This is a genomic window from Shewanella denitrificans OS217, from assembly GCF_000013765.1.
GTDB classification, from domain to species: Bacteria; Pseudomonadota; Gammaproteobacteria; order Enterobacterales; family Shewanellaceae; genus Shewanella; species Shewanella denitrificans.
Genome location: NC_007954.1, coordinates 2,363,598 through 2,594,283, shown reverse-complemented (window position 1 = coordinate 2,594,283; position 230,686 = coordinate 2,363,598). Strand labels below are relative to the sequence as shown.

The window sequence follows — 230,686 nt, the reverse complement described above, 5'->3', positions numbered from 1 at the left end:
TGTTAAATTCGACCTTAACATCAGCCGAAGGTTTCGCTAGCGTACAATCCTTGTTCGATGGTTTCGTGATGAAGTTTATCCTCTGGGGTATCTTAACGGCGCTGGGTTATCACTTATTAGGTGGCATACGTCACTTGATCATGGATGCCGGTTGTTGGGAAGAATTCAAGTCTGGTACTGCATCCGCTAAGGCACTATTTGTGTTAGCAGCAGCCTTTTCTATCATCGCGGGGGTTTGGGTATGGTAACAAACGCAGCAAGTTTTGGACGCAGCGGTGTTCATGACTATATTTTATTACGCGCAAGCGCGGTTATTTTAGCCTGTTATACCATCTTTTTGGTTGGCTTTATTGCCTGCAGCTCCCCTTTGACTTTTGACATTTGGCACGGTCTTTTTAGCACCCTACCGATGAAAGTCTTTACACTGGTAACCCTGATTGCCTTATTGATCCATGCTTGGATTGGTATTTGGCAAGTGCTGACAGATTACGTTAAGTCTACGGCTTTACGTGGTGTTTTACAGTTTACCTTCGTCGTGACCGCATTTAGCTATTTAGCGGCCGGCATCATTATAGTGTGGGGTGTCTAGTGAGTATTCCAGTACGCGAATTTGATGCAATCGTAATCGGCGCCGGTGGCGCTGGTATGCGCGCTGCATTGCAGATTTCTAAAGAAGGTAAGAGCTGCGCGCTGTTATCAAAAGTATTCCCAACCCGCTCTCATACGGTATCGGCTCAAGGCGGTATTACTGTCGCCTTAGGCAACGCCCATGAAGATCACTGGGAACAGCACATGTACGATACAGTTAAAGGTTCCGATTTTATCGGTGACCAAGACGCTATCGAATTTATGTGTCAAACAGGTCCAGAAGCCATCATAGAACTAGAGCACATGGGTCTGCCATTCTCTCGTTTTGAAAACGGCACTATTTATCAACGTCCTTTTGGCGGCCAATCAAGAAACTTTGGTGGCGAGCAAGCGGCCCGTACCGCGGCAGCGGCGGACCGTACCGGTCATGCCTTGCTTCACTGCTTGTATCAGCAAAACGTTAAGCATAAAACCCAAGTGTTTTCTGAGTGGTATGCCCTTGATTTAGTGAAAAACGAAGACGGCGTGATTGTCGGTTGTACTGCAATCGAAATCGAAACCGGTGACATCGTTTATTTCAAAGCTAAGGCAACCATACTAGCCACTGGCGGTGCAGGGCGCATTTATGCCTCAACCACTAACGCTCATATCAACACGGGTGATGGCGTGGGTATGGCAGCGCGTGCTGGGGTTCAATTACAAGACATGGAAATGTGGCAGTTCCACCCGACGGGTATTGCTGGCGCAGGTGTGTTGGTGACCGAAGGTTGTCGTGGTGAAGGTGGATACCTGCTAAACAAAGACGGCGAGCGTTTCATGGAGCGTTATGCACCAAACGCCAAGGATTTAGCATCTCGTGACGTGGTAGCACGTTCTATGATGACTGAAATTCGTGAAGGTCGTGGCCTCGATGGTCCATTAGGCCCACATTGTTTATTGAAGCTTGATCATTTAGGTAAAGAGACCCTAGAAGCCCGTCTTCCTGGTGTGTGTGAATTATCACGTACCTTTGCCCATATCGATCCGGCCGATGGTCCAATCCCTGTACTGCCAACCTGTCATTATATGATGGGTGGCTTGCCTGCTAAAGTGAGCGGCCAGGTTATTCGCATGAATGAAGACGGCACAGAACAAGAAGTGACAGGTCTGTTTGCAGTGGGCGAAATTGCCTGCGTATCAGTCCACGGTGCTAACCGTTTAGGCGGTAACTCGCTACTGGATTTAGTGGTCTTTGGCCGCGCAGCAGGACAGCATTTAGGTAAGGCACTGGATGAAACTGCCGATCCAAAAGCGCCAACTGAAGCCGAAATCAACGCATCACTTGCACGTCTAAACCGTTGGGAAAGCAACAAAGACGGTGAAGACCCTGCGGTCATCCGTAAAGATCTTCAATTGTGCATGCAACTTAACTTCTCTGTGTTCCGCAGTGGCGATGCCATGGCTGAAGGCTTAGAACAGTTACAGGCCATTCAGAAGCGTCTTGAAAATGCAAAGTTATCTGACAATTCAAAAGAATTTAATACTCAACGTATTGAGTGCTTAGAGCTAGATAACTTAATGGCAACGGCATTAGCAACGGCTTACGCTGCTAACTTCCGTACCGAAAGCCGTGGTGCACATTCACGTGAAGATTTCTTGGACCGTGATGATGATAATTGGTTATGCCACAGTATATTTGACCCTGTGACAGTGGAAATGCGCAAGCGTGATGTGAATATGTCACCTAAGCTACGTGCAGCGTTCCCACCGATTAAACGTACCTACTAAGGCAGGAGTTGCAAAGATGAAATTAACATTTGCAGTGTATCGTTATAACCCTGATGTAGATACCAAGCCTTACATGAAGGATTACATCTTAGAAGTGCCAGACGGCTCCGATATGATGGTGTTAGATGCACTTATAAAGCTTAAAGAACAAGACTCAACCTTAGCGTTCCGTCGCTCATGCCGTGAAGGTGTGTGTGGATCAGACGGCGTTAACATGAACGGTAAAAATGGCTTGGCGTGTATCACGCCACTTTCAACCTTAAAGGGTAAGAAGATTGAAATACGCCCATTACCAGGCATGCCGGTTGTTCGTGACTTAGTGGTTGATTTAACTCAATTCTATAAGCAATACGAAAAAATTAAGCCTTTCCTTATCAATGATGAGAAGGCGCCAGCACGTGAGCATTTACAATCACCTGAAGAGCGCGAGCACTTAGATGGTTTGTATGAATGTATTATGTGCGCTTGTTGTTCAACTGCTTGCCCATCTTTCTGGTGGAATCCGGATAAGTTTATCGGTCCAAGTGGTTTGTTACATGCTTACCGTTTCTTGATTGATAGCCGTGATACGGCCACTGAAGAGCGTTTATCAGAACTTGATGATGCTTACAGTGTGTTTCGTTGCCATGGCATCATGAACTGTGTTGATGTGTGTCCAAAAGGCTTAAACCCTACTAAAGCCATTGGTCATATTAAGTCAATGCTACTCAAGCGAGCGGTATAAATGCACGCATTAGAACTGGGTATGTCTACCCGCTAGTTCGGTTAAGAGTCATTCTCATTTTGGGAATGACTCTTTTGTGTGTTAAAGGAAGACGGTTATGACCGACTTATTAATAATAGGCCCGTCGTAACATGAGTTGTGTGTAAGGAGTCGCCTTACCACATGTATGTAAATGGCTAAGCTCGTGTATCAAGTTTGGAAGGAATAACAATGCACCAAGGCATCATGAAAGCCTGGCTCGAATCATCACATCTAAGTGGTGCTAACTCGACCTACGTAGAAGAGATGTACGAAGCCTATCAAGTAGACCCTGATTCAGTTGCTGCTGATTGGCGCGTCGTTTTTGATAATCTCCCTCCGGTAAATGGTGCCTCTGCAGAAGTGCCAGAAGCTGCCCATTCAAAAGTACGTGACTATTTTCGAAGTGTCGCTTTAGCGGGTCGATTAAAAGGCGCGGGAAGCGTCAGCGATCCAGAATTAGATTCGAAGCAAGTTAAAGTACTGCAATTGATCAATGCCCACCGTTTCCGTGGTCATCAAAACGCTAACTTAGACCCATTGGGTTTGTGGAAGCGTGAAGCCGTGTCTGAATTAGATCCTAAGTTCCATGATTTTAATGATGAAGACATGCAAAGAGAATTCAATACAGGTTCGTTCGCCTTAGGCGGTCAAACCATGAAATTGTCTGACATCGTTAAGGCGCTTAAAAGCACTTACTGTGGTTCGATTGGTGCTGAATACATGCACATTACCGACACAGATGAGAAACGTTGGATCCAGCAACGTCTTGAGCCAACCTTAGGTAAGGCTAACTACGATAAAGACACTAAGAGACGCATTCTCGAAGGGTTGAACGCGGCAGAAGGTATGGAAAAATACCTAGGCGCTAAGTTCCCCGGTGCTAAGCGTTTCTCCCTTGAAGGCGGCGATGCACTCGTGCCTATGATGCGTGAAATTATTTATCGCGCAGGCTCTGCTGGCACTAAAGAAATCGTTGTGGGCATGGCTCACCGTGGTCGCTTAAACCTATTAGTTAACGTACTGGGTAAGCGTCCGGCTGAACTTTTCGATGAGTTCGCCGGTAAACACACAGACAGAGACGGTTCAGGTGACGTTAAGTATCACCAAGGTTTCTCGTCTGAATTTGTGACTCCAGGTGGCAACGTTCACTTAGCGCTTGCTTTCAACCCGTCGCATTTAGAAATTGTTAACCCTGTGGTTATCGGCAGTGTGCGTGCTCGTCAAGACAGGCTTAATTGCAAAAATGGCCTGCGGGTAATGCCTATCACTATTCATGGTGACAGCGCTATTACAGGTCAGGGCATAGTGCAAGAGACATTCAACATGTCTCAAACCCGCGGCTTTAAAGTGGGCGGTAGCATACGCATAGTGGTGAACAACCAAGTGGGCTTCACTACTTCAAATGCAGCCGATGTGCGCTCAACGGAATACTGTACCGATATCGCTAAGATGGTGCAGGCGCCAATTTTCCACGTCAATGCTGACGATCCTGAAGCGGTTGCCTTTATCGCCCAGTTGGCGGTTGATTATCGCAATGAGTTTAAGCGTGATGTGGTGATTGATTTAGTCTGTTACCGCCGTCATGGTCACAACGAAGCCGATGAGCCTAGTGCGACTCAGCCTTTGATGTACGCAAAAATTAAGAAGCACCCAACGCCGCGTAAGATTTACGCCGACAAGTTGATTGCTGAAAATAGCATTGCCGAAGAAGATGTCACAGGTTTAATCAACCATTACCGTGATGCGCTGGATCACGGCGACTGCGTGGTGAAAGAGTGGCGTCCGATGTCTGAGCGTCCGGTGGATTGGAGCCCCTACATAGGTAAAGATTGGGATGCACCCTATGACCCGACTATGCCTATTGCGCGGTTACAGAACTTAGCCAACAAGTTAGTCTCAGTGCCTGAAAGTCACAAACTTCAGTCTCGTGTGGCGAAAATTTGTGGTGATAGAGAAGCCATGGCGAAGGGCGACAAGCCACTGGATTGGGGTTTTGCCGAGACCTTAGCCTATGCCAGTATCCTAGAAGACAAGCGCCGGGTGCGCATCACAGGTCAAGATTCTGGCCGTGGTACCTTCTTCCATCGCCATGCGGTATTGCATAATCAAAATGATGGCAGTACCTATATGCCACTGCGCAATATTGCCGATGAACAAGGCCCGATTGATATCACAGACTCTGTGTTATCAGAAGCCTCAGTGCTGGCGTTCGAATACGGTTATGCCACCGCAGAGCCGGGTGGTTTAACGATTTGGGAAGCGCAATTTGGTGATTTCGTCAACTGCGCCCAAGTGGTTATTGACCAGTTCTTATCCTCGGGTGAGCAAAAGTGGGGCCGTTTATGTGGCCTGACTATGTTATTACCCCATGGTTATGAAGGCCAAGGTCCAGAGCACTCGAGCGCCCGTTTAGAGCGTTTCCTCCAGCTTTGTGCTAACCACAATATGCAAGTGTGCGTGCCTTCAACCCCAGCACAGGTTTACCATATGCTGCGTCGTCAAGTGGTGCGTCCTATGCGTCGTCCACTGGTGGTTATGTCGCCTAAGTCGCTACTGCGTCATCCGTTAGCCGTGTCTAGCCTGGAAGAATTAGCCGAAGGTAGTTTCCAAAATATCATTGGTGAAATTGATAGCTTAGACAGCAGCAAGGTTGACCGCGTGGTGTTCTGTAGCGGTAAAGTGTATTTCGAATTGCTGGAAAAACGCCGTAAAGAAAACCTGACCAATATTGCCATATTACGTGTTGAGCAGTTATATCCATTCCCTCACGAGGAAATGGTTGCTGCCCTGAACGAATATCAGCATGTGACCGATTTTGTCTGGTGTCAGGAAGAGCCGCAAAACCAAGGCGCTTGGTACAGCAGTCAGCATCACTTCTGGAGTGCTATTCCAGGGACGGCTAAGTTGACTTATGCCGGTCGTGAAGCGTCTGCGGCGCCAGCTTGTGGTTACCCAAGCCTGCATGCAGAGCAACAAGAATCATTAGTGAATAGTGCGTTAAAACTGTCGTAATAGATAATTTAAAAAAAGGAAAGCGTTCAATGAGTATCGAAATCAAGGTACCCGTACTGCCAGAATCTGTTGCCGATGCAACGATTGCGACTTGGCACGTTCAGCCTGGTGAACAGGTTTCTCGCGATCAAAACTTAGTCGATATCGAGACTGATAAAGTCGTGCTTGAAGTGGTTGCGCCAGAAGATGGTTCAATCAGCGAGTTTTTATTCCAAGAAGGCGACACTGTCCTTGGTGAGCAAGTGATTGCTAAGTTTATCGCAGGTGCCGCAGCCGCTGCTGCAACTGAAGCGCCTAAGGCCGATGCCGCTCCTGCAGCTGCGCCTGCTGCTGATGAGTCAAACGATGCCCTCAGCCCTTCTGTTCGCCGTTTAATCGCTGAGCATAACCTTGATGCCAGCAAGATTAAAGGCACAGGCGTGGGTGGCCGCGTGACTAAAGAAGACGTTGATGCTTTCGTTAAGTCTGCGCCTGCTAAAACAGCAGCACCAGCCGCCGCGCCAGTAGCGCCTCTTGCCGGCCGTACTGAGAAGCGCGTGCCTATGTCACGTTTGCGTAAGACAATCGCGTCACGTTTGCTTGAAGCGAAAAACTCAACGGCTATGCTCACGACTTTTAACGAAGTGAACATGAAGCCCATCATGGATATCCGTAAGCAGTATCAGGATATCTTTGAGAAGCGTCATGGCATTCGTTTAGGCTTTATGTCTTTCTACATCAAAGCTGTGACTGAAGCGCTAAAACGTTTCCCAGAAGTGAATGCCTCTATCGACGGTGATGATATTGTTTATCACAACTATTTCGATATCAGCATTGCCGTATCGACACCTCGTGGCCTGGTGACCCCAGTATTGCGTGATACCGATACCATGAACTTAGCTGAAATCGAGAAAGCGGTACGTGAACTTGCCCTTAAAGGCCGTGACGGCAAGCTGTCTGTTGCCGACATGACCGGCGGTAATTTCACTGTGACTAACGGCGGCGTATTTGGCTCGCTGATGTCTACCCCAATTTTGAACCTGCCACAAAGCGCGATTTTAGGCATGCATGCCATTAAAGATCGCCCTATGGCAGTCAATGGTCAGGTTGAAATCCTGCCCATGATGTACCTAGCACTCTCTTATGACCATCGTATCGTCGATGGCCGTGAGTCGGTTGGCTTCTTAGTGGCTATTAAAGACTTCCTAGAAGATCCAACCCGTCTACTGCTTGACCTTTAAGTCAGTAAGACAATACCCTCGTCGCTGGCCCTTTAGGGTCAGCTGGATTTATTAGAAGTATATGGATAGATCATCATGAATTTGCATGAATATCAGGCAAAATCTTTATTTGCCGAATATGGTTTACCAGTGTCAGAAGGTTTCGCTTGTGATACTGCTCAAGAAGCAGTTGAAGCGGCCGGCCACATTGGCGGTGATATGTGGGTTGTTAAGTGTCAAGTACACGCAGGCGGCCGTGGTAAAGCAGGTGGCGTTAAAGTTACCAGCAGCAAAGACGAAATCAGAGCATTCGCTGAAAACTGGTTAGGTAAGAACTTAGTGACTTACCAGACAGACGCTAAAGGCCAGCCAGTTGCTAAAATCCTGGTTGAAAGCTGCACTGACATCGCCAATGAATTGTACTTAGGTGCAGTGGTTGACCGTAGCACACGTCGCGTTGTGTTTATGGCATCGACCGAAGGTGGTGTTGATATTGAGACTGTGGCTGAACATACGCCAGAGCTTATTCACACAGCGATTATCGATCCGTTAACCGGTCCTCAAGCTTATCAAGCTCGCGATCTAGGCTTCAAGTTGGGTCTTAACCCAACTCAAATGAAGCAGTTCACTAAGATCTTTATGGGTCTGGCGAACATGTTTAATGACCATGATTTTGCGTTATTAGAAATCAACCCACTTGTTATCACAACCGAAGGCAACCTTCACTGTTTAGATGGCAAGATTGGCATTGATGGCAACGCATTATTCCGTCAGCCTAAGATTAAAGCCATGCACGATCCATCACAAGATGATGCTCGTGAAGCGCACGCGGCTAAGTTCGAACTTAACTATGTTGCCCTAGACGGAAACGTTGGCTGTATGGTTAACGGTGCTGGTCTTGCTATGGGTACCATGGACATAGTTAACCTGCACGGTGGCAAGCCTGCTAACTTCCTAGACGTTGGCGGCGGCGCAACTAAAGAACGTGTTGCTGAAGCATTCAAAATCATTCTTTCTGACAGTAATGTTAAAGCGGTATTGGTTAACATCTTCGGTGGTATCGTGCGTTGCGATATGATCGCTGAAGGCATTATCGGTGCGGTTAAAGAAGTGGGCGTTAAAGTGCCAGTGGTTGTACGTCTTGAAGGTACTAACGCCGAATTAGGCCGTGAAGTATTGGCAAAATCGGGTCTTGATATCATAGCAGCGACAAGTCTAACTGACGCGGCTGAGCAAGTTGTTAAAGCTGCGGAGGGCAAATAATGTCTGTTTTAATTAACAAAGATACCAAGGTGATCTGTCAAGGTTTCACTGGTGGTCAGGGTACGTTCCACTCTGAGCAAGCAATTGCCTATGGCACAAAAATGGTTGGTGGCGTATCTCCTGGTAAAGGCGGTCAAGTTCACTTAGGTCTTCCTGTGTTTAACACAGTTAAAGATGCCGTTGCTGAAACAGGCGCAACTGCGACTGTTATCTATGTACCAGCCCCATTTTGTAAAGACGCTATCCTTGAAGCCATCGATGCAGGCATTGAGCTTATCGTTTGTATCACTGAAGGCATTCCAACACTTGATATGCTGCAAGTGAAAGTGAAGCTTGAAGAAACTGGCGTTCGCATGATTGGTCCTAACTGCCCAGGTGTTATCACTCCTGGTGAATGTAAGATAGGCATCATGCCTGGTCACATTCACAAGCCAGGTAGAGTGGGTATTGTTTCTCGCTCTGGTACCTTAACCTACGAAGCGGTTAAGCAAACCACTGATGAAGGTTTCGGCCAATCTACTTGTGTAGGTATCGGCGGTGACCCAATTCCTGGTACTAACTTCATCGACGTATTGGAAATGTTCCAAAACGATCCAAAGACTGAAGCGATTGTGATGATCGGTGAGATCGGTGGTAATGCTGAAGAAGAAGCGGCTGAATACATCAAAGCACACGTGACTAAGCCTGTGGTTTCTTACATTGCTGGTGTTACTGCACCAGAAGGTAAGCGCATGGGCCATGCTGGCGCTATTATCGCTGGCGGTAAAGGCACGGCTGAAGATAAGTTTGCCGCGCTAGAAGCTGCAGGCGTGACCACTGTTCGCTCTTTAGCTGACATTGGTAAAGCATTGCGTACTCGCACAGGCTGGTAATCTCTTACCCTCCTGATGAAAAGGCGCTTAGGCGCCTTTTTTATTGAGTCTTTTTTGTCATACTTTTGTTAGTCTCTACAGCCGAATTTTGCTCACTACACAGGTGTTTATGACCATTTTTGCAATTATTTTTCCGCTGATTTTTATGGTGGCGTTAGGCTACTCACTGACACGGCTGCGATTCTTCACTAAAGAGCAGATTGGCGGCATCAGTAAATTCACCTTCTACGTCAGCATACCAGCCTTCTTGTTTATCAATATGCTGGCGGCGCCCCTGTCACAAAGCTTCGATGTGGCGGTTCTACTGTCATTTTACTTGCCAGTGCTTGTGGTATTCACCTTAGGCTATCGCTTAAATCGTCACTTTAGCCCACTTCAATATCGAAGCCGCGATGCAAGTGCTGTGTTTGCCTTAGGCTCAAGTTACTCCAATACAGTGTTGGTGGGGCTGCCGATCATAATCGCCGCCTTGGGTGAGGCCATGATAGGCCAAGTGTTTATGATCATCACCTTTCACAGCGCCATATTGTTTGCCCTGACCTTTATCTTGGCCGCGAGGGCAGGGGATCAAGGGTTTTCATGGCGTAAATTTGGCCGCAACATGGTGCTCAACCCTGTGGTGCTCAGTATCAGTTTAGGCATAGTGGCCAATGCACTGGGGCTAACTTTAATGCCTGCCTTAGATGCTGGGCTTAATCTATTAGCCGAGCCTGCGCTCGCCTGCGCTTTATTTGTTTTAGGTGCCAACTTAAGCTTTTATAAAGTCGGTGAAGACTGGCAGCTAGCCCTGCTGGCAAGTGGCCTTAAAATTCTGCTATTGCCCGCCTTAGTGTATGTCATGGGGCAGTGGTTTTTTGATTTAGCGCCACAAACCCTCACCATGTTAGTGCTGCTTAGCGCCTCACCTTTAGGGGTGAATGCCTACCTTATCGCCACCGAGCTTAAGCAGCATGAAGCAACCTTAGGCAGCACAGTAGTGTTATCAACGCTGCTTTCCGTGCTCAGCTTCAGCCTGTGGCTGGCAGTGCTTTTATAGGCCTGTGTTGCTACAGGAATTTAACAGTGGACAGGTTAGGGGATGAGAAACTCAGGATCAGATTTACTTTTGTTTTCCCCTCTTAGCCACTCTTTGTAGGTGAGTAGAGAGTGGAACCCTGCGACTTTGATCTTAGCGAAGCTTGGACATCAAGTTAGCTAAGTTCGAATCGTCAATAGTTAAGCTGACCCCAAGAGTACAGGCTTGCCATGGCATCTACTCACCGACACGCGTATATACTTCCATGTAGCTCGCTTCGACGTCCTGTCTCAGACGGTCGTCTCGCAGATGCAACATGGTTCACCTTGTTAGCATTGGTGTTAGCTGTTGACTAAAAAGCATCAGCCTAAAATACTGGGTAGCTATGCTGTTATAACTCACTGTCCTCCAATGCTTGCTTTTGCTTCTCGTTATGTAAATATTTTGATGTGTAAAATCGCTCGGCTTTATACAAATGCAAGTTATGTTGTTGAAAAACAATAACATATTATATTATAGTTTATGGCGAAAACTGGTTGTTCATGAATATCTAGATTCTTACTTCCTTTCAATAAAGAGTATCCAGCCTCAAAGGGATTGATAAACCTTATGCTAGCTGGTAAGTTGCTAAAATTAATACTAATTTAAGCGTAAACGAGTCGAAGGTTGAAGCATTGTCTTAGGATGTTTTCCGAAATTCGCGCTAAAACGTTATATTCACAGGAGGTGTTGGGTGTTAATCATTAGATTTATTCTGTTTTTCGCAGCTTTTGTAATTATGCTGTATCCCGTTTGGGGGCTTATCGAGCCTACTTCATACTTAAATGAATTAGTTGAAACATTTCCATTTGCTAAAGGAGCTAGTGATGCACAAGTGCAAAAATCATCTCTAATTCTTTTATTACCAAATGCCATAATATCTATTGCGCTTGTTTTAATAGCGAAATTTATATCAAACCCTAGTACTTATAATTTTGCTTACATTGCTGCAACTCTGTTAGTATTTTTTCCAATACTTCAAAGTGTTGGTGATATATTCATTGGTTCAGTTCTATCGTAACATGTACAAGGTTCATCTATGGCAATAGAACTATCAAGTCAAAAATTATTTTACTTTTTGTTTGGTTTGGCTATTTGGGCTATTGGAAAGTCGCAATGTGAATATAACAAGGTTTTAAAGTCGGACTCGTAACAGTTTGCTCGGTTCCACTTCGTTTCACATTTTAGCAAACTGTTTCTCGCCGCTTAAAACGGCGTTTTCAGGAGTGTTTAGTATTTTTTCACTAAAACTTAAATGGATTGTGGGAACCATTGCGTTAAGCGTATAGGTTTTTCATTGCTTTTACATGGTGGTGTAAATTTAGACTCTGCAATATATGCAAACGAAACAAGTTGGATGTATCAACTTGAGTGTTATTTGGGATGGGCGCTAATGTGGCCTATAGCCGTTTATGGGGTGGTTCACTCATATCTCACTGATAGTCATTCATTAGGTTTGGAGGTCTGGTTTGTTCAGCCTTTTGGTTACTCTCTATTGTACTTTGTATTTACAAAATGGCGCTGTAAAAAACATCAAAAATAAGAATAGGCCGGGCGAAGCCGCGTCCTTCTTATATTCTAGAATGAGTCAAGTGTGCTCTTTATTAACTATATGGCAGTTCGAGAAAACGTGCTGTTTGAAGTGACAGTTACCGGGTGACTTTTATGTAATCAGCCGTTCCCCTTAGCCCCTTTGGCAATAATTTAAATATTCTAATTTAAATCCCTTAATTTCAGTATGTTAGTTAAACCCTCATCAGTATAAGTTAAGCCATTCTCCTTATTATTATCGCTGTCAGATCAAAATCAACTAAAAGTCATAAGGACGTCAGGTTTTTTGAAGCCTTATAGGTTAACTTTAGCGCTTGCTCAATCACACTTAAGTGAAGTTAACTCATTCGTTGATTTCAAGATAAGGAAAAGTTCATGAAATCTATTTGCTCTTCAATACCTCTGTTACTTTCTCTGTTAATCATTAATTACCCAAGTCATGCCCAAGATGACTCTCCTGTGCTCGATAGCTCCCATATCATTGCGGTTAGTGGGGCGGGATCAAAAATTTATTTAACTGATAGAGAAGGCCAATCAAGTATTAACATTCCCAATGTGACAGGTGACTACGTAACTTGGTCGCCAGACGGAAAAAAAATTGCTGTTCGACAATATCATGATGATGGAAAGACCTGGTCTATTCATACAATGAATAGTGATGGTACGAATTGGAAACGATTGACTCATGAAAAAAATAAATGGGATAGTGTCCCTGCATGGTCTCCAGATGGAAAAAAAATAGTTTTTGCTAGGGAATATAAGGATCCGGAAGGCGTTTTTCAGGCTGAAATCTGGCTGATGAATGCAGATGGTAGCAAACAGACTCAAATAGAATCACTAAAAGGAAGTAACCCCCATTTTACTCCAGATGGAAGAATCGTGTTTTCTTCGGAGTTCAACGATAAAAAAAGTGAGATTAGCATAGCAAATATCGATGGTAGCAAGGTTATCCAGTTGACAGATAATGAAGCTGAAGAATGGCACCCTGAGGTTTCTCCTGATGGCAAGCACATCGCTTTTATGTCTAAAAGAGATGGAAATCAAGAAATTTATGTGATGAATAGTGATGGGTCTAATCAAAAACGATTAACATTCAATAATGTTGGTGATTCTTTCCCTTCCTGGTCCCCCGACAGTTCCGAAATATTATTTACACACTTCGCGGATACAGGATGGGATATCTATATTATGAATAAAGATGGTTCTTCATCAAGGAAAATTCTCTCTGGTAGAGATGCGATGTTTAAGCCTTAGCCAGCTACAAATAGTGAAGCATATAGCAATCAAAGCAAGAGCGACGCCAAAAGACGGTGCGCCTTCAGCGGGCGTTCGTTGCCAACGCTCACTTGCATCAAGGTATCACTAACGTGGTCATTATTTTTCAATAATCAAAACGAAGGTTTTATGCGTTTTTTAATCACAAGTTTACTATTTTTTGTTGTGCTGTGTTCAACGCATAGTTTTGCAACGCAAGACGTTCTGGGGACAGCCCATTATTTGGGGAATGAAGGGGTTTTGGTTGTAGGCACGCAGAAAAAAATACTGTTCGATCCTATGTTTAATAAAAATTTTCAGCGATTTAGCTTAGTCCCTGAAAGTTTGAAATTTAAGATATTGGAAAATGAAGCGCCATTTGAAAATATTGATGTGATATTTATAAGCCACAGTCATGCTGATCACTTTGATGCAAAAGAGGTATCTGCTTATTTACATAAGTATCAGAATGTTCAATTGATAGCGCCAACTCAGGTAATAGAAAAACTAAAGCTTCTAGGGGATGATAAGAAGATAACAACACAGTTGCATGAAATATCGATGATCCTGGGTGAGCCACCCAAAGCATTATCTTTAGCTGGCGTTCAAGTAGAAGTGATACGTATCCCTCATGTCGGTTGGCCTGAAAGCGCTGATGTTGAAAATTTGGTTTACCGAGTGACCTTGGACGATGTGACTGTCATGCACTTAGGCGATTCAGATATCAATTCCGAACATTATCTGCCCTTTAGTCGCTTCTGGGCAAAAAAGGTAACACATCATGCTTTCATTCCTGGAGTATTTGCCGTTAATACTAATCCGGAACAGTCGCTTAAAGCACAGTTCAATGTGCAAAGCATTACTTATATTCATATCCCTATGAATGTACCTGACACATTACACCAATTAAAAGTCGATTTTTTCTCTGTGCCTGATGAAATAAGGGAAATAATAAATACGAATAGCAGTGACTTATCATCGGTTTTATAAAGAGATTGACTTAACATTTTACTGAGTGTGGCGTCTCCGATGGTAATTATTTCTCTATGGACGGGTTGGCCTGCTTTGAGCAGTTAAAAACATAAAATCATCATAAAAAAGATACCGAGCCAAGGCTAGGTATCTTCTTCGTTTGTACGCTTGAGAAGCATGCTCTGTGACACTTATTGCTGAGTTCTAAGGTTGACGTCTAACCATTCATTGATGTTAGCGAACACAGCTTTAATTCATGAGGATGGGGACTTGACGCTTCTACAAAAGGATAGAAATAATGCCGTGTATTCAAATTCTGAAGGCGCGGTAGTGTTCATAATTCTGTGTCATTTCAGTAAACTGTACAAAAACAGGAATGACACATGACTCAACCTTTTAACTTTGAACAAGCCCTTAAAGATCTTCAAGCGGGTAAAAACCTCACAGGCAAAGACAGTATTCTTGGCCCCTTGATTAAACAACTTACCGAAGCGGCGCTTCAAGCCGAACTTGAGCAGCACTTGGCTCATGATGAGCAACCTAACCGCAAGAATGGTAAAACGGCTAAAACGATTAAGCACCTGTCAGGCAGCTTTGAGCTAGAAACGCCTCGCGATAGAAATGGCTCCTTCGAACCTCAGCTCATCAAGAAGAACCAAACCACGCTCACCGATGAAATCGACCGCAAAGTGCTGTCGATGTTCAGCATGGGCATGAGCTACCGTGACATCAATCAGCACGTCGAGGAAATGTACGGCATTAATGTTTCCAGCGCGACCATTAACGCCATAACTGACAAGCTCATTCCTGAGCTTAAAGCCTGGCAACAGCGCCCACTCGACAGCCACTACCCGATTGTCTGGCTCGATGCGATACATTACAAAGTCAAAGAAGATGGCCGTTACATCAGCAAAGCGGTGTACACCCTGCTAGCCCTTAATATGCAAGGAAAAAAAGAAATACTCGGCCTGCATTTATCTGAAAATGAAGGGGCTAATTACTGGTTATCTGTGCTGACCGATCTTAATAATCGCGGCGTAAAAGACATCCTTATCGCCTGTGTTGATGGCCTGACGGGGTTTCCTGAAGCCATCGCCAGTATCTTCCCGAATACAGAGACGCAGTTGTGCGTCATTCACCAAATTCGCAACTCAATGAAGTACGTCGCCTCGAAAAACCAGAAGGCGTTCATGGCCGATTTAAAGTGTGTTTATCGCGCGGTGAGCAAGGAAGCGGCGGAGCTAGCGTTAGATGAACTAGAAGCGAAATGGGGCGAGGCTTATCCACTTGTTATTAATTCTTGGCGCCGTAAGTGGCACAATTTATCGCACTATTTTAAGTATCCAGAGCACATCAGAAAAGTAATTTACACCACGAATGCGGTGGAAGCGGTACACCGTCAATTTAGGAAGTTAACCAAAACTAAAGGGGCTTTTCCTAATGAAAATAGCTTGTTGAAGCTACTTTATGCTGGCATATTGAACGCCTCGAATAAATGGACAATGCCCATTCACAATTGGAGCCTTTGTTTATCTCAGTTAGCGATTTATTTTGAAGGGCGTTTAGACAGCGTGCTAGAAATTTAAACTTAACCTGACACAGAATTTCGAACGCCCTCGAAGGCGCTAACGACATAATACCTGCCAGATTTACTGGCAGGTATTAATCTTCAAGATTGATAACAGTCAATCAACTTATAAACATCCGTAACTATTACAGAGTACTTGAAAGTTGTTGCTGGTAAATCTTGGACCAACATAACTTTGACCAAAAGTGCCTTTTATGGATGGTCCACTGACCACAGAATTGGCCTGATTCCCTCCTGATACATAGGGCCTAAACACCCGTAACCATGGCCCGCCACTTGCACCATAAGTCATATTACAGCCCATACCAATTGCATCAGTATCATCTTTAAAAGATTCGGCTGCACAAGTATTACTGTATTGACCTGAGCCTAAATTACCTGGATAACCAAATGAAAAAAGGCTTTGTTCAAATGCTTGTCCATAGGCATATCCTAAATTACCAACCATGCCATTGGGATTGCCACTTAAGCGCACTAATGCAAGATCATATTGACGGCTACCGATATTGATCCAGTTAGTAAGAACAATCGCACTGGTCCAGTTATACTGGCCATATGGCCTATTACCGTACCTCTCAGCTGGTGCAAATACCAAATTTGAATGCCAGCCACTTCCACGGCTATAAACGCAGTGGGCAGCCGTAAGCAATACATTATTTTTCAACATCGATGCACTGCAATAACTCGTTCCACCACTGGGCGTGTTGAAATAGAGTTTCCCCATAGTACGCCAAGGGTGATATTTCCAAGATTGGGAATATAGATTTGCTGGATAACCTGTATATAGATCAGGCTTAGCAGCAGATGTAGCACCCAAATCACTGCTAGAAAGCTCTTCAGAGATGGCCATCTCTTCCATTTCTTCCATTGCTTGCCAAGCTTCAGGGTAGAGCGCTTTTGCATCATCGTTGGCCCCTAACGGTGCCAATTGGCTGTCCATAGAGCCAGAACCACTGTCACTTCCTTTTTCCTCCGCCGCTTTAGAGGGGACATATTCGGGCCACTCCATTGGCGTCGCTTGATCCATTTTTAACTGCTTATTAATTGAAATAGCAACATTTTTTGGTGCACTTTCCTCTTGGATTTCTGGATTTTTGATAACAGAAGTCTCTGCATTCACCCCTCCTGAAGCGAAAAGCAGAGACATGGCTATCCCTACACAACTACAGCGCATAACTTTATAATTGATTTCCATAACTAGTTCCTTCTAAGTTAATAGATTGCATGTCCTTTGCTTAGCTATACATCCATGACATAAGCTATTTAAAAACTCCATCTGTGGGTTATAACCACGAGTGCTTTATCTTATACGAATTACAACTAAACCAAGGAAGGTTACTTAATAACAACAGCTTAAGCTTGATGGTCATTTTCCTGTATGAGCATAAAAATAAGCCGACGACTAACGTTAACGTTGTTACCAAGAAGCATCTTGCAACAGCATAAAAAAGCATAGTAAAAAAGCGAGTTTTTGCAACCTTTAAACGCTGCAGTCAAACCTGCATTAACACTTTTAAGCTCGTCTGGCCTACAGCATTTCCAAGATAACAGGCACAGGTCCCTCAAAATTTAACGAAGGCAGGCTATGTTAATAGAGACGTCGTTGATACGCTGTACTCTTTACAAACCAAAGGAGTAAATGGGAACAGCCACAATAAATCGCGTGATCTAGCATCTTCTACTAAACTCCAGAACGTTGTCGATGTTGGCGTGTCTTGTTCAACTTAATATTGCCACGCCCTCGTAGAACTCAATTAGTGTTGAACTTATTGTTTAACATCAGGCCTATTACCACTGCTGTAGTTGTGTAGTTGTGTAGTTGTGTAGTGGGTAGTGCGCTCTCCGTTTACTAAGAGTGTGTGATGATGTATTTCGCTATTGATGTGGCTGCTTTTGTATTCTTGTATATTTAAAAGATCGAATCATCTACACGTGCTGTTACGGATTGACATCGAAACTGCAAATTGCTGGAGTGATAGAGAGGTACTTGAGCAGTGGCATAAAGGGATTAACGTTGATGAGTTAACTCAGGAACTTACCCGTTATTGTGGGCAGCTAGAGAAACGACGTCGACGTTTCTCTAGTCGTTGTCAGTATTTACGAGCTAGCTAATCTTAAACTCCTTTTTGATAATAGTTTCTTCTAAATTAGCTTGCATAGACTCAATTCATATTTACCTTCTAGCAGATAATCCCACAATTTTGCTTGAGCGCATCTTGAAAGTGAATCACTTTATTGTTTTACAATGGCTTGGATGCAGGGGCTAATAATACAGCCTTGTGTGACTGTGGTTGCCCTGATGCCGCCCTGACTTTGCAATTTCATGAGGCGCAGCCGCTGCCTGTTTTAAGTGTATGCAAAATACTGCAATCTTTAATCTGATGGCTTTTACAGCAAGAGGCGAGGGCGGCCAGTGATTGTTCTAATAATGCCAATTCTCGTTGGGTTTGTTGAATGCGTGCGAGTTGCTCAGCAATGATATTATCTACCAATAAGCAGGATGATTTGGGATCGTCTTGTGTATCGACTAAGCGCTTAATATCATCCAGTGCAATATTTAATTCTCGACACCGTCTTACAAATATTAATGTGTCTATGTCTTTTTGTTGGTAATGACGATAGCCATTAGCGGTGCGGATAGGGGCGCTTAATAACCCAATTTGCTCATAATAGCGGATTGTTTTTACCGATACCTGAGCCGTCGATGCTAATTCACTTATTTTCAACTTGACCTTCCAGTCACTGTAACCTTTAAGCTCAAGCATATCATTTTTCGATTTACGCTTACTAAAGATTAAATCCGTTTAAAGGAAGTTGTATGTTTAGCTATTCTGCTGCGGCATCGTTAATGTTGTCGCTGGGTGTTATAGGTCTGAGTCAGGCGAGTACTGAGGATTATCCAGTTGATGCGCCTGAGCAACACGTCTCCCATGGGCACAACGGTCATCAAATACAGCACACAGATGCTGATGAGCATGATGAACATGAAGATGAGCACGATCACGAAGAGACAATGGAGAAAATTGTTGTGCAAGCCACCCGTTCAGGGCGGATTGCAGATGAGCAACCTATTCGGGTTGAGTTAATTAACCGCGAAGAAATCGAAGAAAAAGCCGCCATGAGGCCGGGTAACATTTCTATGTTAGTCGCTGAAACGGGGGGCGTTAGACTACAAACGACTTCACCTGCATTAGGCAGTGCCAATATTCGCTTGCAAGGTTTGTACGGCCGTTATACCCAGCTGTTAGCCGATGGTTTACCGCTTTACGGCAATCAGGCAGGCTCGATTGGCTTGTTGCAAATTCCGCCAACCGATCTTAGCCGCGTTGAGATCATTAAAGGCTCGGCTTCATCGCTTTATGGTGGCTCGGCGCTTGGCGGGGTTATTAACCTAGTATCTAGAACCCCAAGCGATGAGCTAAACGGTGAAGTATTGGTGAATGCAACCACACGTAATGGTCAGGACGTGACCACCTATGTTGAAACACCCCTTAGCGAAAATCTAAAAGGCTCACTGACAGCGGGCGCGCACCAGCAAGATGAGCAAGACATTGATAAAGACGCTTGGATAGATCTGGCTGGCTATGAGCGATATACCGTCCGTCCTCGGCTGTTTTGGGAGGGGCAAGCGGGCGAAACACTGTATCTCACCAGTGGCTTGATGACAGAGCAGCGCACCGGCGGCACTATTGCCGATAATAAGTTGGCCGATGGTGGCTCGTTTAAGCAATCCCAAGATTCCGATAGGTTTGACACAGGTTTAGTCTTTAGTATGCCAGTGCTTGAGTCACTGACCTTTAATACTCGCGCATCGGCTATGGTGCAAGATCATACTCATGTGTTTGGCATCGATATAGAAGAAGATCAACACCAGAGTTATTTGCTTGAAAACAGTCTGGCAGGTTACACAGATAACAGCGATTGGGTGCTTGGCCTAGCGTATCAGTCAGAGGTATTTTCATCCAATACCTTCCCTGAGTTTGATTACTCCTATGAGGTGCCAGGCGCGTTTGCCCAACTTGATTATCAGCATTCTGAGCAAATAACGACCTCTTACAGCGTACGAGTCGATGAGCACAGTGAGTACGGCAGCCAATTTAGTCCAAGGGTGTCGCTACTTTATCGCCCCAATGATTTAACCATAAGAGGCTCTTTTGGGCAGGGCTATTTTGCCTCCACGCCGTTTGTAGAAGAGATTGAAGCCGCGGGTTTATCAAGGCTCGCCCCGATTGAAAGCTTACAAGAGGAGCGAGCAAAAACCGCATCCCTTGATTTCACTTATCCCTTTGACGATGCCGAAACCAGTTTAACGGTGTTTGGCTCTGACGTAGATAATGTCACCCAGTTAGAAGCTTTTTCTGTTAACAACAATGGCACCCTAGACGCTGTACGGTTAGTTAATGCGACAGGCAAAAGTGAAATACGCGGCGCAGAAGTGCTGCTGCGTTATTATTTGGGCGACATTAAGCTTACCGCAAGTTATTTGTATTTAGATGCTACTGAAGAGTCGCTCAATGGTTTCGCTCGAAAAGAAATAGCACTCACCCCACGTCACTCGGCTGGTTTTGTGGCGATGTGGGAGCAACACGGCAATTTTAGAGCAGGTTTTGAAGCCTACTATATCGGGACGCAAACCGTTAACGATAACCCTTATATTGATGAGACCGACCCTTATTGGCATCTGGGGTTAATGGGCGAAATTACAGTGGGCAGAGTCAGTTGGTTTATTAATTTAGAAAACTTACTCGATATAAAGCAAACCGATGAGCACCCTATGCTGCTACCCAATAGAGCCCCTAGCGGCCAATGGACGACAGACATTTGGTCTCGAAACGATGGCTTTATCGCCAATGCCGGTGTAAGAATTAAATTTGGTCATTAAGCTTAGTCATTCAGTTTGACTCTTAAGTTTGACCCTTAAGTTTAACCGAAATGGGCATCAAAATATGAGTATTAATGAGCTGGGGGATCGCCCCAGCTCAGCGCTTGTATGGACTCAATTTAGCCACAGTCGTCAATGGTTGTCGACTAACACAAAGGAGTCCAAACAATAACATCCATATTAAAAAGCCAGTTCGGCGTCCTCGCCTCTCGCTCATAAGCACAATCACCCAAGGTGATTATTCACCGTTTGGATCAAAGTCGCAGGGTTCCACTCCCCCAGCTCATATATAAAGAGTGGTCAAGAAGGGAAAACTACAGCAAATCCAATAATATCCTTGTAAAACTGCCAGCTCAACATCCCTGTTTCTCGCTCAAAGAGGCCGATGGCCATCGCCCTCTTGCCGATCTGCAGTGAGAGTCCTGATCCTTAACCATTTCGGGTACAACCTGTGAGTGTAATGTTAAGTTGGAAGGCTTGGTGCGACTGACTGTATTCATATGGTGAAAGCAACGCTATCCTCTGAGTACAAAGAAACACAGAGGACGCATTATCTATTATCAAATTTTTGTATATGAGTATTTATCGCTTACTAATAATGGATGTTGCTAATTTTTTCACTGCTTCAGTAGGATCTGAAGGGTTATCTAATATAAAAATATCAGGCTTAATGGGTTGATGGCATGATTCTTTGCCAGATGGTCGAATAAAAATCAGTGTTGGCAAGGTTATTTCTAATTTAGAACCGGATAATCTAGAAGTTTCAATTCTCCCCGTAGTACAGGATCTTGCACCACTTGACTGACCAGCAATCACGGCCTGTTTTGAATCTTGGAGTGCAGTCAAAAACAAGATTGTTGAAGAATAACTTAAAGACCCCATAAGCAAATAAGCTTTTCCAGGTATTCGTAGGTTACTATGGCCTTTAATTGGAACTAGTGGGTTATAAGGCCCTTCAATCATGGAGCCTAATTCACCATTGATAGGTCCTTTTTTAAGGTTACTTTCTGTCAGTCGAATTTTAAATGCTGATAAAAATGAGAATGGCTCTCTGGCGATATAGGGCGCTATTCCTTGTTGCCAATAATGATCTGTTCCCCCTGGATTATTGCGAACATCAATAATGACATCTTGCACATTGGCATTATGAAATTCCTGCCATGATTCTTCCATAAACTTGAAATAGGATTTTTCCTGCTCAGGGGTATAGTAGAAACGGTCAACACGTAAATAGCCAATACCATTATCTAATATTTCACGTTTAATAAAATCACCAATTTCAAGATTAATATCTCCTACTTTTTTATTACTTCCAATAACAGAGTAACGATTGTGTTCACTATTGTCGCTAACATCAATTTGGTAATGACCAGTATCCCCATAAAGTAACCAATACATATTGGAAAATCTTTCCGAGATTAGTGCTAGGCGATTGCTAACCGTATCGCCATGCATTCTGTTTAAAATTTCTTTAACGATTTCCGATGTATCAATCCCATTAATGCCAACTATTTTGTCACCTAACTTTATACCCTTGTCAGAATTTTCAACATCAGTAACATAGATATGGTGCGATTTGTCAATTCGTACTTTAATGGGGAAAACCCGTCCCCCATTACTGATATGATGGTTTAGTTCTTTAACTAATTCAGGGTAAGAAATAACCATATGGCCATCTTTAAAGTAGGGGTTCAACACAGAGAAATACTTCCATGCTTCAAGATGTGTCATTGGAGCTGTAATTGCTGATGCAAGTGTGTTTATTTGTAATTTAACCTCAGGTAAGTTCATGGTAAAACTTGGATCTGGGTGAACTGATTCGAGTAAAACATTTAATTCAGCTAAGTCACTTTTTAAATCCTTAACAGCAATTAAATCACCTGCGGGTGGATACTTTATTTTCGTGTCATCATTGTCTATATCCATTAATGTTGATTTTGGCGGTTGTCCGTTAGAACAGGCGCTTAAGATAACCATGCAGAAAACTAGCAATATGCTTTTCATTTTTACAACCTTCTTTTAAATATTTAGCTCATATTTGATAACTAATATTGTTCTTGTGGGTATTTTGACTAGCCCATTAGATAAATTATGTTTGTTTTATATCAGTCGGTAACAACTGTCATTTATCAAATTACTATTAGTGCTATTGTTTATCAACGACTCAACTTAGGGTCATTGATTAGTAATATTAGAGATGAAATTGATGGGGTATACGTCTGAATAGGTCGAGAAAGACGTGCAGCTCGGTCGATCTGCACTTATTTTAATCGTTATATTTTAAGTTATTACGGTATTGAGTAGGAGTCACGCCTTTCATTTGTTTAAAAACAGCATTAAAAGTACTTTTAGAGGAAAAACCGCCTGCCATCGCTAAATCTAAAATTTTACTATTCGGGTCAACTACAATACTTTCACAGATAAAGTTAATTCTGTATTCATTGATGAATTGATAAAAGTTTTTATTTGCCTGTTGATTCAGTATTTCAGACAAATGATGGCTACTAAGGCCAATAGATTTTGCCAAAGTGTCTAACGTAATATTATTGTCTAAGTATGGTTTTTTATCATTCATAAACCCAACAACATTATCGAGCAAACTTTGTCTAGTACAGTTATCAAATACTACCGTTTTAGCCTTTTGATCTTTTGCATTGACGGATATTAAAAATAACTCATCAATGATAAATAATTTTGGATCTCGCCATTGAGCCATCGAAATACTGTAAATTAAAAAGAGAAACAACACATCACTTACTACTGATATAATATAATTCCCACCTAATACAAGACCTAACATTTCTAACAACCAAATGACTCCGTACAAGCCTAGTAACACCCATAACCAAGTAAATATGTTTGGGTTAAAGCCTGAAAGAGAGTTGTCCGCTCGCCTTTTAAAATTAATAATTAATTTAACACTTAACCATAAATAGAAAAATGCCTGCAACACCATTAATAGCTGAGTTAAAATGACAATATTACTATCCCGTTGACCGCTATTAACAATATCAATTTTTTCCAATGGTGGCGTTAATAAGTAATCAAGATTGAGGAACAGACAGAGTAATAAAGGGGTGCAATGTAAAAAATCACTAAGATGAAAAGGTTTATCAATGATGGCAGAACGGCAATATAAATATAAAAATGCACCAAAGCTAGCCGGAATAAAATACCCCCAGCCAATAAGGTTAACAAAAATATTGTTATCAGAATGAATAATAACTAAAGGGCTAGAAAAATAAAGTGCCATGAATAGACACCACCCCCCTAAAACCCGACTAGCATTGGTAACACCTTTACCAGAAATTAGCATAACCGCCAAGAGTACACCTTGAAAAGTACCTATAACATGAATGTACTCTATTGGTATTGATGTAAGTAACATTTTAGTGTGCCAACGCTTCCTAACAAAGTTGCACTATATGCACTTCAATCATGATTAGCAATCGGTTTAAATAACCAATTAATGCGGAAACAATAAATGCGTCCATATATGGACGCTTCCCGGTGAGTCATTACAATAATCTACTCACCGAAGGTTTTTGGCCTTAGCTTTCTTTTTAACCACTTTACTCCTGCTATTGTTTTTGATGCGACTACTACCGCGAAAGCGGTCGTACTGCCCTGATGTTTATAAAGAGGCGGGCTTAATATTTTACTGAGTGCGGTGCCTGCGATGGTAATTTTATCTTTCACCCTCCAACAAACATGGGTTGGGGCATGTGGCTAAAAATCCCTGCTTTTGAAGGAAATTAGTAAATTTAGCCAGTCAGCGCCTATAAATTCATGACATATCGGCCTTCTAGCAACAAACCCTCACAATCTTGCTTGAGCAAATCTCAAAAGTGTATTCTATTACTATTTTACAATGGCTGGCCTGATTTATTCTATATTCTGTTACTGTTTTCGCTTAGCTAATTTAATCATTAGCCAGCAGCTTACTATGCCAATAAAGCCGATAATGAGCAGGCTTATTCCTACAGCAAAGTGAGGAGGCATCTCTCCAATCGCTCCCATAATATCATCATGATAGGTCCCCCTGTGTCAGGATAGTTGTCACCCCTTAAAAATCACTATTGTATAAAGACAGGGGGCGGTAACAGAGAACGATATGGCTCGGTATTCACAAGAACGTAAGGACTCGATCCTTAAAAAGTTATTACCCCCGCACAATTTAACCGTTGCAGAGGTTGCACGAGAAGAAGGCATGGCAGTGCAAACCTTGTATCATTGGCGAGATAATGCCAGAAAAGAAGGTCGTCCAGTGCCAGGTAAAACATTAACAACCGATGATTGGTCAGCAGAAGCCAAGCTTGCCGTCATTATCGAAACTGCACCGATGTCAGAAGCTGAAGTGAGTCAATACTGCCGAGAAAAAGGCTTGTTCCGCGAACAAGTTCAGCAGTGGAAACTCGATTGTTTGGCTGGTTTTCAAACCAGTGAAGTGCAAGCTAAAACGATTAAACAACAGGCTAAAGCCGACAAAGCAGAAATCAAATCCCTGAAGCATGAATTACGCTACAAGGAGAAGGCGCTAGCTGAAGCTGCTGCTTTACTGGTGCTCAGAAAAAAGCTCAATGCGCTCTGGGAGGGCGACAACGAGGAGAGTTAACGTCCTTACCTGAGCGCACAAAATTAATGATATTAATACAAGAAGCTTATGCCAATGGTGCGCGCCTTTACAAGGCTTGTATTGAAGCTGAGCTCAGTAAGCGTACCTATCGACGTTGGTATCGAGCGGGTGTGGTGCAGGCTGATTTAAGGCCAACAGCGTTTCGGCCAGAGCCCGCCAACAAGCTAAAAGAGCATGAACGAGAGCAGATATTAGCGGTATGCAATGAGCCTGAATATGCCAGCTTACCTCCCTCACAAATAGTGCCAACACTATTGGATAAGGGGATTTATATTGCATCAGAGGCCAGTTTCTACAGGGTATTAGATGCCAATGACCAGCTTAACCATAGAGGTCGCAGCCAAGTTGCAGTTAACCGCAGTAAGCCACTTAGTTACACGGCCGATGGCCCAAACCAAGTGTGGTCCTGGGACATCACGTATCTGGCCTCAGTAGTTAAAGGTCAGTTTTACTACCTGTACATGTTTGAGGATATTTACAGCCGAAAAATCGTCGGTTATGAAGTCCATGAACAAGAATGTGGCGAGCGTGCCGCTGAGCTAATCCAACGCAGCATGCTACGGGAACAATGCTTTAAAAAGCCACTGGTGTTGCACTCTGACAATGGTGCGCCAATGAAGTCTCTGACGATGAAGGCCAAGCTTGAAGAGCTGGGTGTTACCGCTTCACTGAGCCGGCCTAGAGTGAGTAACGACAACCCCTATTCAGAGTCATTATTTAAGACCTTAAAATACCGTCCGCAATGGCCAAAATCAGGTTTTAGCAGTTTAGCCGCAGCAAGGGAATGGGTTGAGAAGTTTGTGAAGTGGTACAACGATGAGCATAAACATAGCAAGCTTAACTTTGTCTCACCAGGGCAACGTCATGCGTTGCAAGATAGCGCTATCTTAGACAAGCGAAAGAAAGTTCTCGAAGCGGCTAAGGCAAGAAACCCCAAGCGTTGGTCCAAGGACGTTAGAAATTGTGAGGCGGTTGGCCCAGTAATGCTAAACCCAGATAAGGCACCCGCAGACGATGTAATAAATGCAGCTTAATATTTAAGCAAAGAGTGACAACTACCTTGAAAAACACCGAGGTGAGGCCGTACCATGTAAGGCCTACACCAGACAACAATAAGAAGCAGGATAAATATAAAGATAGGCGTGAGAGGTATGTCATGGGCATGTATTGCAGATTTCCGTTATAAAGCAGGCGCAGTTAATTGCGCCCAGTGGTAAAGCTATTTTACACGAATGTCGCCTTTTATACTCAGGCTATGCACTTCAAGAAAGCTTTTATCGACGACACTTCTCCAGTTCCAGTTGCTGACAGCACTTAACCGCAGGCTAATCCAAAGCTCCTCTCAATAACAATTTCTTCCAAATCAGTTCATTTAGCTAATCAGCTTACATAGATCCTAGTCATATTGAGCTTCTAATAGAGAAATCCCCAAATCTTGCTTGAGCACATACTAAAAGTGCATTATGTTATTGTTTTACAATGGCTGGCCGGATTTATTGCACTTAACGTGAAAGCCGCTGGGTGACCAAATTAGCCGCTGGTTTAAATGAGGATTATATGCTCGAGTTTATGCGTTGTTATTATCTTTATATTTTTTATTGGGGTATTGAGAATGACCGAAAATCAGATAGACAGCCGTTCCGCCCAGGGGGCGTTATATTCTTGGGGATGGTCATCATCCCCTTCCAGCTAATTGCACTCATATGTGTGTTGCAATACCTAGGTATACCGTTAGTGAGTTGGGTTCTGACCTTACAGAAGCTGCAGCTAGTAGAAACCTTTAAAGGTCCCGTCACAGGCGCTGTAGTACTTTTTTGGGGGGCTGGGATCTATCTCGCTTATTTAATCTGTTATCGCAATATGGATTATGCCGCTATTCCTGCAAAGCTGCAGCGCTATCGGTTCTTTTCCCAATATTCGGCTCTCAAGCTCTTTTCGTTGATCATGTTAAATTTTTTTGTGTTTAGCTTTTCCATGTGGTTAAAAAGGCCCGGAACATAGTAGAAAGGAAATAAGGTGCCATATATGGATGTCTCGGTGAGTCAAAAAAATTGTCTGCTCATCGAATCTTGTTGGCCTTAGCTTTTAGTTCAACTGCTTTACTCCTGCCATTGTTATTGATGCGACTCATTTACTGCTAAAAGCGGTTTTACTGCCCTGATGTTTATAAAGAGGCGGGCTTAATATTTTACTGAGTGTGGTGCCTGCGATGGTAATTTTATCTTTCACCCTCCAACAAACATGGGTAGGGGCATGTGGCTAAAAATCCCTGCTTTTGAAGGAAATTAGTTCATTTAGCCAGTCAGCGCCTATAAATTCATGACATATCGGCCTTCTAGCAACAAACCTTCATATCTTGCTTGAGCACATTTCAAAAGTGTATTCTGTTACTGTTTTATAATGGCTGGCTGGATTTGTTGTCCAAGAGTTTTGATTTTGGAAGTAAATAGGATAGCTTAATAAACAGTAAGGTGGCTGGCTTCGATTTTGAATCAAGTACTTGGGGGCAATTCTCGTATGGTGTTCAAAACCGTATTTTCACTCAGAAAGGCTGGATAACAGGAGATTAATACATTTGATGAAAACGTTATATGCCCCCCTCCCACCGGAGGGGTGGGATTATTGGCTCGACAAAGATACACTCATGAATATAATTTTTGTGTTGTTTGTTTTTGCAGCTCTATTTTTAGTATATAAACATCAAGAGTTTAAGCAGATTAGGCGTGTCAGAACGTATTTTATTGTTTTTTTTATAGGAAGTACTCTAGCTTATAATTTGACAATGTCAAACATCCGCGCAGATAAAAGGCAGTATCAAATTTATATTGATAATAGCGCTAAACTTGAAACCTTTAGCGGGGTGATTGATTTTGTTGGTAATAAAAAAAAGGCTTGGCCTGGGCATTTTCGTAAATACGATGATGATTATCTCTGGGATGTGTTCACTATTATTACACCAGACGATGAGTGGAGCGTTATTTGGGAGATTCAGACGCGAGAACACTCCGACTTAACTAAGCCACCCTGTTACGAAGGGGATATTTTTACTTTGTTATTACCCTATGTCGGTAAAAAAGTCACAATCAGGTATTTCAGTTTTATTTCGAGTTACCATAAAACCAGTTCGTTATTTTCTAAATGCGTTGTAGATGTTAAAGTTGAAGAATAGTCAATAGAAAAATGAGCGAGATAAAGAATCAAAATAAGGTCATATAGTAAATGAGGACATCCATAACTCTTCTCGTTGTGGCTGTTACATTTTTTGAATAAGTGCGCTCGATGAACAAGAAAATAAGAGGGGTAAGGTGCCATATATGGATGTTTCGGTGAGTCAATAGAGTAATCTACTCACCGAAAGTTTTCTGCCTTAGTTTTCTTTTTAACCACTTTATTCCTGCTATTGTTTTTGATGCGGCTCATTACCGCTAACAGCGGTCGTACTGCCCTGATGTTTATAATGAGGCGGGCTTAATATTTTACTGAGTGTGGTGCCTGCGATGGTAATTTTATCTTTCAGCCTCCAAAAAAAATGGGTTGGGGCATAGTGGCCTAAAATCACTTTTTGTGAATGCAATCAGCTAGTTTAACTAGTCAGCCCTATGAATTTATGACATATCGGCATTCTAGCAACAAACCCTCACAATCTTGCTTGAGCGCATCTCGAAAGTGCATTATGTTATTGTTTTACAACGGCTGGCCTGATCCCCGCTAGTACTTATGAATGCGTTGTTAATTCAGGTAATAAATAACTAAGGCTTAAAATGAACTGTATTAAATGTCATGTCAGAATTTTGATAATAGCATTGTTAGTTATCTTTATATGCGGGTGTAGTAATCAACCACAGTATTTGGATGTCAATCCTTTATGTGAGTACTCCGTTGTGAATGATGAAAACAAAGTTATTCTCACAGTTAAAGCACCTACAAATGGGCCTTGGGGTATATTTCATATGCTAATATCGGAGGAATGTAGAGCTACGGGCCCTATTCTTGAGTTTAGAGGGAGTGGTGGTGGTGCGACGTTAGGAACTGTCAGTGTTTCAATGGGGAGTTTTTTTAGTAGTATTTTTGAATTCTTTCCTGCCGAACCATTAATGAGCAAAGTTATCGATAATAGTGAACAGATGAAAGATATAGTGATAAAGATATTATCACATTGCGATGACATTAATCATTGTGCTGAGTTTAATGCCTGGCATGACGCTAGATTAGCGTGGCTCAAACATCGCAATACAATAATACCTGAGTATGAGGGGTATAATGAACGACATCGAATAGTGAAAGTGCGTGGGCTGACGTGCTCTCAAATCGAGTATGATGAGAGACGGAAAAGGAAAATAATTGAACAGCAATTTCACTATTCCTTTCGGCGTTGGAACTCGGCTCCTAATAATGAATACCTTTCAGAAACAGTATGCCCCATTTTTTTTGATGGTGAAATAGCAACGCTGAGTATTCTTATTAATCAGGCTGGAATTACAAAAGACTCAAATGAAGTGCGAGAAAGAAACATTCGTAGATATAAAGCTATTATTCAGCCAAGTATTGATAGTATTAAATTTCTTGGCGAGGTAAGTCAAAATAAAAAACACTAGAGATAAATATGGAGTAAAACGAAGAAAAAATGCGACCACTCATCGTAAACAGCATGATTTAGCTCCTTCTACAATTATTCAATGAGACACCCTCTAAAATTTTACTTTATGCTTTTAAGCTAGAAGGTTACACAAAAGCTAAAATGGTGAACCATGCCTCTTCACCATGAGAGTCGCGAGACGACCGTCTCTCCTTATTTAAGAGAATAGGACGTCGAAGCGAGCTACATGGACCCTGTTGATTTTATAAGAAGTCACGCGTGTCGGAGAGTGAATGCCATGACAAGCCTGTACGCGAGACTAACAAGTTTCAGCAACTGGTTTGTGAGGCTCAATCATCCAGCATTACCCTAAGGCGAGCCAGATGCCGACGGCTATCATTAGGCTGCCGGCTATGCGGTTGAGCCAGCGAATATTATCCCCTCGGGTTAAAAACAGCCGCAGGCTCTTGCCGCCTGTGGCGTAGGCCAGCATTGAGACGCTTTCTGTGAGCATGATAATGCCAAGTAGCACAGCAAGTTGTGGCGCGATCGCTTTATCGACACTGATAAAAGGGGGCAGCAAGGAAATCATAAAGGCCCAGCCTTTGGGGTTTGCTATGGCGGTGATAAAGCCTTGGCTTATCAGGGTTGCTCTTGGTACTTTAGTTGACACTTTAACTGGAGCTTTGGCTTGGATTTGGTTCGAGTCTACCTGATTTACAGACGCGAGCTTTGGATCAACAATGGCCATCTTGCCTTTGGCGCGCCACATGTTGATGCCGATATAGGCCAAATAAGCGCCACCTGCGTATTTTAAGATTTCAAATACTTGGGGGTAATTGAGCATGATACTGGCCACCCCAAGTACAGCTGCAATCGCGACTATGGCAACGCCTGTGAGTTCACCTAACATCATCCACAGGGTGCGGCGCACACCTATGCTCATGCCTAATGTCATGGCGAGCGTCATGCACATGCCAGGGGTGATGGAGACAAAGAAAAAAGTGGGGATAAATACCGCCAGTAGGGCTGCGTCAGGCATAAAATTCTCTAAACAGCATGGGCTATCACAAAGGGCTATCACAAAGGGGCTGTCGTAATTAGATAGGAGTGTAATGCTAAATGGTTTGTTTGCCCATAAAAAAACCAGCGCTAGGCTGGTTTTTTTCGGGGCTAACTTAAGCCACAGCTAGGCCGATAGCTTACAGTACGCCGCGGCGCACTTGGTCGCGTTCAATAGATTCAAACAAGGCTTTAAAGTTACCTTCACCGAAACCTAGGTTGTTTTTACGCTGAATGATTTCGATGAAAATAGGGCCAAACAAATTCTTGGTGAAAATCTGTAATAGATATCCATCTTCATCGCCATCGATCAAAATCTGATGATGCTTAATTTTTTCTCTGTCTTCAGTCACTTGTGGAAGCTTATCGAAGATAGTTTCATAATATTCAGGGATGATATCTAAGGTCTGAATTGCAGTGCCTTCCATTGCATCGAGGGATGCGACGATATCACGGCTTCTGAAGGCTAAATGCTGCACTCCAGGGCCATTGTATTCACCCAAATACTCATCGATTTGGTTCTTGTCGTTGCCTTTACCTTCGTTGATGGGAATGCAGAAGCTGCCATCGGGCGAGCGCAGGGCGTAAGAAACCAAAGCGGTTTGCGAGCCTTTAATGTCAAAGTAGCGCACTTCGGTAAAGCCAAAGATGTCTTTATAAAAATTGGCCCACTTCTCCATGGTGCCTTTATAGACATTGTTGGTTAAATGATCGACTTCCATAAAGCCCTTTTCTTGGGTATGGATTGGGTCTTCTAAATCAACGAAATCAGTCATGTAGATGTTGTTGTCGGCGCCAAAGGTATCAATAAAGTAAATCAAGCTGTCGCCTATGCCATAAATGGCGGGGTAAGGCATGTCTTTACTGGCATCTGTCGCAGGTTTTGCACCGCGCTCAACCGCCGCTTTGAAAGCAAAGGCTGCATCTTCAACGCGCCAGCCCATAGAACAAATGGCAGGGCCGTGAGACTTTGCAAATTCTGCCGAGAAGCCTTTTTTGCTCTTGCTCAGTAGAAAGTTAATGTCATTTTGCTGGTAATAAATGATATCGCTGTTCTTGGCTTTTTTAAGCATAGAGAAGCCAAAGTCGATAAAGACTTGGTGCATGAAATCGGTATCTGGGCTGGCAAATTCTGTAAATTCAATGCCTAAAAGACCCAGTGGGTTTAGTTCGCTCGCCATCTTGTTATCCTCTTTTATGTTCAATCAACACGCCATCACTCTAGGGTGACTTGGGTTAGTGACAGTTTTAGTCTTCTAACCAAGAACGGTTGTAATCTTGGCTCATGCACTTTTGCACATGAGATGTCAGTTTCAGTGGTGCGAAGGTGTCGACCATCACAGCGTATTCGTAAGTTTCTTTCTTGCCAATGGAGGCTTCAGTGCGGCCAGGTTGTGGGCCGTGAGGCACGCCTTTTTGGTGCAGGGTCATAAAGCCTGCTTCAATACCGGTGCGGCTCATAAAGTCGCCGTCCACGTAATACAGCACTTCGTCGCTGTCGATATTATTGTGGTAATAGGGCGCGGGTATTGATTTTGGGTGGAAGTCATAAGGCCTTGGCACAAAGTTACATACCACAAAGTTATGGGCTGTGAAGACTAAATGATCTGAGGGCGGCAAATGAATTTTACCCACTTTTGGCGCGTATTCCGCGATGTTAAAGGCCCAAGGGTAGACGCAGCCGTCCCAGCCGACTAAATCGAATGGGTGCCACTCGAGTGTGGTTTCTTGGTAGGTGTCGCCAAATTTACTGATCAAGGCAAATTCGCCGCGCTCAACCACGGCATCAGCAAGCTCTGGTGTGCGAATATCACGCTCGCAGTAAGGGGCAGATTCCAATAACTGGCCGTATTCATTTCTAAAATGCTTAGGCACTTCCACCATGGAGAAAGACTCAATCACAAATAAACGCACATTGCTGTAATCGGTGAATTTAAGCTGGTAGGTGGTGCCGCGGGGGATAATTAAGTAATCCCACTTGATGACGTTAAGCACGCCATATTCGCTTAACAGCTCGCCTTCACCTTCGTGAATAAACACGATTTCATCGGCGTAGGCGTTGCGGTAAAACTGTGAGGTGTCTTCAGTGACTTTGGCTGTGTATAAGCTCACGTCATTATTAAAGAAGATTTTATTGCGGGCACTAAAAAAACTGCCCTCACAATCGGCTTGGCGCGAATCGAGTTTGTAATTCTGAATGAGTGAGTCTTGCCAAACATCGCCATGACTTAGGGCATAAGGCGCAACACTGAATGCCTTGGTGGGCATGTTGTGGTGATATTTATTGGAATAAATATTAGAAAAACCATGGGTTGAGAACAATTCCTCACGGTAAAGCTCGCCATTGTCTTTTTCGAATGCAATATGGCGTTTGTTGGGAATTTGACCTTGTTTTACATAAAAAGGCATTGCGCTTCCTCTAATTATTTGCAACCAAGCTGCGATATCGATTAATGCCTGTGCCGCAATGGCTCATGTTAACGCGCACCTTGATGCAGATGTCATTAAACGTTGTGATCTAGCTATCAATTTAGTTGCTAGGATGAACAAAAAAAAGAATAATAAATAGCGCAACTTAATCAAATTTATAGATTGTCATGATTTACTGACAATAGTGTCAGTAAATGATGACAATCTCTCCTTCGAGGCGGGATCATGAGAATCGATATCGACAGCTTTAATGTGCTGCAAGTGTTGGTGGAGGAGGGCAGTTTTGCCAAAGCCTCCGAGCGACTGCATAAGGCGCAATCTGCGGTGAGTTATCAAGTTAAAAAGCTTGAGCAACACCTTGGGGTCACCCTGTTTAACCGCGATAAATACCGCGCAGAACTCACCCCTGAAGGTAAAGTCATTCTTATTGAAGGACAAAGATTATTAGAGCAGCTCGCCAATATTGAACACTTAGCCAGCCGATTTAGCCAAGGATGGGAGCCAAAGCTCGAGCTGGTGATTGATGGCTCTTTGCCCATGGAGCCGATTATGACGGCGCTTAAGCGCATGTCAGAGCATAATGTGCCCACTAAAATTCAGCTAAATATGGAGTTTTTGGGCGGGGTACAACACAGGTTTGAGCGCGATAAAGCCGATTTGATGCTGGTTAAGGATTATCGCAGCGGACCTTATTATGACGCCAAGCCTTTGCCGAGCATCACCAGTGTATTAGTGGTGGCGAATAGCCATCCATTAGCGCTATCTAAAGCAGTAAGCTTGTCCCAGTTACAGCAACACGTTGAGCTGACCATTGAGGATTCATCCCCGAGCCGACTTGGCCGTGATGAACTGCAATTTGGCGGTGATAAAGTGTTTTATTTGTCAGGGTTTATTATGAAAAAAAATGCCTTGCTTAAGGGCCTTGGCTTTGGCTGGATGCCGGATTTTTTGATTGGTGAAGAACTTGCGGCTGGTGAGTTGGTCATGGTGGATTTTATGGGCGGCAGTCGGTTTAATTACACCCCGCAATTAGTATCAACCTTAGCAAGGCCTTTAGGGCGAGCGGGGCAGTTATTCACCGAATTAATTCTGCAAGAGTTTGATTTGTTTCATCAAGACTTAGCCGATGGCAGCAGTGGCTCAGGGCTCGGATAATCTTTGGTTACATTTAAAACTTGTGTTGGCTAACCGCCTTGGACATATTATGTCTTATGAGTTTTAACGGGAGAGTTTTATTTAGTCGTTAATCGCTAATGGTGTTTGATTTAGCCGCTGCGTTGAACTTTTCAGCAAAAACAGTGACCTAAAATAGCGACCTAGTATGAGCGATGGGTTTAAGTCACTATTAATTAGACAGTCAGCATTATCTTTAGATCAGCAAGGAGCAAATAATGACAAAGCGTTGCCATGAAGTAGATTATGAAATTATCGGTGAAAGTATGCAGCTCGTTGAAGTTGAACTCGACCCAAATGAAACCGTGGTAGCCGAAGCCGGCGCCATGAATTACTTAGAGCAAGACATTAATTTTGAAGCCAAGATGGGCGATGGATCAGAGCCAGACTCTGGCTTTTTTGGTAAAATGTTAGGGGCAGGAAAACGGGCATTAAGCGGCGAAAGCATCTTTATGACCCACTTTACTAACCAAGGAAGCCAAAAACGTAAAGTGGCCTTTGCGGCTCCCTATCCCGGGACTATTTTGGCTCTTGATTTGAGCCTGTACGGTGAAGAGCTGATTTGTCAGAAAGACAGCTTCCTTGCAGCCGCCCTTGGCACCCAAGTGACCATGAAATTTAATCGCCGTTTAGGCACAGGTTTCTTTGGCGGTGAAGGCTTTATTCTGCAAAACCTTAAAGGCGATGGCATGGTGTTTGTACATGCTGGCGGCACCTTAATTAAGAAAGAGCTTAAGGGCGAAACCTTAAGAGTCGACACAGGATGTATTGTGGGCTTTACCGCTGGCATTGATTACGACATTCAGCGCGCTGGCTCACTAAAATCCATGGTGTTTGGCGGCGAAGGCTTGTTTTTAGCCACGCTACAAGGTCATGGCACTGTGTGGTTACAGAGCTTACCCTTCTCGCGGATGGCAGACCGTATTATTGCCCATGCACCCAGTGCCGGCGGCAACGATCGCGGCGAAGGCTCAGTACTCGGCGGCATTGGACGCATGATTGGCGGTAGATAGCCGATAGTTATTGGTTAGTAGTTAGTGGTTAAAGCTAGATAACTGCTGTCAAATTCACTTCTCCTCCCTCAAAAGATACATCAGCCCCGTCGCCTTAGGCTCAGGGCTGATGCTTGTTTGACCCCGCTCACAAATGTAGTTCACATTCACATCACCATTGTAAAGATTGTAAATTTCATGATATTGAGATTCATTATCATTTAGAGTGCGCGCATCTTTTAAAATTAAGGCGCATTTAAATGAAATTGAGTTACTTATCGTTAGCCATAGCATCACTGTTATCTGGCCAAGTGTTATCAGGCCAAGTGTTGGCTGCTGAAGTTCAAGAGTTGGCCGTGACTGAAGTCAAAGCCACGAAAACTAAGCAAAATACTGTTACCAGTGAGAAGTTAGACAATCGTCAAGTTAACGATATCAAAGGCGCCTTAAGTGAGTTGGCCGGTGTGAGTGTCAGCAATGGCGTACGTTACAGCCAAAAAACCTACCTACGTGGTATGGAAGAACACTCAGCGAATGTCACCATAGACGGTGCTCGCCAAGATGGGCAAATGTTTCACCATGCTGGCAACCAGATGGTCGACCCAAGCATGCTAAAAGCGGTTTCTGTAGAGCTTGGGGCATCTTCTGTGCTCAGTGGCTACGGTGCTAACGTGGGCGCTATTTCCTATGTGACTAAAGATCCAAAAGATTTATTGGCATTAGATCAAAAGTTTGGCTTTAAAGTTGCCACAGCTGCCGATACCGCCACTGAATTTCAACAGGTTAGCGCCAGTGGTTATGGCCGGTTAACAGATCAATTAAGCCTACTTGGAATGATGAGCTGGAATGAGTCTGGCGATATAGAAACCCCAGACCGCAAGCCTATTGTTAATAAGCACAGCGAGCTTAAAAGCGGTTTAGTTAAAGCGGTTTATGATGTTGATGATAACCAGCAGTTAGCTGTGTCATTACAGCGTTTTGAAGATGCGGGGCATCGTGCCTTGTCTGGTGAAAAACCGGGTGCCACAAGTGTTGAAGAAGCCTTAGGCTTTAATGGCTACGAGCGTGATACCTATACGGTTAATTATCGCAATGACAGCGCTAACCCGCTGCTTGATCTGGCCGTTGATGCTTATTACAACCAAAAGAAAATGGTGCGTGGCGAACAAACTGGTGACTTTGAGATCAGAGACAATGCAGGTAAATGGCAAAAACAAGGCATTGAATTTATCCCTGAGCGTGATTATTCCTATAAAACCTTAGGATTAAATATCCGCAACACCATGGATATTAATGATATTCCTTGGACTGTGGGCATTGAAACCTTTAAATCTGAACAGGCTATAGACGCTGCTACTGGGCTTATTACCCGTAACGATGGGACTAAAACAACAGTGGTGAGAGCCGTTAACAATGGCCCTGAAGCACGCCTAATTGGCGGGTATATTCAAGGTGAGTTTAACCTTGGCGCTTTGCAGATTATTCCAGGCGTGCGCTTTGACAGTTACAAGTTAGGCGGCGCTTACGATAATTCTTTCAGCCAGCTTTCGCCTAAATTAAACCTATTTTGGCAAGCGAGCGAAACCTTAGGGCTAAAAGCTGGATACGGCCGCATCTTTAAGGGCCCAGGTTTACCTGAAACCTTGATGATTTCATCTGATATGACAGCCTCTCCTGATGCTAAAGCTGAAACCGGCAATAACCTTGAGTTCGGTGTGAGTTATGATTTTGCGCCATTAGTTAATCTTGATAGCGCTAATATTTACGCCAATATCTATCAGTACAACATAGATAACTATTATCACCCCACCAAAAATAATAGCCTTGTTCGCGGTATTTCAGACCTGACTAAAAAAGGCATTGAGGCTGGCATGACTGTCCAGCATCAAGATCTTAAAGCCTATGTTAATTACAGCTATAACACAGGTGAAAAAGCCTTTGATGATTACACCACAGATGATTACTACTCAGGCACTCACCTAGTCAAACTGGGGCTTGATTACCAGTTAACTGACGAGATGACGTTAGGCTGGGACAGTATTTTTGCTAGCAGTGCAAGCCTTGATGACCGTTCTGTCGCCAATGGTGCTGTGATAACAGAGCCTGTTGAGAAAGCCGGTTACGGCGTTAGCAATATATGGGCTAGCTATGATGTTGAACAGCTTAACGGTTTATCCTTAAAGCTTGCGGTTGATAACCTGTTTGATAAAGCTTATCAAGATCACAACAGCTTCGGCATGTACTGGGGCAATGCGGGTTACAACGACAATGAAGTGGGTCGTAACTTCAAGTTTGCAGTGAGCTATCAGTATTAATTGCTATTAACTCACCATAGCAGGAGGCATTTAATATCTCCTGCTATTTTGCCAAGTGCCAGTCTGTAAAACGCGAAGCACGGTAAAAAGTACAGCACTGTAAAAAGTGAACCACAGTAAAAGTTAAAAATGGTAACAAGGCCCTTATGAAAACATTCACTCATGGATATGCCTATTTGTTCGGCTGCACTTTATGTGTCGCCATGCCGTCATGGGGGCAGGCAACGGCCAATCTGGATGAACTCACGGCGCAATGGCTCGCCTTAGATAAATCCACTCAAAAACTTAAATCAGATTGGCAGCTTGAAAAGCAGCAGCTTAAGCTGCGAATTGGCTTACTAACACAAGAAAATAGCCAACTCAGCGCGCAAATCAAACAAGATCAACATAACCAAGATGAAGTCAGTCAACAGCGGCAGGCATTGCTCAACGCGCAGACTGACATTGAGCAAGTTGTCGATGCGTACCGCTTGGCCTTTCCGAGCATGTTAAGCCGAATACAACAATTACTGGCAGGTTTACCGCCGTATTTGGAACACCAACTGGCTGATGACCTCAACAAACTCAATGAAAAATCAGAGTTAACTGCGCAATATCAAGGCATCGCCAATATTGCCAAGCAAGTGGCAAAAGCTGAAAACTTAATTGTGGTGAAACAAGGAATGATAACCCTTAATGGTACGCCACTGCTGACTGAACAGCTGTATCTAGGCCATCGTCATGCCTGGTTTATTACCCAAGATAACGCCACCGCAGGCATAGGTTACCCGAGTGCAGATGGTTGGCAATGGCAGCCTGTAGATGCTGAACATGACAGCATTCGCCAAGCGATTATTTCGGCTAAAAACCAAGTCCCAGGTGAGCTTTTGCATCTTCCAGTCAATTTAGGGGCAAAATAATGGCTCAGTTAAGCGTGAATTCCCATCCTTTATTAAGAGTGTTGTTAAAGGGGTTGTTAAGGGCGCCGTTAAGGTCATCTTTTAGTGCGTGCTTAATTCAAAATGTCATCTCCTATTGTAGGGTCGCACTCGCCTCAATACTTAAAGGATTAGTGCTGCTAGCTAGCCTTTATTTAGGCGCCGTTAATAGCGCGACACTGGCAAGCGTTGAGTCAGAAATATTAACTGAAATCAAGCAGTCAAATCAGGCTTATCAGCGTCAGTTAAGGGCCATGACCACTGAGCGTCAGGGCTTATTGCAACAACTCGCCGAGCAAGAACGAAAGCTTAAAACCCTCAGCACCAAAGCGGCCAGCATTACGCGCGGCCAAGATGAGCAGAGCATGAGTTTGGCAACCTTAGCGCAGCGATTGCAATCGTGGAAGCAGCAGCAAGACTACCTTAAGCATTTATTAAGCGGCATTTCATCAGCAAAAGCCATAGAAACGCCCCAGCAGCTCAGTGCTTATTTGGCAGGTTTTGCCAAACCAAGCGAATTTATAAAGCAAGATATCGCCTTAAGCAGTGGCGAGCTTATCTCAGGCGCCATGCTAAGCCTTGGCCCTATGCATTGGTTTATCAGTGATGATGACGAGAAGGGCGGATTGCTGACTCAAGTCGAGCAGCAGTGGCAGCTGGCATTAAGTTTTGATGAGGCGCAGCTGGCACAACTTAGCGCTGTGAAAACGGACCATCAAGGCGTACTGGCGATTGACCCCAGTAATAATCGCAGTTTAGTGTTGGCGCAACATCAAGAGTCGTTCGCGGAGCATTTAGGCAAGGGCGGCATTTGGGTTATCCCTATTATGGGCTTTGCTTTATTAGCGCTGATTATCGCCCTAGTGAAAGCGGTGACCTTATTTAGACTCGAGAAAGTTCAGCCGTTATCGCAAAAAGTTCAGCCGTTCTCACAAAAAGGCGAGCCGTTATCGCAATTAGCAGGCGCTGGCCTTAAGAGGGCCGCCCTTGGGCAGTATCAACAGGCACTAGCAGATATTGCTAAGCAATACCCACAGATTGAGGCGCGCCAGCAAAGGGATGATTTGCTATTGGATAGCCTTATTCAGACTAAGCGAGAAATCGAGCGCGGCTTAACGGCGATTGCGGTTACGGCATCGGTGGCCCCTTTACTCGGATTGCTTGGCACTGTGAGCGGGATGATCCAAACCTTTAAGCTGATGACCCTCTTTGGCGCGGGGGATGCTAATGCTGTGTCCGGAGGGATTTCAGAGTCTTTAGTGACCACAGAGCTTGGGCTTATTGTGGCTATTCCTGCGCTTATCGCTCATGCGCTGATGTCGCGCCGTTGTCATCACTTTATGGCAGGGCTTGAATCTTATGCAGTGGCCTTGTCTCACCATTCAATAGTTGGAGATAACGAGCCTATCATCACGAGTCACAGCAAAGAGGCGGTCCATGTTGCCTGAATTTAATTTAGCCCCTGAGCTTGTCACTGGCGGGGTGGTGATGTGGACCATAATGCTACTGGCACTGGTTTGCTATGGGCTGCTATTTGAAGCCATCTATTGCCGTTATCACCAGATAAACTCTCAGTGGGTAACCAGCTGGTTAACCCCTTTACAGGTGTTAATTTCTTCACTGCCTTTACTGGGTTTATTAGGCACCATTATTGGCTTGCTCGATACCTTTTCAGCCCTTGGACACAACCCTGGGGTCAGTATCAGCGATGGCATAGGTAAAGCGATGTTGACCACACAAGCTGGGTTACTCATGAGCATTCCCGCCATGGTTATTTTGTGGAAACTGCAGGAACAAGAACAAGAGTTAACGCTTGCGCCGACCTTTGAAAGTGCACAGGGCTGCGGCTCGGTCAGTCAGGGTATCCCTGAGCAAGGTTCAGAACTAGACGATTTTGTTAACCACAACAGCAGCCAAACGACTAAGCAAAGTCGCGATACTAAACGCCACGCTGGGAGCAAAAATGCAGCCTAGTTTACAGCACAGAATAAAGAGTCAAGTGCATCAAATTGACCTGTCACCTTTGCTTGATGTGGTGTTTATCTTATTGATATTTTTCATTGTGACCACAGTCTTTGTTAAAGAAACTGGGGTTGAGGTGAAAAAACCTCAGGCGTTAAGCGCAGCACAACTTGAGAAGCAGAGTATTTTGATTGCGATAACTGAAGCCGGCGCTGTGATGTATGCCGGCCAAGACATTGGCGTGCAAGGCGTTAAGCCCGTCATCATGCAATTACTGGCGAAAAAGCATATGCCGGTAATATTGCAAGTGGATGAAAATGTACCCACGAAACAACTGGTGAGCGTGATGGATCAAGCCAAGCTTGCTGGTGCCAGCAGCATTAATTTGGCGACGGTTCTACCATGAGTGGGTTAGGCATCAAATCAGCCTTGATGATGAGGCTAAGAATGTATCTATTCTCATTGCTGGTGGTGGGCGGGTTAATGCTGGTGTTAATCGCCAATAACCGCGCGCCGTTGACAGCCCCAGAGCAATTTATGGTCAGGCCCCTTGAAGTGGTGGCAACATTGCCGCCGCCCAAACCGCCTGCCAGCGTGAGCCGCGCTATGGCAAAGCCGACGTTGCAACTGGATTTAAGCCTGCAAGGCGAGGGCCCCAGTCTCACGCTTTCCCCCATCAAACTTAAGCTGCAAAAACCGGCATTAAGTACCCCTAACATTGAACCTAGGGTGCCAGAGTTTGATAGCGAGCAGTTGTCTATAGAACTTAACGGTTTTGCCATCAATGAGCTCGACGGTCAGCCAAGGTTACTGACGCCAGTGAGGATTGAATTTACCTCTGAGATGAAACGTGACGGGGTGAGAGAAATCTTAGTTAAGCTGCATGTGGTGATTGATATTAGCGGCAAGGTGCACCTTAAAGCCATTAAAGACAATCCTTACCCCAAGCTTAATTATGGGCTCAAGCAATTAATCGCCAGAGCAAGATTTAGTGCGCCTAAGCGCCAAGGTAAACCGGTTCAAGCTGAGTTTATCTGGCCGCTGATGTTAAAAAACTGATGCCATGGCCCAAAATTATGACTCAAATAATGACTCAAAATTATGGCCAAAAATCATGACAGAACAAGAGTACGCAACCATCGCCTTAACAGAAGAATGTGACCCAATATGATGAAATATTTTATCTTACTCAGTTTGCTAATAAGCCAGGTTTTAGTCAATCAGAGCCTCGCCGCGCAGTTGGTTATCAAATTCGATGAGCCAAAATTGCTGCTACAGCAAATAAGCGCCACTGACTTAAGTGCCATGCCAAGTTTAAATGAGGCTGAGCAAAGCCAGCAAAAGCTTATCAGTGACAAACTTAATAACGCGCAATACGCCGATTTACTTGCAACACTTAAACAGCGCCCCAAAGCGGACATGAGTGCCGCAATGGCCTACTTGATTGGCCAATTAGCCCTGCAGCAGCAACAGCTAAGCCTTGGGGCTGACTATTTTACTCATGCCATTAAGTTACAGACCAATTTTGGTAAAGCTTACCATGGGCTTGGATTGGTACAATTGCAGTCAGATAATCCCATAGCCGCCACGAAAAACTTCGCTAAGGCGCTGCAGCTTGGGGTCAACGACCCTCAAATATACAGTTTTCTTGGCTATGGCTATATCCAGAGTGAGCATTTTCACAGCGCTGTGGTGGCCTATCAGCAGGCAAAGCTTTTTAACCCCGATGACGCTCAGCTTAATCAGGCACTGCTTTATGCTTATAACATGGCGGGGCATCACGATGCGGCGCTGAGTTTATTGGAGCAGATGCTTAACGCCACGCCAAATGATAAAGGATTATGGCTGCACCGCGCTAATGCATTACTGAAAAAAGATCAATTTAGTCAAGGGATTGCCAGTTTAGAAGCCGCCATTAGGCTAGGTGAAAGCAATGCCGACAACCTTGCCTTAACCGCTCAGTTGCAGTTGCAGCATGGCAGCATCAACAGAGCCCGCACGCTTTATGCCAGGATTTGGCAAACTCAAACGAATGCACCATTGGTGTTTGAAGCCTGCGAGTATTTAATTGCCAACCAAGAGTTTGATGCCGCCAAGGCGCTGCTCAAAAAAATGTCATTACCGAAAAACTCTCCCCATGGGGTTCAAAGCCAACTGGCGTATTTAAAAGGTTTACTCGCTCAGCAACAGGGCAGTATTGCTTTGGCTGCTCGCTCATTTGAACAAGCCTTGAGTTTCAATGGGGTTAACGGCAAAGCCTTATTGGCTTTAGCGGCGGTTAAACGCTCGCAACAACAGAGCCATCAAGCGCAAATGTTGCTGCTGCGAGCGGGGGCACTGGATGAGGTTAAATTGCAGGCGTTGACTGAGCATGCTGATCTGATGATGGCCCTTGGCCGTTACCCCAAAGCCCTTGAGTTGTTGCAACAGGCTGCTGATTTCGCACCACAAGAGCCGAGCTTATTTGAAAATATTCAAATTTTGCAGCGACTTGTCCGTCAGGGCAGCGCATAAATGCGCATCAATAAGTCCTTGCTGGCCCTTTCCCGTCAGTTGCACGTTTATGTGTCTATGGCGTTATTGACCTTGATGATTTTCTTTTCCATCACGGGTATCACCTTAAACCATCCTGAATGGTTCGCCTCACATCAAGGTGAGGTGGTCGAGGGTGATTTTGCCTTAAAGCCTGAATTACTCGCGCCTAAGGCACAGGGGAAGTTGATTGATTATTTATTTGAGCAGGGCCAGTTAAAGGGTCATCGCCTTGCAATTGAACGAGATGAAGAAGAGCTGTTTATCACAGACAAGGGGCCGGGAAGCCATTTGAGTATCACCATAGACTTGCAAACAGGGCAAGCCTATAAAGAATCAACCGATTACGGCTATTGGGCGTTATTCAATGATTTACATAAAGGCCGTAATAGTGGCGGCTTTTGGCGTTTTATTATCGATGTGAGCGCAGTAATGATGATTTTTTTCACTATTACAGGGTTTATCTTAGCGCTATCTCAACGGCGGGTTAACCGTACCATGGGGCTAAGCCTCATCACCAGTTTGTTGCTATTGCTGGGTTATGTGCTTTGGGTTTAACCATGGGTTGAACGAAATGGAACTAATGAATATTTATGATTGAAATCTACAGAGGATGATATGAAGAACATCGCTTTTTTATTGTGTTTAGTGGGGCTTATGAGCAGCAATGCGAATGCCAGTGAGCAGGCCGCCGAGCTTAAGCTATCCCTTAATTTACCCGTGCAAAGCGGCGAGTACCATAACCCCTATGTGGCGGTGTGGATAGAAGACAGCAAAGGTCAAAGCGTGCGCACTATCGCCCTGTGGCGTGAAGGGGCTAAATGGTTAAAAGACATTCGCCGCTGGTGGCGAAAAGTGGGCCGTAAAGATCAAGCCCTTGTTGATGCGATGACTTCAGCGACCCGCGCTGCAGGGCAATATCAACTCAAGATCAAGGCGTTAAACGATAAACAACAGCCGTTAGCACCAGGGCATTATGTGCTGCACATTGAAGTGGTGCGGGAAAATGGCGGTCGCGCAATTACCAAGCAAGACTTTGAACTTGATGGCAAGGAACACAGTTTTACCTTAGCTTCAAACCCAGAAATGGCTCAATCACACTTCTATATAAAGGAATAATCATGAAATTTAAGTCTATTACCCTTGCCGCAATTGCGCTATTTATCTGTACTGAGGCCAGTGCCCATAATCGTTGGATTTTACCCAGTCACTTCACCTTGTCTAATGATAAAGGCGAGTGGGTGATGGTGGATGTGACTGCATCTAATGAAGTGTTTAATGTGGACAAGCCTATGGGGGCCGAGCGCTTAACCATCACTGCACCCGATGGCACTGATGTGTTCCCAAGTTCAAGTTACCGTGGTCACCGTAAAAGCGTTGTGGATATTCATTTAGAAGACAGTGGTACCTATCAGCTTAAAATGGGCGGCGAAGCCTCCTACTGGACGAGCTTTTTGCCAAAAGGCGAGCAGAAAAAACAGTGGCTTAGAGGGGTAAATAAAACTCAGCGCGCGGCTTTGTTACCTAAAGGAGCGACTGAGGTTGAAACCATGGCGTCCTATGCCAGCATTTTAAGCTACATCAGCTTGAATTCACCGACGCAAAACTTCCCTTTAACAAACTCAGGCCTTGAGCTTGTGCCGGTAACGCACCCTTCTGATATTGCTCAAGGAGAGGCTGCTGAGTTTACATTTGTGTTTAACGGCAAAGCTCAAGCTGGCGTTAAGGTTGAAATTATCCGTGAAGGCGTGCGCTATCGCAATAACCCAGACAGCCTTAAACTCACCAGTGACAGCAAGGGCTTGATTACATTTAATTTAAAAGAGGCTGGCCGTTATTTATTAATGGCAGAATATGAAACTAAGACGGCAAACCATGCCGACGCAGATTCAGTGAGCGGGCAAATCTTCCTTACCTTTGAATCAGTGCTTAACTAATGTTGCTTGAATAAAAGCACGTAAGTAAAAGCACTTAAGTAAAATGCCTTAACTAACAGCACTTAACTAACAGCACTTAACTAATAGTTTTTAATTAATCTGGTGCAATGCTCGAGTTTAATAAAAAGCCCTGACACAGATGTGCAGGGCTTTTTTATGGGTGTTCGGCAGCAGTCTTAACACTGTGGCTTATGTAGTTAATGCTTGCTGTTAGTGGTCGATGTTAATGCTTAGTGCTAATGGCAAGTGGTTTGTGCTTGGTTATTCGCCCGCAAGTTTACTAATATGTTGCCACTCTTGAACTGTCACAGGTTGTACGCTTAAGCGCGCGCCTTTTGCCACCAGCACCATTTCAGCAAGCGCTGGATCGGCTTTCAATTGTTTGAGTCTGATAACCTTGGGAAATTTACGACCAAATTTTAAATCTATCGAATACCATCTAGGTTTTTCTGGACTGGATTTAGCATCGAAATAGGGTGAGGTGTTATCAAAGGCACTGACATCGGCACTGGCATCACTGACCACCTCTACAATACCCACTATCCCTGGTTCTTTGCAGCTCGAATGGTAGAAAAACACCTGTTCGCCCACTTGAATATTATCCCGGATATAATTTCTGGCTTGGTAATTTCTAATACCTTGCCAAGGGATACATTGATCTGTGCTGTCTTTTATGTCATCAATACAACATTCATCGGGCTCAGATTTCATTAGCCAATAATTCACGTATGATCCTTTGTTCTATACTCAATATTACACATAGTCTGTCGGCAACTATATCACGAAGGAGTTTTCCATCAATGGTGAGCATTTACAATTTGAGAAAGGTGTTGCTGTTCGCATTATTTGGATTGCTGTCGGTAATGGATAACTCAGTAAATGCAAAAACCTTAGCACTCACGTCCTTAGAATGGCCGCCATTTTCCGGTGAAAGTTTGCCGGAACAAGGAGCCAGTATTTTTATTGTTCGTGAAGCACTGGCCAAGATGGGTCATGAGTTAGAGGTGGACTTCTACCCTTGGAACAGAGCCGTAAGGTTAGCGAAAAAAAAAGGCAATAACTACCACGGTTATTTTCCTGAATATGAATACGATACCCAAGAGTATCTTTTTTCTGAAGCTATCGGCATCAGTCCGCTTGGGTTAATTGAACATAAAGATAAACCGTTACTCTGGCAGCAGGTACAAGATCTTAATCGTTATTCTCTTGGGGTGGTTGATGGCTATATCAATACCGAGCAATTAGACAATATGATTAGTGATGGAAGCCAAAAAGCGGAGAGTGTGACTTCAGATATTCAAAACTTACGTAAAGTGGCCGTTAAACGTATTGATGGCGCTGTTATTGACCTTTTGGTGTTTAAGTATCTGTTGCACCAAACCCGTGCGGTAAAGCTTAAAAGCAATCTTAAGGCCAATGACAAGTTACTTGCTAACAAATGGTTATTTGTGGCCTTTAATAACAGCCCTGAAGGCATTTTCTGGCGTGAGACCTTAAACCAAGGACTCGAAAGAGTGGATATCGAGTCCTTGTTTAAACAATACACCCAGCGCCATTTTACTCAGGTGTTTGATTAATCCCGAGCAACTATGGTTTGTCCAATTGGGGTTAAACTTAACAGGGCAAGCTTAAGGTGTTGTATCGCAAACGGGATGCCTATGATGGTAATAAAGCAGGCAAAAGCATGAACAAGGTGACCCATTGCCAGCCAAATTCCAAAGAATAATAACCATACCACATTGCCGATCAAACCTAAGGCTCCAGTGCCTAAATCTTCTACCCCTGTGAGATGTCTGCGATTCACTTGCTCTTGACCGAAGGGCCAAAAGGCCAGCTCACCAATCACGAAACAGGCGCGTCCAAAGGGAATACCGATAATACTGATAAAACACAATATCCCCGCGAGCCACCAGGCTAAGCCCATCAAAAAGCCGCCAAGAACAAACCATGCAATGTTAAAAATAAGTCGTAGCGCTGACATAATATCCCTCATTATTTTGTAATAACCTAGATGTTGTCTCTTATAACACCTTGGTTTTAGCATTCATTAGGCTGCTTAGCTTTCGTGTAAAGTTAAAGGCCTTAGCAGAAAAATATGAATAAACGTTTTTTGTATTTTAATGAATATAAGCGAAATTCGTGCCACATTTTAAGTTGTTGATTTTATTGAGGTATGATTTCCTTTTCTACAGGGCTATCGAATCGAGGCTTAATTAGTGAGTCTTTTACAGAAAAAATCGTTAAAATAACCACAGAAGAATTATTAAGGCTGTTTATGTTTGCACCCACTCAAGTCCAGAAAATACCATTTGCAGGCCGCAGCCTTTATATAAAACGAGATGATCTTATCCATCCGCAATTTAGTGGAAATAAGGCGCGTAAATTTCAGTATTTCTTAACCCACGAGTTTGCCCATATCACTAAGCTTGTCGGTTATGGTTCGGCGCAAGCCAATTCACTCTATTCCCTTGCTGTGCTGGCCAAATTAAAGGGCTGGAAGTTTGATTATTATGTCAGCCACATCAGTGATTATTTACTAAAGCAGCCCCAAGGCAACTACTTAGCCGCCCTAGATAGCGGCGCAAATATTATCGCGTTAGATAAACTTGTTAGCCAAGAAGTGGCTTGTAGTGAGTTTGGCGCTCACGCGTCGATGGGGTTAGCACCTTTGGCTGTCCCAAGGGACTCACAGACTCAAGTTATGCCCAAACTTGAAAGCGTTATGCAGCGACTGGAAGCCACTGGCAAAGACAATGAACTCTATATTCCCGAAGGGGGGCGCTGCGAATACGCTAGAGAGGGCATAGAGCTATTGGGGGAGGAGATACTACAATGGGCAAAAGCACAGGAGATTGAGCATTTAGTGGTGTTTTTCCCTTCAGGAACGGGGACGACAGCGGTGTACTTGCAAGCGTTTTTTAATCAATGGGCGTCGAGCCAACACAAGCCTTTTATCGAGGTTCATACTTGCAGTTGTGTGGGAGGAGATGAATATTTGTTGGCCCAATTTAAGCAATTATGCCCGCAGCTGAGTCATTACCCTACTATCTTAAATACAGGAAAAAAGTATCACTTTGGCAAGCTTTACCTTGAATGCTACCAAATGTGGCAGAAAGTGTGTCAGACAGGTATTGAGTTTGAGCTCTTGTACGATCCCATAGGTTTTTTGGTGCTGGAAGCGGCGCTGCAACATAGATACAGCCATAAAGACACCATACTCTATCTGCATCAAGGTGGCGTGTTAGGTAATCCAAGTATGCTTGGGCGTTATCAGCGTAAATATCCACTTGGTTAACCATTAGGCCGCCAAACCGAATAAAGTTTAAAATGCAGTTTGCAGTTAGGGCAGATATAAACAGCCAGTATTTGGATTGGTGACTTGAGTGTTGTTACTGATGAGCGTAGTGCGAGGATGGGCTTGATTGAGCTAATTCAATTTGCTCTGTTCTCATAAACATTCGGTAAATGTGAGTGGGAATACCGAGAAGCTGAGTTTATGCAGTAACAGAGCAATTGAGTAACGCGGTCGCGTTAACGGATTATTTATTTGTAGATAACAACCATTTCATAAAATTAAGTGCTTCAATGCGCTTTGAAAATGTTTGCATATACTTGCCTTGGCTGTCGCTAAAGGCAATTGAGTTTTTGTTTGACGAAATAGAATTAACAGGGAAGTTAACAGTGATTTCATGTCCGTTTATATTGTATGACATATGCCACACTCCTTAAGTTTACGTATTCACCCTTAGGTGAGAAAATTTTAACAATATGGATCCTTAGCAGTTGGTAGTGTTGCGAAAGATTTACATTTCAGTGATTTAATCTAGCTCATAACTCATAGTTTAAGCAAGTCTTGTTGTATAACATTTCTTTGCACCTACCAGCAACCTTGTATGCTAAGTCGCTTAATCTTGGTTCAATTCCCATTAAGAAGTGACCTTTATTGGCCAAACCAAGGAAATTGATAATGCTATAACAACAGTAAAAAATGACAGCTTGATGACAAAAGCAGGCATTAGTACAACAAATGTTGAGTTATCTTTTAATGAATTAAGATTCAACAATTTGAGACTCACGATGAATAGCAGCAAAAAAAAGTGTAATAACTTAATTTTAAAGCTATAAACAGCGTATGGCGAACTTGTATTGGGGTTTACTGTATCTAGTTGAGACTAACAGGAGGGTAAACAGAAATGACAAGGTTTCATAAATCTTCATGCATAATGCGATACTTTGACTCTGATGGCAAGTGAAATGTGATATTTTTTATTATTTCTTTTAAAAACGATATAGAACAGCTTGTGTTGCACTTCGGAGTTGAATTCGGGAGTTTCGATCTGTTATAGGTAAAGTGATGAAATAATAACTTTTTAATAAAAATATCAGCTATTTGAAAAAAAAGAGAACTAAATTACAAAATTTAGTATTTTTGCCCTTATAATTTAGTTATTAAATAGATGCTTAAGCTTAAAAGAGACGCCAAGTTATGAAAAAAGTGCTGGACACTGTCGATCAACGAACGAATCTAGTGGGTGAAAACCGCCTAGAGCTTCTACTCTTTAGGATTAATTCGACCCAGCTCTTCGCTATTAACGTATTTAAAGTCAAAGAAGTGGTTAAACTTCCTCGTCTCAGTGCTATGCCTGGCAGTAATCCCAATGTTGCAGGAGTGGCTAATATTCGTGGTCACTCAATACCTGTGATTAATCTTCGTGGCGCCATAGGATTTAGCCAAATGCCCATCACAGAAGATTCTAATTTAATCATTACTGAGTATAACCGCAGCATCCAAGGCTTCCTGGTGGGAAAAGTTGAGCACATAGTCAACATGACCTGGGGCGACATTATGCCGCCACCCAAAACCGCGGGCTCTCACAATTACCTCACTGCAATTACTCGACTGGAAGAACAGGGGCAATCCCAATTGGTTTCCATTATTGATGTGGAAAAAGTATTAGCTGAAATCATTAACTATGATATTCGTCTTTCTGATGGCGTATTGGATGAGACGCTGGCGCCTGAGATGCCAGGGCGTAAAATTCTCATTGTTGATGACTCTTCAACGGCAAGGCGTCAGGTACGAGAAACACTGGGGCAACTAGGGATAGAAATTATCGAAGCATCAGATGGTTTGCAGGCGCTTAATTTACTTAAGTCCTGGAGCGATCAAGGTAAAGATGTCACTCAAGAATTGCTGATGATGATAACTGACGCAGAAATGCCTGAGATGGACGGCTATAAGCTGACTGCGGAGGTGAGGGCGGATCCAAGAATGGCGGCACTTTACATTACCCTTAATACTTCATTGAGTGGCAGCTTTAATCATGCCATGGTGGAGAAAGTCGGCTGCGATCAATTCATCTCTAAATTCCAACCTGATTTATTGGTCGGCGTGGTGCAGACTCGGTTACGTCAAATTCTGGGTTAATGGCTAAGGCGTTAGCGTGAATGGATTAGTCTCTGGGCTGTTCACTCTTTAGCTCTGCAATAATTTGCTTTTGTTTCCCTTGGGTTATACCGACATTGAGCCGAGCAATCTTAATGGCTTGGGAAAATTTATCCCGCCCTAATAGACTAACAATCTCTTGTAAAAATGCCTTGTCCAGCATCATCACTTGACTATAGTGCCTGATGGCGTGGAGCAACGAAGGATAAGTTAGACCATCAAATTCAAATTGGGTTTGGCTCGGACCGTCACTGGCCTGATCCAGCAGTATACCCTCAAGGCTTAACGGCCAGCCTTTGGCATTCACTCTGTCTCTTGCGACTTGATACATAAACCACGCACTTTTTTTAAAGCCTGCAAACACCATGCATTCAAACTCTGACTCGGCTAATTCTTCTTCAGTCCAATTGATGCCGATGGCGAGATCTTTTTGATAGGTTTGCATCAAGCCGTCTTTGACTGCTACGCGGCATTCCCAAATTGACGTCAAGGTGTTGTTCTTAGCGAGTGTTGCACACTCTTTGCAGGCGGGGAGTGTCAGTGAAGGATGGGGGCAATGGGATTGCCGATAATAATCCACACTAAGGTTGCAAGGTTCTTCACAAAACCAGCACAGATGACGTTTGTCGAACGGGATATCAATAAGATTTGGCATGAATTCTTAACTGGATGGTGGTATGGCTGATAGGAAATAATGACGTGAGGGCATATAACAAGTTATTGAGATTAGCCACTGGGCAGCTCATTAAATCACGACCCAGCGACTAAATAACACGACAATCAGAGCGTTATTCTTTTTCTACGTCGACTAATTCTTTCGCTAGTACGATAGGATCAATTTCAAGACAATCTTCATCGCTCTGCCAATCGATACCGATCAATACACCATCATCATTTAAGTCGCTAACCCAATACTCCAAAAATTCTGCCAAGGTAATAGTGACGGTTTTATAATCTGCCCATTCTTCGGTGCAATGACTTTCTGCAACTGTTTCACTGGACCACAATGGCATTACATCGGTTTCTTCGTATTCTGCTGAATCACAGACGACCCAACCTTCACCAGTTTCATCTTGAAGACCCCAAAGGACCTGATGTTGCTTCACATTTTCAATAAAGCTTGTTAATGCTGGATTTTGTTCTGTCATGTTCGTTCTCATCTTATAAGCTGGGATTTTTTTATTATACGGTATGCCAGAATAAGTCCAAGGTTTTTATTCATTTGAGATTTTTTTGGTACGAAACTCATGCTTTTGACTGTGGACAGGCTTGTTTCCTTTTGCACTATCAGTCAGGATACTGACTTTGGACTGGTTATCAAAAGTAGTAACGAAATGGCGAGTTTACAAGGTGTTTTTAATAAGCGTTTTTCTGTCTTATTGAGTCTGGGTGTCATGGCGAGTCTGCTTGGTTCTAGCAGCACTTTGGCGGCCAATGATGAGTTTTCTCTGTGTGTGAATAAACTGCAAGATACCGCCCGTCAGCGGGGGGTGTCTGAGCACATAATAGAATCAAGCTTAGCCAAGGTTAAATTTGTTGATAAAGTCATTGCTCTGGATGGGCAACAGCCGGAATTTAGCACAAGTTTTGCTGATTACTTCGAAAAACGCGTCACCCCATGGAGAGTGGAACAAGGGCGTAAATATTTTGCTATTCATCGTGAGTTACTTAACCAGTTAACTCAAAAATATGGCGTGCCAGGGCAGTACATCATGGCTTTTTGGGGGCTGGAGACCAACTTTGGCAGCTATAAAGGCAGCATGCCGGTATTGGATTCCCTTGCCACCTTGGCCTGTAATCCGAGACGAGCCGAGTACTTTACCGCAGAGTTGATGCAAGCACTCAAATTACAAGAAAAATATCAGTTTAATAGCCGTGATATGGTGGGCTCTTGGGCTGGCGCTATGGGGCATACGCAATTTATGCCCACCACCTATGCCAATCATGCTGTCGACGGTGATGGTGACGGTAAAGTTGACCTGTGGAATAGTGTTGCTGATGGGCTAACATCGGCGGCAAACTTTCTACATAGCTTGGGTTGGAAAGAAAATGAGCGCTGGGGCAGGGAAGTTATCTTACCCACAAATTATTCCTATGAGTACCTAGGCAGTAAAGATGTGTTAGCCCTTGAGAAGTGGGCAAGCCTTAATATTCGTCAGGTGAATAATGCACCTTTGAACGTGGCTGATATGCAAGCTGCACTTTACCTACCCGCGGGTCATAGCGGGCCTGCCTTCTTGGGTTACCATAATTTTGATGTGATCATGCGTTGGAATCGCTCAGAATTTTATGCCATTTCTGTGGGACATCTCGCCGACAGGATAAATGGTGCCAATGAGCTTAAAGTCAGTGCCCCTAACCAAGCTAGGTTTAACCGAAGCGTGATTAAAGCATTACAAGAAAAACTGAACCAACTTGGCTTTGATGTGGGTGAACCTGATGGGGTGCTTGGACGAAATTCAATGGCAGGATTACAAGCGTTTCAGCGCAGTAAGGGTCTTATCGCCGATGGTTACCCAGGGCAAAGTACCTTTAATGCTTTAGGTTTGCCCCAAAGTTAACCCTTTTATGGGAAAAATCTAGCAGGCCTATGAAGCATTTGTTAAGCTGCGGCCAATTTTTTAAAATGATAACGTAATCGAAGGAAAATACCATGAGCATTAAAGACGATATGGTGGTGCAATTTAATTACACTTTGCGCGATGAAAAAGGCGAAGTGTTAGAGTCAAATGAAGGTCGCGATCCTATTGCTTATCTTCATGGCCACGGCAATATGATGCCGGGTGTTGAGAATGCGATCACGGGTAAAAATGTTGGTGAAAAGTTCACTGTGACTCTGCCTGCCTCTGAGACTTATGGCGAGCGTATCGAAGGCGCGGAGCAACGCGTATCAGTAAAGCATTTGGCCGGTGCTAAAGTGTGGAAAGCGGGCATGGCGGCGGTTGTGCAAACTGATGAAGGCCAACGCCAAGTGACCATTATTAAAGTTGGCAAGTTCATGGCGACAGTGGATGTTAACCACCCACTTGCTGGCCGTGAATTAACCTTCGATTTAGAAGTGGTTGCTAGCCGCGATGCCACAGATGAAGAAATTGCCCATGGACACGCTCATGGCGTCGGTGGTCACCACCATTAATTAATGGTGTTTATCTACACTGATGTCTAAATCCCAAAGGCGATATTCCTTTGGGATTTTTTATTCAAGCTCTGCGCAGAGTAAGCGATGAGTAAACAACATTCGTTCAACCGTTAAGCGGTCATTCATCCATTTTAAAAGTGATTATTCCTATGTCAGTAGCCTTTTCTCAGGGACAGTTTGTTGTTAGCCCCTATGAAATCCAATGCCGCCTTAAACACAATGCTATCGTACTGCAAGCCATGCTGGATGAAGTGAGATTTTTACGGCCAAACTTATTGTTAGTGGCCGATGCTGGGGTGGTCAAATGGAGCATCAAGTTAGACTCAGAGGAGCAATTTGCTGAGTTACTCGAACTCACAGGATTGAGTGCAGAATATATTTAACCTAATCTGTACTTCATATTTGTTAAGATAGCAGCAATAATGTTTAAAGGAATGTCATCCCTATGCAACCTTCTATAAATACAGATAAAGCGAATCAATTTTCAAGCAAACTTGAGCGTATCACGGTAGAACCTAGCTTACCGGCAAATGCTTGTGTTATTTGGCTTCATGGCTTAGGTGATTCTGGTGCGGGCTTTGCGCCTGTGGTGCCCGTATTAGGTTTACCCGCTGATCACCGTATTCGCTTTGTCTTCCCCCATGCGCCAGAGCAAGCAGTGACCATTAATGGTGGTTATCAGATGCGCGCCTGGTATGACATAAAATCCATGGATTTACACGATAGAGCAGACTTAGCCGGCGTGTTAGCATCAGATATCGCCATTAAATCTCTTATCCAAGAACAAATAGACCAAGGCATAGCGGCCGAAAAAATCGTGTTGGCAGGTTTTAGCCAAGGCGGGGTAATGAGTTTATTTAGCGGACTTAGGTTTGAGCAAAAACTGGCAGGTATTATGGCGCTTTCTTGCTACTTACCTGGCGGTGACAAGTTACCAGATGCTCTCAGTGAAGCCAATAAAGTCACACCAATTTTACAGCATCACGGCGAGCAAGATGATGTCGTGCCTTTATTTGCAGGCAAGATGGCTCATGATGCATTGCTTAATGCCGGTTATCAAACCCAATGGAAGACTTACTCTATGCCCCATAGTGTATTACCGAATCAATTAACTGAAATTGGCCAGTGGTTGCAGGCGAGACTTGGCTAATGGCTTCTTGAAGGTTCATTTTAGGGATTAAAACTCGGCCGATGCCGAGTTTTTTATTATTTAAGAGAGAATTTTTATTATAGTAATCTAGGGTGATTATACTCACGTCAAGCCTAGCTAATAGCATGTTAATAAAAAAGTATTTGTTAGCCCACATTTAGGCGTGGCTGCATTGTTTTGTAATGAGAACAGCTGAGCTTTGCAACTGTACTTTAAATACACATTTGGCTCACATTTATTCATCTTTTTGACACAATCCTCAGGCAAATTTTGCTATTATCCGTGGCGATGGAAAAATGGTTCGCCATTTCACACCTAAAGGGCAACAAATTAAAGCCTAGGTGTACCTAAAATTAAAACAAAGGGGTTGATTAATAATGAAACACACTTTACTTAAAGGTCTAGTTGCTACTGCAGTACTTGCAGCACTTACAGGTTGCGGCACTGAAGATGAGAAAGCACCAGTGGCTCCGACACCAACGACTTGTGCGGAAGCGGGTAATGCATGTAAGACATTCACTGTACTGCATACTAACGATAACCACGGCCGTTTTTGGGCAAACAAAGATGGCGAATACGGTATGGCGGCACGTAAGACGCTTATCGATTCAATTCGCGCTGAAGTGTCAAAAGCGGGCGGCGAAACCTTATTGTTATCTGGTGGTGACATCAACACGGGTGTTCCTGAATCAGATTTACAAGATGCAGTGCCAGATTTCATTGGTATGAATGAAATTGGTTACGATGCTATGGCTGTGGGTAACCACGAATTTGACAACCCATTAGCAGTGTTAGATTCACAGCGTTCAATCGCTAACTTCCCAATGCTTGCTGCTAACATCTATAAGAAAGATGGCACTCGTTATTTTGATGCTTATAAAGTATTTGATGTTAATGGCGTTAAAATTGCTGTTATCGGTCTAACTACTGAAGATACGGCTAAGATAGGTAACCCAGAATTTATCAGTGATCTCACCTTTACCGATCCAAAAGTTGAAATCGCTAAAGTGATCAAAGAAATTAAAGAAGCCAAAACTGCTGACTTGATTTTCGCGACGACACATATGGGTCACTATGCTGATGGCAAAAATGGCAGCAACGCTCCTGGCGATGTGGCCATGGCGCGTGCATTGACTCAAGGTGATCTACAAGCCGTTATCGGTGGTCACTCGCAGAACCCAGTGTGTATGGAACCTGGTACCAATAATTACAGTGAAACATTTGAACCAGGTGGTGAATGTACCCCTGATATGCAAAATGGCACTTACATTATGCAAGCACACGAATGGGGTAAGTATGTTGGCCGCGCCGACTTTGAATACTTCAATGGCCAAATGCACTTAAAGAGTTATAAGTTAATCCCTGTTAATTTAGTGAAAGAAGTTACTGATGATGCGGGTAAAAAGAGCAAAGTACTCATCGCTGATAAGATTGAAGAGGATGCAGCACTAAGAGAGTTGCTTAAGTACTACCAAGATCAAGGTAGTGCTAAATTAGGCGAAGTGATTGCAACCACTGATGCATTACTGGATGGTGCGCGTGGGAATGTACGTAACATGCAAACTAACTTAGGTCGCCTTCTTGCAGATGCACAGCGTACTAAAGTGAAAGCTGATATAGGTGTAATGAACTCTGGTGGTGTGCGTGCTTCTATCGCTGCTGGCAACATTTCGTACCGTGACGTATTAACCGTGCAGCCTTTTGGCAACATGGTGACCCTAAGCACTATGACTGGTGCTGAAATCACCAGTTATTTGAATACTGTCGCGACCTTCCAACGTGGTTCTGGTGCCTATGCTCAAATCACAGGTGTTAAAATGACAGTCGATTGTGCTGCAAGCACAGTGGCTATCAGTGAAATCAATGGCAAGACTTATAGTGCCACTGATTCATACACCTTCACAGTGCCAAGCTTTAACGCTGCGGGCGGAGACGGATATCCAAAACTTAGTCCAGTCCAAACTGGCTATGTTGATGCTGAAGTGCTTTATACTTTCTTAAAAGATAAAGGAAGCATAGTAGCGGGTGATTATGCGCCTATGGGTGACATAGTTTATACCAACTCTACTAGCACTTTAGGTTGTTCACTATAGTCTATCGATTGAATGATTTAATCATTATTTTATAAGATAAAAGGCAGCCTAGGCTGCCTTTTTTTAGTAGTAAATTAATGCCACTTACGGCAATTTAAATCATGCCTTAAGCACTAACCCCAATGAAGGGTTAGCTTTATTCATTTAACGTGACTGACAGCGAGCTTCACCGATATCCACCCACACAGCAGCAACGCCAGGTACATCACCTTTGGTCCAATAACTCGCCTTCCACTCACGACCGTTATGGGTGGTGGTTTGACCACCGTTATAGGCAACGCCTGCATCCCAACCTAACTGTACTTGGCTGAGCAACTGCCATTGATCTGCGGTGCGAGAGGGGGGATTGCCTTGAGTCCAATATTTAGCTTTCCACACGAGTGCGCTGTGACTAACGGTATTGCCTGCGTTATAAACTGTGCTGGCTTGCCAAGCAGGATAATTGCCCGCATTCGGATCTGTTATATCACAGCCTCCCGTCGGTTTAGGCGTCACTGTTAGCTTAGTGGCTGCGCTCGCATCTAAAGCGCCATCGGAAACCAATAAACTCAAGTCGTAGCTGGTGGCTGCTGTGACATTGGGCCCAGTTACCACTAAAGTGGTGCTATTTTGCCCCGTTGCCGAAATACCAGCAGGGACAGTCCAAGCGTAGGTGAGGGGATCACCGTCAGGATCTGAGGCGCTTGCGACTATGCTGAGCACTTTTCCCGCTTCGACCGTCGCGCTGGCGGTGACACTCACCACTGGGGCTTGGTTAGGTGTCGCGGCCCGGTTGGTGACAAGCACAGTATCTGTTGCCGATAGGCCTTGTGGATCTGTCACCTTAAGGCTAAAACCATAAGTGATACTGGCCTGTGTTGAGGCTAATTGAATCGATGCCTTTGCCATATTAGGGTTTATGATTGTGACTGCTGGCCCTGATACTTGAGTCCAAAGGTAACTGAGAATGGCATTTTCAGGGTCCCTTGATGCGCTACCATTAAGCATCACATCCGCTGGGCCTGTAACATTCACATCCGCGCCCGCATTGGCTATGGGTGCTTTATTTACAGGTGGCGTCGTGCCTTCACCATTACCTAACCCTTCGTGCATGGCATTGAGTATGTCACCGTTATCGGCATCTATTTCCCATGCAAAGAGTCCACCGAGTTGATTGGCGAGCACATATTGGCCCTTGGCTTTGACTGAGCGCGAGTCGTCAAAGGTAATTAAGTCGCCGGTTGATGCCTTAAATACCGATGCAGCTTCGGCAACCTCATCATAGCTGTAGGCCCAGCCGCTGCCCATGTAGCTATTAACGATTTGGCGATAATCCACGACGCCATCCTCCCAGGTGCCTTTCACTTTTCCTGTCGCCGTGCCCGTGAAGGGGTTATTGCTGGTGTAGCCATTTACCCCAGTCCAGCCACGGCCGTACATGGCGGCGCCAACCACTATCTTACCTGGGGTAACGCCTTGGCCTAACAGGGCTTTTACCCCTTTATCTGTGGTGTAACGGGTATTGGGATCCCAACTTGCCTCATAGAGGTTGGTTTGGTGTCCAAGTTCAGTGTTAGTCCAGCCGCCATTGAAGTCGTAGCTCATCAAGAAGATGTAATCCATATACTGCTGCGCCGCCTGATAATCGACTTTCTGGATTTTATCGCCACCGGCGCTGATGGCTGAGGTTAGCTCATAGGTACGGCCGGTTTCGGCGCTCAGTTCATCGAGCATGGCGCGCAGTTCACGCATCAGAGTGACATAGGTTTCACCGTCGTTAGCATTACCTAAGTTAGGGTTGGCGCCACTACCACCGGGGAATTCCCAGTCTATGTCAACGCCATCGAAGAATTTCCAGGTTTGTAGAAATTCCTTCACCGAAGCCACGAAAGTGTCGCGTTTGGTTTTATCGCCTAAGAAGAAGAAAGGATCGGACAGGGTCCAGCCACCGACCGAAGGTAATATTTTTAAATTTGGGTGCGCCTGCTTGAGTGCCATCAATTGACCGAAGTTGCCCTTATAGGGGTCTGCATGGCCACTCACACCCGACTGAGGTTTTTGAATTGCCGCCCAAGGATCGTGAATGGCGACTTTAAAATCCGCACGGCCGCTACAGGCCCGTTGCAATGCTTGAAAACTGCCTTCAATTTCTTTTAGGCTGTCATTAATGCCATCACCACCACATATGGGGGTAAAACCATAGAGCACATGGGTTAAGTTTTGAGCTGGCATCTTATCCACTGGAAATGTGCGGCCATAGACGCCCCATTCCACAAAGTAACTGCCGACCACTTTGCCAGAATGGTTGGTATAGGGGCGGTTATTCTCTAATAATGGTGCATTGAGTGGCAATAGGTGGCTGCCATCGGTATCGGCGACAATAATCGTTTTGGGATCGCTGGCTGTACAGCCTTCACTGTTACACAGCTGCACTTGCATCTGATAACGGCCCCCCTCGTTAACGTTAAAGTTCGCCGTGCCAGAAGCACTTGATGCGCCTTCCCACACTTGATTGCCATTGAGTAACACTTGGGCGCGTTCACCCACGTTACCACTCCAGAGGCTCCAGCTGACGGAGACTGCGGCGGCATCTTTTACTGTTACGAGTTGATTATAAGCCGTAGCTGATTGATTGACGTCGATAATGGCGAACTGAGTCTCACCCCAAGCTAAGCTAGGTTTACCGGGCGCCGCTGCGAATGCAGCGCTACTTATGGTCGATGCTAGCACAGATGCCACCAGCCAAGCTGATGATGATATTTGAGTCTTGAACATATGAAATCCCTATTGAGTTAGATGCATCAATGAGGCAAACAAAGCATAAACAGGCGAAAACGCTCTTAATACCGTGCACTCACGTTAGTGCATGAAGAAACAACCTGTGGGATCCCCGCTATCATAGGTACAAGCAAACCTTTAGATCGGAGGCTTTGCGTCCCAGTCTTTAAAACTGGTTTGCCTTCCACAGCAATGACAGCGTTGTCATTGGGTTGGTTAGCATAAACTCATGGGTATTAAAAAAGCAACAAAAACTTAACAAAAGGAATGGGGTAAAGATGAGCAATATATCGTAATAGGTTCTCCTTGATAAAAAATAAGCCATTAAAATAATCTAATTGATTGTTTTAATAGGAATAAATATTTTTTTAAAATTGGGTTTACTATGGGTGGATAAATTACATATGCGGGTGGATTGATAAAAATAAATCAAAAGTATGAGTTTCCTACGGAAAATTTGATGAGTGTATTGACGAAACACTTGCTGTCTTTGAGAACGATGACAAAAAAGAAGAGTAAAGGTTGTTCTATTACTGATGTAAGAACACTTGTGTTTCTCGAAGCGGCGAATTTTATCAAAGTCGCTACATCGGAGAATGAGAGAGGTGTAGCCTCTGCGGGAGGGCTGATATTTGCTTATGTGATTACACGAGGGAAGGAGGCTGGTTCGTTCGTACTAGCATACTTACAAGAATATACCGAGGATAAGAGATCATTAAATTATCAATCAGTTATTATCATGGAGCTTGATAGTTGGGTTATTCTCAGTGGCTACGAAAATACAGACGACCAAGGTAGTGAGTTCTTCAGTGTCGCGGTTAATATTGCACTCAGTAAACAGTATGAATAGCCAAAAATTAACTAGAACTAAGGTTTCCCGATATCCGTTAATTTAGGCCGTTTTATATGAGCAAAGACCCTTAAAAAATACATAGAATTAAAGCAAGTGCGATTTTTTGGTGTCTTCGTTATCCGTATTCTCTGCTGGGGTAGGGCTTTTGGCATTATCTAAGCCATCTATTTCTAAGATGTTTGATTCTGGACTGTTTTCAGTTGATTTCTCTTGGGCTGAAACGTCAGTGTCTAAGCTTTCACTTGCCCTATCTTGGTTTGTCGGCTTGTCTTCTGGCTTGCCAAATTGCGGCATCTTAAATTTTGCGCTGTACTTTAATACTGCTATGTTACTGGCGATAACCCCAAGAACCAAAATGATGATGATCCAAGCTTCGATAGATGACATGGTGTGCTCTCGTTAGGTTGCAGTGACTTGCAACATTTAGGGTAAAAGTTAAGCATAAGACAATAGTCACGGTAACGCTTGAAGTATCGCCACGAAAGGGCGGTTAAACGCCCACTCCTTCCATGACACAGGTTTACTGATGACTGATTACTGGTGGAACGGTTAGTCGACGGCTAAACGCTGCTCACACTTGCGGATATCTTCTGGGGTATCCACTTCCGGTGAATCGAAGGCGCTGATAGCCACTTTGATCTTATGGCCATATTCTAAGGCTCGCAGTTGCTCAAGCTTTTCCAAATCTTCAAGCTTACCTAATGGCAACTTGGCGAAGGCATTCACGAAACGTTTGGTATAGGCGTATACACCTAAGTGCTTGTAAACAGGATAGTCATTGGTGTCACGGCCAAAAGGAATGCGGGCACGGGAGAAATATAGGGCATTAAAGTCATTATCGAACACCATTTTAACGTGCATGGGGTCGTCAAGTTCACTCTTGTCTGTGATTTCAAAGCCTAAGGTAGCCATTTCGAATTCACCCGGATGACGTTCAAACAAGCTAACAATTTGCTCGATAGAAATCGGGTCGATAAGAGGCTGGTCGCCCTGTAGGTTAATGACTAAATCGTCGTCGCTTAAGCCTAACTGCTCTATGGCATCGTTGATCCGATCCGTGCCTGAGGCGGCAGCGGCGCTAGTCATGACGACTTTGCCACCAAATGCCTCAACGGCATCTTTAATGCGATCATCATCGGTTGCCACATAAATAGCGTCTAGCCCTTTGGCAAGGGATGCACGCTCATAGACGTGCTGGATCATCGGCTTTCCATTAATCGGGGCAAGCGGCTTGCCCGGAAAACGACTAGAGCCGAAACGGGCCGGGATCAACAGGGTAACTTTCATTAATATGACCTACTTATGGTTGTGACTTTGGGTGTGGCAATGGTTATGACTATAGCGGTGACACATAAACTGTCAATAAATAAAGGCCCCTTTCAGAGCCCTCAGATAGCCAGTAAATACGGTGAGATTAAATGCGACGGAATAGCTTAGTCAGCATCTCATCGGTCACTTTCTCTTCCCAGCCTTTGCCGTACACATTGTCCCATAACGGGCCCATGCTCTTAGTCACGGCCACCATCTTAGCGATAGTCTCATCTGGCAAGTCTTTACAGATGTTTTTTGGTAGAGTGATGTTATGAATTTCCATCATCTTACGGAACTCTGCCACGCCTTCTGGGTAGAATTCTTCTAACACGTCAAAGGCTAAACAATTGCCGATACCGTGATGATAACCCAACACATAACCTAGGCCATAAGACACGGCATGACAGGCGCCCACTTGGCTGTAAGCTATGCTCATGCCGCCCATGTAAGATGCCATCATTAACTTGTCATCTTTTTCTGGGTGATCGTCTAAGTAAACCTCACGGCATAAATCCATGGATTTTTCGGCGAAGGCTTTAGCAAATTCATTGAGGTAAGTGCCTTGTAGGGACTCAACGCAGTGAATGAAGCAATCCATACCTGTGTAAAACCACTGATCCGTTGGCACGCCTGCGATTAACTCAGAATCCATGATGATTTGATCAAACACAGTGTAATCAGAGTTTAAGCCAAGTTTACGTACCGGGCCGCACAATACCGCGGTGCGTGATGCTTCGGCGCCAGTGCCCGATACCGTAGGAATGCCAATGTGGTGCACAGCAGGATTTTTGATTAAATCCCAGCCTTGGTACTCAGATGAGCTGCCAGGGTTTGTTAACATCAAAGACACGGCTTTGGCTAAATCCATGGTTGAACCGCCGCCAAGGCCGACTACGCTCACAGGAAGCTTAGTATTAAAGGCTTTCACTTGAGCCGTTAACTCATCAACCTGTACTGTCGTTGGCTCGTCATCGACGTTAACGTAGATCACTAAATCATGGGCTTTGTTTGGTACCCGAGCGGCTAACGGTTTGTGCTGGTGAACATCGTCAACCAAGAAAACCACAAAATCATTGGCGTCGGTACGCTCTTGCTCTAACACTGTGTCTAATTGCACGAACGAGCCACGACCAAAAATCATTTTTGGCACACATTTAAAATTTTTAAAACTCATTACAACATTCTCCGTTGAGATTATTACTGTAAAAAGTACTGCCACCTATTAGGTGGCAGAAGCATAAGCGTAATTTACGCAAAGGCGCGTTTGATGTTCTCGATGCGCTCAAGGATTTGCTCATCGGTCCAAGACAGCTTGATAAGCATAGAGATAGTGCGGCTCATGATGGCATCAGATTTTGGCGTCTTGATTTGAGTGTAATCAGGGCGGTCGGCGATCAGCATGATCGGCAGCGCAGCAGGAGCTTTAAGCTCTTGGATGTGCTTCCAGTTTTTAAGGTAATGCCAATTGTTAATGTACCAGTAGAAACAACCATCAACCTTGTTCTCGGCTAATTTCTTGTTGATTTCTAGGGTACGGGCTTCAGTTGGCATCATAAAGGTTAAGAAACCGGCTGAATCACCTTCTGGATCGGGCAATTCACGGAAGCTTAGCTCAGGGATTTGCATCATGGCATCCTTGATAAGCTTCTTGTTTTTACGCTGAATGGCGATGATTTTATCAAGTTTACGTAACTGGGCTAATCCCACAGCGGCATTCATTTCAGAAATACGGAAGTTCAGACCCATGATAGGGTGACCTTCTGCGCCGCGATCGTTACCTACATGGTCATGACCGTGATCAGAGAACATGTGCGAGTGGTTGTAGATTTCAGTGTTGTTCGTCACCACAGCGCCACCTTCACCACAGGTGACGGTTTTTACCGAATCAAAAGAGTAACAACCAACATCACCGATAGTCCCTAATGCTTGACCTTTGTAGCTTGCGCCAATGGCTTGGCAGGCATCTTCGAGAATGATCAAGTTGTGTTTCTTACACACAGCTTTGATTTCATCCATTTTGGCCATAGAACCACACATCTGCACTAAATTAACCGCTTTAGTGCGCGGGGTGATAGCCGCTTCTATGCCTTCAGGGGACAAACATAAGGTTTCATCAATTTCAGCGAAAATCGGGATGGCGCCAGCCATAAATACCGCTTCTACAGACGCGACAAAGGTAAATGGCGGTACGATAACTTCATCGCCTGCGCCTATGCCAGCAGCGGCCATGGCCGTTTGCAGTGCAGCAGTACCACTTGATAATAAATGCGCGTGCTTAACGCCCATTTTTTCACACAATAGCTGCTCCATGTCGCGGGTTTTCCAGCGATCATTACGCATATGGTCGAAGTTGTAACGGAAGGTGAAACCGTTTTCCATTACGTCAGCAACTTCTTGCTTTTCTTCTGGACCAAATAATTCAAAACCTGGCATGGACTGTATCTCCTAAAATGCTTTGCGCTGTTATGGCGCTGTTATGGCGCTAACTGCAGGGGACTAGGTCACAGTGTTATAAGAGGGAGTTAAGCTCATCACTGATGGTCCACAAGTTTTTGGCTTGTCGCTGCAATCGGCATAAAAATTTGCGCTAAATATAAGTGCTAGGACATAAAAATGCTACTAGCGGCGCGAAAATCAAGATTATACGTGTCTTCACTGGGAGTAAGCGAATTTTTTTCTAATTTCTCTGGGCTATAAATAAGAAGATAAGTCGCTACCCGCAGCTAAGGGGACTTCTTGCTGCTTGCCATGGAATAAATAACCTTCTTTATTACCGACTAAGCGCAGGCTATCTCCTTGACGCCAAAGCGCTGTGCCTTCTTGAATGGCAATTACAGGAGTCAGTGGATCCACAACAGTGAACTCCAATAAACGTTGGGCGCGAGTTTCGCCATTGTGGCCCGGCGCTTGGTAATTGCTGTAATGAGGATTGAGCTGAAATGGTAATAAGTTAAGTGCGTTAAAAGAGGGCGGCTCGACTATGGGCATATCGTTAGTGGTGCGAATGCTTAAGCCGGTAATGTTTGAGCCCGCACTCCAGCCCACATAAGGTTTGCCTGCTTGTACTTGTTCACGGATAAGCGCTAGCACATCATGCTGATACAGCATATTAAGTAACTGAAAAGTATTACCGCCACCCACAAAGATACCGTCGGCATCACGGATGGCCTGCTTAGGATCCTCACTCTGATGAATGCTGGTTATCTCAAGGGATAAGTCGGCTAGCCCTTGTTGCACCATAGAAAGGTACGCATCATGGCTAACGCTAACCCCAGCGTAAGGAATAAATAGCCATTTCTTGGTATTTTGACTCAGAGGCTTGATGAATTCGATAGCGTGCTCAAGATACGGGGTATTGCCAACACGAGAACTGCTAAGCATAAGGGCATTAATGGCCATAATGATGCTTGTCCTTGAAAAAGAAGTCGATTAAGTCTGAGTATGCTAACAAATATTGCTCTGCTCGGCAGCAGGATTTAATTGTAATGCGTGAATATTAGCCATTTACGAAAGTTTATTTTCATTGGAGACTTGAATTTATTCTAGTTGGACATATTATGTCTTTAGTTAAGTAATATGACATATTTTGTCAATCTAGGAGCGGTAAATGAAACGTGTATTTTTACTGATTGCGACTAACCTAGCAATTTTGCTAGTGGCCTCAATTGTGATGTCTATTTTAGGCGTGAATACGTCTACCATGGGCGGTTTATTAGTGTTTGCTGCCATCTTTGGTTTTGGCGGTTCATTTATAAGTTTAGCGATTTCTAAGTGGATGGCTAAAAAGACCATGGGCTGTGAAGTTATCGTTCAGCCAAGGGATGAAACCGAGCGTTGGTTAGTCGATACTGTGACTCGACAAGCCAAGCAAGCGGGTATTAATATGCCTGAAGTGGCTATCTATCAGTCACCCGAAATGAATGCCTTTGCGACCGGCCCAAGTAAGAACAATGCGTTAGTGGCGGTGAGCACTGGGCTACTTTATGGCATGACGCGAGATGAAATCGAAGGGGTGCTCGCCCATGAAGTGAGTCACGTGGCGAATGGCGACATGGTGACCTTGACTTTAATTCAAGGCGTGGTGAATACCTTTGTTATTTTCGCTGCAAGGGTCGTGGCAGGCATTATCGATAACTTCGTCTCGAGTAATGATGAAGAAGGTCAGGGCTTAGGCATGTTCGCTTACATGGGCGTCGTGTTTGTGCTTGATATGCTGTTCGGTATTTTGGCATCCATTATCGTGGCCTACTTCTCACGTATTCGTGAGTTTAAAGCCGATGAAGGCGCAGCACGTTTGGCGGGTAAAGATAAGATGATTGCCGCCCTTGAGCGTTTACGTGCAGGCCCAGAATCTGGCGCCATGCCAGCGCAAATGTCAGCTTTTGGTATTAATGGCAAACGTTCAATGGCTGACTTTATGATGAGTCATCCACCGCTTGAGAAGCGTATTGCGGCATTAAAAAATAGCTAATAGAAAGACTTGAGCTTAACCACGCTTGTGGTCGTTAAGCTTAAACCAGTCATTTTTTATTACACTTAACAATACCAGTCCTAGTGACTGGTATTTTTTTATCTGTTAGTTTTTATATCTATCCCATCTGTATGAATAATGATTGTGATGCAAAAGCCAGCGAGCAGAAGGGTAAAGAGGGGATAACCCTCTACCTTTCTAAAAAATAGAAGTGTAAGTGCGATTTTTAGCGGTTTTATATTTCATAAATCGGTTTATTATGTTTGTCTTAACCAATTTCAGCCTTGAAGAGTCATCCATGCTAAGAAATTCAACCCAACACTACGGTCTCGTTAGCATTAGTCTACACTGGCTGAGTGCCATTGCCGTGATAGGCCTGTTTGCCTTAGGCCTGTGGATGGTGGAACTCACCTATTACAGCAGCTGGTATAAGACGGCGCCGGATATCCATAAGAGTGTGGGCGTGCTCTTGTTATTGGCCACCTTATTTAGATTGATTTGGCGAGTCTGTACTTTGCAACCCGTTCCAGAGGCTGGCCACAAAGCCTGGGAGAAGCGCGCCGCCTCCATAGCACATTTGGGCTTATACCTGCTGTTATTGGTGATTATGTTTGCTGGGCTACTGATTTCAACCGCCGATGGCCGCGGCGTGATGGTCTTTAATTGGTTCGAAGTGCCAGGTTTCGGGGAATTATTTGAAGACCAAGCGGATATCGCGGGCCTTATCCACGAATATGCCGCCTATAGCTTGATTGGGTTAGTGCTGGTTCATGCAGCAGGGGCAATAAAACATCATGTTATCGATAAAGATAACACCTTGAAGAAAATGCTAGGTTTCAACAATCACAATAGTTAATAGTTAACACACCAATGCTTAATTCATTGTTGATAAATTTATGAACAGTCATCATATAAATTGCAATCAAAGGACAATAAAATGAAAAAACACTTACTCGCAAGTTTGCTCGGCGCTAGCTTGTTACTGCCAACGGCAGTGAATGCGGCGGATTATGTCATCGACACTAAGGGGGCTCACGCATCTATTCAGTTTAGCGTTAGCCATTTAGGCTATAGCTTTGTCGTGGGCCGTTTTAACGAGTTTGACGGTAAGTTTAGCTTCGATGCCGCTAAGGTCAGTGATGGCAAAGTAGAAGTGAACATCAACACCAACAGTGTGGATTCAAACCATGCTGAGCGTGATAAGCATTTGCGCAGTGATGATTTCTTAAATACCGCTAAATTTCCAGCCGCTAAATTTGTATCAACTTCCGTGGCCGATAAAGGCAATGGCGACTTGTGGATAACCGGCGACTTGAGCTTAAATGGCGTCACTAAGCCTGTCACCATCAAGGCGCACACAGTCGGTGAAGGTCAAGATCCATGGGGCGGCTACCGCGCAGGCTTCGTTGGCAGCACAGAATTTACCATGAAAGACTTTGGCATCAAAATGGACTTAGGCCCAGCATCAGCTAACGTGAAGTTAGACTTAGTGGTTGAAGGCATCAAGCAGTAATTGCTTGCTCATTATAAAATCAAAGCCAGTCCTAGCGACTGGCTTTTTTGTGTCTATTGCACCTGAAACTAATCTATCTTTGCAGATGGAAATGGAAAAATAGCATCCTGAAAAGACTGTAAATACCGCTATGGCAGGACTAATGGTATTCTCACTATCAATATGAGTGTGAGCAAATTGTTATTGAGCAACTTAGCTCATAGCATTTTAATAGACTGTCCAGTAACGCACAGCAACATCGCCTTCATGGTGCAATAAATATGACTTGTTATAATAAATATCAATACTTATGTCCGAATAATCATGCACATAACTCATATGGTTCTTCGGGCCAATGTAAGTACAGTGATAGGTTGATTTTTTGAAAATATTTTCAACTGGCTCGACGAAATAATAAATCATGCTTTCTTTACAATCGCTTAATTGAAAATTCATTGATGTTAATGAGTTTTTAACTAGGTTAGTTTTAACAGCATAATCAAAAACTTCCTGACTAGTTTGATAACCAGCTGAAAGATTGACTTGTGATAATTCATCAGCATTTACTGACGCGACTAAAACTAATCCAGTTAACAATGCACGTAATTTCATAAACAAACTCCTACTGTTTGGAATATAGAAAATTTTAGGAAAATCAATTAAGCACTGCCTAATTAACACGTATACAGTAATAATCTCAGATGACTTCTCAGAGAAGGAAACGTGAACTTAATGTTAAATCTATGTAGTTAATCTAATAGGTAGATAGTTAGTTCTTATTTTTATTAATATATTTGCGGCAGTACAATAGGAGTACAAGCTCGGTAAGGTATTTATTCATCGACACGCGTGTATACCTCCATGTAGCTCGCTTCGATGTCCAATTCTCTTAAATAAGGAATAGACGGTCGTCTCGCAAACACCAAGGTTCATCTTCTTAGCATTCGCGTAAACGGTCGACTTAAAAGATTAACGTATATGTATCTTAAACGTTAGACATGGGTTTAAACCGCACGGGGCTTAGAAGGCATGTGTTTATACCGATATCTTTACTCCTGTGTTATATATTACCGCCCCGTTTACTCATGAAGACTATACTATTGCATTCATTATTAATCGCCTGTCAACTTAGAGAGAGTAAGACACGGCTTAATATCACAGATATCGATTTCACTGCGATTTTAGTTATGGCTTAAACCGAACTCAGATTAATCAGTTTGGTCTACAGCTTTCGCTAAACTCAAAAATACTGTAAATGTTGGGTGAGTTATGCCGAGTCCCTCATAGAGTTCAGGCTGCAATCTAGTTTTGTTTTTAAAATAAATATGTACAGACTCTTGAAAAAAAAATTTCAATCCTCATTTCTATTTATAGTGAAGCGGTAAACGGAAATGCTCGCTTGAGGTTCCCCCTTCACTAAGGCAGTGCCCTCGGGGCTGCTTAATGAGTTAATTACAGGGCTGATATACCCTGTGGTTTACTACTAAATATTGCTTTAGACAAGGATATGAAAATGAGAAACTTTAATTTATCTGCTGATTTAACCCCACTTTACCGTAGCGCTATAGGTTTTGACCGTTTAGCTCAGTTGGCTGAACACGCTGCGGCCAATAATGGCAATGCTGGCTACCCTCCTTATAATATTGAGCTACTGAGCGAAAATCGTTATCGCATCACTATGGCTGTGGCAGGCTTTGCGATGAATGAATTAGACATTGTCAGCGAGGGCGAGAAACTGCTGGTGAAAGGCATTAAAGGCCAAAACAAAGCCGAAGATAAACGCCAATACTTGCATCAGGGCATAGCTGAGCGTGGCTTTGAACGTTCGTTTCAATTAGCCGATCATGTACAAGTAATTGGCGCTGAGCTCGAAAACGGCTTATTGAATATTGACTTAATACGGGAAATTCCTGAAGCGTTAAAAGCTCGTAAAATCGAAATCAAGGGCTCACACCTTATTGAGTAATACGTCTTATTGAATAATAACTCTCCTTGGATTATTACTCTTGATCTCATTGTTGTTTCATAACACTCAGAGGTCGTCATTTCAGCCCTGTCTTAGTTAAGTACAGGGCTGTTTTGTTTGTAGTGTTCTAAATCGTACTATTTCCACTAATGCTAATGGCAAGATAAATATTAATGAGGCTAGTTAAAAATCCATGCTCTTATCCAGTAAGACTGAGCCAACGCCTTCAGTGGCTAAAATATCTTCTGGATTGTATAAAGGACAGCTTGCCATGCTCAAACAGCCACAGCCTATACAAGCCTCCAAAGAGTCACTTAAATCCTGCATATAGGCAATACGCCGCTCGAGCTGCATTTTCCATGCTTTAGAAAGTTGTGACCAGTCATCAATATTGGGGGTGCGTTTGTTTGGCAAGCTTTCAAAAGCATTCTTAATCTCTTCTAAGCTTATTCCCATCCTTTGAGCCGCCTTTATCACTGAGATACGCCTTAACATGTCGCGCTTATAACGGCGTTGATTACCTTGATTTCTCAGGCTAAAGATTAACCCTTTGGCTTCATAAAAATGCAAAGTTGATACTTTAACTCCACAACGTTTGGCTATTTGGCCAACACTTAACTCCGTTTCATTCAACATCTTTAGTCCTTATCTATTTACAGTCTCACAGCCAAACAATGGGCTATTTATTGCTCACTCAATGGGATAAGCCCACTTTAGCCAAAAAAAGGCTTTACCTCAAGCTAACTTGAGGTTTTATGCTGTGAACATTGAAACCTCAAGGAGAAATAATGATGCGTTTAGAACATGTGAATTTAGTGGTCAGAGATATAGAGGAAACCTTAGTTTTTTATCGCGCGGCATTTCCCCATTGGCAAGTCAGGGGGGGCGGCAAGGGCAGTTGGTATGGCGAACCCAGAGATTGGGTCCATTTTGGTGATGACTATAATTATCTGACCTTTAATGATTCCGGAGTGGGGGAAAATCGTGATCTAAAGAGTGTGGTGCTTGGCTTGAGTCATTTTGCCTTTGTAGTTGATGACCTTGATGCCGTGGTGCGTCGATTGGTAAAGGCCGGATTTGAAATCGCTATCGATGGTGGTAATACGCTCCACAGGAAGAATATCTACTTTCTTGACCCCAATGGTTTTGAAGTTGAATTTGTTCAATATTTATCGGATATCCCCAGCGAGCGAAACCTATATGATTGATTTTTCAATGAAAGGTACTGTTCATAAGTTTGGAAATTAGATTACCCAAAGGGAGCCGTGCGGCTCCCATTATTTTTAACTAATTAACATTCTAGTCTTAGGCGCGCATAGATTTTTCACCACGAGCTAGGCCCACCACCCCAGAGCGAGACACTTCGATAACCTTAGTGACCTCACACAGGGCGCGTATAAAGGCATCAATTTTCTCGCTGGTGCCCGCCATCTGTATGGTGTACAAATTGGCGGTGACATCGACAATCTGGCCACGAAAGATATCTGCCGTGCGCTTCACTTCTTCCCTGTGTTCCCCTTGCGCTTTGACCTTTACTAAGGCCAGTTCGCGCTCTATGTGGGATGCCTCGGTAATGTTGGCGACTTTAAGAATATCGATGAGCTTATGCAGTTGTTTCTCGATTTGTTCAAGCACATATTGATCGGCAATCACGGTAATGTTGAGTCGTGAAAGGCTGTGATCTTCTGTGGGGGCTACCGTAAGGCTTTCGATGTTATAGCCACGTTGTGAGAACAGGCCGACTACACGGGAAAGGGCACCGGGTTGGTTTTCCAAAAGTACTGAGATAATTCGGCGCATTAGCTTTTCTCCGTTTTACTTAACCACATTTCATTCATTGCCCCGCCTTTAATCAGCATGGGGTAGACGTGCTCAGTTTCATCCACACTGATGTCGACAAAGACTAATTTGTCTTTCATGGCTAAGGCTTTGGCAAGTTCAGCTTCAAGCTTGTTGGGATCGCTAATCGTCATGCCGACATGGCCATAAGCCTCAGCAATTTTGGCAAAATTAGGCACAGAATCCATGTAAGAATGGGAATGGCGCCCAGAATAGATCATGTCTTGCCATTGCTTGACCATGCCTAAAAAACGGTTATTTAAATTGATGATTTTAACTGGAGTATCGTACTGCAGGGCAGTGGACAGCTCTTGGATATTCATTTGAATTGAACCATCGCCAGTCACGCAAATCACGGTTTCATCGGGCATGGCCATCTTGACCCCCATGGCGGCGGGAAGGCCGAACCCCATGGTGCCTAAACCGCCAGAATTTATCCAACGTCTGGGTTTATCGAAAGGGTAATACAGGGCGGCAAACATCTGATGCTGGCCCACATCTGAGGTGACATAGGCTTCACCCTTGGTTAATTTATACAAGGTTTCAATCACTTGCTGAGGCTTAATCCGACCGCTATTTTTATCATAGGCGAGACTGTCTTTGGCGCGCCAATGGGTAATTTGCTCCCACCATTCACCGATGGCCTGCTTATCTTGACTATCTTGTGTGTGTTCCAGTAATGCCAGCATGCTGTCTAAAATTTGCTCGGCCGAACCCACGATGGGGATATCCACCCTGATGGTTTTGGAAATGGAAGAGGGATCGATATCTATGTGCAAAATAGTGGCGTTAGGACAATATTTCTCCACATTGTTGGTGGTTCTATCATCGAAGCGCACCCCAATACCAAAAATTAAATCACAATTGTGCATCGCCATATTGGCTTCATATCGACCATGCATACCCAGCATGCCTACATTGTGCTTGTGAGTGCCGGGGAAGGCACCTAAACCCATTAAGGTGTTAACCACAGGAATGTTGAGTTTTTCTGACAGCGATAATATTTGCTTATCACAGCCTGAAATCACCGCGCCGCCGCCTACATAAAGCACAGGTTTTTTCGCTTGAATAAGCGCTTGTAAACCGCGTTTTATCTGGCCTTTATGGCCCATGGTCGTAGGATTGTAAGAGCGCATGCTGACCGACTCAGGGTAAGCATATTCGTGCAGCACTTGTGGGTTTAAACAATCTTTGGGTAAATCAACCACCACAGGGCCGGGTCGACCAGTGCTGGCGATATAAAAGGCTTTTTTGATGGTTTCAGGGATTTTGGCGGGATCAGTCACCAAAAAGCTGTGTTTCACCACAGGGCGTGAAATCCCAATCATGTCACATTCTTGGAAGGCATCATTGCCAATTAAATTGCTGGGTACTTGACCTGACAAGACAACTAACGGGATGGAGTCCATATATGCGGTAGCAATACCTGTGATGGCATTGGTGGCGCCAGGGCCTGATGTCACCAGCACCACGCCAACCTTACCAGTCGCTCTGGCATAACCATCGGCCATGTGCACCGCGGCTTGCTCGTGACGCACTAAAATGTGCTCCACGCCTGAGATTTCGTGAAGGGCGTCATAAATATCTAAGACTGAACCACCGGGATAGCCAAAGATGTGTTCGACACCTTCGTCAATAAGAGAGCGCACTATCATACTAGCGCCGGATAACATTTCCATAGCAAGGACCTCATAGTTACCGTTATGGTAAACAGTACTTTGTAAACAACGACGGTAATCGTTATAAAAATCAAGCTTGAAGGTACTTCAAGCTAAAGAGTGCCATTAACTGAATGGCGGGCATTCAGAAGCTTATGGGTAATAAGCTGGCGTTTGTCTGAGTAGGACAGAGATTCATCATAATCAGAAAAATTGTGATTTCAAGGGATTTGTTAGGGAAATGTCACAAAGTGAGTAAAATTCATCATAGGTTTAGCTGATGTCGATTGTGTGAATTGGAGTAGAGTTAGCTTATTAGAAATCAATTATTATGATGGTTCCACCAAATGCTTGGGTCAAACCGCAAGCAATGAGCAAAATTAATGGAGCCTGATATGGAAGCTAACGCTAAGACAATTCAATCTAACGTAACTCAGTCTAAGGGAATTAAGTCTCTGGTTGTGGGTGAAAACATCGATGCAACGCGGGACTGCTGTGGCGGTTTTGTTGATATAGGTAAGCTAATAGAAGCCAATGACACTCTACTTGTAGTTCACTTTAACGGGCATAATTCGAAGGCTGGAGCGACTCGTTTACAGCTAAAAGCAGAGCAGAAATTTAAAAATGTCACCGCCTCTATGAAAGTCATGGATGATGGTGTTATATTATCGTTAAACTTTGAATATACAGTGGAAAAGTTAATTTTCCAGCTTGAGGAAGGCCTGTGAAAAATGTCTTTTTTCAGCATTTCTTGGCAGCAATAAAGTTAATTAAGTGATAAACACTGTGTTTGTTAAAAAGCGTATGGCAAAGTATTTTACAGGGCGTAGCATTATTTAAACGGTAATTTTAAATTATTGATTTTGCTAATTAAAGAAGTCACTAGGAAGCGCATGGAACTCACAGAGCATCAGGAACTATTGGAACAAATAGTTAACTCTGAAGCAAAAGCATTAGGCCAGTATTCTCAGACAGCCAATATGTGCTGTCAGCTTCTGCTTGAACATTTTCATGGTTTCAATGTGATGGTGTGGCAATTAGATCAACAAGATCATAGACTAACACCTCTAGCTAGCGCAGATTTAAGCAGCCAATCCCCTCTATCAAGCACATCTAGACCGCAATTATCCAGTGATTATTTACAGCATCTTCATGATCACAGGTTCTTTGTTGCCACTGATGATGCGGATATGCCTTTTATAGTAAGCCGCTATCAGCACGGAGAGCCAGTTAAACAAATATTTGATGTGGCGATTCGTATTAATGGTCATATAGAAGGCCTGCTAAGCCTTGAATTTGAATCTATTATTCCGTTACAAGAGCAAGATATTCAATTTGTGAGTCAAGTCGCGGATCAGCTCGCTTTAGCGCTGGCCACTGAGCGCGGTTATGAAAAAGATGAAGATCTCACCCTTTATTTGAGCGCTACCGAGCAAGCTGAGCATTTGATTATTTTAATTAATCTTAAAACTCAAATGATAAGGTACGTTAACCCAGCCCATCAGAAATTAACTGGGATCCCAAGAGAACAAGTTCAAGATCAACACGCCAGCAAATTGGCGTTTTTCCGCGGTGCCAATGAGCAAGTGACTCCCATGATTAATGCCCTACTAAGAGGGGAAACCATTCAAGGTGAACGTCAGATGCAGCATGTGGACGAGAGTCAGTATTGGGTACATTACCATGCGCGTCACTTTGTGACCTCTCGGGGTAATGATTTTGCCTTAGTTGCCGTGCATGATATTTCAGCTCAATATCGTCATAAGGCAGAACTCGAGCGTTTAGCTTGGAATTGTAATTTAACCGGGTTACACAATAGGTTGCATTTCACTCAAAATTTAGATAAAAGCGCGAATGGAGTATTAATATTAGTTGATTTACTTGGTTTTAATCGTTTTAACGATACCCATGGCCATGAACGCGGGGATGCGCTGCTTATCGAAGTTGCCCGAAGGGTCAAACATTTTGCTAATTACCATAATGCCATCGATGTGGCACGAATTGGCAGCGATGAGTTTGGTATATTATTACCAGAAATTGGCGAACTCGCTGAATTAGAACGCTGCGTGGCTAAACTTTACGAGAAATTATTAGCCCCTGTGATTATCGCTCGGGATAAAGTCGAACCCAAACCTGCCATCGCGGTGGTGAATATAGAGTCTGTGGTGGACTTATTTGCGCCACTCACTTGCGCTGATATTGCACTGCAATACGCCAAGAGAAAAGCCCTTAAGCACTATCAAATATTTAATACCCAATTGCTTGAGGCGTTTAAGGCCAATATCGAAATTGAACGCGATTTACAGCAGGCCCTTAAAAGCCGTGAATTTGAGCTTTATTATCAACCCTTAATGGATCTACAAACTCAGCGCTATATAGGGGCTGAAGCCCTAATCCGTTGGCACCATCCTAAAAAGGGCATCTTGTATCCAGGGGCCTTTATTGAAATCGCTGAACAGACGGGGTTAATCAATGCGATGGGACAATGGGTGCTGGAAACCGCCTGTAAACAGTTAAATTTGTGGCAGCACAAAAATATCGACTTGACCATGCATGTGAATGTGTCGGCGCGGCAGTTTTTCAGTAGTCAGCTTTACGCCCAAGTTTGGACCTTAGTGACTCGCTATCGTATCAAACCCAAACGACTGATTTTGGAAATAACCGAAACTGAATTGATGAGTGATATCGAACACGCCACTAAGTTGTGTAAAGAATTGGCCGAACTTGGCGTGGGGCTAGCCATCGATGACTTTGGTACTGGCCACAGTTCCATGCGGTATTTAAAGCAGTTCCCTATCTCCAAACTTAAGATAGACAGATCCTTTGTAATGGACATCAGCAGTAGCCGTGAAAGCCGAGAGATTGTCAGTGCCATTATCGCCATGGCCAGTGCGCTAAATATTTCATTGACTGCCGAAGGGGTGGAAACTAAGGAGCAAGAAGCCTTCCTCACACAGAGTGCTTGTCATCATGCCCAAGGGTTTTTATACAGTCCTGCGGTGCGGGAAAGTGATTTCAGTCACTTGCTTACACTTCAGCAGAGCTTAATAAACTAAGCTGTTTTGCACTCAAGATCACATACATCCCACATACTCAGTCTTAGATAACAGCGTTAACGAACTAATTTCATGCAGCAATGTTTAAATTTCTTACCACTGTGGCAAATACAAGGGCTATTACGCTCAGGCGGTTTGGTGGTGAATTGCTGGCCTTGGCTGTAAAACCATTGTCCTTGTTCAAAAATAAATTCTGAATTTTCAAAAATAGCATCCAGTTGACCCTTGTCTAAATACCAAGCCTTAAAGCTGACCTTAGCGGCGTTATTGCTCAGATCCTTTGTGCTGGCCATTACCTCAAGCCCAAGCCAATTGACCTCAGGACTCTGCGCCAACTCGGCGGCCGTTAAGCCTTGCAGGTGCTCAGCATGGTGGGTGGCAATAAGGTAATTAAATTCACCTTTAACAAAGGCACAGTAGCGAGATCGCATTAATTGCTCAGGTTCAGTAGCATGTTGTTTTTGTTGATGCAATGGCTGACAGCAAAGTGCATAAGACTTATCACTGCCGCAAGGGCAAGATGGGCTGGGCATATAATACCAATCCTTAATGGGGTTTGTCTGGCTTTGGCTGCTTCTTGTGCTGAGGCGCCTTGAATCTTTGGCCATAATACAGTGAAGCTTGAGGTTTAGCAGCAAAATACAGCTTGGCATCTCCCCGAGTGTTGGAGTCAACACTGATGCGCCATTTCCCTTGTTCTTTGATAAACACATTGACGAACTTGCCGGAAAACTCGCTGACAGGTTCGCCAGTCTCTTTGGCTGGATGAAAGCGTACCAGATAGTAACCTATGTCGGTGGCGCCATTATCACGCAATTGCCTAACATGAACTCTAAATTCAACTTCTATTTTGGCTTGCTTGCGACGGATTTTATCAAAGAAGGATTGATATAAATCGATCACTTGACTCTTACCTTGAACGATTTCTCTATTGTGTGTTTCAGATATATACACGGCATCATGAGTGTAGAGCTCGTCGATGGCGCTTAAGTCCAAATTAGCAAAAGATAAGGTAAACTTCTGATAATACTGATTAATAGCATGATTATCTTGCTCATTAGCCTGGACGTTGGTCATCCAAATCAAGGCAAAAAATAAAATTGTGCTCAGTAGTTTCAATGGCAGAGCCTCATGGAAAATGACAGGTCGGAATGGTTAACCTAGTGCGAGTTCAATATCAAAATTGTGAATTAAATTGGATACCTAGGCCAGCTGTTCATATTCAAGCACTATAGCCGACACAGTGGCGTGACAACAGTAAAGAATCATTACAAAGTGTGTCTTAGTCGACATGAATTAAAAATTATTGAGCCGAAAATTGGCATAAGACTGGGCCAAGATGATGCTTATCGTGAGCAATAAAGAAAACGCCCACATTGTGTGGGCGTCTGTTCAAATGTGGTTAAATCCAGTGCCTATGTCTTATGTGCTTGGGCACTTTAGAACTTAGGCATGACCACTGGCTAGCGGACCGCTAGACTACCAGCCACATTGACGTTGGGCTTGCGTGTTTTGCTCGTTTAACCAAGTTTGCAGCGGCGCAAAGTAATCTAACACGGCTTTAGCATCCATCTGCTGAGTACCTGTGACCACTTCTAACGCTTCTGGCCAAGGCTTGCTGGCACCCATTTCTAGCATTTGGTTAAGCTTAGCGCCGGCTTCTTTGTTGCCATAAATACTGCAGCGATGCACAGGACCTGTGTCCCCGGCGATATCACAAAGGGCTTTATGGAACTGGAACTGCAACACATGGGCTAAGAAATAACGTGTGTAAGGTACGTTACCTGGCACATGGTATTTAGCACCTGGGTCAAAGTCGGCTTCAGTGCGCTCGATAGGGGCTTTAACACCTTGGTATTTTTCTCTTAAGTCCCACCAGGCTTTATTGTAATCTTCAGGCTTAATTTGGCCGTTAAAGACCTGCCAGCGCCACTGATCTATCATTAAACCAAACGGCATGAAGGCAATTTTATTTAATGCTTGTTGCAGCAAGAGGCCTATGTCTTTAGAAGCATCAGGCACAGTCTCAAGCAGGCCAATTTGCTGCAGGTACTTAGGTGTGATTGACAGTGCTATGGTGTCACCAATGGCTTCATGGAAACCATCATTGGCAGAGCCTTTAAAAATGTAAGGCTGGTTTTTATAGGCTCTTTGGTAGAAGTTATGCCCCAGTTCATGGTGAATAACAGTAAAGTCTTCAGCAGTTTTCTGGATACACATCTTGATGCGGATATCATCTTGGTTGTCCAGATCCCACGCCGATGCATGACACACCACATCTCTATCTTTAGGCTGCACAAACAGTGAGCGGCTCCAGAATGTCTCCGGTAATGCATCAAAACCAAGGGAGGTGAAGAAGCTTTCGGCTTGTTTGACCATCTTGACTTCATCGTAGCCATTTTTAGCTAATAATTCAGTGACATCAAAACCTGGGTCCGCATCTTTTGGTGCAACACTATTGTAGATGGTGCCCCAATGCTGCGCCCACATATTACCTAGGAGGTGTGCTGGGATTGGGCCTGTTTTAGGTGCCACTTCATCGCCGTATTGCTCATTCAGCTCGCCGCGCACATAACAATGCAGCGAATCGTACAAGGGCTTAATTTCACCCCATAGACGGTCTAATTCGTTGGAGAATTCTTGCGGCTTCATGTCGTACTGGCTGCGCCACAATTCAGATAAATCGGCGAAGCCTAAGTCACGGGCACCTTCGTTAGCTAATTCTACTTCACGTTGGAATAATGAACGCATAGGTTTGGCGATTTGACGCCAACCTTGCCAAGCTTCCAATAACAGCTGTGGATCTTTGGATTCCGCCATAAGCGCCGACAACTCAGTTTGAGTCATGCATTCGCCAGAGGCAAAACAGTATTTGCCTTTACCGTACAGGCCATTGAGCTCTGAGCTTATCTTGGCAAGTTCAGCATTTTTAGCAGGATCCAGCGGCGCCGGCAAAATCAAACTGCTACGAAGCGAATTAAGCTTGCGAGCAACCACAGGATCAAGTTTCAAGCCTGCAAATGTTGCCGCTTGGGTTGCTAGCTGAACAGACATTGAGGTGGTTTTTTCGCCCATGGCAGCAGAAAGTGCCGCCGTGTCTTCGGTAATAAAGTTACTGTAGATCCACTCGGCGCGGCTGGCTTCAATGGACAATGCTTCCAGTTTCACTTCCGCATCATTGACAAATTCAGCAGCTGCCTTCGCATCCACAGCAGGCGCCGTGGCAACCGGCTTAATTTGCTGGCCGCATGCGCTTAATCCGAGCGCCACAGAGACGACTAAAGCGATTTGAGATGGCTGTTTAAAAGGCAATTTCATTTGTTTGGCTCCCTCAATATTATTGTTAGTGTAATTTTTTGGCCTTAGTTTACCCAATTAAAAAGCAGTTTGCATTTAATACAGTCTTGAATTCGTACTTAAATAAGATGAAATGCCAATACAATGACTTGAGAATTTCGATTGACAAGTGTTCGCTCAATGATTAATTTAAACAGGTGTTTTAAATATAATGGGTGAGAGGATGGCGAGTCGGACAGATACAAAAACCAGAATTCTGGATGCAGCAGAAAAACTCTTCGCAGAAAGGGGATTTTCTGAAACTTCCTTAAGGCTTATCACCAGTAAGGCTGAAGTGAATTTGGCCTCGGTAAATTACCATTTTGGCTCGAAGAAAGAACTGATCCGCGCTGTGTTGGCACGCTATTTAGATGTGTTTATGCCATCGGCTGCCAGTGAGATTAAACGTTTGAATAAAGCGTCAGAGCAGGCGAGTTTGAACGAAATTTTCTCCTCATTAATTAAACCTTTACTAGAATTAAATAAGGTGAGAAACGGTGGCACCATTATTTTCTTGCAGCTACTAGGCCGGGGTTACATAGAAAGCCAAGGTCATCTGCGCTGGTTTATCACCACACATTATGGTGAGCATCTGGCCGCATTTGTACAAGCTGTGAAGATGAGTGCCCCCCATATTCCAGCAGCAGAGATGTTTTGGCGGCTGCATTTCACCTTAGGCACTATAGTCTTTACCATGGCTTCAGCGGATGCATTAAATGATATTGCCGCCACTGAATACGGTGAACATAACAATATTGAAGCGATAATTCGCAAAGTGATCCCTTACATGGCTGCTGGCGTGTCAGTGGCGATTTAAACTAACTAAAAAAAGGTTGAATAATGAGTATTATCATACTGCTTTTATTAGCAATAATAGTGCTTTTTGGGGTGCGTAATATCAGGATGCAGTTTATCACTCGTCCTGTGTTTGCATTTTTCAAGAAAGTACTGCCTCCTCTGTCTACCACTGAAAAAGAAGCCATGGAAGCGGGCGATGTGTGGTGGGAAGGTGAATTGTTCCGCGGTAAGCCAAACTGGAATACCTTACACAGCTATGGCAAACCAGCCTTAACGGCTGACGAGCAAGCCTTTATCGATAATCAGGTGATGACAGCCCTGACCATGATTGATGATTTCGACATAGTTCATAATCGTAAAGATTTACCCCCTGAACTGTGGTCTTATTTCAAGAAAGAAGGCTTTTTCGCGCTTATCATTCCAAAGAAATTCGGTGGCCGTGAATTCTCAGCCTACGCCAACTCAACCATAGTCAGCATTATTGCTTCACGTAGCGTCAGCGCCGCAGTGACTGTTATGGTACCTAACTCATTAGGCCCTGGAGAACTACTCACCCATTACGGTACTACAGCACAAAAAGAGCGCTGGTTGCCCGATTTAGCCAAGGGTAAAGAGTTACCTTGCTTTGCCTTGACTGGCCCAGAAGCGGGCAGTGATGCCGGCGCCATTCCTGATATCGGGGTTGTGTGTCGACAAGAATTTGAAGGTGAAGAAGTTTTAGGTTTAAGCCTCACCTGGAACAAGCGCTACATTACCTTGGCCCCTGTTGCCACTGTACTGGGTCTTGCGTTCCAAATGCGTGACCCAGATGGGCTATTGGGTGACATTAAAAATATCGGTATCACTTGTGCGCTAATTCCAACTGACCACCCGGGTGTTGAAATTGGCCGTCGTCATAACCCTATGATGATGGCGTTTATGAACGGTACCACGAGCGGTAAAGATGTTTTCATTCCACTGGATTGGATCATAGGTGGCCCACAATACGCTGGTAAAGGCTGGCGTATGCTGGTTGAGTGTTTGTCAGCAGGTCGCGGTATTTCTCTGCCAGCTCTTGCTACCGCATCGGGTCACGTGACCACTAAAACCACCACAGCCTACAGCTATGTGCGTCAGCAATTTGGTATGTCTATCGGTTTGTTCGAAGGCGTGCAAGAAGCCCTCGCGCGCATTATCGGTAATACCTATCAGTTAGAAGCGGCGCGCCGCTTAACCACCACAGGTATTGATCTTAAGGTTAAGCCATCAGTGGTAACCGCTATCGCTAAATACCACATGACAGAACTTGGCCGTGATGTGTTAGAAGATGCCATGGACATTCAGTCAGGCAAGGGCATTCAACTAGGTAGCAAAAACTACTTGGGTCATGCCTTTATGGCAAACCCTATCTCTATTACGGTTGAAGGCGCTAACATTCTAACCCGCTCCTTGATGATTTTCGGTCAAGGTGCCACTCGTTGTCATCCATACGTGCTTGCCGAGATGGAAGCTGCGGCGATGGAGAACGAAACCGATGCACTAGACAGGTTTGACTCATTATTAATGGGCCACATTGGGTACGCTTGTCGCAACGCCTTAACAGCTTTTGCGACGGCAATAACGGCGAGCCGCTTCATCAAGGCGCCAGTCAGCGGTGCCACCCAGCAGTATTATTCAGACATGACACGTATGTCAGCGGCGCTAGCCATCATGACAGACTTATCTATGCTGATAATGGGCGGTGATTTAAAGCGTAAAGAAATGATGTCTGCCCGTATGGGTGATGTATTAAGCCAGTTGTATTTAGGTTCAGCGACCTTAAAGCATTTTGAAGACAATGGCCGTCAGCAAGATGATTTGCCAATCGTGCATTATGTGATGCAGCAAAGACTTCATTTCGCCGCTAAGGCACTAGAAGAAGCGAGCCGCAACTTCCCTAATTTGATTGTACGTGGCTTATTAAAAGTGCTTATTTTCCCGCTAGGTAATCACTTCAACCTGCCAAGCGACAATCTGACTACCCAAGTGGTTAAAGGTATGCTGCGTCCAGGACCTGCTCGTGACAGATTGACCTTCCTGTGCCCAGATTTTGAAGGCGACAAAGGCGGTATTGCAGAAGTTGAGCAAGCATTCCTTGCTAAATACGCCAGCAAAGAGATTTACAAAAAGCTTAAGCAAGCTCAGCGTAATGGCCACCTTAAGTCAAAACAGCCCATGCCTGTGTTGTTTGAAAAAGCCCTTGAGAAAGGCATTATCAACGACAGCGAATACGCTCAGTTGCAAGATGCCGATGCTAAGCGATTAGCTGCTATCAATGTGGATGATTTCGACAAGCTATAAGCCTGTTCGAATATCATTTGCACAAAAAACGCCGACTTAAGTCGGTGTTTTTTTTCCTTAATTTTATCATGCTGCTGGCGCTACTTATTACCACTATTTTAGTGGTTCTGAGCCCGACAACAGAGCTGATTTCTTTAGGGTTTAGACTAGGGTCAATCTTGAGCGTATTAGGGGTAATATATTATTTGTGGGCTATGGCGAAGGCGGTTAAGAGCAAAGGCAACACAGGTTGGTATCAAAGAATATCCTACGGCATTCAACTGCTGTGGTTAAGCCATTTTTAGCGAATTCTGACGTAAGCGTTCAGGTAAACCATAATATAAACAATAATCTAAATACTCGTATAACCTAATGGCAGCCACAAAACTCACTTTGGTGGTTTCTCTTCAGTCTCACGATTTGCTGAGGTGTTTTTTTAGGTTATTTAACTGTTAGATGATAGCGCTGAGCCAGATTTTTTAAGGTGCCATTTTGTTTTAGTTTATCGAGCCAAAGGGATAATTGTTCGGCGCTGAGACTCGATTGTGGGTTTATGATTATCCCATGTTGATATTGTTGATCCCACTTGGTTGAGAAAATCAATTGCTCGCGAGCAGTGGGGTTTGTAACAAAGTAATGTTGCAGATAACTCCAAGTGACAGGGGCCATATCGGCCCGTGCTTTTAAAACGCTTTCAATGGATGCCTTATTTGAAGGCACAAATAAGGCATCAAATTTTTTCTTCAAGACCTTAGGATCATTGCTCCACTGGGCAAACTTATAGTGGTAACCGCTGACTAAGGCAAGCTTTTTGTTTCGAAAGTTATCGAAATAAGATTGATCTTTTGCGGTGATTTTAAGGCTAATGTAACGCTCACCATCTTCTATCTCTAATGGAACAAATTGGGTGTCATAATCTTGCCAGCCCCATTGTGGACTTTCGAACAAGATGGCATCGTAACGTCCTTTGGAGAACGCCTGATAACGTTGCTCTATGCTGGTGCCGACAAATTCAAATTTAACTTCTGACTGTATCGCATTTAACGCCGCCATCAGATCGAGGCTCAATCCCGTGGCTTGAGTGTCATTGTTAACGCTGACATAGGGTGCAAAATCATAACCACCGATGCGAATGACGGTTTGCGCCCAAGTTGGCATTGAAATTAGGCTTAAGCTTAAGCAGCAAAACAGCCATTTTGAGCTAAGAGACATTTTCTTAATGGTGTGTTTGAGCAACATAGCAAGACTCGTCCTAGAGTAAAGTCATCAAAGTATGGCAGAGGATCATTTTTTAAACCATGTTCCGTTAGTGCTTTGTAACCAATGGCCTGGAGATGCGGCCTCGATGGCTTTTTGCGCCGCCAACTTTGCCACTGCATCGGTGGCGATATTGTTTTTACGGGCAATGTGCTCATAATGGGCCTTGCGCTTGGCATTCACATCGTCCATCAGGGCTTTGGCTTCATCCGTGGTTTGTACTAACCCCAGATAGCCGTTCAGTTGCTCACCCACAAAGCCTTGTGATTTAGCTTCTTGTAAAGTTAGCGCCATAGCTTGAAATGACAGCAGCAAGCCTACAATTAAACACGAAAAGGCAGATTTCATAGCAATCCCTTCTATTAAAACAATGATTCATTATTGATGAGAGTGTCGAGTTCTTTATCGACTTTTATCCTAATTTCATGCTCAATCTTGACGTTCAGATTGATCACTATGGGTTTGTCCGGTGGCTCGATTTTAACCGTAGGCGAGCAAGCGCTGACCATTGTCAGTAAGCCCAGGCCGCATAGGCTGAGAAGTATACCTTGAGATTTATTCACTATTTTTCCTTATTTCATTGATTGCTCAATATTATCCTGCAGCTGATTGGTTAATCTCAGGCTGCGATATAATTGCAAAAGATTCTCTTCATGAGAGTAGTTCAAATGAATGGGCCGTTCAATCCCCACGCTATTTCCTTTTATCTGTAAGTTCAACTTAGCATCCGTATTGGGAGCCATGTCAAAGCTACTTGAAAGTTGGTGGTAGTTAAGATCCTCAAGGGCGGTAAACACTAAGGCTAAATGGGGCTGCATCTGAGTTAATTCATCGATGGCGGGATTACCTGACACTTGAATTCGCCCACCTGGCGCCCGGGCTGCCAATAGGCCGCCACTGACTTGCAGCTTGCCATCGGTAAAAGTAGCAGGTAATACGCCATCAAAAATGCCACTGGCCTGAACGCCTACTTGAGGCTGGGCGGCAAGGAATGCTTCGAGGCTCAATCCTTGCAATAAAATATGCCCTTTAGAGGTGTCTTGAATCCTTAAGGTGAACTCGGGGATCAGAAAGTGACCATCTAGTATATCGCCGCTGGCAGTGAGATTCACTTCGGTATGACTGAGCCCAGTGACGAGTTGCAGCCAATTGGTCGCGGGTTTGCTGTCATCTTGCGTGAGCTGAATGTCGGTTTGTAATTTGAGCCTATCCAAGCGTAAACCTAGGTTTGCCTCTGCGGCGCTAACCTGAGTATCAGGGCAACTCAGTAAGCTCTTAACCTGTTGAGTTTGGTAAGCTCTTTGCCAGTCCAGCTGACACTTGGCGGAAAGGCGTGCGCCACTGAAATTGTAATCTAGGTAATCCCCGCTTAAATTGTCAAACTCTGGCTCGAATCTAAACTCAAAGAATTGATGCTTACCGGCGCTATCTTGCACGTTACGGAGTAAATAGCTGCCATTAAAGCTCCCTTGGCCTTGCAGGAAAGTGTTTTTCGGCAAAGTTTGCGTCTTGGCTGCGACGGCGAGGGCTTGGGTTATGTCAAACTCAAACTGCCATTGGCCGGCTAAACTCGTGGCCATACTCGCGGCTGGGTTAATGGTACTTGGCTTACCCAATGCTTGAACATGCTGCTTTGATGCACTCAAACGAGGTGCTGTTAGCCAAGATGCTGTTAACCAAGGTGCATTCAGCCAATGTTGACTGCTCAAGGCCTGGGTTTCAAATAGCCAGTCATCTTGACTACTTAACACCCCTTTATTGAGTTTAACCCTTTGTTTAAGGGATAGACTATCCAATACTAACAAGGCCGCCCCTGCTTTGGTGCGCTTGTTTGCAGTGTGTTTACGCACATCAAGCTGCGCTATGTCCCATTGTAATTGAGCGGTTATTTCATTCTGAAATAGTGTCCCCAGTGATGCGCCCAAGTCTAACTTGCTGATGTCATTAAGGCGCAGGTTAAGGTTTTCAGCCTTAGCTTCAAGTTGTTGATGTTTACCATTTAGCGGTTTTGCATCAGTTGAAACCCCTTCACTTGCTGCAAATTGCTTTATCAGCAGCTTACTTATTTGCATATTCATGTCGGCCAAGGTCACTTGTGCTTGAGTGAGCTCAAGTGGGTGCCATGGCAAGGATTTAGATTGAGCCGCGTCGGGGCTAACATTGGCTTTTTGTGATGAAATAGGGCGGCTAGCATTAAGGTTAACTTGTGTCTGGCTTGCGCCTTGCAGATGTAATTTGTTCATGGATAACTGAGTGTCACCTAGGGCTGCACTCATGCCGCTAAGGCTCAGCTGACTGCTTGGGGCAAGAGTGAACTTAAGACTGGCTTTAGTTGTAAGCTCGGTTTCATCCCTGTTTTTTGCGTCATTGACGTTGACATCCGCGGCATTGCTACTCTGACTCGGCTTGCTCACCTCAGTGCTGTTTGTCGATTGCAGATAGTCAAATTCAGCGTGGCCATCGAGTGTAATATTGGCCTTTTCAATGCTGAAATTGGCAAATGGCAGCTGGCTTAATGCGCTATGGGTTAAATGCAGCGGGCTTTGCTGGGAAAAGTGCCAATTAACGTCAAACTCTTGCTGAATGCGCTTAGTAAGTGGTTCATATTCAGTCGTTAAGTTAGATAATGTTAATTGTTGTTGATGGGGAGCCTGAGTTTTCATCTCGTCTGCTGGCTCTTTTGCCTCTGCGCTGCGTTTAAGGGGGACGAGCTTAAGCCTTAGCATGGCGTTAGGAGATGTGAGCTTGATGACTTGGGCAGTGGTTTGCTTATCCTCTGTATCGAGGGGCTCGTTATCCAAAGCCTGCGATATGACTGACTTCAAGGCACTGCTAGGCATAGTGAGCTCGGTGCGTTCAAGCGCAAACTCTATATGACTTATGGCGTCTATTTGTTGCACTGTGTCATTTCTCAGGCTGAGTTTGCTAAGCCAAGGTTCTAATTTACTCGTTAAGTTAGCTTCACTGAAGCTTGCTGCTATTAATTGCCGCTGAGCAGGGGTGAGCGTGAGAGATAAACCTAAGGGCTGTAAATTTGCACTCATATTTTGTTTATCCAGTGAAACCTTAAGTTTCACTGGCTGCTGCAGTTTGATGTAAACACTTTCTTGTTCAGCAAGTGCAGGGGTGAGAAGGATTTCTGCCTCTGACAAGCTGTGTTGGCTGTGCAAGGTTAAATCTTGGGCTGAAAACTCACTATGGCTTTGCCAAAGACCACTCACCTTGATGCCTTTTGCTGATATTTGGTTCAGTGCGTTAATTATACGATTAATCTGACTGTGAATTTGTGATGGCTCAAGTGCCAATGCGCTGCGACTGGCATCCAAATAGCTCGCAAGTTGGACTAGGCCTTGGTGCGCCGAGGTGAGGGATAACTCAGTGTCTAACTGCCAAGGGGCTAACAGCTGATTGGGGTCAAGTTTTGCATCAAAAGCAATAATCGGCAGTTGGTTGAACAGTAGCTCTGTACTGAGCTCTCCCCTAGGATTGAGAACAAGCTTAGGCAGGCTTATGGTCGCGGCAGGCACAGTAGCTGCAATTGGCTGGCTAAGGTTTGGACTAATGTTTGAAATCAATGTTGAAAAGCTTGGCAGCTCAATAGTAATTTGGCCTAACTGTAACTCGGGTAATTGAGTCGGTAATTTTTGTTGCAGGGTTTGTAGCCAAACAGTGAGGTTATCTAGGTTAAGCGGCTCGAGACTTATCTTATCAACATTTTCGGTATCAAGACTAGTTTTGTCCGCGTGAATGAGAGCAGCATCCAGTGTCCCTAAGTTGAATGTTAAACCGTGCTGGGTTTGCTCGCTGCGCATTAACATCTGTTCTATTAGAGAACGGCTCGGATTGAGTGTCATGCTACTCAGGGAGATGCGTTTTAGGTCTGAGCTTAACAATTGTCGCCGTTTTAACATGGCTAAGCCATCGAAAAAGGTCAATTTAAGATCTGTGATAGTTAGCTCACTGCCTTGGTAATTGAGCTTAAGACGGGCGAGGTTTACGCTATCCAAAGTGGAGTGATTGTCTTCTAACTCGACAATATTCACTTCATATGTTGCGGCAAACTGCCTGATTAAAAATTGACTCACCGAATTGGCATTGTGGAACAGGACAAGGATCCCCATGGCCAAAAGCAGCATCAATGCTAATAAGATGATAAACCTAGGGCGGCGCAGCAGCGCAGACTTTGGTTTATCTCTATAAGGGGCAGTGGCACAAGGTTCAGCGGGGCTAACTTGATGCATAGTGAGCCCCAATCATGAAATAGAGGTTGTCACTCACTATGCCTATAAATAGGGTGATGAGTGTTGACGGACCTGCGTGTGCCTTGGTTGTATGTTGGATACTTGCCCCCGTAATTAATTTTTTAGCCAGCTTATCTCTGTGCTTAGGGTATGGCTTTCACCCGCTTGCAACACAACTTTGTCCTCCAATACATTTGCGGCTTCTAAGCACAGCATTTGCAAATAGTCATCGGGATTAAAGCGGCCGAGGCGAATGGATTTATCTATCCAAGGGTTCCACAGCACGGCGCTGGCACTTTGCTCTCTGGCAACCCTGATTGTCCCATTGGGGGTATGGATACATTGCGTTTGAGCAAGCTGGGTATAAACCCTGTCGGTCTCCTTGGTAAAATGTACCTCATCTTCTTCCTGAGGAAAGGGGCCTTCTGAAAACTCTATGTATTGAGCACCTTTAACGCCGCTGACCCGGGTGCGATGAATATCCGAAATAGGAAAGTAGCTGTGCAAGGCTTGGGTGAGCTCAAAAGGGTGTTCGCCAAGGTTGTGATTAATTAAGCTGACTTTCAAGCTGTCACTTAGACTAAATAGCACTGACACTTGACTATCATGGGGCCAACATTGTTTATCTTGCTCCGAGAGTGGCAAGTCAAATTGAATTTGTACGGACTGGTCAGTGACATTCACTTGGCTTAAAGACCAGAGGCGGGTACGAGCAAATCCATGTTGAGGCCAGCTTGGCTTGGCATGTTGGCCAAACCAAGGCCAGCAAATGGGAATGCCGCCCCGTATACCATTGCCAGCTTGGTGATCGTCAGCCGATGACACCCACAGGAGGGGGTGTGAATTTTTTGGCGTAAACTCAGTGATTTGCGCCCCTTGAAAGAAAATGGTCGCCTGACAAAGTGGGCTGTCTATGGCTAAGTACTTAAGACCATTGGGGTGAATTTTAGTGCTAACGTTTACCATGTTGATGATGCCTTTTTCTGAAAATGGAGCAGCCGATTATTAGCTGGCATAGGGATGTCATCCATTAAAACAAGTGACTCAGCCTTGGCAAGCTCAATGATCCACTCTATGTCCCTAATGCCGCTTAGGGTGTCTCTTTGCTTAAGCCAAGCATCAAACTCTTGATTGCTTTGGCTGGTGAAGCGGCCCTGATAATTGAATGGGCCATAGACAATAAACTGTCCGTCTGGCACTAAAGCACGTGCGGCATCTTCGATGAAACGCTCCACTAAGGTTTGGCTGATAATGTGCAGTGTATTAGCGCTAAAAATAGCCTGCTGCTCTGCGCATTGGCTAGGCCAGTCTTGGCTGAGATCTAAGGCTATGGCCTGCTTAAGATTGGGGCTGTTAAAGCGTGAAATACGTTGGTTTACACTGTCGAGGTAGACGGTTTGCTCGCTGGGCTGCCACTGGATATGAGGTAAGTGCTGCGCAAAATACACGCAGTGTTGCCCTGTACCACTGCCCACTTCTAACAGGTTAAGAACAGGGTCTTGAGTATGGGCTTGAGGCAAAGGAAGAAGGCGCTTAAGGGCCTCAAGAATTGGAGTTTTATTGTTTTCACAGGCCTGTGAAAAAGGTAAATCAGCTTCAGTCATTGATGCTCTCTTATTAACGCGCTGGTTGATCTAAATATCTTAGTAAACCTTGCCTTTGCGTTTAGTTCACGGCATTTGGCAGAGGTCAATGAAAGTCCACTATTTAATCGCTAATGGAGACTAGCTAATGGATTTTTCAACATCTGCGCTCTGATGAGTTTTCGGCAGGGGTCAAACCAATGTAGCAGAAATGACAGTATAAGTTCTATGGATTTATAGAGATAGCGCACAATTTATCCGCTATCTCACAGTGCGTTACTACGGATGACTCAGTCTTTTGATCCTGACAGTGACTCAGCAAGGGGCCAAACTTGCATCGGGTTACGTTCATCATCTACTGCAACGAAGGTAAATACGCCGCGAATAGCATGTTCACGGTGATCACGGTACATGTCTTCCACAAAGATATTCACTTCCACCTTGAGTGAGGTTTTGCCCACATGAATAACCCGGGCCACTAATTCTGCAAGACTACCTGCGGGAATGGCTTTTTTAAAATCAATTCTGTCAGAGCTCACAGTCACTAAAGTTTTGCGGCAAAAGCGAGTCGCCGCAATGAAGGCGGTCTCGTCCATCCAGGCTAAGGCTTCACCACCAAATAAGGTATTGTGATGATTGGTATTTGAGGGGAACACCGCCTTGATAACCCGCGCTTCGGATTGTTCAATACGGGCGGCGATGGCTTCGCTAAATGGCGCTGTTGTTTGAGTTAATGGCATGATTGACCTACTACTGAATTAAAAACGGTGAGCTAGTAGGCATGGCCTAAAATAGCGGAGCGCTATGGTAAAGAAATTTAAAATAAAAAGATATAAAACAGAGTGTTAAGTATTCTGTATTGATGGTGGGCGTATGTTTTTCATGTTGCTTTTGGGTTTGATTTTTGTAACGCGAAAGCTGCTTGTGGCAGTTTTCGACGTATTTAGCTGAGCTTAAAACGTGATCATGGGGCAAGGGCGGTACTGGGAGCCAGCAACAACCGGGCTTAGGTTAATCAAATTGCAACCTGGAGAATTGTGCCTTGTCATCATGCACTGAAATAGACAAAATATCTTCGAACATCAGCTGTATGGGAGCTTGATTGATATCAAAGCCCACTATGGCCTCACGTTTTATGCCTTCAAATTCGATAATGCTGGTGGTGTGAAATTGGCCTTCATATTGAGTTAAGTCTTTCATCATTACTGTCACTCGGTAGCGGTGCAAACACATGATTTCGATATAATCATAGTCTGCACAGCGAATGTGACGCCTTGATGACATGGGATCATCTGCAAAGTGGAGCTTGATGGTCTTCGTTGAATCAGTCATATAAAGCCCCTCAGATAAACTTATGGCAAATTAGGCTGAGTATTAGTGATTAGCACCGTATCTTAACAGCACGCTGGTGACTTCATTGCCATGCTTGGTGTGTTTGATGTTAAGTATGTAGAGACGGTTAAACTCGCTGCTGTCATCGATATCACCTTGAGGCTCGCCTCCGAGTAAACTCACTAAGGCTGTGGTGGTGTTGCTGTGTCCTACCACAAGATAACGACCCGTTTTAGCCTTAAGTGCGTCGCTAAAATCTTCTAGATGGCGCGGATCATAAGATTGGATCTCGAGCTGCTGCTTTAGGGCACTAGGGCCGGCGGTTTCTTGGGTGCGCTTATAGTCAGTGCTATAAATGCCATCGAGTTGATTGTTTGCCAGCATAGCGGCTAACTGCTCAGCCCTTTGCTTACCTTCAGCGGTTAAGCTCGGGTTATCGCCAGTGTCTTTTTCACCATGGCGTACCAGAAAAATCACTAACTCTGTTTGACTTGATGCCTCTTTGATCTGAGCATCCTTATGTTCTGTACTGTAAGCTGGCAGGGCACAGCACAAGGTACTTAGGCTTAATAGACTCATGGCTAAAATCCATTGATTAAGGCGGTGACGGTAATTCATCGAATTCTACTTATATTATTGATATTAATTTAAATAATGACAAATATCCCAAAAGTAATCAACGATTAGGCATTCGTTTCCTTTAACCATGATGAAACGCTGAGGTTGATAAACCAGGTCAGTTGATCCTCAGTTGGTGGACTGCCTATGGCTAATCGGCTAGATAATATTCTATGGTGGACACCACTCGTATACGCTTAATATGTGGATTATTTTTGTCACGGTTGCTGATGGAGAACTGACCTTGAGCGGCTTTCTTTATTTTGCCTAATTGACTCTTAGAATCGTTGGCAAACTTTTCGGCTATCACTCGGGCGTTGGTGGTGGATTCTTCAATCATCTGTGGTTTTACTTCATTAAGGCGACTAAAGATGTATTCGACTTGCGCATCATAATCCGCCTGAGAAAAGGCGATACCAGTTTTCCCCAGTTCAGAAAGCCTTGGCATCATGGCCCGCACTAGTGTGATATTAGTGGAGTAAACCGTAATGGTTTGCAGAGCAGTGTACCTGAATTTGGATTGTTCGTTGCCGCCATATTCCTGTGCCAGTTTATCTGTGATCCTCGGGGTCGATAGGCTGATTTCTTCACCTGAGAGGTGATTACTTTTAAGAAAATTGACCACCTGCTGACTCTGCGTATCGAGTTGCACGTAAAGGGCTTCGAGATCGTTACTGGCTGCCGTAAATTGAATTGGCCAGATGACGATATCGGCAGGGTACTCGTTTTCCGCTAAGCCTTTCACTGTCACGCTACGGTCGAGTAATTTATATTCCACTATGGCTTGCTTCAAGGTCAACCCTAAGACTGCCATGGCAAGCAACAGGAAAACCCCAAAAATGCTACTGTTAAATTTGTTACTTATCGTCATTGGAATATTCCTTTAGTGCATTGATTATTAGGCTATTCATTAAGCGCTGAGTGTATCAAATCTCAGCCATCATTGGATAGTGCCATAGGGATAGCTATGGTAGTGATAATCGGTTAAGACTGTTAGTGATCCACTCGTCTCTTGATCTGTTTCTGTATTCTTTTCTAAAGAAGGCACAAGTTTTACTGTGAAATGACGCAGGCTTGCTAAAATTTGTAAGACGGGTTTATTGAGCGATGGCTGAGGGTCTAGGGTGGAACAATCTAGCTGTCTGTGTATTACTAAAGTGGTAAAGTCATTTGTTAATGAAATCATTACCCTTCAGTGCCTTAGACACTATTAACCTCCATCTCTCAACACTCAAGTGGTTGATTAAATACCAGCCGAATAACTGACTAAGACAAGGAATGACTCATGTCACTATTAAAAACTAGCCTTACCATAGGCTTAATGATTTTCGCTTCACTTACCTACGCCGAGCCCCAGCAAGATATTAGCGGGGCTGAGGTTCAACAAACTGCCCAGAAAGAAGTCAATTGGCCCGAAGCACAGATGATGTTTTCAGATTTAATCATGCAAAGTCAATGGGAATCTGAATTCTCTGCTCGACAAAGTATTAATGGCAGCATGACGGGCATCGGCTTATCTCCTGTAGGCCGTAGTTGCAGCTCAAAAGACGGTAACAAGGATTGCTATTGTGATGCTGGTTGCTGGCGCACCGAAACTGACTGTGGTTGTAATTAACTAAGATAGTTTGGCCATTATTAGCACGTAAGAGGAGTCCTCAACACAACCGGTATCATTAATGATATCGGTTGTATTTTTTACCGTTATATCCACAGTTATTATTGGAATAATCTTTAAAGTGTGAGGCTTAAAGTTGCTTTAATGAGTGTGTTTATTGCGTTAGTGGGATTCAAGATGTTTACTACAGTGCTAACATACGATTGGTTATCTGGGTTAATTTAGTTAAAAAGTTCATGTAATTTGGCTGCCTAGCTTTATTTCTTCACCCTTGTAATCATAATGTTAAAGCATTAAGTCAATAGGCTTCAATAACAACATACTGCTATTGAAGCCACCTTGTTAATTCTTTTTGCGGCTAATACTTGGACTTGTTAGGCAAAACTCGTGTCGACCGTACTTGTATTCACGTCCATGTTCTCAACCTTAGTAACCGAAATTTCACTGCTTGATCACAATGGCGTTATAGTATTAGCACAAGTCAGATCTTGGTAAGCACTCAAGCGATAGTTAGAGCCCAGACAAATTCCGATGCGATAGAGATGACCTATTTTTGGGAGCATAGCTGTTGTAAAACCAGTAACGGAAATAGTCCCATTAGGCCCTTGATTTAAGGTTGTTAACTTTTTATAGAAAATAACGTTCTCACCGCTTGGATTTATTTGGCCAGAGCCCCAGCCAAAGAGCGGATTATTAGTGGTTGCTCCTTTTGAGTCTATGGATGGGTCGATTACCACCACCCAGGACGAACCTGAAGTGGGCAGGGTGGTTAATTCTGGCAATGTAAATTCAACAGTGGCACCAGCTATGTCTAATGATGTCGATATGATGCAAGTTGACTGAGCGCCGCTGTAACTGGTTTTGTTCAATTGGATCTTCGCCGTCACTGCAATCATATCAGCAGACTCTTTTTGCAAGTATGGGCCAGCAAGCAAGATATCCGTTTTATCTAGCGTTTTCCCCTGAGGGAGCTCATAACTGTGACAAACATCAGCAAGCCGTGCTGTTTGCTGCACTCCTTTAATGCTGCCAGCGTGATCCAATACTTTAAACCATATCTGCCCTTCTTTATGAGTGTTATTGGCAGTGGACTCTACTATTTCTGGCCCTATATAGTTGAAAAATAGCGTGTTAGCTTCTTTGCTACATTGAACGTTGCTTAGGCTTGTTGTCGCTGGATTAGGTGTGCCAGAGTGTACTTTTTTGCCACCTTTCCAAGTTTCCAATATAGGTATATTGCGCATTCCTTGGGCTGGATGGGTCAGATTAGCTTGATTGCGATAGGTTAATGGAGACTCCGCTAAGATAATAAAGTCCGCACATTTCCCAGCCTCCAATGAGCCGACCCATTGTTCTGCATGACATTGCCAAGCAGCATCATAGGTCATGGCTTTTAGGGCTTGGAATGGGGTGATACATTCTGAAGCATTTAAGACTTGCTGTGTCATTCCGTTTGGGGTGCTTTCCATCAAGCGAGTTATTGATTGCTCCATCATGCGAAGGGGGCCCATTGGGGTCACGCCATAATCACTGTTCAAGGTGATCCGCATGTTATGTTCTATGATAGCAGAGCGGCATAAATCGAGTTGAGCCACTCTTTTTTCCCCAATGATAGAGTTCTGAAATCCCCATCCCCAATATCCAACATGCCCGATAGTGAAACTTGGAGAAATGCCAAGCCGTTCCATGTCCGACATGTTTTTAGCGCTAAGTAACGAGCAATGTTCGATTCGGTCTCGTCTATGCTCTTTCGTGCTAGCGCTAATACCTGCAGCCTTAAATGCATTAATTGTTCTATCAATGGCATGATCACCATTGGCATGGATCATAACCGGCCAGCCGTAGTTATTCGCTGTGTGTACTAATGCATTAAACTCTAATGGGTACCCATAGTTAAACAGGCCGGTATTATTTTGATCCGGTAGCGCCGCGGCATTTTCAAGGGAAAAGTTGATATAGTTTTCATCACAATCATAGGGGGTATATTGATATGCGGTTAAGCCTTGTGCTGAACCATCAGAAACTAATTTCAAATAAGCAACATTTAAGTTTTCATCCCCCTGATTAGGCTGATGCACACCTATGATGTCGCTGTTGAGTTGTTCTAGGCTACTCACCAGATAAGCGCCGCCGATCCGTACAGGGCATTCATTAATTGCAATATAGGACTTCAATAGACTTAACTGGTCGTCATCTAAAGAGGCATCAAGCATATAGGTTACACCTCTTGCGGATGCGGTTTCAAAAATATGGCTGACTTCAGTTGTTATGTCCTTCTGACTTGGTTGGCCAAACCAGGTACAGAGGAAGTTTAATACTGGCAGCATTTCATCAAATTCCTGCAATATGCCATTTTCTCCTGGGTTGATATAGCCAGGGGTTATAGGTGCAGAATTGTGATCCTCATTGTAGTCAGCAACTTGCTTATTGTATTCAGCAATTTGATCAATAGTGTACTGATTGATATAGGCTAGATGTCCTGAAGTATTGATGACCATAATAGGAAGGTTTGCATCTTCTAGCTTGCCATTAACTTCTATCTTTACTTTATCTAAGACAGTGGCATTAAATTCTTTATGCTCGCCGTTTAACAGTGAAGGATCAACATTGTGGCCTAATACCCATGATTGATTATTACTTGATGAGTTATTCACCGAAGGTTTAGTGGGGGTAAATTGTCGTGTGTAATCCATTGCACCATTTATGCTATCTGCATTCGGTTGAGCGTTGATCGTTACAATGCTTGCTTTATTCATCGTTGCAGTTGCAGCGACTTGTAATGCACCAATAACCCATGCTTGGTTATAGGTGCCCCCAGTGTTAACTCTGAGGTCTTGACCAACAAATGGGCTTAAGTCGGTACCAGTATTAACCACTGCGGTGGGGATGATGTGCACATGGGGTTCGATGAAGGCTGGCAATAGGGTCATAGCGCCTTGGATTAGCTTAATATTCTGTGTATCGATATCTGGAAACTCCGCCTTAACCTCGTCAATACTACCCGTTACGAGTATTTTGCCATCACGAATGCCGATGGCTTCTACGGTTTTGTTTTCTCCTCCCTGTAAGGTTTGGATCGTGCCACCGTTTTTGGCTTGAAAAATTCTGTCTTGAAGTCCTACTGCAGTATCAGTGGTATTCATTGAGGGGGTAAATTGTGCCCCTTTTGGTAATAGGCTTTTCCATATTGGGCTACCACATGAACAACTGAAATGTCCTTTGCATTGATGATCCATCATATAATCCTTGATAATTAAGTTACTGGCAGTTGTGTTTTTCACAAAGTAAGTCAGGCTTTTACTTAAAAAGGTGATAACACCAACAGGGGCATAGAGTATCGGTAGAGACTCGGCTAACAATTGGCATTACTCTATTAAGGCTATAGCGAGAATCACTAAATGAAGTTTGATTGTAAGCTACTGAGATAAATAGAAATATAGTACATATCGCTAGTTATTTAACTCGAGTTGTCAAACGATAAGACTACAATTAGCAGCTTTTCGTTCTTGGCAGTGAAACAATGCAATTTTGGAGGAATGACTAGCTCATAAGAGTGAAGGATATGGGTATATTTACATCAATAGGTTACATTAATATGTTGAATAAAATATAGTTTCAAAGGTTACGGCTTTAGTGCGGTCTCAATTTGTTCAAATGAGTCTGGTTTCCATGAAATATAACACGCGGGAGGATGGCGTCATTTTATATCCAGGCTAATTCACAAAAAGGACTATTCATCTAAGCGACCTTGGCCGTAGATTTAAAACTGCGGAAAGATCTACACTTACTCGAAAAAGACTTTCTGATTTCGCCGCACGTACTTTTATGCTCTTGACTGCTATGGAATTGATTTCGGAAACACGCTATTGCACCCATTGCCACACTGGGCGCTTAACCATGATGCTGGCAAAGAGTGGTGAGTCTATGAGTGCGGTTAACCAAGCGTTGACCTTAAGGTAGGGGCTTTGATCAAACCAGGCCTTGTTCACATGGGCGAATTGGCGAATAAAGGGAAATATCGCAATATCGCTAAGGCTTAACTGGGCGCCGCTTAAAAAGGCATGTTGGCTTAACCTCGCCTCAAGCAGGGTAATAAATTGCTCACCTTGTTGGCGGTAAAACCCTTCAGTCTGTTCTGGAAAGCGGTCGGCGTATTTGTATTTGTCGAGCCAAGGTTTGAACTGATTATCATTCTGGGCAATTAAGGCTAAATCATCATTTCGCTGGGCTAAATTTTGAATCCTTGCCATCAGGTGTTGGTAATCAATAGTGCTGATAATCTCGATGGAAGCTGGCTCAGTCGCGCAGTCACTGGGTAATAAGGTCTCGATAGGATGACTTAGGGCTAATAACATTATGTCTAGGCTCTCATCTAATACGGTATTTTCCCCAAGCTGTAAAACGGGCACTGTAGCTTTTGGCGACAGCGCGACCATGGCTGGCGGCTTATTTTTAAGCTCAATGTCGCGAATTTCCACTTGAATGCTAGATAACTGCAACGCCATTCTGGCCCGCATGGCATAAGGGCAGCGTCTGAAACTGTATAAAATGGGCTTAAATTGGTTATCCAGTTGGGGAAATAATTGTGTCATCAAAGCGTTACTGCCTAAGTCGCGAAATGGTGTGCCGATTATGGATGTTAGCTATTAGCACCTAAATAGCAGCTAAAAACTGAGAGTATTTATTTTACTGTGATTGAGCTATAATTTCGCGCCTTTTTTTGATGAGTTCACCTGCCTGCTACTTCCAGAGGAAGTCCTTCATCAAAACAAGCTAAATCATATTATTACTATGCACTGGAAATGAAGTTCCAGCTAGCGGAGAGTCAAAATGTCACAAGTTGTTGTTTGCGCCTTATATAAGTTTGTCACTTTACCTCATTACGAATCATTAAGAGCGCCGTTATTAGCCGTAATGGAAGCCTCAGATATTCGCGGCACCTTGCTATTAGCTCAAGAAGGGATCAATGGCACTGTGGCTGGTACACAAGCGGCAATCGATGGCTTATTGGCCTGGTTTGATACCCAAGAAGGCTTAGATAATATCGTCTCTAAGGTGTCTTTTGATGCACAAATGCCGTTTTATCGCACTAAAGTCAAATTGAAGAAAGAAATTGTCACCATGGGCGTGGAAGGCATAGACCCTCGTAAAGTGGTCGGCACTTATGTAAAGCCTAAAGATTGGAACGCATTGATTTCAGATCCTGACGTTATCTTAGTGGACACCCGCAACGATTATGAAGTGCAAATTGGCACCTTCAAGCATGCGGTGAACCCAGTGACAGAAACCTTCCGTGAATTCCCCGAATACGTGAAGCAAAATCTTGATCCTGCCAAGCACAAGAAAGTCGCCATGTTCTGTACTGGCGGTATTCGCTGTGAGAAGTCGACCGCCTATTTGAAAGAGCAGGGCTTCGACGAGGTATACCACTTAGAAGGCGGTATTCTTAAGTATCTTGAAGAAGTTAAACAGGAAGAAAGTTTGTGGGAAGGCGAGTGCTTCGTGTTTGATAATCGAGTGTCGGTTAATCACAACTTAGAGAAAGGCGTATACGATCAATGTAATGCGTGCCGCATGCCCATAACGGAGCAAGATAAATTATTGCCTTCCTTCGTTCAAGGCGTTAGTTGCCCCCATTGCATCGACAAAATTCCGCAGGAGCAGCGACAACGCTTTATTGAGCGCGAACGTCAGGTACAGCTCGCCAGACAACGGGGTGAAGCCCACATTGGCAGCGATGTAAAACAAGTGATTGCCACTCGTCGTGAGAAGAAAGACAGCTTACGTAAAGCACAGAATGAGCAAAGCTAACGTTTAACTCAAACAGGCTTATAAAACTAAGCCTGACAATAAATTGCCTGAAAAAATTAGGCTGTTCAATCAACCAGTATGAATAGGCTAACTAACCCGAAGGCGCCGATCCCTTTATGAATCGGCGCCTTTTCCTTTTACAGGAAACCATAAAGGACAGCAACATGTGGATAGGTTTTGACTATGGCAGTGCTAACTGCGCCGTTGGCATAATGCATGAAGGCAAGATTAGCCAAATTCCATTATCTGCTAACAGCCAGTATTTGCCATCAACCTTGTACGCCTTAGACAGAGAACTTATCGCTCAGGCCGTATATCAAGGCATTAGCCAAGATAAAAAAAGTGAGTATGCCAAGCTCAGAAGTAGCCAGCTCAGCCGAGCGATTCAGGTGCGTCACGAGCTGGATTTGAGCATGGATGAGCAGACGGTATTCGTAGGTCAAGCCGCCATTGACGCTTATCTTGAGATGCCTGAAGAAGGTTTTTATGTGCGCTCACCGAAATCATTTCTGGGGGCGAATGGCCTGCGTGAAGAACAGGTGGCGTTATTTGAGGACATAGTGACCTTAATGATGCTGCATGTGAAAGGTATCACAGACAACTACCTTGCAGACAATGGTTTGCCAGCAGCGACTCATGCGGTGATTGGCCGTCCAGTGAACTTTCAGAGTATTGGCGGCGAGAAAAGCAATCAGCAAGCCGAGGCGATACTCTCCTTGGCTGCAAAGCGCGCAGGCTTTACCCAAGTGGCGTTTTTGTTTGAACCCGTTGCTGCGGGCATGGACTTTGAAGCGAGTCTTGAGCAAGACAGCACAGTGCTGGTGGTGGATGTGGGCGGCGGTACTACGGATTGCTCTGTGGTGCGCATGGGGCCCAGTTTTGCTGCCAATAAGCAGCGGGAGCAAGATTGTCTCGGTCACAGTGGTCAGCGCGTTGGCGGCAACGATCTTGATATCGCCTTAGCCATGAAAGGCTTTATGCCAAGCCTTGGATTAGACAGCTTACTCAAGTCAGGCAAGCCTATGCCCAGTGCGCCATTTTGGCAAGCGGTCGCGGTGAATGATGTGAGTGCTCAGCGTGATTTTGCCAGCCTTAACGCGCGAAAACTGCTGGATACCTTAGTTAAAGATGCCAAAGAGCCTGAATTAGTCAAACGACTTAAAAAAGTGCAGCAAGATCAACTGGGCTATAAATTGGTGCGCCAAGCTGAAGGGGCCAAAGTGACCTTGTCTGATGCGATGCAAACTGAATGCGATCTGGGATTTATTGCCAGCGATTTATCGGTTGAGTTGACACAGGCACAATTTAGTCATTTCATCATAGAACCCTTAGCCAAGATTGAAGCCTTGATCCAAGCGGCGGTGGCTAAAGCCGATGTTAACCCTGATCTTGTTTATGTCACTGGCGGCACGGCTCGCAGCCCTGCAATTTATGCTAAGATTGCCAGCGTGTATCCAGAGGCTAAGATCGTCGTTGGCGATCACTTTGGTTCAGTCACCGCTGGGTTAACGCGCTGGACCCAAAAGGTTTTTTGATCCTGTTTGGGTTCTAGTGGCACTCAATAAAAGCATAGGTATATCAACATCAGCATCAGCATAGGAGCTTGGATGAAACAGCAATTTTTGCCATTGGCATTAGGACTTGGGATCACAGTTATCGGATTAACGGCTTGTTCTGATGATGTAGGCAAGGTGAGTTTAGGACTATTTACGACTAAGGATGTGCTCATCGATGCCAAGCATGACCCTAAAATACCAGGAGTGACGTGTCATATTAGCCGCATCCAAGCGAATTTAGACTTTGCCGATCCCTCAGATATGAGCATCAGTTGCCGTCAGACTGGGCCTATTACCGCGGCGCAGCTAGAGAACATCAATCTGGATAAAGACGGGGAAGTGGTGTTTAAAGAGTCCTTAAGCATACTCTTTAAAAGCCTTAAAGTGAGACGCATATTTGATAAACAAAACCAGACCTTGCTGTATTTGTCTTATTCAACAAAAGAAACCAACGGCAGCCATAAACATGCCCTGTCGACTGTGCCTTTATATGGCACGGAGGCGTTTAACCCTAACCCTGTGACGTTAAAAGACTAGCCTGGCGAGATAAGCTCAGAGATAAAATCTATGGTTTAAGCGCTTTGGTTTATGAGCTATGGTTCAAGGTTTTAGCATGCAATTACTGTCAGGATAAACGCATTAAAAACAAAAACACCTAGCCAAGAGGCTAGGTTTTTTTATGGATTGAATAACGATTAAAAGGAATATGGTAGCGAATTACCATTTCTTCTTCGGCTGGAATAACATATCCAAATCATCTTCTTCATTATTTTGTTTAGGCGCATTGGGCTCTGAACTTTTTTGTGCACCCATGATTTCATCAAGTAATTGCTTGGCCTCATCGACCTTGCGGGCGATAAAAGGATCATTAGGGGTTAATGCCTTAATGGCGTGCAAGGTGGCCAACGCTTTGGTGACCATCTGCTTTGATGAACCATATTGCTTCATGGTCGCTGCTGAGCGTGCACGAGACAGCATTGAATCCACATTTATCCGCAGTTGCAAACTGTCGATCCGCTTTTCTTCTTCGGCGAAGATGTTAGGAGAGACCTTACCTTTATTATGCTCGGCTCGTAGAATAGCTTTAAGCATCTTTAGAGTTTTGACTAAGGCTAACACTTGCTTATCGTTATCAGGCAGTCTGAAATTCTCAATGGGGGGCACGGCACCCGCATTGGCGGTAATTGCGCTAACTTGGGTTTGTACATCGGCTAACCGTCTTTGGTATTCACCTTGGACTTGGCCCGAAGTATGCTGAATTGAGATCTCGAGCGCATCTTGAATACGTTTATATAAAACTAAAATGATGTGGCTGGAACAGGGCACCATACCTGTATTTGAAAGCACGGATTCCGTTTCATCTATGATGGCACGTTGACGAGCAATTTCTGTACGGCGCTCAGCTTCGGCACGCTCTTTTTGTTGTTGGATAAGGCTAATGCCTATGATAAGTAACAAGAGAGCACCGATAAGGAGCAATACCAAAGTAAAGGTCATATTGTTTCCATTCTATAATCGACTTAAATGAATCGCGTTGGTAAATAGTGCCAGTAAATCACTGAATTGCGACTAATGCTAACAAGCAAGTCATGCTAGCCTATATCTTAGCGCAACTTATTACTACTGTCGTTGAAAAGTAAGTTCTTTTGATGATAAATCCTTAACTTAAGACGCTTTTCTGGGGATAAGCTGTCTTTTTATCCAAATGAGGGCCAAATTTGCCTTAGTTGGTTATTCCCATTTGCATTAATTTTCCCTATGTACTATAACAAATAATTATAGTTAAAGGTGCCCGTTGGCAAACTCAACCCGTTAAATACGGGGTTGTTAACGAAAAGAACACCTTAGTGTCTGCCAAGGATAACCCCATGAAACTGCAACAACTCAGATACATAGCTGAGGTAGTTAAACATAATCTCAATGTGTCGGCAACGGCTGAAAATCTCTATACCTCCCAACCTGGGATAAGTAAGCAGGTTCGCATGTTAGAAGATGAACTCGGCATTCAGATTTTTGGCCGCAGCGGCAAACATTTAACTCATGTGACCCCAGCAGGCCAGCAAGTGATCGACATAGCCAATGACATTCTTGGTAAAGTCGAGAGCATTAAAAAAGTGTCAGAGGAACATACCAAGCCCAATCAAGGTGAGCTTAATATTGCCACCACGGATACCCAGGCTCGGTACGCCTTACCTAAGGTTATTCAGAACTTTATTCATCGTTATCCTAAAGTTAACTTACACATGCACCAAGGTACGCCAGCACAAATTAGCGAGCAGGCAGCCCGAGGTGAAGCGGACTTTGCCATCGCCACCGAGGCGATGCATCTATACACGGATTTAATCATGTTGCCTTGCTATCACTGGAATCGCTCTGTGGTGGTCACTCGGGATCACCCGCTTGCAGGGGTTAAAAAAATCAGCATCGAAGATTTAGCCCGCTTCCCCTTAGTGACCTATGTGTTTGGTTTCGATAAGGCATCAGAAATTGAAAGGTCATTTAAACGAGCTAACCTCTCCCCACGAGTGGTCTTTAGTGCCACCAGTGCCGATGTGTTAAAAACTTATGTGCGTTTAGGTCTAGGTGTCGGAGTGATTGCCTCTATGGCGATAGACCCTGTGATAGATAAAGATTTAGTCACCATCGATGCTAGCCACTTATTTGCCCATAGCACCACCAAAATTGGCTTTAGGCGTGGCAGTTTCCTTCGAAGCTACATGTATGATTTTATTTTTCATTTCGCGCCGCACCTGACCCGTGATGTGGTAGAAAAGGCGGTGGCGCTTCGGGATCAGCAATTGATTGATGAAATGTTCTTAAACATGGAATTGCCAGTGCGCTAACTCATAGTCGTTAAATCCTAGACAATAAAAATCTCGCCAGTTGGCGAGATTTTTTTATGGGGTCATAATTATGCGTTTAATCGGGAGCGTAGCCATGAGGACCGACATCTTGGCCATCAAGATAAGCCTTGTTGTCTTTCATTATTAAGCGCCCATGACTGAACCATTTGACCACTAACGGGTAGATGGCATGTTCTTGCTCATGAACCCGCAGGGCTAATTGCTCAGCATCATCGTCTTCATAGACTGGCACTTTAGCTTGTAAAATCACTGGGCCTGCATCAAGTTCAGGGATCACGAAATGCACCGAGGCGCCGTGTTCTTCTTCCTTGGCTTGAAGCGCTCTTTCATGGGTATGCAATCCCGGATACTTAGGCAATAATGACGGGTGAATATTGATCATCTTGCCTAAATAGCGACTCACTAGCTCATCGGTTAAGATTCGCATAAAGCCTGCCAGTACGATAAGGTCTGGTTGATACTCATCGATTTTTAGCTGTAAGCGTTCGTCGTATTCGGCGCGGCTCTCGCCTTTGCGGGCGATCACACAACTGGCATCAATCTCAGCTTGGTGAGCGCGCACTAAACCATAAGCTTGGGGTTTATTGCTAATAACACCAACCACTTCTGCTCGTAAATTGTCATCACAGGCATCCATAACGGCTTGTAAATTACTGCCATTACCTGAAATTAATACCAAAACACGACAAACACTCATTTACACTATCTCCACTTGCTCTTCTTCGCCTTCACGGCTGGCAATGCTGCCGATAAGCCAGGCTTGTTCACCTGCCGCTTCCAGTAGACTTAATGCCGCATCAACCTTGTCTGCTGGCAGGGCGATGATCATTCCCACGCCGCAGTTGAAAGTGCGATACATTTCGTGCTGGCTAATATTGCCATTAGTCTTAAGCCAGTCAAATACCACTGGCCACTGCCAAGAAGCGCCATCAATAACGGCTTTAGCATTGGCGGGTAAGACCCTAGGGATATTTTCCCAGAAACCGCCGCCTGTGATGTGTGCCATGGCATGGACATCAGACTCTTCGATTAGCTTAAGCACAGATTTAACGTAAATTTTTGTCGGTTCAAGCAAGTGTTCGATAAGCTGCTTGCCGTTTAAATCTTGCTGGGGGTCGGCTTTAGAGACTTCCAATACTTTACGGATAAGTGAGTAACCGTTTGAGTGTGGGCCGCTTGAAGCCAGAGCAATAAGCGCATCGCCGGCACTGACTTTAGTGCCATCTATGATGTCAGCCTTTTCAACCACACCCACACAGAATCCAGCTAAGTCGTAGTCTTCGCCTTCATACATGCCAGGCATTTCAGCAGTTTCACCGCCGATTAATGCACAACCCGACTGAAAACAGCCTTCGCCAATGCCGTTAACCACAGAAGTGGCGGTATCGACATCGAGTTTGCCAGTGGCGTAGTAATCTAAGAAGAATAATGGCTCAGCGCCTTGAACGATAAGATCGTTCACACACATAGCAACCAAATCGATACCGACGGTATCGTGCTTCTTATAATCTATGGCGAGTCTAAGCTTAGTGCCCACGCCATCGGTACCAGATACCAGCACAGGGTGCTTATATTTAGTCGGTAATTCGCAAAGGGCGCCAAAGCCCCCTAAATTTCCCATGACTTCGGGTCTATGAGTGCGTTTTACGGCAGATTTAATATTATTAACCAGTGCGTTACCTGCATCAATATCAACGCCGGCGTCTTTGTAACTTAGTGGGGTAGGAGTGCTCACGGTGGATCCTCTCGGGTACATCGTTATTGGATTTTATGCGGCGGCATTCTATCAGTTTGCTACTGTGCTCGAAAGGATTGATTTATTTTAGTTTTTTTAGGGAAACTAAAAATACGAACAATTTTATTGAGTTAGATCACTATTTACAGCATTTATGAAACTTTATGTTTTATACAGGGGATAAATAAACTAACATTTGCTCAATTTGTCCGAATGTATCGAAAAGTAGGAGACTAAAAAATGAAAGTCGTTGAAGTAAAGCACCCGTTGATCCGTCATAAAGTAGGTTTAATGCGCGAGGCTGATATCAGCACCAAACGCTTTCGTGAATTGGCGACAGAAGTCGGCAGTTTATTAACCTATGAAGCCACTTCTGATTTCGAAACAGAGAAAGTGACCATAGAGGGCTGGAATGGCCCAGTTGAGATAGATCAAATCAAGGGTAAGAAAGTCACGGTAGTGCCTATTCTACGTGCAGGTCTTGGCATGATGGACGGCGTACTTGAGCATATCCCCAGTGCAAGAATTTCTGTTGTGGGCATTTACCGCGACGAAGAAACTTTAGAGCCAGTGCCGTATTTTGAAAAAATCGTCAGTAATGTTGAAGAGCGTATCGCGCTGGTGGTTGACCCTATGTTGGCAACAGGTGGCTCTATGATCGCCACTATCGACTTACTGAAAAGTAAAGGCTGTACTTCAATTAAGGCGTTAGTGTTAGTGGCAGCGCCAGAAGGCATTGCCGCTCTTGAAAAAGCGCACCCAGATATCGAGCTATATACCGCATCGATTGATAAATGCCTCAATGAGCAAGGCTATATTTTGCCAGGCCTTGGTGATGCCGGCGATAAAATCTTCGGTACTAAATAACCGAAACTTACTGAAAAACTAATAATAACCAAGTCGAAACCTAATCAAAGTCAGTGATTCGCTCAGGTTGTTGTGAAAAAAATGGGCATCTATTTAGATGCCCATTTTTTATGGTTGCTGATTATTAATCACTCATATTACAACGGCTTATTACAGCAACCTGTTATAACGTCATGGCGGCTATCCAGCCAAAAATTATTAGCGGAATATTATAGTGAATAAACGTCGGGATCACGCTGTCACGAATATGGTCGTGCTGGCCATCCACATTGAGCCCGGCAGTTGGCCCCAAGGTTGAATCCGATGCGGGAGAGCCCGCATCCCCAAGGGCCGCGGCTGTGCCCACTAAGGCAATGGTGGCGGTCACAGAAAAGCCAAAGCTTAAGGCTAAGGGCACATAAATGGTGGCAATAATGGGTATGGTTGAGAAGGATGAGCCTATGCCCATGGTGATCAATAAGCCCACCACTAGCATAAGTAGCGCTGCTAAGGCCTTGTTATCCCCGATAATGTCACCTAATGAACTCACTAGGGTACTCACTTCACCAGTGGCTTTAACCACGGCGGCAAAACCTGCGGCTGCAATCATAATAAAGCCAATGTTAGCCATCATGTGCACCCCTTGATTAAACAAGTCTTGGCTGATGTCTTTTTTAATGATGCCTGAGAAGCGAAACACCACAAAGCCTGCTAATGCGCCAAAAATCATCGAATCTGTATACAGCTGCACCATTAACGTCAGCACTATGGCACTAAGGGACACTAAAATTGTACGGCGGTTTAGCTGGGTAACATCCGCATCTGGGGCTATGGCTTGCTCTTTGTCTATCTCTTTGCTTGGGTAAGCTCTTGGCTTGCGATAGCTGATAAACACGGCAATGAATAAACCTAATATCATGCCTAATGCCGGCAGTAACATGGCCTTGGGGATCTGCCCCTTAATTGCATCTAGGCCATTAGTGGTTAAGTTGGCGAGTAGAATGTCATTTAAGAAAATGCCGCCAAATCCGATAGGTAAAATCATATAGGTAGTGACTAAGCCAAAGGTCAGCACACAAGCTATCAAGCGTCTGTCGAGCTTGAGCTTGGTCATGACATGCAGCAGCGGCGGGATTAAAATTGGAATAAAGGCGATATGGATAGGCAAAATATTTTGTGAGGATATCGCCATCAGCAAAATGGCCGTGATAAGCAAGGCGCGCACCACTTGGGTATTTCGGCTGTTTGGCTCTTGACCCAATTTGCTGATGATGGCTGTAGAAATAAGCTGAGTTAAACCTGAATGACTTAACGCGGCAGCAAAAGCGCCGAGCAAGGCGTAACTTAAGGCAATTTGAGCGCCGCCGCCAAGGCCGTCATTAAAGGCTGAAATGGTTTCTGCCAAGGGCAAGCCGCCAACAAATCCTGCCACTAGGGCACTCACTGTTAACGCGATAACCACGTTCACACGCATTAAACTTAAGATGAGCATCAGGCTCACTGCAATTACAACCGCATTCATATCAATATTCTTTATGTCATAGAAGAGGTTTAACCTCGTAGCAGGGTATTCTCGACTGGCGAGTGTTAGCTTGTCCAGCGAAGTGGCGCGATTATTCGTGCTGAAAGCAGACTCAAAGGTCCAAACGCTGCTTTTGTGTTCTATGAGTTAGTCAAATGAAACCTAAGTAAAAAATTAGCCTGCCCTGATTGTGATCCCTCTCGCATATTAAGCGAGTTTGGGTATAATGGTGGACTGATTTGAAATTTTGTTCAATCCATAGATGGAGATAAAAATGAGCGTATTAGTAGGCCGTCCAGCCCCTGATTTTACAGCTGCAGCAGTACTTGGAAACGGTGAAATTGTTGATAGCTTTAACCTATCAACAGCAATCAAAGGTAAGCCAGCAGTAATATTTTTCTATCCTTTAGATTTCACTTTCGTGTGTCCATCAGAGTTGATCGCATTCGATCACCGTATGGCTGAGTTCACTTCACGCGGCGTGGAAGTGATTGGTGTGTCTATTGACTCACAGTTCACTCACAACGCATGGCGTAACACTCCAGTAGACAAGGGTGGCATTGGCCAAGTTAAATACACTTTAGTTGCTGACGTTAAGCACGAAATTTGTAAAGCGTACGATGTTGAACATCCAGAAGCCGGTGTGGCTTTCCGTGGTTCTTTCCTTGTAGACAAAGAAGGTCAAGTACGTCACCAAGTGGTTAACGATTTACCACTAGGCCGTAACGTTGACGAAATGCTGCGTATGATCGATGCACTTCAGTTCCACGAAGAGCACGGTGAAGTCTGTCCAGCAGGCTGGTCAAAAGGCGAAAAAGGCATGACAGCCAGCACTGAAGGTGTTGCTGCTTACCTAAGAGATAACTCAGACAAGCTATAATCTTAGCTGTGATAAGATTAGCGCTTGAGTGATAAAAAAAAGCTGCCTAGGCAGCTTTTTTGTTTTTCAAAATACATAAACTACATTTGCTTACTAGCATTCGCTCACTAGTATTAGCTCAGTAATTTGTTTTCACGCACATATTGTTCAAACTCAGTGCAACCGCCGACGGGCACTTCATCAACAAAAATCTGCGGTACAGTTTCAACCGTTTTGCCCACAGACTTAGATAAATCGGCTTTTGAAATGCCTTCTGCGTGGATATCAACATACTTAAATTTGAAATCTTCACGCTGCTCGGTCAGCTTTTCTGCAAGCTCAACAGCACGAACACAATAAGGGCAGCCTGGACGACCAAAAATGACAACAAACATGGTGACTCCTAAAATAGTAAATAAATATAATAAATTAATCTGTTAAAGCAGAGGTTTAAATTATAAAACCTGTTATATCACAGCCATTCAAAAATGAATAACGGGAATACTGAATTAGCCTAATAGGTTTTTTCAATCCAGACGTTAACCCCTGTATGAAGCAGACAAAGCTAATAGCTTAATTGATAACGACCCTGGTAATCGAAAAAAGCTTCCTGCAATTGCCAAAACTTTTTATTTTTCTTCAGTAACAGCATGTCAGGTTTGCGAAAACGCTTGAGATCCTTGAGCACATCTTCAACCTTGTGATACTTAGGGTGGGCCATTCCTGGGGTGCGAGTATGACTCATTGCAAATACCGCAAAAAAAGCTCGCCGCTGCCCCGGGGTATCAAAGTAAAACTGCTGCTTAAAATCATTGCCCTCTACGTCAAGATATTGCACCACAAGCTTGTTCCCATCCTGTGTTAACAACATCTCTTGGCATTTAAATAAATGGTGGTGCTGAGCGTTGAGCACTTGTTTGAGGCGTTTGTCGGGGTCAATAAGGGTGCTATCGCATTGCAAGCAAATTCGTGCGGCGATGTCATTGTCGCTGCCGCAATCAGGGCAGGCTTTAGAACGAAAGCGAAAATCACATTGCACTTCTTTTATGTTCACTGTGCTGCTTTGCAGCTCAGAATCGACCAAGCCTTGGCAACGGCGGCCGTAATGCTCCACTAGATCGCCGTCATTATCCACTAAGCCCCAAAAAGTATTGGCGAAACTGCACACAGGGCAGTGCACTTGCACCGGCACGGCGCGGCTATTGGGCTTGGCTTGGCCCACTTCAGGGTAATATAAGTCATAGCCATTGGCGGCATAATCTATCACTAAACAATCGGTTTTATTGGGAGCAAGCCGTAGGCCGCGACCTATCATCTGCTGAAACAAGCTGATGGAGGCGGTGGGGCGTAAAATCGCAATTAAGTCCACGTGGGGCGCATCAAAGCCTGTGGTGAGTACTGCCACATTGACGATATACCGAAGGGACTCGGTTTTAAAGCGGCTGATGATGTCATCTCGCTCAAGATGGGGAGTGGTGGCGGTGATAAGGGCAGCGCTGTCATCCAAATAGGTCATGATTTCCTGCGCGTGACGCACAGTTGCTGCAAAAATTAATACCCCGCGCCTCAGCTCGGCAACTTGCTTCACTTGCTTGATAATCGCCTTAGTTGCACGGCCTTGGTGCTTGAGCAGGGCATCGACTTCTGCTTGCGGGTATTCGCCAGTGTCACTTGGGCTTAATGCATTAAAATCGTATTGCGCGCTTAGGCCATCGAAAATTTTGGGCTCGGTGAGGTAGCCTTGTTTGATAAGCGGACGCATGGGTAAATCAAAGATGCAGTTCTCAAACACTGGGTTGTCAGTATTGCCCACCTTGCCATGATAATGATGGCGATACACATAACCGCTACCCAGACGGTAGGGTGTGGCGGTGAGACCGAGTAGTTTAAGTTTTGGATTTTGCTTGATGAGCTGGCTTAATAATTGTTGATACTGGCTGGTTTTTTCTGTGCTGACTCTGTGACACTCATCGATGATAACCAAGGAAAACCCTTGGCTAAACCGCTCAACGGCTCTGGCGGCAGATTGAATGCTGGCCACCACAGTTTTGCCTTGGGCTTTTTTTTGCTTTAAGCCCGCAGAGTAAATGCTTGCAGATTCTGTGAGTAAGCCAACCTTCTGCGCATTTTGCTCCACTAATTCCTTAACGTGGGTCAACACCAAGACATTGCCTTTGGCGATACGGGCAAGTTCAGCAATCACAATACTCTTACCCGCACCTGTGGGCAGTACTAATACTGCAGAATCCTTGCTGCGTTTAAAGTGATTAATGGTCGCATCCACCGCATCCTGCTGGTAATTGCGCAGCTGGATAGGGTTTGTTGCCGCCGCCATACTAGGAGCCGTATCAGCGGCATTTTCAGCTGCAGCTTGAGGCATGGGCTGAGTCTCAGATTGAGTACTGGATTGCGTCATGAATGTTGTCTCGGAGAGGGTCTCGGATAGCACCTATAGAGATAGGCAAGGTCAATAAGGGCTCAGGTGTCATGGCGCAAGTTTATCACAGCGAGGATAAGGTCTTGTCGATCTTTTGGGATGAATTTTACCGCCCTCAAGACATTTTTTGGCAAAGGTGAGTTTGGAGTTTGTGTCAGATTCAGCTTTAATTTTACATATCAGAAAAATTGAAAACCTTATATTTATGGTATAGCCGCACCATGGCATTCACTCACCGACACGCGGACTCATTTAAAACCAAAGGTCCCTATCGCTCACCTCGACATCCATGTCTCAGACGGTCGTCTCGCAAATCACCATGGTTACCTTTATACGCTTTCGTGTAACCTATTAGCTCTAAAGCATAAAGCCAAAATTTAACAATGGGTGGTTCGGTTAATTATCGGTTGGGTAATCCCCCCTAAAAATCGGGCCTGAAACTTAACCTGAAACAGAATTATGAAAGCTTCTGATTCTGCTATACGAGATGTCATATACTATTTAGTTTTGCTAATTCCTTTTGCAACTCTACACTGTCTGGATGTTTCAAGATCTCTGAACGGTACAAAGAAATCGCAGCGTTAATGTCATTGTTCTTAGAATAAAAGCGACCGACTTTAATTATAAAGCCTGAAGAATAATTAAAGCTTTCGATAAAGCCATTAAATTCCATGACTAATTGTTTGAAAAGAGGGAAGTTATTTTCATTAATTGCTTGATTTAGTAAATAATGCTTGGTTTCACCATGAATGTCAGTGCTTACCTGATAATGCTCTCCTCTTTTTTTGTAATGTGATTTTAACGCCGGTATGCCACCAAAGACATCGAATTCTTTTAATGAGTAAAACCTTATTGGCGCATAGTCATGGAAATATAAAGCAAGCCCTTTATTAAACGTATCGAATGGCGTTGTATAGTGATCATCTGACGCTGATAGCTGAAACTTCCAGTTGAGCTCTTTTCTTGTACTATGAGTAAATATATCTGATAGGCTTTTATGTGAACCAAGAGACCAAGATTCTACACTCCCTAACGTGTAATAAATAAACGCTCCGATCGGTGTTTTGCTTTTTAATAAATTATCAACATTGTCAAGTCGCTCTTGAGTAAAGTTTGTAGAGCTTGCTAAAAAATAAGCATCGAAGAGTGTCGGTTGTTTAGCGAGTAACTCTAATGCAAAGCCCCCTGCCATTTCCCAGCCAAAGTACATTCTCATGTCATTAGTACGGTAGGTTTTGTCAATGTAAGGGATAATTTGACCTTGAAAAGTATCAATTAATTCAACAGATTTTTTATCTAAAAGTTCCCTGCGATCAATGTTTTTAGTATTAATTCCCACAACAATAAACGGAGGCGTTTTTGATTCAGAGATAAGTGTTTTTTGATACGCAATTGAATGAAGAAAAAACCTTTCTCCATCTACGACATACATAACCGGATATCTATAGCTACTTCCAATATATCCATCAGGAAGATAAACCGTAACAGATTGATCATTATCAAATTTTAAAGAGTGAATAGCACCTATGTTCTCAAGGATATTCTTTTCGATCAAAACCGAAGCTAATGTGTTAAATGACAAAAAAGACATTAATACTATGATTGATATATTCACAACACCTCCATATGAGTGCTAATACCACAAACAGGGGCTCGCATTGCGTGTCCCGGCAACAGGCCCTTGCTGCTTTGTTTTATGTACGCCCTGCATGGGCATGAACTAATAAAGTGAACGTCCTTTGTAGCAAGGTCACCATTCAATAACGTGCCGTTATTAAACGTTATCGACCAACGAATGGCAAGGGCTCAGCGATAATCCCCGCTAACATATAGCCAATTTACGTTGGACGTGACATCGGGCAAGTGTAACAAGTGATTGATATTTCGTAAAAAGCGAAACACATGAATGCAAGAACCTAATATTCAGCTAGTAAGTTTATTGCTTGCATCAGAACAAAATCAGCTAAAAGTCATAAGGACGTCAAGTATTTTAACGCTGCTTTGCTTAACGTGATGGCTTGTTCAATTAGATATAAGCGTTTTATCAATGACAGTGTCTTCGATATGGTCGTTAAATTATTCGTTGATTGCAAAATAAGGGCAAATCATGAACCGTATTTACATTTCAATTATTCTACTTTTTTTTGCCATAACTATGAGCAGCAATAGTTACAGTAAAGATCGATTTCCTACTTTAGAAACTCGATATTTTGGCCAGAAACCACCCGGTTTAACTGCTGAAGTTTTTGCTCCTGGGCTAATTTCAACTGAAGAGGGCTATGAAAGTGGCGTTTCATTTTCAGCAGATATGAGAGAGCTTTATTTCGTTAAAAGAGGAGGAGAGTTTAAGGAACGCACACCCGTTGTGATTCGATATGAAAATCAGCGCTGGGGGAAGGCATCTGTTACCGATATAGAGCACCCGTATTTCTCTAAGGACGGTAATACCTTATACCGAAGAAATTCATATAGGGAACGAACTGACAGTGGTTGGTCAGAGAAGAAAAGCCTGGGACCGTTCTTTAAAGACCATCCTATTATGGGGATTTCGGTTTCATCAAATGGCACTTATTATTTTGATCTTATGGACAGGGAAGGCGACGGCCATATCAGTTATTCACGCCTGATAGAAGGCAAGTATGAAAAGCCACAAAAAATGAAAAAGGAAATTAATTCCGGTAAGTGGATAGCACACCCCTTTATTGCCCCTGATGAGTCCTATTTGATGTGGGATGCTGAGAGAAAAAGTGGATATGGCGATGCGGATTTGTATATTATTTTTCGCCAGACCGATGGTTCATGGGGAGCCGCCATTAACATGGGAGATAAGATAAATACTGCATCTCAGGAAGGGGGCGTTCGCTTAACACCTGATGGAAAATATTTAACATTTTGGCGCGGAAATCAAAAGATTAGAGAAGATGGAACTAGATATTGGGTAGGAAGCCCTTATTGGGTGGACGCTCAGGTTATTGAAAACCTCAGAAGCAAACAATAAATCATAATCACTCCCATGAAGGGTGATGTCAAAAGACGGCGCCCAAGCCTTAATCAAGGAAAGTCCCATGAAAATTTCGCAGGAAAACATCAACACTAGCCGAAGACATATGCTAAAAAAAGCAACCGTGATGGCCACCTTAGCTGTGACTAGTGGCATAAGTGGTAATGTTCTAGCAAAAACAGCAAACGTGAGTGATTTATCCGATACAAAAGAATGGTGTTATTTGCCAATCCCTAAACAAGCCCAAGCTAGCGAAGGTGTTTTGCCGCTATCAGGTGGTGCAGGACTATACTATTGGGACACTGGTGGAGACGGGCCTGCGGTAGTGCTTTCTCATCCTGGTAGAGGCAGTGCGCTAACTTGGCCTTATCAACAACCTGTTCTTTCAGCCGCCGGTTTTAGAGTCATTGCTTATTCAAGGCGAGGCTATTACGGCTCTCCAGCTGGCTCGGCAGATGATACGGGTAATTATGCAGATGATATTAATGCGTTAGTTAATCATTTAGATATCAAAAAATTTCATATCCTTGGGCTCGCAGCGGGTGGCTTTGCGGTTTCTGATTATGCGGTGTCATATCCTAATCGACTACTCAGCATGGTTATTGCTTGTAGCCTTTTTGGCTTATGGGATAAAAATATTGATGAACGTTTAGACGCTATTCTCCCTAAAAGCTTTCATAATTTGCCTCCTGAGTTTAAAGAGTTGGGTCCTTCATATCGTTGGGCACACCCAGAAGGTGTTCGTGAATGGATTAAAATGGAAGAAAAATCTAGAGGAGATGGCCCTAGGCATGGTCAAAAAGCCAAGAGTAATATTTCTTGGGATAAAATCCGAGCGGGTAATATTCCTACCTTCTTTATCGCAGGTGGTGCCGATTTATATCAACCGCCCTCAATGATGAGGGCCGCCGCCGGTGAAATACCTCGCAGTCAAACTCTTGTTGTTTCGGAAGCAGGGCATGCTGTGCAGTGGGAACAATCTGAATTATTTAATCGGGCTGTTATTGAGTTTTTCAAAAAGCATAGCTCATAAGGTCTGATGTTAAACAATAAGCTCAATACTGATTTGAGTTCTACAATGGCTGTCCGTTCGCCTATTGACTGGCGCGAGGCTCATCTGTGTTAGCTCTGATTTTCAAGCAACTTAGCTTCAATAATATTGATTTCCCATTGGTTACTTTTGTATTGTTTAGCCAAGCTTAATGCTTTTTTATAGTACTTGAAGGCCAATTGAGTCTTTTTCAATTGCTCGTAGGCTGAAGCAATACTTTTTAAATACGCGATAGAGTGATTAAAACGGTTTTCAGATTTTAGCAATATCTTTAATGCTGCTTCAGGGGAATCGAAATGGCCGGTATAACTGGCTAGCATCATAATGAAAGCCTGCTCTGATGCGGGGAGTTCACTCTTTACTTTAGTCATAAACACTGGGATTTCAGCTGTTTTTTCCTGGCGATAAAAAGATCGGATTGCAGATTTTATACTTGCTGTGGGAATTGGCTGGTTGATATTCAACGCCAAAGAAAGGCTTTTATAATGACTAATTAATTGCTCCGCTGAAATGATGTTTTCTAGTTCTTTATCTGAGACATACCAGCCTTCAAATATTTTTCTTAAATCTTGTCGCAATGAAACCAATCCTACTGAGTTATGGTTTTCATTAGGATAATGTGAAAAATCCCAGTGAATATTTTTAGGTTGTTCTTCATCCAACAATTGCAAAACCCCATACACTCCCTGCCTGTTTTCATCACCGAGTGATAGATGTAAAGATGTAGGCTTATGTTTACCTTTTTTAATAAATGCTTCTGCCTTTGCCATAATAGCATGGTCATTTAACCAAACTGATGGGCTTATCGACACAAAATGTTCGAAAGAGTCTGGTGATTCTAACAGTGCATTAAATACAAATAATCCCCCCATTGAATGACCAACCAATATTGCGTTATTCGCCGTTCTATAATTGCTATTTACATAAGGTTTTACTTCTTTGGTTAAAAAAGTTAAAAATTTCTCGGCTTTACCATCATCTTCTTCCTTAAAAGGAGCGGTTAACCCCGCAGGCGTCATGTACTGACGATATTTATCCGTTCCTTTGTCTGCAATTGCAACGAGAATAACGTCTGGAATTAACTGAGCTTTATTCGCCATAAAATCCAGCATGCCCGATACTCCATGTAAAATATAATCCCCGTCCATCAGGTAAATAACAGGGTAAGTTGCCCCAAGGTTGCTATGGTAATTTTCTGGGAGCAAGATCTGAAATTCTCGTTCTTCGAGTAAAATTGTTGAATTTAACTTTACGCGTTCTCCAGTGTTTAATTCAGCAGAAAACGTCAGAGTAGGTGCAAGCAAAAGTAGCAAAGTAAAAAATAATATGGTTTTTTTCATCATTATAATCGTCCATAGGTATGATATTAACTAAAGTGGATAACGTCTCAAGTAGTTTATTTTATGAGTTTTTATTGGGGGTTGGCGAGTAGGGTTTCCGCTGACTTGGGTTGTTGAACGCTGCAACCGAAATCATCAACACGCCCCCAAACAGCCAATATTAAAAACATTGCCCAAGAGATTAACACTAGTTTTCGCCGTAATGAAAAATTCGAAACATATTTTGCTTCAGGTAAATGAAGTAGGCTAATTGGTAGCTTAAGGAAGAAGCAAATATTTATATAGACAAGCAACGTAACACTTAACGATATTACAAGCGGTCGGGCGCTATCAGTAACGCACTCAAAAGACATCCCGAACCCAAATGCCAATGCCATGTATGAAGCCAATAGAACCCATTTTATCGATGAACGACTCATTACATCCCTGCGTATAACGTCTTAGTACACGGTGTTCCTGATAAAGTTCACTGTGTAAGTGATTGATAAGCCTCATGCTACAACTGCTAAGTGCTTGAAGTAAAGCGGTAATTCCCTTTATATTTTACAAGCAAAAAAGGCGTTCCTAATAAAATGGCTTTACCCATCATTCTGGAGCAGAACTTTCTATTAAAAAATTAGAGGCTTAACTTAATTTCCATTATGAATTTACGGTGCCATGGGTGGTTGATTTTTCGCCCAGAATTAACAACTCTGATTGTTGACAAGCTACTCCATAGTTAAGGGTATAAAAACTCACAGTCAACATCTAAGTTAACGAGACGAGATTGGGTGCTTTGCCAGACCACCGTTCGTCCTATGCCCGCTCTTTGGCATCTGACTCACATGGAAGTGAGGAGTGTCAGCTTGATGTTAGGAACATCATTGACTATGCAATCGCGGCGTTTGTGAATCACTTTACATTAGGCTGGATGTTCGAGCCCCCAAGTATGGCTGTTGATTTAACAAGAAGTCGGCGTGTCGATGAGTAAATGTTATGGCAAGACTGTTCTCATTAGTTAATTGGTCTCAATAAATCTGTTAACAATTACTCGGGATACAGGCCTAATGGCTGAAGTCACCTATCTGACTGCTCAAATTCAAGATTCCAGTACTTATTCAAGTCCTTATTTAAGTGTGATTCTGTGGAGTAAGTATAACTATAGTGCTTTATGTTCAATGTATTGAGGTGTAATCTTGTTTCACTTTAACAGGGGGAAGTGCATCAGAATTTGATGAAGGCTTTTCAGCGGATCCAGTAAAGTATCAGTGCAAGATTACAGGAGGTTATGTGTTAGCAAGTCTATGGAGTGTTACTGGCGTCATTGCCACTGTGTGGCTGGTTGTTGGCGTCGCTGTGGCTGGGCGATATTATCCAGGTTATAGTCATAAAACGCAGTTTTGCAGTGAGTTGGGGGCGAGTGGTAGCCCAACCGAAAAACTCTCTCCCCTTATCAACAACTACCCGTTAGGGTTATTGTTCTGCCTCTTTGGCGGCTATGTCGCAGGGCTCGATGAGGTATCTGTGTTACTGACGCTCTCAGGTTATCTTATCATGTTACATGGCCTGGGCACTTGGGTGGCAGGTTATTACCCGATGGACAGCGACCCGTACATTAAGACGCCGAGCCGAGAGTGTATTATCCATTCATGGGCGGGCTTTATCATGCTGCTGGCCTTGCTTATTGCTCCTATTTTAGTGGCGCTTAGCCCGACAACAGAGGTGATTTCCTTAGGGTTTCGACTGGGGTCAATCTTGAGCGTATTAGGGGCAATATATTATTTGTGGGCTATGGCGAAGGCGGTTAAAAACAAGGGCAACACAGGTTGGTATCAAAGGATATCCTATGGCATTCAACTGGTTTGGTTAAGCAGCTTTTCGCTCACGTTGATGTAAAAGCTCAGATAAACCCTAGCGTAAACACTAATATAAACATCAGGGTAATTAATTAATCCAGTCGCAGTAACATAACTCCCAGTATGGTCCCACAATCACTATCAGGAGCCTGTTTACCCGCTTGTGGTGTTTGGGTTATTTAACCGTTAAATGATAGCGCTTAGGCAGAATTTTTAAGGTGCCATTTATTTTCCATAAGGCGGAGGTATTGTTTTCGTCACATAAGCCTTCTCGAAATCATGACTGACTTACGGGTGAATTCGTGAGCTCTCTTTGTCAGTGAGTTGGTGTGTGGAACCCTGCGTTCTTATTCCAAACGTGGAATTATCACCTTGGGTGGACGCGCTAAAAAGCGAGAGGCAGGGATCCACTAATCTTTTTTATGCCAAAGGGTAATCTATTCCCGTCGGTGTCTACTGTGTATTAATTGATATTCCAGGGTTGTGCTTGTTGGTTCGGGCCGGAAGCCCATTTGTAACAACCACCGCCTGACATATTACCGCCTTCTCCACAACTATTTAAGCTGTAGCATTGCTGCTTAGTCAGCGCTCCTTGTGGTGCTTGTACCCAAGGATAGCCCTTACTGTTTTGCATCCAATAGCAGCTGGAAGACTGTGCTAGACCAAAAATAAAGGAATAATCTGTTGCGTAAGACTTGTCATTTAGCTGTGGCTTGGCTTCACTTGCAACGCTGGCGTGGGCATGGCATGAGAGGCAATTAAATCCTTGAGCATAAGTTTCCAGAGTGGTATTGGCAACAGGAACTTCACTAATGGTTGGTGTTTCCCCGCTAATAGATAAGGGGGTGAGTGGTGGCTTACCCGGAGGTGAGTTGTCATTGATCGCGGCAGATGACCAAAGTGTGTTAACCAGTATGTAGTTGGCAAATACCGAGTTGCTGTTGGCTTGTTTGATGAGCTCATGGGCTGAAGTGTTAATCGATGCAATTTTATTATCCGTAGTGTCTTTAATCTTAAAATCACGTGACACTTGTATAGGATACGGATCACATCCCTTGGCTTTATCTAGAAAGTAAGCTGGTGAGGTATTGACTTCACAGCTGGTCTTGGTTGTTGCAACGCCGTTCACCGTTTTAGCGCTACAGGTTGCAGGGACAGCGTTTGTGCTACAGCTTTTAGAATAAAAGGTGTAGGTATCTGGATTATTCAGAGAGTCTATATCCGCAGTGTCTGGTGCATTCAGCTTATGCTCAAACGTCGCCCACACCCATTGGGGTTGAGAAGCTGTTTTGTGAATAATATGCAAACCGACCAGTGCCAATGTCTTTGTACTGCAGGTATTGGTTGATTCATCATAAATCGATGCACTGCTCAATTTAAAATCAGTTTTCCAGTTTCCTTGTTCGGGTTCATTAACTTCCAACCAAGCGGCTTTAAGTTCTAAACCACCCAATTGTGTTTTATCACCCGGTTTAGCTCCATAACCGAGCGGCATGGCGATATTGTTATGTGCCTTAATCATATCTGCCTGTCCATTGGCATCGTACAAAGTATTGCCCACAATAAAATTGTATTGATCTTGGCTAAATAGTATTTCGTAATAAACCAGTTGTCCCTGCTTATCTGCCAGCCAATTGGGGTTATTGCTCGGGAATGCTTGTGCTGTTTCTGGGCTCAAGTTAAAACTTTCACCATTTTTTGCCGCAATACTGGCTTTACGGCTGGATGTCATGACGCGATAGACTTGCCCGTCATTCGCGCAGCTGGCAGGTATCGGGCCATTTCCCCAAGGGGTAGCATGTGTGCCAAAAGGGCCTGGAATGGCGGCATTCGGTAAAAAAACAGAATCAGCATTGGCGTAGGTCTCCCATACTCCCAGAGCTTGATCTCTGGCATTGCCAGGATTTCCGAATTGTGAGGCCATAGCAGATGTATCCGGTTGTCCAGGTGTGTTGGCCTGGGCTGGCCAGTTAAGTCCCATAAATACCTGCCATGCAAAACAGTTAACCCCATTTTGCGAGGTAATCATGGTATCTCCAGGTACGAAGCTACTGACAGACGGAGCATTTAAACAGTCAAACGTTGGTGCAGTGGTTGCCACTTTGGCTGTTGCTGCATGTACAGAGATGTCAGCCATAAGATAAGCTAAAGCAATCAGTAGTAAACTGAATACGGTTGCACGCCGATATAGGTATTTTTTATTCATTTTACTTTTCTCCTATGCATTGATATAGATGAGGCCAGGTAAGGGCGTAGGTGCTTCAGTCGCTGCTTGGTTTTTAATTAATATGCCTCGTAAGCCTGGCGTCGTGCCTGCTGCAACGGCGATGGTTACAAAAAAGTTATATAGACCTCCATTGCTGCCAGATCCACCACCGACCGGTGTACCGTCGGAGTTCGTCACTTTTTTCAGCGTTATCGTGATATTCGGGTCTATAGCTGTACTGTCACTGTTATAGATTTCAATGGTGGCTTGATTGACGTTGTCACTATCACTGACGTAACTCACCTGCATTAAAATATCTTGATAGGTTTGGCTTGGATTCAGGTATACAGGCAATGCAACAAAAGGTGGGTTGGGGTTTACTGCCGTCATTGCTTCGAACACCTGATTGCCAATAATCATGCTGGGATAGCCATCACTCTCACCATTTTTATTACCAACAGGGGGAAGAGGTATTTGTACTGGTGTACCCTCTGGTTGCGGTACTGCTGTGGCTGCAATGGCAACTTTAAAGGTGTCAGCAATTTGGCCTGCATATTGAATGGGTTGTGGAGTTTGACTCGGCCCATTTGCACTTCCCTCTACAAGTGCGCCAATGGTCACATCCTCTAGTGTATAGCCGGTGGGTGCATGAAACTTCATATGTAAAATTTGATCGTAACTCTCGCCATCAGTGTTAGCCCGACGACCGCGAACGACGCTAAACCAGTCGTTGACACAGGTCCCTTCTGGGAAGGTGTAGTTACTAAAATCTGGGGCTTGTAGATATAGTCCAAGTGGATTAGTTAGCATGATTTTTACACCAACATTTTTTATTACTTGGTTAACTTGTAAGCCGATGTGTGGATCACTATTACGGTAAGGACGGCCAAAGGCACCCGCGCATACTAAGCTCTGCATATTGTAGTTATCTGGTGCTAGCTCTCGTAACAGAGTGGCCTGAGCGGCAAGCAAGATCTCAGCACCAATAGTGTTAGGCGGACTGGTTAAATGAACTGCGCCCCCCCCAATATTGGTTGCAATCGTACCTTTGTTCCATTTGTTTAGCGGATTGTAAGCCGGGGCATTTGTGAATGGATCGATAACGATGTTTTCTTTTGAATCTTTCAGCTGTAGATCTTCCACGGTAATAGTGGTGTCTGTACTTAACAGTTCGTTATAAAGTTCAGCGACTCTCTGTGGGTCTACTTTCCACAAAGTGTACCAGTACTCTGGGTTTTCGCAGGTAAAATTAATGGCGATAATTTGACCTTGTGGATTGCGAGTGACAGCCCATTCACAGTATTCATCTAACCAGCCTCTTGGCCCATAAGGATCATAGCCTTTCCAGTCAGATGATGCCTGTTCCCAAGACATCTGAGGGCAGGTCTGACTCGGGATCTTAAAGGGTAAGCCGTCATTGCTTGGATCTTTGGGTATGTCGCCGTTGTAATCTATATCACCAAAATCCGCGAGATGTAATACTTGCTCATTGGTAAAGGCATAAGGGCTTTTTTCTGTTTGAGAAAAATACAATTTTAACCGATTTGGAAAAGCGGTCCAGAATACTGGTTCCACGATGTGAGTGCTAAGCGGGAAGGAGACGTCTTTACGGTTTACATACCAATTGCAGGGAGCCTGATTGGTTGCCGTCCATGGGTTGCTGACGGTAGAAGCTTGATTAGCGGCATCTAAGCCTTGATCCCATAGGTTGTCCATTTGCTCTTGTAAGGATTTATTATCGGGAAAATCTTGTATTTGAGCCGGTGTAGCATAGATACTGGTGAAATCGATCTTATCATTCATATATATGTTCCTTATGTGTTTGAGGAATAAATGCCAGCATCATGAGTGCTTAAAATTCAAAGATCATGCTGTGCCACAGGACAACCTCTTCGCCAGATGAAAATGTAAGTAAACCTATGATAAAACCTAGCGCTTTAGTGTTTATGCACTACGCAGTAAGCTGGGCATAAATCACTGGTTAGGCTTGGTCTATACCATGTCAAAAATACCGTGATATGGTGGATATAAAGGAGTTGACTTTTTATATTTGCTCTGGAATATAGAGCGGTATTGGAATAAATAATATCGTCTATTTGGATGTTTTTTCATAGAAATCCCTTTATCAGCATAGTGTTCGATCATGCATTTTTGAGTCTAACTGAATCAATGAGGCTTACACACGAGTTACTAGCCTCAGCTTAGATGCTTAGTTCAACAGTGTAATTCCCGATACACAGCTAAGGACGTAACGATTTATAGCCATCAAAAACTGTAGTGGTCAGTAATGAGGTTAAGTATCAAGTTAACATTAATTTAACACTTGTGCGGCTGTGGAACAATAAGCCTTTTGGCTGGATAGAATGAGGATTTTAGGAGGGTGATAATTTTTTTTATTGATTTTCCTGTAGCATGACTGATAGTTAATACGATTGGTATAAGCTTGTTTGATTGAAACCCTTAAAATAAAAAGCTCAGTGCTTAAGTGAGATCTTATTACGGATCCCGCCATTAAACACTGAGCTTTTAGCTAAATCATCATTTAGCCAAAGAGAACACAGCAATTAAGCCACAATCAATACTTTACAAGTATTGGTGCCACCTATGGTTTCCATGGTATCGCCCTTGGTCATCAATACCATGTCGCCACTTTGCAAATAGCCTTTCTCCACTAAGGTATCGAGGGCTTTTTGGGCGATTTCATCGGCAGGATAGGCTGTCGAATCAAAGCTGACCGGTTGAATGCCGCGATAAAGCGCCATTTTAGCTAATGTCTTTTCATGGCGACTTAAGGCAAAAATCGGTAAGGCTGAACTGATGCGTGACATCAATTTGGGGGTAGAGCCAGACTCAGTCAAGCTTATGATGGCTTTGACACCTTCTAGATGGTTGGCTGCATACATAGTAGCAAGCGCTATGGTCTCATCCACAGAACTGAACATTTGATCCATTCTATGTTTGGAGACTTTCACACTCGGGTGAGATTCAGCGCCAACACAGACAGAGGCCATGGCTTTTACTGTTTCTTCTGGGAAGTCACCAGCTGCGGTTTCTGCCGATAGCATCACAGCATCTGTACCATCCAGCACCGCATTAGCCACATCCATGACTTCGGCGCGGGTTGGCATAGGACTTGTGATCATAGACTCCATCATCTGAGTGGCAGTGATCACCACTTTATTGAGCTGACGTGAACGAGCAATCAAGCGCTTCTGCACTGCCACAAGCGCCGCATCGCCAATTTCAACCCCTAAGTCACCACGAGCAACCATGACCACATCTGACGCATTGATCACATCATCCATAGCTGCATCGGATTCAACGGCTTCGGCGCGCTCAACTTTAGCGACGATAAGCGCATTGCTGCCCGCTTCAACCGCTAATTTACGGGCATAATCTAAATCAGCACCGGTACGAGGGAAGGACACGGCAAGGTAATCAACCTGGATCATGGCAGCAGTTTTAATGTCGGCCATGTCTTTTTCAGTTAACGCGGGCGCTGTTAAACCGCCACCTTTCTTGTTGATGCCTTTATTGTTCGATAAGGGACCTGCGACAGTCACAGTGGTAAATACCTTACGGCCTTCCACGCTATCGACACGCAACTGCACTCGGCCATCATCTAGCATTAAGATGTCACCTATGGTGACATCGTCTGGTAGCTGCTTATAGTCAATGCCCACTTGTTTCTCATCGCCTTCACCTTTAGCAAGCTCAGCATCAAGAATAAATACATCACCTAAATGAAGATGGATTTTCTTGTTGTCTTTAAAGGTAGAGACGCGGATTTTTGGCCCTTGTAAATCACCTAAAACGGCAACGTGAACCCCTAACTCTTTGGCGATTTGACGTGCATCGGTGGCGCGCTTTAAATGATCTTCTGGCGAGCCATGGGAAAAGTTTAAACGCACAACGTTGGCGCCTGCCGCAATAATTTTACGTAGGTTGTCGTCGCGGTCAGTAGCAGGACCTAAGGTGGTAACGATTTTAGTTCTGCGGAACATAAGATACTCCGTTAATGATAAGAAAAAATTGGCTTACAAATTTGGGTCTTTGTTGAACAAGTTTGAACTCATCTTGCCTCTGCGGATGGGCAAGTCAGTCGTTTGTTGCATAAATTCTGGCGCTATATTAGCAGAAATAAAAATAAATGTAGTAAAGTTACAAACAAAAGCGCCAAAATCTGGGGTTATTTCTGTGACAGATAAGTCAATTCCGTAATAAAAAAAGCCAGACTAAGGTTTTAGTCTGGCTCCATTAGGATTCTAGTAGAAAAATTTAACTAGAGAATAGAATCTTTATTCACCCGTGATTCTTTTAATACTTCCTTCACGCGCTTCAAGTTTTCTCTAAATCTTGGGCCGCGTCTTAAGGTAAATCCGGTGGCGAGCACATCTATGGTGACCAACTGCGCCAAGCGGGATGCCATCGGCAAGTACATGTCGGTATCTTCAGGTACTTCCATGGTCACAGGTAAGGTACATTCCAGCGACAGCGGGGAGTTTCTGGCAGTTATGGCAATCACAGCCGCGCCATTTTCCCTTGCTATGCGGGCGATTTCAATTAAGGATTTAGTCCGTCCCGTATGAGAAATCAGCACAACCACATCGCCTTCATTGCAATTAATGCAGCTCATGCGCTGCATTAGCACGTCATCGAAACAAATCACAGGCACGTTAAAACGGAAAAATTTATTCTGCGCGTCGTGGGCGACAGAGGCCGAGGCACCCAAGCCGAAGAAGGAGATGGTTTTCGCTTGAGTCAGTATGTCTACTGCCTTGTGGATAGCCGCCGTGTCTAAGCTTTGACGGGCCGTATCCAGTGACGCCATAGAAGATTCGAAAATCTTAGTGGTGTAGGAATCAGTGCTGTCGTCTTCCTCTACGTGACGGCTCACATAAGGTGTGCCATTGGCTAGGCTTTGAGCCAAATGGAGTTTAAAATCAGGGAAACCTTTAGTGTCTAGACGGCGACAGAAACGGTTCACCGTCGGCTCACTCACATCAGCCATTTTGGCTAAAGTTGCTATGCTTGAATGGATAGCGGTTTGCGGTGACGAAAGGATCACTTCTGCGACTTTTCGTTCTGACTTACTAAATTGGTTAAGGCTGTTTTGAACCTTTTCAAGGGTATTCATAAGCATACGTCCGCTATAAAAAGATAATGTAATTTACTATCATAAAGGCAGATGTCACGGTGAAAATAGTTGTTTTATTACCTCTGACACCGTTTTGTAGTAACTTTTCAATATCATATTGTGTAGGAAAGTGGGTAACTGAGTCTTTTAACTTCGAAATAATATCAGATTTACTGTGAGAATGCCTATATGCCATGCAAAATCAATAATTGCAAAATATAGATGCATTAAGCTAATTCTGTTGTTATATTACAACAAAAGTGTGTTTTTATTCATCGTTAGGCTGAATAGAGCATGGCTAAATAACAAAAGGAGCGCTTTTTGTAATGGGCAAATCAATTAAAGGAGCCAAAGCTTGTGACTTTGTGCTGTTCGGGACCAAAGGCGATCTGGCGAGGCGTAAGCTGTTACCCTCATTGTATCAACTGGATAAAGCCGAACTATTGGACAAAGACACTAAGGTTATCGGTGTAGCGAAAGATGCCTTTAGCAAAGATGAGTTTGTCGAACTTGTCACTAAAGCCTTAACTACTTTTGTAAAAGAGCCATTGTGTGAACAGACCCTAGCGCGCTTTGTTAGCCGCTGCCACTATATAGGCACAGATTTTACCGACTCAGAAGGTTATGGCGCCTTCCATGAATTGCTCGACCCAAGTCAGCGAGTAATGGTCAATTATTTTGCCACCCCACCGTCAATCTTTGGTGATATTTGCCGCAGCCTGCACGAACAAAAACTCATCCATTTAGACACCCGTGTGGTGCTAGAAAAACCCATAGGCACAGATCTCGAGTCATCTCGGGTTATCAATAATAAAGTGTCTGAATATTTCAATGAAAATCAAGTTTACCGTATCGATCATTACCTAGGTAAAGAGACAGTGCAAAACTTGATAGCGCTGCGTTTTGCCAACTCCTTGTTTGCCTCTAAATGGGACAACCGCACCATAGATCATGTGCAAATTACCGTTGCCGAAGAAGTGGGTATTGAGGGCCGTTGGGGCTATTTCGATACCGCGGGTCAAATGCGCGATATGATCCAAAACCATTTATTGCAAGTGTTAACCTTGGTCGCCATGGATCCACCGGTGAATTTAGATGCCGACAGCATCCGCGACGAAAAAGTCAAAGTGCTTAAATCACTCAGGCCCATTAACCTTGATAACGTCTATGAAAATACCGTCCGTGGACAATACAGCGCAGGTTTCTTAAAAGGCTCACCGGTACCCGGTTACTTGGAGGAAGAGGGCGCTAATGTGAAATCCAACACTGAGACCTTCGTGGCGCTACGTGTGGATATCGATAACTGGCGTTGGGCTGGGGTGCCATTCTATTTGCGCAGCGGTAAACGCATGCCATTTAAGAGCTCAGAAATTGTGGTGTATTTTAAAAATCCACCGCACAACTTGTACCGCTCAAGCTACCGTAATTTACCGCCAAACAAACTCACCATTCGTCTGCAGCCCCATGAAGGGGTAGAAATTCAGATGATGAACAAGGTGCCAGGTTTGGAGCAAAAAATGCGTCTGCAAACCACCAAACTCGATTTAAGTTTCTCAGATACCTTTAAGAATGAGCGTATTGCCGATGCCTACGAGCGTTTGCTGCTTGAAGCCATGCTAGGGAATCAGGCCTTATTTGTCCGCCGTGATGAAGTTGAGCAAGCTTGGACTTGGGTCGATGGCATCATTCAATCTTGGGAACAAAGCGGTGAGAAGCCAAAGCCTTATCCCGCAGGAACATGGGGGCCCGTCGCTTCGGTTGCCTTGATAACCAAAGATGGCCGTTCGTGGGACGAGTAGGAATTAACATGATTAAAGACACAGTATTTAAATCGTTCGACAATACAAGTGCACTCGAAGCCAAGCTTGCAGATAACATTGCCCGCCAGCTTCAAGATGCGGTGGACTCAAGAGGCAAGGCGAGCTTAGTGGTTTCTGGTGGTTCAACGCCATTGAAATTATTTGATCTATTGAGTCAAAAATCCATTGATTGGGCTCAAGTTTATATTACTCTTGCTGATGAACGCTGGGTTGGTAGCCATGAAAAAGATTCAAATGAGCGCTTAGTGCGCGGCCATTTATTGCAAAATAGAGCGGCCAGCGCCAAGTTTTCCGGCCTTAAGAATATGTTCACCACGGCAGAAGCTGGCTGTGACATGACCATCAGCGCATTAGCGCATTTTCCGCGCCCCTTTGATGTTGTGGTGCTCGGCATGGGCACAGATGGCCATACCTGCTCTTGGTTCCCTTGCAGTGAGGCGCTAGACAACGCGCTTAATACTCAAGCGTTATGCGCCGCAGTCACGCCAACGACTGCGCCCCATGAGCGTATTACCTTGTCCAAAACGGCGATTTTAAACAGTCGTCAGATCTACTTGCACTTAGTAGGTGAAGCCAAATTATCCGTCTATCATCAAGCGCTTGCACATGATGATGTGTCCAAAATGCCGATTAGAGCCGTTCTTGGCCAGCGTAAAACGCCGGTCGACGTGTTCTACAGCGCGTAAGGAGTAGTAACATGAATTCAGTCGTAAAAGCTGTCACAGACAGAATTATTGCCCGTAGCCAGAAACCTAGAGCCGCCTACCTTGCCGCTCTACAGGATGCTCGCCTTAAAGGTGTGCACCGCAGTTCCTTAAGCTGTGGCAATTTGGCTCACGGTTTTGCCGCTTGCTCTCCTGCGGATAAGGACTCATTACGTCAGTTGACTAAGGCTAACATAGGCATAGTCACGGCCTTTAATGACATGCTCTCGGCCCATCAGCCTTATGAGCATTATCCAGAAATATTGAAAAAAGCCTGTCAGGATGTCGGCAGTGTGGCGCAAGTTGCCGCCGGTGTCCCTGCCATGTGTGATGGCGTGACTCAAGGTCAGCCAGGCATGGAGCTAAGCTTACTAAGCCGTGAAGTTATCGCCATGTCATCGGCTGTGGGCTTGTCTCACAACATGTTCGATGGCGCGTTACTGCTGGGTATTTGTGACAAAATCGTCCCAGGTTTACTGATTGGTGCCCTAAGCTTTGGTCACTTACCTATGCTGTTTGTGCCAGCAGGCCCAATGAAATCAGGCATTCCTAACAAGGAGAAGGCCCGCGTTCGTCAGCAATTTGCCCAAGGGAAAGTCGATAGAGCAGCGCTGTTAGAGGCCGAATCTGCCTCTTACCACAGTGCGGGCACTTGTACTTTCTACGGTACGGCAAACTCAAACCAGTTAATGCTTGAAGTCATGGGGCTGCAGTTGCCAGGTTCATCCTTTGTTAATCCTGACGATCCCCTGCGTGATGCACTCAATAAAATGGCCGCTAAGCAAGTGTGCCGCCTCACAGAAATGGGCACTCAATACACGCCTATTGGTGAAGTGGTGAGTGAAAAGTCTGTGGTGAATGGCATAGTTGCATTACTAGCGACGGGCGGCTCGACCAACTTAACCATGCACATAGTGGCTGCGGCTCGCGCTGCTGGCATTATTGTCAACTGGGATGATTTCTCGGAATTATCAGATGCTGTGCCACTCATCGCCCGTGTTTACCCCAATGGTCATGCAGATATTAACCATTTCCATGCTGCTGGCGGCATGGCTTTACTCATTAATGAGTTATTGGATGCGGGATTACTGCATGAAGATGTCAGCACAGTGGCAGGTTTTGGCCTTCGTCGTTACACCCAAGAGCCAAGACTGATAGACGGTGAGCTGCGTTGGGTCGATGGCCCCACTGAAAGCCTAGATAAAGAAGTCTTGACCCATGTTGCGACGCCATTTCAAAGTAATGGTGGCCTTAAGTTAATGAAAGGCAACTTGGGCCGCGCCGTGATTAAAGTCTCTGCAGTGAACGAAGCAAATCGTGTGGTGGAAGCACCTGCGGTAGTGATAAACGATCAAAATGAAATCGATGCGCTATTTCAATCCGGTTCACTGGACCGAGATTGTATCGTAGTGGTCAAAGGTCAAGGCCCTAAAGCCAATGGCATGCCTGAGCTGCACAAGCTCACGCCGTTTTTAGGCACCTTGCAAGACAAGGGCTTTAAAGTGGCCTTAGTGACTGATGGTCGTATGTCTGGCGCCTCGGGCAAAGTGCCTGCGGCTATCCACTTAACGCCAGAAGCCTTAGACGGCGGCCTCATTGCTAAAGTGCAAAATGGCGATCTTATTCGGGTTAATGCGCTCACTGGTGAGCTGAGCCTCTTGGTAGATGAAGCCGTGTTGGCTGCCCGCACTGCCGAGAAAGTCGATTTACACCACTCCAGTTATGGCATGGGCCGTGAGTTATTTAGTGCACTGCGTCGCAGCCTAAGTAGCCCTGAAACCGGTGCAAGAAGCACCAGCGCCATAGATGAACTCTATTAATAAGGAATAATAACTCATGTTAGAGAATAACTGGTCTTTGCAACCAAAAGATGTATTTAAATGCAGTCCTATTGTTCCTGTGATGGTCATCAATAAGATAGAGCACGCTGTCCCCTTGGCCAGAGCTTTAGTGGCAGGCGGTATTAAGGTATTGGAAGTGACACTGCGCACGCCTTGCGCCTTAGAAGCCATAGCGCTTATCGCCAAAGAAGTGCCCGAAGCCTTAGTGGGCGCAGGCACAGTATTAAACGAAACTCAGCTTCAACAAGCCATTGATGCGGGCTCTCAGTTTATTATCACGCCAGGCGCCACTCCTGATCTATTAAAGGCGGCCATGAAAGGCACAGTGCCGCTTATTCCAGGGGTTGCCAGCATTTCTGAAGTGATGGCAGGCATGGAGCTGGGTTACACCCACTTTAAATTCTTCCCAGCCGAAGCGTCAGGCGGTGTGGATGCCCTAAAAGCCTTTTCTGGCCCATTAGCTAATATCCGTTTTTGCCCAACCGGGGGGATTACGCCAGACTCATATCTGCGTTACTTGGCATTGCCCAATGTGGATTGTATTGGCGGCAGCTGGATTGCGCCAACAGATGCGGTAGAGGCTGAAGATTGGCAGCGGATCACAGACCTGTGTCAGGCGGCATTGAGCCCATTAAGCAAAGCCTAGATTACTATTAGTATTGGCTTAGTGCGGCATCAGAAGTTAAAGCCCATGGATTTCTCCATTAATTAGGAGCCATGGGCTTTTTTATTACTTGGCTATTTTATTAGCTCTATGTTGGATGACAGCGATAAATGAGCGAGTCGCAGCGCTCAGGCACTAAAAAGCCATCCTAGGATGGCTTTTGAATAATCTCTACTTGGGTCAATGAGCTAACGGGTTAATGGGCTATCAATTACTGATAGCTGCTGGTATGTACGTTTCTCACTGCGCGGCCCGATGGATCAATAATACCTTGTAAGCTCTCATCCCAAGCTAGGGCTTCTGGGGTTGAGCAAGCCACAGATTTACCACCTGGAACCGTTTCAGCAGCACCAGAAACAGCATAAAACTCTTCGAAGAAACAGCGATAGAAATAGGCTTCCTTGGTCTCTGGAGTGTTATAAGGGAAGCGGAACTTGGCGTTAGCCAGTTGTAAGTCATCCACGTTAGCCGCCGCTTGCTCTTTTAAGCCATCAATCCAAGAATAGCCCACGCCATCACTGAACTGTTCTTTTTGACGCCAAACCACTTCTTTAGGCAATTTGTGTTCAAAAGCTTGTCGTAAAATGTGTTTCTCCATACGGCCATCCTTAGACATTTTAGCTTGTGGGTTGATGCGCATTGCTACATCCATAAATTCTTTATCGAGAAAAGGCACGCGGGCTTCCAAGCCCCAGGCGGCCATGGCCTTGTTGGCGCGTAGGCAGTCGAATAAATGCAATTTATCTAACTTACGCACTAACTCTTCGTGGAAAGCTTGGGCGTTGGGCGCCTTATGAAAGTACAAGTAGCCGCCAAAGAGTTCATCGGCGCCTTCACCTGAGAGCACCATTTTGATGCCCATGGCTTTGATTTTTCGCGCCATTAAATACATAGGGGTGGCGGCACGTATAGTCGTGACATCATAGGTTTCTAAGTGATAAATCACTTCTTTGATGGCATCTAGGCCTTCTTGGAAGGTGAAATGTATTTCGTGATGAATAGTGCCTATGGCATCGGCTACTTTTTTGGCGGCAATGAGATCCGGCGCCCCTTTAAGCCCCACGGCAAAGGAGTGTAATTGTGGCCACCAAGCATCAGATTTATCATCATTCTCAATACGATGCTTAGCATAGGTTTGAGTGATGGCTGAAATAACCGATGAGTCTAAGCCGCCAGAAAGTAACACTCCATAAGGGACATCAGACATCAGCTGGCGCTTAACGGCGGCTTCTAAGGCGCTGCGTAATTCATCGACACTGGCAGGGTTATCTTGCACTGCCGCAAAGTCGCGCCATTCTCTGTGATAATAAGTGACTGGGTGCTCATCTTGTGAGAAATAATATTGCCCTGGCTGAAACTCGGCAACAGTTTTACACACTGGCATAAGGGCTTTCATTTCTGAGGCGATATACAGGTTGCCCGTGCTGTCGTGACCCGAGTAGAGCGGAATGATCCCCATATGGTCGCGACCGATCAAGTAGCTTTCTGTGGTTTTATCATACAGAACGAAGGCAAAAATACCGTTGAGCTTATCGAGAAAATCACAGCCATATTCTTGATACAAGGCCAAGATCACTTCGCAATCTGAATGGGTCTGATAGCTGTACTTGTCACCAAGCTCAGCTTTTAGCTGCTTATGGTTGTAGATCTCACCGTTTACCGCCAGCACTAGGTTGCCATCTTGACTGTAAAGCGGCTGAGCACCGTGCTCGATATCCACAATCGCCAGACGTTCGTGGGCAAGGATAGCCTTTTCACCGGCGTAAATACCCGACCAATCAGGACCACGATGACGCATGAGCTTTGACATCTCTAGGGCAACTTGGCGTAAGCCTTTCGCGTCTGACTGTATATCTAAAATGGCAAATATTGAACACATGGGCGACTCCTAACAACACAATAGTTTTATTCATTCAGCGCTAACGCCGTTTCTTGAAACCACTGTGCCATTGTTTTTAATTTCTGCCAAATATATTTTTTGATGAAAAGTCAATCTTTGTGATGAAATAGCGAAGTTATCATCTATATAGAGAGGTTTAAATTGAATATTATGTAATATTTTAGTTGTTTTTATGAGATATGTTTATTTTTACGTGCGTGTGGGTAGACGAGATTAGTCAATCTACAATGAATGTCAATTGATTGATAAATTGACTTAACTGGCTGTATTTTGTTGATTTTAACAATGATGGTTCAAGGATTTGACTAAGTCTGTGCCGGACTGCATTTTTTGAATAGAGAATGAGTCGCCAAAGAGGGGGGCTGTAGCTAGGCTGATGCGGGCATAAAAAAGCCCAGTCATTGGACTAGGCGATTAAGCGCAATTGAGTATCTAAGCTAAATACTGGGATGCAAACCGATAAAGTGGATTAAAAGCCTCTTGGTAAGGTTTGGCCACCGGCGTTGGCGAGTTTTTCACGCCATACTTGCTTAGGTGTTAATCCTGCTGCCTTAGTCGATGCAACTGGCTGCTTGGTTGGAGCCTTAGACGCTGATGTTGTTGCGGGTTTAGCAGGTTTTGTTGTGGTCGTTTTCTTCGCAGGAGCTTGGACTTCTCTGCCTGAAGTGACGTCTGCTAACATCTGCTCGAGATCGCTAAAACGTAAGGATTTGCCTTCGTTTATTTTGTACCAGCTGCCTTTCTGTACGATTTCAATCTTTTCGGAAGATTGCTTTTCAAGGGCCAGTTGCAGTTGGGCGATAACCTCTTCTTTAGTTAAATTTGACATGTTAATAACCTACTCATGTTTATGTTAAAACTTATGATGAAAATTTGCTAATTACGATTTTAGAGTGAAACTAGGGTAAAAGTCCAATTTGAGGCTATTTAGGCCATTAAACGAACGTTTTAATCGCCTTTTGTGACATATTCATAAATTCATTGGCCTATTTGTATATAATCACTTTTAGTGAACACCTTTTAATACTGCAAATTTGGAGCAAAAGATGACGGCAAGTGACGGCTTAACACGGACCCAGTTAGCGGCCTATTTAGATGACTTTTTAAGTGTTAGCCAATTTAAAGACTACGCCCCTAATGGATTGCAAGTAGAAGGTAAAGATAATATCCGCACCCTAGTCACAGGTGTCACCGCTTGCCAGCCATTAATAGAACAAGCCATAGCGCTAAATGCCGATGCTATCTTGGTACATCACGGATTTTTTTGGAAGAATGAAGCAGAAGTGATAACCGGCATGAAGCATAAGCGGATTAAGGCATTAATTAATAATGACATCAGCTTGTTTGGTTATCACCTGCCGCTAGATGCGCATCACGGCGTGGGCAACAATGCTGAACTTGCCCGAGTGTTAGGTATTATTAGTCCTCGGGTTTGCCCGCAAGTGTCACAAGATTTACTTTGGCAGGGGCATTTAAAGGCACCTATGCTGCCTGAAGATTTTGCTGCCCATCTTCATACAAGCCTCGGCCGAGAAGCCTTGCACATAGGTGATAAAACCAAGCCCATTAGCACACTCGCCTGGTGTACAGGCGGTGCTCAAGATTATATCGATGAAGCAGTGAAATTAGGCGTGGATGCTTTCATTAGCGGTGAGGTATCAGAGCGCACCTATCACAGTGCCATGGAGCAGGGTATTCACTACTTTGCCGCCGGCCACCACGCCACAGAGCAATTTGGTATTCAGGCATTAGGAGAACACTTAAGCCGTGAATTTGGCTTAAGTCATCATTTCATCGATATCATCAATCCAGTGTAAGTCATTGAAAATAAATGAGGAGGTAAAGAGTTTACCCCCTCATATCTAACTGTCCTCACGGCATTCATTTTACGCTCATTCCGCGGGAGTTAGGGTTAAGAGGTTAGTAGCAGTAAATCCCACTTATTGCCATAGAGATCTTCAAACACCACTACGGTGCCATATTCCTCGATTCTCGGTTCTTCATTGAACCGAACACCATTAGTTTTCATTGACTGATAATCGCGCCAAAAATCATTGGTATGTAAGAATAAAAATACCCGGCCCCCCGTCTGATTGCCAATCGCTTGTTTTTGCTCCTCATTGCTAGCTTGAGCCAAGAGTAAGTTAGTGCCATTGGAATTCGCCAGCGGATCAGCGGGTGGTGAAATCAGCACCCAACGTTTACCGCCGCCTAAATCAGTGTCTTCCACTAAGGTAAATTGCAGTTTTTGAGTATAAAAAGCGATAGCATCATCGTAGTTTTCCACCACTAATGCAATGCTGCCAATCTGCTGCTGAACTGGTTTTGACATTATTTTCTCAAGCATAAAAACAAGATTTCACATTTTGGCGCGTTAGGGAAAAGCACACAAGGTGTAATTTTACTTGAGCGCATAGTAGAATAGCACTATGTTATTGTTTTATATCGACTGGCCAGATTTACAGGATCTTGGTTTAGGGTTTGGCACTAGTGTTTTAAATATCGAAACGATGAATGTACCCATGATGAGGTTTTAGTATGAAATATAATATTTTTTGGGTAATGGCAATTCTGCTCCTATGGAGCAGTTTAATTTATTCATTGCATCATCCATGGTTCTCTTCATTGAGTATTTTGCTCTTTTTTATTATCTCAATATTGAATATGACAGTGGTTAAATGTAAGGCGTGTAACTTGGTGGCAGGGTATTGGGGCGAGCCAACAAATTTTAAATCATTCTTTACTAATAAATGTAAGAAATGTATGAATAAGGAAAAGGCGTAGGGCAAAAATATGGACACCCAGGGTTAATTATTAGATTTAGCATCATTGACTAAACTCAATGAAGTTGTCGATGTTGGCGTCTTGTGGTCAATTAAATATGGCCACTCCTTCGCAGAACCCAGATTAGTGTCGATGACACACTACTGTAGCCCTGTGGTACGGCGAGGATAGACAATTTATCGAAACGCCCGTAATAATTTTCAGTTGATGTTTTTTGGTCAAGAGATTACACAAGGTGAGCCATGACAATCCGCCACGAGAGTTGCGAGACGACCGTCAACTTCTTGTTTCTAGAATAGGACGCCGAAGCGAGCTACACGGGTAATCCCCCTCAACCTCACCTCGTATTATCCTTCAAGTTGTGAAATCTCACAATCTTGCTTGAGCAGATCTTAGAAGTGCATTAAGTTATTGTTTTACGATAGCTGGCTAGATTTTTTTAATTTATCAAGGAGAGTCACAATGTCTATTAATGCTCAAACCGAATCCCCATCTCATGGCAAAGAAGTCATTGGTTATATAACTAATTATGATGGTTGGAAAAGTCAAGCTAGTCTCGTGGTGCCAGAGCAGGGATGCTATTGTCAATTGAATGTAGATTTCAGTAAATACACCATTCTTAATTTCGCGTTCTTTGGTTTGGCGAAAGACGGCTCTTTGCATAGTGCTGATGGGCGTAATAAAAATATTTTTCTTCAAGGTCAGCTACAAGAATCCAGCCCTCTGCTCACAACACCATACTATAATAGCTATGACACGCTTATTTTGTATGGAAGTACTGCAACATCACAACAAGTAGACACTGATGGCTTGATAAAATTGGCGCATGCTGCGGGCGTCAAGGTTATGGCCTCGATAGGCGGATGGAGTATGTCCAAGCATTTTTGTGAGGTGGCTGCAGATGCTCGCAAGCGCAGCACTTTTATCGACGATTGTGCCAACCTGATCACTACTTTTGGATTTGATGGTATCGATATCGACTGGGAATATCCCAATGAAATGGGTATGAATATTGAAAATTATTCTGATGCGGACTACGCAAATTTTGCAACCCTGATGGCAGAGCTGCGCAGGGAAATTGGTACTGGCAACGAGAATGGCAAGGTACTCATTACCGCCGCTATGTCTGCGGACCCCACCAATCTGGCGGGATATAATTGGGAAAGACTACAGGCGAGTATGGATTACTTTAATATCATGACCTACGATATTAACGGTGGCTGGTCTGATAAAGCTGGGCATAACTCACCGCTATACAATTATCCAGGTGCAGAAAGGTCATTATCTCTCGATAGCACGACCCAGTTTCTGATAGAGCAGGGTGTGGAACGAAACAAAATCAATTTGGGTGTGGCGTTTTATGGTCGCGGCGTTATCACAAAGGATCCCGCCGTGCTCAATGGTCCTACGGCCGACAAAGTTAAAACAATTCCGCAGCCGGGTGAAGAGTATTTTCAACCAGATGGACCAATAATGAGTTGCGGTGATTTTGATAACTGGGGATACTGGGACGCTACGCCGTTCTATAGTGCTATTCAACAAAAAACCGGGGGCGGCACAATCAATGGTTGGAACTCTCACTGGGATGCAAATGCAAAGGTTCCGTATCTGACCAAAGACAATTATTTTCTTAGTTATGACAATGTGCGTTCAATCAAAGAGAAAGCCTATTATGTCGTAGATGAAGACTTGGCGGGCCTTATTGTTTGGAACGTTTATGGAGATATGGAGAATATGATGGAGTCTGAGCTTGTTGGTCATAAGAACAGGCTCTGTCCTAATAGAACCAATGTGCTTGCCGATGCTATTAATGAGGCATTTATTATCGGAAACACGAGGCATTTAATACAGAACAGATGATGGGCTCGCCGCTTGGTGAGGACTTTGGGTTTGAAGAGTCACTAAAACAAAATCGTTGACAGGTTATTATCTGTATCAAACCTTAAGATGTTTTTTTGGTGAAAATGGTCGATGAAATTTAATCAAGACTCCCATCGTTAAATTTTGAGTTGATGTTTTTTAGTCAAGAGGTTACACAAAAGCCTAATAGGTGAGCCATGGTGATTTGCGAGACGACCGTCTGAGACAGGACGTCGAAGCGAGCTACACGGACGTATTTACGTGTGTCGACGAGTGAACACCATGACAAGCCTGAGCTGTGTTTCTATAGGTTACCCAAGATTATTCATAATCTAATTGTTCGTACTAGCTAACGGTGGAAAGTAGAAGCGAGCTACAGGGACGACTCTGGTTTAAATCAAAAGCCCGCGTGTCGTAGAGTGAACATCATCGCAAGCTTTCTCGCTGGCGCAAACTCAAAAATGTCCAAACTTCGTTTGAATAGAGATCGCAGGGTTCCACTCTGCACTGGCCAAGAGGGAAGATTCAACAGCAAATCCTCCCCTCTTACTTATCTATTGCGAGAGTCCCCTGTGCCGCCGGCGAAGTGACTCTTGATTATGAGAAGCCTCATCAGACGAAGAAAATACCTAACGGCTCGACAGCGCGCTTTACATCCATGTAAAGCATTCCAGTTCGATTATCCCTATCTCTCGCTCATAAACTAAAAATCATAGATTTTCATTCACCCTGTGCCCTACGAGCCTTAACCATCATCCCTGATGGCTTCACGGGATTTTTATGCGAATATTTCGGCAACTTCGAGGGTATTGGGTGCAATCTGTGAGTGTGGTGCTAAATTGGAAGAAAATGGACTCATAGGATACATCAATGGAAAGTAAAGTTATTTATGTTAAAGCGTACTTTAAAGAATTAGTTCAAAAAACTGAACATAGAGATTTTGATGACCCTTGGGCAAAAAAAAATGTAAGTACTAGTAAAAATGAATACATGCCAAAATTTTCAGAAAATGAAGTCGATAGTGAGCGATTATCTCGCGATATCGAAATTGCATTAGCTGTACTTGATAAAGACGGCTATGCGCTTAAAGAAATTGTGACTGTTACCTCGGGAAAATATGCTTATGATTGTGGAAGTATTTCAAGTTCTCCAATAGGACTCCTCGGCGGCGGACCTATGGCGACTGAAGGCACTGGAGGCTATGGATATGGATACTCGTATACTGATAGCGTTATTATCGTGGGTCAAAAATAGGTTTAATCTGTGAACCATTATGAGCTTGCAAATTCGTTGTTAACAAAACTATACACGAGCTCAATTAATCACCAGCATAGCTCAGGTATGGAAGGCTTATACCTGGGCTTTAAAAGTAGAGCCTGTAAATAATTTTGTGTAACTGCTTTTCAATCATTACACTATAAAAATTAACAGTGTCAGCCACGAACTTGGCTCAAGCTAACCGCTGAATTTGGCAAGCTATTCACGGTCCAGTGGGCAGACTTCAAGAACTCGGTGTTTTTCAAGGTAGTTGTCACTCTTTGCTTAAATATTAAGCTGCATTTATTACATCGTCTGCGGGTGCCTTATCTGGGTTTAGCATTACTGGGCCAACCGCCTCACAATTTCTAACGTCCTTGGACCAACGCTTGGGGTTTCTTGCCTTAGCCGCTTCGAGAACTTTCTTTCGCTTGTCTAAGATAGCGCTATCTTGCAACGCATGACGTTGCCCTGGTGAGACAAAGTTAAGCTTGCTATGTTTATGCTCATCGTTGTACCACTTCACAAACTTCTCAACCCATTCCCTTGCTGCGGCTAAACTGCTAAAACCTGATTTTGGCCATTGCGGACGGTATTTTAAGGTCTTAAATAATGACTCTGAATAGGGGTTGTCGTTACTCACTCTAGGCCGGCTCAGTGAAGCGGTAACACTCAGCTCTTCAAGCTTGGCCTTCATCGTCAGAGACTTCATTGGCGCACCATTGTCAGAGTGCAACACCAGTGGCTTTTTAAAGCATTGTTCCCGTAGCATGCTGCGTTGGATTAGCTCAGCGGCACGCTCGCCACATTCTTGTTCATGGACTTCATAACCGACGATTTTTCGGCTGTAAATATCCTCAAACATGTACAGGTAGTAAAACTGACCTTTAACTACTGAGGCCAGATACGTGATGTCCCAGGACCACACTTGGTTTGGGCCATCGGCCGTGTAACTAAGTGGCTTACTGCGGTTAACTGCAACTTGGCTGCGACCTCTATGGTTAAGCTGGTCATTGGCATCTAATACCCTGTAGAAACTGGCCTCTGATGCAATATAAATCCCCTTATCCAATAGTGTTGGCACTATTTGTGAGGGAGGTAAGCTGGCATATTCAGGCTCATTGCATACCGCTAATATCTGCTCTCGTTCATGCTCTTTTAGCTTGTTGGCGGGCTCTGGCCGAAACGCTGTTGGCCTTAAATCAGCCTGCACCACACCCGCTCGATACCAACGTCGATAGGTACGCTTACTGAGCTCAGCTTCAATACAAGCCTTGTAAAGGCGCGCACCATTGGCATAAGCTTCTTGTATTAATATCATTAATTTTGTGCGCTCAGGTAAGGACGTTAACTCTCCTCGTTGTCGCCCTCCCAGAGCGCATTGAGCTTTTTTCTGAGCACCAGTAAAGCAGCAGCTTCAGCTAGCGCCTTCTCCTTGTAGCGTAATTCATGCTTCAGGGATTTGATTTCTGCTTTGTCGGCTTTAGCCTGTTGTTTAATCGTTTTAGCTTGCACTTCACTGGTTTGAAAACCAGCCAAACAATCGAGTTTCCACTGCTGAACTTGTTCGCGAAACAAGCCTTTTTCTCGGCAGTATTGACTCACTTCAGCTTCTGACATCGGTGCAGTTTCGATAATGACGGCAAGCTTGGCTTCTGCTGACCAATCATCGGTTGTTAATGTTTTACCTGGCACTGGACGACCTTCTTTTCTGGCATTATCTCGCCAATGATACAAGGTTTGCACTGCCATGCCTTCTTCTCGTGCAACCTCTGCAACGGTTAAATTGTGCGGGGGTAATAACTTTTTAAGGATCGAGTCCTTACGTTCTTGTGAATACCGAGCCATATCGTTCTCTGTTACCGCCCCCTGTCTTTATACAATAGTGATTTTTAAGGGGTGACAACTATCCTGACACAGGGGGAACTCAGCAGCTATTGTGAGCATCTAGAAAAACGACGGCGACACTTCTCCAGTTGCTGCCAGCACTTAAAAGCTGGCTAATCTAAAATTCCTTGTAATAACAATGTTTCTAAATCAGCTTAATTCTTTAATGAGTTGGGCTATTGTGGCTAAAAATCACTGTTTTTTAAAGAAAACTGTCGAATTAGCCAATCAGCTTCCATAAACTCCAGCGATATCGGCTTTCTAGCAACAAACCCTCACAATCTCGCTTGAGCACATGTCGAAAATGCATTATGTTATTGTTTTATATCGACTGGGCTCGATTTCTAGCCCGATTGTGTGAGCTAATTTATGGCCTTATTCGTTGGGGGAAATATGAACGTTGAAGTCGTTATTGCAGATTATTTGAATGAAAAACAGGCGGTCGATCTCGGGTATTTGTTGGAACAGTATGCCCTAGATCCTATGGGTGGTGGTGAGCCTTTAGCTGATTTCGTAAAAGACAATTTGGCCATTGCATTATCTAAAATCCCACACGCCTTTAGTATCATTTGCTACGTAGATGGAAAGCCTGCGGGATTGATTAATTGCTTTGAAAACTTCTCAACATTCCAATGTAAACCACTGATCAATATACACGATATTGTTGTTAGTCAACGTTTTAGAGGACTTGGGATTAGCCAGTTGATGTTAGCTAAAGTGGAAGCGCTGGCTATAGAGAAGGGCTGCTGTAAAATCACCTTAGAAGTGCTAGAAGGCAATGAAGTGGCGCGTAAATCGTATATTAAATTCGGTTTTGCGGGTTATGAATTAGATCCACAAATGGGCAAAGCACTATTTTGGCAAAAGACGATTTAGTCATCAAACACAAAGTCGTCTCTTATTAGCTACAAATCACACTAATTTGATAATTTCAGCCTTTTTATTTTCTGATTTAATACGAGATAATATTGTGTTTAGCTCTTGGTCTGTTATTACATTCTCACTGAATAAGTAATTTAAATGTTTATGATAAACTTCCCACTTTTGGACCAATGATAAGTTTTCTGGGTAACGAATTGACTTAATTCGCTCTGCTAATGCATTCGTAAAAGTATCGACTTCTGAGTTCGGATTTTTGTTGGGGAAAAGGGCAAACAAGTTGGCACCATTTTCAATGTTATGAAAAATTAAAGCCTGTACGGAGCTTTTCAAACAAGAATTTAGAACTAACAATGCAAATACCCCAAAGACGGCACCTAGAACAATAAACACTCCTGCATCCTTAGCCAATCCTTGTAAATAGCCAAAGACACAGGCCACTACAACAAGGAAACACAAAATACTCAAGAAAAGAGCTTTAACATTTACTTTTTTGTAGTTGACAGGATTAGGGTTGATAACACCTAGAGGGATTCTCCCTGTTTGTGACTTGAAAAATCCTTTGTAGGTTATTTCTATCTCTGTGTTACCAATAATTTCTAATCGATTACTCTCAAAGATACCTAATTTTTGGGTGATTTTTATATTAGGGTACATAATTTCCTTTTGTACATAACATTTTAGTCCTTATACGTTGCGCTGTTTGCGGCGAATAAATCGCTTGTTGAGCTGGGCCTATTCCATGTCCAAGATGTATCGGTAACTCTAGAGCTAACGTAAGATGCTATAGGTTTTTTCTGGTTTTTGGTAGTACTTTTTTACAGCAGACTTCGGCTAATTCTTTGTTTTGACTCTAGCTTTCAAGATGGATTTGGTGGAGTTAACGGCGGCACGCATTGTTAAATCCCGCCAGCACTTAAAAGCGGGCAAATCTCAAATTCGTTGTAATAACAATTTTTCTAAATCAGCTTAACTCTTTAATGCGTTGGGCTATTGTGGCTAACAATCACTTTTTTGAAGGAAATCCGTCGAATTAGCCAATCTGCTTCCATAAACTCCAGCGATATCGGCTTTCTAGCAACAAACCCTCACAATCTCGCTTGAGCACATGTCGAAAATGCATTATGTTATTGTTTTATAATGGCTGGCCTGATTTTTTTTGAGGGTTTAACACCTTTTACGGGGCCTAACCATTTTCAGGGTATAACCCAATCGATGGCACGATTTTTTACTGATAAAAAAACTGCAATTGAGCAAGCCATACAGGCAGGGGAAGCTTTCTCAATATGCGAGGCAAAAAATCAACGCAATTGGCGTGCGGCACAGATTTTTTATTATAATTTCGTTGGAGACCAAACTGATGGCCATTATGTCATTGGCATCTTACCTCAAGGTAGTGATGCAATAAGTCCGTTTTACTATCATATGATAGACAACAAAGAAGTTTGTCAGACGTTATAAAATTCGCAGCAGTAGGCATGATAATCGAGGCTATCGACCGATGGCTCAAATGATTTATTCTCCGAGTTCTGGCTCATTAACATCTATTGTATTTAGAAAAAAATCTATTTCCTGTTGAGAAAATTGAGCGAAATTAATCTCAAATAACGCTTTTCTATTATCATAAAGAAATATGGCCACGGTGTGGCTTTCTTTTGGGTCACCAAACTGAATTCCTTTTAATCCACTTGGCAGTTCAAATTCAAAAATGCCACCGTCATATATTATAAAAATAGAACGAAAAATAATTGCTGACATGGCTAATTGGAAGTCATGAGAGGATGAAAGCAAGGTCAACGTGTCAGGAGACGTATTTAAACAAAGCTTAACTAAATCGAAGTCAGAGTCTAAATTACCTTTCTCAAATAACTCTTCTAGCTTAATTTGATCTTGAGATTGAAGTGACTTGCTCACAAGACTTACTTCAGAGGTCTTATCTTTTATGGATAAGCCCTTAAATGTACCTTCTTTTGTTTCAGCAGAAAAATAATAATTTTTAAATTTTTTTGAGGAAGGGGAGACTGATGGTGACAAATTAATCGATGACTTGGCTGAAAAGTAGCCAAGCTCTATCTTTGACAATGCAGTGATATCATCTAAAGTTTGAATTTCTCTAGGTATTAAGCGAGAGAATTGCTTATTAGGCTCATATTCATTTGCAACAGTATGAATACTGTACAGGCTATAAGCTTTCGATAAGAGGAACGTTAATGCGGCAATGATTAAAAAAATGAATAAAAGTATGCCTACTGCTTTTTTATTGAATTTCATACCAGACCTAATAAAGTTAACGGATGCCAAGCATTGTCCTATTCTACACTGTCACACCCGTTTTTTGTGTGATATATAAATCATAACGATTTAGCCTTTATCGTTGGGCTGATTTGTAGTGGGTTGTGGTAATCGTTTATTTTTAGCCTGGCGGATCCCCTCATAATTTAGGTCTGCCAGCGGTATGAACCAGTTTGATATATTCGTTTAATGCCCAGTAAATTATCGATGCTTTTAGTGTGTATTTTGGCCTTCGCCGCACTTCTTTTCCTAATCTTACAACGGATAATACAGCGCGATATTTGATGCTGTTAGCTTGGAAATCCTTCTGCCAGCCAAGATGCCTCGCGGCTATGCCTATACACCACAACAGTATTTCTGCCAGCATAGCGATAAGCAACAATACATCATATCGCTTTGGACACCGACTGCGACTTTGCCTCAATCCCATGCCATATTGTGGGCTTTTTAAATCCCGAAAGGTTTCTTCAATTTGCATGCGTTTAGCATATAGCTCAACCACTTTTGCTGGATTGAAGTATTCAGGCGGTAAGTTGGTCGCCAGCAGCCACGGCTCCTTACTGCCTAAGCGATAACTCTTTTGTGCGGTGTGGTTTCGGCCCGTTTTTGAAGAGCGCTTATCTTTACGTAATTTGGACTTAGCCTTAAATAGATGTAAATGGCAGCTTAGCGGTGATTTACGTGCAAGCTGAACATTACCTATGTATTTAGCGGTTGAGTTTGCTTTTGAGTAGAGTGATTTATTTGAATGCCAAGTGGTTTGCCCGTGGTGCATAAAGCTTACATCGCCTCGCACTCTGCCAAGCCAGAACCAGCCATAGCGCTCAACTTCCCTAAACCAGGTATTGCGATAGCCTGCATCGGTGACAATCAGAGGACAACAACCTTGAGGTAAAACGTTGGCAAGTTCAGCGAGAAAAGCATTATGGCTGCGAGGTGCGTTGTAGTCCTCAAACAAGAAAGTCCGTTCATACAGAGTCACAGAGCGACCTTGAACGCTGATGGATGCGCGTAGCGTCATTATTCGAAGCTGTTCACGGACATCAGACCAATCGACGAGAATAATAGGCATAGGGTTTGCGCCACAAAGATAGCGAGCATGCCACTGATATATTGTTATTTTATCTTGAGCTAAGTGATAATTACCTAAGAGTCGGTCAATACGTTTAATGTTGTGTTTAGCTGCCACGGAGCCCGTAATATTACGACCAAGCTGAGTAAGTGATAGTTGATTACCATCGAGGAGTGACTCAGTGGCAACCATCAGAGAATTAAGTCGTTTTTGGTGTATTTGAGGGCATTGTTTTTTGATTAAATCGTGTAAGATATGGATATCACGCATGGTGTTAGATCTAGTAGGTTTTTGGCGAAATTGATTAGATCAGATAGCACCATGCGTGTCTACTAAATTGAAAATAAAAGCAATTATCAGGGGATTCCCTAGAGTGGGGCGTTAGTTTTCAGGAGTTGGCTGGAAGATGCATCTTAGATATTTATGGTTTGTGGTGCTAATGTACCTTCTCACTTCTTGCTCCTTTGGTGAGGAACAGGTACTGAAAATGAATGATCAAGTAGTAACTAAACTAGAAGTCTTACTTGCTGAAAAGAAGTTTATTGAAGACCCCGTCATCATGTACCCAGGTGCGCCCGACGATGCGACAAGGATAAGCGCTGAAGTAATAGTAAATGACCTTACTTCTCGAATATTACTTGGGATCGTAGAAAATCCAACCAAGGATTTTGTGCTCAGCCAGTTCAAGTTAACAATCGGTCAATTTGGCAGTTTTGACTCTGAGGATGCTGATAGAGCATTACGATACATGGAGAGGATAATGGATATTCTTGGTATTAAAAGCTCAGATGATCTTTTCAATGAATGGCGTTACGGTTTTGAACCTGCTGAAAACACTAACAAGTCTCTGAATTAAGATTTTCCAAGGCTTTCATGCCATTTTCTGAGCAAATCGCCCGCCAGCGCATGGTTCACTTATTAGAGGGGCGCTGGCGGATCCCCTCATAATTTCGGTCTGCCAGCGGTATGAACCAGTTAGATATATTCGTTTAATGCCCAGTAAATTATCGACAACTTTTTTAACGGAATGGGGTGCGAATTACGGCCTTCGTCGTACTTCTTTTCCCAGTCAGACAACAGATAATACCGCGCGATGTTTGATGCTTATATTATAAGAGTAAGGGCATTGTTTTTTGAGTGATTCGTGTAATATATGCTTAAATTTGCCAGCAGCACACAAGATGTGAGTTTTAGTAGCCATATTGTGTGAGAGTGGCGAAATTGATTAGAACTGATAGCACCATGTGTGTCTGCTATCTTGAATTACAACAGGATTATCTGGGGATTCCCTAGATTTTTAGCTACTGTTAAACTCTGGCGTTCTCAGTAAGTGCAACTAAGGTTAGTGAGTGTTATACAAAGCCAAGATGCAAGTTAGGATGAATGAGATTAATACGCTAGGTATTGAGTATTTTAATGTACTTAGTAGCCACCTTTGTTTTAACAGTCGCTGGTTTTTTTTGTCCTTGGCATAGCCGGAAAGTTGTAATAAAGAGTATGGAGTAAAAAACAGATACATTTTATTGTAAGCGCGAGTATCCTGTTTCTTTAATATTATTCCTAAACAAATCCCTAGAATGCAGGTGACAGCTAAAGCGATTATACAGATGGAAAAACTTAACAGAATGAGTATGTTCAATATCATTATAAGTCACTTGTCGTCAGGCTAAAAAAAGATAAAAATCTTAGTCTTTTAAGAGGTCAATGTATAGTAAAGGTGGGCATATATTAGGCAATTAAGTTGAGCCTAAAACCCTCAATGAGGAATCAGTCCACTTACTAACCAGCTACCACGGTAATCCGCCCTCAACCTCACCTCGTATTATCCTTCAAGTTGTGAAATCTCACAATCTTGCTTGAGCGCATCTCGAAAGTGCTTTATGTTATTGTTTTATAATGACTGGCCAGATTTTAAGCTAGGATACAAAACTCTTTAGTACTAGGTGGTACGATTGTCCCTGTTTTGTACATCAATTATGTTGGTTTAGGTGGTGATTATTGTCAGAATTTAAATAGTTTTGGGGGGTAGCGATGAAAAGATTATTGTTTATTTTTTTAATGCTTACTGGGTGTACGAGCTTCCATAGTAATTGGGTGACGAGTACATATGGATTAACACCACATAATAAAAAACAATATGGATATATAAAGTCAGGCCATGAGTATAAGCCTGTTTTAAATGTAGGGGATAATATATATTTAAAATTTGACACGCCTATGGCCCAAAAAGATAATTTATCAAATTCTAGTTGTGATAATGGTTACAGAAGTATTGTCGTTTGGATTTGGTCGAAGGAAGATATTTTTATAAATAGAGAAAAAATTCTTATTATTAATAAAGGTAGTATTGTTAGTGTTGATAAGGTTGATGTGTGGAGGAATGGCGAATTTATTCCTTTAAATGCCTCTGATGCAATTGAAGTGATTGGTAATGATTCTGTAGGCGATACTTTGGTGACGCTATGGGAAAACAACAAAATACCGCAACTTGTAAAATCACAAGGGCTAAATTATTATAATTTCTACTTAAATTTGAATTCACCAATAATTTGTAGTGATGATTTTGAATTGACATTAAAATATAAAAATACTCCAGACAGTCTCGAAATGGTAATGCCAACGATTTATTTTACGCCTACTGAGTATCAGAGATTTCATAAATAATATAAAACGATGAGAATTATGGACATATATGGGCGTTCCCGATGAACCAAGGCAATAATCTACTCACCTAAGGCCTTTAGGCCTTATTTTTCTGTTCAACTGCTTTACTCCTAACGTTTTAGTAGTCGCGAGACACCCATATTAAATTCTGAGTTAATTTTTTAGTTGTTTTATAATGGCTGGCTAAATTTACAATTATTTAATTCATGTGCTAAGTAAAATTATTTCGTGTCTAAGTATTTCTTAGTTTGCTCTTGTTGAAAAGCTGCAGATTTTTCTTGCATAAATGATAAAGCTGATAATACGTTTCCATGATGATGCATTTCAATGATTTCTCTAATAGCTGTTAGTAATGAAAACTCATTTATATTACGTTCCTTTTTTGATGAAATTTTCACTTTCAGCTCCATTCTACGACCATCCATTATATTTATAAGAGTGTCAATGGTTTGTTCAGCGAAAAGGGTTTTATCAAAACTTTCCTTAGTTCCAGTAATAAATGTTGCAATTCCTGCGAGAATATTAGGCGTATTTCCTCCCGTAGTAAGTGCAGCAGCCCCTGTCAAAAGTAAGGAGTACATATCTGTACCTAAATCTATCGACTTCTTTGCTTGTGATATATTTATCTTGTAATTGTTGTAATTGTAATCTGATAAAATAAAAAGTTCATCAATTAAATCGTTCCTTATTTGCTTTTTGTCATTATTATTCGAACTATTGAATTTATCCAAAATGATTTGGTTAATCCACTCACTTTTGTCACTTTTGTCATTTTTATCACTTGACGGTGATACGAAGTATTTCCTTGCTATCATTGCTGATTGTTCAAGGGTGATGAGATTTCTATCTGAATAGCTACTATTTACCAACTCCTCTACACGGCTTTGACTTGAGCATCCGAACATCAACGGTGTTAAGAATAGTAAAGTTAAATGAAAAATATTGGTTGTAGAAAATTTCATGCTACGTCCTTGTTTGCGTCTTGCTTTAGCTCAGGCTTCATGGTGTTAAAAAAATGTAGCAGATTATAAGGGGAAGTAAAGTTAAACAGCAGGAATAATAAGTCTGAAAATCTATTAAAACTCTCAGTTAACATCAGCACTTCATTGCATTGAAACGATCGTATCATGCGGCGGGCATGATTAGTTCATTTAGATTATGAAGACTTTATGTTTTAGATATTGATTATTAATAAGATTTACTATTCTCGTTGTGATTTGATTCACTCATTGGTACTAAGTTGGTTGCATTTTTCCCATTAGGTGTAGCTTTTTTTAATCATTTGCAAATTAAAAACGCGGAATCACTTGCAAGACAGAAAAGACAGAAAAGACAGAAAAGACAAAAAAGATTTATAATGGCTGTTCGAATTTATCAACTTCCAAGATAAGCTTAACAATCAAATTGGTTGAGATAATGTGCCTTGAAACCACTATTTTAAAAAGACCAAATTCAACACAGAAGTGCGACGCTTACCAAATTAAGTGGCTAATTGGTAGTGTTCATAATTCTGTGTCATTTCAGTAAACTGTACAAAAACAGGAATGACACATGACTCAACCTTTTAACTTTGAACAAGCCCTTAAAGATCTTCAAGCAGGTAAAAACCTCACAGGCAAAGACAGTATTCTTGGCCCCTTGATTAAACAACTTACCGAAGCGGCGCTTCAAGCCGAACTTGAGCAGCACTCGGCTCATGATGAGCAACCTAACCGCAAGAATGGTAAGACGGCTAAAACGATTAAGCATCCCTCAGGCAGCTTTGAGCTAGATACGCCTCGTGATAGAAATGGCTCTTTTGAACCTCAGCTTATCAAGAAGAACCAAACCACGCTCACCGATGAAATCGACCGCAAAGTGCTGTCGATGTTCAGCATGGGCATGAGCTACCGTGACATCAATCAGCACGTCGAGGAAATGTACGGCATTAATGTCTCCAGCGCGACCATTAACGCCATAACTGACAAGCTCATTCCTGAGCTTAAAGCCTGGCAACAGCGCCCACTCGACAGCCACTACCCGATTGTCTGGCTCGATGCGATACATTACAAAGTCAAAGAAGATGGCCGTTACATCAGTAAAGCGGTGTACACCCTGCTAGCCCTTAATATGCAGGGAAAAAAAGAAATACTCGGCCTGCATTTATCTGACAATGAAGGGGCTAATTACTGGTTATCTGTGCTGACCGATCTTAATAATCGCGGCGTAAAAGACATCCTTATTGCCTGTGTTGATGGCCTGACGGGGTTTCCTGAAGCCATCGCCAGTATCTTCCCGAATACAGAGACGCAGCTGTGCGTCATTCACCAAATTCGCAACTCAATGAAGTACGTCGCCTCGAAAAACCAGAAGGCGTTCATGGCCGATTTAAAGTGTGTTTATCGCGCGGTGAGCAAGGAAGCGGCGGAGCTAGCGTTAGATGAACTAGAAGCGAAATGGGGCGAGGCTTATCCACTTGTTATTAATTCTTGGCGCCGTAAGTGGCACAATTTATCGCACTATTTTAAGTATCCAGAGCACATCAGAAAAGTAATTTACACCACGAATGCGGTGGAAGCGGTACACCGTCAATTTAGGAAGTTAACCAAAACTAAAGGGGCTTTTCCTAATGAAAATAGCTTGTTGAAGCTACTTTATGCTGGCATATTGAACGCCTCGAATAAATGGACAATGCCCATTCACAATTGGAGCCTTTGTTTATCTCAGTTAGCGATTTATTTTGAAGGGCGTTTAGACAGCGTGCTAGAAATTTAAACTTAACCTGACACAGAATTTCGAACGCCCTCGGCTAATTTTTTTAAACACAACAGCTGACTGCTTAAACTTCAAGCATATCATGAAAGTGCATCAAGTTATTGTTTTACAATGGATGGCTGGATTTTTTTGTTAAGGCCTTCCTTGGTACATTTTTTGAGCTTCAATTGCACCATCCAGACGCCTATGAATTAATGAAACAGTTGAAAGTATATCCAGCGCATCTAGCTCTTCAATTATCCAAGTGACTTTCGGTGCATGAGCTGTAGTATTCCGAAAGGTGCCAAATATACCTTTTAATAAGTTAACAAAGCCTTTTTGCTCGCTCTTCTCACTCTCTGTTTGCAATGAGCTCAAAGCTAAATGAGGTATTTTATTATTAAAAGAAAAAGCATCGTCTACTAAAACAGCACCATCTGAAGTTAACCCCGTTTTAGAGCGAATCTTCTCAGCGATACTCTTTGTGGCTTCAAATACGGCATGGAAGTAGTTATCTACTAACAATTCGGATTTGCAAAAGTAAAGCACGTCTTTATGAACACGCCTGGACAACAAATTTTGCTTGAGCTTAGATGCTCTAGCTTCCGACTCAGATATCGTCTTTGTTCTGAGAACTTGCTTGATATTGCCGGTTTCCTCAAGCTCGAGCCCCTCAAAGGATAAAACCTTATTTAATTTAGCTCTGGTATTTTCAAACCACTCTCGATTGTCAAAATGTCTAGAAGGTCGCATTATATGTTGAATGAAGGATACGACATTGTTTGCACAACGATCATTTTGCTGCTTTTGCGAGAGTGAATCGTATAATCGCATCCACTTAGTAGAGTTAAGACCTGGATCTTCAATATTGGATTCTGAAAGGAATTTAGTAATTTCAGTGCCGGTAAGGCCTGAGGAAGTATTCCCTAATATCTTTGACAAAGATTCTAAAGTAGCTAAATCAAAAGTTTTTACTGGCACTAACTCTCTCCTTTACCCTAAATTTTAAGTATTTATGCTTTCCGTAGTTTACAACACATAAATCGCCTTGTTGGACTTGGCCGATGTCATGTCCAAGGCAAATTGGTCGCTCTTGACTTAACGTAGATGCTATATGAGTTCTCTTTTTTACGGTAGTGCTTTTTTGCAGCAGACTTCGGCTAATTGATTGTTCTGAATGCACCTTTTAAGGTCGTTGTCATGGTAATTCATTTTTTAACCTTTTCTTCGTTTTAACCTAGTTTTTCGGTTTGAGGATGTGGCTCATCACCTCAACAACTCTGGTGATTTCTCTAGTATCTAAGCATAAAATCGCAATAATTACTCGAAAGTTAATAGACCCATCATGGCAATTTGCGAGACGACCTTCTGAGACAGGACGTCGAAGCGAGCTACACGGACGACTCTGGTTTAAATCAAAAGCCCGCGTGTCGACGAAACTTTTTATGAAAGCAATGGGCCTTGGCAAGCCTGAACTGTGTTTCTATAGGTTACCCAAGATTATTCATAATCTAATTGTTCGTACTAGTTTACGGTGGAAAGTAGAAGCGAGCTACACGGACGACTCTGGTTTAAATCAAAAGCCCGCGTGTCTCTGAAGCTATTTAGCTAATCATTGAGGAATGGTAAGCCTGAACGGTGAGCCTTGGTCGACTTGTTCGCACATGTTTGTTTCTGATGGTAAATTAACAGTGTACTTGATTAGTAAATTTCGATTATTTTTAAATCCCAAATTACACTCTGATGCTGCAGAGCTGAACTAGGGAGGTTTGCGAGACGACCGTCCATCCCATGTACGGGATGTTCGAGCCCTCAAGGATGAGTTTACGGCGTGTCGTGGAGTGAATTCCCTAGCGAGGCTGTACATAGAGTTCAGAGGTTATAATAGGTGTAAAAAAGGTCGCCTAGGCGACCTTTGTGTTAAATGCTCACTGTTAAATGCTAACTGGGGATGGCGAATGCAGAGCTATTTCACGCGCATGCCGGGTTTGGCACCTTGGTGAGGCTCTAAAATCCATAGCTCGTCGCCACCTGGGCCTGCGGCCAGTACCATGCCTTCAGACATGCCAAAGCGCATCTTGCGCGGTGCAAGGTTGGCAACCATCACAGTGAGCTTGCCTTCTAAATCTTCTGGTGCGTAAGCAGACTTAATGCCAGCGAACACTTGCTTGGTGACGCCGCCTAAATCTAATTGCAGTTTAAGCAGCTTGTCGGCATCGGCGACGTGCTCGGCTTTGGCAATCAGCGCAATACGCAAATCAAGCTTAGCAAAGTCTTCAAAGCTGATTTCATCACTGATAGGGTCGTCAGTTAACGGATCCCCAGTCGTTGCTTTTTTCTCTACTTTCTTGTCAGCCTTCTTGTCGGCTTTAGGCGCTTCAGTGGGCTGTAAGTTGTCTTTAGAGGCATCCACCATGGCGGCTACCTTGTCTAAATCGACGCGCTGCATCATGGCTTTAAACGGCGCAATTTCATGCGCTGTCATGTCTTTAGCCAAATTATCCCAAGTGAGCTCAAGCTGCATAAAGGCTTCAACATCTTGACTTAAACGTGGCAGTACAGGCTTTAGGTACGTAGTCAAAATGCGGAATAAATTCAGCGCAATAGAGCAGACTTCATGGGCCTGTGCTTGCTTGTCATCATCTTTAACTAGCTGCCACGGGGCTTGTTCTGCCACAAAGCCGTTAGCGATATCGGCCATGGCCATGATTTCACGCATGGCTTTGCCGTATTCACGGGCTTCGTAAAATTCAGCAATCACCTCTTGCTTAGCAATAAAGCTTTCAGCCAGGCTGTTGTCGGTAACGTTAGCTAACTTGCCATCGAAACGCTTGCTGATAAAGCCTGCGGTGCGGGACGCTAAGTTCACTAGCTTACCGACTAAATCTGAGTTGACCCGCTGGGCGAAGTCTTCAAGGTTTAAATCTAAGTCATCGATGCGACTACTGAGCTTTGCGGCGTAGTAGTAGCGCAAGTATTCAGGGTCTAAATGGTCTAAATAGGTGCGCGCCTTAATAAAGGTGCCCTTAGATTTAGACATCTTCGCGCCATTGACCGTCACATAACCGTGGGCGTAAACACTTGTAGGCTTACGAAGGCCTGCGCCTTCTAACATGGCTGGCCAAAATAGGCTGTGGAAGTAGACGATGTCTTTCCCGATAAAGTGGTACACCTCGGCGGTGGAGTCTTTGGCCCAAAAATCATCAAAATTGATGTCACCGCGCTTAGCGCAGAAATTCTTGAATGAGCCCATGTAGCCGATAGGTGCATCCAGCCATACATAGAAGTACTTACCAGGCGCATCGGGGATTTCAAAACCAAAGTAGGGCGCATCGCGGGAGATATCCCACTGCTGCAGGCCTTGTTCGAACCATTCGTTGAGCTTGTTGGCCATTTCTGACTGCAAAGAGCCTGAGTGGATCCACTCTTTTAGCATGCCCTCAAAGGCGGGCAAGTCGAAGAAGAAGTGCTCAGTGTCTTTCATGACTGGGGTGGCGCCCGACACGGCAGAACGTGGATTGATTAAATCTGTGGTGCTGTAGGTTGCGCCGCAGCTGTCACAGTTGTCGCCGTATTGATCGTCAGACTTACATTTTGGGCAGGTGCCCTTAACGAAACGGTCTGGCAGGAACATGGACTTTTCTGGGTCATAAAGCTGAGAAATTGTCTTAGTCTTAATGTGGCCGGCATCACGCAATTTAATGTAGATGTCACTGGCAAGCTCGCGGTTTTCTTCGCTGTGGGTGCTGTGAAAATTATCAAAAGCCACGTTGAAGTCAGCAAAATCTTGTTCATGCTCAATCTGAACTTGGGCGATCATCGCCTCTGGGGCTATGCCTAATTGCTGTGCTTTAAGCATGATAGGCGTGCCGTGGGCATCGTCGGCGCAAATGTAGTGACACTCATGGCCACGCATTTTTTGGAAGCGAGACCAGATATCCGTTTGGATATATTCCAACATATGCCCTAGGTGAATGGGGCCATTTGCATAGGGAAGGGCACTGGTGACCAGTATTTTACGTTGTGATTGTGTCATTTTGTCTCAACATCTCGTTGCCGCTTAAATATGGCCAAGATACTAACCGATAACTAGCAGATTTTCATCAAAACATGCATGAAAAGGGCTAATTTAACGCTAAAACTTTGGGATTTTCTGGTACACTTGGCCAAATTTTTTAGAGAGGATGTCGCTTTTGTCTATTGCGCATACAAATTACCAATTATCTGAGGCACTTTTAGCGTCTGTATTGGCAATATTATCCCGCTATCGCGACCCTTATCTACAGCAAGACTTAGTCTCAGCCTCTTGTGTTCATTCGCTTTCCTTAACGGGCAACACCCTAGCCATTGGGCTAGTGTTTCCCTATCCTTGCGTCGATAGCTACCCCGAACTTAATACCAAGCTCACAGAGATGCTCACAGCGCTGCCAGAGATTAATGGCATCAAACTTGAGTGCCGTCTGGATGTACCAGCCAATAATATAAGCGGTGCACAGGCAAATCCTGCATTAAAAAATATTAAGCACGTGATTGCCGTGGCTTCAGGCAAGGGCGGTGTGGGTAAGTCCACCACGGCGATAAACTTGGCCATTGCCCTTAGGTTACAGGGCGCCAAGGTGGGGATTTTGGATGCGGACATTTATGGGCCGTCTATCCCAATGATGCTTGGACTCAGCGATTTTACCCCAAGCTCTAATGACGGCAAAATGATGCAGCCTGCCAAGGCTCATGGCTTGGTGGCGCAATCCATAGGTTTTATTCTTAAAGACGAGCAAGCCGCCATGTGGCGCGGCCCCATGGCAGCTGGCGCATTAACTCAGTTATTAGCCGAAACCGACTGGCCCGAATTAGATTATCTCGTCGTGGATATGCCGCCAGGCACTGGGGATATTCAGCTGACCTTAGCGCAAAAAGCCCAAGTGTCAGGCGCGGTTATCGTCACCACCCCCCAAGATATCGCCTTAGCGGATGCCAAGAAAGGCATCAGCTTATTCAACAAGGTGAATATCCCAGTATTAGGCATAGTGGAAAACATGAGTTTTCATCTGTGCCAAGCATGTGGCCACAAGGCCCATCCTTTTGGCAGCGATGGCGGCAGCAAAATTGCCCAGCGTTACCAAGTCCCCCTATTAGGTTCATTGCCGCTCGATATCGGCATTGGCCAATCCATGGACAGCGGCAATCCTTGCATTGCCCTTGAGCCAGACACCCAAGTGTCGGCTATCTATAAGGATATTGCGGCAAAAGTTGGCGCTGCACTTGCGTTAGCACAAAGACAAACATCAGTATCAATTAGCATATCAGACGACGAGTAAGGTTTAGAATGAATTCTCAGCAATGTGTCATCATTGGGATTGCCGGTGCGTCGGCTTCGGGTAAGAGTTTAATCGCGAAGACGATTTTTGACGAACTGCGCCGGGATCTGGGCACAGATCAAATAGGCGTGATTAATGAAGATGCCTATTATAAAGATCAGAGTCATATGTCCATGGAAGAAAGGGTCCAGACTAATTATGATCACCCTAAGGCATTGGATCACCAGTTATTATGTAGCCACCTTAAGCAGTTAAAAGCGGGTCAAGCCGCAGATATCCCTTGCTACAGTTATACTGAGCATACTCGTATTAGCGAGACTATCCATATGACGCCTAAAAAAGTGATCATCTTGGAAGGTATTCTGCTGTTAACTGATCCAAAGCTGCGCGATCTGATGGATGCGTCCGTATTCATGGATACGCCACTGGACATCTGTTTCCTGCGCCGCTTGACTCGTGACGTTGCCGAGCGTGACCGTACTATGGAGTCAGTGATTTCTCAGTACAAAAAAACCGTAAGACCTATGTTCTTACAGTTTATTGAGCCGTCAAAGCAATATGCGGATATTATCGTGCCAAGGGGCGGAAAGAATCGTATCGCGACCGACATTTTAAAGACACGTATTCAGCATCTATTGGCTAAGTAAGCACGCTGGTTCCTGTATCTTGTTAACTACATCTGTAGAGAATTTAGGTACAGGGTCACAAGCTCACCAGTCATAAGTTCAAAAATCGAGTCTAACCTCGTGTTTTCAGGGAGAGAACCAGATGTTGCCTCTGTGGACCAATCAGCCAACTACTAATGGCACTGTTCATAGCACTGCTCAGGGTACAGCTCAGGGCACTGTTCATGGCACGATTCAGGGTATACACCCCTTAGACCGCGCCATTGCTTACGGTGATGGCGTGTTTGCCACCATGCGCAGTAATGGCGAAATTCTGTTTCTGGCCGATCATCTCGCCCGTCTGCAACAATCCTGCGCCCGTCTAGGGTTTCACTGGCAAGCATCGAATACATTGATGTCAGAGTTAACTCAGCTGGCAGCGACCTATCCTAAGCACTGTATCAAGCTGATTGTCAGTCGCGGTGTGGGAGGGCGAGGCTACCAGGCCCCCATTTCCGTTTCAGCCACTGAGATAGTGTCCGTCAGTGAAATACCGTCTTTTTATGGGCAATGGCAACAAACTGGGATAAGGCTTGCTTTAAGTGATATTCGCCTAGGTCAGCAGCCAAGGCTTGCGGGGATTAAGCATTTGAATCGTTTAGAACAAGTGCTGATCAAGAGCCAAGTCTTGCCTCAGGGCATGGATGACTGGCTGGTGCTGGACAGCCAAGACAATGTTATCGAGTCTTCGGTGGCGAATCTATTTGGCGTCAAAGATGGAATTATTTATACTCCAGCGTTACATCAAGCTGGGGTATCCGGTGTCACACGAGAAATTATCATCAAGGCGCTGCTGACCTTAGCACTTCCGCAAGGGCACACAGTCGTGGTGAGTGAGTTTAAACAAGATTTTCTGATGAGTTGTGAGCATGTGTTTCTCAGTAATAGTTTGTTCGGCGTAGTCGATGTCACCGGGATTGATAACCAAGGCTTTGCTCCTTGGCCCCAATCGGCTCAATTAAGGCATTCATTAGGGTTATCCCTCTAGCAAATCTATGAAAAAAATTACCTTAGCGTCATTAGTGCAATTGTTAGCAGACTCTGGCCGGCGCAGTCAAAAATGGACCGCGCAGTTGATCAGCCAAGTGTTCAAGGGAAAATCCCATAATCCCAATGGGGCTGAAAAATCCAAGGCTGCTAAGCCTAAAGCCAGCGTGTCTCGAACTAAAGCCCCAAGGCCCAATTCGCTTAAACTTGATGCCGTTAAGCCCGCGCCGGCAAAATCAACTTCGGCTAAGCCCGCGCCAGCTAAGCCATCAGCGCCTAAGCCCAAGCAACTCAAGCCTAAGCCACTCAAACCTAAGCCTAAGCAACTCAAGCCCAAGCCGCTGAAAACTCACCCACTTAAATCTAAATCCCAGCGACTTAAGTCAGCTAAATTACTGCCACTTAAGCACATATTTAAAACGCTAAAGAAGCGGATTAATTCTGTCGCCATCTTGTTAGCGGCTCATGTAAAGCGCTGCAGTTTATTCTATAAATGGCTCTTAAGCGTGTGCTTGAGCCTGGGACTGCTTGCAGGCTCAATCTACTTTGCCATTGAAGATCTCAAAGCCTACCCAGAGCAGGGGCTCAAACTTGAACAAACCACTCAAATTACCATCAATGCCGGCATGTCAGTCACTAAGTTGGTACAGAGCCTAGAGCAACAAGGTGTGGTCACTGAGAGCTGGAAAATACGGTACTTGGTGAAGTTAAGGCCAGAGCTGGCGCAAATTCGCACCGGCCTGTATGAGATATTCCCTACAGATACTTTAGAGAGTTTTTTACAGCGGGTGCTTAGCGGCAAAGTGGTGACCTTCGCCGTGACCTTAGTAGAAGGTAAGTCCATTAAAGAGTGGCAAGCAAGCCTAGAGTCACAGCCGCGCTTGAGCCTTTCTGAAGCGCCATTTTTAACTGTACTTAAGGCGCACGGCGATGACAGTGGCCTGCCAGAGGGTAAGTTTTACCCAGAAACCTATCATTATCATGCGGATGAGGATGTGGTTGAGCTATTGACCCGCAGCTTTGTAATGATGCAGTCGGCGCTCAATACCGCCTGGGAAGGGCGCAGCGATGACGTACAAGTCAAGAGTGCCTATGAACTGCTAATTCTGGCGTCCATCATAGAGAAAGAAACGGGCCAAGCCAGCGAGCGGCCACTCATTTCGGCTGTGTTCAATAATCGCTTGAAGTTAGGCATGCGCCTGCAAACGGACCCTACGGTTATTTACGGCATGGGTGAGCGCTTTAACGGCAACATTACCCGTAAAGATCTGCAAGAAGCAACGGCCTTTAATACTTATAAAATAAATGGCTTACCGCCCACTCCAATAGCAGCGCCCAGTCAGGCAGCCCTAGATGCAGCGGCTCATCCCGCGGACGTGGATTATTTATATTTTGTCTCCCGTAACGATGGCAGCCATGTGTTTTCTAAAACACTGAAAGATCATAACGCGGCGGTAAATCAATATCAGAGAAGAAAGAAAAAATGACAGCAGCACAGCAGCAAGACATAGGCAAGTTTGTGGTTATCGAAGGCCTAGAGGGCGCGGGTAAATCCAGCGCCGTGGCCTTAGTTAAGGCACTGCTGACATCCCATACTGGCCATGAGCCCGTGTGTACCCGCGAGCCTGGTGGAACGCCACTGGCTGAGCGCATTCGCGATTTGGTAAAAATTGCTGACCCGCAAGATCCCCTCTGTGATGAAGCCGAATGCCTGCTGATTTATGCGGCTCGCGCACAACTTATCGCCAATGTGATAAAACCTGCGCTACAGCGCGGCGAATGGGTATTGGGAGACAGGCATAATCTGTCATCCCTTGCCTATCAGGGCGGCGGACGTGGCCTGATGCCCTTAGTGAACACCTTGAGCCAAGCCTGTTTACAAGGCTTTAAGCCAGACTTAACCTTGTACCTGGATATTGAGCCAAGCCTTGGCTTAACAAGGGCAGCTAATCGCGGCGCCCTAGACAGAATTGAGCAACAAGCGCTAGCATTTTTTGAACGCGCCCGTGAGACCTATTTGCAATTGGCAAGCCAAGACAGCAGCATTTTGGTTATAGATGCCAGCCAGAGCCTTGAAGCCGTGCACCATGATATCAAGCAGGCGCTGGCCGCTAGGCTTGTAGGGTGTTGAGTCGACTTAAGTTATCTGAATATCAGCCAAAGCAGACACAAAACGGACATAAGAGAAGAGGCGTGAATGAGCACAAGCTATGAAATCTCATCCCTTCCTTGGTTGAGTGCAAGCCATGAACTCTTGCTTAAACAAGTGCGGCTGGGCAGCTTAAGTCATGGCCATTTATTGGACGTGCACACTCAACTGGGCGGCGATGTGCTGGCCCAATCCATGGCAAAGCTTATCTTATGCCAGGCCTTAACCCCTGTGGGCGCCTGCGGTCAATGTAAGGCGTGCTTGTTAGTCAGTGCAGGTACTCACCCCGACTTGCACAGTGTCGCGCCGGATGGCAATCAAATCAAGGTCGACCAAATTCGCAGCCTTTGCAGCAGTTTGACCTCAACGGCCCAGCAGGGCGGTAAGCGAGTGGCGATCATTTACCAAAGTGAGCGCATGAATACGGCTTCAGCCAATGCGTTACTGAAAACCTTAGAAGAGCCGGGTAAAGAAACCTTTTTACTGCTGCAAACCGACAGAACTGCAGCGCTATTGGCTACCGTCAAAAGCCGTTGTCAGACCTTAAGCATCACGCCGCCCAGCAATGCCGAGGTGAATGCTTGGCTTAAGGGGCAGCAACTACTGCCCGTCGTGCCCGATGGCGCTAAGCCCCATGATGTCACTTGGTGTTTAAGTGTGGTGGGCGGGCCTATTCAACTGGCGCAAAGCCTGCAGTCAGATAAGTATCAAACTTTGCTCAATTATCGCAAAGAATGGGCCATGAGCCTGAGTTCTGGCCACCTGTGCGGCAGTCTTTTGGCCTTAAAAGACAACCAACTGATCGATGCATTACAAGTGTTATACTTGTACTTACGCCATTTTGTGTTAAAAAGTAATGACATCAATGCGTTTACTAAGGCGCAAGTCATCACATTGGCTGCTAAAATCATGGAGATGCGCCATAAGTTAACCACTATGGCAGCAGTCAATACTCAAGCTTTGTGCATGGATTATGTTTTGGCGTTTAGGCAATTAACTCACACTCACAGGTAGTCATATTAGATGGTTAATCTTGTTGTTCATTTTGACAGTTTGCATCAGCTTTATCGTGCTTACATGCCGTTTATTAAGCCTGCGGGGCTGTTTGTCGCGACATCTGAAAGCCATTATTTGGGTGAGACCTTAACCATTTCTTATCGGTTACCGGATGCGACCCAAATGCATGAGTTTACCGGTGTTGTGGTGTGGATTAATCCCTTAGGTGCCTCAGGTGGCCGTCCTGCTGGGGTTGGCCTTAAAATTAAAACCGATCCTGAAAGTCATAAAAACCACATTGAGAAACTGCTTTCTAGGGAATTAGCTTCGGCAGATTTGACCTGTACCATGTAGCTAGGTATCCTTGGCTGCCTTTTTTTGAGTAGACTTAATCTTCGCCATGCTTATAGATTCCCACTGCCATTTAGACCGCTTAAAAGCGGCCCCAGATCAAGCCAGCCTCAAGTTGATTGTTGATTCAGCTAAAGCCCAAGGGGTCGATTACCTCTTGTGCGTTAACGTGCGTCAGCAAGGTTTTGAAGCCATGCGGGATAAGGTCAGCATCTTTGACAATGTGTTTCTCTCCTCTGGGGTGCATCCCTTAGATGTGCAAGAAGGGCTAGACATAGGCCAAATTGCCGAATATGCCAACGATGCCAGAGTCGTGGCCATTGGTGAGACTGGGCTAGATTATTTTTACGCCGATGAAACCAAAATATTGCAACAGCAATGTTTTGAGCAGCAAATCGCCTTGGCAACTCAAGTCAACAAACCCCTTATTGTCCATACCCGCGATGCCAGAGAAGACACCATAGCCATGCTGAAAGCGGGCAATGCTGACAGGGTTGGCGGCGTGTTGCATTGCTTTACCGAAAACTGGGAAATGGCCAAAGCCGCCATAGACTTAGGCTTTTATATTTCGGTTTCAGGCATAGTCACCTTCAAAAATGCAGGTGAGCTGCGCAGCGTCATTCGTAAAGTGCCTAAAGACAGATTATTAGTGGAAACCGACTCACCTTACTTGGCCCCCGTTCCCCACAGAGGTCAAGAAAATCAGCCAGCTTATGTGTATGATGTGGCAAAATTTGTCGCCGAACTCAGAGGCGAGCAGTTTGAAGATTTAGCCCAGTACACCACAGACAACTTCTTCAATTTATTCAAAGGCGCCGCAAAGCTTGCTGGCCGCTAAGGCCAGACTCTTGGTCGTGACTCAAGTCGCCCCATCTGACATTTCAGAACCACTGACGACACAGTGGGGCGGGTTTGGCAAAAGCTAGCAATAATGGTTTGGACAATTGCGTATGCAGGCTTGTCATGGCACTTGATCATCGACACGCGTAACTTCTTATAAAATCAACTGGGTCCCTATAGCCCTCCTCGATGTCCTATTCTGAAAAACAAGAAGGTAGGAGGTTCACCTGTGCAACTTCAGGCTGAAATCGATTCAGGTAAGATGGCTAAATTAATGACGTCTACCCGCGACCCAATTAGCTATCTACATAAAGATGTTCAAGATGTCAGTTAAAGTATCATACTGGGGATATTTGGGTTTTAGCGTTATATTCATATGAAAAAACCATGTTTTTCTCCATCTACTGAGCGGTTGCATTTATACTAATGCCCTTTAGAAAATGAGTCGGAACAAATGTCTAAGGTATTTATTATCGGTCTGCCCAGAACTGGAACCACCAGTATCAGTGTTGCGCTATTAGAGATGGGTTTGTCCGTAGCTCACACGGCATTTACTAAAAAAGCATTTGAAATGGCTGATGCAGTCACTGATGCTCCCTGCTTTAGTGACTATATGCATTTAGATAGAATATTTCCTCACGCTAAGTTCATTTATTTGACAAGAGAGATGGCTAAATGGGTGCCATCAATAATCATGTTGCTTGAAAAAATGGCACCTCATTTAGATCCTAAAACAGGAAAATTCAATCCGATTTTAAAGCGCAGCTTTCATCACACATTCCCAGGGACATTACCCTTAACCGAAAATGAATTAATTGATTGTTACACACGTCACGAACAGGCAGTTTTATCCTACTTTGAAGGCCGTGACGACTTTTTATCAATTGATATCAGTAAGCAGGGCAGCCTACTGGAAATGAAAATGTTTTTAGGTATAGAAGCTCAAGGAAGTGCTGATTTTCCAAAATTAAATGTGGGCCGTGATGTTGCCAGTTGGAAGGACTACAAGCATCCAAATAAAATAAATTCTAATTTAGCGGGTGTAGAACATAGAAAGTATTATGATTACGCTTTAGTTGATTACAGAACATATTAATGGTGCCAGCCATTGTTAAATCTATGCTTAGTGCTTAATGACAACGCCGCTGTTAATGAGAGGATATAGGGCTAAATGACTCGAGTTGATCTATTGAGTTAGGCTGCAGGGATGTTGCGCTCGAGCCTATCACATTCGAGGGGGGTCATGAGGGTGTTCATAATTCTACGCTGCTTCATCTTATGAATATCTGCTCGATTTGATTTTTGTGAGTCATCAAAAAAATGATCTAGGACTTGGGGTGAATGAGAGGCAAAAAAAAGACCCAAAACTATCCTGTTGTCTTAGGTCTAGGGAAACTGGTCTAGATAAATTAATGCTACAGCAATGCGCTGCGGGCCTTAGTAGATTATAGTTGGCTAATATTATTTAGCCTTGCCTAATCCCAGTTCCCCGCTAGATTGTTTAGTTATATCCACTGCGCTAAATCCATCGAGCTAAATCCACTGAGGTAAGTCCACAGGGCTGTGTTTACTCAGTTATCTCCCACTTAGGGATATTCACCATCGGATGACTAGCAAAGTCGCTAACCTTAGCTTAGACGTTAACCCTAGCTCAGACGTCAACCTAAGTTATCTCTCACCAGTTCCCGTGGTAGGCTGTTTTTAAGCCTGTGGCCTAAGTGTTTAACCACCCCTATGGCGGCGCCGTGGTAGCTGACCATCATTTCCCCCTTGGGAGTGAGGTCAAGTTTGCCATCAAAGCTTGCCGTGTCTATGTCGCGGCCCATTAAAAATTGCTCAGCCTGAGCTTGATTTAATGGGATGCATCTTGGGTTAGTGTTTGAGTTATTGTTTGGATTAGTGTTTGCGTTATTGTTTGGATTAGTGTTTGAGTTATTGTTTGCGTTAGTGCCGAGTTTCGCCCCTAAGGCGATAACGGCTTCATGCTTGATTTTAAATCCTTTTTTAAGCACGTCAGCCAGCTTGATGCCAATGCGCTGAAACCGCATTGTGCCAATAAAATCACTAAAGGGCGCGGGGAATAACCAAAACTCATCGTCCCTTAAATACACCTGTGCCCCTGGCGGCAAGCTTAAGGCGAAGCTTTGCTGGATATAGTCTTGCAGCGCGGCAATTTGTTTCTCAGGGGCTGGGCTAAAGGGGAAATTTTTCTGGGCTTTAGGCTGACTTTTGATCCTGGGTACTGAGGCGGTTTTGCGCATTTTGGCAACAAAAAAACCTTCGCTGTCATAAATTTGCGGCCACACATGCAAAAAGCCTTCTTCAGTGCAGGCCTTAGCTGCGCCATCAAATAACGTCGCTAGGGATTCAAACGCTACCGCCTCGGGATAACGGCTCAATAGGTGCTGACAAATGGCCTGATTTTCAAGTTGGCTTAAGGTGCAGGTGGAGTAGACCAGTGCACCGCCGGGTTTTAACGCTAAAAAGGCGGCTTCGATTAAGTCTTTTTGCGTGTCGGCAATGGCTATCACATCATCCAGTTGCCACTCTTTTAACGCGTTTTGATCTTTACGCACTGTGCCTTCGCCGCCACAAGGGGCGTCAAGTAGCACGGCATCGAAGGCTTCGTATTGATATTCGCCAAACACGCGGCCATCAAAATGCGTCAGGGCGCAGTTACTCACGCCCATGCGCAGCACATTGGCGTGCAAGACTTTCACTCGACTGGCGGAATACTCATTGGCTATCAAGAGGCCGTTGTTATTCATTAATGCTGCCATTTGGGTGGTCTTAGAGCCTGGGGCCGAGGCCATATCTAATACCCGCAGTGGTGCTCGTTCATCAGCATCATCATTCGTAAATAATGCGGTTGGCGGTAACATGGAGCTGGCTTCTTGAATGTAGAACAAGCCCTGAATGTGCTCTAGGCAATTACCCAGCTGTTCATCATGAGTCAGGGTTATCCAAAAGCCGTCGCTGCACCAAGGCACTGGCGAAAAAGACCAACCGCGAGGCGTCATTAGGGCGATAAAATCCTCACTTGAAATCCTTAAGGTGTTGACCCTAATGGATTGACGTAAAGGACGGTTGCACGCCAAGATAAACTCATCCATGGACAGATGAGAGGGTAGCTCTTGCTCAATGTGTTTGATAAAGTTTGGATTTATTTGAAGCATAATGTAAAAATGTTCATTATCTCAGTGCACTAATGGCGCTATTCTAGCATAGCTTAAGCGTCAACTGCGATGCCAAAGCGCCGAGTTATTCCCCTTAAATTTCCCCTAAATGAGTGAGGCAAGCCTTGTTAAACCGTGTGTGGTTATTGTTTTTTGTGGTTTCAACTATTGCCATAGTGCTTGAACTTATTGGCGGTAATACACAAGTGTTAAGCGTGGCCGTGGCCTCATTGTTTGCTAGCGCGAAACTTGCCGCGGACATTTCCTTGGGCTTGATTGGGGTACTTGCCCTGTGGATGGGCTTGATGCAAGTGGGGGAGAAAGCCGGTGTTGTCGGGCTATTTGCCAGATTATTTGAGCCTTTATTGCATAAGTTAATGCCTGAAGTGCCAAGGGGCCACAAGGCTTATGGCAGTATCTCGATGAATTTAACCGCCAACATGTTGGGGCTTGATAACGCCGCTACTCCCCTAGGGCTTAAGGCGATGGAGGATTTGCAAAGCCTAAATCCCGTCAAAGCCGTCGCCACCAACGCACAAATCTTATTCTTAGTGCTCAATACTTCGTCGGTCACCTTAGTGCCCGTGACTGTGTTTCTCTACCGCGCCCAGCAAGGGGCAGCAGCACCTGCAGACATCTTTTTACCCATATTGCTTGCCACCTGCGCCTCAACCTTAGTGGGCTTGACTGTGGTGGCTATAGTGCAGCGCTTGTCCATGTTAAATACTGTGGTGCTGGCCTATGGCGGGGTGATATTTGCCTTCCTTGGGGCGAGTATCTTTTATCTCTTGAGTTTATCGGCAACCGCCATAGGTGAAGTCTCAAGCGTACTGGGTAACGGCATCTTACTTGCCTTAGTATTGAGCTTTATCTTGGTGGCAGGGTTTAAAAAAGTGCCTATTTATGATGAGTTTATTGAAGGCGCCACCAAAGGGTTTAAACAAGCGATTCAGCTAATACCCTATTTACTTGCCATGTTACTTGCCATAGGTTTTTTGCGCGCATCCGGCGCATTGGATTACGCCCTGTCAGGCTTGGCAAGCGTGGTGCATTTGATGGGCTTTGATGGCCGCTTTATCGATGCCATGCCCACCGCATTGATGAAACCCTTTAGTGGCTCAGGGGCCAGAGCCATGATGCTTGAGACCATGTCCCACCATGGGGTGGATTCTTTCGCTGGGCGTTTGTCGGCGATTTTTCAAGGCAGCACAGAAACCACTTTCTATGTTTTAGCGGTGTATTTTGGCTCTGTGGGGATTAAAAATGGCCGCCATGCCCTAGGCTGCGGCCTTGCGGCCGATGCTGGCGGGATTATCGCCGCCATTGGGGTGTGCTACTGGTTTTATGGTTAATTAAGACTCGCCTCATTGGGTTAATTACAAATACGATTGTAGAACAAAAACGCCGCTTACTTAGCGGCGTTTTTGTTTAGTATTTTTGGATAACTGCCAGATTAACGCTGATTTAAGCGGCTGGCGATCAAGGTGTCTATGACGGAGGGATCGGCCAAGGTGGATGAATCCCCTAAGTTGGTGACTTCATTGGCGGCAATTTTACGCAGGAAGCGGCGCATTATCTTGCCTGAACGTGTCTTAGGTAAGCCTGTGGCCCATTGAATCAGATCTGGGGTTGCCAGAGCGCCAATTTCTTTACGGACCCACTGCCTTAATTCTTGACGCAGGGCCTCTGAAGGCTCGGCGTCATGGACTAAAGTGACGTAGGCGTAAATGCCTTGGCCTTTAATGTCATGGGGATAGCCCACAACCGCAGCTTCGGCGACCTGCTCATGGGCCACCAATGCGCTTTCAACTTCCGCAGTGCCGAGGCGGTGGCCTGAGACGTTTATCACATCGTCCACTCGACCTGTTATCCAGTAATACCCGTCTTCATCACGTCTTGCACCATCACCGGTGAAATACATGCCTTTAAAGGTACTAAAGTAGGTGAGGGCGAAGCGTGCATGGTCGCCATACACAGTGCGCATCTGACCCGGCCAAGAATCCAACATCACCAGATTGCCTTCCACAGCGCCCTCAAGTATTTGTCCCGTGCTATCCACAATAGCAGGCTTTACTCCAAAGAAAGGCCGAGTCGCTGAGCCAGGTTTAGTGGCAATGGCGCCTGGTAATGGGCTGATTAGGATGCCGCCGGTTTCAGTTTGCCACCAAGTATCCACGATAGGGCAATGCTCATGGCCGATGACTTCGTGGTACCAACGCCAGGCTTCTGGGTTAATGGGCTCGCCCACAGACCCCATAATGCGTAATGACTCGCCACTAAAGCCGTTGAAATGCTCCTTGCCTTCGGCCATTAATGCCCGAATTAGCGTGGGCGCGGTATAGAGGATATTCACTTTATGCCTGTCCACTATTTCGCCGAGGCGGGCAGGGGTGGGATAGTTGGGCACGCCCTCGTGCATCAGCACAGTAGCCCCATTGGCAAAGGGGCCGTAAACCATGTAGGAATGGCCTGTGATCCAGCCAACATCGGCGGTGCACCAATAGACTTCATTTTCTTTATAATCAAAAACATATTCATGAGTCATGGCGGCATAAACCAGATAGCCGCCTGTGGTATGCAGCACGCCTTTTGGGTTACCGGTCGAGCCTGAAGTGTAGAGTAGAAATAGCGGATCTTCTGCGTTCATTTCTTCGGCGGGGCAATCACTGCTGACGCCAGCCATTAATTCATCCCAGTCCAAATCACGACCTTGCTGCCAGTCAACGTTGGCGCCTGTGCGTTTAAGCACGATGACATTATTCACGCAAGTGACGCTAGGACGGGCTAGGGCTTCATCGACGTTGTGTTTTAGGGGGATAGTGCGGCCAGCGCGAATGCCTTCATCGGCGGTGATGATAACTTTTGATTTACCATCAATCACGCGTGAAGCGATAGAATCTGGTGAGAAACCGCCAAAAATCACCGAATGCACGGCGCCAATGCGGGCGCAGGCTAACATGGCCACGGCGGCCTCTGGCACCATGGGCATATAAAGGGTAACGATATCGCCCTTCACTACCCCTTGAGCTTTAAGCACATTGGCAAACTGACACACTTGGGTGTGAAGCTCACGATAGCTTAATTGGCGCTGCTCTTTGGCATCATCACCTTCCCAGAGGATGGCAATCTTGTCGCCATTGCGCTCAAGGTGCCTGTCGAGGCAATTACTTGAGGCATTCAGTGTGCCATCGGCGAACCATTGGATAGACAAGTTGTTTGCATCGAAGCTGGTTTTCTTCACTTGAGTTTGACTGTAAGGGGTGATCCAATCTATGCGTTTGCCTTGTTCGCCCCAGAAGCGCTCTGGATTGTCGATAGAGGCCTGATACATGCGCTGGTAGGTTTGCTCATCGATATGAGCATGGGCACTGATCTGGCTGGGTACTGGGTAAACAGTTGGCGAATTCATAAATTTTCCCTTTTAAATAAACATGAACTGAGTATCACTGTGCAGGAATTGTCCTTGCCTTGTTACTAAAACTAACCCGAATTGGGCTAAATGAGTAGGGGGCTGATAAATTTCAGCTTAAATTAGTTGCCTGATGGGTTCTGTATAAGAAGCAAAAGTAAACCATGAAAGTGCTCGACAAAACAACTGAGATTAATTCATCCAAAGATCTCATGGAGTCTTTTTTTGAATCCGAGTGTGTGCACCAGCCAATAATTAAATACGCATTGCAAAATGCAGAGGTTTTATCACTGACTTTATTTTAGGCATAGTGTATGAATCCTGTGCACGAGCTAATTTATTGAACTTTGCTCTCGATTTATAAAGCTTTGGTAGCCTTGGCATAAAGCGACAATCATGACGGAGGCGAGCATTAAGGCGCAGAAGGGAACAGCAGTACCTGTGTAAAAAAAGGCTAAAAGAGGGCCTGCCAGTGCGCCAAAACCAAAACGCAAGGTGCCAATAACTGCGGTTGCAGTCCCAGTCTCATTCTTAAATTTCATTAATATGATGGCATCGGCATTGACCGACATTATCCCAAGACTACCCATCAAGGGGATAAGGGCCAGTACTGTGTAGTGATAACTCAATGACCATAGATTCACCATAAGTAAACCGCTGGCAAATATGCAAGCAAGGACAGTCGACACATGTAACATGCGCTTAGAGCCGAAACGGGTCACTATGCGTGAATTAACCACGTTCGCCAACATGAGTGCACCGACGTTAGTGCCGAATAAAATGGCGAAGTGGGATTTATCTAGAGAAAAGACTTCCATATACACGAAGGGCGAGGCGGTCAGGTAGCAGAAAAACGCAAATGACGTCAGCACGCCGCTGGCAAGGTTGAGCTTAACCCCTTGGCGAGTGAATACCGTGATATAACCGCCGAGCACGGTTTTTTGACTGCGCGTCGACATATCTTTGTCGCTGGGCATTTTTAGGGTGAACAGCACCAAAAAAATGAGTGCTAAGGCATAGGCAAACTGGAATAAAAAGATAAGGTGCCAGTTGCCCATCTCGAGAATTAAGCTGCCAAGACCGGGGGCAACGAGCGGCGCAAGCATCATGATCAGGCTGACATAGGACATGCCCTTAGCCGTGTTTTCGCCATACACTTCCTTGATATAGCCTGGGATCACCACAGTGGCAGCCGCGCCAATGAAGGCCTGCAGAAACCTGAGCCCTAAAAAGACTTCGATTGAATCTGACATGGAGATGGCCAAGCTCACTGAAGCAAACCCCATTAAGCCAACCAAGACTAAAGGCCGGCGCCCCACTTTGTCGGCAATAGGACCAAAGGTCAGCATGCCTAGGGCGTAGCCTGCAAGATACAGGCTCAATGACTGCTGTACTAAGGTGATATCAGTTAAAAAATCGGCGCCGATGGCGGCCATAGCAGGCAAGTACATGTCGATAGCCAGTGGCGTGATAGCGGCCATAGCTGCCAACATGGGGATCAGCAAGGCAAGGTTAGGAAATGTTGTTGAGGCTGAAGATGTTGGCTTTTCCACTATTATTCCTTTAAAAATCAAAACTGTGTGAAAGCTCTAGGCTAAGCTTGTCATGAATATGTACCAAGTTAAGGTGTTTTTATATCAATGAGGTCCACACTTAGGCAAATACCTAAGTTGAAGCGGCTTATAATAACATGCTTAATGGCAATATAACTCATGTAAACGTGCTAAAGTAATGTCAACAGATATTGCCTAATTCATTCATATTACACTATTATTGGCACTTTCCATGGCCGTATAGTTTTCCCCTGCATTGTTGAGGTTATTTTGCTCCAGAGTCGTATTTTTGCATTTATGCCGGGGTTACAATCCCTATCAAAATATGAGCGCCATTGGCTAAAAGATGATGTGCGTGCAGCCCTTTCTGTGGCAGCTGTCGCCTTGCCGGTTGCCATTGCCTATGCACAACTGACGGGCGTCAATGCCGCCGTGGGCTTGTATTCTTGTGTCTTGCCTATGTTGGTGTATGCACTCATGGGCACCTCAAGACAATTAATTGTTGGGCCAGATGCGGCAACTTGTGCTGTGATAGCCGCCGTGGTCACGCCACTTGCCGCAGGGGATGCCTTAAAACACTGGCAGTTAGTGATGACCATGACAGTGATGACAGGCTTTTGGTGTCTTATCGCCAGCCGTTTCAAATTAGGTGTGCTCGCCGACTTCCTGTCAAAACCCATTTTAATGGGGCTACTCAACGGGGTGGCGATCACTATTATTGTGGGTCAGTTTTCAAAAATTTTTGGTTTTGATTTTGAAGAAAAATACCTGTTAGAGCGTCTCGGTGGCGTGCCGACGTATTTATCCAAGACCCACGGTCCGACCCTATTAATGGCACTACTTACAGTGGCTGTGTACTTTGCCATGAAACGTTTTCGTCCTGCTTGGCCTTCATCAATGTTTGCCATTGCCGCCGGCGGACTGTTGGTGTGGGTGTTCAATTTGGGCCAATTCGACATTAAAACCATTGGCAGTGTGGCCGGTGGTTTACCCACGTTTCAAACACCCACCTTTAATCTAGGTATTGCCCGTGAGCTTGTCATGCCAGCGCTTAACTTGGCCATGGTGAGCTTTGTGAGCATGATGTTGACGGCTCGAAGCTTTGCGGCGAAAAATGGCTATGACATAGACGCGGATAAAGAATTTAGGGCATTGGGCTTTGCCAATATTGCCTCGGCCTTATCCCAAGGTTTTGCGGTGAGTGGCGCCGATTCTCGCACAGCGGTAAACGATGCCAATGGCGGTAAGACACAACTCGTGTCTATTATTGCCGCCTGTATCATCGCCATAGTGGCGATATTTCTAACGGCGCCACTTGAGTTTATCCCCAGTGCCGCCTTAGGTGTGGTATTGGTTATCGCCTCAATCCACCTTATTGATTTAAAAGCTATCTGGAAGCTGAGGCTGAGGGACAGGCCGGCCTTTTTCTTGGCCTTGACCACCTTATTTGCCGTGCTCTTTATCGGGGTTATCCCGGGTATTACCCTGGCGGTGTTATTGGGATTGTTCCAATTTTTGCAAACCGTCATGCGCCCGACAGATCAAGTGCTGGGCTTAGACAGCAAAGGGGTTATTCGCAGTGTGGATAATGATGAAAAAGCCAAAGCCATCCCAGGGGTGTTTATTTATCGGTTTAATTCACCTTTGACCTATTTTAATGCCACCTATTTTAAGCGCCGTTTGCTGGAGCGTTATGTGAAAGAGTCGGAGCACGCCGATTGCATTATCATAGACACAGTGCCGTGTTTCACTCATTTAGATTTAAGCGTAATGGCTATGCTGGCTGATTTAGAAGTCTTGTTTAAAAAACGCGGTGTTAGGCTGATTTTGGCCGGCCGTAAGCGGCAAATGATAGGTTGGTTCCAGCAAACTGACATGAAATTCGGTGATGGCGGCATAGTGATCCGCTCAGATCTGTATCTGGCCATCAAGCTTAATCAGCATTACAAGGCCGCGCTTGCCGAGGGCAGTGCGGCTGTGGTGCAGAAACAAGAAGACGATAAAGACAAGGTGCTAACGCACAGTCAGCTGTAAAATTGCATTTTAGGCTGTTTATAAGCTTTACCCAACGGGGATATTAACTTAATCTCGCTCCGTCAATTGGATAGCAATATCCCTATTTGCGCTTGAGTCTATGGATTTGGGCGCCGCTATTGTTTTGGATAAGGCTGTATGATTTCGCCGCTCAGTGAAGCACTGCTAGATGTGATAGCAGATGCGTTAGTGGATAAGGGTTATGTGATCCTGTCCGATATTATTCCACAAGAAATCAGTTTAACGTTACTTGGGAAAATGCGCGCCGCTCAAATTTGGGAGTTTGAGCAAGCCGCCATTGGTCGCGGTATAGAACAGCAAATTAACACGGACATTCGGGCCGACAAGATAAGTTGGCTGGAAAATGATGATGCCATCGACAGCGGTTACTTAAACTTGATGGAGCAGCTTCGTGAAGGTTTGAACCTGCGACTTTTTATGGGGCTATTCGATTATGAGAGTCATTATGCTGTCTATGAGACAGGGGCATTTTACCGTAAACACGTAGATGCCCTAAAGGGCAGTCAAAATCGGATTTTAAGTACAGTGTTTTTCTTAAATCCTCATTGGCAGCCTGATCATGGCGGCGAATTGGTCATTTATGATGAAGATGATAGTCAACTGGATACCGTGCCGCCACGCATGGGCACCATGGCTATTTTCTTAAGTGAACGTTTTCCGCACGAAGTGCGTGAAACCTTCGCTACCCGCATTAGTATTGCCGGTTGGTTTAGGGTGAGTCATGCCATCCACGGATTCTAATTGTATCGCGATATAAAGTATTCTTTATTTGGTTTAGTAACTAAATTAGTAGCTAAATCGCTAGCTAAATCAATAGCTAAATAGATAATTAAATAGATAGTCAAAAAGGTCAATCATGGTTAAACATACGCTTTCTGCCCTAGGCTTATTCGCTTTAATGGGCCTGCCAGTCTGTGCTGCTGAGGACATAGCTGCACCAAACTTAACGACACAAAACAAAGCAGAGGCCGCTTTTAGCGGTGAACTTATTCAGTGCGCCGCTTATTATCAAATAAGTTCAGCGGCCATTACCGCCATGAATGCGCCGCAAATGCAGGCGGTTGGCGAGCGCTTAGCCAGTTCTGCAGTTGAAACCTTAACCTTAGCCAAGCAATATGCCAGTGAGACTGAAGTGGCTGCCCAGCTTGAGGCCACCAAGGCTGAGCAAGTGAGCCGTATGAGCAATGCCAGTGATTTGGCAGCGCTAATGGGACAATATAAGGATAAATGCAAAACCTTGGTTGCTGAGCCGCAACAACGCCTAGATTACTGGTACATGGCGACCATGTAACGACATGCCACTAATGCAGTTCACTGCTAACTGTGGTTATCACAGTTAGCAGTGGGCACACTGAGCGGCAGTGAATGGCTGTTCTCGGTGTGTCTTAGGCTTTACTTGCATCTAAATTAACCCGAACTTGAGCGCTATGTTGCTGTTTAATCGTCATTTTACTGTCCAGTAAAAAGACTCTTTCCGGATCCACTTTTCCTTTTTCGACTAGGTACGCCTTGACCGCTTGAGAGCGGGCGAGCGCTAACTGGCTCAGTGCTTGATTATCAATTTTTTGCTGTTTCTTCGCCAAGTTATACAAGGCGATATGCCAATGAATACGCGTTTGCTCGTCATCCAGCTCTGGTCTTTCAGTTAATAATGTTTGCTTCACTGTTTCAGGCGCGAGCATAAGCTCTGTCTCTAGATAATACATTAAGGCATCGACTAGGGGACCCGAGTAAGGAAACTGACTGGCGCTAAGGTTTTTAGGTAATTCATTCAAAGGCAGGCCAGCTATACGGGCCAAGTGTCGATGCAATTCGGCTTCAGCTAATGCTTGCCTGTCATTGGCTTGATCTATACTGCCTCTCAGCTCTATGGTGAGTAATGGCCTGTCATTCAACGCTTTAGAGAGTGCACGTAAGCTGCGGCGTTGATCTTTTTGCAAATTAAAGCCACCATAATCGAAACGTATCATGTCCAATTCATCTTCAGTTGCACCAATGAGGTTTGCCAATAAGGTGAATGGCGAGGTGACGACTTTAGTGATTAAATTGCCCATGGCAGCCAAAACAATATTGCCAAAACTGAAGCTAGGAGAATTGATATCGCCTGAGACTTCAAGGCCTAAGTCAATCACCCCATGCCTGTCTTGCAATAACGCGATGGCCAAGGTGATAGGTAAGCTAGTGGCTAACTTTGAATTACTGGGCTTACCGAGTTTTAGCTGCTCAATAACCACATGGTTTTTACCTTGTAATTGGCCATCTTTTAGTTGGTAATTAAGATCTAGGGATAACTTGCCTTTATCCACATAATATCCCGCATAGGTGCCGGAATAGGGGTTTACCGACGTCAACTCTACCCGTTTAAAGGACAGGTCGACATCTAAAAACGGCTTGTTGGCAAACGGGTTTACCTTACCTTTTAACACCACAGGTGCGTATTTATCTATCTTGCCATCCAGAAGTACAGTGGCCCGACTGTCTAGCTTGCTTGAAAGGTTGGTGATTTCACCTTTGAGTTCCTCGATACCCGAGCTGAAATTGGGATTGAGGGAGTTATCGGCAAAAAAAGCAGAACTCTTGTCAAAGCGAATGCGCTCTATTTCAAAACTGAGGGGCTTATGGGCGGGATGGCCTGATTTTTGGCTATTGGCTTCAATGCTGGACTCAATCTTGTCTAGGGTCGCTAACACACCTTCCTTGCTCATCTGAGCCACAGCAGGACCTGTGTCATTGACTGGCTTCTTTGGCGCTGCGGATTGAGGAACGGCCGGTTGAGTGATTAACAGTTCACTGATATTGGTGCGTTGATCTTCGGTGATAATCAGTCTGGCAAACAGGGCATCGAAGCCAATGTCGGCGATCGCTATGTGGTTATCAGCAGAATTAAAATTAATGCCTGTGACATCCATGGCTTGCCAATTCATCAGTGGCTGATTGACTAAGTTATCTTTAATGGCAAAAGAAGATACTTGCGCCTTACCTTGAAACTTGACTACAGCCTCTGCATTGACTTGAAGCTGACCTTGGGCACCTAAAGTGCCATCTTCAATAGTGAGATCGATAAAGGGGGCCACGTAAGCTTGTAAGCGGGTTAATTTGAGGTTAGAGAGGTTAATTTGGCTGTCTAGGCTGCGTTCATCGAGCTTTATTTGGCCTGTGGATTCAAAAATGCTGCCATCATTGATGGTCATCGACACTTGATAATCAAGGGGTAAACTCAGCGAGGGATCTATAGCTGAATTGGTCAGCTTAATATCACTAAACTGCCATTGGGTTGGGGTTTCGCTGGCTGACATTTCGGTTAAATTAACCTGATAGTTTTTTATCTGGGTATTTTTTAGGCTGACAGTCCAAGCCTTCGCTAGCGAGTTAGCTTTGTTAGTGTGAAGTGCAACATCCTGAGTTTCTGTTTCTGTTTCTGTTTCTGTTTCTGTTTCAGTTCTAGCCGTATTTGCCTTTGCCTCAGCATTCACAGGGCTAAATAAGTCGACTAAATCTATACCGTCTTTACCATGGACAAGGGCCAAGACTCCCGAATGACTTTGCAGGCTATCGATAGACAACTTGCGCTCTTGGCTGGATGCACGGATATTTTCAAGCACTAAAGCATTTAATGATAATATCGATTTTTTCTGCTGTTTATCATCGATTTGAAGCTGATTTACGCTGAGTTTACCCTGTTTAACGCGCCATGTTAGCGCAGCTTGTGGGTCCTTGCTAAGGCTAAGGGCATAGTGGCCTTTCACATTCAGCTGGCCTTGTTCAAGCTTGACCTTAAATAATTTATCAACGGCGTGCCAATACTGCGCCAATGGCAGAGCATCGACATTGAGCTCACCTTGCAACTTAAAGGGCACAAGTTGAAATGCGCCATTGGTCTTAAACTCGCTATTAGCATCGCCTTTTAGGTGAATATCATAGAGATTAGCTTGCTCTTGTGGGCTTGTTGTTTTGGCTAGCAAACCCTGGCTATCCACATTGTCTAAGCGAATGGTAATGTCGGCATAATTGAGCTGTAAGCCTGAGCTCATGTCATCAAGGGTAAAGTGACCTTGGGTCAGTGCTAGCGTTTCTATGGCAAAACTTAGCGGCTTAGCAGGGGATGCGTCCTTAGGCTTTGTGGCATCATTTGCGGTTAATTGTTGCAGCCTGTGTACGATATCGCTGATATTTAACTTTTCATTGGCGTAACGTGCTACTGAGACCGAGGGTTGAGTTATCTCAACGCTGTTAAGTCTTAAGCCGCCGTGCTTTATGCTATCCCAAAAGGCAAAGTCTGCGGACAAGCTTTGCAAGTTGAAAAAGTCAGTGTTGCCATCGGCTTCTTTAATTTTAATGGCGGCGATTTCAACTGAAAGCTCGAAGGGGTCCAGTTTGATGACATCGATTTGTACTTCTCGGCCTAATTGTTGGCTTAGCCACTTGGGTAAGTGTTCATGGGCAAAAAAGGGTAAGGCTAAGCCTAACAATGCCACAAAGGCTGCGTAACTGACAATAGTCAGCATGCTGGCTTTCACAAATCGTGAGTTACGCCATTTAAGGCGAGTGGGCGAGGTCTGGGATGAATTCATGATAAAGGCCTAAAAAAGAAAAACTAATGAAAGTATAAATGACGTCATAACTTGGACGCTTGAAAAGACGGCTATTTTACTCGAATTTCGCATAAGGTCCTCAAATAGATGAATTATTTTTGCATTTTGTTAATGAATAGTTACTATGTGCGTACTTAAGTCTTGGTTAGTTGTCTGTTTAAGCAGACTTAAGTCAGGTAAAATAGGCTTAAGTGGGCGGGTATGTCGACGGCAAGACTCTTTATGACTCAAACAAGCTTCAGGGATGGATTATGCAAATACGGTTAGCGACAGGTGCGGATGTGGAACAGCTTACAGGCTTGTTCGATCTTTATAGACAAAGTTTAGGTCAACCATCAGAGAATCATAAGTGCCGCCAATTCGTCAGTGCACGCTTAAGTGAGGGGGATACCATGATTTTTATCGCCCGTCATGAGGTGCAAGCACTGGGGTTTATACAACTTTATCCCTCTTACTCTTCGGTTTCACTTAAGCCTGTGTGGTATTTTGATGATGCCTTTGTGGTTGAATTGTACCGCGGTACAGGTATAGCCAAAGGATTGATAGCTAAGGCTAAAGAACTTGCTGACAGTGCCGATGTCGTGCTGATAAAACGCACCTTGGTCGAGCAAGGCATAGCTGTTCAAGAAAAAGTTAAACAAGAAGACGTTGAGCAAGAAACCTTAACCGGCAATCTGCAGCAAGCGGACGAGTCCTGTGGGGACCGCCAGGACAATGCAACAGAAAAATCACCTGTGGGCAGCGCTTTTAAATCAAGCTCAGTTGTGTACATGTATCATCAGGCGCTGTAGTTTTTTGTTTTAAATTTCAATAGAGTTATATGTTTTTTATTTAAGCGGATCCTAATGGCATTATCCGTGACTCCTTTTATTGGTTAACAAAGGTAATAATGAACAGGAGTGCCATAACCTCACTAGCCAAGCATGCTTGCTATTGGTAAGATGCGGCCCATTTAACCCGTGAGGATATTGAAGTGAATAAGAGTGTTATCACCAACTTTTTGGCAGCCGCCTTGGTGCTGGGCGGTTATCTCGGTCAGTCCCCCTTAGTATTGACCATAGGCTTATTTGCCTTGTCGGGTGCAGTGACCAATTGGTTAGCCGTGCATATGCTATTTAATAAAGTCCCAGGGCTTTATGGTTCAGGTGTGGTGCCGTTGAGATTTGAAGAGTTTAAGGCAGGCATTAAACACTTGATGATGAGTCAGTTTTTTACCCAAGAAAATATTGACAGATTCTTAACCAACAAAAGCTCTCAGGCCATAGATCTCACCCCTGTGATTGAAAAGGTGGACTTAGCGCCGGCATTCGATGCGCTTATTAGCACTGTGGCTCAATCATCTTTAGGCGGTATGTTAGCCATGTTTGGCGGCACTGATGCACTCTTGCCACTGAAAGAGCCCTTCATAGAAAAAATTAAATTGTCTTTGGTTGAGTTATCCCAAAGTGAGGAATTCAACAGGATTTTAATCAACGAATTAGAACAACCTAAAGTCATGGCCGATATGCGACTCAAGGTTGCCGACATTGTCGAGCAGCGCCTCGATGAACTGACCCCAGAGATGGTGAAAGACATCATCGAAGAAATGATCAAGACTCACCTAGGCTGGCTTGTGGTTTGGGGCGGAGTGTTTGGCGGTATTATAGGGGCGGTTGCAGCTTTGATTAGTTGATGAGTTGTTCATGCTCAATACATGCCTATTTAAGGGGAGCTCATTGCTCCCTTTTTTATGGGGTATTAGGGATTGCGCTTGTTGGCTGATTAAAAATGAGCCAAGATAACCGTGGTATATTAATTTCAGCGCGACATTCACAACCGATGGAGCAAGCTCATGAGTCAGCACCACAGTATTAACTACCTTGAAATTCCCACCCTCAATCTCAGCGCCAGTAAAGCGTTTTTCACCTCAGTGTTTGGTTGGCAGTTTCAGGACTATGGCCCAGAATACAGCTGCTTTCTCGATGCGGGGATCCACGGTGGTTTTTATTTGAGTGAGCAGAGTTTTAACCTTCTACAGGGCAGCCCGCTTATTGTTCTTTATAGTCAATCTCTGGAACAAACTCAGGCTAAGGTGCTAGCGGCAGGGGGTGGACTTATTAAAGACATTTTCACCTTCCCCGGTGGGCGAAGATTTCATTTTAGCGACCCCAGTGGTAATGAATATGCTGTCTGGTCAGAGTGAGTTGTCGCCCTGCGTGCGTCATTGCTGCTTAGACGCTAATGATGTCTGTCTTGGATGCCAGCGTACCTTGGTTGAGATCCTCGCTTGGCATTCCATGGCAGATAGTCAAAAGCAGCAGCTCATGGCTGAATTACCCCTGCGTCAATTGGGGGGTAAACCTTCAGCGTCATCAATAATGAATCAAAATAAAAAAGCTTAAAGAGCAAATAACGCTAACTTAAGTGTTGAAAAAACAGGGAGTTCAGTATGGACATGAAAACAAAGTTGCAAACTATCATAGGCATGTTTCAAATTACAGCTTGGGATGAGACCAGTTATTTTGAATCTGACAATGGTGCCAAGTTGACACAGGCCGTGATCACCCAGAGCTATCAGGGCGTGCTACAAGGGCACAGTGAGATCCGTTATTTGATGTCATATCAAGATAATGCCAATGCCACATTTGTTGGTTTTGAGCATTTCACTGGCAGCTTAGGAGACAAAAAAGGCAGCTTCATATTACAACATAAAGGGCTTTTTGCTGCAGGTGTGGCCAGCAGTGAATTTGAATTGGTGGAACGGTCGGCAACGGGGGATTTTGTCCATCTTGTTGGTAAGGGTCACTTCGTCTCCACTGAAAATGGCCAAGCCAACTATCAAATAACACTGCAGGACTCATGACAATTATTTAAGAAAATGAGCACAATGGACCTGTCTCAACTAGGCTGATAATAACCAAATAATTACTATCATTGGCATAGAAAAACAACAAGCCCTTGGCTTGAGTTTCGAGCGTTTGGTGCGCATCAGCGCTGAAAGCCGTAATGGGCTGCATGTGGAAAGCGACGATCTTGATAACTGGATCGTCGCCGCTCAAAATCGCCGTCAAAGTTCAGACTTTCGTTTATTTGAAGTGGATAAATGGGACGGACGTTGGTTTTTATTATCAGAGCAAAGCTTACCCACAAAAGAACTGCTAGTGCATGCAAAAGAAATTACCGAACAAAAAACCTTAGAAGCTAAATTGCTGGCAATCCAAGACAAGTTGCGCGAATTGGCTTTGACTGATGAGTTGACTGGTGTTGCGAACCGCCGCAGTTTTATGGATTCGGCTAATTGAGCCGGCGTTACCTACCTTAGTCTTCTCCAATGGTTTTGACACTCGCCATGTCATGGTGTTTACCAAGCCAAGATGACGGACTCCAGTGGTGCGAGGGTTAAGTTGAGGCTGGCGCTCAGTACCACTCCATTCTCATTCTTGACACGCAACTGATACTCTTGCCTAGGGTTTGGGTTGAGGAGGTCCTTAAGCCTTATCTGTGTCGCCTTTAGTTTATCCCGCGCCTGACTATCTCGCTTCTGACTATCCTGAAGCTTAGTGGCCATAGGTGCTTGCCATGCGTCGACTAGGTTTTTGGGCAGTGCTATGGAGAGTTTTCTACCCTGTTTGCTATCGAAGTTACTGACGATAATAAGTCGCTGCGCAGCATTGGATCGGCTAAAGGCGAACACCTTGTCATCATGACTGTTAAGGGGGTGATAATTCCCTTTGAGTGCAGGCGCTTTACGGCTTAGGTTCAGTAGGGTTTGGTAATAGGCTCGCAGTTGTTTTTCTTGCTCGCTAGATTGTCCACCATCAAATTTACCCCCATTCATCCATCTTTGATGGGCGGGCACGCCAACATAATCGAAAATACTGGTACGTGTGGGTGCGCCAAAGCCTGCCACTTCATTGCCTTGTTCGCCCACTTCTTGACCGAAATACACTAAGGTGGGTGAGCGGCTTAATGTGGTTGATACCACCATGGCGGGCAGGGCGGCTTCTGGGCTGCCGGCAAAATCAAAACTCGGAATACGCTGCTCATCATGGTTTTCTAAGAAATGCAGCATGTGATCGGCAAAAGGCGCCACCTGGGCCTGCACCTTAGCAATTTCATCTGTATTTTTGTGACCGCGAATAACGGCTTTTAATGTGTCGTAAAGGCCGACTTTATCGTACAAGTAATCCATTTTCCCAAGTTGAATGTAATCTTCATAAAGACTGGGGTTATAGACTTCTGCCAGTAAGAAAGCCTCTGGCTTGATGTGTTTGATGTGGCTATTTAAATAACTCCAAAATTCAACCGGCACCATTTCGGCCATATCATAGCGAAAGCCATCGACGCCTTTATCGAGCCAGTATTGGGCGATATGAGTAAATTTTTTCCAGGAATCGGGAATATCATTGCTGTCTTGCGACTGCCAGAACGCGAGATGCTCGGCGGTACTTTTTTCCCTAAAACGTTGGGGGAGAGCAGGGAAGTCATGGCTGCCATCGGGGCGCACGCCATAATTGATTTTAACTGTTTCATACCAATCATTTTCATCGGGTTTAGCAAGGCGGGAGCCATTGCCTGTCCATTTAGCGGGGTTTTCTGCAAACTTGCCATCAGAAAGTGAATGAGACTCACCGCCGAGGGGCTTTTTTGTCACATCGGGCACGCTGAACGCTTGGCCTTGGACATAATAAAAATTATTGTGTCTGGCATAGGTAAGACTCGTATCGTCCTTGGCGCCAAAATTTTCAGCGCCTTTATATTGGGATTGATAGCTGCGCGCCACATGGTTGGGCACTATGTCTATGATGACCTTCATTCCAAGTTTGTGGGTACGGGCAATGAGGGCTTCAAATTCGGCTAATCCTTGTGCCGGGTTATCGGCAAGATCTGGATTGACCTTGTAATAGTCTTTGACCGCATAGGGTGATCCCGCGCGGCCCTTGACCACATCGGGGTCGTCATGACTTATGCCAATAGCGGAGTAATCATTGATGAGCGCATGGTGCGGCACCCCAGTAAACCAGATGTGGCTGACGCCTAGGGATTGTATGTCTTTAAGTGCAAGCTCACTGAAGTCACTGAATTTACCCACGCCATTTTCATCGATTGTGCCCCAGGGGATATTGGCGGTCTTCTTGTTGCCATAGAGGCGGGTAAACACCTGATAAACCACCGCCTTGTGGGGCAAAACGCCTGGTGCAGGTGCAGCGCTGACTTTTTGTGATGAGGCTTGGGCATTAGCCTGACTTATCCCAGCAAAAATGAGACCGCTTAGCAGTAAAGTGTTTGTAATTGTCGATATCGCATTATTGATGTTAATCATATTGTTATCTTTTATCAGTGGCTTAACTTATGTGAACTAGGGCTTGTGGGTACTTAATTTGAGCGTACTTAATTTGAGCAGAGTCACGCCTTTTTTTGTGAGCGATATGCTGTCATTTAAGTCAAACTCTGTGTGTTCAAGGATGTTGCTGGCTTGAGTGTGCTTGCCTATATGCTCGGCAAAACGGCCTAAGGCTAAATTCACTGGGGCCGAATTTTTGTTGTAGATACTCATCAAGGTTTCATCCCCAGCTTGTCTGAATTGCACATACACACCGTCTTGAGGGGCGTAATGGCTAAGGGTGCCGTTTATGATAGCGTCTGAGTGCTTACGGTAATTGAGCAAGGTCTTGATAAAATGTTGAGCTTCGATTTGAGCTGGACTGAGGTTATCGCCTGTGATGGCATTTTGGCTATCGCCTTGCCAACCACCGGGAAAATCACTGCGAACTAGGCCATCGTTTCTGTCTTTAGTGGGGCTTGTCATCAACACTTCTGTGCCATAAAAAATCTGTGGAATGCGATTACTCGTGAGCACATAAGCCATGGCCATCTTAAACAGGGCAAGATCTTCATTCATCAAGCTATAGAGGCGATTGGTGTCGTGATTGCCTTCAAACAGCACCAATTGGGTCGGTTCGGCATAAACCACATCGTTGGCGAGCATCTCATAGAGGTTGACTAGGCCCGTGTCCCAGCCTTCGACTTGGGTGAGCGAGGCGATAAGTTTCTCATACAAGGGGAAGTCCATCATGCTAGGTACATGGGAGACATAGCCATCTTTATTATGCTTGCCCGCCTGCCAATAGCTGACGGTGATGGGGTTAGGACTCCACTCTTCACCGACAATATTGAACTTGGGGTATTCGGTCATGATGGCCTTAGACCACTGAGTTAAGAAAGCTTTATCAGCATAAGAGTAAGTGTCTTCTCGAATGCCGCTCAAACCTGCGTACTCCACCCACCAGATGCTGTTCTGAATGAGATAGGTGGCAAAGTGAGGGTCGGTCTGGTTCATGTCAGGCATGGTATCGGTAAACCAGCCGTCGCTGAAGGCTTGGGTGTCGGTGCTCGCGGCATAGGGGTCTTGCACTGTGGTGCGTCTATGGTTGGTAAAATCCAATGGCAGTTGTTGCTGCAAACTTGCTTGGCCGTTGACCCAGGTGGCGCTGGGGAAATTTGTCATCCAAGGATGACCGCTGCCCATATGATTGACAACTATGTCTTTAATTACCCCAATCCCCAATTTATTCGCCTGTTGAACTAGATTGACATAGTCCTGATTGCTGCCAAAGCGGGGGTCTATTCGATAAAAGTTTGTGATGGAATAACCATGGTAAGAATACTTTTCTTGGTTATTTTCCAGTAGTGGGTTTATCCATAGCTGAGTCACACCTAAGTCGGCTAAATAAGGCAGCGCCTCGATTATGCCCTGGATGTCGCCGCCATGACGGCCATCTTTATCGCTGCGGTTCACCTTTTCCAACATGGTGGTATGGTTATCGTTATCTGGGTTGCCATTGGCGAATCTGTCTGGGGTAATAAGGTATATCACGTCTTTATTGCTAAAGCCTTGGCGCTGCTTTGAGTCTGATGTTCTTGGTTTTAGTTGATAGGCTAATGTCGCTGTAGCGGGTTTTTTAGGATTGTTTAATTCATAAAAATCAATGGTTAATGTTTGCGGCTGGGCTTGATGCAGATCCAGAGTAACAAACAAATGGTTTGGGCTAGTGCTGCGCTCAGTCTTGACTAATGTAATGCCTTGCTGTTGGCTAAGCTTAGGGGTCAAGGCCGCAACATTGTCGCCTTCTATCAAGAGCTCTAGTTGACTATTTTCCATTCCCGCCCACCAAAACATAGGCTCAGCATTGATGGTAAAGGAGGAGGGGCTTTGCGCTGCAATAGCTAAATTCATCGCACTCATAAGCAGGGTGGTAGCCACAGTGAAGGTCAATTTTTTCATCTGAATTCCTTAATATTAACGGCGGGATACGGATTCATTTATCGCAATAATAAACTGGCAAGGAAGTGTTCATGACTTGGCAGCCTAGACACAGACGCTGAAATAATACTCTTCATATTGCCTAAAAAGTCAGTGAGGTCAGCGCCAGATATTGCGTTAGCCAGTGGATGGTAATCTTCTGGTGTTATCCCTTGGCCCAACAACACTTGCACCCAAGCGGCTTCAGTAAACAGCTCATCTTGCTCTCTAAACACAGTGCCGCTGGTTCGAAATAAGTCGATTTTTCGCTGCAAGGATTCTGGAATTGTCATTTCACGGCAGTATTGCCATAAACCAGCATCATTATTTTTTTGATTGAGGTGGTAATGTAAGATGATAAAGTCACGAATTTGTTCGAACTCTTTCTGTGATTGACGATTAAATTCAGCGACTTGGATATCTTTTATTCCTTGGTTAGGGAAGCATTTAATTAATCGCGTAATGGCCGATTGTACAAGATGTATGCTGGTGGATTCGAGGGGTTCTAGAAAACCGCTGGATAAACCGATAGAGACACAGTTTTTATGCCACTGTTTGACGCGTCTGCCTGTAGTAAAGCTGATTTTTCTAGGCTCAGCTAAAGCTTCACCCTCCAAGTTCTGCAGTAGCAATTGCTTGGCCGCTTCATCACTCATATATTGACTGCAATAGACCAAACCATTGCCGGTTCTATGCTGCAAAGGGATGCGCCATTGCCAACCTGCTGCATGGGCTATGGATTGGGTGTAAGGCTTTAATGGGCCTGAGTTAGTACTAGGGACGGCATAGGCACTGTCACAGGGCAACCAGTGCTGCCAATTGTCATAGTCTACCTTTAGTGCTTGGCCTATGAGTAAGGCGGCAAAGCCTGAGCAGTCGATAAATAGGTCACCCATGATAACCCGGCCATCACTGAGTTCAAGCGACTCGATATTGCCCTGGGTATCTAGCTTGGTTGTGACTATTTTCCCTTCATGGCGATTGACGCCAGCCTGCTGACTGTATTGCCTTAGCAACTTAGCATAAAGGTTGGCATCAAAATGATAGGCATGAGTGATCCCGGCCATTTGGTTATTGGCAAGGCTTTCAAGGGGAGCGAATTTGTTTTGTTTAGCAGCTTGATAGTTAACTGAGAATTGCCAAAAGTCAGATGTGTTTGTTTGTTGAGATTTAAGCCAGAAGTGGTGAAAGGGCGTCAAGCCGAGATCTTTGCCAATATTGCCAAAAGCATGCATGTAGCGCTCGCCCTGCTGGCCCCAATGCTCAAATTCTATCCCCAGTTTGATGCTGGCTTGGGTAGCGTGTATAAACTCAGCTTCGGGGATCCCTAAGGCATTATTGAACAGTTTAAGTGGCGGTATACTGGCTTCACCCACACCGATTGTACCGATATCTTCTGATTCGACTAAGTGGATATCGAGGGTTTTTTTGAACATCTTGGCCAACATGGCCGCTGTCATCCAGCCCGAAGTGCCGCCACCGGCAATCACCACTTTTGAAATTTCTGACTTCATACCTAGGCCCTATAAAAAAGCCTCTGTAACTGCTTACAGAGGCTGTGTCTTCTACGATTAATTAGAACTTATAGTTGGCACCTAACATAAAGTTACGGCCGTAGTTTTGGTAATCGCGTACGAAGCGTTGATCGTCACCCGTATAGGAGATAAACGGTTCATTAGTTAAGTTATTCACTTGGAACTGAACCGATAAGCCATAGAGAGCATCGATACCGCTTTTAGAGAAGTCATAACCGATTTGCGCATCGACCACAGTTTCAGCCTTGATGTTGACGTTTTCACGTTGCAAGCTGATTTTTGTGACTTCACCTAAGAAGTCTGAACGGTAGCGAGAGCTAATGCGTGCCTCAAAACCTTCATTCTCATAATAAACCGTGGCGTTGAAGGTCTTCTCTGATAAGCCAGGTAGTGCCGTTGGGTCACTATCTGGCGTTTCTTTCACTTCACTGTCGTTATAAGAACCACTTAAGATGGTACCAAAACCACTGAGCACATCGGCAAATTGACCAAAGTCTAAGGACAATGAGGCTTCAACACCTTGAACATAACCACCTTGACCATTCAAAGGCTGAGTAACAGTCCCTATGGGGTTACCCGGTTGATTTGGGAAAATAGCGCCAAAGTTAAACAGTGCTTGCTGATCAAAAACAAAGTTTTCTAGATCTTTGTAGAACACGGCCACTGAGAAATAACCTTGATCGCTAAAATAGTTTTCATAGCTGATGTCGTATTGGCGAGCAAGCCATGGACGAAGCTCAGGGTTACCGGCACCGCCAGTCCAGTTAACGCCGTCATTTGGGTTGGCGTTATAGCTGAAATTCACATTGGAATTCATCTTGTCCATGCGTGCACGGGTTAAGGTACGTGCTGCGGCAAGACGTACCACTTGCTTATCGGCGACTTCAAAACCTAGGTTCATGCTAGGTAGCCATTCTGTGTAGCTGTCACCCGCATTACGGGGGGTAATAATCACTTTCCCGTTTTCTACAGTGGCGACTGTACCGTCAGAGTTTTGATCTGTCATCACAGCTTGCAGGCCCACATTACCTGTTACAGGCAAACCAAACATTTCAGATTCAAGGTTGGCTTTCACATAGGCCGTAGTCACTTCTTCATATACAGCCCAAGAGTTAGTGGCACGGGACAAGTCCACGTTTGCTACGTCTGTCTCAGTGTAATTGCCATCGTTATAGAAGGCTAAGGAGTCATAACTTAACACATCACCCATGCCGAAAAAGGCCAGTGAGGTAGGGGATAATAGGTACTGAGAAGGCACTGATTCTAAATAATTGGCAGAGCCATCATACCCTTTGAGGGTTAAATAGTAGCCTTTGTCTAGCTTGGTTTTATCACGATCAGTGCGATTAACACCAAATTCAACGCTCTTGACTGCACCCTCATCGAATAGGTATTCGGCGCTTAAGCGTAGTGAGGTGAGTTCATCTTCAACTTGTGGCTTGTTGATAAAACCATCTTGGGTATTGGCGCCTAATGGACTGCCCCAACCCAGCGGATCGCCCAATTTAATCAGGTTTGGATCGGCATAATTTAAATTAGGAGTGAAGATGTAACCACCGTCACCATTACTGGCAAAACCTAGGTTATCGACAGCACCAATACCTGTACCACGACCTGTGCCAGTGTAACTTTCCATGCCTATGTCAGTTCTATCTGCTTTCGACAAGGCCAGATCGGCAGTGACACTCCAGTTATCATTGATGTGGTACTTGTTGTTCCAACCAATCGACAGTGAGTCGGCATCACGTTTGTTAACGTCATTACGTACAACCACCTCGGCGCCCTTGATGGTGCCAGCAGTCACAAGACCGTCAGTCGTAGTCGTTGCTGTGACGCCGCCATTAGTGCCCCATTGAGCCGGGATTTCGATACCGCGTAGGCGTTGGTCGTCAGAAAATTTAGTGTAGTACACATCAACAACTGAGCGGAATGCATCGTTGGGTGCATATTCAAATACGGCTAACACGCCATCACGCTCAAGTTCACTTGAACGTACAAATGGTTTAGCACCGCCAAGTACTTTTGGATTGGTGTCCACATAATCTAAGTTTGGGTAACCCCAAGCTTGCCATCTTTCTTCTTGGTTAGGTGACATCATGCGGGCATAACCTAGGGCGATACCTATAGTGTCGTCAGCAAACTGATCGATATAGGAGATACTGCCGCGGTAGCCTTTATCACTTGAACCTGAGTTCAGTGAGCCTAAATCATTCATTTCACCCCGTAAAGACACTGCTATGGCTTGTTGACCGTGAGTCAGTGGGCTGATAGTTTGCATATCAACTGTGCCGCCAATGGCTTGTGCCATTACAGAGGCATCGGGTGTCTTATAGACAACCACACGATTGAGTAATTCTGAAGGGTATTGATCAAATTCAACGCCGCGATTGTCATTGACTGAAGCTTGCTCACGACCGTTTAACGTTGCTGTGGTGAAGTCTGGCCCTAGGCCACGAATAGAGATAACGTTAGCACGGCCATCAAGGCGTTGCGCTGACACACCAGGCAAACGTGCTAGGGATTCGGCGATACTGACGTCTGGCAGTTTACCTATGTCTTCAGCTGAAATCGCTTCGACTATTGAGGAAGATGACATTTTTAATGATTGTGATTCTTGTAGGCTACGACGTATACCTGTGACACTAATGACTTCGATATTTTCATCGGCACTAGCCGTTGTTTTTGTCTCTTCAGCAGCATAGCCGTGCATGCTTGCACCGGCTGCAACTAACGCTAAGGTCAGCAGGCTTGGTTTAAATAGCAACATTGATCTTTCCCCTTTATGTGAAGGCAGTATACCTGACGACCAAATCAAGCTCTGCCTTCTATTTATTCTTAGGCTGCGTCTATATTGTGTTTCTGCTTCCTATTGAGACCAATAAGTGCCGAAGTTATGAACAAATTGTTGCGCAGCGGTGATGATACTACTCCTAGGGTTCTTTTCTAGACAATCGTATGCATACGTATTCAATGCTTGTGCAAAGGCTTGAATGCGGGAAAACCCCTGAGTTTTGATGGGTTAAAAGGGAGGTGTTTTTAGCTTATCTGATTGAAAGTAAACTTGAATTAACTTTTTTGTAACCTGATGGATTGTCATGAATGTTTTGCATACGTATGCAGTGCTATTGAACCGAATAAGACTTCACACGTATGCTCATTTCATCATTTTAGGTGTAGTTTGTTAATGCTGAGCAACAAAGCTGTTAACCAAAGCACACCATGGAAGCATTTAAACGAGGGGATAAGATGGGGCAGTTAAGCTGGTGGCGTGGCGGAGTAATTTATCAGGTATACCCACGTAGCCTCATGGACGCTAACGACGATGGCATTGGCGATCTTCAAGGCATAATTCAAAAGCTGGATTATATTGCAAGCCTTAATGTAGATGCCATATGGATCTCACCTTTTTTCAAGTCGCCAATGAAAGATTTTGGTTATGACATCAGTGATTATCGCGCCATAGACCCACTATTTGGCACCATGGAGGATTTCGATAGCTTAATTGAAACTGCCCATGGATTAGGCCTTAAAATAATTATAGATCAGGTGCTCAGTCATACTTCTGATGAACATGCCTGGTTCGAACAGAGCCGTCAAAACCGGACTAACGATAAAGCCGACTGGTACGTGTGGGCTGATCCTAAAGAAGATGGCACAGCCCCTAATAATTGGCTGGCAATTTTTGGAGGCTGCGCCTGGGAGTGGGAGCCAAGACGGCAACAATACTATTTGCATAACTTCTTAAAGAGCCAACCCGATCTGAACTTTCATTGTGAGGCCGCGCGGGAAGCGGTATTGAGTAATGTAGAGTTTTGGCTTAAAAAAGGCGTCGATGGTTTCAGGCTAGATGCCATTACCTTCTGTTATCACGATGAGCAATTGCGGGATAATCCTGCTAAGCCCAAAGATAAACGACAAGGCCGCGGCTTCAGTGAAGACAACCCCTATGCTTATCAATATCACTATTACAACAATACTCGGCCGCAAACCTTAAGCTTTATCGAGCAGCTGCGTGCCTTGATAGACAGATATCCAGGCACAGTCACCTTAGGTGAAGTGTCATCGGAAGATTCATTAGCCACCATGGCTGAATACACTCGCGGTGACAAGCGCTTGCACATGGCATACAGTTTTGAATTGTTGACCAAAGATTACAGCGCCGGGTACATCCGTCAAACCGTCGAAGAACTGGAAGTCAGCATAGGTGACGGATGGCCTTGTTGGGCCATAGGCAATCATGACGTTGAACGGGTGGCAAGCCGCTGGAGTCAGGGCGAAGCTAAGCTTGGGCAAGTTAAAATGCTCAATGCCATGTTGGGCTCCCTTAGAGGCAGTATTTGCAGCTACCAAGGTGAGGAGCTGGGATTAACCGAAGCAGATATCCCCTTCGAGCAACTGCAAGATCCTTTTGGATTAGCATTTTGGCCCATGTTCAAGGGCCGTGATGGTTGCCGCACCCCTATGCCTTGGACAGACACTAAGACTGACAGCGCAACACATTCAGGCTTTAGCAAGGCAACACCTTGGCTTCCTGTGGCTGAGGCTCATCTGCCCTTGGCGGTTGAAAAACAAGAAGCTGACTCAGACTCAGCGCTGCACAGTTATCGTCAATTTATGCAGTGGCGCAAGCAACAAGTGGCACTCCTTGATGGCAGTATTGCATTTTTGGACATCAAAGCGCCTATGCTTGCATTTGTGCGCCAGCATCAGCAGCAGACCTTGCTAGTCATGTTTAATTTAAGCCCTGAGCCGCAGTCAATATCTTTGGCGGAATTGATGCTGGTTAACCCACAACTTGCTGGCGTTAAGGGAGTTAAATCCCAATCTGAGCATGGCCTTAGCATGGCGAAACAGGATGAGACGGGGCGAGAGCTAACTTTTGAAGGTTTCGATGTATTTTATGCTCAAGTCGAGTGCTAAAACTGAGTATTAAATCTGAGCACTCGATATGAGTGCGAAATCTGGCTAATAACTAACAATTTCATCAGCATAACCAATAGAAAATAAACAAGACAAAATAAACAATAACAATAAGGATAGCTAATATGGGTATATCAATGGCTTCAGGCCACACACAGGCACAAGGGGAGGGCAATTACCGTTTTGCTTTGGTCTCTTTGACATCACTGTTTTTCATGTGGGGTTTTATCACCTGCTTGAATGACATTTTAATCCCCCACCTTAAAGCGGTATTTTCTTTAAGTTACACAGAAGCCATGCTTATTCAGTTTTGCTTCTTCGGCGCTTATTTCCTGGTGTCCTTACCCGCGGGCAAACTGGTGAATCGCTTAGGTTATCAAAAAGGCATAGTCACAGGTTTACTTATCGCAAGCCTAGGTTGTTTGCTGTTTTATCCCGCGGCGGCGCTGGCCACCTATGGTCTGTTCTTAGGCGCGTTGTTTGTGCTCGCAAGCGGCATCACTATATTGCAAGTGGCGGCAAACCCCTATGTGAATGCACTGGGCAGTCAAGAAACGGCATCCAGCCGATTGAATTTGACTCAAGCCTTCAATGCCTTAGGTACTACTGTGGCACCTTTTTTTGGCGCTGTGCTCATTTTATCTGTGGCGTCTGGTGCCATAGGCGATGCCGTTAGTGCACAGGCTGAAGCCGAAGTGGTAAAACTCCCTTACCTTATATTGGCGGCTATGCTGGCGGTATTGGCGGTGATTTTTTCAAAGTTAAATCTGCCGGTTATTGCTGAGCATCAAGTCAAAGATGAAAATCACCTTGTTGAGCACAATGGCAAAACCAGTGCGCTGCAATCGACTCATTTAGTCTTAGGCGCTGTGGGTATTTTTGTCTACGTGGGCGCCGAGGTTTCCATTGGTAGCTTCTTGGTGAACTTTTTAGGAGAGAGTCATATTGCCGGCCTTGAAGAAGCACAAGCGGCGAAATACATCACCTATTACTGGGGCGGCGCCATGGTAGGACGCTTTATTGGCTCGGCAGTGATGCAAAAAATCGCCGCTGGGAAGGTGTTGGCGTTCAATGCCTTAATGGCCGCAGCCTTAATCTTGCTGGCTATGAACAGCAGCGGCGCCATTGCCATGTGGGCTATCTTGGCTGTGGGACTGTTTAATTCGATTATGTTCCCCACTATCTTTAGCTTAGCCCTTAGAGATTTAGGCCCCCACAGCTCTCAGGGCAGTGGTGTCTTGTGTTTAGCCATAGTAGGCGGTGCAATAGTACCGCTATTGCAGGGCATCATGGCCGACAGTATGGGATTACAGCCGGCGTTTATTTTGCCGGTCATATGTTACGCCTTCATCCTATTTTATGGTGCTAAGGGTTCAAATATGTAAGCACCATGAGTCTGGCTTGAGTTAGTGCAATTGTTGGCTTAACCAATAGCAATAAAGGTAGCAATAGCAGTACTAATAGAAACACCAATAAAAATGATCACTTAGGTGATCATTTTTATTGGGTATTTTGAGCTTATTCAAATAAACGCCTACAGCCTTAACGAAATCGCTCCATCGACTGAAATTAAGGCATTTTTGGAATTATAGAATTTGAGCCGGATGTTATTAACTTCTCAATGTCGCCATAATGGATAACACTTCAGAATAGGAAAGACCATATTGCTTTGCAAGATTGAAAATCTTGGTCTTGTAGGTTTGGAGCTTTTCTTGTTTCACCCGGTCAGATTGTTTTTTCTCGACCAAATCATTCACGGCGCTTTGCAAAAGTTGCAATCGCTTTAAGCTGTAATCCAAACTCGATAAATATCCTGTCATCTGCGCTTGGGTACGGGCATGTTCTAAACTGTTATTGGTGCGATTTTCAAAATCCATTTCATCCAATGCACTAATCATTTGTTGTAAATTAATCTCGTTAGGCATGATGTTGTTTCTGTTAAGGTATGAAAGCCGAATTATAGACAGTTACTTGAGACAAGTCACCTAACACCTTAGGCTATATCGAAGTTTTATAATGACTTTTATGCTGAAATTCCACTCAAATCTGACATAGTACTTTTTATTGGCAATAAAAGTCGTTACTGTTAATCAGCTTAACTGCAGGCAGCAGTTGAATATTTTTATACCTAGGGAGTCGTTCATGGCGCAAGTTTCCACACCTTCTTCAATAAACTCAATGATATTCGGCCCTGAGGTTGATGATTTATTGCCCGATTTGTTTGATTCATATGCTGATAAATTACAATTAGTTAATGAAACATGGTGCAACTATGGCGGCAGGACTATTTTTGCTGGTGAAGTGGTGACCGTCAGTTGTTTTGAGGATAACTCTAAGGTTAAGGCGCAATTAGCCCTGCCAGGTGTGGGTAAGGTGTTGGTTGTACATGGGCAAGGCTCATTTGCCAAAGCCTTGCTTGGTGACATGATTGCGAAAAGTGCCTTGGATAATGGCTGGGAGGGGATCGTCATTTATGGTTGTATCCGCGATGCTGGCGCCATTGCCAAAATGCCAATAGGGGTTAAAGCCCTAGGTGTGACTCCAATTAAGACCCAAAAGCGCGACTTAGGCGAACTCAATGTGACCCTAGAAATCGGCCAAGTGTCGATAAAACCTGGAATGATGCTGTATGCTGACTTAAATGGCATCGCCATTAGTGAGTCCGTGCTGTCCTGAATTTTACCTTATGATTTTACAAGAATATAACATGTTCAGCTTAACCTAGAGAGGTAGCCCATGAAATTGATTAAATGGCTGTTAGCCATTGCTCTGACTCTGTGTGTTTCATTAGTGCTTTATATCACCCTATTATTTGATGTAAATGCCTTTAAACCTGAATTGATAGAGCTGGTAAAGAAACAAACCGGCCGTGAATTACAAATAAAGCAAGATTTGAGCTGGAGTTTTTTCCCCAAGCTTGGCATCGACTTAGGTGGGATCATCTTGTCGAACCCACAAGGCTTCAAAACGGATGAGATGATCAAGGTGAAGGGGGTCGTTGCCAGCGTGGCACTCAAACCATTATTCTCAAACAAGGTGCAAATCGAGCAACTGCTGTTAGATGGCGTCGAGATTAACTTAGTCACCACCCAAGATGGCCGCTCGAGTCTAGATGGCCTAGTGGCAGAGAATGCGCCTAACCGTGCCCCAGAGGTGACACAAGAAAGTCTGTCAAAAGGTAGCGGCCAATTTACTATGGATGAACTCAGTATTGGCGGCGTCCGTGTGACAAATGCTAAGGTGAATATCATCAATCTTGCACAGGACAGCCTAACCACATTAAATTTAAAAGAGTTCACCTTAGGTAAATTCAGTTTAGGTCAAGCATCACAGCTTCAATACGAATTTGAAATGGCGGCCAATATCAATGTTAGCAGTCAAGGTAAAGGATTACTGACTGTGAGTTCAGATCTTAGCAAGCTGAGCATAGATGGATTAGACATTAAGACCACAATGAGTGGCGATGCCTTACCTGAGACCATTAATACGGCAATGATAGGGGCGCTTAGCCTCGATATTAATCGACAGGCCCTGCAATTAACCTTGGATAAACTGTCGGCACAAGATTTCAGCGGCAGCGCCGATATTGGCGTTAACTATGCCAACCCTATCCCTAAGATTAATCTGTCACTCGTTCTTGATGAAATGGATCTTGACCCCTATTTGCCTGCTGAAGAAGGGGATCCCGCCACTGACATCCATGAGTCATCAACGACTGTCGCTGCCTTAGAGCCTGACTTAAGCGCATTAAAGACGCTGGATGTTAACCTTAAGGTAAAAATTGCCGCGATAAAAGCTGCCAAGCTTAAAACTGAAAACTGGCAAATAGCCATGAAGGTGAAGAATGGCAAGCTGACCATTAAGGAATTTAGCCTAGATCTGTATCAAGGCAAGATGAACTTAACTGCATCTCTGGATGCTAATCAAACGATTGCCCGTTATCAGTTCGAGCAATCACTTAAGGACGTGCAAATAAGGCCTTTGCTCATGGATGCCGCAGAGCTTGAAGTGTTATCAGGCACGGCGAATTTTTCAATGGCTGGTACGGGGCAAAGCCTGATCCCGACTAAGTTGAAACAAAACCTTGTGGCAGACGGGGCGTTTGAGGTGGCTGACGGCGCGCTTTATGGCGTCAATATCCCGCAAATGCTGCGTACTGCTCAGGCAAAGCTCAGTGGTGAATTATCGGCGGTAGACACTCAGGAGCTTAAAACTGACTTTAGTCGCTTAACGGGTAGCTTTAACATTAAAGAGGCGAGTGTAACCAATCCCGATCTGGCGATTTCTGCGCCACTGCTGCGCATCGCTGGCGCCGGTAGCCTAGATATAATCAGCCAAGCCATAGATTATAAACTCACGACCCGTGTTGTCGGCTCTTTGGCAGGACAAGAAGAGCAAGCAAATCCATTAAAAGGCTTAGATATTCCACTTAAAATATATGGCACAGTACAGGAGCCTGAATATGGTTTGGATACCAGTGGTTTATTGGATGCGAAACTTAAGCAAGAAACTGAAAAAGTGAAAGAGAAAGTTAAAGACAAGCTGAAAGATGGCTTATTAAAACGTTTAGGAGATCTTTAATGTCAGTATGGAACGCCCTAAGACTCACTGCACTACTTGGGCTATTGGTTAATGCCAGTGGCTGTGAACATGAAATGGATAGCAAAGATGGAATATTGGACAATGCACAACAAGCAACAGCCCAACAAGGTGCCGCCAGTGAGTTGACGGCTTCGGGTAACCTGATGACCGAAGAAGTGATGCCAATGAATATTGATAATACAGAGCTTAAGCCGACTGTGCTTAACGCCAGTTTATTGGGTGATGTACGAGTGGCCGCTAAATCATCGGAAAAACCCTCAGCTCAACGCCTCAGTTTTAAGTTAGTGAATCCGCAATCTCATGGGGTGGGACTGCAATTTAACTCAGGCATGACGGCTGATCTGTGGCTATTGTCCCCAGATGGAACCCGTCTTTGGGGCTGGAGCGATGAGATGATGTTCACACAGGCATTGCGTGATGTCACTTTGGCAAGTGGAGAGGCCATAACGGTTGATTTTCAGTTGCCCCCCCATGCGCTGGCCATGATACAAGGGCCAGGGTATCGCCTCAAAGCAATACTGAAAGCCAAAGCCATGGACGATAACCCACTTAAGTTAGTTAATGATGTCTACTACACTATTGAGTTAGATTAATTTACAACTGGGAAGCATAAAAAGCGCCCACCGCTGAACCGCGATTGGGAACTCAAAAAAAACGGCAAGCCTTATGGCTTGCCGTTTTTTATTGAGGTCTTTTAATTCCGTCGACTGGATCCATTGTCTTACAGAGTCTGAGCCTTATGAGGTCGCTTGATTGTCGATAACAAGCTTCAATATTTGACCCGGTTGCAGGTACTTGTTTTTCTGTAGGCTGTTCCATTCTACTAATTCAGCGACTGAGACTTTATATTTGGCCGCAATACGCGCCAAGGAGTCACCTGAACGAACCTTGTAGTTGACGATACGTGATGCTTGGGCTGCGCTGGTTTCATTGAGCCAAATAGTAAGATCTCGACCAATTTGCAGACGCGAGCTCATAGTAAGGTTATTCCATTTAGAGATCTGAGGAATGCTTACGCCATATTTTTTGGCTATTTCCCATAAAGAATCGCCAGATTTAATGGTGTGCACGAGTTTAGCGTTACTGGTTTTAACCTGAGGACGTCTGGCGATAACTTGATCGTTCGATAGGCTAGCAAGATCGGGATCTTTACCTGCTACAGGAATAATCAAATAGCGGCCGGCAACAATATTATTGCCATTAAGCCCGTTACTGGAGCGGATAAGTTTGGCACTGGTCTCAAACTGATCGGCAATTTTACTTATGCTATCACCGGATTTAATCTTATAACGTACCCAGTTCAATTTAGATTCATTGTCCACTTTGGCCAGTGCTTGGTTAAAGACTTTGGCCTTTTCTGCAGGGACAAATAACTGGTGTGGACCTACAGGTGAGGTCGCCCAGCGGTTCAAACCAGGGTTAATGGCTTTTAATTCTTCCACAGAAATTTGCGCCATCTCGGCGGCTAAGGATAAATCCATCTGTGATTCAATATTCACTAAGGTCAATCTAGGAATATCGTTAATTGGGGTTAACTTAATGCCATATTTGTCAGCATTTTTAATTACATCGGCTAATGCCAATAATTGCGGCACATAATGACGCGTCGTTTTAGGCAATGACAGTGACCAAAAATCACTGGATTTGTCTCGGGCTTGATTGTGTTTAATGGCTGAAAGCACTCGGCCTTCACCTGTGTTATAGGCGGCAACTGCATATAACCAGTTGTTATCCATTTTTTTATGCAGGTAAGTTAATAACTTGATAGCAGCAGCGGTTGAGGCCGCAACATCTTGACGACCGTCATACCACCAGTTCATCTTGATGCCCAAATTACCCGCCGTTGGCAAGGTTAGTTGCCATAATCCGGCGGCTTTACCCGGTGACACGGCTTTGGGGTTATATGCACTCTCAACGATAGGTAATAGCGCTAATTCTAACGGTAGATTATTTTTTTCGAGCTCGGCAATTATGTATTGTAAAAAAGGCGCAGCGCGCTTTGAAATAATCCTTAAATGCTTAGGGTGCTTGATATACCACTGACGGTATTCTTCGATTAAGGCGTTATCTGCTATGGGCAGTTGCATCTCTTGTGCAAGTTTGCTCCATAAATTCTGGGTTTGAACCACATCTTCTTGAATACGTTCTAGGCTCTGATTGCCTGTGGGTTTACGCTTGTATTCAATGGTTTCCTCTACTGAAGCAGCTTGAGTTTGAGTCTGCTTCTGGGGCAAGGTTTGGCACCCTGCGAGGAAGGCTAAGCCGCCAGCAATTAAGTAACTTGTTGATCTCATTGAAGATGCTCTTCCTTATCAGAGTCAAATATTGACTAAATGTTGGTCGTTTTTTGGACACGAATTTGGCATTGTAAATCAAAACAGACCACTTGTCTTATTAAACTCGTTTCATCAATGAGATTTGCCTAGGTTAAAAGTTGTCTTTCCATTTTCTTAATAGAGTAAATGTTTGTAATTCATCGTTTATTTCAGTATTAAACTGGCTTGCGACGGCCGTTTTCACTTCATAGGTATGGCAGCGAAGGAAGGGATTAACAGCCAGTTCAGTACTGAGAAAGCTTGGCAAACTAGGGATATTGTCGGCGCGGGCCTTAGCGACCCAGGAGGCGTATTGAAGCAAATTAGGGTTATTTGGCGTGACAGTCAGTGCAAAATTAATATTTGACTGAGTGTACTCATGGGCGCAATAAATCTTGCAATGGGCTGGCAAACTGGCGAGCTTGGTTAATGAGGCCAGCATTTGCGCGGCGCTGCCCTCAAATATTCGCCCGCAGCCTACGCTAAATAAAGTGTCGCCACAAAAAATGGCGTCTTCTATTAGATAAGCATGGTGACCTAAGGTGTGACCTGGCACAGGTATTATTTCGACATTTGCTTCAAGATGGGGCAGGCACAAGGTTCGCTCATCAATTATTTCGTGGGTGATCCCGGCTATGCCTTCAGCTTTGGGGCCATAGACAGGTAAGCTATTTTGATAAAAGTCTTGTAGTCCCTGAATGCCGCCCACATGATCGGCGTGTTTATGGGTAATCAATACCCCGGCTAATATCAGGTCATGGGCTAAGATATAATCAATAACGGGCTGAGCCACACCGGGATCGACCACATAAGCAAAGTTCGAGTCCGCTTGGCGGACTATCCAGAAATAATTATCATTGAAGGCTGGGATTGCTGTGATGGTAAGCATGTCTTTTTCTACTCGGATCCTGTTAAGCTGTCAGAGTAACGGATTGTGAACTAAAAGCCAAAATTAGCCTTATTAATGACCTAGCTACCAAGGAGAATGAATGCGGTTGGTGACTAAACCCAGGCAATGGCAAGAATTTCCCTATGGCGAGCAGATTAAGCTGGCGGCTCAAAGCCACTTAGCGGCTTGGTGGCCTAAATTATTTGGTTATCACTTGCTAAAATTGGGCGCCTTAAGTGCTGGCCTTGATAGCCAAGCATGCAGTATTTCACGGCAGTTTTCTGTGTTTGAAGACACAGGCGCCGATATCATTGCCGATCCCCACCATCTGCCGCTGCAAAATACCACCATAGATACAGTGTTGATGAGTTTCTTAATGGAATTTGAAACCAATCCTTACCGCTTGCTAAGGGAGGTGGATAGGGTGCTGATCTGTGGCGGCTACGTGGTAATTGTGGGGTTTAATCCCATTAGTCCTTTGTTTATGGGGAAGGTGTTGTCTGGGTATCAAGAGAAACTGCCTTGGTGTGGGCAATTTTTTATGCCTTCTCGGGTTAAAGATTGGCTCGGCCTGTTAGGCTATCAGGTGTTGGAAGATAGCCGCAGCTTATACCATCCCTTAATCAAGACCTTTGCTTTTGGTCAGTATCTAGAGCAAAGCTTACACAAATGGTTACCCGGTACTGGCAGTGTCTATTTTATTGTCGCCCGCAAATTAGATGCCCCCTTGACGCCGATTCGAGACAAAAAACGCCCCCTACAAACAAGTTGGTCACCGGCGCCTAGCGCAGGGCGATTAAGGGATCATAAGCTCTCTTGATAACCGGTGTCGATTTGTTTGGGTTTAGCCTCAGCCGCATCTCTTGCTAATTTATCGCAGCGCTCGTTTTGTTTATGGCCAGTGTGGCCTTTGACCCAGCGCCAGTCTATATTGTGCCTTTGGCTGACACTGTCTAAGCGTTTCCATAAATCAACGTTTTTAACCGCTTGTTTATTTGAGGTCATCCAGCCTTTTTTCTTCCAGCCGTGGATCCACTGGGTGATCCCTTGACGCATGTATTGACTGTCGCTGGTCAAGGTGACAATACAAGGCTCCATCAAAGCTTCGAGGGCTATGATAGGTGCCAGTAATTCCATCCGGTTATTTGTGGTTAAGGCAAAGCCATCGGCAATTTCTTTTGAATGCTGTTTATATTGCATTACAATACCATAGCCTCCAGGACCTGGATTACCAAGACATGAGCCGTCGGTGTAGATATTGACTTGTTTATGTGTTGTCATCATGACTGCCTATTGCGAATTTAATCCGGCGCAGTATAACGATTTTTAGATTAAGTTGATAAAGACTATGACCATTATTTCCAGCGCAAGCCGCCAAATCATTCTCGATACCGAAACCACAGGTATGAACCAAGCCGGTGGCGCGATTTACATCGGCCATAGGATCATCGAAATTGGCTGTGTAGAAGTGATTAATCGCCGTTTGACTGGACGCACTTACCATCAATACATCAATCCCGGCCAAAGCATAGATCCAGAAGCCATCGCCGTTCACGGTATTACCGATGAACGCGTCGCCAATGAACCTAGATTTCATCAAATTGCACAAGAGTTTATCGACTTTATTCAAGGGGCTGAAATCGTCGCTCATAATGCCAGCTTCGATGTGAGCTTTATGGATCATGAATTTTCCATGTTGCAGCCAAGAGGGCCAAAAACCAAAGACATCACCGATATTCTCGACAGTTTGGCCATTGCGAAACGTTTACATCCTGGACAAAAGAATAACCTAGATGCCTTGTGTAAACGCTATGGCATAGATAACTCTCGACGCACTTATCATGGTGCTTTACTCGATGCCGAAATTTTGGCCGATGTTTACTTGTTGATGACAGGGGGACAAATCAAGTTCAATTTATCCAACGAGCAAGCAGGACAAGAAGCGGGCGGGATCCAACGACTTGATCCTTCTGGATTTAATCTTAAAGTGATTGCGGCATCAGCCGATGAACTAGTATTACACGAGTCTCGCCTTGATCTGGTGCAGAAATCAGGAAAATGCCTCTGGAGAGGATAATCACACCCCTATGAGTCCATCGTTTAGCTATTACCGCAGTGTGTTAATTGTCTTTTTCTTAGGGGCAATATTGTTTACTGCTTACGGCCAAGCTGCAGAGCCTGTGCCTTATACCAGTGCCAGTGAACTTAAAAATCGCTTTCGCATCGATCATATGGTGGATGAAGTCATATTAGTCGTGCAGCGAAGGTACGGCTCCGCCCCTGTGATCATAGTGCGGCCCGATGGCAGTAAATGGTATGCCAGTCGTCATCCCGAAGAGGTGAAATGGGTCGATGGCATCACAGGGGACATGATCCAGATAAAAAAGCCTATGCCAGGTCCTTGGCAATTACTCGGTAATGTGGTTGAAGGCTCGAGTATTCAAAAAATCTCTAAGCTTACTATTGAAGTCGAACCGATCCCTCAGCCGTTATTTCAAGGTGAGCGTTTGAAAGTAACTGCTAAGATGCTCGGCGATGACAAACTGCTGCGTCTGCCCGGGCTCGATTATATGTTGGAATGGACAGTCCGCTTAGTGAGTAAGCATCTGCCAGGAGATGAGAATTTTGCATCAGGCAGTATTATCGCCGGTGGCTATAAAGATGATGGTGAAGGTTTAGATGAATCACCTGACAATGCGATTTTCACTAGCATGATTAACCTTAACCATCCTTGGGGAAACTATGATTATCAAGTTATCGCCCGAAATGCCGTGTTCGAGCGCGAGATTAATTATCCCATATATTTATCAAAGCAACCTATCACGGTCACCATGCTGTCTTCTGAGGATCCCTTAAGCGGCATATGGAACCTAGAGCTTATTGTGGATGACACGGTATTAAAGCTTAATGAAACCCATTTTGAGTTTGAATTAGTTGGCCCAGCAGGTCTACAAATCCCTATCACTATTGCAGATGTGACCCAAGCTAATACCTTATATCCACTGCCTGCTGCCACAGTGTTTGGCAGTTACCGAGTCAAAGGCAGTGTGGTGAGTAGTACTCTCACTGGCCGAGAAATTGTATTAGAAATTCCTGAGATGTTCTTTAACTTTATTGAACCACCCCAGCCACCACCCACTGAGGAAGAGCTTGCCGCCGTGGCTGCCGCCGCAGCGAAAGTGGCCGAGCTGAAGGCCAAAGATGACGCCATATTTTGGATTATCACGGTCAATGTGGGCTTGCTGTTATTTGGCATCATAGGCTTTGTTATCTGGCGTAAAAAGCAAGCCTTAGCTAAAGCTTTGGCCGCCGCCGAACTGCGTTTGTTGCAAGAGCAAGAAGCGGCAGAGAAAAAGGCGGCCAGTGATGATAATGCTGAAATCGACTTGAACCAGCCGGAGGATGATTAATCTGCTTATTCACTGTGAGATAATGCCCTCGAGTGAGTGTTATTAAGGAAAGCGTTTAATAAAGGCGAGAATAGATAAAAAAGGGCACAAGCTTAACGCTTGTGCCCTTTTTTGGAATTGTATTTCGAACTAGCTGAATTTATGTTTGATACGTTGACGAACATAAAGGTAGCTAAGCCAGCCAATGCCACAAATGATCCCGCTTATCACCCCAATAAGGTGAGACTCGGTCGCCACTCTGGCGCCAATTAACTCAACCACGCTGCTATTTGCGCCATAGCTTTGTTCGTAATACACCTTAGCTAGCACACCTAGAAATAGCAGATATCCCGAACGATAGCCCTTAGTGATGTCCATAATGGCACCGAAACTGAATAAGCCATGGAGTACACCGCTGAGGCCTACGTAGCTGAGTAGTTCAGGGTAATAGAAATACAGACCTAGGCCTTCGAACAGACAAAGGCTTAAAAATAATCCATAGATAAGTATCGGTTTTTTTTTATAGTGCATCTCATGCAGGAAGAGGATCACCCACAGCCCTGCAAGATTCATTAATAAATGCCATAAATTGGTATGGAGTAAGTTTCCAGTCACGAGGCGCCACACTTGGCCTTGAGTGATATTCAGGCGTAAGTAACTGAAGCTATCGGCAATGGATGCGCCTTGGGCTGAAAACCATTCTAATGCCCAAAATGCCGACGAAATAACCGTGACAATAGTGGCAAATAAATACAGGGGTTGCCACTGCAAAGGATTGTTTTGGTGAGATTTATGCTGACTTGCCATGAGTCTTTTGCTCTAGTGAGGCCATAACACTTGGCTTATGGTTAAGGTAATCATCCAAGCCTTTTTGTCTTAAATGACAGGCAGGGCAGTCGCCGCAGCCTTGGCCTATGATGCCGTTGTAACAGGTTAATGTCAGTTCTTTGACTAACGTTAGGCTGTGGTATTTATCTGCCAGCGCCCAGGTCTCGGCTTTATTGAGCCACATGAGCGGCGTGAGCAAGTTGATTTGTTTGTCCATGCCTAAACACAGGGCGGTTTCCATTGCGCGTACGAATTGATCGCGGCAATCTGGGTAACCTGAAAAATCGGTTTCACATACCCCAGTGATCACACTGTTAGCCCCCAACTGGTAGGCATAAATGCCCGCTAAGGTGAGAAACAAGATATTGCGCCCAGGGACGAAGGTATTGGGTAAGCCATTTTCCATCAGCTCATGGGAGACGGGAATGTCATCGCGGGTTAAGGCCGAGATAGCCAGCTCGTTAAGTAGGCTCACATCCATGACTTTATGACTGGCGATGCGTAATTGACTTGCTAAGGCCTTGGCCACTTCAATTTCTTCATTATGACGTTGGCCATAATCGAAGGTAATCGCATGGACTTCATCAAATTGTGTGAGCGCCTGAATAAGGCATGTGGTGGAGTCTTGACCACCACTGAAAACGACGACTGCTTTAGACATAGGAGTACCAAATAAAAAGGGAAAATATGACAGGCGGACACTGAGCGACGTCCATGAAGCTGGTAGGCTTGTCTTAGCTGACTAGTTTATCTTAAGCATAGGCCTTTACGCAAAACTTGCAGCAGAGAGCAAAATCCACTATAAATGCCGACCCGCAAAGATTAAAGGCCAAAAATGAACTATCCAGTCAACGAAGTATTCGAAACCATTCAAGGCGAAGGCTGTTTTACTGGCGTGCCTGCCTTATTCGTGCGCCTGCAAGGCTGCCCTGTGGGTTGTGCTTGGTGCGATACTAAGCAGACATGGGATGTGCTGGCCGACAACAAGGTGACTCCTGAGCAGGTCATTACAGTAGATGGCACCATAGGCCGCTGGGCCAACCATGATGGTGCGAGTCTCATTACCGCGTTTAAGGCTAAAGGATTCACCGCTAAACATATCGTGCTAACGGGTGGTGAGCCTTGTCTTTATGATCTCACCGACATCACCCATGACTTTATTGCGGCAGGTTATAGTGTTCAAATTGAGACCAGCGGTACGTTCGAGGTGAAATGTCATCAAGATGTGTGGGTGACAGTGTCACCTAAAATCAATATGAAAGGCGGCTACAAGGTGCTTGAACAAGCCCTGATCCGCGCTAATGAGATTAAGCATCCCATCGCCACCCAAAATCACATAGACGAGCTCGATGAGTTGTTAGCGGATATTGACCTTAGCGGTAAAACCATTTGTCTGCAGCCAATCAGCCAGAAGGTGAGGGCCACCGAGCTTGCGATGAAAACCTGTATCGCTCGCAATTGGCGCTTGTCCATCCAGACTCACAAGTACCTTAACATCGATTAATCCATTGCGCTTGCTGTTAGATCTAAGCTGCTTGAGATAAATAGCGCGCCTTTTGGCGCGCTATTTATTGTTTTAATGGCATTAGCAGTATGACAAGTTCGTCAATTAACAATTAACAATTAACAATAAGTCATTACTCAATAAGGCCACACAAGTCGAAGGCGGCGAGCTTATTCTGGTACACACTGATGTCACCAATGTGTGCTTCAATCCAAGCATTATCATAATAGGTATCCAAATAACGCTCACCTGAGTCGCAGATTAAGGTCACGATAGAGCCTGACTCACCCCGTTCACGCATCTGAGTGGCCAGTAGCAGGGCGCCATACAAGTTGGTGCCTGTGGATGCCCCAGTCTTGCGGCCAATAAGCTGCTCTAGCCAGTGTATGGTAGCAATGGAGGCCGCATCTGGGATGCGTTTCATCTCATCCACCACGCCGGCAATAAATGATGGCTCGACTCGCGGCCGGCCTATGCCCTCTATTTTGCTGCCGCTGCAATCCGTGAGGCTTGCATCACCCGTGTGATAATAATCATAAAACACCGAATTTTCTGGGTCCACCACACACAGCTGAGTCGTCATTTGCTGATAGCGTAAATATCGACCTATGGTCGCTGACGTGCCGCCAGTGCCTGGACTCATGACTATCCACTGAGGCACAGGGTGAGGCTCTTTTTGCATCTGACTAAAAATGGAATCGGCGATATTATTGTTGCCGCGCCAGTCCGTTGCCCGCTCCGCATAAGTAAATTGATCCATATAATGACCACTAAGCTCTTCGGCTAAACGCTCTGATTCGGCGTAGATCTCACTGCCTTTGTCGACGTAATGGCACTTACCACCGTAGAACTCTATTTGTTGGATTTTTTTCTTAGCCGTGCTCTTTGGCATCACGGCAATAAAAGGCAAGCCTAGTAGGCGGGCAAAGTACGCCTCAGAAATGGCGGTACTGCCTGAGGAGGACTCGATAATGGGGGTGTCTTGTTTTATCCAGCCATTACACAGGGAGTAAAGAAACAACGAGCGAGCTAGGCGGTGCTTTAAACTGCCAGTGGGATGGGTGCTTTCATCTTTGAGGTAAATATCGACCCCTTCAAGCTGCGGCAGGTCGAGTTTGATGAGGTGTGTATCGGCGCTGCGCTGAAAATCCGCTTCAATAAGCCCGATGGCGCGATTGACCCAAGACTGTGACATGGTAAAACCCTATAAACACAAAATGATATAAATCATAATAAAAAAGCATAACAATAAATAGCCCCATCGACAGTGCTTAGCTAAATAAGCAAACAAAATGGTCATTGAGTGAGTCGATATGCAGGATGACGGGTGTTTTATAACAATGCTGCCGGAAAAGTGCTTGGGGGATGCTATGCACAGTATTTGAGCTGAAAGGTTAAGCGGATGATTAATTTTTTATTATGAGAGAGCAAGCGAGAGAGATAAAGTGAAAGAGGTGAACTACATAGAGTAGATAGTGCGGATAGTGCGGATAGAAAAAGTGGTGGAGGGAGAAGGATTCGAACCTTCGAAGGCTGAGCCGTCAGATTTACAGTCTGATCCCTTTGGCCACTCGGGAACCCCTCCACTGATAAAGCACGTTAGTGGCTTACTAACGATGGAACCTAAAACTTTAGCATGACAAAAACTGAGTTAAAAAAGATGGTGGAGGGAGAAGGATTCGAACCTTCGAAGGCTGAGCCGTCAGATTTACAGTCTGATCCCTTTGGCCACTCGGGAACCCCTCCAACAATATCTTTTTTACTTGGACTATGCCGTACTTTCTAGCCGGTTATCCGTTATTACTCAGGAGTAATTTGATAACACACTAGACGCAAATGGTGGAGGGAGAAGGATTCGAACCTTCGAAGGCTGAGCCGTCAGATTTACAGTCTGATCCCTTTGGCCACTCGGGAACCCCTCCTCAATTGCGGCGGCAATAGTAGTCAGAAACATTAAGCATGTAAAGCGTAAAACTGAAATAAAACTCAAGTAATGCTTCAACTGGTCGATTAAGTATCAATCCCGGTAGTTAATCAACCAACGAGTTGTTTTGGTGGCGTTTTTTTATGCAAATTGAGTTTCCCTTAGTCAATGAGTCACAATGTGGCAATCGCTTGAATCAAGCGATTGAGCACCACAGACGGGGAGAATTTGGCTTGATTTTGGCTATGCTATCGGCAGACGCCAGAGATCAGGCGCAATTTCAAATAGACAGTGATTTATCCCAAGCAGAAAAGTTAACCAAACAATTTGAAATTCCAAAGCCTCAAGCGCTAATTGCCGATCTTTCGACCACTGAGCCGCTAACCGATAATGCACAGGTTTATTATCAACAAGGGCTGCGAGGATTTCAGTTAGCTCAAGCGCTCACTCCAGAAGCCTTAGTCATTCGCGGCCATACCTCAGATGATATGGCGCTTGCACTGAGTAATTGCGACCCCTTAACTCGCTTGCGACAAGATAATGCCATCCCTAAGTTGCCCGACTTTAATCAGATGCACTTCATCGACCAACTGGCAATACAGCGTCAAATCAGTGCGACGTTGGCATTAAGTGCTTAAGCTAAGCTGTATCTTCAATGTCCATTCGTAGCTATATTTCATGAGCTTTCAATTAAATACAACTTGATTAATATTGGCTTAAATTACGCATTATATAGCAGCGCCTTACGATCTTTAGCGGCTTGGGCTAAATCACGCAGTAGTTTTTCAGAGTCGCTCCAGTGCAGGCAAGCATCTGTGATGCTTTGACCGTAAACTAGGGGTTCACCTGTGATCACCTTTTGATTGCCTTCAATCATAAAACTCTCTGCCATGATGCCTGCGATGGCTGTGCTGCCAGCGCGTAACTGCGCCATGATGCTGTCGGCCACATTGAGCTGATTTTTGTGCTTCTTTTCACTGTTACCGTGACTGAAATCCACCACCATGCGCTGGGTTACACCCACGTGTTCCAGTTTGGCGCGGGCGACTTCTATATCTTCGGCGCTGTAATTTGGGGTCTTACCGCCACGAAGTATGATGTGGCCATAAGGGTTACCGTGAGTGCGATACACGGCCATGGCGCCATCTTTATCTGGCGAGTAGAAGATATGGGGTGCGGCGGCGGCGCGCACTGCATCGACGGCAATACTGATGTTGCCGTCTGTGCCATTTTTAAAGCCCACAGGACATGATAATGCCGAGGCCATTTCACGGTGAATTTGGCTTTCTGTGGTGCGGGCACCGATAGCCCCCCAAGTAATTAAGTCGGCAATATACTGACCGTTCACCATATCTAAGAACTCGGTGGCGATGGGCAGTTTTAATTCGGTAATTTGCTGCAATAATTCACGGGCCATACGTAGGCCTTTATTGGGGCTGAAGCTACCATCGAGATCGGGATCTGAAATGAGTCCTTTCCAACCCACTATGGTGCGCGGCTTTTCAAAATACACTCGCATTAAAATACACAAATCATCTTTAAGCTCGTGGTGCAATGCGGCTAAACGCTCGGCATATTCAAGTGCGGCTTTAGTGTCGTGAATGGAGCAAGGGCCTATGATCACCAATAAACGCTGATCTTCACCTGCGATAATGGCTTCAACTTCACGGCGCTGTTGCACCAAATAATCGGCAGCATCTTGAGTGAGAGGGTATTCAGAAGCGAGCTGTGCTGGTGAAATCACTTTACATAATAAGGATGTACGAAGTTCGTCTGTTTTAATTGTCATTCAATATACCGCGCTAGCATGGATGCTTCTTGATTTAATATTGCTCGGGATTATAACCAATTCGGCCACAATGCACACGGCAAAAAACCGATTGTGGTCATTGAAATATCCTCATTAACATTGACTTGGCCTAAAAGAATGATCTTATTGTCATCTTGCATCAGGCCCAAAAGTAAACCTAGATTGTTCATGAGTTAGAACATATGCCGTGCTAAACCTGTCACATCTAAGATTTTAGTGGCAATTTCTTCCACCGAATGGTTGGTGGTATCCACAAAAGGAATGCGCTCACGCTTGTACATCATCTCCACTTCTTTGACTTCTAAACGGCACTGCCTTAGTGAGGAGTAGCGGCTGTTTTCCATCCGAGATTGACGGATTTCATGGAGACGATTGGGATCTATGGTTAAGCCAAACAGTTTGTTTTTATTGCGTTTTAAGGCGTCAGGCAACTTAAGGTTGTCCATGTCATCTTCGGTGAAGGGGTAGTTGGCGGCCTTAATGCCAAACTGCATAGATAAGTACAGGCTGGAAGGCGTCTTACCACAGCGGGATACACCTAACAGAATAATGTCGGCTTTATCCATGTGCTTCATGGTTTGACCGTCATCGTTTTCCATAGAGAAATTTATCGCGTCGATGCGGGCTTCATAGCTGTGATTGCCTTTACCATGAGTACGGTGCAGCACAGGGCAGGCTTGAATGCCTAAATGTTGCTCAAGGGGCGCCACAAAGGTGTTCAAAAAATCATAATCCATGCCTTCACTGGAATAAATCACATTTCGAATGTCCGGATTGACGATGGAATGGAACACAAGTGGTCGCTCACCTGTTGTAATAAAACAATCATTTATTTGCAGCTTTACTTTTTCAGCTTTGACTAATGTTTCCACAAAAGGAATGGTAAGTGCTTCAAACTCTATTGGAAATTGCGATAGGACCGCGTGTCCAAACACTTCAGCTGTGATGGCTGTGCCATCAGATATGTAGAATACTCTTGGTGCCATTATGACCTCTTGTAGTAATAAAATTACAAATGAAATTATAGATTTACGCTTCTTGTGTGGGAGTGTAAAATGCCGCTGCCCTGGTGTGAAGGGGCCACTGAAATAAACTTGCGGAGAGAGAACTGTGCAGCAATACATACTCTGGTATCAAGAATTAGGCATGGGTGACGTAGACAAGGTGGGCGGTAAGAACGCGTCCCTTGGAGAGATGATCAGTAACCTGGCAAATGCTGGTGTTCAAGTACCTGGCGGATTTGCGACCACATCTCATGCGTTCAATGAATTCCTTGAACAAAGCGGTGTTAACCAGAAAATCTATGACGTACTCAACAATTTGGATGTAGACGATGTCAAAGCACTTGCTAAAGTGGGTGCACAGATCAGACAGTGGGTTATCGACACCCCGTTTCAGCCCGAGTTAGAAACCGCGATTCGCCAAGCTTACGAGAAATTGGCCAGCGAAACCACAGAAGCCTCTTTCGCCGTGCGCTCATCAGCCACAGCAGAAGACATGCCAGACGCCTCATTTGCAGGCCAACAAGAAACCTTCCTAAACGTAAAAGGCTTCGACTCTGTGTTGGTGGCCATTAAACACGTTTATGCTTCCTTATTTAATGACCGCGCGATTTCTTATCGTGTACACCAAGGCTACGAGCACCACGGCGTAGCATTATCGGCCGGTGTACAGCGCATGGTGCGTTCAGACAAAGCCTCATCCGGGGTGATGTTCACCATGGACACCGAATCTGGCAACAATGATGTGGTGTTTATCACTTCATCATTTGGTCTAGGTGAAATGGTGGTGCAGGGCGCGGTTAACCCTGATGAATTTTATGTTCACAAGCCCATTCTAAGCCAAGGCCATGACGCAGTAGTGCGTCGTAATATCGGCAGCAAGCTTATTCAGATGGTTTACTCAGATGATGCCGCTCATGGTAAGCAAGTTAAGATTGAAGACGTGGCAAGCGAGCAGCGCCGTCAGTTCTCAATCAACGATGCTGAAGTCATGGAGCTGGCTAAGCAAGCTATGGTTATCGAGCAACATTATGGTCGTCCAATGGACATCGAATGGGCAAAAGACGGTAATGATGGCAAGCTTTATATCGTTCAGGCGCGTCCTGAAACCGTGCGTAGCCGTGAAGATGTGCAACTTATCGAGCGTTATCACCTCAAGACCAAGGGCACTGTGATGTGCGAAGGTCGCGCTATCGGTCATAAAATCGGTACTGGCGTGGCTAAAGTCTTGTCTTCAATCGCAGATATGGATCAAATTGAGCCAGGCGATGTACTGGTAACCGACATGACAGATCCCGACTGGGAACCTATCATGAAGCGCGCTAGCGCGATTGTGACTAACCGCGGCGGCCGTACTTGCCATGCTGCGATTATCGCTCGTGAATTAGGCGTGCCAGCGGTTGTCGGTTGTGGCGATGTCACTGACCGCATCAAGACGGGTGATATTGTGACTGTGTCATGTGCCGAAGGCGACACAGGATTTATCTACTCAGGTAAGCAAGATTTTGAAATCATCACCAATCGCGTCGATTCATTGCCCGATTTACCGATGAAAATAATGATGAACGTGGGTAACCCAGACAGAGCCTTTGATTTTGCTCGTCTGCCAAACGAAGGCGTAGGCCTTGCCCGTTTAGAGTTCATCATCAACCGCATGATAGGTATTCACCCTAAAGCCTTGCTCGAGTTTAATCAGCAAGATGCGGCGCTACAAACTGAAATCAACGAGATGATCGCAGGTTATGACTCACCGGTTGAGTACTACATTGCCCGTCTGGTTGAAGGTATTGCCACTATCGCTTCTGCTTTCTACCCGAAGAAAGTCATAGTGCGCATGTCTGACTTTAAGTCAAACGAATACGCAAACTTGGTCGGCGGCGATCGCTATGAGCCAGAAGAAGAGAACCCTATGCTGGGCTTCCGTGGTGCTAGCCGCTACATTTCTGAATCATTCCGTGATTGTTTCGCATTAGAATGTGAAGCCATCAAGCGCGTACGTAACAAGATGGGCTTAACTAACGTTGAGATCATGATCCCCTTCGTACGTACGGTAAGCGAAGCGGCTCAGGTCATCGACTTGCTTAAGGCTGAAGGCTTAGAGCGCGGTAAAGATGGTCTTCGGGTCATCATGATGTGTGAATTGCCATCTAATGCCTTGCTTGCGGATCAGTTCCTTGAGCATTTCGATGGATTCTCTATCGGCTCGAACGATTTGACTCAGCTCACTTTAGGCTTAGACAGGGATTCAGGCATCATCAGTCATTTATTTGATGAACGTAACGATGCAGTTAAAGCCTTGTTGGCCATGGCCATCAAAGCGGCAAAAGCCAAAGGTGCCTATGTGGGGATCTGTGGCCAAGGTCCATCGGATCACGCCGACTTCGCTGCATGGCTAGTGGAGCAGGGCATAGACACAGTATCATTAAACCCAGATACAGTGATCGATACCTGGTTATACCTAGCTAAAGAACACGCTAAGGGTTAAACAACCTTGAAATAATGATTTTTAAGAGGTAACCGCGAAAACATCGTCTTAAAAATCTTCTATAAAAAGCCACTCTATTGTGGCTTTTTTTGTTTATAATGTTGGCACTACAATCATTTACAGAAAATCGATTATGTTGCCTCAGCTGTCACATCAACAAACCTTAGAACCTGTTTATTTAGCTTTTTTAGATGCACTCGAGCAAAGTGAATTTGAAGGAGACATAGATAAGCGCTACAGCGCTCGATTAGTTCAGGCAACGGACAATTCTGTATACCAATTTTTGCCTCAAGGGGTGATTTACCCTAAGGATCAACAGGATTTATGCCTGCTGCTCACGCTAGCGGCAAACCCTCTATACCAAGCGGTCACCTTCAGCCCCAGAGGCGGTGGTACAGGCACCAATGGTCAGTCGTTAACCCATGGGTTAATTGTTGATTTATCACGTTATTTCAATAAAGTATTAGAAATCAACGCCGAAGAAGGTTGGGCAAGAGTGCAAACTGGCGTGGTCAAAGATGCCTTCAACGATGCATTGCGCCCACACGGGTTCTTTTTTAGCCCAGATTTATCCACCTCAAATCGCGCTACCTTAGGCGGGATGATCAATACCGACGCCTCAGGCGCAGGCTCCTTAGTGTACGGTAAGACCTCTGATCATGTGCTTGGGCTTACCAGCGTGTTAATCGATGGCAGTGTGTTAACGACCACGCCAGTAAGCTTAGCTGAGCTTGATAACAACAATGCTAATAGCAATCCACTTGGGCTTGAAATAAGCAATGTTATTGCCAAAGTGTGCCGGGATAAGCGGGAGTTGATTGAACGCCAATTTCCCAAATTAAACCGTTTCTTAACCGGGTACGATCTCAAGCACGTGTGGAATGATGAATTAACTCAGTTTGATTTATCGCGCATTTTAACCGGCTCAGAAGGCACCTTGGCGTTCATCACTGAAGCCAAAGTGTCATTAACGCCGCTGCCAAAATCTCGGGTGATGGTCAATATCAAATACGACTCCTTCGAGTCGGCCCTGCGGCATGCGCCTGCCTTGGTGACGGCCCAGGCCACCGTGGTTGAAACCGTCGACTCCAAAGTGCTTAACCTTGCCCGCGAAGACATTATTTGGCATTCGGTAAGTGAACACATTCAAGCCGTGCCCAACAAGGTGATTGAAGGGCTTAATATGGTGGAGTTTGCCGGTGACGAGCAAACGGTTGCCGATAAAGTTGCCAGCCTTGAAGCGACGCTCAAGCAGCAGCTTGAGACAGAAGCCTGCGGCATTGTGGGGTTTCAAATCACCGCCGATAAGCCCAGTATCGAGCAAATCTATGCCATGCGTAAAAAAGCCGTGGGGCTGTTGGGCGCCACCAAAGGCAGTCGTAAGCCCATCGCCTTTGCTGAAGATACTGCTGTGCCCCCTGAGAACCTAGCCGATTTCATCATGGAATTCAGGGCATTGCTCGATGGTCATCAGTTGCAATACGGCATGTTTGGTCATGTGGATGCGGGTGTATTACATGTGCGTCCTGCCCTTGATATGTGTGACGAAAACGATGAAAAACTTCTTAAGCTAATTTCCGATGAAGTGGCGGCGCTCACCCTTAAATACGGCGGCCTGATGTGGGGTGAGCACGGCAAAGGGGTGCGCGGTGAATATGGCCCTGCGGTATTTGGTGCTGAGCTATATGGGGTGCTTGAGCAAATCAAAGGCTTGTTCGATCCTAATAATCGCTTAAACCCAGGTAAGCTGGTGGCCCCAAAAGATACTGGTCCCTTGATGTTTAATGTGGACAGCGCCAAGCGCGGCAGCTTTGACCGACAAATACCTATTAACGTAAGGCAAGCCTTCCCCGATGTGATGAACTGTAACGGCAATGGCTTGTGTTTTAACTACAGCAGTTACTCGCCCATGTGCCCTTCGTTTAAAGTGACAGGTGAGCGCATCCATTCCCCCAAAGGCCGCACTAGCTTAATGCGTGAATGGTTAAGACTACTGGAAGCCGAAGGGGTGGATGTCAACGCCTTAGCCAAATCTAAGCCCTTAGGCTGGCTGCAACGGGCGCAGAACACCATCAAGAGTCAGCAAGAGTATGACTACTCCCACGAAGTGATGGAGTCCTTACAGGGGTGTTTAGCCTGTAAGTCTTGCTCTAGCCAATGTCCAGTAAAAGTGGACGTACCTAAGTTCAGGGCACAATTTTTTGATATTTATTACAAACGTTATTTGCGTCCCGCAAAAGATTATTTAGTGGCAGGCATTGAAGATGCATTGCCCCTAATGGCGACCATGCCAAAACTCATAAACTTAGCTTCTCAGCATAGATTAAGCCGCTGGGCCATTGAGAAAGCCCTAGGTTATGTGGACTCGCCGGCGTTATCTGTGCCGACCCTAAAGCAACGCCTTCATGGCCACAGTAGCCGCGGCTATGATTTAGAGGCGTTGCAGGCCATTCCAGAAGATGCGCGCAGCCAATATGTGCTGGTGGTGCAAGACCCTTTCAACAGTTTCTATAATGCTAAATTGGTGCATAACTTTATTCGCCTTATCGAGGCCATGGGCTTAAAGCCTGTGCTTTTGCCCTTCAAACCTAACGGTAAGCCCACCCACATCAAGGGCTTTTTAGAAAAATTTGCCAAGATGGCCCAATCCAGCGCCGATTTCCTCAATCAGTTACAGGCGCTGGGCATGCCCATGGTGGGCTTAGATCCTGCCCTGGTCTTGTGTTATCGGGACGAATACCATGAAATACTCGGCAAAAGTCGGGGTGATTTTGAGGTGAAACTCGCCAATGAATGGCTCATTGATGCCATAAAGCAAGTGCCCAGTTTACCGGCGACGGATAAGCGTTTTACCTGGTTTAGCCACTGCACCGAATCCACCGCTAAGCCCAATACTGGCAAAGAGTGGAGCACCATTTTTAAGCACTTTGGTGCCGATTGCCAGTCTGTGGCACTAGGTTGTTGTGGTATGGCCGGCACCTATGGTCATGAAAAGGTCAATTTGGATAATTCCAAGCAATTGTTTGCCATGTCTTGGCAACCAAGTCTTGAGAAAGTGACCGACAAGGCCACTGTGCTAGTGTCAGGGTTTTCCTGTCGCAGCCAAGTGAAACGCTTTGCCGAGTTTGCGCCTAAGCATCCGGTTGAGGCCTTACTTGAACTGGTTAATCAGGCTCAAGCGTGACAGAGCCTAAGCCGGTAAAACAGGATAAACCCAAGCTTAAGCAAGAGACGCCTGAGCAAGCCAAGTTGCAAGCACAGACGTCAGAGTCCGGCGAGCGAGCATTGAGGCAGTTTTTACCGGAACATGTTCCCCTGTGTGATGACCTTAGTCAGGCGCCCTTGTTTGACATAGACGGCGAGGGAAACTGGCACTATTTATCCAGCCCCTTGCCGGCTAAATTTGCCAAGCTGTTTGCCAGTATTTTATATTGCATAGAGGGGCAGCACTACCTGATAACCCCGGTTGAGAAGTTACGGGTACAGCTAGTCGCATCGCCTTTGGTTATGGTCGACTATGAAGTGATTGAAGGTGATAAACTCAAATTTATCAGCAGTATAGGCATCGAGTACTCAGTGCTGATTCGCGATATTGACATCAAGCATGACGGCATTCATTTACCCTTAGCGCGAGGTTTAACGGCGCGCCTAGGCCGCGCCTGCTATTATCGCTATATCAATGAGTTTATTGTTAATGCAAGTCAAGATACTGGCTTAATGGGCAGTTAGTGTGCAGAATGGAACTCACAGGGTTTAGATTTGGAGGTGATTTTGAAACGTAGCGAAAGTTTGACTTACCTTATTACTCACCTTAACCATGGGCTGCAAAACGAGCTCGATAGCCGCTTAAAGCGCTATCAGCTGGATACTAAGTTGTGGCCTGTGTTGTTTGCCCTGTGGCAAGAAGAGGGCTTGAGTCAGACTGAGCTGTCAAAACGTTGTGATGTGGCCAATTACACTATGACAAGGCTTTTGGATCAGCTGCAAGTGCTGGGGTTTATTACCCGCCATCAGGAAGAAGATAACCGCCGCGCCTTTCAAATATTCCTCACCGATCCCGGTAAAGCCCTAGAAAGCGATCTCACCCTGGAAGCTGAGCGGGTGGATGAATTGTACCTCAGTCAATTGAGTCCAATAGAGCAGCAAAACTTGATGGCACTGCTGAACAAGATGAATCAATAGCCTGTTAGTTATCCTTAATAAAAAAACGCCGCGTAATCGCGGCGTTGTTTATGACGTCTGCCCTATTAAGCAAATTCATCATTCAGGTAGTTGATGATGGTCGATGATTCATAGAGCCACTGCACTTGGCCGTCTTTTTCAATTCGAAGACAAGGAACTTGCAGCTTACCACCATGATTAACCAGCACTTGCTTATGCTCATCTTGCTTAGCATTCACAGTTTGGATAGGTAAATTCTGGCGTCTCATAGTGCGGCGCACTTTAACGCAAAATGGGCAGGCTGGATATTGATACAAAGACAGGGCTTGGCTTTTCTGGGCAACGTGAGCCTGTGCCTCTGCAGTGCGAGTCAATGGCTTGGGGGCAAAAACCGCATTTAATAACAAAATGATTCGACCTAAAATCCAACGGATCACAAACATAGCTTTACCTCTACTTCTTGTCTTAAATGAGTCATATATTTCTAGAGCGCACTCTACCCGAATTCATTGATAAGATAAAGCCGCCAACCTCTGAGTTCGAATGTTGGCGGCGATAACTACAGCAGGCCCTGACTCTGGCTCTCACTCTTAGTCTTCGATGCGAGTGAAGGCGTTGGGTTTATTTACTAAAGGTCGCGCTGACTTTTGGATAATGATCCCACAAGGCTTCATCTGTCATCGAACGCACTAATTTCACGTATTCGGCGTGAGTCCAGGCAAGGGGGGTTGCCGAGTTAGTGCCTTGACCCAAACGATAACCATAACGTGTGCTATTGCCCACGCCATCCCACACTTGCTCGGGTAGCATCAAGCCCTCATTGGCGAAGGTTTCCATGCCTTGAACATAAGTGTTAATCAAAGCCTGTTTACGCTGAGCATCCAGTTTGCCATCAACTAAGGTGCCCGATAACGCTAATGCCAGCTCGTAATGACCGCGCTCGCCAGTGAAAAATGGCCAGACTCTGCCGCGCTGATCTGCGGTATTGCCGTTTTCTGCGTAACTTAGGCCGGTTTGGGTGTCCTCACCATAACCATCATTGCCATAGCGGCGATAGCCTGGCACTGTGCTGCCATCTTTGGCGCTGAACAAATATTTAAGCCTTAAGTTATCTTCAAGCTCAAGATCCACTAAGGCAAGGCTATTGGCTATGATGGGGTCCTTTGCATCACGCACGCCATAGCGGACTAATTCTAAGAAGCCCGCATCTAAAATTAGTCTTTGATCTAAGCCTGGTTTGCCATTGTTATCTAAGAGTTTTATTGCCGTATTCGGGTCACCTTGGGGACTGATGCGCACATAATAAGGTGCGGGTTTGTCTATTTCAGAGTGATTTTTTTCAGTGTTTGCATCAATCTCAGACTCTTGCCCCAATAAACCATTTTGGGTCACCATCTGAGTTTCAAGTTTCGCTTCAAGCTTTTTAGCAAATTCAAGGTATTGCTGTGCCTGTTCATCTTTGGCGAGGGCGCCAATATCGCTTGCCGCCACTAAGCCTGCAATCACCGCCGCTGTGGTTGATGGCGAGAAGCCAAGCTGCTCCTCCCAGCGTTCTTGCTGAGTGCTGGGGGTGGTGATGTGAGTGTCATTCCAGTCGAGCTTCACCTTGCCGCCATTAACCAAAAAATCTGCCGCAGGTTTTAACATGCTGTGATACCAATGGCTTATTTCGGCGTCGGTGAATACCCCAGCCTGCCAGAGTTTCCAGCCGAGCATGATGGGCATGGCGGTTTGATCTAACTGCACACCTACCCATTCAATTTCACCGTCCACATGGGTCTTTTGTAAAAACCATCCAGGCGTGCCGCTATAACCTTTTGTGTCTTTGGTCACTTGCACTTTTTTAAGGTATTCGAACGCCACCTTCGGCGTTTGGGTGTCACCCATGGCTAAGAAGGCCATGGCGCATTGATAAAAGTCTCGCGGCCACACGGCCTTGTAACCTGTGCTGCCAACCTTAGCCGAAACACTGTCACCCCAAGGATTTGAGAGCGAGGCGATAAGTGCGCCCGCATGGGTCTTATCTTCTTGGGCCTTAAGCACTAATGCGCTGGCGTACAAGAGTTTGCCATTATCTGTGGTGCTGCGACTCATGGCATCAAGGGGGCTAAGGCTAGCTAAATAATCTTTCCAGCCAAGGTGACTGTCATTACCTAAATAGGCGCTAAGCACAGCGTCCGATCCTTGGGCTAAACTGGCGTTTGCCGTGGCAAGGCTTGAGGCTTTATCGGCTGCAAAACCTATGACAAGATCAAATTCCAGCGGGGTATTCATTGTGAGCTCAGGATACTGAGCCGTTAGCGCTACGTTGCCCGCTTGTTTGCCGGTATTGGTGTAGCGCCAGTCGAGCTTACCGTTATCCATTAAATCCGATAAGCCATCGGATACCCCAACAAAGCCTGCGCTTGCGCTGACAAATTCAGTGCTGGTTTTCACTGTCATCACAGTTGAGTCTGCGGCTAGGGTTTGGGCGATTAGTGCACCATCTTCTATTGTCGCGCTGTCATTGGCGCCGCTGTTGTCGATATGGGGGTTCACATAAAGGTGAGGGGTAATGCCCGCTTCGAAGGCGGTAAATATCACCTTCATCATTAGGCTGTCGTTATCAGGATTAGTGAAAATGTGCTTTTCTATCTGATATTTACCTTCGATATCTTTATTGGTTATTTTATAGGCAAGGGATTGCGGCCGGCCTTGGTCATCTTGGTGTAAATATTCAATGCTGCTTGTGGTGTGGTCTTTTTCGGTATCGATAAAGCCTTTGCCTGTCATCACAAACTGCAGTTCTTTTAACTGGGCATTATGAATAAGGCCATACATGGTTTCGGTTAAAATGCCTTGGGCCACAGAGAACCAGACTTTACTGACAGGATTTGCTGCTTGTGCTTGGTACTTGCCGTCTACATAGGGCTCATAGGCCGTGCCAATGCCGGTTTTACCCGCAAAGGCCCAGGTGGGTTCTGCGCCTGGCGCACCTGGGGCCCAAGTTTCACTTAAGACTGAATTTTCACTTAAGGCTGAGTTTTCACTTAAGGCTGAAGGTGCATCCGGCGTACAACCGCTTAAGGCGATACTCGTGCTTAATAGTGCGCTGGCAACGAGTACTGAAAGTTGGCTTTTTTTAGTGGTAATGGTTAACCCTGTCATGACATTCCCCAAATTTTGTGAACTATTTTTATTCTAAATGTTTCATTCTAATTTATTTATATTTATATAATTGTTTTACTTCAGTTTTTAGTGTGAGTTATCTTGATCGACAAACAGCACTGCGATACCGGAAAGCATCATAAATACCCCGCCGAGCACTAAGGCGTAGATGGGCTCACCATTGAAGAAGGTTTTCAATAACAGGCCCAAGATGCTGGCTGCAAGCAGCTGAGGAATAACGATAAAGAAGTTAAATATCCCCATATAAACGCCCATCTTTTGGGGGGGCAGCGCGCCAGACAGCAGTGCATAAGGCACAGATAAAATGGATGCCCAGGCAAAACCGACTCCTATCATGGGCAGCCACAACAGGCTTGGGTCGCTAATAAAGTAGAAACTTATCAGCCCGCTGCCGCCTAAAAACATATTGACTGTGTGGGTCAACCTAACGCCGACCCACTTAGCGAGGAAGGGGATGCAGATGGCAGCAAGGGCGGCAAAGCCATTGTAAGAGGCGAATAAAATACCAACCCAATCGGCGCCATCGTTAAACTGCTTAGATAGCACATCTGAGCTGCCGTAATGATAAGAGGTGACGGCCGCTGTGGTGTAGATCCACATGGCAAACAGCGCAAACCAGGCAAAGAATTGCACCAGTGCCAGCTGCCTCATGGCCTTTGGCATGGCAAACATGTCATCGACAACCGTAAACAGCATGCCAGTGGGCAAGGTGGTTTTTCCCTGAGTCGCTAGGTTCTTTGATGCCTCGAAAGCCTTTTTAAGGGCAAGGGCGCAGTAATATTGCATTGGCGCAAAGGCCAAGATCCCAATGCTCAAAATATACAACTGCTTATCTAACTGGTACAAATAAACGGCGGCGGTAAATAACCCACCAATTAAGGCGAAAATGAGCGCACCAAATTGATATTGCGCCGCGCTTCTGCGGCCAAAGCTTTCACCCTCTTGGCTAGGATTAACCTTATCAAGTGATGGGTTAACAGCCTGTTCGGCTTGGTGGAAGGATTCAAGCTCAGCGGGGGAATATTCTTTGGTGCTAACCACAGTCCAAGTGACAGCCATAAACAGCACCACAGCACCAAAATAGAAGGCATAGCGCACAGAGTCGGCTATTTCACCGGCTGGGGCGGTATTGGCCACATTAAAGAATTCGGTCAAGACATAAGGCAGCGCCGAGGCGACGACTGCGCCAATGCCGATAAAAAAGCTTTGCATGGCATAGCCTTGAGTGCGCTGGCTTTTAGGTAAATTGTCACCTACGAAGGCACGAAAGGGCTCCATGGCGATATTGATTGAGGCGTCCATGATCCACAACATGCCAGCGGCAATCCACAAGGTGGGTGAATGAGGCATGATAAACAGGGCGAGGGTGGTGAGTACGGCGCCGATCAAGAAATAGGGTCTGCGGCGGCCGAAACGGTTCCAAGTGTTGTCACTTAAATAGCCTATGATGGGCTGAACGATAAGGCCAGTTAATGGCGCTGCGATCCACAAAATTGGGATGGCATCCATATCCGCACCCAAGGTTTGAAAAATGCGGCTGACGTTGGCATTTTGCAGTGCAAAACCAAATTGTATGCCCAAGAAGCCGAAGCACATATTGAAAATTTGCCAGAAATGCAGCTGGGGCTGAGTGTTAGCAGTTGGATTATTGGTAGACATCTAAGGTCCTTTGTTATTGTGCTATTGCATAACTGTGGGTGTCATATTGTCCCATCAGCGAGGGCTGGCGGCCAGTGGCATTAGGTGGTCGGCAGAAAAATTTCAGCTAAAAAAATGGCGAATACACATCCCCTAAGACGGGTATTCGCCTAAGACTTAAAAGCTAAGACTTAAAAACGACAGACCTAAAAGCCAAAACCCTCAAATTCCACAAACAGAGCCTGAGGTTGGTATAACAGGGCTAATACTGCCTCGAGTGGTTTTTTGACACAACTGACTACATACGTATTCATCAAACTTGAGCAACATATCCTCAGCCTTGATAACAATTGGCGCAGCAAACAATCGTGTTTGCTACGCCAATGTTGACCGTGAAATGACTTAAAAGCTGATTTATAAGGGCAGTAAGCGAATAGCGACACCGCCACTGGCCGCAAGGGTTAGTGTTAGGCTGTCTTTCGCGGTTAAGGTTTTGGTTTCAATTACATAATCATAGGGATTGGTTAACCAATGGGCCTTAGGACCATCGCGATATATTTGCGCTTGATAGGTGCGGTCTTTATCGAGGAAATCCAACGTAAGGCGTAATTCACGGCTATTTTCATCGCTGAGCGCACCGATAAACCATTCGTCATTGGCTTTGGCTTGACGGGCTATCGCGACAAAGTCACCCACTTCACCCGCCAGGGCGATACTCTGGCGCCAGTCTGTTGGCACATCGCGAATAAACTGAAACGCATCCAAACGCTGCACGTAATTGCGCGGCAGATCGGCCGCCATCTGAATAGGGCTATAGAGCACCACATACAAGGCCAATTGCTTGGTTAAGGTGGTCTGTACCCGATTCACCGCATCTAAGCCTTCGGGCGCCAGATTGAAAATCCCTGGGGTAAAGTCCATTGGCCCTGCCAGCATGCGTGTAAAAGGCAGAATAGCCGTGTGCTCAGGATTATTGGGCGGCGTGCCCCACGCATTGTATTCTTGACCGCGGGCCCCTTCACGGGCTATCCAGTTGGGGTAAGTGCGGCGAAGGCCAGTGTCCTTAATAGGTTCATGAGTATTGATGCTGATGCCGCGTTTAGCCGCCTCGGTGACACTGTGCAGGTATTCGTTAACCATAAATTGGCCATCGTGCCATTCGTGACGCACTATGCCTTGCTCATCCACTCTTTTGATTTGCGCGCCATCGGCCACGTAGCCGGTTTTGACCTGAGTCACGCCATGCTTTTTATATAAATCGTAAGCGGCGCTCATTTGATTGCGATAGTTGGTTACTGAGCCCGAGGTTTCATGATGGCCCACTAAGCGTACATTTTTAGCCGCGCCATAGGCGGTAACTTTTGCCAAATCAAAATCTTCATAGGCTTTGGTGAAGCTAAATACATCGCCATTTTCATACCAGCTGCCATCCCAACCTTCATTCCAGCCTTCGACTAACACTCCATCGAAACCGTATTCAGCGGCAAAATCCATGTAGCGCTGGGTTTCACTGCTGGTGGCGCCGTGTTTGGGACCGCTGCCCCAGGTATTCTCGCCTAGATGCATACCCCACCAAATGCCGACATATTTGCCCGGTTTAACCCAAGACACATCCCCAAGCTTGTTGGGCTCGTTGAGGTTTAAGATAAGATCAGAATTCAGCAGCCCAGTGGCACTGTCTGCAATTTGAATCGTGCGCCAAGGGGTAGTGAACCCAGGTGCCGTTTTCACTAAAATGCCATCGGACCATGGGGTTAAGTCGGCTTTTAATTTACCGTCTCGGCCTTGGTTTAACACCATAGCCGCGTAATCTATCAGCGCCGCTTCATGGATACTGATGTGAGTACCTTTGACTGTTTTGAAGGTGAACGGCGTGTGGGCGCGATCCACCTTATCTAAGCTTGTGGTGTTATACAGGTATTCATAGCGATTCCAGCCGCGCCCAGGGATCCACCAAGCCGTGGCGTGTTTGGCATCAAGCACGCTAAATTCACTGAGTTCATTGGTGATGTCAAGCTGTGCAACTCCCTTAAGACACGCTTGCTTAGGCACGCGATAGCGAAACCCTATGCCATCATCAAAGGCTTTAAACTCGACCTCAAAGCTGAGTGCACCGTTAGAAAAGATGGCGCTAAGGGCGTGGTGCTTATCATAAATGGTTTCACGCTCACCCCAGGGCTGCTGCCATTGGCTATCATGGCTGGAGGTTTTATGGCTTTTAAGGGTAAAGCCTTGCCCCAGTTCGCCTAACTGTTTGAACACTAACCCCAATCGGCTTGAGTCAATCACGGTTTCGCCATGGAAGCTCACTTGATAGTGAGGCTGTCTATTATCATCAGAGAGCAAAACCATAATATGAGAATCAGGGGAGCTTAACTGCAAGGTTTGCGCCTGCGCCATTGGCGCAATAAAAGCGGTGAGTGCTGTTAACGCCGTAAATGTTGAAAGCACAGTCATTAAGCCGATATTGCTAGCTAGGCGCAAAGGAGAATGAGCTTGAGTGCTTCTTTTCGTGCGCATTTGATGAGCGCGCTTTTGAGTGGACTTGAGAGTATTGGAAATAGAGCTTGAGAGTACAGAGAGCGGCGTGAGTCCCATAATATGGCGTCCTTGACGTTGAATTATCGTTATTGTTTTATGACATAACAATATATTCCCGAAGGCTTAAGTGCAGCAATTAACTACATACGTATTCAGGCTGGTTTGTTGTTTAAACGGTATTTTTTATTGTTATGGCGATAATGGGCAATGTTAATGTCATCATTCAACCGTCACGTTTCTGCAATGCTTATACGCTTTAGTTCATCTCTTGCAGCCGCTTGGCTTGTTGCTTGGCTTGTTGCTTGTTTATGCCTAAGGCTTCGGTGAGGTAACACATCTTAGTCATTTGGAACATGCCCACTAAAATGGCGGTTTTGGCTTGGTTCATCTGTAGGTTGAGCACCAGCATGGTGGCCTGGGTTTCATCCGCATCCTGTTTAGCCGCTAAGGCTGCTTCGCTTATTTGCTTGTTGGCTAACGCTTGTTCGTCAATCATCTGATTAAACTCTGTGAGGGCCTCGGCTTGATAGCAGGTGAAGCTTTTATCCAGTTCAGCTAAAAAGCCTTGATATTGAGTCAAGTATTCCCGTGCCACAGTAATAATTTGTGCTGAAGAGGCCTGCAGTTTAGCGATATTGTCGCTGTGCAGTACGGCGATGGCGCTTTGGCTTTCATCCATGATCTGGTTGATATCATCCATGATATTGAGCTGTTGATGAGAAAGACTATTGGCACGGGCAACTATCCCTTGAGTGTTTTTCTCAAAGCTATCTATGGCCTGTTGATTCTTGCTGGCATAAGCCAATGACATTCCACTAGTTGAAATAATGGCGATGAGGCTTAAGCGAATAAATGTAGCTACCATGATACTTCCTTGTGGTTAAATTCTATCGAGAAAATAATATTTAACTCGATGTAAAACAAAGAGAACATAACTATGGTTGGAATCGATGTAAACAGATTTTGTGCTGTTTTCCTTTAGCACTTGGCAATCTCATGATTAAGTCGTAGAACAGTATTCTTTAAAGGAACTAATAAAAAGCACTAGCCATAAAAAGCCTCGAGGGATGCTCGAGGCTGAGATGAGTTGTCATTGCCAAGTTGACAAGGCTTTGTGGTTTAGCTTTGCACGCTATCTTGATATTGACGGCCGTAGAAGCTGTCTAATAACACTTGCTTCAGCTCGCTTATCAAGGGGTACCTTGGGTTGGCACCGGTACATTGGTCATCGAAGGCTTCTTCTGCCAGCTCATCTAGCTTGGCGATGAAGTCGGCTTCTTTGACGCCCGCTGCTTGTATAGATGCAGGAATGCCAATCGTCTCCTTGAGCTCATCGATTTTCTCGAGCAATTTCTCGACTTTCTGCGCATCGGTTTTCCCACCTAATGTTAAGTGATCGGCAATGGCTGCGTAGCGGCACAGGGCTTTTGGTCTGTCGTATTGGCTAAACGCCGCTTGCTTGGTTGGCATGTCGGTGGCGTTAAAGCGGATCACGTTATTGATCAATAGCGCATTGGCCAAACCATGGGGTAGGTGGAACTCGGCGCCTAACTTATGGGCCATTGAGTGACACACACCCAAGAAAGCATTAGCAAAGGCGATACCGGCTATGGTGGCGCCATTGTGCACTTTCTCTCGGGCCACGGGCGCGTTTGCCCCTAAGGTATATGCATCTGGCAAGTGCTTAAATAATAAGTCTAAGGCCTGCAGTGCTTGACCATCACTGTACTCGTTCGCCATCACGCTGACATAAGCTTCAAGGGCATGAGTGACAGCATCTATCCCACCAAACGCGGTTAATGATTTTGGCATGTCCATCACCAAATTAGGATCAATAATAGCCATGTTGGGGGTTAATTGGTAATCGGCGATGGGGTATTTTTTACCTGTCACTTCATCTGTGACCACAGCAAAGGGCGTCACTTCAGACCCCGTGCCAGAAGTGGTTGGAATGGCAACCATTTTGGCTTTTACGCCCATTTTAGGGAAGGTGTAAATACGTTTACGTATGTCCATAAAACGCAGGGCTAAGTCGGCAAAATCAACTTCTGGGTGCTCATACATGACCCAAATGATTTTGGCGGCGTCCATAGGCGAGCCGCCGCCCAGGGCGATGATCACATCGGGTTGGAAGCTTTGGGCCACTTTGGCGCCTTCTCTAACGATAGCTAAGGTGGGATCGGCTTCCACATCATAAAACACTTCAGTTTCTAAGCCTTGGGCCTTAAGAATTTTTAAGGTTTCGTTGCAGTAGCCATTATTGAATAAGAATCTATCTGTGATGATGAGGGCGCGTTTCTTGTCACTGAGTTCCTCAAGGGCAATGGGTAAGCTGCCACGGCGGAAGTAGATAGAAGATGGAAGCTTGTGCCACAACATGTTTTCGGCCCTCTTAGCGACAGTTTTCTTATTGATTAAGTGGCTAGGTCCCACGTTTTCAGAAATCGAGTTACCACCCCATGAACCGCAGCCTAAGGTGAGTGATGGGGCCAGCTTGAAGTTGTATAAATCGCCGATGCCGCCTTGAGACGCCGGGGTGTTAATTAGAATGCGGGCGGTTTTCATTCTAAAGCCAAAGGTTTTCACCCGCTCGCCTTGGGTGTCTTGGTCGGTATATAAGCCTGATGTATGGCCAATGCCGCCCAAGGTCACTAAGGCTTCGGCTTTATCCATAGCATCATTAAAATCTTTAGCGCGGTACATGCCCAATAGCGGTGATAATTTTTCATGGGCAAAGGCTTCTTCATGGCTAATGTCTGTCACTTCACCTATCAACACCTTAGTGTTATTAGGCACGGTAAAGCCCGCCATTGCCGCAATAGCCACAGCGCTTTGGCCTACGATGGCGGCATTTAACCCCATCTCTGTGGTGCCTAAGTTTTTAAGGATAACCCCTTGCATAGCCTTGGTTTCAGCCTTAGAGAGCAAGTAACCACCGTGGCTTGCAAAACGCTCTTTCACTTGCTTGTAGATGCTATCAACCACGATAACCGCTTGCTCCGAGGCACACACCACCCCATTGTCGAAGGTTTTTGACATTAAAATTGAGCTGACAGCGCGCTTAATGTCGGCGGTTTCATCGATCACTATGGGAGTATTACCTGCGCCCACACCTATGGCGGGTTTACCAGAAGAATAGGCCGCTTTCACCATGCCAGGACCGCCGGTGGCAAGAATTAAGTTAATCTTGTCGTGGGTCATTAACTGGTTTGAAAGCGCGACACTGGGCTCGTCAATCCAGCCGATAATATCGGCAGGCGCGCCGGCTTTCACCGCAGCGTCTAGCACGATACGCGCCGCCGTGGTGGTGGAGGCTTTGGCGCGAGGGTGGGGCGAAAACACTATGCCGTTGCGGGTTTTAAGGCTGATAAGCGCCTTAAAAATGGCCGTTGACGTTGGGTTTGTGGTGGGCACAATACCGCAAATGATGCCAACAGGCTCTGCGATGGTAATAGTGCCGAAGGTTAAGTCCTCGGCTAAGATGCCGCAGGTTTTCTCGTCTTTATACTTGTTGTAAATGTACTCTGAGGCAAAGTGGTTTTTAATCACCTTGTCTTCCATGACGCCCATGCCGGTTTCTGTGGCGGCCATTTTGGCTAATGAAATGCGCGCGTCGCTTGCAGCGAGGGCGGCGGCTCTAAAAATCTTATCCACTTGTTCTTGGCTGAAATTGGCGTACTCGGCTTGGGCCTTAGCAACGCGCTCAAGCAATAGATCAAGTTCCTGGGTGTTAGTGACTGTCATAGTAAGTTTCCTGTAAAAATATTCAGCAAAAGCCCTGTTTTGCAAAATTTTCTCTATGGTTGAAAGTTACAGGTAAAGGGGGATTAATTCTGTGATTGTGGGCGCAGAATTGGCTTTATCTGTAATTTAATTACAGATAAAGCCAACAAGCTCAACCTAATGTGATCGGTATTATGAGGCAAGCACGAGTTCATTAAGGGGATATGACAGGTTGAGAAAAAGAGTGGATAAATGGGCACAAGCGCAACTGCGTCGAAATGGCATAGCAAGGTTACGCTTTTTTAGTCGCTAATTGAGCTGACTTGTTTTTATACATGGCTTTATCGGCAAAGGCTAATAAGGTGTCTAGACTCGTGCCATCTTGAGGGTAAATGGCCGTACCTATGCTGCAGCTAAGGCGAAAACAAATATTGTCTATTTGCAGTGGCTGACTAACGAGTGAAAATAACTGTTCGGCGATAGATTCTATGTCTGTAATGGCTGAGGTGTGTTCCAGCAAGAGCACAAACTCATCACCACCAAAACGGGCTAGGGTGTCCGAGGCTCGGATAACTTGCTTAAGTCTTTTAGCAAATTCAACCAATACCGCATCGCCAATGGCATGGCCATAGCTGTCATTGATGGCTTTAAACTCATTGATGTCGATAAATAACAGGCAAAATGACAATGAATGACGCTCGGCGTTGGCGAGCGCCTGAGTTAGCTTTTCCATTAACAGGCAACGATTGGAAATTTGAGTTAGGTGATCATGATAGGCAAGATGTTGTAATTTTTGGGCTTCTTCTATTCTACTGCTGATGTCTCGGTTAATGCCTAAGGCGCCGATCATTTGCTGGTTTTCATCGAAAATGGGCACGCACATGGACTCTATCCAGCCAACATGACCATCCTTATGCAGCATACGAACTTCACCGGACCACTTACCCTCGGCCATTACTGCGGCTATCACCTGTTCGGTAATATGCGCCGTGTCTTCTGGTACATGCAAGATACACACAGGTTTGCCGAGCACTTCGGCTTTGCTATAACCATAAAGCCGCTCCGATCCCTTGTTCCAATCTATGATGGTGCCGACAATGTCGGTGACAACCACGGCATCGAACAGGTAATCGAAGGCCTGGGCCCGCTGTTTTATGATTTCAAGTTGCATATTATGATCCTAGTGCTCATTTTCTGAGTCTTATGGGACAGTGATTTGCGTACTGAATATAATCCTATTGTTACTTATTTAGCCAGAAAAGCCAAAAGCTATATCTCTGACCTAAATCCATAATGCCGGTAAGTGCTGATCAATAAACTACCAATGCTAACCCTTTTCCATTTAACCGGCATTCATCAGACCTGTGAGGATGAAAACTGTAACCTGCATCATCCCCGCTAGTCAGATGGTTTGTCGGTTTAATCCTGGTATGTGTTCAAATGATACCCAAATCCATCAAAGTGTTGACGGCAGAAAATCCAGATAGAGATAATAATTTCAGTTATTTACTTAAGCGTGCATTTATATATTCAATTTAAGACTACACTGAATGATTAGTCATTGAATGGCAGAATAAATATGTTTATTTACTTCACTTTATCGCCATATGCATGGGAGATCTAAGTGAAAATTCCCCTTTCAATGACTAAATCTGTCATCCTTGCTGTGGCTCTTTTGCTGATATTGTGGGCCGCTGTCATCGTTAAAACCTGGCTGCTTATTCAGCATGAACAACGACAGTCAATCCTTGATGAATATTATTTACTCACAGATCAAGCTTATGAAGCGTTAAATAATAGCTTTAATCTATTCAATATGTTGGGAATAGAGACTCAAGATGAAGGCGAACTCGCTGCTGAATATTTAGCTAAGGTACAGAAGACTTACGATATTTTGGCTCCCAACACTTGGCTGAAAAACTTGAGTGTTGTGTTTATCGCCGAAACGAAGGAAAACCTACAATTAGACTTAATCTGGCAAAGTGATCCTAACGAGGCTAACTCAATAAAGTTTTTGGCTGGCTCAGGTGATACTGAATTGCGTGAAATTTTACTCGGTACGTCTAAAGAGATTGATTGGAAAAATGTCAACAGTAAGCATTTATTTATCGTGCCTTTCAACGAAAGAGTGGAGGATAGTGAGCAAAAGCTCTATCACCTCACCGAGTTGCTTGGTGAGGAACAAGGGGACGTTCAAAAGGAAGCGACAAAACACCGTTATATTGTCATATTAGAATTATCGGCAACCAGCTGGTTTAGTCAATATAAAAAAGGCATGCCTCCCTGGCTTTCCATACAATATCTATTGTTGAGTGATTTTGAATTACAACAACCAGAAGCATTCTCGAAAATAAAGAATTTTAACCATGTAGATTACTCAAACCTTCATGTTTTACCAAGAATAAATACCAGCGAAATAAACAATGTTGAGCACAATAGAATAGCGGTATTATCAAAAGGTACGCTGCCATTTGTTTTTGTCACTGCCTTTGATGCGAGTAAAATCTCTGCAAGTCCATTCAGGCATCGTTTATTTTTGATAGTTTTAGCTTTTGGCTTATTTATAATGATAACCATAGTGTTTTATGTCTATCGTTTAGAAACTGACAGGGTCAAGTTAAATCTGGCTGTGTCCGCAGCTACGGATAAGTTGTTATATGCCAACCAAACGGTAGAGCAGCAAAAAAACTACTTGAAGGAAATTATCAACAGCAGCATTAATGGCATAGTGACGGCATCAAGGAGTGGCATAATTGAAAGCTTTAGTAAAGCCGCGGAACATATATTTGGCTGGTCAGAGCAAGAAGTCATTGGGAAAAATTTAACACTTTTGATGCCTGAACCTTTTCAAAGTGAACATGATGGCTATTTACACCGTTATCATAAAGCTAATGAAAGCAAAGTCATTGGAGTTGAACGCTTAGTTAAGGGTAAGCACAAAAATGGATTTATCATAGATATTAAATTAGCTGTACTTGCAAGTGAAATCAATGGTCGTTCAATTTTTATTGGCTTCATTGGTGATATGAGTGAAACAGAAACACTGAGGTTTGAACGAGAGACATTCTTTGATATCTCACCCGAATTAATTTGTTTAATCAGTGCCGACGGTTACTTCAAACAAGTGAATCAGTCATGGTGTAACCTACTAGGCTACAACATGGAGGAACTGCTCAACACGCCATTTGCTGATTTTCTGCATCCAGAGGATAGAGCAAGCGGCATGGATGAAATGAACAAATTACAGACTCCTGGTTATAGAACGGTTAACTTTGATAATCGGTATCGTGATAAATCGGGAGCATATCACTGGTTTCAATGGAATGCGGTACTTAATCATGGCAATGACATTATCTATGCAAGTGCTCGTGATGTGACCAAAGAAAAAAACCAACAACAATTTTTACAGCAAACTAATGAAAAGATGCGGTTAGTCAATACTAAACTACAGCAGTTAGATGGTTTGAAATCTATGTTTATTGCCACTATGTCACATGAATTGAGAACACCACTCAATTCTATTATTGGCTTTAGTAGCGTGATGTTGCAGGGACTTTCAGGTCAATTAACAGGGGTTCAAGTTGATCATTTAACTCGGATCCACAAGGCTTCACAACATTTACTCACTATTATCAGCGACATTATTGATGTGTCAAAGATTGAAGCAGAGCGATTTGATTCTGCCAATGAGTCGTTTTATTTACACGAAGTTGCACAAGAAGTTATTACCTTAGCTCACGGCCTGTCGATGCAATATAAGATTGCAGTGGTAATGGTGATTTCACAAGAACTGATATTGTTTACTGATCTTCGGCGAGTTAAGCAAGTCTTACTTAATTTAGTCAGCAATGCCATTAAATATTCCTTACAAGGGCAGGTCACCATAACCGCTTCTGTCGAAGGTTTAAACATTTTGATGTCTGTCATAGATCAAGGTATTGGCATTCGTGAGCAAGATATTCCCGCTTTATTTAAGCCATTTTCAAGGTTAGATGCCATGCGTGTTGAACGTAGTGGTACTGGATTGGGATTATATTTAACAAAAAAAATTGTCGATGGGATTTTGTTAGGTTCAATTACCGTGACAAGTTCGGTTGGTGTGGGTTCTCGTTTTGAGGTGATAATACCAAAGACGCGGGATTGGCAGTTACACAGTGGACAGTATAATGACACAACTTACCGCGCTGATTATTGAGGACAATCTTGATAATATGGAACTTATTAGTTTTATATTACGAGCTAACAATATCGACGTTATTCCGGCATTCGATGGATTAACGGGCCTGGCTTCGGCGAAGCAATGTGAATACGACTTTATATTGCTCGATATACAACTGCCAGATATTTCAGGATTCGAAGTGATAAAGAGGATGCGCGCTCAGGGTGTAAATAAACCTGTGATTGCTGTGACGTCTTATGCCATGTGTGGTGACCGTCAGCTGCTATTGGCATCGGGTTGTGATGGATATATAGAAAAGCCAATAAACCCAGAGTTGATAATTTCGCAAATTATGCAAGTGGTGAAAATATGAATATATTGATTGTCGAGGACGACGAAAACTCACGGGTATTACAAGATGTATATTTATCTGCCGATGGACACAGTGTCACTTCAGCCAAAGATGGGGAAATAGCTATCTTGCAACTATTACAGCATACCCCAGATATGATAATTTCGGACATTCTCATGCCAGTAATGGATGGGTTTGAGTTTTGCCGTTGGGTGAAAAATCATCCA

The 230,686-nt window shown here is 44.6% G+C and carries 190 protein-coding genes, 3 tRNA genes, 1 pseudogene and 1 riboswitch (2 of these 195 only partly in view); of the genes and pseudogenes, 108 read left to right on the top strand and 86 right to left on the bottom strand.

Annotated elements, in window-relative coordinates; all coding sequences use genetic code 11:
• The 13 genes from sdhC to SDEN_RS11320 all read left to right on the top strand — a co-directional run.
• On the top strand, positions 1–248 hold the 3' portion of the coding sequence (gene sdhC, locus SDEN_RS11380) for a succinate dehydrogenase cytochrome b556 subunit (protein WP_011496622.1). The gene continues 148 nt to the left of window position 1, outside the view; only the last 248 of its 396 coding nucleotides appear in the window; its start codon lies off the left edge, out of view; it ends in the stop codon at positions 246–248.
• Positions 242–589 carry a succinate dehydrogenase, hydrophobic membrane anchor protein gene (sdhD, locus tag SDEN_RS11375; protein WP_011496621.1) on the top strand — a complete coding sequence of 116 codons (348 nt, stop codon included), beginning with the start codon at positions 242–244 and terminating at the stop codon, positions 587–589. The genes sdhC and sdhD overlap by 7 nt, the downstream gene beginning before the upstream one ends.
• Complete coding sequence (gene sdhA, locus SDEN_RS11370; RefSeq protein ID WP_011496620.1) at positions 589–2,355, top strand: succinate dehydrogenase flavoprotein subunit; 1,767 nt, start codon at positions 589–591, stop codon at positions 2,353–2,355. Before sdhD ends, sdhA begins: the two co-directional genes overlap by 1 nt.
• A gap of 16 nt (positions 2,356–2,371) precedes the next feature.
• Positions 2,372–3,079, top strand: a complete 708-nt coding sequence (locus tag SDEN_RS11365) for a succinate dehydrogenase iron-sulfur subunit (protein WP_011496619.1) — start codon at positions 2,372–2,374, stop codon at positions 3,077–3,079.
• 210 nt (positions 3,080–3,289) lie between these two features.
• On the top strand, positions 3,290–6,112 hold the full coding sequence (sucA, locus tag SDEN_RS11360; protein ID WP_011496618.1) for a 2-oxoglutarate dehydrogenase E1 component: 2,823 nt from the start codon (positions 3,290–3,292) through the stop codon (positions 6,110–6,112).
• Positions 6,113–6,141: 29 nt separating this feature from the next.
• Entirely contained in the window at positions 6,142–7,332 is a 1,191-nt protein-coding gene (gene odhB / locus SDEN_RS11355; RefSeq protein WP_011496617.1) for a 2-oxoglutarate dehydrogenase complex dihydrolipoyllysine-residue succinyltransferase, read from the top strand.
• 75 nt (positions 7,333–7,407) lie between these two features.
• A complete protein-coding gene (gene sucC, locus SDEN_RS11350) occupies positions 7,408–8,574 on the top strand; it encodes an ADP-forming succinate--CoA ligase subunit beta (RefSeq protein WP_011496616.1) in 1,167 nt (388 codons plus the stop codon).
• Positions 8,574–9,446, top strand: coding sequence for a succinate--CoA ligase subunit alpha (sucD, locus tag SDEN_RS11345; RefSeq protein WP_011496615.1), 873 nt, complete (start codon positions 8,574–8,576; stop codon positions 9,444–9,446). The genes sucC and sucD overlap by 1 nt, the downstream gene beginning before the upstream one ends.
• A 109-nt stretch (positions 9,447–9,555) precedes the next feature.
• Positions 9,556–10,482, top strand: coding sequence for an AEC family transporter (locus SDEN_RS11340; RefSeq protein WP_011496614.1), 927 nt, complete (start codon positions 9,556–9,558; stop codon positions 10,480–10,482).
• Between the two features lie 712 nt (positions 10,483–11,194).
• Positions 11,195–11,521 carry a hypothetical protein gene (locus SDEN_RS11335; protein WP_049763024.1) on the top strand — a complete coding sequence of 109 codons (327 nt, stop codon included), beginning with the start codon at positions 11,195–11,197 and terminating at the stop codon, positions 11,519–11,521.
• Positions 11,522–12,426: 905 nt separating this feature from the next.
• Complete coding sequence (locus tag SDEN_RS11330; protein WP_011496613.1) at positions 12,427–13,305, top strand: TolB family protein; 879 nt, start codon at positions 12,427–12,429, stop codon at positions 13,303–13,305.
• Positions 13,306–13,455: 150 nt separating this feature from the next.
• Positions 13,456–14,295, top strand: a complete 840-nt coding sequence (locus SDEN_RS11325; protein ID WP_157599855.1) for an MBL fold metallo-hydrolase — start codon at positions 13,456–13,458, stop codon at positions 14,293–14,295.
• A gap of 365 nt (positions 14,296–14,660) precedes the next feature.
• Positions 14,661–15,863: an IS256-like element ISSde5 family transposase gene (locus SDEN_RS11320; RefSeq protein WP_011496611.1), complete on the top strand. Its 1,203-nt coding sequence runs from the start codon at positions 14,661–14,663 to the stop codon at positions 15,861–15,863.
• 108 nt (positions 15,864–15,971) lie between these two features.
• On the opposite strand, the gene SDEN_RS11315 is transcribed toward SDEN_RS11320, so the two are convergent.
• Positions 15,972–17,060: a trypsin-like serine peptidase gene (locus tag SDEN_RS11315; protein WP_011496610.1), complete on the bottom strand. Its 1,089-nt coding sequence runs from the start codon at positions 17,058–17,060 to the stop codon at positions 15,972–15,974.
• Between the two features lie 676 nt (positions 17,061–17,736).
• On the opposite strand from SDEN_RS11315, the pseudogene SDEN_RS20695 reads away from it, so the two are divergent.
• A pseudogene (locus SDEN_RS20695) lies at positions 17,737–17,908 on the top strand (transposase); the annotation flags it as partial.
• A gap of 278 nt (positions 17,909–18,186) precedes the next feature.
• Here SDEN_RS20695 and SDEN_RS11310 read toward each other — a convergent pair.
• A complete protein-coding gene (locus tag SDEN_RS11310; protein WP_011496608.1) occupies positions 18,187–18,630 on the bottom strand; it encodes a Cd(II)/Pb(II)-responsive transcriptional regulator in 444 nt (147 codons plus the stop codon).
• A gap of 53 nt (positions 18,631–18,683) precedes the next feature.
• On the opposite strand from SDEN_RS11310, the gene SDEN_RS11305 reads away from it, so the two are divergent.
• A complete protein-coding gene (locus tag SDEN_RS11305) occupies positions 18,684–20,747 on the top strand; it encodes a TonB-dependent receptor plug domain-containing protein (RefSeq protein ID WP_011496607.1) in 2,064 nt (687 codons plus the stop codon).
• Between the two features lie 582 nt (positions 20,748–21,329).
• On the opposite strand, the gene SDEN_RS11300 is transcribed toward SDEN_RS11305, so the two are convergent.
• A complete protein-coding gene (locus SDEN_RS11300) occupies positions 21,330–22,751 on the bottom strand; it encodes a S41 family peptidase (protein WP_011496606.1) in 1,422 nt (473 codons plus the stop codon).
• Between the two features lie 262 nt (positions 22,752–23,013).
• The gene (locus SDEN_RS11295) at positions 23,014–24,135 is read right to left on the bottom strand and encodes a helix-turn-helix domain-containing protein (protein ID WP_041405780.1); all 1,122 of its coding nucleotides are present in this window, start codon (positions 24,133–24,135) and stop codon (positions 23,014–23,016) included.
• A 726-nt stretch (positions 24,136–24,861) separates the two neighbouring features.
• Here SDEN_RS11295 and SDEN_RS11285 point away from each other — a divergent pair.
• The 4 genes from SDEN_RS11285 to SDEN_RS11270 all read left to right on the top strand — a co-directional run bounded on the left by SDEN_RS11285 (position 24,862) and on the right by SDEN_RS11270 (position 29,978).
• Positions 24,862–26,417 (top strand): IS3-like element ISSde10 family transposase gene (locus SDEN_RS11285; protein WP_086022109.1). Its coding sequence is split into 2 segments (ribosomal slippage): positions 24,862–25,315 and positions 25,315–26,417, totalling 1,557 coding nucleotides; the frame shifts between segments, so codons are not numbered across the junction.
• 487 nt (positions 26,418–26,904) lie between these two features.
• A complete protein-coding gene (locus tag SDEN_RS11280; RefSeq protein WP_011496604.1) occupies positions 26,905–27,384 on the top strand; it encodes a hypothetical protein in 480 nt (159 codons plus the stop codon).
• A 577-nt stretch (positions 27,385–27,961) separates the two neighbouring features.
• On the top strand, positions 27,962–28,552 hold the full coding sequence (locus SDEN_RS11275) for a hypothetical protein (protein ID WP_011496603.1): 591 nt from the start codon (positions 27,962–27,964) through the stop codon (positions 28,550–28,552).
• A gap of 712 nt (positions 28,553–29,264) precedes the next feature.
• A complete protein-coding gene (locus tag SDEN_RS11270; protein ID WP_157599854.1) occupies positions 29,265–29,978 on the top strand; it encodes a hypothetical protein in 714 nt (237 codons plus the stop codon).
• Positions 29,979–30,323: 345 nt separating this feature from the next.
• Here SDEN_RS11270 and SDEN_RS11265 read toward each other — a convergent pair whose 3' ends face one another.
• The 3 genes from SDEN_RS11265 to SDEN_RS11255 form a co-directional block, all read right to left on the bottom strand.
• Positions 30,324–31,001, bottom strand: coding sequence for a LysE family translocator (locus tag SDEN_RS11265; RefSeq protein ID WP_011496601.1), 678 nt, complete (start codon positions 30,999–31,001; stop codon positions 30,324–30,326).
• Positions 31,002–31,161: 160 nt separating this feature from the next.
• Entirely contained in the window at positions 31,162–32,202 is a 1,041-nt protein-coding gene (gene hppD / locus SDEN_RS11260; protein ID WP_011496600.1) for a 4-hydroxyphenylpyruvate dioxygenase, read from the bottom strand.
• A gap of 67 nt (positions 32,203–32,269) precedes the next feature.
• The gene (locus tag SDEN_RS11255) at positions 32,270–33,430 is read right to left on the bottom strand and encodes a homogentisate 1,2-dioxygenase (RefSeq protein ID WP_011496599.1); all 1,161 of its coding nucleotides are present in this window, start codon (positions 33,428–33,430) and stop codon (positions 32,270–32,272) included.
• 246 nt (positions 33,431–33,676) lie between these two features.
• Here SDEN_RS11255 and SDEN_RS11250 point away from each other — a divergent pair, with 246 nt between their 5' ends.
• The 12 genes from SDEN_RS11250 to SDEN_RS11195 all read left to right on the top strand — a co-directional run bounded on the left by SDEN_RS11250 (position 33,677) and on the right by SDEN_RS11195 (position 45,279).
• Positions 33,677–34,606, top strand: coding sequence for a LysR family transcriptional regulator (locus tag SDEN_RS11250; protein WP_011496598.1), 930 nt, complete (start codon positions 33,677–33,679; stop codon positions 34,604–34,606).
• 236 nt (positions 34,607–34,842) lie between these two features.
• Positions 34,843–35,637 (top strand): TIGR00266 family protein, encoded by a 795-nt coding sequence (locus SDEN_RS11245; protein WP_011496597.1) that lies wholly within the window; start codon positions 34,843–34,845, stop codon positions 35,635–35,637.
• A 239-nt stretch (positions 35,638–35,876) separates the two neighbouring features.
• Entirely contained in the window at positions 35,877–37,931 is a 2,055-nt protein-coding gene (locus SDEN_RS11240) for a TonB-dependent receptor domain-containing protein (RefSeq protein ID WP_011496596.1), read from the top strand.
• A 146-nt stretch (positions 37,932–38,077) separates the two neighbouring features.
• Entirely contained in the window at positions 38,078–38,830 is a 753-nt protein-coding gene (locus SDEN_RS11235; RefSeq protein ID WP_011496595.1) for a DUF3450 domain-containing protein, read from the top strand.
• Positions 38,831–38,982: 152 nt separating this feature from the next.
• Positions 38,983–40,296, top strand: a complete 1,314-nt coding sequence (locus SDEN_RS19845) for a MotA/TolQ/ExbB proton channel family protein (RefSeq protein WP_198134594.1) — start codon at positions 38,983–38,985, stop codon at positions 40,294–40,296.
• Positions 40,286–40,822, top strand: a complete 537-nt coding sequence (locus SDEN_RS19840) for a MotA/TolQ/ExbB proton channel family protein (protein WP_011496593.1) — start codon at positions 40,286–40,288, stop codon at positions 40,820–40,822. Before SDEN_RS19845 ends, SDEN_RS19840 begins: the two co-directional genes overlap by 11 nt.
• Positions 40,812–41,216, top strand: coding sequence for an ExbD/TolR family protein (locus SDEN_RS11220; RefSeq protein WP_011496592.1), 405 nt, complete (start codon positions 40,812–40,814; stop codon positions 41,214–41,216). Before SDEN_RS19840 ends, SDEN_RS11220 begins: the two co-directional genes overlap by 11 nt.
• A gap of 41 nt (positions 41,217–41,257) precedes the next feature.
• Positions 41,258–41,869, top strand: coding sequence for a hypothetical protein (locus SDEN_RS19835; protein ID WP_011496591.1), 612 nt, complete (start codon positions 41,258–41,260; stop codon positions 41,867–41,869).
• A 108-nt stretch (positions 41,870–41,977) separates the two neighbouring features.
• A complete protein-coding gene (locus SDEN_RS11210; RefSeq protein WP_011496590.1) occupies positions 41,978–43,324 on the top strand; it encodes a tetratricopeptide repeat protein in 1,347 nt (448 codons plus the stop codon).
• Positions 43,325–43,900: a PepSY-associated TM helix domain-containing protein gene (locus SDEN_RS11205; protein WP_011496589.1), complete on the top strand. Its 576-nt coding sequence runs from the start codon at positions 43,325–43,327 to the stop codon at positions 43,898–43,900.
• Positions 43,901–43,960: 60 nt separating this feature from the next.
• Positions 43,961–44,461, top strand: coding sequence for a DUF2271 domain-containing protein (locus SDEN_RS11200; protein ID WP_011496588.1), 501 nt, complete (start codon positions 43,961–43,963; stop codon positions 44,459–44,461).
• Positions 44,462–44,463: 2 nt separating this feature from the next.
• Positions 44,464–45,279: a DUF4198 domain-containing protein gene (locus SDEN_RS11195; protein WP_011496587.1), complete on the top strand. Its 816-nt coding sequence runs from the start codon at positions 44,464–44,466 to the stop codon at positions 45,277–45,279.
• A gap of 261 nt (positions 45,280–45,540) precedes the next feature.
• Here SDEN_RS11195 and SDEN_RS11190 read toward each other — a convergent pair whose 3' ends face one another.
• The gene (locus SDEN_RS11190; protein WP_041405778.1) at positions 45,541–46,005 is read right to left on the bottom strand and encodes an EVE domain-containing protein; all 465 of its coding nucleotides are present in this window, start codon (positions 46,003–46,005) and stop codon (positions 45,541–45,543) included.
• Between the two features lie 137 nt (positions 46,006–46,142).
• Between SDEN_RS11190 and SDEN_RS11185 the strand changes: the two genes are divergently transcribed.
• Positions 46,143–46,856 carry a substrate-binding periplasmic protein gene (locus SDEN_RS11185; RefSeq protein ID WP_157599853.1) on the top strand — a complete coding sequence of 238 codons (714 nt, stop codon included), beginning with the start codon at positions 46,143–46,145 and terminating at the stop codon, positions 46,854–46,856.
• Here SDEN_RS11185 and SDEN_RS11180 read toward each other — a convergent pair.
• Complete coding sequence (locus SDEN_RS11180) at positions 46,853–47,260, bottom strand: YccF domain-containing protein (protein WP_011496584.1); 408 nt, start codon at positions 47,258–47,260, stop codon at positions 46,853–46,855. The genes SDEN_RS11185 and SDEN_RS11180 overlap by 4 nt on opposite strands.
• A 294-nt stretch (positions 47,261–47,554) precedes the next feature.
• Between SDEN_RS11180 and SDEN_RS11175 the strand changes: the two genes are divergently transcribed.
• A complete protein-coding gene (locus SDEN_RS11175) occupies positions 47,555–48,574 on the top strand; it encodes a 1-aminocyclopropane-1-carboxylate deaminase (protein WP_011496583.1) in 1,020 nt (339 codons plus the stop codon).
• Positions 48,575–48,818: 244 nt separating this feature from the next.
• Here SDEN_RS11175 and SDEN_RS20365 read toward each other — a convergent pair whose 3' ends face one another.
• Entirely contained in the window at positions 48,819–48,992 is a 174-nt protein-coding gene (locus tag SDEN_RS20365) for a hypothetical protein (protein WP_086022108.1), read from the bottom strand.
• Between the two features lie 773 nt (positions 48,993–49,765).
• Between SDEN_RS20365 and SDEN_RS11165 the strand changes: the two genes are divergently transcribed.
• Complete coding sequence (locus tag SDEN_RS11165; RefSeq protein WP_011496581.1) at positions 49,766–50,707, top strand: chemotaxis protein CheV; 942 nt, start codon at positions 49,766–49,768, stop codon at positions 50,705–50,707.
• Between the two features lie 25 nt (positions 50,708–50,732).
• Here the strand turns inward: SDEN_RS11165 and SDEN_RS11160 are convergent, their stop codons facing one another.
• Together SDEN_RS11160 and SDEN_RS11155 are read right to left on the bottom strand one after the other, a co-directional pair.
• Positions 50,733–51,380: a hypothetical protein gene (locus SDEN_RS11160; RefSeq protein WP_011496580.1), complete on the bottom strand. Its 648-nt coding sequence runs from the start codon at positions 51,378–51,380 to the stop codon at positions 50,733–50,735.
• Positions 51,381–51,513: 133 nt separating this feature from the next.
• The gene (locus tag SDEN_RS11155; protein ID WP_041405776.1) at positions 51,514–51,873 is read right to left on the bottom strand and encodes a DUF2750 domain-containing protein; all 360 of its coding nucleotides are present in this window, start codon (positions 51,871–51,873) and stop codon (positions 51,514–51,516) included.
• Positions 51,874–52,119: 246 nt separating this feature from the next.
• On the opposite strand from SDEN_RS11155, the gene SDEN_RS11150 reads away from it, so the two are divergent.
• From SDEN_RS11150 to ushA, 5 genes are all read left to right on the top strand, one after another.
• Positions 52,120–53,286, top strand: a complete 1,167-nt coding sequence (locus SDEN_RS11150) for a lytic murein transglycosylase (RefSeq protein ID WP_041406265.1) — start codon at positions 52,120–52,122, stop codon at positions 53,284–53,286.
• A 92-nt stretch (positions 53,287–53,378) separates the two neighbouring features.
• Positions 53,379–53,861, top strand: a complete 483-nt coding sequence (locus SDEN_RS11145; RefSeq protein WP_011496577.1) for an FKBP-type peptidyl-prolyl cis-trans isomerase — start codon at positions 53,379–53,381, stop codon at positions 53,859–53,861.
• Between the two features lie 152 nt (positions 53,862–54,013).
• Positions 54,014–54,247, top strand: coding sequence for a DUF3389 domain-containing protein (locus SDEN_RS11140; protein WP_011496576.1), 234 nt, complete (start codon positions 54,014–54,016; stop codon positions 54,245–54,247).
• Positions 54,248–54,309: 62 nt separating this feature from the next.
• Positions 54,310–55,014, top strand: coding sequence for an alpha/beta hydrolase (locus tag SDEN_RS11135; protein ID WP_011496575.1), 705 nt, complete (start codon positions 54,310–54,312; stop codon positions 55,012–55,014).
• Between the two features lie 377 nt (positions 55,015–55,391).
• A complete protein-coding gene (gene ushA, locus SDEN_RS11130) occupies positions 55,392–57,107 on the top strand; it encodes a bifunctional UDP-sugar hydrolase/5'-nucleotidase UshA (RefSeq protein ID WP_011496574.1) in 1,716 nt (571 codons plus the stop codon).
• Positions 57,108–57,251: 144 nt separating this feature from the next.
• Here ushA and SDEN_RS11125 read toward each other — a convergent pair whose 3' ends face one another.
• Positions 57,252–59,861: a glycosyl hydrolase family 18 protein gene (locus SDEN_RS11125; RefSeq protein WP_011496573.1), complete on the bottom strand. Its 2,610-nt coding sequence runs from the start codon at positions 59,859–59,861 to the stop codon at positions 57,252–57,254.
• A gap of 105 nt (positions 59,862–59,966) precedes the next feature.
• Positions 59,967–60,056: riboswitch (cyclic di-GMP riboswitch) on the bottom strand.
• 268 nt (positions 60,057–60,324) lie between these two features.
• Between SDEN_RS11125 and SDEN_RS11120 the strand changes: the two genes are divergently transcribed.
• Entirely contained in the window at positions 60,325–60,714 is a 390-nt protein-coding gene (locus SDEN_RS11120; protein WP_041405775.1) for a hypothetical protein, read from the top strand.
• 87 nt (positions 60,715–60,801) lie between these two features.
• Here the strand turns inward: SDEN_RS11120 and SDEN_RS20245 are convergent, their stop codons facing one another.
• The 5 genes from SDEN_RS20245 to pepE all read right to left on the bottom strand — a co-directional run bounded on the left by SDEN_RS20245 (position 60,802) and on the right by pepE (position 65,427).
• Positions 60,802–61,104, bottom strand: coding sequence for a DUF2897 family protein (locus SDEN_RS20245; protein WP_011496572.1), 303 nt, complete (start codon positions 61,102–61,104; stop codon positions 60,802–60,804).
• Between the two features lie 162 nt (positions 61,105–61,266).
• Complete coding sequence (gene kdsB, locus SDEN_RS11110; RefSeq protein WP_011496571.1) at positions 61,267–62,004, bottom strand: 8-amino-3,8-dideoxy-manno-octulosonate cytidylyltransferase KdsB; 738 nt, start codon at positions 62,002–62,004, stop codon at positions 61,267–61,269.
• A gap of 127 nt (positions 62,005–62,131) precedes the next feature.
• Entirely contained in the window at positions 62,132–63,202 is a 1,071-nt protein-coding gene (kdnB, locus tag SDEN_RS11105; protein ID WP_011496570.1) for a 3-deoxy-alpha-D-manno-octulosonate 8-oxidase KdnB, read from the bottom strand.
• 74 nt (positions 63,203–63,276) lie between these two features.
• A complete protein-coding gene (kdnA, locus tag SDEN_RS11100; protein ID WP_011496569.1) occupies positions 63,277–64,461 on the bottom strand; it encodes an 8-amino-3,8-dideoxy-alpha-D-manno-octulosonate transaminase KdnA in 1,185 nt (394 codons plus the stop codon).
• A gap of 258 nt (positions 64,462–64,719) precedes the next feature.
• On the bottom strand, positions 64,720–65,427 hold the full coding sequence (gene pepE / locus SDEN_RS11095; RefSeq protein ID WP_011496568.1) for a dipeptidase PepE: 708 nt from the start codon (positions 65,425–65,427) through the stop codon (positions 64,720–64,722).
• 208 nt (positions 65,428–65,635) lie between these two features.
• Here pepE and htpX point away from each other — a divergent pair, with 208 nt between their 5' ends.
• The 3 genes from htpX (at position 65,636) to SDEN_RS11080 (ending at position 68,012) form a co-directional block, all read left to right on the top strand.
• Positions 65,636–66,499 (top strand): protease HtpX, encoded by an 864-nt coding sequence (htpX, locus tag SDEN_RS11090; protein ID WP_011496567.1) that lies wholly within the window; start codon positions 65,636–65,638, stop codon positions 66,497–66,499.
• Positions 66,500–66,797: 298 nt separating this feature from the next.
• Complete coding sequence (locus SDEN_RS11085) at positions 66,798–67,355, top strand: cytochrome b (RefSeq protein ID WP_041406262.1); 558 nt, start codon at positions 66,798–66,800, stop codon at positions 67,353–67,355.
• 81 nt (positions 67,356–67,436) lie between these two features.
• The gene (locus SDEN_RS11080) at positions 67,437–68,012 is read left to right on the top strand and encodes a YceI family protein (protein ID WP_011496565.1); all 576 of its coding nucleotides are present in this window, start codon (positions 67,437–67,439) and stop codon (positions 68,010–68,012) included.
• 207 nt (positions 68,013–68,219) lie between these two features.
• On the opposite strand, the gene SDEN_RS11075 is transcribed toward SDEN_RS11080, so the two are convergent.
• Entirely contained in the window at positions 68,220–68,603 is a 384-nt protein-coding gene (locus tag SDEN_RS11075) for a hypothetical protein (protein WP_041405774.1), read from the bottom strand.
• A 901-nt stretch (positions 68,604–69,504) separates the two neighbouring features.
• Here SDEN_RS11075 and SDEN_RS11070 point away from each other — a divergent pair.
• On the top strand, positions 69,505–69,957 hold the full coding sequence (locus SDEN_RS11070) for an Hsp20 family protein (RefSeq protein WP_011496563.1): 453 nt from the start codon (positions 69,505–69,507) through the stop codon (positions 69,955–69,957).
• A 183-nt stretch (positions 69,958–70,140) separates the two neighbouring features.
• Here the strand turns inward: SDEN_RS11070 and soxR are convergent, their stop codons facing one another.
• Positions 70,141–70,593, bottom strand: coding sequence for a redox-sensitive transcriptional activator SoxR (gene soxR / locus SDEN_RS11065; RefSeq protein ID WP_011496562.1), 453 nt, complete (start codon positions 70,591–70,593; stop codon positions 70,141–70,143).
• Between the two features lie 152 nt (positions 70,594–70,745).
• Here soxR and SDEN_RS11060 point away from each other — a divergent pair, with 152 nt between their 5' ends.
• A complete protein-coding gene (locus SDEN_RS11060; RefSeq protein ID WP_011496561.1) occupies positions 70,746–71,165 on the top strand; it encodes a VOC family protein in 420 nt (139 codons plus the stop codon).
• Positions 71,166–71,262: 97 nt separating this feature from the next.
• On the opposite strand, the gene ilvN is transcribed toward SDEN_RS11060, so the two are convergent.
• Together ilvN and SDEN_RS11050 are read right to left on the bottom strand one after the other, a co-directional pair.
• Entirely contained in the window at positions 71,263–71,757 is a 495-nt protein-coding gene (gene ilvN, locus SDEN_RS11055; protein WP_011496560.1) for an acetolactate synthase small subunit, read from the bottom strand.
• Positions 71,757–73,475, bottom strand: coding sequence for an acetolactate synthase 3 large subunit (locus SDEN_RS11050; RefSeq protein ID WP_011496559.1), 1,719 nt, complete (start codon positions 73,473–73,475; stop codon positions 71,757–71,759). Before SDEN_RS11050 ends, ilvN begins: the two co-directional genes overlap by 1 nt.
• A 374-nt stretch (positions 73,476–73,849) precedes the next feature.
• Here SDEN_RS11050 and SDEN_RS11045 point away from each other — a divergent pair, with 374 nt between their 5' ends.
• Positions 73,850–74,182, top strand: a complete 333-nt coding sequence (locus tag SDEN_RS11045; protein WP_011496558.1) for a DUF406 family protein — start codon at positions 73,850–73,852, stop codon at positions 74,180–74,182.
• 165 nt (positions 74,183–74,347) lie between these two features.
• Positions 74,348–76,510, top strand: coding sequence for a putative bifunctional diguanylate cyclase/phosphodiesterase (locus SDEN_RS11040; protein ID WP_011496557.1), 2,163 nt, complete (start codon positions 74,348–74,350; stop codon positions 76,508–76,510).
• A 56-nt stretch (positions 76,511–76,566) separates the two neighbouring features.
• Here SDEN_RS11040 and SDEN_RS11035 read toward each other — a convergent pair whose 3' ends face one another.
• From SDEN_RS11035 to SDEN_RS11025, 3 genes are all read right to left on the bottom strand, one after another.
• On the bottom strand, positions 76,567–77,043 hold the full coding sequence (locus SDEN_RS11035) for a YchJ family protein (RefSeq protein ID WP_011496556.1): 477 nt from the start codon (positions 77,041–77,043) through the stop codon (positions 76,567–76,569).
• Between the two features lie 13 nt (positions 77,044–77,056).
• Positions 77,057–77,587 (bottom strand): YybH family protein, encoded by a 531-nt coding sequence (locus SDEN_RS11030; protein ID WP_011496555.1) that lies wholly within the window; start codon positions 77,585–77,587, stop codon positions 77,057–77,059.
• 402 nt (positions 77,588–77,989) lie between these two features.
• On the bottom strand, positions 77,990–79,828 hold the full coding sequence (locus SDEN_RS11025; protein ID WP_011496554.1) for a M2 family metallopeptidase: 1,839 nt from the start codon (positions 79,826–79,828) through the stop codon (positions 77,990–77,992).
• Positions 79,829–80,030: 202 nt separating this feature from the next.
• On the opposite strand from SDEN_RS11025, the gene SDEN_RS11020 reads away from it, so the two are divergent.
• From SDEN_RS11020 to SDEN_RS20690, 3 genes are read left to right on the top strand one after another with little or no spacing between them, the layout of a single operon-like run.
• Positions 80,031–80,663: a TetR/AcrR family transcriptional regulator gene (locus SDEN_RS11020; protein WP_041405772.1), complete on the top strand. Its 633-nt coding sequence runs from the start codon at positions 80,031–80,033 to the stop codon at positions 80,661–80,663.
• A gap of 20 nt (positions 80,664–80,683) precedes the next feature.
• A complete protein-coding gene (locus SDEN_RS11015) occupies positions 80,684–82,963 on the top strand; it encodes an acyl-CoA dehydrogenase (RefSeq protein WP_083759651.1) in 2,280 nt (759 codons plus the stop codon).
• A 17-nt stretch (positions 82,964–82,980) separates the two neighbouring features.
• Positions 82,981–83,247: a hypothetical protein gene (locus SDEN_RS20690; protein WP_011496551.1), complete on the top strand. Its 267-nt coding sequence runs from the start codon at positions 82,981–82,983 to the stop codon at positions 83,245–83,247.
• A 136-nt stretch (positions 83,248–83,383) separates the two neighbouring features.
• Here the strand turns inward: SDEN_RS20690 and SDEN_RS11010 are convergent, their stop codons facing one another.
• From SDEN_RS11010 to SDEN_RS10965, 10 genes are all read right to left on the bottom strand, one after another.
• Positions 83,384–84,181 (bottom strand): substrate-binding periplasmic protein, encoded by a 798-nt coding sequence (locus tag SDEN_RS11010; protein ID WP_011496550.1) that lies wholly within the window; start codon positions 84,179–84,181, stop codon positions 83,384–83,386.
• 45 nt (positions 84,182–84,226) lie between these two features.
• Positions 84,227–84,547, bottom strand: coding sequence for a YdbL family protein (locus tag SDEN_RS11005; protein ID WP_011496549.1), 321 nt, complete (start codon positions 84,545–84,547; stop codon positions 84,227–84,229).
• Between the two features lie 14 nt (positions 84,548–84,561).
• Positions 84,562–84,708, bottom strand: a complete 147-nt coding sequence (locus SDEN_RS11000) for a YnbE family lipoprotein (protein WP_083759687.1) — start codon at positions 84,706–84,708, stop codon at positions 84,562–84,564.
• Between the two features lie 63 nt (positions 84,709–84,771).
• The gene (locus SDEN_RS10995) at positions 84,772–88,440 is read right to left on the bottom strand and encodes an intermembrane phospholipid transport protein YdbH family protein (RefSeq protein ID WP_011496547.1); all 3,669 of its coding nucleotides are present in this window, start codon (positions 88,438–88,440) and stop codon (positions 84,772–84,774) included.
• 114 nt (positions 88,441–88,554) lie between these two features.
• Entirely contained in the window at positions 88,555–89,406 is an 852-nt protein-coding gene (locus SDEN_RS10990; RefSeq protein ID WP_011496546.1) for a D-hexose-6-phosphate mutarotase, read from the bottom strand.
• Positions 89,400–90,044: a DUF938 domain-containing protein gene (locus SDEN_RS10985; RefSeq protein WP_011496545.1), complete on the bottom strand. Its 645-nt coding sequence runs from the start codon at positions 90,042–90,044 to the stop codon at positions 89,400–89,402. The genes SDEN_RS10990 and SDEN_RS10985 overlap by 7 nt, the downstream gene beginning before the upstream one ends.
• A gap of 269 nt (positions 90,045–90,313) precedes the next feature.
• Positions 90,314–90,763, bottom strand: a complete 450-nt coding sequence (locus SDEN_RS10980) for an acyl-CoA thioesterase (RefSeq protein ID WP_011496544.1) — start codon at positions 90,761–90,763, stop codon at positions 90,314–90,316.
• 271 nt (positions 90,764–91,034) lie between these two features.
• Positions 91,035–91,355, bottom strand: a complete 321-nt coding sequence (locus SDEN_RS10975; RefSeq protein ID WP_011496543.1) for a Rho-binding antiterminator — start codon at positions 91,353–91,355, stop codon at positions 91,035–91,037.
• A 42-nt stretch (positions 91,356–91,397) separates the two neighbouring features.
• Positions 91,398–91,973 (bottom strand): histidine phosphatase family protein, encoded by a 576-nt coding sequence (locus SDEN_RS10970; protein WP_011496542.1) that lies wholly within the window; start codon positions 91,971–91,973, stop codon positions 91,398–91,400.
• Between the two features lie 151 nt (positions 91,974–92,124).
• Positions 92,125–92,844, bottom strand: a complete 720-nt coding sequence (locus SDEN_RS10965; RefSeq protein ID WP_011496541.1) for an SIMPL domain-containing protein — start codon at positions 92,842–92,844, stop codon at positions 92,125–92,127.
• Positions 92,845–93,258: 414 nt separating this feature from the next.
• Between SDEN_RS10965 and SDEN_RS10955 the strand changes: the two genes are divergently transcribed.
• Positions 93,259–93,588: a hypothetical protein gene (locus tag SDEN_RS10955; RefSeq protein ID WP_011496540.1), complete on the top strand. Its 330-nt coding sequence runs from the start codon at positions 93,259–93,261 to the stop codon at positions 93,586–93,588.
• Positions 93,589–94,040: 452 nt separating this feature from the next.
• Here SDEN_RS10955 and SDEN_RS19825 read toward each other — a convergent pair whose 3' ends face one another.
• Both SDEN_RS19825 and SDEN_RS10945 read right to left on the bottom strand, forming a co-directional pair.
• Complete coding sequence (locus SDEN_RS19825; RefSeq protein ID WP_198134593.1) at positions 94,041–96,869, bottom strand: amidohydrolase; 2,829 nt, start codon at positions 96,867–96,869, stop codon at positions 94,041–94,043.
• Positions 96,870–97,451: 582 nt separating this feature from the next.
• Positions 97,452–98,180, bottom strand: a complete 729-nt coding sequence (locus tag SDEN_RS10945; protein WP_011496538.1) for a glutathione S-transferase — start codon at positions 98,178–98,180, stop codon at positions 97,452–97,454.
• A 238-nt stretch (positions 98,181–98,418) separates the two neighbouring features.
• Between SDEN_RS10945 and SDEN_RS10940 the strand changes: the two genes are divergently transcribed.
• The 3 genes from SDEN_RS10940 (at position 98,419) to SDEN_RS10930 (ending at position 101,492) form a co-directional block, all read left to right on the top strand.
• Positions 98,419–99,399, top strand: coding sequence for a rhodanese-related sulfurtransferase (locus tag SDEN_RS10940; protein ID WP_011496537.1), 981 nt, complete (start codon positions 98,419–98,421; stop codon positions 99,397–99,399).
• Positions 99,400–99,563: 164 nt separating this feature from the next.
• Complete coding sequence (gene yegD, locus SDEN_RS10935; RefSeq protein WP_011496536.1) at positions 99,564–100,934, top strand: molecular chaperone; 1,371 nt, start codon at positions 99,564–99,566, stop codon at positions 100,932–100,934.
• Positions 100,935–101,006: 72 nt separating this feature from the next.
• A complete protein-coding gene (locus SDEN_RS10930; RefSeq protein WP_011496535.1) occupies positions 101,007–101,492 on the top strand; it encodes a CreA family protein in 486 nt (161 codons plus the stop codon).
• 180 nt (positions 101,493–101,672) lie between these two features.
• On the opposite strand, the gene SDEN_RS10925 is transcribed toward SDEN_RS10930, so the two are convergent.
• Positions 101,673–102,452: a hypothetical protein gene (locus tag SDEN_RS10925; protein WP_011496534.1), complete on the bottom strand. Its 780-nt coding sequence runs from the start codon at positions 102,450–102,452 to the stop codon at positions 101,673–101,675.
• Between the two features lie 371 nt (positions 102,453–102,823).
• On the opposite strand from SDEN_RS10925, the gene cysB reads away from it, so the two are divergent.
• On the top strand, positions 102,824–103,798 hold the full coding sequence (cysB, locus tag SDEN_RS10920) for an HTH-type transcriptional regulator CysB (RefSeq protein WP_011496533.1): 975 nt from the start codon (positions 102,824–102,826) through the stop codon (positions 103,796–103,798).
• 76 nt (positions 103,799–103,874) lie between these two features.
• On the opposite strand, the gene purN is transcribed toward cysB, so the two are convergent.
• Together purN and purM are read right to left on the bottom strand one after the other, a co-directional pair.
• Positions 103,875–104,516, bottom strand: a complete 642-nt coding sequence (gene purN, locus SDEN_RS10915) for a phosphoribosylglycinamide formyltransferase (protein WP_011496532.1) — start codon at positions 104,514–104,516, stop codon at positions 103,875–103,877.
• Positions 104,517–105,554, bottom strand: coding sequence for a phosphoribosylformylglycinamidine cyclo-ligase (gene purM, locus SDEN_RS10910; RefSeq protein ID WP_011496531.1), 1,038 nt, complete (start codon positions 105,552–105,554; stop codon positions 104,517–104,519).
• 240 nt (positions 105,555–105,794) lie between these two features.
• Between purM and upp the strand changes: the two genes are divergently transcribed.
• Positions 105,795–106,421 carry a uracil phosphoribosyltransferase gene (upp, locus tag SDEN_RS10905; RefSeq protein ID WP_011496530.1) on the top strand — a complete coding sequence of 209 codons (627 nt, stop codon included), beginning with the start codon at positions 105,795–105,797 and terminating at the stop codon, positions 106,419–106,421.
• Positions 106,422–106,584: 163 nt separating this feature from the next.
• Here upp and SDEN_RS10900 read toward each other — a convergent pair whose 3' ends face one another.
• Positions 106,585–107,922, bottom strand: a complete 1,338-nt coding sequence (locus SDEN_RS10900) for a Na+/H+ antiporter family protein (RefSeq protein WP_011496529.1) — start codon at positions 107,920–107,922, stop codon at positions 106,585–106,587.
• Positions 107,923–108,196: 274 nt separating this feature from the next.
• On the opposite strand from SDEN_RS10900, the gene SDEN_RS10895 reads away from it, so the two are divergent.
• A complete protein-coding gene (locus tag SDEN_RS10895; RefSeq protein ID WP_011496528.1) occupies positions 108,197–108,802 on the top strand; it encodes a peroxiredoxin in 606 nt (201 codons plus the stop codon).
• Positions 108,803–108,915: 113 nt separating this feature from the next.
• On the opposite strand, the gene SDEN_RS10890 is transcribed toward SDEN_RS10895, so the two are convergent.
• The 3 genes from SDEN_RS10890 to SDEN_RS10880 all read right to left on the bottom strand — a co-directional run bounded on the left by SDEN_RS10890 (position 108,916) and on the right by SDEN_RS10880 (position 112,833).
• Positions 108,916–109,176 carry a GrxA family glutaredoxin gene (locus SDEN_RS10890; protein ID WP_011496527.1) on the bottom strand — a complete coding sequence of 87 codons (261 nt, stop codon included), beginning with the start codon at positions 109,174–109,176 and terminating at the stop codon, positions 108,916–108,918.
• A 170-nt stretch (positions 109,177–109,346) separates the two neighbouring features.
• Entirely contained in the window at positions 109,347–111,116 is a 1,770-nt protein-coding gene (locus SDEN_RS10885) for a DEAD/DEAH box helicase (protein WP_041406255.1), read from the bottom strand.
• 592 nt (positions 111,117–111,708) lie between these two features.
• A complete protein-coding gene (locus SDEN_RS10880) occupies positions 111,709–112,833 on the bottom strand; it encodes an alpha/beta hydrolase (protein WP_232279888.1) in 1,125 nt (374 codons plus the stop codon).
• 492 nt (positions 112,834–113,325) lie between these two features.
• On the opposite strand from SDEN_RS10880, the gene SDEN_RS10875 reads away from it, so the two are divergent.
• Together SDEN_RS10875 and SDEN_RS10870 are read left to right on the top strand one after the other, a co-directional pair.
• Complete coding sequence (locus SDEN_RS10875) at positions 113,326–114,216, top strand: PD40 domain-containing protein (protein WP_011496524.1); 891 nt, start codon at positions 113,326–113,328, stop codon at positions 114,214–114,216.
• 67 nt (positions 114,217–114,283) lie between these two features.
• The gene (locus tag SDEN_RS10870) at positions 114,284–115,252 is read left to right on the top strand and encodes an alpha/beta fold hydrolase (RefSeq protein ID WP_041406253.1); all 969 of its coding nucleotides are present in this window, start codon (positions 114,284–114,286) and stop codon (positions 115,250–115,252) included.
• 89 nt (positions 115,253–115,341) lie between these two features.
• Here the strand turns inward: SDEN_RS10870 and SDEN_RS10865 are convergent, their stop codons facing one another.
• Positions 115,342–116,613, bottom strand: a complete 1,272-nt coding sequence (locus SDEN_RS10865) for an alpha/beta hydrolase (RefSeq protein WP_011496522.1) — start codon at positions 116,611–116,613, stop codon at positions 115,342–115,344.
• A 1,266-nt stretch (positions 116,614–117,879) separates the two neighbouring features.
• Here SDEN_RS10865 and SDEN_RS10855 point away from each other — a divergent pair.
• Positions 117,880–118,485, top strand: coding sequence for a DUF998 domain-containing protein (locus tag SDEN_RS10855; protein ID WP_011496521.1), 606 nt, complete (start codon positions 117,880–117,882; stop codon positions 118,483–118,485).
• Positions 118,486–118,908: 423 nt separating this feature from the next.
• Here SDEN_RS10855 and SDEN_RS10850 read toward each other — a convergent pair whose 3' ends face one another.
• From SDEN_RS10850 to SDEN_RS10835, 4 genes are all read right to left on the bottom strand, one after another.
• Positions 118,909–120,651, bottom strand: coding sequence for a hypothetical protein (locus SDEN_RS10850; protein WP_011496520.1), 1,743 nt, complete (start codon positions 120,649–120,651; stop codon positions 118,909–118,911).
• A 12-nt stretch (positions 120,652–120,663) separates the two neighbouring features.
• Positions 120,664–122,454: a hypothetical protein gene (locus tag SDEN_RS10845; protein ID WP_011496519.1), complete on the bottom strand. Its 1,791-nt coding sequence runs from the start codon at positions 122,452–122,454 to the stop codon at positions 120,664–120,666.
• 761 nt (positions 122,455–123,215) lie between these two features.
• On the bottom strand, positions 123,216–124,655 hold the full coding sequence (gene pyk / locus SDEN_RS10840) for a pyruvate kinase (protein WP_011496518.1): 1,440 nt from the start codon (positions 124,653–124,655) through the stop codon (positions 123,216–123,218).
• 278 nt (positions 124,656–124,933) lie between these two features.
• Entirely contained in the window at positions 124,934–125,788 is an 855-nt protein-coding gene (locus SDEN_RS10835; protein WP_041406251.1) for a MurR/RpiR family transcriptional regulator, read from the bottom strand.
• A gap of 326 nt (positions 125,789–126,114) precedes the next feature.
• On the opposite strand from SDEN_RS10835, the gene zwf reads away from it, so the two are divergent.
• Genes zwf through SDEN_RS10815 form a run of 4 tightly spaced genes read left to right on the top strand, consistent with a single transcriptional unit; the run spans position 126,115 to position 130,799 of the window.
• Positions 126,115–127,587, top strand: a complete 1,473-nt coding sequence (gene zwf, locus SDEN_RS10830; RefSeq protein WP_011496516.1) for a glucose-6-phosphate dehydrogenase — start codon at positions 126,115–126,117, stop codon at positions 127,585–127,587.
• Between the two features lie 8 nt (positions 127,588–127,595).
• Entirely contained in the window at positions 127,596–128,294 is a 699-nt protein-coding gene (gene pgl, locus SDEN_RS10825) for a 6-phosphogluconolactonase (RefSeq protein WP_011496515.1), read from the top strand.
• Between the two features lie 11 nt (positions 128,295–128,305).
• Entirely contained in the window at positions 128,306–130,132 is a 1,827-nt protein-coding gene (edd, locus tag SDEN_RS10820; RefSeq protein WP_011496514.1) for a phosphogluconate dehydratase, read from the top strand.
• A gap of 16 nt (positions 130,133–130,148) precedes the next feature.
• The gene (locus SDEN_RS10815) at positions 130,149–130,799 is read left to right on the top strand and encodes a bifunctional 4-hydroxy-2-oxoglutarate aldolase/2-dehydro-3-deoxy-phosphogluconate aldolase (protein ID WP_011496513.1); all 651 of its coding nucleotides are present in this window, start codon (positions 130,149–130,151) and stop codon (positions 130,797–130,799) included.
• Between the two features lie 229 nt (positions 130,800–131,028).
• On the opposite strand, the gene asnB is transcribed toward SDEN_RS10815, so the two are convergent.
• Positions 131,029–132,696 carry an asparagine synthase B gene (gene asnB / locus SDEN_RS10810; protein WP_011496512.1) on the bottom strand — a complete coding sequence of 556 codons (1,668 nt, stop codon included), beginning with the start codon at positions 132,694–132,696 and terminating at the stop codon, positions 131,029–131,031.
• Between the two features lie 490 nt (positions 132,697–133,186).
• Positions 133,187–133,546 (bottom strand): hypothetical protein, encoded by a 360-nt coding sequence (locus tag SDEN_RS10805; RefSeq protein WP_011496511.1) that lies wholly within the window; start codon positions 133,544–133,546, stop codon positions 133,187–133,189.
• 217 nt (positions 133,547–133,763) lie between these two features.
• On the opposite strand from SDEN_RS10805, the gene SDEN_RS10800 reads away from it, so the two are divergent.
• Positions 133,764–134,534, top strand: a complete 771-nt coding sequence (locus tag SDEN_RS10800) for a Nif3-like dinuclear metal center hexameric protein (protein WP_011496510.1) — start codon at positions 133,764–133,766, stop codon at positions 134,532–134,534.
• A gap of 95 nt (positions 134,535–134,629) precedes the next feature.
• On the opposite strand, the gene SDEN_RS10795 is transcribed toward SDEN_RS10800, so the two are convergent.
• Complete coding sequence (locus SDEN_RS10795; RefSeq protein ID WP_041405769.1) at positions 134,630–135,049, bottom strand: VOC family protein; 420 nt, start codon at positions 135,047–135,049, stop codon at positions 134,630–134,632.
• A gap of 914 nt (positions 135,050–135,963) precedes the next feature.
• Here SDEN_RS10795 and SDEN_RS10790 point away from each other — a divergent pair.
• Together SDEN_RS10790 and SDEN_RS10785 are read left to right on the top strand one after the other, a co-directional pair.
• Positions 135,964–137,361 carry a glycoside hydrolase family 18 protein gene (locus SDEN_RS10790; protein ID WP_011496507.1) on the top strand — a complete coding sequence of 466 codons (1,398 nt, stop codon included), beginning with the start codon at positions 135,964–135,966 and terminating at the stop codon, positions 137,359–137,361.
• Between the two features lie 870 nt (positions 137,362–138,231).
• On the top strand, positions 138,232–138,615 hold the full coding sequence (locus tag SDEN_RS10785; protein ID WP_011496506.1) for a hypothetical protein: 384 nt from the start codon (positions 138,232–138,234) through the stop codon (positions 138,613–138,615).
• Between the two features lie 295 nt (positions 138,616–138,910).
• Here SDEN_RS10785 and SDEN_RS10780 read toward each other — a convergent pair.
• A protein-coding gene (locus tag SDEN_RS10780) for an IS3-like element ISSde10 family transposase (RefSeq protein ID WP_086022107.1) occupies positions 138,911–140,466 on the bottom strand; the annotation gives its coding sequence in 2 pieces (ribosomal slippage) (positions 138,911–140,013 and positions 140,013–140,466; 1,557 coding nt in all).
• A 432-nt stretch (positions 140,467–140,898) separates the two neighbouring features.
• Between SDEN_RS10780 and SDEN_RS10770 the strand changes: the two genes are divergently transcribed.
• On the top strand, positions 140,899–141,381 hold the full coding sequence (locus SDEN_RS10770) for a GNAT family N-acetyltransferase (protein WP_011496503.1): 483 nt from the start codon (positions 140,899–140,901) through the stop codon (positions 141,379–141,381).
• Between the two features lie 36 nt (positions 141,382–141,417).
• On the opposite strand, the gene SDEN_RS10765 is transcribed toward SDEN_RS10770, so the two are convergent.
• On the bottom strand, positions 141,418–142,041 hold the full coding sequence (locus SDEN_RS10765; RefSeq protein ID WP_011496502.1) for a hypothetical protein: 624 nt from the start codon (positions 142,039–142,041) through the stop codon (positions 141,418–141,420).
• Positions 142,042–142,524: 483 nt separating this feature from the next.
• On the opposite strand from SDEN_RS10765, the gene SDEN_RS10760 reads away from it, so the two are divergent.
• The gene (locus tag SDEN_RS10760; protein WP_011496501.1) at positions 142,525–142,845 is read left to right on the top strand and encodes a hypothetical protein; all 321 of its coding nucleotides are present in this window, start codon (positions 142,525–142,527) and stop codon (positions 142,843–142,845) included.
• Positions 142,846–142,899: 54 nt separating this feature from the next.
• On the opposite strand, the gene SDEN_RS10755 is transcribed toward SDEN_RS10760, so the two are convergent.
• A complete protein-coding gene (locus SDEN_RS10755; RefSeq protein ID WP_011496500.1) occupies positions 142,900–143,655 on the bottom strand; it encodes a hypothetical protein in 756 nt (251 codons plus the stop codon).
• A 160-nt stretch (positions 143,656–143,815) separates the two neighbouring features.
• A complete protein-coding gene (locus SDEN_RS10750; RefSeq protein ID WP_011495916.1) occupies positions 143,816–145,018 on the bottom strand; it encodes an IS4-like element ISSde1 family transposase in 1,203 nt (400 codons plus the stop codon).
• Between the two features lie 217 nt (positions 145,019–145,235).
• Between SDEN_RS10750 and SDEN_RS10745 the strand changes: the two genes are divergently transcribed.
• Together SDEN_RS10745 and SDEN_RS10740 are read left to right on the top strand one after the other, a co-directional pair.
• Entirely contained in the window at positions 145,236–145,604 is a 369-nt protein-coding gene (locus SDEN_RS10745) for a DUF4844 domain-containing protein (RefSeq protein ID WP_198134592.1), read from the top strand.
• Between the two features lie 1,175 nt (positions 145,605–146,779).
• A complete protein-coding gene (locus tag SDEN_RS10740) occupies positions 146,780–147,412 on the top strand; it encodes a hypothetical protein (RefSeq protein ID WP_011496498.1) in 633 nt (210 codons plus the stop codon).
• A 221-nt stretch (positions 147,413–147,633) separates the two neighbouring features.
• Here SDEN_RS10740 and SDEN_RS10735 read toward each other — a convergent pair whose 3' ends face one another.
• Positions 147,634–148,374, bottom strand: a complete 741-nt coding sequence (locus SDEN_RS10735; RefSeq protein ID WP_011496497.1) for a hypothetical protein — start codon at positions 148,372–148,374, stop codon at positions 147,634–147,636.
• 589 nt (positions 148,375–148,963) lie between these two features.
• Between SDEN_RS10735 and SDEN_RS10730 the strand changes: the two genes are divergently transcribed.
• Positions 148,964–150,166 carry an IS256-like element ISSde5 family transposase gene (locus SDEN_RS10730; protein ID WP_011496496.1) on the top strand — a complete coding sequence of 401 codons (1,203 nt, stop codon included), beginning with the start codon at positions 148,964–148,966 and terminating at the stop codon, positions 150,164–150,166.
• A gap of 132 nt (positions 150,167–150,298) precedes the next feature.
• Here the strand turns inward: SDEN_RS10730 and SDEN_RS10725 are convergent, their stop codons facing one another.
• Together SDEN_RS10725 and metG are read right to left on the bottom strand one after the other, a co-directional pair.
• Entirely contained in the window at positions 150,299–151,126 is an 828-nt protein-coding gene (locus SDEN_RS10725) for a TIGR02391 family protein (RefSeq protein WP_011496495.1), read from the bottom strand.
• 985 nt (positions 151,127–152,111) lie between these two features.
• Complete coding sequence (gene metG / locus SDEN_RS10720) at positions 152,112–154,181, bottom strand: methionine--tRNA ligase (RefSeq protein WP_011496494.1); 2,070 nt, start codon at positions 154,179–154,181, stop codon at positions 152,112–152,114.
• Positions 154,182–154,338: 157 nt separating this feature from the next.
• On the opposite strand from metG, the gene apbC reads away from it, so the two are divergent.
• The 9 genes from apbC (at position 154,339) to SDEN_RS10675 (ending at position 162,544) form a co-directional block, all read left to right on the top strand.
• Entirely contained in the window at positions 154,339–155,460 is a 1,122-nt protein-coding gene (apbC, locus tag SDEN_RS10715) for an iron-sulfur cluster carrier protein ApbC (RefSeq protein WP_041406246.1), read from the top strand.
• An 8-nt stretch (positions 155,461–155,468) separates the two neighbouring features.
• Positions 155,469–156,107 carry a uridine kinase gene (gene udk, locus SDEN_RS10710; protein ID WP_011496492.1) on the top strand — a complete coding sequence of 213 codons (639 nt, stop codon included), beginning with the start codon at positions 155,469–155,471 and terminating at the stop codon, positions 156,105–156,107.
• Positions 156,108–156,228: 121 nt separating this feature from the next.
• Positions 156,229–157,113, top strand: coding sequence for an aminodeoxychorismate lyase (gene pabC / locus SDEN_RS10705; protein WP_011496491.1), 885 nt, complete (start codon positions 156,229–156,231; stop codon positions 157,111–157,113).
• 505 nt (positions 157,114–157,618) lie between these two features.
• Positions 157,619–158,599: an endolytic transglycosylase MltG gene (mltG, locus tag SDEN_RS20845; protein WP_041406243.1), complete on the top strand. Its 981-nt coding sequence runs from the start codon at positions 157,619–157,621 to the stop codon at positions 158,597–158,599.
• A complete protein-coding gene (tmk, locus tag SDEN_RS10695) occupies positions 158,596–159,243 on the top strand; it encodes a dTMP kinase (protein ID WP_011496489.1) in 648 nt (215 codons plus the stop codon). The genes mltG and tmk overlap by 4 nt, the downstream gene beginning before the upstream one ends.
• Before the next feature lie 66 nt (positions 159,244–159,309).
• A complete protein-coding gene (holB, locus tag SDEN_RS10690; RefSeq protein WP_011496488.1) occupies positions 159,310–160,275 on the top strand; it encodes a DNA polymerase III subunit delta' in 966 nt (321 codons plus the stop codon).
• Between the two features lie 9 nt (positions 160,276–160,284).
• The gene (locus tag SDEN_RS10685) at positions 160,285–160,611 is read left to right on the top strand and encodes a PilZ domain-containing protein (RefSeq protein WP_011496487.1); all 327 of its coding nucleotides are present in this window, start codon (positions 160,285–160,287) and stop codon (positions 160,609–160,611) included.
• Positions 160,612–160,657: 46 nt separating this feature from the next.
• Positions 160,658–161,446, top strand: coding sequence for a TatD family hydrolase (locus tag SDEN_RS10680; RefSeq protein WP_011496486.1), 789 nt, complete (start codon positions 160,658–160,660; stop codon positions 161,444–161,446).
• 456 nt (positions 161,447–161,902) lie between these two features.
• A complete protein-coding gene (locus tag SDEN_RS10675) occupies positions 161,903–162,544 on the top strand; it encodes a sulfotransferase (RefSeq protein WP_011496485.1) in 642 nt (213 codons plus the stop codon).
• A 562-nt stretch (positions 162,545–163,106) separates the two neighbouring features.
• Here SDEN_RS10675 and rsmF read toward each other — a convergent pair.
• Positions 163,107–164,624, bottom strand: coding sequence for a 16S rRNA (cytosine(1407)-C(5))-methyltransferase RsmF (gene rsmF / locus SDEN_RS10670; RefSeq protein ID WP_011496484.1), 1,518 nt, complete (start codon positions 164,622–164,624; stop codon positions 163,107–163,109).
• 125 nt (positions 164,625–164,749) lie between these two features.
• Between rsmF and SDEN_RS10665 the strand changes: the two genes are divergently transcribed.
• The gene (locus SDEN_RS10665; RefSeq protein WP_041406240.1) at positions 164,750–165,976 is read left to right on the top strand and encodes a nucleoside recognition domain-containing protein; all 1,227 of its coding nucleotides are present in this window, start codon (positions 164,750–164,752) and stop codon (positions 165,974–165,976) included.
• 101 nt (positions 165,977–166,077) lie between these two features.
• Here the strand turns inward: SDEN_RS10665 and acs are convergent, their stop codons facing one another.
• Together acs and SDEN_RS10655 are read right to left on the bottom strand one after the other, a co-directional pair.
• Positions 166,078–168,033, bottom strand: coding sequence for an acetate--CoA ligase (gene acs / locus SDEN_RS10660; RefSeq protein ID WP_011496482.1), 1,956 nt, complete (start codon positions 168,031–168,033; stop codon positions 166,078–166,080).
• A 332-nt stretch (positions 168,034–168,365) separates the two neighbouring features.
• Positions 168,366–169,526 carry a multidrug effflux MFS transporter gene (locus SDEN_RS10655; protein ID WP_198134647.1) on the bottom strand — a complete coding sequence of 387 codons (1,161 nt, stop codon included), beginning with the start codon at positions 169,524–169,526 and terminating at the stop codon, positions 168,366–168,368.
• 357 nt (positions 169,527–169,883) lie between these two features.
• Here SDEN_RS10655 and SDEN_RS10650 point away from each other — a divergent pair, with 357 nt between their 5' ends.
• From SDEN_RS10650 to SDEN_RS10640, 3 genes are all read left to right on the top strand, one after another.
• Positions 169,884–171,620, top strand: a complete 1,737-nt coding sequence (locus tag SDEN_RS10650; protein ID WP_011496480.1) for a SulP family inorganic anion transporter — start codon at positions 169,884–169,886, stop codon at positions 171,618–171,620.
• A 138-nt stretch (positions 171,621–171,758) separates the two neighbouring features.
• Positions 171,759–172,382: a 2OG-Fe(II) oxygenase gene (locus SDEN_RS10645; protein ID WP_011496479.1), complete on the top strand. Its 624-nt coding sequence runs from the start codon at positions 171,759–171,761 to the stop codon at positions 172,380–172,382.
• Between the two features lie 157 nt (positions 172,383–172,539).
• Positions 172,540–172,932, top strand: a complete 393-nt coding sequence (locus SDEN_RS10640) for a hypothetical protein (protein ID WP_041406238.1) — start codon at positions 172,540–172,542, stop codon at positions 172,930–172,932.
• A 94-nt stretch (positions 172,933–173,026) separates the two neighbouring features.
• Here the strand turns inward: SDEN_RS10640 and SDEN_RS10635 are convergent, their stop codons facing one another.
• The gene (locus SDEN_RS10635; protein WP_011496477.1) at positions 173,027–176,212 is read right to left on the bottom strand and encodes a DUF748 domain-containing protein; all 3,186 of its coding nucleotides are present in this window, start codon (positions 176,210–176,212) and stop codon (positions 173,027–173,029) included.
• Between the two features lie 272 nt (positions 176,213–176,484).
• On the opposite strand from SDEN_RS10635, the gene SDEN_RS10630 reads away from it, so the two are divergent.
• The 6 genes from SDEN_RS10630 to SDEN_RS10605 all read left to right on the top strand — a co-directional run bounded on the left by SDEN_RS10630 (position 176,485) and on the right by SDEN_RS10605 (position 179,514).
• The gene (locus SDEN_RS10630; RefSeq protein WP_011496476.1) at positions 176,485–177,024 is read left to right on the top strand and encodes a GNAT family N-acetyltransferase; all 540 of its coding nucleotides are present in this window, start codon (positions 176,485–176,487) and stop codon (positions 177,022–177,024) included.
• A gap of 182 nt (positions 177,025–177,206) precedes the next feature.
• A complete protein-coding gene (locus tag SDEN_RS10625) occupies positions 177,207–177,905 on the top strand; it encodes a hypothetical protein (RefSeq protein ID WP_011496475.1) in 699 nt (232 codons plus the stop codon).
• Positions 177,906–178,064: 159 nt separating this feature from the next.
• Positions 178,065–178,415: a VOC family protein gene (locus tag SDEN_RS10620; protein ID WP_011496474.1), complete on the top strand. Its 351-nt coding sequence runs from the start codon at positions 178,065–178,067 to the stop codon at positions 178,413–178,415.
• Positions 178,390–178,614 (top strand): DUF1289 domain-containing protein, encoded by a 225-nt coding sequence (locus SDEN_RS10615; RefSeq protein ID WP_083759650.1) that lies wholly within the window; start codon positions 178,390–178,392, stop codon positions 178,612–178,614. The genes SDEN_RS10620 and SDEN_RS10615 overlap by 26 nt, the downstream gene beginning before the upstream one ends.
• A 47-nt stretch (positions 178,615–178,661) precedes the next feature.
• Complete coding sequence (locus tag SDEN_RS10610) at positions 178,662–179,075, top strand: DUF3224 domain-containing protein (RefSeq protein WP_011496472.1); 414 nt, start codon at positions 178,662–178,664, stop codon at positions 179,073–179,075.
• Positions 179,076–179,175: 100 nt separating this feature from the next.
• Entirely contained in the window at positions 179,176–179,514 is a 339-nt protein-coding gene (locus SDEN_RS10605) for a hypothetical protein (protein ID WP_049763008.1), read from the top strand.
• Between the two features lie 59 nt (positions 179,515–179,573).
• Here SDEN_RS10605 and SDEN_RS10600 read toward each other — a convergent pair whose 3' ends face one another.
• From SDEN_RS10600 to SDEN_RS10585, 4 genes are all read right to left on the bottom strand, one after another.
• Positions 179,574–181,535, bottom strand: coding sequence for an alpha-amylase family glycosyl hydrolase (locus SDEN_RS10600; RefSeq protein WP_011496471.1), 1,962 nt, complete (start codon positions 181,533–181,535; stop codon positions 179,574–179,576).
• 36 nt (positions 181,536–181,571) lie between these two features.
• Positions 181,572–183,497: a glycoside hydrolase family 13 protein gene (locus SDEN_RS10595; protein ID WP_011496470.1), complete on the bottom strand. Its 1,926-nt coding sequence runs from the start codon at positions 183,495–183,497 to the stop codon at positions 181,572–181,574.
• 38 nt (positions 183,498–183,535) lie between these two features.
• On the bottom strand, positions 183,536–185,029 hold the full coding sequence (locus SDEN_RS10590; protein WP_011496469.1) for a tryptophan halogenase family protein: 1,494 nt from the start codon (positions 185,027–185,029) through the stop codon (positions 183,536–183,538).
• Positions 185,030–185,090: 61 nt separating this feature from the next.
• On the bottom strand, positions 185,091–187,817 hold the full coding sequence (locus tag SDEN_RS10585; protein ID WP_011496468.1) for a TonB-dependent receptor: 2,727 nt from the start codon (positions 187,815–187,817) through the stop codon (positions 185,091–185,093).
• Between the two features lie 479 nt (positions 187,818–188,296).
• Between SDEN_RS10585 and SDEN_RS10580 the strand changes: the two genes are divergently transcribed.
• Both SDEN_RS10580 and SDEN_RS10575 read left to right on the top strand, forming a co-directional pair.
• On the top strand, positions 188,297–189,970 hold the full coding sequence (locus SDEN_RS10580; protein ID WP_011496467.1) for an alpha-glucosidase family protein: 1,674 nt from the start codon (positions 188,297–188,299) through the stop codon (positions 189,968–189,970).
• 125 nt (positions 189,971–190,095) lie between these two features.
• Positions 190,096–191,355, top strand: coding sequence for a sugar MFS transporter (locus tag SDEN_RS10575; protein ID WP_041405767.1), 1,260 nt, complete (start codon positions 190,096–190,098; stop codon positions 191,353–191,355).
• 225 nt (positions 191,356–191,580) lie between these two features.
• Here the strand turns inward: SDEN_RS10575 and SDEN_RS10570 are convergent, their stop codons facing one another.
• Positions 191,581–191,895 (bottom strand): hypothetical protein, encoded by a 315-nt coding sequence (locus tag SDEN_RS10570; RefSeq protein ID WP_011496465.1) that lies wholly within the window; start codon positions 191,893–191,895, stop codon positions 191,581–191,583.
• Positions 191,896–192,112: 217 nt separating this feature from the next.
• On the opposite strand from SDEN_RS10570, the gene SDEN_RS10565 reads away from it, so the two are divergent.
• Genes SDEN_RS10565 through SDEN_RS19820 form a run of 3 tightly spaced genes read left to right on the top strand, consistent with a single transcriptional unit; the run spans position 192,113 to position 195,165 of the window.
• On the top strand, positions 192,113–192,646 hold the full coding sequence (locus SDEN_RS10565; RefSeq protein WP_011496464.1) for a putative 4-hydroxy-4-methyl-2-oxoglutarate aldolase: 534 nt from the start codon (positions 192,113–192,115) through the stop codon (positions 192,644–192,646).
• 60 nt (positions 192,647–192,706) lie between these two features.
• Positions 192,707–194,551 (top strand): AsmA family protein, encoded by a 1,845-nt coding sequence (locus SDEN_RS10560; RefSeq protein WP_011496463.1) that lies wholly within the window; start codon positions 192,707–192,709, stop codon positions 194,549–194,551.
• Positions 194,551–195,165 (top strand): BsuPI-related putative proteinase inhibitor, encoded by a 615-nt coding sequence (locus tag SDEN_RS19820; protein WP_011496462.1) that lies wholly within the window; start codon positions 194,551–194,553, stop codon positions 195,163–195,165. Before SDEN_RS10560 ends, SDEN_RS19820 begins: the two co-directional genes overlap by 1 nt.
• 144 nt (positions 195,166–195,309) lie before the next feature.
• Here the strand turns inward: SDEN_RS19820 and SDEN_RS10550 are convergent, their stop codons facing one another.
• The gene (locus SDEN_RS10550) at positions 195,310–196,866 is read right to left on the bottom strand and encodes a lytic transglycosylase (protein ID WP_011496461.1); all 1,557 of its coding nucleotides are present in this window, start codon (positions 196,864–196,866) and stop codon (positions 195,310–195,312) included.
• Between the two features lie 133 nt (positions 196,867–196,999).
• Positions 197,000–197,776, bottom strand: a complete 777-nt coding sequence (gloB, locus tag SDEN_RS10545; protein WP_011496460.1) for a hydroxyacylglutathione hydrolase — start codon at positions 197,774–197,776, stop codon at positions 197,000–197,002.
• Positions 197,777–197,876: 100 nt separating this feature from the next.
• On the opposite strand from gloB, the gene SDEN_RS10540 reads away from it, so the two are divergent.
• On the top strand, positions 197,877–198,596 hold the full coding sequence (locus SDEN_RS10540) for a class I SAM-dependent methyltransferase (RefSeq protein WP_011496459.1): 720 nt from the start codon (positions 197,877–197,879) through the stop codon (positions 198,594–198,596).
• Here SDEN_RS10540 and rnhA read toward each other — a convergent pair.
• The gene (rnhA, locus tag SDEN_RS10535) at positions 198,581–199,060 is read right to left on the bottom strand and encodes a ribonuclease HI (RefSeq protein ID WP_011496458.1); all 480 of its coding nucleotides are present in this window, start codon (positions 199,058–199,060) and stop codon (positions 198,581–198,583) included. The two genes, SDEN_RS10540 and rnhA, sit on opposite strands and share 16 nt — an antisense overlap.
• A gap of 64 nt (positions 199,061–199,124) precedes the next feature.
• Between rnhA and dnaQ the strand changes: the two genes are divergently transcribed.
• On the top strand, positions 199,125–199,853 hold the full coding sequence (dnaQ, locus tag SDEN_RS10530; RefSeq protein WP_011496457.1) for a DNA polymerase III subunit epsilon: 729 nt from the start codon (positions 199,125–199,127) through the stop codon (positions 199,851–199,853).
• A 10-nt stretch (positions 199,854–199,863) separates the two neighbouring features.
• On the top strand, positions 199,864–201,186 hold the full coding sequence (locus SDEN_RS10525; RefSeq protein ID WP_011496456.1) for a TIGR03503 family protein: 1,323 nt from the start codon (positions 199,864–199,866) through the stop codon (positions 201,184–201,186).
• Positions 201,187–201,315: 129 nt separating this feature from the next.
• Here SDEN_RS10525 and rrtA read toward each other — a convergent pair whose 3' ends face one another.
• Complete coding sequence (rrtA, locus tag SDEN_RS10520) at positions 201,316–201,972, bottom strand: rhombosortase (RefSeq protein ID WP_011496455.1); 657 nt, start codon at positions 201,970–201,972, stop codon at positions 201,316–201,318.
• Positions 201,956–202,654 (bottom strand): 7-cyano-7-deazaguanine synthase QueC, encoded by a 699-nt coding sequence (gene queC, locus SDEN_RS10515; protein ID WP_011496454.1) that lies wholly within the window; start codon positions 202,652–202,654, stop codon positions 201,956–201,958. Before queC ends, rrtA begins: the two co-directional genes overlap by 17 nt.
• 174 nt (positions 202,655–202,828) lie before the next feature.
• Between queC and queE the strand changes: the two genes are divergently transcribed.
• Positions 202,829–203,497, top strand: coding sequence for a 7-carboxy-7-deazaguanine synthase QueE (gene queE, locus SDEN_RS10510; protein WP_011496453.1), 669 nt, complete (start codon positions 202,829–202,831; stop codon positions 203,495–203,497).
• A 133-nt stretch (positions 203,498–203,630) separates the two neighbouring features.
• On the opposite strand, the gene SDEN_RS10505 is transcribed toward queE, so the two are convergent.
• The 4 genes from SDEN_RS10505 to SDEN_RS10490 all read right to left on the bottom strand — a co-directional run bounded on the left by SDEN_RS10505 (position 203,631) and on the right by SDEN_RS10490 (position 205,419).
• A complete protein-coding gene (locus SDEN_RS10505) occupies positions 203,631–204,692 on the bottom strand; it encodes a PLP-dependent cysteine synthase family protein (protein ID WP_011496452.1) in 1,062 nt (353 codons plus the stop codon).
• Positions 204,693–204,997: 305 nt separating this feature from the next.
• Positions 204,998–205,082, bottom strand: a tRNA-Tyr gene (locus SDEN_RS10500).
• A 76-nt stretch (positions 205,083–205,158) separates the two neighbouring features.
• Positions 205,159–205,243 (bottom strand) — tRNA-Tyr (locus SDEN_RS10495).
• A 91-nt stretch (positions 205,244–205,334) separates the two neighbouring features.
• Positions 205,335–205,419: transfer RNA gene (locus SDEN_RS10490), tRNA-Tyr, on the bottom strand.
• 145 nt (positions 205,420–205,564) lie between these two features.
• On the opposite strand from SDEN_RS10490, the gene SDEN_RS10485 reads away from it, so the two are divergent.
• Positions 205,565–206,059 (top strand): VC2046/SO_2500 family protein, encoded by a 495-nt coding sequence (locus tag SDEN_RS10485; protein ID WP_011496451.1) that lies wholly within the window; start codon positions 205,565–205,567, stop codon positions 206,057–206,059.
• An 83-nt stretch (positions 206,060–206,142) separates the two neighbouring features.
• Here SDEN_RS10485 and SDEN_RS10480 read toward each other — a convergent pair whose 3' ends face one another.
• Together SDEN_RS10480 and SDEN_RS10475 are read right to left on the bottom strand one after the other, a co-directional pair.
• The gene (locus SDEN_RS10480) at positions 206,143–207,210 is read right to left on the bottom strand and encodes a 3-deoxy-7-phosphoheptulonate synthase (protein ID WP_011496450.1); all 1,068 of its coding nucleotides are present in this window, start codon (positions 207,208–207,210) and stop codon (positions 206,143–206,145) included.
• Positions 207,211–207,404: 194 nt separating this feature from the next.
• Positions 207,405–208,217 (bottom strand): posphoenolpyruvate synthetase regulatory kinase/phosphorylase PpsR, encoded by an 813-nt coding sequence (locus tag SDEN_RS10475; RefSeq protein WP_011496449.1) that lies wholly within the window; start codon positions 208,215–208,217, stop codon positions 207,405–207,407.
• 124 nt (positions 208,218–208,341) lie between these two features.
• Between SDEN_RS10475 and ppsA the strand changes: the two genes are divergently transcribed.
• The 4 genes from ppsA to SDEN_RS10455 all read left to right on the top strand — a co-directional run bounded on the left by ppsA (position 208,342) and on the right by SDEN_RS10455 (position 214,899).
• Positions 208,342–210,717 carry a phosphoenolpyruvate synthase gene (gene ppsA, locus SDEN_RS10470; RefSeq protein WP_011496448.1) on the top strand — a complete coding sequence of 792 codons (2,376 nt, stop codon included), beginning with the start codon at positions 208,342–208,344 and terminating at the stop codon, positions 210,715–210,717.
• A gap of 133 nt (positions 210,718–210,850) precedes the next feature.
• A complete protein-coding gene (locus tag SDEN_RS10465; protein WP_011496447.1) occupies positions 210,851–213,901 on the top strand; it encodes a D-2-hydroxyglutarate dehydrogenase YdiJ in 3,051 nt (1,016 codons plus the stop codon).
• Positions 213,898–214,446: a DUF1285 domain-containing protein gene (locus tag SDEN_RS10460; RefSeq protein ID WP_011496446.1), complete on the top strand. Its 549-nt coding sequence runs from the start codon at positions 213,898–213,900 to the stop codon at positions 214,444–214,446. Before SDEN_RS10465 ends, SDEN_RS10460 begins: the two co-directional genes overlap by 4 nt.
• A gap of 42 nt (positions 214,447–214,488) precedes the next feature.
• The gene (locus tag SDEN_RS10455; RefSeq protein WP_041405765.1) at positions 214,489–214,899 is read left to right on the top strand and encodes a MarR family winged helix-turn-helix transcriptional regulator; all 411 of its coding nucleotides are present in this window, start codon (positions 214,489–214,491) and stop codon (positions 214,897–214,899) included.
• Positions 214,900–214,964: 65 nt separating this feature from the next.
• On the opposite strand, the gene SDEN_RS10450 is transcribed toward SDEN_RS10455, so the two are convergent.
• The 7 genes from SDEN_RS10450 to SDEN_RS10420 all read right to left on the bottom strand — a co-directional run bounded on the left by SDEN_RS10450 (position 214,965) and on the right by SDEN_RS10420 (position 227,119).
• Positions 214,965–215,321, bottom strand: coding sequence for a glutaredoxin family protein (locus tag SDEN_RS10450; RefSeq protein WP_011496444.1), 357 nt, complete (start codon positions 215,319–215,321; stop codon positions 214,965–214,967).
• A 178-nt stretch (positions 215,322–215,499) separates the two neighbouring features.
• A complete protein-coding gene (locus tag SDEN_RS10445) occupies positions 215,500–218,025 on the bottom strand; it encodes a glycoside hydrolase family 15 protein (RefSeq protein ID WP_011496443.1) in 2,526 nt (841 codons plus the stop codon).
• A gap of 87 nt (positions 218,026–218,112) precedes the next feature.
• Positions 218,113–219,705 carry an MFS transporter gene (locus SDEN_RS10440; protein ID WP_011496442.1) on the bottom strand — a complete coding sequence of 531 codons (1,593 nt, stop codon included), beginning with the start codon at positions 219,703–219,705 and terminating at the stop codon, positions 218,113–218,115.
• Between the two features lie 393 nt (positions 219,706–220,098).
• Complete coding sequence (locus SDEN_RS10435) at positions 220,099–222,084, bottom strand: glycoside hydrolase family 97 protein (protein ID WP_232279962.1); 1,986 nt, start codon at positions 222,082–222,084, stop codon at positions 220,099–220,101.
• Positions 222,085–222,481: 397 nt separating this feature from the next.
• Positions 222,482–223,090 carry a hypothetical protein gene (locus tag SDEN_RS10430; RefSeq protein WP_011496440.1) on the bottom strand — a complete coding sequence of 203 codons (609 nt, stop codon included), beginning with the start codon at positions 223,088–223,090 and terminating at the stop codon, positions 222,482–222,484.
• A gap of 254 nt (positions 223,091–223,344) precedes the next feature.
• Positions 223,345–225,969 carry a bifunctional acetaldehyde-CoA/alcohol dehydrogenase gene (adhE, locus tag SDEN_RS10425; RefSeq protein ID WP_011496439.1) on the bottom strand — a complete coding sequence of 875 codons (2,625 nt, stop codon included), beginning with the start codon at positions 225,967–225,969 and terminating at the stop codon, positions 223,345–223,347.
• Between the two features lie 271 nt (positions 225,970–226,240).
• A complete protein-coding gene (locus SDEN_RS10420) occupies positions 226,241–227,119 on the bottom strand; it encodes a sensor domain-containing diguanylate cyclase (protein ID WP_011496438.1) in 879 nt (292 codons plus the stop codon).
• A 453-nt stretch (positions 227,120–227,572) separates the two neighbouring features.
• Between SDEN_RS10420 and SDEN_RS10415 the strand changes: the two genes are divergently transcribed.
• The 3 genes in view from SDEN_RS10415 to SDEN_RS10405 are tightly spaced (each overlapping or abutting the next) and all read left to right on the top strand, a layout consistent with a single transcriptional unit that may run on beyond the window.
• Positions 227,573–230,143 carry a sensor histidine kinase gene (locus SDEN_RS10415; RefSeq protein ID WP_011496437.1) on the top strand — a complete coding sequence of 857 codons (2,571 nt, stop codon included), beginning with the start codon at positions 227,573–227,575 and terminating at the stop codon, positions 230,141–230,143.
• On the top strand, positions 230,115–230,480 hold the full coding sequence (locus tag SDEN_RS10410; protein WP_041405761.1) for a response regulator: 366 nt from the start codon (positions 230,115–230,117) through the stop codon (positions 230,478–230,480). Before SDEN_RS10415 ends, SDEN_RS10410 begins: the two co-directional genes overlap by 29 nt.
• Positions 230,477–230,686: the beginning of an EAL domain-containing protein gene (locus tag SDEN_RS10405; protein WP_011496435.1), read on the top strand. It continues 2,358 nt past the right edge of the window; only the first 210 of its 2,568 coding nucleotides appear in the window; its start codon is at positions 230,477–230,479; the stop codon falls past the right edge of the window. The genes SDEN_RS10410 and SDEN_RS10405 overlap by 4 nt, the downstream gene beginning before the upstream one ends.

Bases quoted from the DNA above. Each gene is read 5' to 3' on its own strand.
- SDEN_RS19840 (WP_011496593.1), top strand. From the start codon at position 40,286: ATGTTGCCTGAATTTAATTTAGCCCCTGAGCTTGTCACTGGCGGGGTG.
- SDEN_RS10550 (WP_011496461.1), bottom strand. From the start codon at position 196,866: ATGAGATCAACAAGTTACTTAATTGCTGGCGGCTTAGCCTTCCTCGCA.
- SDEN_RS10925 (WP_011496534.1), bottom strand. From the start codon at position 102,452: ATGACCTTTACTTTGGTATTGCTCCTTATCGGTGCTCTCTTGTTACTT.
- SDEN_RS11120 (WP_041405775.1), top strand. From the start codon at position 60,325: ATGAGTGTATTGACGAAACACTTGCTGTCTTTGAGAACGATGACAAAA.
- adhE (WP_011496439.1), bottom strand. From the start codon at position 225,969: ATGACAGTCACTAACACCCAGGAACTTGATCTATTGCTTGAGCGCGTT.
- SDEN_RS10655 (WP_198134647.1), bottom strand. From the start codon at position 169,526: ATGTTGGCAGCTATGGCCGCTATCACGCCACTGGCTATCGACATGTAC.
- SDEN_RS10750 (WP_011495916.1), bottom strand. From the start codon at position 145,018: ATGCGTGATATCCATATCTTACACGATTTAATCAAAAAACAATGCCCT.
- SDEN_RS10785 (WP_011496506.1), top strand. From the start codon at position 138,232: ATGGAAAGTAAAGTTATTTATGTTAAAGCGTACTTTAAAGAATTAGTT.
- SDEN_RS10990 (WP_011496546.1), bottom strand. From the start codon at position 89,406: ATGGTAAACGTTAGCACTAAAATTCACCCCAATGGTCTTAAGTACTTA.
- kdnA (WP_011496569.1), bottom strand. From the start codon at position 64,461: ATGCCAGGTTTTGAATTATTTGGTCCAGAAGAAAAGCAAGAAGTTGCT.
- SDEN_RS10590 (WP_011496469.1), bottom strand. From the start codon at position 185,029: ATGAAGTCAGAAATTTCAAAAGTGGTGATTGCCGGTGGCGGCACTTCG.
- SDEN_RS11150 (WP_041406265.1), top strand. From the start codon at position 52,120: ATGGCGAGTCTGCTTGGTTCTAGCAGCACTTTGGCGGCCAATGATGAG.
- SDEN_RS10475 (WP_011496449.1), bottom strand. From the start codon at position 208,217: ATGGCACCAAGAGTATTCTACATATCTGATGGCACAGCCATCACAGCT.
- SDEN_RS11045 (WP_011496558.1), top strand. From the start codon at position 73,850: ATGGAAGCTAACGCTAAGACAATTCAATCTAACGTAACTCAGTCTAAG.
- SDEN_RS10635 (WP_011496477.1), bottom strand. From the start codon at position 176,212: ATGAATTCATCCCAGACCTCGCCCACTCGCCTTAAATGGCGTAACTCA.
- kdnB (WP_011496570.1), bottom strand. From the start codon at position 63,202: ATGAGTTTTAAAAATTTTAAATGTGTGCCAAAAATGATTTTTGGTCGT.
- SDEN_RS10900 (WP_011496529.1), bottom strand. From the start codon at position 107,922: ATGAATGCGGTTGTAATTGCAGTGAGCCTGATGCTCATCTTAAGTTTA.
- SDEN_RS10685 (WP_011496487.1), top strand. From the start codon at position 160,285: ATGGTTAATCTTGTTGTTCATTTTGACAGTTTGCATCAGCTTTATCGT.
- queC (WP_011496454.1), bottom strand. From the start codon at position 202,654: ATGTCTAAAGCAGTCGTCGTTTTCAGTGGTGGTCAAGACTCCACCACA.
- SDEN_RS10955 (WP_011496540.1), top strand. From the start codon at position 93,259: ATGTCACTATTAAAAACTAGCCTTACCATAGGCTTAATGATTTTCGCT.
- SDEN_RS20245 (WP_011496572.1), bottom strand. From the start codon at position 61,104: ATGTCATCTATCGAAGCTTGGATCATCATCATTTTGGTTCTTGGGGTT.
- SDEN_RS10800 (WP_011496510.1), top strand. From the start codon at position 133,764: ATGACGGCAAGTGACGGCTTAACACGGACCCAGTTAGCGGCCTATTTA.
- SDEN_RS11140 (WP_011496576.1), top strand. From the start codon at position 54,014: ATGTCAGTAGCCTTTTCTCAGGGACAGTTTGTTGTTAGCCCCTATGAA.
- SDEN_RS10790 (WP_011496507.1), top strand. From the start codon at position 135,964: ATGTCTATTAATGCTCAAACCGAATCCCCATCTCATGGCAAAGAAGTC.
- SDEN_RS10945 (WP_011496538.1), bottom strand. From the start codon at position 98,180: ATGACACAATTATTTCCCCAACTGGATAACCAATTTAAGCCCATTTTA.
- upp (WP_011496530.1), top strand. From the start codon at position 105,795: ATGAAAGTCGTTGAAGTAAAGCACCCGTTGATCCGTCATAAAGTAGGT.
- SDEN_RS10885 (WP_041406255.1), bottom strand. From the start codon at position 111,116: ATGGCGGCGGCAACAAACCCTATCCAGCTGCGCAATTACCAGCAGGAT.
- SDEN_RS10995 (WP_011496547.1), bottom strand. From the start codon at position 88,440: ATGCATCAAGTTAGCCCCGCTGAACCTTGTGCCACTGCCCCTTATAGA.
- SDEN_RS11195 (WP_011496587.1), top strand. From the start codon at position 44,464: ATGAAATTTAAGTCTATTACCCTTGCCGCAATTGCGCTATTTATCTGT.
- SDEN_RS11080 (WP_011496565.1), top strand. From the start codon at position 67,437: ATGAAAAAACACTTACTCGCAAGTTTGCTCGGCGCTAGCTTGTTACTG.
- SDEN_RS11315 (WP_011496610.1), bottom strand. From the start codon at position 17,060: ATGGAAATCAATTATAAAGTTATGCGCTGTAGTTGTGTAGGGATAGCC.
- SDEN_RS10930 (WP_011496535.1), top strand. From the start codon at position 101,007: ATGAAACAGCAATTTTTGCCATTGGCATTAGGACTTGGGATCACAGTT.
- asnB (WP_011496512.1), bottom strand. From the start codon at position 132,696: ATGTGTTCAATATTTGCCATTTTAGATATACAGTCAGACGCGAAAGGC.
- SDEN_RS10845 (WP_011496519.1), bottom strand. From the start codon at position 122,454: ATGAATGATAAGATCGATTTCACCAGTATCTATGCTACACCGGCTCAA.
- zwf (WP_011496516.1), top strand. From the start codon at position 126,115: ATGGGCAAATCAATTAAAGGAGCCAAAGCTTGTGACTTTGTGCTGTTC.
- dnaQ (WP_011496457.1), top strand. From the start codon at position 199,125: ATGACCATTATTTCCAGCGCAAGCCGCCAAATCATTCTCGATACCGAA.
- SDEN_RS11245 (WP_011496597.1), top strand. From the start codon at position 34,843: ATGACAAAGCGTTGCCATGAAGTAGATTATGAAATTATCGGTGAAAGT.
- SDEN_RS11000 (WP_083759687.1), bottom strand. From the start codon at position 84,708: ATGGTCAGCGCTTGCTCGCCTACGGTTAAAATCGAGCCACCGGACAAA.
- SDEN_RS11180 (WP_011496584.1), bottom strand. From the start codon at position 47,260: ATGTCAGCGCTACGACTTATTTTTAACATTGCATGGTTTGTTCTTGGC.
- SDEN_RS20365 (WP_086022108.1), bottom strand. From the start codon at position 48,992: ATGTCATACAATATAAACGGACATGAAATCACTGTTAACTTCCCTGTT.
- SDEN_RS10620 (WP_011496474.1), top strand. From the start codon at position 178,065: ATGAGTCAGCACCACAGTATTAACTACCTTGAAATTCCCACCCTCAAT.
- SDEN_RS10450 (WP_011496444.1), bottom strand. From the start codon at position 215,321: ATGTTTGTGATCCGTTGGATTTTAGGTCGAATCATTTTGTTATTAAAT.
- sucC (WP_011496616.1), top strand. From the start codon at position 7,408: ATGAATTTGCATGAATATCAGGCAAAATCTTTATTTGCCGAATATGGT.
- sucD (WP_011496615.1), top strand. From the start codon at position 8,574: ATGTCTGTTTTAATTAACAAAGATACCAAGGTGATCTGTCAAGGTTTC.
- SDEN_RS11235 (WP_011496595.1), top strand. From the start codon at position 38,078: ATGAAAACATTCACTCATGGATATGCCTATTTGTTCGGCTGCACTTTA.
- SDEN_RS10675 (WP_011496485.1), top strand. From the start codon at position 161,903: ATGTCTAAGGTATTTATTATCGGTCTGCCCAGAACTGGAACCACCAGT.
- SDEN_RS11265 (WP_011496601.1), bottom strand. From the start codon at position 31,001: ATGCCTGACGCAGCCCTACTGGCGGTATTTATCCCCACTTTTTTCTTT.
- pyk (WP_011496518.1), bottom strand. From the start codon at position 124,655: ATGTTCCGCAGAACTAAAATCGTTACCACCTTAGGTCCTGCTACTGAC.
- SDEN_RS11340 (WP_011496614.1), top strand. From the start codon at position 9,556: ATGACCATTTTTGCAATTATTTTTCCGCTGATTTTTATGGTGGCGTTA.
- SDEN_RS11165 (WP_011496581.1), top strand. From the start codon at position 49,766: ATGAAAAAAGTGCTGGACACTGTCGATCAACGAACGAATCTAGTGGGT.
- SDEN_RS10875 (WP_011496524.1), top strand. From the start codon at position 113,326: ATGAACCGTATTTACATTTCAATTATTCTACTTTTTTTTGCCATAACT.
- SDEN_RS10940 (WP_011496537.1), top strand. From the start codon at position 98,419: ATGTCACAAGTTGTTGTTTGCGCCTTATATAAGTTTGTCACTTTACCT.
- SDEN_RS10795 (WP_041405769.1), bottom strand. From the start codon at position 135,049: ATGTCAAAACCAGTTCAGCAGCAGATTGGCAGCATTGCATTAGTGGTG.
- SDEN_RS11085 (WP_041406262.1), top strand. From the start codon at position 66,798: ATGCTAAGAAATTCAACCCAACACTACGGTCTCGTTAGCATTAGTCTA.
- SDEN_RS11025 (WP_011496554.1), bottom strand. From the start codon at position 79,828: ATGAAATTGCCTTTTAAACAGCCATCTCAAATCGCTTTAGTCGTCTCT.
- SDEN_RS11005 (WP_011496549.1), bottom strand. From the start codon at position 84,547: ATGAAATCTGCCTTTTCGTGTTTAATTGTAGGCTTGCTGCTGTCATTT.
- sucA (WP_011496618.1), top strand. From the start codon at position 3,290: ATGCACCAAGGCATCATGAAAGCCTGGCTCGAATCATCACATCTAAGT.
- SDEN_RS19835 (WP_011496591.1), top strand. From the start codon at position 41,258: ATGTATCTATTCTCATTGCTGGTGGTGGGCGGGTTAATGCTGGTGTTA.
- SDEN_RS10760 (WP_011496501.1), top strand. From the start codon at position 142,525: ATGGCTGGCCTGATTTTTTTTGAGGGTTTAACACCTTTTACGGGGCCT.
- SDEN_RS11210 (WP_011496590.1), top strand. From the start codon at position 41,978: ATGATGAAATATTTTATCTTACTCAGTTTGCTAATAAGCCAGGTTTTA.
- SDEN_RS10560 (WP_011496463.1), top strand. From the start codon at position 192,707: ATGAAATTGATTAAATGGCTGTTAGCCATTGCTCTGACTCTGTGTGTT.
- SDEN_RS10890 (WP_011496527.1), bottom strand. From the start codon at position 109,176: ATGTTTGTTGTCATTTTTGGTCGTCCAGGCTGCCCTTATTGTGTTCGT.
- SDEN_RS10680 (WP_011496486.1), top strand. From the start codon at position 160,658: ATGCTTATAGATTCCCACTGCCATTTAGACCGCTTAAAAGCGGCCCCA.
- hppD (WP_011496600.1), bottom strand. From the start codon at position 32,202: ATGGCGAGCGAACTAAACCCACTGGGTCTTTTAGGCATTGAATTTACA.
- SDEN_RS10580 (WP_011496467.1), top strand. From the start codon at position 188,297: ATGGGGCAGTTAAGCTGGTGGCGTGGCGGAGTAATTTATCAGGTATAC.
- SDEN_RS10600 (WP_011496471.1), bottom strand. From the start codon at position 181,535: ATGATTAACATCAATAATGCGATATCGACAATTACAAACACTTTACTG.
- SDEN_RS11040 (WP_011496557.1), top strand. From the start codon at position 74,348: ATGGAACTCACAGAGCATCAGGAACTATTGGAACAAATAGTTAACTCT.
- yegD (WP_011496536.1), top strand. From the start codon at position 99,564: ATGTGGATAGGTTTTGACTATGGCAGTGCTAACTGCGCCGTTGGCATA.
- holB (WP_011496488.1), top strand. From the start codon at position 159,310: ATGAGCACAAGCTATGAAATCTCATCCCTTCCTTGGTTGAGTGCAAGC.
- SDEN_RS11305 (WP_011496607.1), top strand. From the start codon at position 18,684: ATGTTTAGCTATTCTGCTGCGGCATCGTTAATGTTGTCGCTGGGTGTT.
- ilvN (WP_011496560.1), bottom strand. From the start codon at position 71,757: ATGCGCCGAATTATCTCAGTACTTTTGGAAAACCAACCCGGTGCCCTT.
- SDEN_RS19820 (WP_011496462.1), top strand. From the start codon at position 194,551: ATGTCAGTATGGAACGCCCTAAGACTCACTGCACTACTTGGGCTATTG.
- SDEN_RS10430 (WP_011496440.1), bottom strand. From the start codon at position 223,090: ATGGTAGCTACATTTATTCGCTTAAGCCTCATCGCCATTATTTCAACT.
- SDEN_RS10505 (WP_011496452.1), bottom strand. From the start codon at position 204,692: ATGTCACAGTCTTGGGTCAATCGCGCCATCGGGCTTATTGAAGCGGAT.
- SDEN_RS11030 (WP_011496555.1), bottom strand. From the start codon at position 77,587: ATGACCAACGTCCAGGCTAATGAGCAAGATAATCATGCTATTAATCAG.
- tmk (WP_011496489.1), top strand. From the start codon at position 158,596: ATGACAGCAGCACAGCAGCAAGACATAGGCAAGTTTGTGGTTATCGAA.
- SDEN_RS10540 (WP_011496459.1), top strand. From the start codon at position 197,877: ATGCGGTTGGTGACTAAACCCAGGCAATGGCAAGAATTTCCCTATGGC.
- SDEN_RS11295 (WP_041405780.1), bottom strand. From the start codon at position 24,135: ATGTTACTTACATCAATACCAATAGAGTACATTCATGTTATAGGTACT.
- soxR (WP_011496562.1), bottom strand. From the start codon at position 70,593: ATGTTGAATGAAACGGAGTTAAGTGTTGGCCAAATAGCCAAACGTTGT.
- SDEN_RS10570 (WP_011496465.1), bottom strand. From the start codon at position 191,895: ATGCCTAACGAGATTAATTTACAACAAATGATTAGTGCATTGGATGAA.
- SDEN_RS11300 (WP_011496606.1), bottom strand. From the start codon at position 22,751: ATGAAAAGCATATTGCTAGTTTTCTGCATGGTTATCTTAAGCGCCTGT.
- SDEN_RS10610 (WP_011496472.1), top strand. From the start codon at position 178,662: ATGGACATGAAAACAAAGTTGCAAACTATCATAGGCATGTTTCAAATT.
- SDEN_RS10480 (WP_011496450.1), bottom strand. From the start codon at position 207,210: ATGACAATTAAAACAGACGAACTTCGTACATCCTTATTATGTAAAGTG.
- SDEN_RS10525 (WP_011496456.1), top strand. From the start codon at position 199,864: ATGAGTCCATCGTTTAGCTATTACCGCAGTGTGTTAATTGTCTTTTTC.
- SDEN_RS11320 (WP_011496611.1), top strand. From the start codon at position 14,661: ATGACTCAACCTTTTAACTTTGAACAAGCCCTTAAAGATCTTCAAGCG.
- SDEN_RS11125 (WP_011496573.1), bottom strand. From the start codon at position 59,861: ATGTTCAAGACTCAAATATCATCATCAGCTTGGCTGGTGGCATCTGTG.
- SDEN_RS10410 (WP_041405761.1), top strand. From the start codon at position 230,115: ATGACACAACTTACCGCGCTGATTATTGAGGACAATCTTGATAATATG.
- SDEN_RS11365 (WP_011496619.1), top strand. From the start codon at position 2,372: ATGAAATTAACATTTGCAGTGTATCGTTATAACCCTGATGTAGATACC.
- rnhA (WP_011496458.1), bottom strand. From the start codon at position 199,060: ATGATGACAACACATAAACAAGTCAATATCTACACCGACGGCTCATGT.
- htpX (WP_011496567.1), top strand. From the start codon at position 65,636: ATGAAACGTGTATTTTTACTGATTGCGACTAACCTAGCAATTTTGCTA.
- SDEN_RS11205 (WP_011496589.1), top strand. From the start codon at position 43,325: ATGCGCATCAATAAGTCCTTGCTGGCCCTTTCCCGTCAGTTGCACGTT.
- SDEN_RS10985 (WP_011496545.1), bottom strand. From the start codon at position 90,044: ATGACTGAAGCTGATTTACCTTTTTCACAGGCCTGTGAAAACAATAAA.
- SDEN_RS10975 (WP_011496543.1), bottom strand. From the start codon at position 91,355: ATGACTGATTCAACGAAGACCATCAAGCTCCACTTTGCAGATGATCCC.
- SDEN_RS11050 (WP_011496559.1), bottom strand. From the start codon at position 73,475: ATGGAAATGTTATCCGGCGCTAGTATGATAGTGCGCTCTCTTATTGAC.
- rsmF (WP_011496484.1), bottom strand. From the start codon at position 164,624: ATGCTTCAAATAAATCCAAACTTTATCAAACACATTGAGCAAGAGCTA.
- SDEN_RS11060 (WP_011496561.1), top strand. From the start codon at position 70,746: ATGATGCGTTTAGAACATGTGAATTTAGTGGTCAGAGATATAGAGGAA.
- purN (WP_011496532.1), bottom strand. From the start codon at position 104,516: ATGAGTGTTTGTCGTGTTTTGGTATTAATTTCAGGTAATGGCAGTAAT.
- SDEN_RS10445 (WP_011496443.1), bottom strand. From the start codon at position 218,025: ATGACAGGGTTAACCATTACCACTAAAAAAAGCCAACTTTCAGTACTC.
- SDEN_RS10755 (WP_011496500.1), bottom strand. From the start codon at position 143,655: ATGAAATTCAATAAAAAAGCAGTAGGCATACTTTTATTCATTTTTTTA.
- SDEN_RS10565 (WP_011496464.1), top strand. From the start codon at position 192,113: ATGGCGCAAGTTTCCACACCTTCTTCAATAAACTCAATGATATTCGGC.
- gloB (WP_011496460.1), bottom strand. From the start codon at position 197,776: ATGCTTACCATCACAGCAATCCCAGCCTTCAATGATAATTATTTCTGG.
- SDEN_RS11145 (WP_011496577.1), top strand. From the start codon at position 53,379: ATGAGCATTAAAGACGATATGGTGGTGCAATTTAATTACACTTTGCGC.
- SDEN_RS11200 (WP_011496588.1), top strand. From the start codon at position 43,961: ATGAAGAACATCGCTTTTTTATTGTGTTTAGTGGGGCTTATGAGCAGC.
- SDEN_RS10970 (WP_011496542.1), bottom strand. From the start codon at position 91,973: ATGAATTACCGTCACCGCCTTAATCAATGGATTTTAGCCATGAGTCTA.
- SDEN_RS10645 (WP_011496479.1), top strand. From the start codon at position 171,759: ATGATTTCGCCGCTCAGTGAAGCACTGCTAGATGTGATAGCAGATGCG.
- odhB (WP_011496617.1), top strand. From the start codon at position 6,142: ATGAGTATCGAAATCAAGGTACCCGTACTGCCAGAATCTGTTGCCGAT.
- SDEN_RS10585 (WP_011496468.1), bottom strand. From the start codon at position 187,817: ATGTTGCTATTTAAACCAAGCCTGCTGACCTTAGCGTTAGTTGCAGCC.
- SDEN_RS11310 (WP_011496608.1), bottom strand. From the start codon at position 18,630: ATGCTTGAGCTTAAAGGTTACAGTGACTGGAAGGTCAAGTTGAAAATA.
- sdhD (WP_011496621.1), top strand. From the start codon at position 242: ATGGTAACAAACGCAGCAAGTTTTGGACGCAGCGGTGTTCATGACTAT.
- pgl (WP_011496515.1), top strand. From the start codon at position 127,596: ATGATTAAAGACACAGTATTTAAATCGTTCGACAATACAAGTGCACTC.
- SDEN_RS11155 (WP_041405776.1), bottom strand. From the start codon at position 51,873: ATGACAGAACAAAATCCAGCATTAACAAGCTTTATTGAAAATGTGAAG.
- SDEN_RS11070 (WP_011496563.1), top strand. From the start codon at position 69,505: ATGAGAAACTTTAATTTATCTGCTGATTTAACCCCACTTTACCGTAGC.
- SDEN_RS10980 (WP_011496544.1), bottom strand. From the start codon at position 90,763: ATGCCATTAACTCAAACAACAGCGCCATTTAGCGAAGCCATCGCCGCC.
- SDEN_RS10640 (WP_041406238.1), top strand. From the start codon at position 172,540: ATGGGCCTGCCAGTCTGTGCTGCTGAGGACATAGCTGCACCAAACTTA.
- SDEN_RS11255 (WP_011496599.1), bottom strand. From the start codon at position 33,430: ATGCCTTTTTATGTAAAACAAGGTCAAATTCCCAACAAACGCCATATT.
- SDEN_RS11075 (WP_041405774.1), bottom strand. From the start codon at position 68,603: ATGAAATTACGTGCATTGTTAACTGGATTAGTTTTAGTCGCGTCAGTA.
- SDEN_RS11035 (WP_011496556.1), bottom strand. From the start codon at position 77,043: ATGCCCAGCCCATCTTGCCCTTGCGGCAGTGATAAGTCTTATGCACTT.
- SDEN_RS10770 (WP_011496503.1), top strand. From the start codon at position 140,899: ATGAACGTTGAAGTCGTTATTGCAGATTATTTGAATGAAAAACAGGCG.
- acs (WP_011496482.1), bottom strand. From the start codon at position 168,033: ATGAATTCGCCAACTGTTTACCCAGTACCCAGCCAGATCAGTGCCCAT.
- SDEN_RS10730 (WP_011496496.1), top strand. From the start codon at position 148,964: ATGACTCAACCTTTTAACTTTGAACAAGCCCTTAAAGATCTTCAAGCA.
- metG (WP_011496494.1), bottom strand. From the start codon at position 154,181: ATGACACAATCACAACGTAAAATACTGGTCACCAGTGCCCTTCCCTAT.
- pepE (WP_011496568.1), bottom strand. From the start codon at position 65,427: ATGGCCATTAATGCCCTTATGCTTAGCAGTTCTCGTGTTGGCAATACC.
- SDEN_RS11220 (WP_011496592.1), top strand. From the start codon at position 40,812: ATGCAGCCTAGTTTACAGCACAGAATAAAGAGTCAAGTGCATCAAATT.
- SDEN_RS11250 (WP_011496598.1), top strand. From the start codon at position 33,677: ATGAGAATCGATATCGACAGCTTTAATGTGCTGCAAGTGTTGGTGGAG.
- kdsB (WP_011496571.1), bottom strand. From the start codon at position 62,004: ATGAAAGTTACCCTGTTGATCCCGGCCCGTTTCGGCTCTAGTCGTTTT.
- SDEN_RS11275 (WP_011496603.1), top strand. From the start codon at position 27,962: ATGAAAACGTTATATGCCCCCCTCCCACCGGAGGGGTGGGATTATTGG.
- SDEN_RS11175 (WP_011496583.1), top strand. From the start codon at position 47,555: ATGTTTGCACCCACTCAAGTCCAGAAAATACCATTTGCAGGCCGCAGC.
- SDEN_RS10595 (WP_011496470.1), bottom strand. From the start codon at position 183,497: ATGAAAAAATTGACCTTCACTGTGGCTACCACCCTGCTTATGAGTGCG.
- SDEN_RS10850 (WP_011496520.1), bottom strand. From the start codon at position 120,651: ATGAATAAAAAATACCTATATCGGCGTGCAACCGTATTCAGTTTACTA.
- SDEN_RS10440 (WP_011496442.1), bottom strand. From the start codon at position 219,705: ATGTCTACCAATAATCCAACTGCTAACACTCAGCCCCAGCTGCATTTC.
- SDEN_RS10615 (WP_083759650.1), top strand. From the start codon at position 178,390: ATGAATATGCTGTCTGGTCAGAGTGAGTTGTCGCCCTGCGTGCGTCAT.
- SDEN_RS10735 (WP_011496497.1), bottom strand. From the start codon at position 148,374: ATGAAATTTTCTACAACCAATATTTTTCATTTAACTTTACTATTCTTA.
- SDEN_RS10650 (WP_011496480.1), top strand. From the start codon at position 169,884: ATGCCGGGGTTACAATCCCTATCAAAATATGAGCGCCATTGGCTAAAA.
- SDEN_RS10865 (WP_011496522.1), bottom strand. From the start codon at position 116,613: ATGATGAAAAAAACCATATTATTTTTTACTTTGCTACTTTTGCTTGCA.
- SDEN_RS10895 (WP_011496528.1), top strand. From the start codon at position 108,197: ATGAGCGTATTAGTAGGCCGTCCAGCCCCTGATTTTACAGCTGCAGCA.
- SDEN_RS10740 (WP_011496498.1), top strand. From the start codon at position 146,780: ATGAAAAGATTATTGTTTATTTTTTTAATGCTTACTGGGTGTACGAGC.
- SDEN_RS10485 (WP_011496451.1), top strand. From the start codon at position 205,565: ATGCAAATTGAGTTTCCCTTAGTCAATGAGTCACAATGTGGCAATCGC.
- SDEN_RS10870 (WP_041406253.1), top strand. From the start codon at position 114,284: ATGAAAATTTCGCAGGAAAACATCAACACTAGCCGAAGACATATGCTA.
- SDEN_RS11160 (WP_011496580.1), bottom strand. From the start codon at position 51,380: ATGCCAAATCTTATTGATATCCCGTTCGACAAACGTCATCTGTGCTGG.
- SDEN_RS11135 (WP_011496575.1), top strand. From the start codon at position 54,310: ATGCAACCTTCTATAAATACAGATAAAGCGAATCAATTTTCAAGCAAA.
- SDEN_RS10435 (WP_232279962.1), bottom strand. From the start codon at position 222,084: ATGGCGCAGGCGCAAACCTTGCAGTTAAGCTCCCCTGATTCTCATATT.
- SDEN_RS10765 (WP_011496502.1), bottom strand. From the start codon at position 142,041: ATGTACCCTAATATAAAAATCACCCAAAAATTAGGTATCTTTGAGAGT.
- SDEN_RS10815 (WP_011496513.1), top strand. From the start codon at position 130,149: ATGTTAGAGAATAACTGGTCTTTGCAACCAAAAGATGTATTTAAATGC.
- SDEN_RS11185 (WP_157599853.1), top strand. From the start codon at position 46,143: ATGGATAACTCAGTAAATGCAAAAACCTTAGCACTCACGTCCTTAGAA.
- SDEN_RS10745 (WP_198134592.1), top strand. From the start codon at position 145,236: ATGAATGATCAAGTAGTAACTAAACTAGAAGTCTTACTTGCTGAAAAG.
- cysB (WP_011496533.1), top strand. From the start codon at position 102,824: ATGAAACTGCAACAACTCAGATACATAGCTGAGGTAGTTAAACATAAT.
- SDEN_RS10805 (WP_011496511.1), bottom strand. From the start codon at position 133,546: ATGTCAAATTTAACTAAAGAAGAGGTTATCGCCCAACTGCAACTGGCC.
- udk (WP_011496492.1), top strand. From the start codon at position 155,469: ATGAATTCTCAGCAATGTGTCATCATTGGGATTGCCGGTGCGTCGGCT.
- SDEN_RS10465 (WP_011496447.1), top strand. From the start codon at position 210,851: ATGTTGCCTCAGCTGTCACATCAACAAACCTTAGAACCTGTTTATTTA.
- SDEN_RS10630 (WP_011496476.1), top strand. From the start codon at position 176,485: ATGCAAATACGGTTAGCGACAGGTGCGGATGTGGAACAGCTTACAGGC.
- rrtA (WP_011496455.1), bottom strand. From the start codon at position 201,972: ATGGCAAGTCAGCATAAATCTCACCAAAACAATCCTTTGCAGTGGCAA.
- SDEN_RS11020 (WP_041405772.1), top strand. From the start codon at position 80,031: ATGGCGAGTCGGACAGATACAAAAACCAGAATTCTGGATGCAGCAGAA.
- edd (WP_011496514.1), top strand. From the start codon at position 128,306: ATGAATTCAGTCGTAAAAGCTGTCACAGACAGAATTATTGCCCGTAGC.
- queE (WP_011496453.1), top strand. From the start codon at position 202,829: ATGAACTATCCAGTCAACGAAGTATTCGAAACCATTCAAGGCGAAGGC.
- SDEN_RS10835 (WP_041406251.1), bottom strand. From the start codon at position 125,788: ATGAATACCCTTGAAAAGGTTCAAAACAGCCTTAACCAATTTAGTAAG.
- SDEN_RS10420 (WP_011496438.1), bottom strand. From the start codon at position 227,119: ATGCAACTTGAAATCATAAAACAGCGGGCCCAGGCCTTCGATTACCTG.
- SDEN_RS11010 (WP_011496550.1), bottom strand. From the start codon at position 84,181: ATGTTGCTCAAACACACCATTAAGAAAATGTCTCTTAGCTCAAAATGG.
- pabC (WP_011496491.1), top strand. From the start codon at position 156,229: ATGTTGCCTCTGTGGACCAATCAGCCAACTACTAATGGCACTGTTCAT.
- SDEN_RS11240 (WP_011496596.1), top strand. From the start codon at position 35,877: ATGAAATTGAGTTACTTATCGTTAGCCATAGCATCACTGTTATCTGGC.
- SDEN_RS11330 (WP_011496613.1), top strand. From the start codon at position 12,427: ATGAAATCTATTTGCTCTTCAATACCTCTGTTACTTTCTCTGTTAATC.
- SDEN_RS10965 (WP_011496541.1), bottom strand. From the start codon at position 92,844: ATGACGATAAGTAACAAATTTAACAGTAGCATTTTTGGGGTTTTCCTG.
- SDEN_RS10575 (WP_041405767.1), top strand. From the start codon at position 190,096: ATGGGTATATCAATGGCTTCAGGCCACACACAGGCACAAGGGGAGGGC.
- ushA (WP_011496574.1), top strand. From the start codon at position 55,392: ATGAAACACACTTTACTTAAAGGTCTAGTTGCTACTGCAGTACTTGCA.
- SDEN_RS11325 (WP_157599855.1), top strand. From the start codon at position 13,456: ATGCGTTTTTTAATCACAAGTTTACTATTTTTTGTTGTGCTGTGTTCA.